Consider the following 212975-nt stretch of genomic DNA (forward strand, 5'->3'; position numbering starts at 1 on the left):
ATCTGGTGGGACAACCGCTACATAATATGGACGAAGAAGCGCGGGCAAAGTTACGCGCGAAGCACGTCGGTTTTGTTTTTCAGTCATTTATGTTAATCCCTACTCTTAATGCGCTGGAAAACGTCGAGCTTCCGGCGCTGCTGCGCGGTGAGAGTAGCGTGGAAAGTCGTAACGGAGCGAAAGCGTTGCTCGAACAGTTAGGGCTGGGTAAACGTCTTGATCATCTTCCGGCACAGCTTTCCGGCGGTGAACAGCAACGAGTGGCGCTGGCACGAGCCTTTAACGGTCGACCTGATGTGCTGTTTGCCGACGAACCCACCGGCAACCTTGACCGCCAGACGGGCGATAAAATTGCCGACCTGCTGTTTTCCCTCAACCGTGAACATGGCACCACGTTGATTATGGTGACCCACGACCTGCAACTGGCGGCACGCTGCGACCGCTGCTTACGGCTGGTGAACGGGCAGTTGCAGGAGGAAGCATGATTGCACGTTGGTTCTGGCGCGAATGGCGCTCGCCGTCGCTATTAATTGTCTGGCTGGCGCTAAGCCTGGCGGTGGCCTGCGTGCTGGCGCTGGGCAATATCAGCGATCGTATGGAGAAGGGCTTAAGCCAGCAAAGCCGGGAGTTTATGGCGGGCGATCGGGCGTTGCGCAGTTCACGCGAAGTGCCGCAAGCGTGGCTGGAGGAAGCGCAAAAGCGCGGCCTGAAAGTCGGCAAGCAGCTGACTTTCGCCACCATGACATTTGCAGGCGATACACCGCAGCTGGCGAACGTCAAAGCGGTGGATGATATCTACCCGATGTATGGCGATCTGCAAACTAATCCCCCTGGCCTGAAACCGCAAGCGGGCAGCGTATTGCTGGCCCCACGCCTGATGGCACTGCTTAACCTGAAAACGGGCGACACCATCGACGTGGGCGATGCTACCTTGCGGATTGCCGGAGAAGTGATTCAGGAACCGGATTCCGGCTTTAACCCCTTCCAGATGGCTCCGCGTCTGATGATGAATCTGGCGGATGTCGATAAAACCGGAGCTGTGCAGCCGGGGAGTCGGGTCACCTGGCGCTATAAATTCGGCGGCAACGAGAACCAGCTCGACAGCTATGAGAAATGGCTGTTACCCCAGCTTAAACCTGAACAACGCTGGTACGGGCTGGAACAGGACGAAGGCGCTCTGGGGCGTTCGATGGAACGCTCGCAACAGTTCCTGCTGCTTTCGGCGCTGCTGACCTTGCTGCTGGCGGTGGCGGCGGTCGCGGTGGCGATGAATCATTACTGTCGCAGTCGCTACGACCTGGTGGCGATCCTCAAAACGCTGGGGGCAGGGCGAGCGCAACTGCGTAAGCTGATTGTCGGCCAGTGGTTAATGGTGCTGGTGCTTTCAGCCGTTACCGGTGGTGCGATAGGCCTGTTGTTCGAAAACGTGTTGATGGTGCTGCTCAAGCCCGTTCTGCCTGCTGCACTACCGCCAGCCAGCCTCTGGCCGTGGCTGTGGGCGCTTGGCACCATGGCGGTCATCTCGCTGCTGGTGGGGCTACGACCGTACCGCCTGTTGCTGGCAACGCAGCCTTTACGCGTATTACGTAATGATGTGGTAGCGAACGTCTGGCCGCTGAAGTTTTATCTGCCGATTGTCAGTGTGGTGGTTGTGCTGCTGCTCGCCGGATTAATGGGTGGCAGTATGCTGCTCTGGGCGGTGCTGGCGGGCGCGGTAGTGCTGGCTTTGCTGTGCGGTGTGCTGGGCTGGATGCTGCTGAATGTACTTCGCCGCATGACGCTGAAATCGCTACCTCTGCGCCTGGCGGTTAGCCGCCTGTTACGTCAGCCGTGGTCAACGTTAAGCCAGCTTTCGGCATTTTCGCTCTCCTTTATGCTGCTGGCACTACTGCTGGTGCTGCGTGGCGATCTGCTCGACCGCTGGCAACAGCAGTTACCGCCAGAAAGCCCGAACTACTTTTTAATCAACATCGCAACAGAACAGGTTACACCGCTAAAAGCGTTCCTTGCGGAACATCAGATAGTCCCGGAATCGTTTTATCCGGTAGTGCGGGCGCGGTTGACGGCGATTAACGATAAGCCGACAGAAGGCAATGAAGATGAGGCGCTTAACCGCGAACTCAATCTTACCTGGCAAAATACGCGGCCCGAGCATAATCCGATTGTCGCCGGTAACTGGCCGCCAAAAGCTGATGAAGTGTCGATGGAAGAGGGGCTGGCGAAACGCTTAAACGTTGCCCTCGGCGATACCGTGACTTTTATGGGCGATACCCAGGAGTTTCGCGCCAAAGTAACCAGCCTGCGCAAAGTGGACTGGGAAAGCCTGCGGCCTAATTTCTATTTTATTTTCTCGGAAGGGGCGCTGGACGGGCAGCCGCAAAGCTGGCTCACCAGTTTCCGCTGGGAGAACGGCAACGGCATGTTGACGCAACTCAACCGCCAGTTCCCGACCATTAGCCTGTTAGACATTGGCGCGATTTTAAAACAGGTCGGCCAGGTGCTGGAGCAGGTAAGTCGGGCGCTGGAAGTGATGGTAGTGCTGGTCACCGCCTGCGGTATGTTGCTGTTGCTGGCACAGGTGCAGGTGGGAATGCGTCAGCGCCATCAGGAGCTGGTGGTGTGGCGCACACTCGGTGCGGGCAAAAAACTGCTGCGCACGACATTGTGGTGTGAGTTCGCCATGCTCGGGTTTGTTTCTGGCCTGGTAGCCGCGATTGGCGCGGAAACGGCGCTGGCGGTACTGCAATCGAAAGTGTTTGATTTCCCGTGGGAGCCAGACTGGCGATTGTGGATTGTGCTGCCGTGCAGCGGTGCGCTGCTGCTGTCACTTTTCGGCGGCTGGCTGGGTGCGCGACTGGTTAAGGGTAAGGCGCTGTTCAGGCAGTTTGCGGGGTGATGACAGGCGTAGCGCATCCGGCATGAATAGTGCGCCCTTTGGCAACAATCTGAAACCGACTGTCATGCCGGTTTTGTTAAAGGCCGAAGGTGGTAAACCTTCGGCCTTAGCTACGTTTCCTCAGTTATTCAATAAACTGGCGGATCAGTTCCAGCAGCGCGATCAGCGCCTTAAGAACGATGAGAACTTTATCGAGAAAAGTTTTCATCCGTTGCTCCCTTAAGGGAGAAAGACAATCACAGCTTACCCTTACGTTGCCTGTAACTATGATTTTCCTTCATGTGCTAGATGAGGACTGCCTCTCTCCAAATCAGAGCACCAGAATCAGCACCACCTGTATCCTGACCAGGACTTAAAAGTACTTTTCCGCACTGCGGTAATCCCTTGAGGCAGTATCATTACTAGCGCCGGCATAGCTGTTTGAATATGTAGGTATCCTGACTTATAATTCACTTGCTAGATGAGGACTGTTTCATCTCTGCCCAGAACCACCAACTCTCGGGCGGAAAAATAAAAAACCGACTGTCATGTCGGTTTTTTTATATCTGTATTCTGTTGCAATCATTCTGTTCTCACGACAATCGCCGTTTCAGAATACCGCTCATCACTGCGCCTTAACCCACTCCATCACTTTCGCCCACTCACCGCGAAAGACAACTTTTTCTGCTTTTTTCTCAAGCTGATAGCGATACATCGGGTCGTAATACTCTTCAAGTAACGGCACCAGCCAGGCCAGATGACCGTCGGTGCTGCCGGTTGCGAGTTGCGTTGCCAGCGCCGCATCCAGTCGGGCAGCCAGTTCGTTATATCGTTGTAGCCCCAGCCGACGCTTAATCCCCGAAAGTCCGTGATGCAGGTACTCGCAATACTCTTGCCAGCCCTGTTCGTCGCCGTACGCGTGGGTAAAATCATGATGCATACGCAAGAAATATTCTTCGTTCAGGCGTTCAAGACGGATCTCAAACGGGTCTTCCACCACGGCAATCGCCGCCTGGGTCATTCGCTCGCGCAGACATTCCGGCAGGTGATTAGAACCAATCATCCGGCTTTCATCTTCCAGTACCCACAGGCGTAGATCCTGACGGGCGTCGGTTTTTAGCATTTCGGCAGCCAGTAGGTTTTCAAAACTCGCCTGGCTAAGTTGCGGCTGTAATGTGCGACCAAAAGCAGAGCCGCGATGACGCGCCAGCCCTTCCAGATCAACACCGTTCGGCTGTTGCTGCACTAACAGCGTTTTACCACTGCCGGTACAACCGCCAATCAGCACTATCGGTTTTTGTGACAGTTCAATGGTCGCCTGAATCGCGGTCTGGCGCAGTGCCTTATAACCGCCTTCCACCAGCGGATAATCAATTCCCGCTTCATGTAGCCAGCGTTGCACAATATGCGAACGTTGACCGCCACGGGCGCAGCAGAGAATACCTTGCGGATTTTGCAGGCACGCTGCCCGCCAGGCGTCCATGCGCTGCTGACGAATTTCACCCGCCACCAGTTTATGCCCCAGCGCCAGCGCCGCGTCTGACCCTTGCTGTTTATAGCAGGTGCCAACGGCGGCGCGTTCATCGTTATTCATTAACGGCAGGTTGATAGCGGCGGGCATTGCGCCTTGCTCAAACTCGATGGGGGCGCGAACATCAATAATGGGCGTATCAGCAATCAGCAGGGCACGATAGTCCTGTTCCGTGTATCTCTCTTGCATAGTTAAAAGTGAACCTCAAATCAGCTTGCGCGCTATTTTACGCGCCAACGCGCGAGGAAACTTGATTTTTAACTGTGTGAGTTGCCGAAAATTTCTAAAAATCCGCTGATTTCTGGTCTGCGCTGGGTAAACAAGGTCACAATATCTTCTACCGCTTTGCCGCTACCAAATTTGCGCCATGCCAGACTCAATGGCGAAGGAGGGCGCATCGTTGGGATGACCCGGCTGACCAGTTGTTGATTATCGATCATTGACTGGCAAAGTGATTTTGGCAAAAAACCAATGCCAACGCCCGCCAGATGGGCGGCGATTTTCGTCTCCATGTCCGGAACGAGAATCTCTTTTTGCCCCGGCAATCGCCAGGCGACTCGCTTGGTTAAGGTGCGGGCGCTGTCTTCAATATTGACCGCCGGAAAGCGCCGTAACTGCGCTTCTGTTAGCGGCTCTTCAACGTTCGCCAGCGGATGATCCGCCGCCATGACAAAGCGCCATTGCACCGAACCTAAAGGATCAAGGCTAAAAGTATTTGCCAGCGCCTCGGTTCCTGTGACGCCGATAGCCAGTGAAAAACCTTCGTACAATAGTGAGTCCCAGACGCCCATATAGATTTGCCGGGAGATGTGAAACTGGGTAAAGGGGTAACGTTCGTTCAGCCACGCCAGCAATTGGGCGACGGCCTGGGAGTTGTAGAGCAGGTTGTTGATGACGATGTTTACCTGGCGTTCTACGCCATCATTCACCTGTTGCAGCTCGCTGGGCATACTTTCCAGCCAGCTCAGCCAGTCTCTGGCCTGACAAAGCAGATGCTCGCCAGCCGCTGTCAATGTCACGCTGCGAGTGGTGCGGAAAAACAGTGCCACCCCGGTATTTTCTTCCAGAAGTTTTATGCGATAACTGATGGTCGCCGTGGTTTTACATAATCGTTCTGCCGCTTTTGAAAAACTTCCTGTTTCAGCAACCGCAATGAAAGTACGCAAGGTTTCTGGATCGAACATCTTCAGGTATCCCCTTTTTAAATCAGCGAGTTGCGTGATTTTCTGTCCTTTGATTTACCTGTATTTTTACATGATAACCCTGCGTGATTTGTGGGCTAAATCTAGTTTTGGAAAAATATTCCAACTTTTGTGTTGATGTTGTTCTCTTAAGGTTTTAGATTGCCTGTTATTGAAACCAAGCTGACCGGTCGGCGCTGGTTGAACGGAATTATGTTACAAGGACAAAAAGATGAAACTTCAGGTATTACCGTTAAGTCAGGAAGCCTTCAGTGCTTATGGCGACGTAATCGAAACGCAGCAACGGGATTTTTTCCATATTAACAATGGCCTGGTGGAGCGTTATCACGATTTGGCGCTGGTTGAGATTCTTGAGCAAGACCGTACGCTTATCAGCATTAACCGCGCGCAACCGGCGAATCTGCCGCTGACCATTCATGAACTTGAGCGTCATCCGCTGGGCTCTCAGGCGTTTATCCCGATGAAAGGCGAAGCGTTTGTGGTGGTCGTGGCGTTAGGCGATGAAACTCCAGATCTGTCAACGCTACGGGCGTTTATCACCAACGGTGAGCAGGGCGTGAATTACCATCGTAATGTCTGGCATCACCCGCTTTTTGCCTGGCAGCGAGTCACTGATTTTCTGACCATCGATCGTGGCGGCAGCGACAACTGTGATGTTGAAAGTATTCCTGAACAGGAACTCTGTTTTGCGTGACGCCTGAAACCGACTTGCATAAGATAAACGAATTGTTCATTGTTTATGCTCACTTGTAGGTCGGAGTTAACGTAGGTATGACGGAAGTTAGACGGCGCGGCAGGCCAGGACAGGCGGAGCCTGTGGCACAGAAGGGCGCACAGGCGTTAGAGCGGGGAATTGCGATTCTGCAATATCTGGAAAAAAGTGGGGGAAGTTCGTCGGTTAGCGATATTTCTCTCAATCTGGATTTGCCGCTCTCCACGACCTTTCGCCTGCTGAAGGTTTTACAGGCTGCAGATTTTGTCTACCAGGACAGTCAGTTAGGCTGGTGGCATATAGGATTAGGTGTCTTTAACGTCGGAGCGGCGTACATCCATAACCGCGATGTCCTCTCCGTCGCCGGGCCGTTTATGCGCCGCCTGATGTTGCTTTCCGGCGAGACGGTCAATGTCGCGATTCGTAACGGCAATGAAGCGGTATTAATTGGTCAGTTGGAGTGTAAATCGATGGTCAGGATGTGTGCACCGCTGGGCAGTCGTCTGCCGTTACATGCTTCCGGCGCAGGTAAGGCGCTGCTTTATCCGCTGGCGGAAGAGGAGCTGATGAGCATCATCCTGCAAACCGGTTTGCAGCAGTTTACGCCAACCACGCTTGTGGATATGCCCACCTTGCTGAAGGATCTGGAACAAGCGCGTGAACTGGGCTATACCGTAGATAAAGAAGAGCATGTTGTTGGCCTGAATTGCATAGCTTCAGCAATTTACGATGATGTGGGTAGTGTTGTTGCCGCTATCTCCATCTCCGGGCCTTCATCAAGACTGACAGAAGATCGTTTTGTCAGTCAGGGTGAGCTGGTCAGAGACACCGCCCGTGATATCAGCACGGCGTTGGGACTGAAAGCACATCCATAGTGTCTGTCGCATCCCGCTCTGCGGAGCGGGTTTTTTTGACAAAATTTGAATGTTGGAAAATTTTTCCAATTAATAGAGGTAGGAATAAAATGGCAAAAATGAGAGCCGTTGACGCGGCAATGTATGTGCTGGAGAAAGAAGGTATCACCACCGCCTTCGGCGTTCCGGGAGCAGCAATTAATCCTTTCTACTCAGCGATGCGTAAGCACGGCGGTATTCGTCACATTCTGGCGCGTCACGTGGAAGGTGCGTCGCACATGGCGGAAGGCTACACCCGCGCAACGGCAGGGAATATCGGCGTATGTCTGGGAACGTCGGGACCAGCAGGCACTGACATGATCACTGCGCTCTATTCCGCTTCTGCTGATTCCATTCCTATTTTGTGCATTACCGGTCAGGCTCCGCGCGCCCGTCTGCATAAAGAAGATTTCCAGGCCGTTGATATTGAAGCAATTGCTAAACCGGTCAGTAAAATGGCGGTTACAGTACGTGAAGCGGCGCTGGTGCCTCGTGTGCTGCAACAGGCATTTCACCTGATGCGTTCTGGTCGTCCGGGGCCGGTACTGGTGGATTTACCGTTCGACGTACAGGTTGCGGAAATCGAGTTTGATCCTGACATGTACGAACCGCTGCCGGTCTACAAACCTGCTGCCAGCCGTATGCAGATCGAAAAAGCTGTAGAAATGTTAATCCAGGCCGAGCGTCCAGTGATCGTTGCCGGGGGCGGGGTTATCAACGCCGATGCTGCCGCGCTGTTACAACAGTTTGCCGAACTGACCAGCGTTCCGGTGATCCCAACGCTGATGGGCTGGGGCTGTATCCCGGACGATCATGAACTGATGGCCGGGATGGTGGGTCTGCAAACCGCACATCGTTACGGTAACGCAACGCTACTGGCGTCCGACATGGTGTTTGGTATCGGTAACCGTTTTGCGAACCGTCATACCGGTTCGGTAGAGAAATACACCGAAGGGCGCAAAATCGTTCATATCGATATTGAGCCGACGCAAATTGGCCGCGTACTGTGCCCGGATCTGGGTATTGTCTCCGACGCCAAAGCGGCACTGACGCTGCTGGTTGAAGTGGCGCAGGAGATGCAAAAAGCCGGTCGTCTGCCGTGTCGTAAAGAGTGGGTCGCCGACTGCCAGCAACGCAAACGTACTTTGCTGCGTAAAACTCACTTCGACAACGTGCCGGTGAAACCGCAGCGCGTGTATGAAGAGATGAACAAAGCCTTTGGTCGCGATGTTTGCTATGTCACCACCATCGGCCTGTCACAAATTGCTGCGGCGCAAATGCTGCACGTCTTTAAAGACCGTCACTGGATCAACTGTGGGCAGGCAGGCCCGCTGGGCTGGACCATTCCGGCGGCGCTGGGTGTGTGTGCTGCTGATCCAGAGCGTAATGTGGTGGCGATTTCCGGTGACTTCGACTTCCAGTTCCTGATTGAAGAATTAGCCGTTGGCGCCCAGTTCAACATTCCGTACATCCATGTGCTGGTCAATAACGCCTATCTCGGCCTGATTCGTCAGTCGCAGCGCGCATTTGATATGGATTACTGCGTACAGCTCGCGTTTGAAAATATTAACTCCAGTGATGTGAACGGTTACGGCGTTGACCACGTGAAAGTGGCGGAAGGTTTAGGCTGTAAAGCGATTCGCGTTTTCAAACCGGAAGATATTGCTCCGGCCTTTGAACAAGCGAAAGTCTTAATGAATCAGTACCGTGTCCCGGTGGTGGTAGAAATTATGCTGGAGCGAGTAACCAATATTTCTATGGGTAGCGAACTGGATAACGTCATGGAATTTGAAGATATCGCCGATAACGCAGCGGACGCGCCGACTGAAACCTGCTTCATGCACTATGAATAAGGGAGATAAATAATGTTACGTTTCTCTGCTAATTTATCGATGTTATTTGGCGAATATGATTTTCTCGCCCGTTTTGAGAAAGCCGCGCAGTGTGGTTTTCGCGGCGTTGAATTTATGTTTCCTTATGACTACGACATTGAAGAATTAAAACAGGTGCTGGCGAGTAATAAACTCGATCATACGCTGCATAATTTACCTGCGGGTGACTGGGCGGTGGGCGAGCGGGGTATTGCCTGTATTCCTGGCCGTGAGGAAGAGTTTCGTGATGGCGTAGCAGCGGCGATTCGTTATGCTCGTGCGCTGGGGAATAAAAAAATCAACTGTCTGGTCGGTAAAACTCCGGCGGGTTTCAGCAGTGAACAGATTCACTCAACGCTTGTGGAAAACCTGCGTTATGCCGCGAATATATTGATGAAAGAAGATATTTTATTACTGATTGAACCTATCAACCATTTTGATATTCCTGGTTTCCATCTCACCGGAACTCAGCAGGCGTTGAAACTGATTGACGACGTAGGCTGCTGCAATTTGAAAATTCAGTATGACATTTATCACATGCAGCGGATGGAAGGTGAATTAACCAACACCATGATCCAATGGGCCGATAAAATTGGACATCTGCAAATCGCCGATAATCCACATCGTGGCGAACCGGGAACCGGAGAAATTAATTACGATTATCTCTTTAAGGTAATTGAAAATTCTGACTACAACGGTTGGGTTGGCTGTGAATATAAACCCCAAACCACCACGGAAGCCGGTTTAGGCTGGATGAAACCGTACCGTTAAAACGTAACGCTGTTCAGACAATGCTTTTTTAGGCCGCTACGTCGGCAGGGGATCGTGTTGTCTGCATTCAGGAATACCGATATTTAAAAGAGGTTAATTATGAAACTGGGATTTATTGGCTTAGGCATTATGGGTACTCCGATGGCCATTAATCTGGCGCGTGCCGGTCATCAACTGCATGTCACAACCATCGGTCCGGTGGCTGACGAATTACTGTCTCTCGGTGCCGTCGGTGTTGAAACTTCGCGCAAGGTAACAGAAGCGTCAGACATCATTTTTATTATGGTGCCGGATACGCCGCACGTTGAAGAAGTGCTGTTTGGTGAAAATGGTTGTACTAAAGCCTCGCTGAAGGGCAAAACCATTGTTGATATGAGTTCCATTTCACCGATTGAAACTAAACGTTTCGCCCGTCAGGTGAATGAACTGGGCGGCGATTATCTCGACGCGCCAGTCTCCGGCGGCGAAATCGGCGCCCGTGAAGGGACATTGTCAATTATGGTTGGCGGTGACGAAGCGGTATTTGAACGTGTTAAACCGCTGTTTGAACTGCTCGGTAAAAATATCACCCTCGTGGGCGGTAACGGCGACGGTCAGACCTGTAAAGTAGCAAACCAGATTATCGTGGCGCTCAATATTGAAGCGGTTTCTGAAGCCCTGCTGTTTGCTTCAAAAGCCGGTGCCGATCCGGTGCGTGTGCGGCAGGCGCTGATGGGCGGCTTTGCTTCCTCGCGCATTCTGGAAGTTCACGGTGAGCGCATGATTAAACGTACCTTTAATCCGGGCTTCAAAATCGCTCTGCACCAGAAAGATCTCAACCTGGCGCTGCAAAGTGCGAAAGCACTGGCGCTGAATCTGCCAAACACCGCAACCTGCCAGGAGTTATTTAATACCTGTGCGGCAAACGGCGGCAGCCAGTTGGATCACTCTGCGTTAGTGCAGGCGCTGGAGTTAATGGCGAATCATAAACTCGCCTGATAAAAAGGCATCGTTGCCGATGAAGCCTCGATGCCTGCAATAAAAATGGCCGATATCAAATAATTGATTCGGCCAGCAGTAAAAAAAGAAAGCAGCCAACGACGTTGCTTCAGTATTAAAAAAACTATTTTTTATTTTATTAGTTCCTCATAGCTAGATTAAAACAGCGTTATTCGATACGTGAAATTAAGAGGGATTTATGGAACATCAGAGAAAACTATTCCAGCAACGCGGATATAGCGAAGATTTATTACCGAAAACGCAAAATCAACGTACCTGGAAAACATTTAACTACTTTACCTTATGGATGGGTTCGGTTCATAACGTTCCCAATTATGTAATGGTCGGCGGCTTTTTTATTCTCGGCTTGTCTACCTTTAGTATTATGCTGGCAATTATCCTTAGCGCCTTTTTTATAGCTGCTGTAATGGTATTAAACGGTGCTGCGGGCAGTAAATACGGCGTACCTTTTGCTATGATCCTGCGAGCTTCTTATGGCGTGCGTGGCGCACTGTTTCCCGGCCTATTAAGAGGCGGGATTGCCGCCATTATGTGGTTTGGTTTGCAGTGTTATGCCGGATCGCTGGCGTTTTTGATTCTGATTGGCAAAATCTGGCCGGGATTTTTAACTCTCGGTGGTGATTTCACTCTGTTAGGGCTTTCGCTGCCCGGCTTGATTACCTTCTTGCTCTTCTGGCTGGTGAACGTCGGTATCGGCTTCGGTGGCGGCAAAGTATTAAATAAATTCACCGCTATTCTTAACCCGTGCATCTATATCGTTTTCGGCGGCATGGCGATTTGGGCGATTTCGCTGGTAGGGATTGGTCCAATCCTCGACTACATCCCGAGCGGTATTCAGAAAGCAGAAAATAGTGGCTTCCTGTTCCTGGTGGTGATTAACGCGGTGGTTGCGGTATGGGCGGCACCAGCAGTTAGCGCATCCGACTTTACGCAAAACGCCCACTCGTTTCGTGAGCAGGCGCTGGGGCAAACGCTGGGTTTAGTGGTTGCTTATATCCTGTTTGCGGTCGCTGGGGTGAGTATTATTGCCGGAGCCAGTATTCATTACGGCGCGGATACCTGGAACGTGCTGGATATTGTTCAGCGTTGGGACAGCCTGTTTGCCTCGTTCTTTGCGGTACTGGTTATTCTGATGACGACCATTTCCACGAACGCCACCGGTAATATTATTCCGGCCGGTTATCAGATTGCCGCTATTGCACCGACGAAACTGACCTATAAAAACGGCGTACTGATTGCCAGTATTATCAGCCTGTTGATCTGCCCGTGGAAATTAATGGAGAATCAGGACAGTATTTATCTGTTCCTCGATATTATCGGTGGGATGCTGGGTCCAGTAATTGGCGTGATGATGGCGCATTATTTTGTGGTCATGCGCGGGCAAATCAATCTCGATGAGCTGTACACCGCAGCAGGTGATTTTAAATATTACGATAACGGTTTTAACCTCACTGCATTCTCAGTAACTCTGGTGGCGGTTATTTTATCTCTCGGCGGTAAATTTATTCCGGTCATGGAACCGTTATCGCGTGTTTCATGGTTTGTTGGCGTTATCGTCGCCTTTGCGGCCTACGCCTTATTAAAGAAACGCACAGCAGTAGAAAAAACAGGAGAGCAAAAAGTCACAGGTTAATTAATCCCGATATTGAACATTGAGTTAAAAAATAATCTGTATTTTACAAGGAGTTTATTATGTCTTTTGATTTAATTATTAAAAACGGCACCGTCATTTTAGAAAACGAAGCTCGTGTTGTAGATATTGCCGTTAAAGGCGGAAAAATTGCCGCTATCGGTCAGGATCTGGGCGATGCAAAAGAAGTTATGGATGCGTCTGGTCTGGTCGTTTCTCCGGGTATGGTCGATGCGCACAGCCATATTTCTGAACCGGGTCGTAGCCACTGGGAAGGTTATGAAACCGGCACTCGCGCAGCGGCAAAAGGCGGTATCACCACCATGATCGAAATGCCGCTCAACCAGCTGCCTGCAACGGTTGACCGCGCTTCAATTGAACTGAAGTTTGATGCCGCTAAAGGCAAGCTGACTATCGATGCGGCGCAACTCGGTGGCCTGGTGTCTTACAACATCGACCGTCTGCATGAGCTGGATGAAGTGGGAGTTGTCGGCTTCAAATGCTTCGTTGCGACCTGTGGCGATCGCGGTATCGACAACGACTTCCGTGACGTCAATGACTGGCAGTTCTTCAAAGGTGCGCAGAAGCTGGGCGAACTGGGACAGCCGGTGCTGGTGCACTGCGAAAACGCGCTGATCTGTGACGAACTTGGCGAAGAAGCGAAACGTGAAGGTCGCGTAACCGCACATGACTATGTGGCTTCGCGTCCGGTATTTACCGAAGTGGAAGCGATTCGCCGCGTGCTGTACCTGGCGAAAGTTGCCGGTTGCCGTCTGCACGTTTGCCATATCAGCAGCCCGGAAGGTGTTGAAGAAGTGACTCGTGCACGTCAGGAAGGTCAGGATGTCACCTGTGAATCCTGCCCGCATTACTTTGTGCTGGATACCGATCAGTTCGAAGAAATTGGCACCCTGGCGAAGTGTTCACCGCCGATCCGCGATCTGGAAAACCAGAAAGGCATGTGGGAAAAACTGTTTAACGGTGAAATCGACTGCCTGGTTTCCGACCACTCTCCATGCCCGCCGGAAATGAAAGCCGGTAACATCATGAAAGCATGGGGCGGTATCGCCGGTCTGCAAAGCTGCATGGACGTGATGTTCGATGAAGCGGTACAGAAACGCGGTATGTCTCTGGCAATGTTCGGCAAATTAATGGCGACTAACGCAGCAGATATTTTCGGTCTGCAGCAAAAAGGCCGTATCGCCCCAGGAAAAGATGCCGACTTCGTCTTCATTCAGCCGAATAGCAGCTATGTTCTTACCAATGACGATCTGGAATATCGCCACAAAGTCAGCCCGTATGTTGGCCGTACCATTGGCGCGCGTATCACGAAAACCATCTTACGTGGTGATGTGATTTACGACATCGAACAGGGCTTCCCTGTTGCGCCGAAAGGTCAATTTATCCTTAAACATCAGCAGTAATCTGGCCCCTGCAATGCCCGTCCTTGCGGCGGGCATTCTCCGGTTAAGGTGTGTTTATGTTCAATTTTGCAGTCAGCCGCGAAAGCCTGTTATCAGGATTTCAGTGGTTTTTCTTTATTTTTTGCAACACGGTTGTGGTTCCTCCTACGCTGCTTTCGGCTTTTCAGTTGCCGCAAAGTAGTCTGCTTACGCTCACCCAATATGCTTTTCTTGCTACTGCGCTGGCCTGCTTCGCCCAGGCGTTCTGCGGTCATCGTCGCGCTATTATGGAAGGGCCGGGCGGCCTGTGGTGGGGAACCATCCTCACTATCACTCTTGGCGAAGCATCGCGCGGAACGCCTGTCAGCGATATCGCCACCAGTCTGGCGGTGGGCATTGCGATTTCCGGCGTACTGACGATATTGATTGGACTTAGTGGATTAGGTCATCGCCTGGCGCGGTTATTTACTCCGACGGTGATGGTGCTGTTTATGCTGATGCTGGGCGCACAGCTGACCAGTATCTTTTTTAAGGGGATGCTTGGGCTGCCATTTGGCATTGCCGACCCGAATTTTAAAATTCAGCTTGCGCCATTCGCGCTCGCGGTGGCGGTGATGTGCCTGGTGCTGGCGATGATTATCTTCCTGCCGCAACGTTTTGCCCGTTATGGCCTGCTGGTCGGTACAATAACCGGCTGGTTGTTATGGTACTTTTGCTTTCCATCCTCGCACTCGCTTTCCGGGGAATTGCACTGGCAGTGGTTTCCGCTCGGCAGTGGCGGTGCTTTGTCGCCGGGGATTATTCTGACGGCGGTGATTACCGGGCTTGTGAATATCAGCAATACCTACGGTGCGATTCGCGGTACGGATGTTTTTTATCCGCAACAGGGCGCTGGAAATACGCGTTATCGGCGCAGCTTTGTGGCGACCGGATTTATGACGCTGATAACCGTACCGCTGGCGGTAATTCCATTTTCACCGTTTGTTTCATCCATTGGTTTATTAACCCAGACCGGCGATTACACGCGGCGTTCGTTTATTTATGGCAGCGTTATTTGCCTGCTGGTGGCGCTGGTTCCGGCACTCACGCGACTGTTTTGTAGTATCCCTTTACCGGTGAGTAGCGCGGTCATGCTGGTTTCTTATCTACCTTTACTCTTTTCCGCGCTGGTGTTTAGCCAGCAAATAACCTTTACCGCTCGCAATATTTATCGACTCGCATTGCCGTTATTTGTTGGCATATTTTTAATGGCATTACCGCCTGTGTATCTGCAAGACCTTCCATTAACGCTTCGTCCTCTGCTCAGTAACGGCTTACTGGTCGGAATTTTACTGGCTGTTCTTATGGATAATCTTATTCCGTGGGAACGCATCAAATAATTTGTTGAAAAAAGGATTGATAATGAAAATTGTCATTGCGCCAGACTCGTTTAAAGAGAGCTTAAGTGCAGAAAAATGTTGTCAGGCAATTAAAGCCGGGTTTTCGACCCTCTTTCCCGATGCGCAATATATCTGTTTGCCGATAGCGGATGGCGGCGAAGGTACGGTGGATGCGATGGTCGCCGCGACGGGCGGCAACATCGTGACGCTTGAAGTCTGTGGGCCGATGGGCGAAAAAGTGAATGCTTTTTATGGTCTTACCGGTGACGGGAAAACGGCGGTGATTGAGATGGCGGCGGCAAGTGGCCTGATGCTGGTCGCGCCCGAACAGCGTAATCCGTTGCTGGCGTCAAGTTATGGCACCGGCGAGCTGATTCGCCATGCGCTTGATAACGGCATTCGCCATATTATTCTCGGCATTGGTGGCAGCGCGACGGTGGACGGCGGTATGGGCATGGCGCAGGCGCTCGGTGTGCGTTTCATTGATGCCGACGGTCAGGCGCTGGCGGCAAACGGTGGCAATTTAGCGCGAGTGGCAAGCATTGAGATGGAGGAATGCGATCCGCGTCTGGCGAGCTGCCATATTGAAGTGGCGTGCGATGTCGATAACCCGCTGGTAGGGGCACGCGGCGCGGCGGCGGTGTTTGGTCCGCAAAAAGGGGCAACGCCGGAAATGGTCGAAGAGCTGGAGCAGGGGCTGCAAAATTTCGCCCGTGTTTTGCAGCAGCAAACGGAAATCAATGTCTGTCAGATGGCGGGCGGCGGCGCAGCGGGCGGTATGGGTATTGCGGCGGCGGTGTTCCTCAATGCGGATATTAAACCGGGTATTGAGATTGTACTGCGGGCGGTCAACCTGGAGCAGGCGGTGCAGGGAGCGACACTGGTGATCACCGGGGAAGGGCGCATTGATTCACAAACGGCAGGCGGTAAAGCGCCGCTGGGCGTGGCGTCGGTGGCGAAGCAGTTTAATGTACCGGTGATTGGGATTGCTGGCGTATTGGGTGATGGCGTGGAAGTGGTGCACCAGTACGGTATCGACGCGGTATTCAGCATTCTGCCGCGTCTGGCACCTTTAGCCGAAGTGCTCGCCAGTGGTGAAGCCAATCTCTTCAACTGCGCGCGTAATATTGCCTGCGCCATTAAAATAGGTCAGGGAATTAAACTCTGATTCTTACCTTTAAAGCGGATGCGATTTATTTCGCATCTTTTTTTACCTGAATTTATCGCAAAAAAAGCCACGGTATAAACCGTGGCAAAATCCAACATAGCTAAAAATAATCAGGCGAGTGGTATGACTTAAATCTCTACGTCGCGGTTGCAATCTTTCGAGTAAATATAGCTGAACGCTTCACCACGCCCTACGCCATAACCAGCCTGTAAAGAATAAGCGCCCATAAAGATGTAATCGCCTTTTTTCACCGGGATCCAGTTATTGTCGAGGTTATAAACCCCCTGACCGGAAAGAATATAGGCACCGTGTTCCTGAACATGTGTTTCGATATAACCATGGCTGGCACCTGGCGCAAAAGAGAGGATATGCATGTTCATATCAAAACCTAACTCTTTGGGCAGAAAATCCAGCAGAATAACATCGTCCATGCCTTCATAATGAATGCGTTCCAGTTCGCTGGCATTGCCAGAAACCAGCCATGGCGCATGACCTTCTACCGGAACATAGCGACGCTTATATAAAAAGATTTGGCTGTCTTCGGCCTGGGCGTTAACAAAAGTCATTAAGGAGCCTGGCGGGCAATAAAGATAGCCACCTTCACTTAAGGTAAATGTTTTCCCTTCGGCTTTGGCAGTGATATTTCCAGAGATCACATACAGGAACGTTTCAATTCCTTCACCGCCGAATCCCTGCTGATTACCGCCATTTTGATGCAGCGTCACCAGATAATCGACAAACGTAGCGCCCAGCTTTGGCGTGGACAGGATTGTCGCGTCACAATTCTCAAATCCCGGAATAATATTTTTTACCAGGCCGTCTGGCGTTAACAGCGCGAAATTACCGTGTTTCACAATCGCGCGGTTAGCCAGTAAATCATCGCGGTAACCGGTGACGTTATTTAAATATCCTATTTATAACTCCTTATTTCTGCCAGGCAAGTTGATAAAGCATGAGTGCCAACGTTTTGACCCCTTCGGCAAGGTCGTTAATATTGGTGCGTTCCGCCGGGTTATGGCTGATCCCATTGATGCTGGGAATGAAAATCATGCAGGTTGGTACGCGAGGCGCGAAAATTTGCGCGTCGTGCCCGGCACCACTGTGCATCACCCGATAGTTCAGTTTTTCTGTTTCACACAGTTCTGTCAGGGTGGCGACCAGCTCTTTGTTCATCGGCACCGGTTCTTCGTCCATCCATAAATCGATATCAATACCAATGTCCATTTCATCGCAAATCGCCCGCATGTCGTTTTCTAACTGTTGGGTGAAATCGCGCAGCACGGCAGCGTCAGTATGGCGACAATCAATGGTGAACGTGGTTTTACCCGGCACTACGTTAACCGTATTTGGGCGCGGCTCCACTTTGCCAAAGGTCAGCACCAGCGGATCGCCCATCTTTTTCGCTTTTTCAACCGACTGACTGCAAATGCGGCTAAACGCGTAAACCGTATCACGACGATAGCCCATCGGCGTGGTGCCTGCATGGTTTGATTCGCCGTTCAGCGTCACCGTATAGCGGCGCTGCCCGACAATAGCATTAACCACGCCAATTGACTGCCCATTACTTTCCAGTACACAGCCCTGTTCGATATGCAGTTCGACAAAGGCTTTAATATCCTGGCGCGGAGTTAGTGGGGCGTTTGGCAGAGTAAATCCGCAGGCGAGCATGGCATCAAGGAAGCCGTTGCCTTTGGCATCACAGATATTCCGCACGTCGTCGGGATTCGCCAGACCAAAAATATTTTTACTGCCCCAGAAGACATACGGGAAGCGGCTGCCTTCTTCTTCCGCCATCGCCACCACCTCGACAGTACGTAGCGGCGCGCCGTATTGCGTTTTCAGCCAGTCAATTGCCAGCCACGCCGCCAGCGCGCCAAATTGCCCGTCGAGGTTACCGCCGTTGACCACGGTATCGATATGCGAACCGCTCAGAACCACTTCCTGTGGATATTCGCTGCCGCTCAGGCGACCGTATAAATTCCCCACGTCATCGAAACGTGTTTCCAGCCCACTTGCTGCCATTCTTTTTTTAAATTGCTGCTGGGTTTCCAGCCATTCCGGCGAATAAAGTAAACGGGTCATACCGCCGGTTGGGTCAGCGCCAAAAGAGGAAAGCCAGGGCAGCGTTTCTTCTATAGCTTGACGAAAATGTGTAATCATAGGAAAGTCCTGTCTCAATAATTATTGCGCAAAGGGATTTTTCGTTTCGTATGACGTGTTATAAAGCGCGTCGGAAATTAAATACTGGTAAATATCATCAACAATTTCGATGCCTTCGACGGCGGCTTTGCGTTGTTTAATATCCTGATCCTGTCCGGGATAATAAACCTGATTAAAACCGGGCGCGGGGGTAATGGCATTTAATTCACGCATGGTCTGGCTAAGATGTTGACGGAATAATTCGCTGGAGGAGAAAAAGTTCGGATTAATAACTATATGTAATTGCCCCAAATTACGCCCGGCGTGTAAATCGTCATACATCGAACTAACCTGTCGCCCGAACGGTAAGCCGAGTAAGACGCCTGAGAGGACGTCAATCATCATCATCAGGCCATACCCTTTCGGCCCAGCGGCGGGGAGCAGAGCATGTACCGCGAACGGATCGGTTGTTGGTGCACCGTTTTTATCGACCGCCCAGGTATCCGGGATAGACATATTACGCGAGCGGGCGTCGAGCACTTTTCCCCATGCCTGTACAGTAGTCGCCATATCAAAGGTAAGGATCTCGTTGCCTTCTCCCGGCGCGGCAAAGGCCAGTGGGTTAGTACCGTAGTAAATTTCCGCGCCGCCAAACGGCATCACCATTGGATCGGACTGGCACATCGAAATGCCAATTAATCCGGCGCGGGCTGCCTGCTGCACAAAATAAGAGATTGCGCCGCTGTGACCCATCCGGCTGATACCGACCACCGCAACGCCATTTTGCTGGGCGGTTTTGATGGCATGTTCCATACCCATTTTCGCCGCGACCTGTCCGGCGGCATTGTCGGCATGTAAAATTGCCGAGCACGGCCCGGTTTCTTCGAGACGGAACTCCGGTTTGCGGTTGGTGCCGCCTTTTGAAATGCGTTCTGCGTAGTATTCCACGCGTACCGCGCCATGAGAGTGGATCCCTCTGGCATCGGCATAAACCAATACTTCAGCCACGGTTGCAGCGTGCTCACGTTTTAATCCAGCCTGGCAGAGTTTATTCTCGATTAGCTGGTGGAGTGTTTCCCGACTGATTTTCATCTGTCTTCCTTTTTAACGACGGTGTGAAGCATGACTGCAATTAACATACAGGGAAAATATCTGGATTATGTGATCCAGACAGGCAAAAAAATATAGTTAGAATTTATTTGATAATCTTCCTTCTTTTAACCTGATTTTTAAAACAACCACGCTTATTAAAAAATAATGAGTAATAGTCTGGTGGTTATTTGAATTCTTTTTCTAATAATCTCCGTGTGATATTCATCACCTTATTTGTCACCGTCCATCGATACCGTAATCGCCACATTAACACTGCTCGTGCAATTGCCATGGGTGCAATTTTTAAGGAGTTGTTATGATCCACGCCTTTATTAAAAAAGGGTGTTTTCAGGATTCGGTCAGTTTAATGATTATTTCACGAAAACTCAGCGAATCAGAAAATGTTGATGATGTTTCCGTAATGATGGGTACGCCCGCCAATAAAGCGTTATTAGATACCACAGGTTTCTGGCATGACGATTTTAATAACGCCACGCCGAACGATATTTGCGTGGCAATTCGTAGCGAAGCGGCGGATGCGGGGATCGCGCAGGCGATTATGCAGCAGCTTGAAGAGGCGCTAAAACAGCTGGCACAGGGAACAGGCAGCAGCCAGGCGTTGACGCAGGTGCGTCGCTGGGACAGTGCCTGTCAGAAATTACCCGATGCCAATCTGGCGCTGATTTCAGTGGCTGGCGAGTACGCGGCAGAGCTGGCGAATCAGGCTCTGGATCGCAACCTCAACGTGATGATGTTCTCCGATAACGTCACGCTGGAAGATGAAATCCAACTCAAAACCCGCGCGCGGGAAAAAGGCTTGCTGGTGATGGGGCCGGACTGCGGTACGTCGATGATTGCTGACACGCCGCTGGCTTTCGCTAACGTGATGCCGGAAGGCAACATTGGTGTCATTGGCGCTTCCGGTACCGGGATTCAGGAGCTGTGCTCACAGATTGCGCTGGCAGGTGAGGGTATTACTCACGCGATTGGTCTTGGCGGGCGCGATCTCAGCCGTGAAGTGGGCGGCATCAGTGCACTGACGGCGCTGGAAATGCTCAGTGCAGACGAGAAAAGCGAGGTGCTGGCATTTGTTTCAAAACCGCCTGCCGAAGCCGTGCGCCTGCGTATTGTTAACGCGATGAAAGCAACCGGCAAACCGACGGTGGCGCTGTTTTTAGGTTATACCCCGGCGGTTACCCGCGACGAAAATATCTGGTTTGCCTCCTCGCTGGATGAGGCCGCGCGTCTGGCTTGCCTGCTTTCACGCGTTACGGCGCGACGTAATGCGATAGCGCCTGCCAGCAGCGGATTTATTTGCGGTTTGTATACCGGCGGTACGCTGGCAGCCGAAGCGGCGGGATTACTTGCCGGGCACCTTGGCGTGGCAGCCGACGATACCCATCATCACGGCATGATGCTGGACGCTGATGGTCACCAGATCATTGACCTGGGCGATGATTTCTACACCGTCGGGCGTCCCCATCCGATGATCGACCCGACCTTACGCAACCAGTTAATTGCCGAGCTTGGCGCTAAACCACACGTGCGCGTGTTGCTGCTTGATGTAGTGATTGGCTTCGGCGCGACCGCCGATCCTGCTGCCTCGCTGGTAAGCGCCTGGCAGAAAGCCTGTGCTGCGCGTTCAGACAACCAACCGCTGTACGCCATTGCCACGGTGACAGGCACTGAACGTGACCCGCAATGCCGCTCGCAACAAATCGCCACGCTGGAAGATGCGGGGATTGCGGTAGTGAGTTCGCTGCCGGAAGCCACCTTGCTGGCGGCGGCACTGATTCATCCGCTTTCGCCTGCCACACAGCAACACACACCGTCATTACTGGAAAACGTCGCGGTGATTAACGCCGGATTACGCAGTTTTGCGCTGGAACTACAAGGCGCCAGCAAACCAGTCGTGCATTACCAATGGGCGCCAGTCGCTGGCGGCAATAAAAAACTGGCTCGTTTATTAGAACGTTTGCAATAAGGGGTTCCCATGTTTACATCAGTGGCGCAAGCCAATGCTGCGGTTATCGAACAAATTCGTCGCGCTCGTCCACACTGGCTGGATGTGCAACCGGCTTCTTTACTTATCAGCGAACTAAACCAGGGCAAAACACTGCTTCACGCCGGGCCGCCAATGCGCTGGCAGGAGATGACTGGCCCCATGAAAGGGGCGTGTGTAGGGGCATGTCTGTTTGAAGGCTGGGCGAAAGATGAAGCGCAGGCGCTGGCAATGCTTGAACAAGGGGAAGTGAACTTCATTCCTTGTCACCATGTGAATGCCGTCGGGCCAATGGGCGGCATTACTTCTGCCAGTATGCCGATGCTGGTGGTCGAGAACGTGACCGACGGCAACCGGGCGTACTGCAACCTGAATGAAGGCATCGGGAAAGTGATGCGTTTTGGCGCTTACGGCGAAGATGTCCTGACCCGTCACCGCTGGATGCGCGATGTGTTGATGCCGGTATTAAGCGCCGCGCTGGGGCGCATGGAGCGCGGTATCGATCTCACCGCGATGATGGCGCAGGGCATTACGATGGGCGATGAGTTCCATCAGCGCAATATTGCTACTTCAGCACTGCTGATGCGCGCGCTGGCGCCGCAAATTGCCCGCCTCGATCACGATAAACAGCACATCGCCGAAGTGATGGATTTCCTTAGCGTGACCGATCAGTTCTTCCTCAACCTTGCGATGGCCTACTGCAAGGCGGCGATGGATGCAGGCGCGATGATCCGCGCGGGCAGCATCGTCACGGCTATGACCCGCAACGGCAACATGTTCGGGATTCGGGTGAGTGGGCTGGGTGACCGCTGGTTTACTGCGCCGGTAAATACCCCGCAGGGACTGTTTTTCACCGGCTTCTCGCAGGAGCAGGCGAACCCGGATATGGGCGATAGCGCGATTACCGAAACCTTTGGTATTGGCGGAGCGGCAATGATCGCCGCACCTGGCGTAACGCGCTTTGTCGGTGCGGGTGGTATAGAGGCTGCCAGGACAGTTTCTGAAGAGATGGCGGAAATCTTCCTTGAACGCAATATGCAGTTGCAGATCCCCGGCTGGGATTTCCAGGGCGCGTGTCTGGGGCTGGATATTCGGCGCGTGGTAGAAACGGGTATTACGCCGCTTATCAATACCGGTATCGCCCATAAAGAAGCGGGGATCGGGCAGATTGGTGCAGGCACCGTGCGGGCGCCGCTGGCGTGCTTTGAACAGGCGCTGGAAGCACTGGCTGAAAGCATAGGGATTGGTTGAGGAACGCGCAATGACGATCATCCATCCACTGCTTGCCAGCCGTAGCGCACCGGACTATCGCCAGTGCTGGCGGTTAGCGGGCGTCTGGCGGCGGGCGATTAACCTGATGACGGAAAGCGGCGAACTGTTAACGCTGCATCGTCAGGGTAGTGGTTTCGGCCCCGGAGGATGGGTGCTTCGCCGCGCGCAATTCGATGCGTTATGCGGTGGATTATGCGGCAATGAACGACCACAGGTTGTGGCTCAAGGGATTCGCCTCGGGCGTTTCACGGTTAAACAGCCACAGCGTTATTGTTTGCTGCGTATTACGCCGCCTGCACATCCTCAACCGCTTGCCGCTGCATGGATGCAACGCGCGGAGGAAACCGGGCTTTTTGGACCACTGGCGATGGCGGTAAGCGATCCGCTGCCCGCTGAATTACGCCAGTTTCGCCACTGTTTTCAGACCGCGCTCAATGGCGTTAAGACCGACTGGCGGCACTGGCTGGGTAAAGGCCCCGGATTAACGCCCAGTCATGATGACACGTTGACGGGAATGCTGCTGGCGGCCTGGTATTATGGCGCTTTAGATGCGTGCTCCGGTCGCCCGTTTTTTGCCTGTTCCAACAATCTTCAACTCGTTACCACAGCGGTGAGCGTCAGTTATTTACGTTATGCCGCGCAAGGATATTTCGCCTCGCCACTCCTGCACTTTGTTCATGCTCTGGAACGCCCTCAACGTACCGCTGCAGCGATTGATTCGCTGTTGGCACTCGGGCATACGTCAGGGGCAGATACGTTGCTGGGGTTCTGGCTTGGCCAACAATTATTACAAGGAAAACCATGAAAACACTGGTTGTAGCTCTTGGGGGCAATGCCTTGCTTCAGCGCGGTGAGGCGCTGACGGCAGAAAATCAATATCGCAATATCGCCAGTGCTGTACCTGCGCTGGCGCGCCTGGCGCGTTCTTATCGGCTGGCGATTGTTCACGGCAACGGGCCGCAGGTGGGGCTGCTGGCGTTACAGAATCTGGCATGGAAAGAGGTGGCGCCGTATCCGCTGGATGTGCTGGTGGCGGAAAGTCAGGGGATGATTGGCTATATGCTGGCGCAAAGTTTGCGCGCGCAGCCGCAAATGCCGCCTGTGACGACGGTGTTGACGCGCATTGAGGTTTCGCCGGATGATCCGGCGTTTTTGCAGCCAGAGAAGTTTATCGGTCCGGTTTATCAGCCAGAAGAACAAGAGTCGCTGGAAGCGGCTTACGGCTGGCAGATGAAACGTGATGGTAAATATTTACGCCGGGTGGTGGCGTCTCCGCAACCGCGTAAAATTCTCGACAGCGAAGCCATCGAGTTGTTGCTCAAAGAGGGGCATGTGGTGATTTGCAGTGGCGGCGGTGGTGTGCCTGTGACGGAAGACGGGGCAGGGAGTGAAGCGGTAATTGATAAAGATCTCGCCGCTGCGTTGCTCGCCGAGCAGATTAATGCCGATGGACTGGTGATCCTGACCGATGCTGATGCGGTATATGAAAACTGGGGAACGCCGCAGCAACGTGCCATTCGCCATGCCACACCGGATGAGTTAGCTCCATTTGCCAAAGCCGATGGTTCGATGGGGCCGAAGGTGACAGCGGTGAGTGATTATGTCAGAAGCCGTGGCAAACCCGCGTGGATTGGGGCGTTATCGCGAATTGAAGAGACGCTGGCGGGCGAGGCGGGGACCTGTATTTCGCTGTAGTCGTAGGCAGTAGACATTTGTGCCTGATGCGACACTTGACGCGTCTTATCAGGCCTACGATGGGTAACGGATCGGTAGGCCAGATAAGGCGTTCACGCCGCATCCGGCAAGAAAATGAGTACCTGATTAACTGAACTTGCTCTGCGCCCAAATCACGCCGCTGGCATACTCCGGCGGCAGCAGCGGGATTAAGGCTTCCAGCGTCGCGGTCAGACGCGATGTGTCGCTGTCGGTCAAATTCAGATGCCCCACTTTACGCCCCGGACGGACTTCTTTGTCGTACCAGTGCAGGTGCACCAGCGGCAGTTTCAGCCAGTCATAATTCACATCGCTACCAATCAGGTTGATCATCACCGACGGGCTATTCACCACTGGTTGCGGTAACGGCAGATCGGTAATTGCCCGCAGATGCAGCTCAAACTGGCTGATGCTGGCACCGTTTTGCGTCCAGTGACCGCTGTTATGCACACGCGGTGCCAGTTCGTTGATCAACAGACCTTGTGGGGTGACAAAACACTCCATCGCCATCACGCCTACATAGCCCAGCTCCTGCATAATCGCTGACAGCATCTCTTCGGCCTGCGCCTGTTGCTGTGCGTTGGCCTGCGGGAAAGCGACGCTGGTGCGCAAAATACCGTCCTGATGCAGGTTATGCGTCAGCGGATAAAACACCGTGCTGCCGTCAAAGCCACGCGCGCCAACCAGCGACACTTCACCAGAGAAGTTAATGCCTTGCTCGACAATACATTCGCCGTAGCATTCAGCCGGTAACTGATCGGTTTCATCGGCGCGTAAACGCCATTGACCGCGACCGTCATAGCCACCAGTGCGACGCTTAACAATCGCCAGTTCACCTAAACGATCAAACACCGCAGGCCACTCGCTGCGATCGGCAAGTAACTGCCACGGCGCGGTCGGCAGGTGGAGCTTGTCGAAAAGCTGCTTCTGAGTCAGACGGTCGGCAATAATCGGGAACACATCGCGGTTCACAAAGGCCGGATGGCGCGCCAGCTCGCGGGTTAATGCAGTTTCCGGCCAGCGTTCGATCTCAGCGGTAATCACGCTTTGTTGAAAAGGCACCGCCGCAGGTTCAGCGTCCAGCCCGACCGGCCAGACAGCAATGCCTAACGGTTCGCCTGCCTGACGCAGCATACGGCCTAACTGCCCGTTACCGAGGACGCAAACCTGTTTCATGCCGCACCTCGCGGGTCCGGGTTTTCCAGCACTTCGTCGGTCTGGGCTTTACGCCAGTCATTCAGACGCTGGTGCAGTTCTTTATCATGAGTCGCAAGAATTTGTGCTGCCAGTAACGCCGCGTTTGCCGCGCCAGCTTTACCAATCGCCAGCGTACCCACTGGAATGCCGCGCGGCATTTGTACGATGGAGTAGAGACTATCGACACCGCTCAGTGCGGCGCTCTGTACTGGCACGCCCAGCACTGGCACCAGCGTTTTCGCGGCAATCATGCCTGGCAGATGCGCTGCGCCGCCTGCGCCCGCAATAATCACCTGATAACCGTTCTCTTCGGCGCTTTCGGCGAAGCTGAACAATTTATCGGGGGTGCGGTGAGCAGAAACCACTTCAACGTGGTGCGGGACATTCAGGATTTCGAAGATTTCGGCGGCGAACTGCATGGTAGCCCAGTCGCTTTTGGACCCCATCACGATGGCGACACGCGCCGGATTATTGCGGGAAGACATGCGTCTAAAAACTCCTGTGGTGCACAACTCTCGGCTTTAGAGGGCACAGAGAATAGCACGGAAAGAGAGCAAGGAAAACGGTTGCGTGGCTGTGGAATCAGCAAACTTGTGCGTTATTAAAACGGGAAATGGATTAGCTCAACGTCATCCGCCGTGACTTTCACCATCGAACCTTCGGTATGCCAGGCACCCAGCACGACGCGGAAAGCAGGTTGCTGATTGGCGATGAATTCATGCACCGCCGGGCGATGGGTATGCCCGTGGATCAGCCATTGCACCTGATGCTTTTCCATTGCACTGACCACCGCGTTTTGGTTAACGTCCATGATCGCCAGCGATTTACTGCTGTTGGCTTCTTTGCTGTTCGCTCGCATTCGCGCGGCAATGCGTTTGCGCACAAACAACGGCAGGGCGAGGAACAGTGTTTGCAGCCAGGGTTTGTGGACTTTGGCGCGAAAAGCCTGATAACCCGCATCATCGGTGCACAGCGTGTCGCCATGCATAATCAGCACCCGACGACCATAAAGTTCGAGCACCTTTTCTTCCGGCAATAACGTCATGCCGCTTTCACGGGCAAAGCGTTTGCCGAGCAGAAAATCACGGTTGCCATGAATGAAATAACAGGGAACGCCGGAATCGGATACCGCTTTGATTGCTGCCGCAATCTGGCGATGGAGTGGGTTGGGATCGTCGTCGCCAATCCATGCTTCAAACAGATCGCCAAGAATATATAGCGCGTCGGCCTTGCGGGCTTCTCCCGCTAAAAAACGCAGAAAACCGGCGGTGATCGCCGGTTCTTCCACGCAGAGATGAAGGTCTGCAATAAAGAGTGTCGCCACGATTACTCGCTAACGGTCACGCTTTCAATGATGACGTCTTCTTTTGGCACGTCCTGGTGCATACCGCTACGACCGGTTGCAACACCTTTGATTTTGTCTACCACGTCCATGCCTTCAACCACTTCAGCAAACACGCAGTAGCCCCAACCTTGCAGGCTTTCGCCAGAGAAGTTCAGGAAGTCGTTATCAACCACGTTGATGAAGAACTGTGCAGTTGCAGAGTGCGGAGCCTGAGTACGGGCCATTGCCAGCGTACCACGGGTATTTTTCAGGCCGTTGTTGGCTTCGTTTTTGATCGGTTCTTTGGTGGCTTTTTGTTTCATGCCCGGTTCAAAACCGCCGCCCTGAATCATAAAACCGTTGATAACACGGTGGAAAATGGTGTTGTTGTAAAAACCTTCGCGGCAGTAGTCCAGGAAGTTTTTAACTGTTTCAGGTGCTTTATCGTCAAAAGTTTTGATGACAATATCGCCGTGATTGGTGTGGAAAGTAACCATTTTTGCATCCTGTTCCGTTTGATTGGTGCTTCAACCCGGTTCGGGTCATATATAGGGTGGTGTTATAGCATAACCGCACGATCGGATCATCACGCAATGTATGCTGATTCGCGCGGGAAATATGGGTATTATACGCAACTCAATTACCCACACATGTCTAAACGGAATCTTCGATGCTAAAAATCTTCAATACTCTGACACGCCAAAAAGAGGAATTTAAGCCTATTCACGCCGGGGAAGTCGGCATGTACGTGTGTGGAATCACCGTTTACGATCTCTGTCATATCGGTCACGGGCGTACCTTTGTTGCTTTTGACGTGGTTGCACGCTATCTGCGTTTCCTCGGCTATAAGCTGAAGTATGTGCGCAACATTACCGATATCGACGACAAAATCATCAAACGCGCCAATGAAAATGGCGAAAGCTTTGTGGCGCTGGTGGATCGCATGATCGCCGAAATGCACAAAGATTTTGATGCTTTGAACATTCTGCGCCCGGATATGGAGCCACGCGCGACGCACCATATCGCAGAAATTATTGAACTCACTGAGCAACTGATCGCCAAAGGTCACGCTTATGTGGCGGACAACGGCGACGTGATGTTCGACGTACCGACCGATCCAACTTATGGCGTGCTGTCGCGTCAGGATCTTGACCAGCTGCAGGCAGGCGCGCGCGTTGACGTGGTCGACGACAAACGCAACCCGATGGACTTCGTTCTGTGGAAGATGTCTAAAGAGGGCGAACCAAGCTGGCCGTCTCCGTGGGGCGCGGGTCGTCCAGGCTGGCACATTGAGTGTTCAGCAATGAACTGCAAACAGTTGGGTAACCACTTTGATATCCATGGCGGCGGTTCTGACCTGATGTTCCCGCACCACGAGAACGAAATTGCCCAGTCCACCTGTGCGCATGATGGTCAGTATGTAAACTACTGGATGCACTCCGGCATGGTGATGGTTGACCGCGAGAAGATGTCGAAATCGCTGGGTAACTTCTTCACTGTGCGCGATGTGCTGAAATACTACGACGCGGAAACCGTGCGTTACTTCTTAATGTCCGGTCACTATCGCAGCCAGTTGAACTACAGCGAAGAGAACCTGAAGCAGGCGCGTGCGGCGCTGGAGCGTCTCTACACTGCGCTGCGCGGCACAGACAAAACTGTTGCACCTGCCGGTGGCGAAGCGTTTGAAGCGCGCTTTATTGAGGCGATGGACGACGATTTCAACACCCCGGAAGCCTATTCCGTGCTGTTTGATATGGCGCGTGAAGTGAACCGCCTGAAAGCAGAAGATATGGCAGCGGCGAACGCAATGGCGTCTCATCTGCGTAAACTTTCTGCCGTGCTGGGTCTGCTGGAGCAAGAACCGGAAGCGTTCCTGCAAAGCGGCGCGCAGGCAGACGACAGCGAAGTGGCTGAGATTGAAGCGTTAATTCAACAGCGTCTGGATGCCCGTAAAGCGAAAGACTGGGCGGCAGCAGATGCGGCGCGTGACCGTCTTAACGAGATGGGGATCGTGCTGGAAGATGGTCCGCAAGGAACCACCTGGCGTCGTAAGTAATTACTCTATTGCCGGATGCGAGTTCTCGCATCCGGTTATCGCCTGCGCCACCACAGCATTCCCATCAGCACCATTCCCGGCAACCACACCCACATCAATTCAGAAATAATCACCTGATGCCCGTACGGCGTGGTGTAACGAGACAATGCAAACGGCGCGACTTTAATCACCTGCCAGGGAGCGAAAAAGCGTTCATCTGACCACGGCCACAGCCAACCAACCCCTTTACCGCCAGTGGTTACCGAATCCAGCAAGCTGTGCGATAGCAACGAGACGGTTAAAAATAGCCAGCAGCGCATCATCCCAGCCCTGAACCATCGACGCCCAATAAGTACGCATAGCAACGGGACAACAAACGCAAATACCAGCGAATGGGTAAATCCGCGATGACCAAAAACATTGCCGTAAGCAACGCCAAATTTAAACGACAATACGTCGGCATCAGGCAGCATCGCCAGGACGATTCCGGCAAATAATAGGCGCGGAGGGATGACTTTCGAACCCAACCCTAAACCAATGCAAAGGGGAACGGCGGCGTGCGTAATAACGGTTGGCATGATGGTCGCTTCGGCAAAATATCGACGCTATCAGCATGGATGAAAGCGTCGAAGAGGGCAAAGGTCTGAAAAGAGAATCGGCCTGCATACGGGCAGGCCGAAGTGGGATCAGGCAACAACCTGTACGCTGTGACCTGCAAAACTCACTGTCTGACCGGCGACGATTTTGCAACGTTTGCGCGTTTCAACCGCGCCGTCGACTTTCACCTGACCTTCGGCGATCACGATTTTCGCCTGCGCGCCGCTTTCGCTCCAGCCTTCCAGTTTCAGCAAGTCGCACAGCTCAACGTGCGGATGTTTACCTAAAGAAAATGTCGCCATGTTACTCACCCTGTGGATCATGATATTCAACGCACGCCTGTAGCGTGTTTTCAATCAGCGTGGCAACCGTCATCGGGCCAACGCCGCCGGGAACGGGCGTAATGTAAGAAGCGCGCTTAGCCGCTTCTTCAAACACTACGTCGCCCACAACTTTGCCATTTTCCAGACGGTTGATGCCGACATCAATCACAATTGCGCCTTCTTTGATCCAGTCACCTGGAATAAAGCCCGGCTTGCCGACGGCAACGATCAACAGATCGGCATTTTCTACGTGATGACGCAGATTTTTGGTGAAGCGGTGAGTCACGGTGGTGGTGCAACCTGCCAGCAGCAGTTCCATGCTCATCGGGCGACCGACGATATTTGATGCGCCAATCACCACAGCATTAAGACCAAAGGTATCAATGTTGTAACGCTCAAGCAGCGTGACGATACCGCGCGGAGTGCAAGGACGCAGACGCGGCGCGCGCTGGCACAGACGACCGACGTTATAAGGATGGAAACCGTCTACGTCTTTGTCCGGGTGAATACGTTCCAGCACTTTGATGTAGTCAATTCCCGCCGGAAGCGGCAACTGCACCAGAATGCCGTCAATGGTGTTGTCGGCGTTCAGTGCATCGATAAGCTCAAGCAGTTCTGCTTCAGTGGTGGTTTCCGGGAGGTCATAGGAGCGGGAGACGAACCCGACTTCTTCACAAGCCTTGCGTTTGCTTGCGACATAAATTTGCGATGCAGGGTTGCTACCCACCAGCACAACGGCCAGTCCTGGCGCTCGCAGTCCGGCCGCAACGCGCGCCTGAACTTTTTGAGCAACTTCAGAGCGCACCTGCTGCGCAATCGTTTTACCGTCAATAATCTTTGCTGCCATCAGAGAGAGGATTCCATCTGTTACGTAGGTCGAAGGGGATGCGTCTATTTTGTCAGAAGCGGGGCGCGCTGTCAGTTTTCGTTTTCTGAAAAGTAAAACCTTCTGTACCTGGCGATAATGATAACCGTCGTTGGTTTGCCGCTGTAGCGAGGTAAATCAGATGCGGTCGTACACTTGTTCAGCAACCGGTTCAAAAGCCATTGACTCAGCAAGGGTTGACCGTATAATTCACGCGACTACACACACATTGTGGTATCAATGCGCCCTTAGCTCAGTTGGATAGAGCAACGACCTTCTAAGTCGTGGGCCGCAGGTTCGAATCCTGCAGGGCGCGCCATTAAAATTCAATTAGTTACGCCTTCTTTATTTCCTCCATAATTTCACAGTGGGGCATCATCCCAAAGATGTCGTCTGTTTTCCTTGCGTGCTTCGTCAAATGATTAGGTGCAAGGTGAGTATATCTATGCACCATTTCTATGGATTCCCATCCGCCCATTTCCTGAAGCACTGATGAAGAACATCAATGAATGCACCAGAATGAATCCGGTGAGTTAAGTTCAAACTGTAGTACAATTCTCTTCGGTATTAACAGGAAAGAATATGCTATGAACCCTTATATTTATCTTGGTGGCGCAATACTTGCAGAGGTCATTGGTACAACCTTAATGAAGTTTTCAGAGGGTTTTACACGGTTATGGCCCTCTGTTGGTACAATTATTTGTTACTGTGCATCATTCTGGTTATTAGCTCAGACGCTGGCTTATATTCCTACAGGGATTGCTTATGCTATCTGGTCAGGAGTCGGTATCGTCCTGATTAGTTTACTGTCCTGGGGATTTTTCGGCCAACGGTTGGATCTGCCAGCCATTATAGGCATGATGTTGATTTGTGCCGGAGTGTTGGTAATTAACTTATTGTCACGAAGCGCACCACATTAAAAATAATTTCTTTTGAATCGAGTGAAATATGGCAGCCCGTATGTTTATACGGGCTGCTTTTTTATAGTGCGGGTAAATTTTTTTTGGCAAGTGGAGCAGGGGGATTACCACATTTGCGTTTTGAACAGTAGCAATAAAGTTTTCGGTGAGAAATGCCACCAGTATTTTGTGATGAAACGGATATTGGCGGTATAGGTGGGTATTTGATATCGAGAGTTGATAGTTTATAGAAAAATAAAAATGAAATATTAAGTTTGTTTATTTTTAACCTTCGTACACATCGCTGATAAAATGAGAACCACCCGCTGAACGGGTGGTTATGCGTAAGTTTAATTTTATAATTTCAGTGAATGTTTACGCTGTAATAATACAAATGATAGTGGACAAAAAGCACAATCAGTTGATCGATTCACCGTAGGATGCGACTGCCTGAGCGGTGTCTCCCCCGCTCAATACCTGTCTGACTCCATCATTTTTCAGCCAATAATAAGTATTATTTTCTTTATTAAAAGCGTAAATTCTACAAATACCGCCAATCTCATTATTTGTATTCCATCCACTATTAGCTACATTGCCCCACTCCTGGTAAAGACCTGCGTTAACTTCTCGCGAAATAATATGACCTGAATTATGATCATTATAATCGTAACTATCGATATCCTGTGCTTCAGGAAATTCTCCGTTCATGCTCTCAATCCATGGTAAAATCTTTTGAATTGAATCATAAGTTTCAATACTGTATTTAAAAAAACGCTTAACAGTAAAAATATAAATACCGGCAACTTTGTTCGTTGATTTATCAGTGGCGAAAATAGCAAAAATCTTCCCAATACACTTTTCGTCAACGCCAGGAAAAGTCACTGTGCCATCTTGACTGACCGCCAGAACATTATTGTCTGCATCAGTGCTACAGCTCCATTTTACTTTGCCATTATTAACTGGGTCATTATCAATAACCATCTTAAAGGTGGCACCTGGAAACAAGCAGTTAGGAAAATGGTAACCATTCTTCATATCATTGTTAATATCATAGATATGGTTGTCAACTAAAACGCCTGTAATTTTACTCATCATTAACTCTCTTTGTTTGTTAAATAAAAGGGTTTATTCCTGTGTAAAGGAATATACTGATGTTAATACAATCAATGAATAATTGTTCTTATTTACAGGTTATATAGTGGCATGAATATGATTATATAATGCCTCTGAGTAGTGGCTGCACCGGTTATTTGTGTCACTGCTATCTTCTTATTGGCTATGCAGGTCGTAGTGGGGCAAAACCGAGACGCATAAAATGCGTTGAAAAAAGAGAATCTGCTAAACAATTAATACAAACAGGATTCTGATTAGGAAAGTGAAAAGGAAGGGAGCAAGCAAAGTTGCTCCCTTAAACAATTAATATTCGAGGATGCCACGCGCGACGGGCAAATAGCGCAGGGAGAAATAGAGCAAGTCCTTGCCGCAGGAGGAGCGTTTTGCTAATAGTGAGGCGATCTCCGCATCTGGTTTTGGTTTAGCTTCAAACGTTTTACCTTTGCCCGCGACAAACAATTCATAAACAATGCCGCTGGCGGGCGAGGCAATCTGGCAATCTGCACTGGCTTGCAGATAACGTTCGCGCTGCCCGGCGGTGAGTTTATCCACGCCGCTGCCATCCTGTACCCAGACATTAACGCTGGTTGCTTTAACTTGTTCCAGCAGTTGGCGATAGCCATCGGGCGACATGTTTCCGGCGAAAAAACTACTGACATAAATCGGTTTTGCCAAAACATCACTAAGCAGTCGCTGAGTATTATTTAACCATTTCAGCAATGGCTGGCGGGCGGCTTCGCTGCGCCAGTTCAAATCGTCAATTTCCGCACTGATGTACCAGCCATCCGGCGTTACGCCCGGTGCGGCGCTCCATAATCTGGCTTGCTGGAGATCGGCCGCCAGCAGGCGATTAAGATAGCTTTCCAGCGCCACAGATGACTGCTTCTGATGCATAAAAAATTCCGGATCGGCATTCAGGCCAACAATCAGCTTCAGGCCAGCGTGCTGCGCTGCCGCTGCACGTCTGAACAATAATGCACGCTCTTCTGGCTGGGTGAATGCATCGCCGTAACGGGTCCATTGCAAAACCAGAGTATCGAAGCCCTGCAAACGTAACTGGCTCATCAGCCCCTGCCACTGGGCGTCGGTGACCTGACTGTCACGATTTTGCGGTTGCCAGATGATACCTTTCATCGCAAAGGAAAAAGGGCTGACCAGCAGCAGTGTCAGCATTACGAAAATTAACTTACGCATTTACCAGTGCACTCCAATGGTGAGAAACGCGTTGTTGCGCTCCCCGCTACGTTGATTAATCGCCTTAAAGGTATGCTGATATTCGACGCCGAGACTGACTTTGTGCGGCCAGGCATCATAGTGCGTCTCGCCGGTCCAGATATTCCAGCGCACGCCAACACCGCCAAGCTGCGCGCCCTGAGTGCCTTTATCACGATAGCCGTTGTCCTGAACGTGAGCGTAAGGCTCAATGGTTTGTCCGTTCGCCACCTTCTGATGCCAGCTCACGCGATAATCTGCCGTCCACGCCTGAATATCCTGGCGGACATATTGCGCCGCATCGAGATACAGGTTTTGGGCAAACCAGCCTGAACCGTTCGGGTGCCACTCGTCGCTGTATTTGCCGCCGTTAAAGAACGAGGCACTGGCGCGCAGCATGGTATCGGAGGCGCCATTTTGCCCGTTCAGCGGCAACTGCTGTTCAACGGCGAGGAAAAAGATTTGGTCGCGCAGGGGCTTCCAGCGCAGGCCGGTGCCGGACATCGGATTTTTCACCGGCATTGCTACACCGTTTTCTCCGGTATCGGCAAATACACGGCTGTAAACCGAAAGCAGGTCGCCTTCCAGCAGCATATTGCGCCCGATGCGGTACTCGGCTTCCAGTTGCGCGTAGCTACGATAACTTTTCCCTGGCGCAGCGCCGCCAACATTGTTGTTAGCGGTACTCATCGCCCCGGAACGCAAGCCGATGGAAGAATCGAAACTGAACGTCCAGCGGCGACCGACATCTTCATGCAGACGGCGGAAATTGAAACGTTGCTGATTTTGCTCTGGCGTCAGTGGGGTTATTAGCGCCTGGTTATCAATATCATCAATTACCAGCCGGGCGTACTGTTGTGTTGCAGGCATATCATCCAGACGCTGGTTCACGTAGGCCAGTTGTCGGATCAGTGCCGGATCGTCCGGCAATCCTTTATGCGCCTGTTCCAGCATTTCCCGCGATTGCGCGATATCACCGCTATCCCACAAGGCGTAACCGAGCGCCGCCTGGGTATTGCTGTTATTGGGTTCCAGTTCCAGAGCGGCGCGCAAATCGCTCACCGCCGCTGAGACATTATGACGTTGGCGATAAATCGTCGCCCGCGCAACGTAAGCGTTAGCAGAAGGTGCAATGTTAATTGAGCGTGTGAGATCGTTCAGTGCGAGTTCCGGCTGACCAGGAATATAACGTTGTGCATGTAGCCACCAGTACAGCGCATTGTTTCCCAGCCCGCGTTGTTCTGCTTGTTGCAGCCAGCGATCGCGAGCCGCGCCATTTCCTGCCGCCTGAGCGGTATTGGCGGCAGCAAGTAGATCTTCATTGCTCATGTCGTGAAGGCTGATTTTCTGCCAGGCCGCCAGTGCGGTGTTGTAGTCTTCCACCTGGTATGCCTGATAAGCCACCGCGCGATGTTGCCAGGCATTCGGTTGCCGTTGTTCTGCCTGAAGCCATGCATACAACGCCACGCCGGGTAGCGTGTCCCGATAACACTTCGCCAGACGGTTCCAGGCCGCAGCATCGTAGGAAGGCGACATATCGCCCAGCAAGCGGACTATCGCCGGGCAATTATCTGCAATCCCCGGTAACTGGCTTTGCCACTGACGCTGCTCCGCCAGCGGTAAGGGTTTCGATAAAATCGCCACTTTTGCCGGGGTCGCCAGGTAAGGATGCTTTTCCAACAGCGAAGCCAGTCGCGCCATTAAAGTATGGCTGACGGTTGCATCCCCCTGGAAAGGGTAGCGTTGCAGCAACAAATCGGCGGCTTCGCGTGACTGTCCGTTCTGTATCAGTTGCCAGGTCAGTTGATCCAGACGGGTAAGATTTGCCGGTTCTTGCTGATACAGTAACCGCGCCAGACGCAGAGCTTCAGCCTTGTTACGAGTCGCCACGCTGACGGCATAACGCTCCTCAAGCATTTCATTGGCGGGAAGGGTAGCGAGCAGTTTTTGCGCTGCGTCGTACTGACCTTCTTTTAATAGCACCGGTAGCGTCGCGCCAACAACATACTGGCGGTTATCGGCAAACTGTACCGTGTGATTCGCCAACGCTTGCACCGGGTTGTCACTGTATTTTGATAACAGATAGAGCCAGCTTTTCTCTTGTGTGTCCGTGGTAAACAGCGGCTTATTTTCAGCGAGATAACGCTGGAGACGTGCTTTTTCGCCACGATAAGCCAGAGCGGTCGCGTAAGTAATATACGACTGTGGATCGGTGAAGATCCCCACTGATTGCAGCGCCAGGATCCGATCATCCAATTGCCCGGCAAGAAGCACATCAAACCACTGGCGGCGCTCTGCCGCGCTTAATCTATTCTGCTGGCGTGCTTCATTGTATAGCGTATCTGCCTGGGACCATTGTTTCAGGTAGATTGCCCGTTGCAGCAGATCGGTACGCAACGTTTTTCCTTCCGGCGATGCGGCAAACGTTGCATCGTTCAGTTGCGCTCTGGCGACAGGCAACTGTGCCAGTCGCAGGGCATTCTGCCCGACTTCACTGCGACAACGCAGGGTCGGCACAGCATCGCACGCCTTTTGCTGAGCCTGCAGTTCTTCAACGGTATTAACGGTTTTGACTTCTACTGGAATTGCCGCGAGATTGCGTTCAAGGCGGGCATCGCCAGGATGACGTTTCAGTTGATCCTCAAGCAACAGCCGCGCGCGATCATCATGACCAAAATGGCGATAGGCTTCTGCCAGATATAACGTCAACGGAATATTATCCGGCACCTGCTGATGAATATATTCAAATTCGCGGATGGCGGTTTTTTCGTCGTTATTTTTCTGTGCCTTCAGCGCCTTATCGAGACGGGGATAAATAACAAAATGGCGATAGTCGCTCAGCCCCAGCTCTTCTGCGCTGGTGCCGATATTGTCTGCGAGTGCGCTGGTACTCAATAAAGACGTCAGCAGTAAACCAGACCATCCGATGACGCGATTAAGGTTATTTTCCTTCATTTTCGGACTCCAGCTCCGCAACCTGTTCTGTGGTTAAACCTGCTTTGAGTAATAATGATTGCATCGAAACTTGTAATTCGCGTTGAATTGTCAGGACGCGATTCAGCGTTTCCTGGCTAATAACGCCTTCGGTGACCAAAAATTTACCGAGCGGCAGTGAGCTGCGTTCATGGCGCAATAACAACACGTTAATTGCAGAACGATTAATATGGCCGAGCGTGGTCAGTATTTCGGCGAACAGGAACTGATGCGGTACATATTGCTGCCAGATGTCGCTGGCCTGCTGTTCAGTGAGCCATTGCTGCTGAACCGCATTGTGCAACATTGCTCGTGGGTCATAACCGCGACGACGCGCATACCAGTGACGTAAACCGGTGACGATTTGCCCGCGCAGAACAATGACGTAACGCACCTTGCGTCCGACCTTACGTGTCAGAGCCGCCAGTGAAACAGGATCGATACCATCTTCGCTGCCGACAATTAACTCATCATTTTCCAGACGCAGCGGCAGCACCGCATAATGTAGCGCCACGGACGCAGGCATTTCGGCAATCAGCGAGGAAGGGATCTGCCAGGCATCGATCGATTCCCACGCCACGCCGTTTTGCTCCGCCAGTGCCTGCGCCAGTTGCTCGGCGCTAATCAATCCCTGCATCAGCATCGAACCGCCGAGGCGTAGACCTTCAACACGATTACGCAGTGCTGTATCGAGTTGCTCTTCAGTGATGACCTGATTTTCCAGCAGGATTTGACCTAACGGGCGCAACGAACGGGTGTCGCCAGTCACGCTGGGGAAATCATGCGTCGTTTTATCCCACGCGACGCGACGTGGATCACCGTGTTGAAGTACCTGTTTCAACGCGCGCCAGTTGGCCATAAAGTTAATCAGGTTGCCCCAGAATAGCCGCAGGACGGAGAGTAAGCCTTGCGTCAGGCCGTAGTAGCCGGTGACAAAAATCACCCGTTGCACAATGCGGTTGATCATCAAGCCAAAGTTTAGCCACAGCAGGGTCATCAACCATGCGCTGCCGCTGAAAATAGAAAGAAAATGCCAGGCGTCGGAGCACAAACTTTCATACGCCATCAACAGCAGAAGCTGGAGCATCACCAGCATCGCGAGGAAGCTGACAAAGTTACTGATTGCCCCTTTGCGGTCGCGCCAGAGAAAGTAGTTCAGCGTCAGACTGGAGGTCCATTTGTGGGTTTTAAAGCCCTGGAAAACAATGCCGATGATCCAGCGAGACTTTTGTCGAACCGCAGTTGAAAATGTGTCGGGGAAATATTCGCGCACGCAGATCATGTTTGACGTCCGCGCGTGCTGTAAAAATTTACGCTGTTCGCGCTCTTTGGCTTCGTCCACCACCGGAAAACGGACAAAAATTTCCGTCATACCTTTCTCTTTCAGGCGGAAACCAATGTCGTAATCTTCAGTAAGACTCTGCACGTCGAAAGCAATGCCGTCACCGTCAGCTAACAGTGCGGTCACGGCGCGGCGGCTGAAACAGGTGCCGACGCCTGCGCTGGGCACTTGTCCGGCGAGGGCTTCACGCACCGGAACATCTTTGCCATGCAGTTCTGAAAACTCATCAATATAGGTCATGCTGGTGAAGTGCGTCCATTCGCGTTCGAATGGGTATACCGGGATCTGAATCAGATCTTTTCGCTCGACCAGATAGTTGAACAGACGCAATTCCATCGGTGAAATCACGTCTTCGGCATCATGCAGAATAAAACCAGCAAAAGCGAAATTGGCGCTACGCTCAAACTGGGTGATGGCGTCCAGCACGTTGTTCAGACAGTCAGCTTTACTGGTAGGGCCAGGACGCGCGCAAACCACCTTGTGCACATTCGGAAAGCGAGCGCACACTTCGTCAACATCACGCTGAGTATCGGGGTCGTTGGGGTAAGTGCCGACAAAGATATGATAGTTTTCGTAGTCGAGCGTGGTTGCCGCCAGCTCGGCCATATTGCCGATGACGCCAGTTTCATTCCACGCCGGAACCATAATCGCTAAGGGTTTTTCATCCGGCTTATACAGTTCGCGGTAACTCATTCGCGGGTAGCGGCGATAAACACTCAACTTGCGTTTAATGCGGCGTACCCAGTAGACGACATCAATAAAAAAATCGTCCAGCCCGCTGATGAACATTATGACCGCTAACGTTATCGCGATTACTTTTAAGCCGTAGAGCCAGGTAGCAAAAACATCAAGAAGCCAGTCCACACAAAAACCTTACATTAACGCTGGTTATGTTTAGGGTGGCGTATATTAAGGTTTTTTATGAATTGTGACAGCTTTTTACCATTAATAGGTATGACTATTGCGGCACGTTATTTTTACACTGGTTATAAAAGTTGCCGTTTGCTGAATAATTAAGCGGGTAATGTGATAATAAATCTTGTCCCCCGCGCATCTGACGTTACTGCAACCGTGCCTTTATGCGCGACAACAATTGATTTCACTATCGCCAGACCAATGCCGCTACCTTCGCCTTTTCTCTGGCGGGAAGGGTCAACGCGGTAGAAACGGTCAAACAATCGCGGTAAGTGTTCGGGCGCAATGGGCATACCGGGGTTTTCGACGGTAACTTGCACCTGGTGATCGACCGTCTGGCAGCGCACAACAATTGCCTCTCCGGACGGCGTATAACGCAGGGCGTTCGAAAGCAGGTTGCTTAACGCCCGACGCAACATCAGCGGATCGCCCGCAACCTGACACTCGTCACCAACAAACCGCAACCCCACGCCGCGATCTTCTGCTAACGCCTCGAAAAAATCGAACACTTTGCCGACTTCATCCGCCAGGTTGAGCATTTTCTTTTCGGGGATTAGCTGGTTGTTATCGGCCTGAGCGAGAAACAGCATATCGCTGACCATTTTCGCCATTCGCGTCAGCTCTTCGAGATTAGAGTAGAGCACATCTTCCAGCTCCTTCTGGCTGCGCGACTGGCTGAGGGCGATTTCTGTTTGCGTAATGAGATTTGTAATTGGTGTGCGAATTTCGTGGGCGATATCCGCTGAGAAATTGGACTGGCGGGTAAAGACATCCTCAATACGCTCGATCATATGGTTGAACGACAGTACCAGCTGTTCCAGCTCAATGGGCACGGTCTGCGGGTTGAGGCGAACGTCGAGATCTTTCGAGGTGATATTCTGGATTTGACGGCTGACGCTGCGGATCGGCGCGTGACCTTTATGTACCGCCAACAGCACGATGAAGACGATCAGGATGCTGATGATCGATGCGGTCATAATAAGTTTATTCATCAAATCATTAATGTAATGAAGATGAAAATCGATCGAAAGTGCGATGTAGAGCGTATAAATCGGTTTGCCGTCCACCAACGGGCCAACCGGCAAGCTAATCATCCGCCAGTTGCTGTGTTCCATATGCCCGTGACCGTGGCCTGGCATCATAATCGTCGGGCCGGAAAGGAGATACACCTCGCCGCCCCGCGCGTCTTTATCGGGTATGGCGTCACGCGTAAACTCGCGGATATCGGGCGCGCCGGGGGAGTGATACACCGTTTTACCGTGGCTATCTGCCAGAGAAATCAATACGTTGGAATAACCACTGACAATATCTTCCAGCGTCATTAAGCGTCGGGCTTGCGTCTCTTCAGGATGATTAAGAACGCGCTTGAGCGTGGCGCTAATCTCTTTTAAATCATTAATATCCTGCTCGGCAAAATGCACCTTTACCGAGTGGATCATGATCCACGCGAAGGCGAAAAATGCCGCGATGGTGGCAAGGCTGATAAAAAAGGTCAGGCGGGTTGCCAGCGAAAACGGGCGCTGAAACGGCTTATTGGCCATCCGGCACCTCAAGCATATAGCCCACGCCGCGCACGGTCTGAATTAGCTTCGGCTCAAAGTCGTTGTCGATTTTGCCTCTCAGCCGCTTCACTGCCACATCAATGGCGTTGGTGTCGCTGTCAAAATTCATGTCCCACACCTGTGAGGCGATAAGCGAGCGGGGCAGCACTTCGCCCTGATGGCGGAGAAAAAATTCCAGCAGAGTAAACTCTTTACTGGTCAAAGTGATGCGCGTGCCGCTGCGGGTGACTTTGCGGCTGACGAGATCGACCATCAGGTCGGCAACCTGAAACTGACTTTCGACAATTACCGCCGCCCCGCGCCGCAGTAAAGTGCGCACCCGCGCCAGCAGTTCAGCAAAAGCGAACGGCTTCACCAGGTAGTCATCCGCTCCCAGCTCCAGCCCCTTGACACGATGTTCAATCGTACCCAGCGCGCTGAGCAGCAGAATCGGCATCCCTTTGTTGGCAGAACGCAACATGCGCACGATATCCCAGCCGTTCACGTCCGGCAGCATAATATCGAGGATTATCAGATCATAATCACCGGTCATCGCCAGATGGTAGCCATTCAACCCGTTGTCGGCCAAATCGACTACAAAACCGGCTTCGGTTAACCCTTTGGTCAAGTATTCTCCGGTTTTCTTTTCATCTTCGACAATCAACAGTTTCATATTTCCTCCGCATGTTGCCCGGGCAATTCTAGAGGAGCGGGATCAGATGGCAATCGCTTATTGGCAAAATGACAATTTTGTCATTTTCCTGTCACCGGAAAATCAGAGCCTGGAGGGTAAAGTTGGCGGCATAAAATCACCAGAAATTATGCGCCTATGTCTTCTTGTAAACTCCTGACACTTTGTGTAGCCCTTGCACTAACCGGTTGTTCACTGGCGCCGGATTATCAGCGTCCGGCAATGCCTGTGCCGCAACAGTTCTCACTCAGCCAGAACGGCCTGGTTAACGCGGCAGATAACTACCAGAACGCGGGCTGGCGCACCTTTTTTGTTGATAATCAACTGAAGACGTTGATTAGCGAGGCGCTGGTGAATAACCGGGATTTGCGCATGGCGACCCTGAAAGTGCAGGAGGCGCGGGCGCAATATCGTCTGACCGATGCCGACCGTTACCCGCAACTCAATGGCGATGGCAGCGGCAGCTGGAGCGGCAATCTTAAAGGCGATTCAGCCACGACTAGGGAGTTTTCGACTGGCCTTAACGCCAGCTTTGACCTCGATTTTTTCGGTCGCTTAAAGAACATGAGCGAAGCCGAGCGACAAAATTATTTAGCCACTGAGGAAGCTCAGCGCGCGGTGCATATTCTGCTGGTTTCTAATGTCGCGCAAAGCTATTTCAATCAGCAACTGGCTTATGCGCAATTGCAAATAGCCGAAGAAACGCTGCGTAATTATCAGCAGTCATATGCGTTTGTCGAAAAACAACTGTTAACCGGCAGCAGCAATGTTCTGGCGCTGGAACAGGCTCGCGGGGTGATTGAAAGTACCCGCAGCGATATCGCTAAACGTCAGGGGGAACTGGCGCAGGCGAATAATGCATTGCAACTGTTACTGGGAAGCTACGGCAAGCTGCCGCAAGCGCAGACAGCGGGTAGCGACAGCCTGCAAAGCGTTAAATTACCGGCGGGCTTGTCGTCGCAAATCTTGTTGCAGCGCCCGGATATTATGGAAGCTGAACACGCGTTAATGGCGGCTAATGCCAATATTGGCGCTGCACGCGCGACATTTTTCCCGTCTATCAGTCTGACCAGCGGAATCTCAACCGCCAGCAGCGATCTCTCATCATTATTTAACGCCAGCAGCGGAATGTGGAATTTTATTCCCAAAATTGAGATCCCCATTTTTAATGCCGGGCGTAACCAGGCCAATCTGGATATCGCTGAAATTCGCCAGCAGCAGTCGGTGGTGAATTATGAACAAAAAATCCAGAATGCCTTTAAAGAAGTGGTAGATGCGCTGGCGTTACGTCAAAGCCTGAATGATCAAATTAGCGCCCAACAGCGTTATCTGGCGTCGCTGCAAATTACCCTGCAACGGGCACGGGCATTATATCAGCACGGCGCAGTCAGTTATCTGGAAGTGCTGGATGCCGAACGTTCTTTATTTGCTACCCGACAAACCTTACTCGACCTGAATTATGCCCGTCAGGTTAATGAAATTTCTTTATATACCGCACTGGGTGGCGGTTGGCAGCAATAATTTTTAACTCCAGGAGAGAATAAATGAAAAAAGCACTGCAAGTCGCAATGTTCAGTCTGTTTACTGTTATTGGTTTTAATGCCCAGGCTAACGAACATCATCATGAAACCATGAGCGAAGCACAACCGCAGGTGATTAGCGCCACCGGTGTGGTAAAAGGTGTTGATCTGGAAAGCAAAAAAATCACCATCCACCACGATCCGATTGCCGCAGTGAACTGGCCGGAGATGACTATGCGCTTTACCATCACTCCGCAGACGAAAATGAGTGAAATTAAAACCGGCGACAAAGTGGCGTTTAATTTTGTCCAGCAGGGCAACCTTTCTTTATTACAGGATATTAAAGTCAGCCAGTAACCCAGGTTTAATTCAATGAAAAAAATCGCGCTTATTATCGGCAGCATGATCGCGGGCGGTATTATTTCTGCGGCAGGTTTTACCTGGTTTGCAAAGGCGGAACCGCCAGTGGAAAAAACGCCAACCGCAGAACGTAAAATCTTATTCTGGTACGACCCGATGTATCCCAATACGCGGTTCGATAAACCAGGTAAATCGCCGTTTATGGATATGGATCTGGTGCCGAAATATGCCGATGAAGAGAGTTCTGCGTCTGGTGTACGCATTGACCCGACCCAGACGCAGAATCTGGGGGTGAAAACGGCTACCGTCACGCGCGGGCCGCTGACTTTTGCCCAGAGTTTCCCGGCGAATGTCAGTTACAACGAGTATCAGTTTGCCATTGTGCAGGCTCGAGCCGCCGGATTTATTGACAAAGTTTATCCGCTCACGGTGGGCGATAAAGTGAAAAAGGGCGCGCCGCTTCTCGACCTGACCATTCCCGACTGGGTGGAAGCGCAGAGTGAGTATTTACTGCTGCGCGAAACCGGCGGTACGGCGACCCAGACCGAAGGTATTCTTGAACGCCTGCGGCTGGCGGGAATGCCGGAGGCCGATATTCGCCGCCTGATCGCCACGCAAAAAATCCAGACTCGCTTTACGCTCAAAGCGCCCATTGATGGCGTGATCACCGCGTTTGATCTGCGCGCGGGAATGAATATCGCCAAAGATAACGTGGTCGCGAAAATTCAGGGTATGGACCCGGTGTGGGTCACTGCCGCGATCCCGGAGTCCATCGCCTGGCTGGTGAAAGATGCCTCGCAGTTTACGCTCACCGTTCCGGCGCGACCCGATAAAACGCTCACCATCCGCAAATGGACGATGCTACCCGGCGTAGATGCCGCGACCCGCACTTTGCAACTGCGTCTGGAAGTCGACAACGCCGACGAGGCGCTAAAACCGGGAATGAACGCCTGGTTGCAACTCAACACCGCCAGCGAACCGATGCTGCTCATTCCGTCACAGGCGCTGATTGATACCGGCAGCGAACAGCGGGTGATTACCGTTGATGCCGACGGGCGCTTTGTACCGAAACGCGTTTCCGTTTTCCAGGCCTCGCAAGGCGTCACCGCGTTACGCTCAGGTCTGGCGGAAGGGGAAAAGGTGGTTTCCAGCGGCCTGTTCCTGATTGATTCTGAAGCCAATATTTCTGGCGCGCTGGAGCGGATGCGCTCTGAAAGTGCTACCCACGCGCATTGAGGGAATAACCAATGATTGAATGGATTATTCGTCGCTCGGTGGCGAACCGTTTTCTGGTGCTGATGGGCGCGTTGTTTTTGAGCATCTGGGGCACCTGGACCATCATTAACACGCCAGTGGATGCACTGCCGGATCTCTCTGATGTGCAGGTGATTATTAAAACCAGCTATCCCGGTCAGGCTCCGCAACTCGTTGAAAATCAGGTGACTTATCCACTGACTACCACCATGTTGTCGGTGCCTGGCGCGAAGACCGTGCGCGGTTTCTCGCAGTTTGGCGACTCTTATGTGTATGTCATTTTCGAAGATGGCACCGATCCATACTGGGCGCGCTCGCGGGTGCTGGAGTACCTCAACCAGGTGCAGGGTAAGCTGCCTGCAGGAGTCAGCGCCGAGCTGGGGCCAGACGCCACGGGTGTTGGCTGGATTTATGAATACGCGCTGGTGGATCGCAGCGGTAAGCACGATCTGGCCGATTTACGCTCATTGCAGGACTGGTTTCTCAAATATGAGCTAAAAACCATCCCTGACGTTGCGGAAGTGGCGTCGGTGGGCGGTGTGGTGAAAGAGTATCAGGTGGTTATCGATCCCCAGCGCCTGGCGCAATATGGCATCACACTCGCCGAAGTGAAAAGCGCGCTGGATGCCTCAAACCAGGAAGCGGGTGGTTCGTCGATTGAACTGGCGGAAGCGGAATATATGGTGCGCGCCAGCGGCTATCTGCAAACGCTCGACGACTTTAATCACATCGTTTTAAAAGCCAGTGAAAATGGCGTGCCCGTTTATTTGCGTGATGTTGCGAAAGTCCAGGTAGGGCCGGAAATGCGCCGGGGCATTGCGGAACTGAACGGCGAAGGCGAAGTCGCTGGCGGGGTGGTGATCCTGCGTTCCGGCAAAAATGCCCGTGAAGTGATCGCCGCCGTGAAGGACAAACTGGAAACGCTGAAAAGCAGTCTGCCGGAAGGCGTGGAGATAGTTACAACATACGATCGCAGCCAGCTCATTGACCGCGCCATCGACAACCTCAGCGGCAAGCTGCTGGAAGAGTTTATTGTGGTGGCGGTAGTCTGCGCGCTGTTTCTCTGGCATGTGCGCTCGGCGCTGGTGGCGATTATTTCGTTGCCGCTGGGGTTGTGTATTGCTTTTATTGTCATGCACTTCCAGGGGCTGAATGCCAATATTATGTCGCTGGGCGGTATTGCGATTGCCGTCGGGGCGATGGTCGATGCCGCTATCGTCATGATCGAGAATGCGCATAAACGGCTGGAAGAGTGGCAGCACCAGCATCCTGACGCCACGCTGGATAATAAAACGCGCTGGCAGGTGATTACCGATGCATCTGTTGAAGTGGGGCCGGCGCTTTTTATCAGTCTGCTGATTATCACGCTGTCGTTTATCCCAATCTTCACTCTGGAAGGGCAGGAAGGGCGTCTGTTTGATCCGCTGGCGTTCACCAAAACTTATGCCATGGCAGGCGCGGCGCTGCTGGCGATCGTGGTGATCCCCATTCTGATGGGCTACTGGATCCGTGGCAAAATTCCGCCAGAAAGCAGTAACCCGCTCAATCGTTTTTTGATTCGTATTTACCATCCGCTGTTGCTGAAAGTACTGCACTGGCCGAAAACCACGCTGCTGGTGGCGGCGCTTTCGGTGCTGACAGTTATCTGGCCGCTCAATAAAGTTGGCGGGGAATTTTTACCGCAGATCAATGAAGGCGACTTGTTGTATATGCCTTCGACGCTGCCGGGGATTTCCGCGTCGGAAGCAGCGAGTATGCTGCAAAAAACCGACAAGCTGATTATGAGCGTACCGGAAGTGGCGCGGGTGTTTGGCAAAACCGGGAAAGCGGAAACTGCCACCGACTCCGCTCCGCTGGAGATGGTAGAAACGACCATTCAGCTTAAGCCGCAGGATCAGTGGCGGCCTGGCATGACGATGGACAAAATCATCGAAGAGCTGGATAGCACCGTGCGACTACCGGGGCTGGCGAATCTGTGGGTGCCACCAATCCGTAACCGTATTGATATGCTTTCCACCGGCATTAAAAGCCCCATCGGCATTAAAGTGTCCGGCAATGTGCTGGCGGATATCGACGCGATGGCGGAGCAAATTGAAGACGTGGCGCGAACGGTGCCAGGCGTGGCTTCTGCTCTTGCCGAACGTCTGGAAGGTGGGCGCTATATCAATATTGAGATTAACCGTGAAAAAGCCGCGCGTTACGGTATGACGGTGGCGGATGTACAGTTGTTTGTGACATCTGCGGTGGGTGGGGCGATGGTTGGCGAAACGGTGGAAGGGATTGCCCGTTATCCAATTAATCTGCGTTATCCGCAAAGCTGGCGCGATAGCCCGCAGGCTCTGCGCCAGTTGCCGATTTTGACGCCGATGAAGCAGCAAATCACCCTGGCAGACGTGGCCGACGTTAACGTCTCCACCGGACCGTCGATGCTGAAAACCGAGAATGCGCGCCCGACGAGCTGGATTTATATCGACGCCCGCGATCGTGACATGGTGTCGGTGGTTCACGATCTGCAAAAAGCGATTGCCGAAAAAGTGCAGTTAAAACCGGGCACCAGCGTGGCATTCTCCGGGCAGTTCGAGCTACTGGAGCGCGCCAACCATAAGCTGAAACTCATGGTGCCGATGACGTTGATGATCATCTTCGTGCTGTTGTATTTGGCGTTCCGTCGGGTGGGCGAAGCGTTGCTGATTATCAGCAGCGTACCGTTTGCGCTGGTGGGCGGTATCTGGTTGCTGTGGTGGATGGGCTTTCATCTTTCCGTGGCGACGGGCACTGGCTTTATCGCCCTCGCCGGAGTCGCTGCCGAGTTTGGCGTGGTGATGCTGATGTATTTACGTCACGCCATAGAGGCAGAGCCGTCGCTGGATAATCCACAAACATTCAGCGAGCAGAAACTGGATGAGGCGTTGTATCACGGCGCGGTACTGCGCGTGCGCCCGAAAGCGATGACGGTGGCGGTGATTATCGCCGGTCTGCTGCCGATTCTGTGGGGAACGGGGGCGGGTTCCGAAGTGATGAGCCGTATCGCCGCGCCGATGATTGGCGGCATGATCACCGCACCTTTGCTGTCGCTGTTTATTATCCCGGCGGCGTATAAGCTGATGTGGTTGCATCGGCATCGGGTACGGAAATAAAAGCAGGATACCCGGTTTAACTGTGTGGATTGTGTCTTGCGACGACCAGCACTAAATGTTAAAAGGAGCCCCTCAATAAAAAAGACACACAGGGGAAAGGCGTGAAAAACGCGTCAACCGTATCGGAAGATACTGCGTCGAATCAAGAACCGACGCTTCATCGGGGATTACATAACCGTCATATTCAGCTAATTGCGCTGGGTGGCGCCATTGGTACTGGTCTGTTTCTTGGCATTGGTCCGGCGATTCAGATGGCGGGGCCGGCTGTATTGCTGGGCTACGGCGTTGCCGGGATCATCGCTTTCCTGATTATGCGCCAGCTCGGCGAGATGGTGGTCGAAGAGCCGGTATCCGGTTCGTTTGCCCACTTTGCCTATAAATACTGGGGACCGTTTGCGGGCTTCCTCTCCGGCTGGAACTACTGGGTGATGTTCGTGTTGGTAGGAATGGCAGAGCTGACGGCGGCGGGTATCTATATGCAGTACTGGTTCCCGGATGTTCCCACCTGGATCTGGGCTGCTGCCTTCTTTATTATCATCAACGCCGTTAACCTGGTGAACGTGCGCTTGTATGGTGAAACTGAGTTCTGGTTCGCGCTGATTAAAGTGCTGGCGATCATCGGCATGATCGGTTTTGGCCTGTGGCTGCTGTTCTCTGGTCACGGCGGCGAGAAAGCCAGTATCGACAACCTCTGGCGCTACGGTGGTTTCTTTGCCACCGGCTGGAATGGGCTGATTTTGTCGCTGGCGGTGATTATGTTCTCCTTCGGCGGTCTGGAGCTGATTGGGATTACTGCGGCTGAAGCGCGCGATCCAGAAAAAAGCATCCCTAAAGCAGTGAATCAGGTGGTTTATCGTATCCTGCTGTTTTATATCGGTTCACTGGTGGTTTTACTGGCGCTCTACCCGTGGGTGGAAGTGAAATCCAACAGTAGCCCGTTTGTGATGATTTTCCATAATCTCGACAGTAATGTGGTGGCTTCTGCGCTGAACTTTGTCATTCTGGTGGCGTCGCTGTCGGTGTATAACAGCGGGGTTTACTCCAACAGCCGGATGCTGTTTGGCCTCTCTGTACAGGGGAATGCGCCGAAATTTCTCACTCGCGTCAGTCGTCGTGGCGTACCCATTAATTCGCTAATGCTTTCCGGGGCAATCACTTCGCTGGTGGTGTTGATTAACTATCTGCTGCCGCAAAAAGCGTTTGGTTTGCTGATGGCGCTGGTGGTGGCAACGCTGCTGCTGAACTGGATTATGATCTGCCTGGCGCATCTGCGTTTTCGCGCGGCGATGCGACGTCAGGGGCGAGAAACACAGTTTAAGGCACTGCTCTATCCGTTCGGCAACTATCTTTGCATTGCCTTCCTCGGCATGATTTTGGTGCTGATGTGCACGATGGATGATATGCGCTTGTCGGCGATCCTGCTGCCGGTGTGGATTGTGTTCCTGTTTGTGGCGTTTAAAACGTTGCGTCGGAAATAAGGCATTCACGCTACATCCGACAAAACAATGTAAACAAACTGAAGCCGCTCTCATCCATTCGATGAGAGCGGTTTTTTAATTATTGCTTAAATGCACCTGCCAGTGAGCGAATATCATTGCCGGTTGGCGACTGATGAAGTCGCAGACCAAACTCTTCGACGATGGCAAATATATGATCGAAAATATCAGCCTGAATGCTTTCATATTCCAGCCACACTACGGTATTGGTAAACGCATATATCTCAAGCGGTAAACCATTATCGCCCGGTGCAAGCTGACGTACCATTAAGGTCATATCTTTACGAATACGTGGATGGTTACGCAGATATTCGTTCAGATAGGCACGAAATGTTCCAATATTCGTCATTCGGCGCAGGTTTAATACTGACTCCGTAGACCCTTGCTGGCGGTTCCACTCATTAATTTCCTGATGGCGGCTGGTTAAATAAGGTTTTAACAGATGCGCTTTATTCAGCCGCTGCATTTCGGTTTCATCAAGAAAGCGAATGCTGGTGACATCAATACTGATACTGCGTTTAATGCGTCGTCCACCAGAGGCTGACATTCCGCTCCAGTTTTTAAAGGAGTCAGAAACCAGAGACCAGGTGGGAATAGTGGTAATGGTATTGTCCCAGTTACGTACTTTGACGGTGGTTAAACCAATATCGATCACCGCGCCATCCGCGCCGTATTTCGGCATTTCCAGCCAGTCGCCCAGTTTCAGCATATCGTTCGCGGAAAGCTGAATACCTGCCACCAGACCAAGAATCGGATCTTTAAATACCAACATCAGCACGGCAGCCATTGCGCCAAGACCACTGATCAGAATGGTTGGTGACTGACCAATCAGCAGTGAGATCATCAATATGCCGACCAGAATTGCGCCGATCAGCTTTATCCCCTGAAATATCCCTTTTAGCGGTAACTGTTTTGCTGCCGGGAATTTCTGCGCCAGATTTAAAATAACATCCAGCAACGAGAAGACTGAAAGCAGCGCATACATCATGATCCACAACTGCGCGCAGGTGGTCAGAATATCAGCCGCTTCGGTGCCTTTTTGCAGCCAGAATACCGCCTGAATATTGACGATAATCCCTTGCAGGGTAAAAGCTAAACGATGAAATAGTTTATTCTGGGTAATGATTTGCAACCACAGCCGTGAACTGGCAATGGCGCGTTTTTCGAAGGTACGTAGTACCACCCAGTGCAAAATAATATGCACTACAACGGCGGTCAGAAAAATAATACCGAAAATCATCACCATTGAGGTGGTGTGATCAATTTCAATACCCGCTAAATCTTCAACCTGGGATATTAAATCCTGCATAACGTCTCCTGTATACAACAGCGGCCTATGATGACGGCTGAAACAGGGTTATGCAAATCAGGAAAATCTGATGTGAAATAGCCGGGATCAGTTCCCGGCTATAAAGGAGAATTACACTTCAGTTAAGGTGATACTTTGTGGCAGACGAGATTTCGGCAGGGTAGCGTTAAAATCTTCCACGCTGTGATGGCCTACCGGCACGACCACCAGACTGGTGTAACCTTTCTCTTTCAAACCAAATTCTTCATCGAGGATTGCCGCGTCAAAACCTTCGATTGGCACCGCGTCCAGACCCAGTGCCGCAACGCCCAGCAGGAAGTTACCGACGTTGAGATAAACCTGTTTTGCCATCCACTCTGCATCATCATGCAGATCTTTACGGTGCATATCGGCGAAGAACTTACGGCCTTTATCGTTCGCCGCTTTGGCTTCCGGCGTGGCAAAGCGACCATCGGCATCTTCCTGGTCAACAACCAGCTTCAGCCAGGCATCGTCCATTGCGGTTTTCGCGCAGAACACCACGACGTGCGAGGCATCAAGCATTTTACGTTCGTTGAACACGTAATTGTCGGCGGCGGATTTAGCGACACGCGCTTTACCTTCTTCCGTGCTGGCCACAATAAAATGCCATGGCTGGGAGTTGGTGCTGGATGGGCTGTACTGCAACAGGGTTTTGATCTGCTCGGCTTGTTCCGGGGTAAGTTTTTTGCTGGCATCAAATGCCTTAGTGGAATGACGCTTTAAGGCGACAGAAATGATATCCATAAAGACTCCTTGTGAAAGATGTTTGTGTGCCAGCAGATTACAAGGATCAAAGTAAAATGGTAAGCGAGAAAAATGCTCTATAGATTTCCGTTTTAGCCAGGGCGCAGCCTTTTTTGATCGCGTTTAGCTAAGCCATCAACCACTAAATTCCATGAGTCGTTGATCAGATCGCTGAGCAACGATTCAGAGATTTCCTCGCCGGGATACACAGAAATCCAGTGCTTTTTATTCATGTGATACCCAGGCTTAATGCTTGGATATATTTGCTGATTTAACAGGGAATTTTGTGGATCGGACTTCAGATTTATGAAGGGGACGCCGCGCAGCTCCGACGACAGCATAAAAATCTTGCCGCCAATTTTAAAGACATCGAACTCTGGGCCAAACGGCCAGCAAAGCTCGACGAAGGGTAACTCAAGGGCAAGGCGTTTCGCCGTTTCGTGCAGTGATTGCTTATCCATAAACGTTCCTTAAGGCGAAGGAGAATAAGCAAAGTATGCCGCGAAGTACGGTGATAATCGACGTTTAATCCGCCAGCGAGAACCAGCGTCGCCAGATAAATCTAAGAATAAAATATTCAATAGCGCCCAGCACTAAAAACCACAGACAAAATAACAATGTGTAAAGCTGACTCAGATCCATCAGATGGAACGTGGTCATCAGTTTCTGTGCCAGCGTCAGCCCCAGCGCAGGGGCGGGCAGCAGCAGGCAAGAGAGGAAAGCCATCAGCAAAATGCCTGCTGCGGTAGTCAAGGTTTCTAAGGGGTGTTTCATAACATTGTTAAATGTAAGTTAAAACACCATTGTCGGGGATATTTCTGCGTAACGCAATTCTCCGCTTAGTCTCCAGCCCAAATCTCACAATGCTTTTTCACCAGTCCAATCAGCGAGCCGCCATCGGCGACGAAATCTCTCATCAGCTGCGCTTCATTCAGACCGCTGATAACCTGGCGGTGCAGTGCTTCAATTGCACTCGATGCACCAATTTTATGTGCAGAAGGGGCGATTTTTTCCAGCAATCGCAAGGTGTCTTCCGTTAGTGGTCGACGATCGCCGGTGTGCGGATCGGTAACGACGCCTTCCAGACCATAACGGCAGGCCTGGAAACGGTTGAATTTATACAGCAGATAATCTTTCTCCTGATGTTTGAAAGGGCGTTCCGTCAGCAACCAGTGGGCGGAGGCCTGAATCAATCCCGCCATATTTACCGCATGGCTAAGGGTTAACGGGGTATCCATCACCCGAACTTCCACCGTGCCAAAATGGGGGCTGGGGCGAATATCCCAGTGCAGATCTTTAATGCTGTCGATCATCGTGGTGTAACTCAGGCAGCGAAACAGGGCTTCAAATTGTTGCCAGTTACTGACCCACGGCATCGGGCCATTATCGGGAAAGGCAGAAAAAATATTCGGTCTTGAGGAGGCAAAACGCGTATCCGTTCCTTGCATATACGGCGACGCGGCAGAAAGGGCGATAAAGTTCGGCACAAACCTCGATAAGCCGTGCAGCAAATAAATAGCGTCATCGCCACTGGCACAGCCAACATGGACATGCTGACCAAAAACGGTCGCCTGCTGAATGAGATAGCCGAAGTTTTCCAGCGTCCGTTGATAACGTTCGTTATCGCACACCTCCTGACGCTGCCATTTCTGAAACGGATGCGTACCACCACCGCAAATTTCCAGATGATGATCTGCCGCAGCTTGCAAAACGACTTTCTGCATCGCTGAATATTGCCCGGCAGCCTGGTTGATATCACGGCAAACATCTGTCGCCAGCTCCAGCATACTTTCGGTGATATCGTGCTTCACTTCCCCGGCAGTGATCTGATTTTTAACGGCGTCAATCAGCGTTGAAGAGTCCTGGCTAAGGTCATATCCCGGAGGATTAACCACCTGCATTTCCAGTTCAATACCGAGGGTAAAAGGTTCAGAAATATGAAACTCAGGTAATGGCATAGGTTTCTCTTATGTTGGCATTTTCATTCCAGTATAGAAGTGGCAGCGGCAGGGCGAGATGCGGAAGTTCTGGAATGTTTCTTTTTTTGGTGGTGGTGAACTGATTGCTACTGAAGCAATTTGGCTACTTTTGCAAGGTGACCAGTAGTGGCAGAGCTGGCTGGCGGCGAAGAATTTTGACGATTGGGGCGAGCAGAAAAAAACTGGCTCAGCTTCGGTTGATCAAATGAGTAGTGAGAAGTCCGAAACAGGATTAACTGTATAAATAAACAGCCATTTTGCTAAGGAAGGGTAAGATAGCTGCGGGTGCCTGAAGCTTTCCGGTTTCAGGTTAACTCTGAGGTCTGGAAAGATGAAGCCCCAGGAGATATTTCTATCAACCCTGGGGCTGCCACTCCAAACCCAACAATTTGGATGGTAGTCCCTTCTTCGCATGGAGGCAATATAAACATGCTGACGAAATACGCCCTTGTGGCGGTCATAGTGCTGTGTTTAACGGTGCTGGGATTTACGCTTCTGGTCGGAGACTCGCTGTGTGAGTTTACGGTGAAGGAACGTAATATTGAGTTCAGGGCTGTTCTCGCTTACGAACCGAAGAAGTAGCCGCTGTGCGGGGAGCAATCCCCGCATATCCGGTTGTCAGGTCAGGAATGGTAAGGCACCTGATTTACATTTTCGCCCGCAGTCAGTGATGGCTGCGGGCGATCTCGTTTTAAGGCAATGATGAGTTTTGCCGGCCGAAGTCCGGAACAGGATTGTACTGTATAAATAAACAGCTATTTTACTAAGAAAGGGTAAGATAACGGCGGGTGCCTGAAGCTTTCCGGTTTCAGGTTAACTCTGAGATCTGGAAAGATGAAGCCCCAGGACGATATTTCTATCAACCCTGGGGCTGCCACTCCAAACCAGACAATTTGGATGGTAGTCCCTTCTTCGCATGGAGGCAATATAAACATGCTGACGAAATACGCCCTTGTGGCGGTCATAGTGCTGTGTTTAACGGTGCTGGGATTTACGCTTCTGGTCGGAGACTCGCTGTGTGAGTTTACGGTGAAGGAACGTAATATTGAGTTCAGGGCTGTTCTCGCTTACGAACCGAAGAAGTAGCCGTTGTGCGGGGAGCAATCCCCGCATATCCGGTTGTCAGGTCTGGATGGTAAGGCACCTGCTTTACACTTTCGCCCGCAGTCAGCAATGGCTGCGGGCGAATCGCACCGGGTATTATCAATTAATCGTGTTGGCACAGCGTGATGACTCTCTTTTCTTTTATCTGCCAGTGCACAGCAAACTTCTCATCCTCTCGACGAATGATGATCTGCTGTTTATTCCTGTTAATTATTTGATAATCCAGAAAACCTTGAACTGTCTGTAACTTGCTTGCCTTAAACGCACTCTCTTTCGCTGAAAATGCCAGTGTAAGCGCCACAGAAAAGGGTAAATCGCTGACCTCAAGCAGCTCGTATTCTGCTGGTGTCATAATGCTGTCTTTCAGCTCTTCCGCTGCTTGTGCAGAGAGAATCTCTTCGATATCAATACCCGTTGGTTGACGAGATACCACAGCCAATGCCATAGCCCCGCAGTGGCTAATACTGCCGTATAACCCGGCAGGCCAAAGTGGCTGGCGACGTTCACCGACAGGGGGGGCGTTCTTAAAGCCAAATTCCCTTAAAGCATGAACAGCAGCAATCCGTCCGGCTAAATGTTCGGCTTTGCGTTTACGTCCGGCATGTTGCAGTTGTGCATAATGCGGCAGCCAGAGTAAATCCTGCTCACAAAAACTTGCCGGCTCAAACTCAACAAAATGCAGCGTATGTCCGGCAAAGGGGAGGGAGGTATGCGTAGTTTTCATGTCGACCATATTAGAGACTGATGACAAACGCAAAACTGTCTGATGCGCTACGCTTATCAGGCCTACACTATCCTGCAATATATTGAATTGACAAGATTTTGTAGGCCGGATAAGGCGTTCACGCCGCATCCGGCATGAACGACGCGCACTTTGTCAACAATCTGACGTTAGCATCAGAAGTGAGTATTAATGCTCATATACCACGTACGTCCCGGCTCGTTATAGGTATACGCACCAGCACCGGCAATATAGTTGGCTCCTGCCAGATCGCCTGTGGTCTGGGCATTACCCGCACGCCACAAACGCTTGTCGAACAGGTTGTCTACGCCGCCGGTCAGACTGACATTCTTCGTTACATCCCAGGTCGCGCTCAGACCCACAATGCTGTACGGACTTATTTCTTTGGTTTCCGGTCCAACCGCTGGCTGACCTTTATAGTTGTACTTCTTCGGCTGCTGCTTGCCGTACCAGGTGAAGGTTGTTTGCATCGACAAATCTTCCCGTGCCTGCCAGCTCAGCGTTGAGTTCAACGTATATTCCGGGATGATCGACAAACGGTCGCCCGTGGTTTTATTTTCACTCTTCAGCATATAAGTGATGTTATTGGTCCACATCACCGTTTCGCTAACCGGCACGTTTAACGATCCTTCCAGACCTTCCACCACCGCTTTCGGTACGTTATCCCACTGATAGAGATCGGTGCCGACTGCGTTTTGCCCTACAGCCACATAGCCCGCTTCAATCTTATTGCGATAATCGTTACGGAACCAGGTGACGCCCGCCAGCCAGCCGTCGCGTTTGAACTCCAGACCAATCTCTTTGTTGATGCTGGTTTCTGCTTTCAGGTCATCGTTCCCCTGCAGATAGCAGCCGCCCGCGCTGGCATAGCAACCCTGACCTTTACTGTAGAGAATGTAGTTTGGGTTAGTCTGGTACAGGCTCGGCGCTTTATAAGCACGGGCGATGCCCATTTTCAGCGTGAAGTCATCGCCTAAACCTTGCGATATATTCAGCGCCGGGCTCCAGTTATTACCCACAATGCTGTGATGATCGAAACGCAGCCCCGGCGTTACGATGGTGCTGTCAGTCAGCTCCATGTTGTTTTCGGCAAACAGCGAGAAAATTTCTGCTTTTGAATACGGGCTACGGTCGGTGGCACTCACACCATCAATAGCACCGCCGGTATTCGTCCCGGTCAGCGCCTGGGTGTTGGAACTCAAGTCCTTCATCCGCTGCTGATTCCACTCCGTACCCAGCGTCAGCGTCTGGTTAACGAGGAAATCAATCGGCAGGTTAACTTCGCTGTGCAGCATCACGTCATCAAGATCGATATCGACGAAGTCTTGTGTCGCTTTTTCGTTAAATTTCCCTTCGGTGCCGCCCGCCAGACCTTCCGGAATACGCGAGTTACGGGTGTGTTCGTACTGCACCCAGTTACTGGTGGTCACACCGTTATCCCAGCCACCGTTCCAGGTCAGTGAGTAGTTCTGGCGATACAGGCGGTTGGTTTCATCGCCGTATTTAGAGCGAGTGTAGGCGTCGGAGTTGGTGTTCTGAGTATCGCCCGCATACAGGTTGCCCTGGCGGCTGTAACCCGCTTCCAGTTCGAGTGATTGCAGAGGCGCGAAGTCCCAACGAACTACGCCGTTAATATCTTTGTTGATCACCCCTTCGCGCCCGGCCGGTAGGGTAGTTGCATAGGTTCCGGCACGCGCGGACTGATGACCCTGGTTAATATCCCACGCGTCGGCCTGGGTTTTGTCGAGGTTGCCATACAAGCGGAAACTGAATTCATCGCCCAGCGGACCGGTCAGGCTGAAGTTGGTGCGTTTGGTGGCGCCTTCCTCTTTATGTTCTGGGGCGTTGAAATAAGCATCCCAGGAACCGTGCCACTCGCCGCTGCCTTTTTTGGTGATGATGTTAACTACGCCACCCGCCGCGCCGTTGCCATAACGTGCAGCCGCCGGGCCACGCAGAACTTCAATACGTTCAATCATCTCCGGCGGCACCCAGGAGGTATCACCACGAGTATCGCGCTCGCCGCGCCAGCCCTGACGCACCGAGTTACGGCTGCTGACCGGCTTGCCGTCAATCAAAATCAGCGTGTTTTCTGGACCCATGCCGCGAATATCAATCTGGCGGTTATTACCACGCTGACCGCTGGTGGAGTTACCGGTCAGGTTAACGCCGGGCATGGTACGGATGATCTCCGATACATCGCGGGCAACCGGGTTTTTGCGGATTTCATCTGCGGTGATGGTCGAAACGCCAGGCGCCTGCAAGTTCTGCTCGGCAGCGGTAACGACAATGGTATCGTCATGTGAAACAGGGGTATCGGTTGGCTCTTGTGCCTGTGCTACCCCATAAATCCCCAGGTTGACCAACAAGGCCAGGGAATGAATCTTCTTGTTCATTGTTTTATTCCTGCATTTTTGCCACGAATTGCAACTGTCGGGCATGGTCGTCATCAGCATGACGCATCCCGCTACCGCGAAAACCTTTGATCCTGAAAGACACGCAGTGCAGTTGGTTAATTAATGTGCGCGCTTGACATGGCGCGCCAATACGCTATTGCAAATGCAAATAGTTATCAATAATATTATCAATATATTTCTGCAATCAATAAAAAATTGCACAGTAAACATGGGGTTATGGTGTGACGGCGTTAAACGTGGGAAGTGAGAGCTGGTGGCTGTCGAAACATGGCCCGGAATGGCAGCGTCTGAATGACGAAATATATCAGGTCACTTTCTGGTGGCGTGACCCTCAAGGTTCTGAAGACCGCTCGACGATAAAGCGCGTATGGGTTTATATCACTGGCGTTACCGATCACCATCAGAACAGCCAGCCCCAGTCGATGCGGCGCATTGCAGGCACTGACGTTTGGCAGTGGACGACACAACTCAGTGCTAACTGGCGCGGCAGCTACTGTTTTATTCCCACTGAACGCGATGACATTTTTTCTGCACCATCACCCGATCGCCTCGAATTACGTGAGGGCTGGCGAAAACTATTACCCCAGGCGATAGCCGATCCGCTGAATCCACAAAGCTGGAAAGGCGGGCGAGGGCACGCTGTTTCTGCACTCGAAATGCCGCAAGCGCCTCTGCAACCGGGATGGGATTGTCCGCAAGCGCCAGAAATACCTGCCAAAGAAATTATCTGGAAAAGTGAATGGTTGAAAAATTCACGTCGTGTATGGATTTTTTCCACTGGTGATGCGCCAGCCGAAGAGCGTCCGTTAGCCATTCTGCTCGATGGCGAATTTTGGGCGCAAAGTATGCCCGTCTGGCCTGCGCTGACTTCGCTGACCTATCGTCAGCAACTTCCTCCCGCCGTGTATGTGTTGATCGATGCTATTGACACCACGCACCGTGCCCGCGAACTTCCGTGTAATGCGGATTTCTGGCTGGCAGTACAGCAAGAGTTACTGCCGCTGGTGAAAACAATCGCTCCTTTTAGCGATCGCGCCGATCGCACTGTTGTCGCCGGGCAAAGTTTTGGTGGACTTTCCGCGCTGTATGCCGGACTGCACTGGCCTGAACGCTTTGGCTGTGTATTAAGCCAGTCAGGATCGTACTGGTGGCCGCATCGGGGCGGGCAGCAAGAGGGCGTGTTACTTGAACAGCTTAAAGCAGGTGAAGTTAGCGCCGAAGGTCTGCGCATTGTGCTGGAGGCTGGGATTCGCGAACCGATGATTATGCGAGCTAACCAGGCGCTGTATGCGCAACTATATCCTATAAAAGAATCCATTTTCTGGCGTCAGGTTGACGGCGGACATGATGCACTTTGTTGGCGCGGTGGCTTGATGCAGGGGTTAATTGACCTCTGGCAACCACTTTTCCATGACAGGAGTTGAATATGGCATTCAGTAATCCCTTCGATGATCCGCAGGGAGCGTTTTACATTTTGCGCAATGCGCAGGGGCAATTCAGTCTGTGGCCACAACAATGCGCCTTACCGGCAGGCTGGGACGTTGTGTGTCAGCCGTTGTCACAGGCGTCCTGCCAGCAGTGGCTTGAAGCCCACTGGCGTACTCTGACACCGGCGAATTTCACCCAGTTGCAGGAGGCGCAATGAGCCAGCATTTACCTTTGGTCGCCGCACAGCCCGGCATCTGGATGGCAGAAAAACTGTCGGATTTACCCTCCGCCTGGAGCGTGGCGCATTACGTTGAGTTAACCGGAGAGGTTGATGCGCCATTACTGGCCCGCGCGGTGGTTGCCGGATTAGCGCAAGCAGATACGTTGCGGATGCGTTTTACGGAAGATAACGGCGAAGTCTGGCAATGGGTCGATGATGCGCTGATATTCGAACTGCCAGAAATTATCGACCTGCGAACCAATATTGATCCGCACGGTACTGCGCAGGCCTTAATGCAGGCCGATTTGCAACAAAACCTGCGCGTCGATAGCGGTAAACCGCTGGTCTTTCATCAGTTAATTCAGGTGGCGGATAACCGCTGGTACTGGTATCAGCGTTACCACCATTTGCTGGTCGATGGCTTCAGTTTCCCGGCAATTACCCGCCAGATCGCCAATATTTACTGTGCATGGCTGCGTGGCGAACCAACGCCTGCTTCGCCGTTTACGCCTTTCGCTGAAGTGGTGGATGAGTACCAGCAGTACCGCGAAAGCGAGGCCTGGCAGCGTGATGCGGCATTCTGGGCGGAACAGCGTCACCAACTGCCGCCACCTGCGTCACTTTCGTCTGCACCTTTAGCGGGGCGCGGCGCCTCGGCAGATATTCTGCGCCTGAAACTGGAATTTACCGACGGAGAATTCCGCCAGTTGGCAGCCCAACTGCCGACCGTACAACGTACCGATTTAGCTCTTGCGCTGGCGGCCTTATGGCTGGGGCGATTGTGCAACAGCATGGACTACGCCGCCGGATTCATCTTTATGCGTCGAATGGGCTCGGCGGCGCTGACGGCTACCGGCCCCGTGCTCAACGTTTTACCGTTGGGTATTCACATTGAAGCGCAAGAAACGCTGTCACAACTGGCAACCCGACTGGCGGCACAACTAAAAAAAATGCGCCGCCATCAACGCTACGACGCCGAACAAATTGTCCGTGACAGTGGGCGCGCGGCGGGAGAGGAACCGCTGTTCGGTCCGGTACTCAATATCAAGGTATTTGATTACCAACTGGATATTCCGGGTGTTCAGGCGCAAACCCACACCCTGGCAACGGGGCCGGTTAATGACCTTGAACTGGCGCTGTTCCCGGATGAACAAGGTGGTTTGAGCATTGAGATCCTCGCCAATAAACAGCGTTACGATGAGCCAACGTTAATCCAGCACGCCGAACGTCTGAAAATGCTGATTGCGCAGTTCGCCGCGAATCCGGCGCTGTTGTGCGGCGATGTCGATATTATGTTGCCAGGTGAGTATGCACAGTTGGCGCAGATCAACGCCACACAGGTAGAAATCCCTGAAACCACGCTGAGCGCGCTGGTGGCAGAACAGGCAGCCAAAACGCCGGATGCTCCGGCACTGGCTGACGCTCATTATCAGTTCAGCTATCGGGAGATGCGTGAACAGGTGGTGGCGCTGGCGAATCTGCTGCGTGAGCGCGGCGTTAAACCGGGCGACAGCGTGGCGGTGGCGCTACCGCGCTCGGTCTTTTTGACCCTGGCACTACATGCGATAGTTGAAGCAGGCGCGGCCTGGCTACCGCTGGATACGGGTTATCCGGACGATCGCCTGAAGATGATGCTGGAAGATGCGCGCCCGTCGCTGTTAATCACCACCGACGATCAACTGCCGCGCTTTAGCGATGTTCCCAATTTAACCAGCCTTTGCTATAACGCCCCGCTTACTCCACAGGGCAGTGCGCCGCTGCAACTTTCACAACCGCACCACACGGCTTATATCATCTTTACCTCTGGTTCAACCGGCAGGCCGAAAGGGGTAATGGTCGGGCAGACGGCTATCGTCAACCGCCTGTTGTGGATGCAAAATCATTATCCGCTTACAGGCGAAGATGTCGTTGCCCAAAAAACGCCGTGCAGTTTTGATGTCTCGGTGTGGGAGTTTTTCTGGCCGTTTATTGCCGGGGCGAAACTGGTGATGGCTGAACCGGAAGCGCACCGCGACCCGCTCGCTATGCAGCAATTCTTTGTCGAATATGGCGTGACGACCACGCACTTTGTTCCCTCGATGCTGGCGGCGTTTGTTGCTTCACTGACACCGGAAACTGCCCGGAAAAGTTGTGCGACGTTGAAACAGGTTTTCTGTAGCGGTGAAGCGTTACCGGCTGATTTATGCCGCGAATGGCAACAGTTAACCGGCGCGCCGTTACATAATCTTTATGGCCCAACGGAAGCAGCGGTGGATGTTAGCTGGTATCCGGCTTTTGGCGAGGAACTGGCACAAGTACGCGGCAGCAGCGTGCCAATTGGTTATCCGGTCTGGAACACGGGGCTACGCATTCTTGATGCGATGATGCATCCGGTGCCGCCGGGTGTGGCGGGTGATCTCTATCTTACTGGCATTCAACTGGCGCAAGGGTATCTTGGACGACCCGATCTGACCGCCAGCCGCTTTATTGCCGACCCTTTCGCTCCTGGTGAACGCATGTACCGTACTGGAGACGTTGCTTGTTGGTTGGAAAATGGCGCGGTGGAATACCTCGGGCGCAGTGACGATCAGCTAAAAATTCGTGGTCAGCGTATTGAACTGGGCGAAATCGACCGCGTGATGCAGGCGCTGCCGGATGTCGAACAGGCCGTTACCCATGCCTGTGTGATTAACCAGGCGGCAGCAACCGGCGGCGACGCGCGCCAGTTGGTAGGGTATCTGGTGTCGCAATCAGGCCTGCCGCTGGATACCAGCTCATTACAGGCGCAGTTGCGCGAAACCTTGCCACCGCATATGGTGCCCGTCGTTCTGCTGCAACTTCCGCAGTTGCCGCTTAGCGCCAATGGCAAGCTGGATCGTAAAGCTTTACCGTTGCCGGAATTGAAAGCAAAAACGCCGGGACGAGCGCCGAAAGCGGGCAGCGAAATGATTATCGCCGGGGCGTTCTCGTCATTGCTGGGCTGTGATGTGCAGGATGCCGACGCTGATTTCTTCGCTCTTGGCGGTCATTCGCTGCTGGCGATGAAACTGGCGGCGCAGTTAAGTCGGCAGTTTGCCCGCCAGGTGACGCCGGGGCAGGTGATGGTCGCGTCAACCGTCGCCAAACTGGCAACGATTATTGATGGTGAAGAAGACAGCTCCCGGCACATGGGATTCGAAACCATTCTGCCGTTGCGTGAAGGTAATGGCCCGACGCTGTTCTGTTTCCATCCTGCGTCTGGTTTTGCCTGGCAGTTTAGCGTGCTCTCGCGTTATCTCGATCCTCAATGGTCGATTATCGGCATTCAGTCGCCGCGCCCTCATGGACCTATGCAGACGGCGGCAAACCTGGATGAAGTCTGCGAAGCGCATCTGGCAACGTTACTTGAACAACAACCTCACGGCCCTTATTACCTGCTGGGTTATTCGCTGGGCGGTACGCTGGCGCAGGGGATTGCGGCGCGGTTGCGTGCCCGTGGCGAACAGGTGGCATTTCTTGGCTTGCTGGATACCTGGCCGCCAGAAACGCAAAACTGGCAGGAAAAAGAAGCTAACGGTCTGGACCCGGAAGTGCTGGCGGAGATTAACCGCGAGCGCGAAGCCTTCCTGGCGGCACAGCAGGGAACTGCGTCGACGGAGCTGTTTACCACCATTGAAGGTAATTACGCTGATGCAGTGCGTCTGTTAAGCACGGCTCATAGCGTACCATTTGATGGTAAAGCGACGCTGTTTGTTGCTGAACGTACACTTCAGGAAGGTATGAGTCCTGAACGCGCCTGGTCGCCATGGGTAGCTGAGCTGGATATTTATCGTTTAGATTGTGCTCATGTGGATATTATCTCGCCAATGGCATTTGAAAAAATCGGGCCAATTATTTTGGCGACGCTAAATAAATAACTTTATCTTAAATAAAATCCATAATTACTGTAAATGATTGTGGATTTTATTATTTATTATTATGATGAATCCTCAGTTGCTTCTCTGAAAACACGCTTAATGTTGTGTTCGGTGAGGGGAATTTACAAAGTTCAGCTTCGGATAATTCTTGCTAACTGATAAAGTGAGCGCCGTGGAGATTTAATCTTATTGGACTCATTTCAGGTCATATCGCATGTCATCACTGAATATTAAGCAGGGAAGCGATTCTCATTTTCCCGATTATCATCTGGCGTCGCCCAGTAATAATGAAATTGATTTACTTAAACTTATCGAAGTTTTTTGGTACGCAAAAACGCGGGTAATAGCGGTGGCTTTAGCCTTTGCCTGTATCGGGTTACTGGTGTCTTTCATTTTGCCGCAAAAATGGACCAGCTCGGCAGTTATCACGCCCGCAGAGGCTGTCCAGTGGCAAGATCTGGAGAAGGTCTTCACCAAACTCCGCGTGCTGGATCTGGATGCCAATATCGATCGCAACGGTGTGTTTAACCTGTTTATCAAGAAATTTCAGTCTGTGAGTTTATTGGAAGACTATCTGCGTTCGTCCCCTTATGTCATGGATCAATTAAAAGAGGCGAAGATTGATGAACAGGAGCTGCATCGCGCTATTGTCACATTGAGCGAAAAAATGAAAGCGGTTGATGACAACGCCAGTAAGAAAAAAGATGAGCCCGCGTTGTATACCTCCTGGACATTAAGTTTCACTGCGCCAACCAGTGAAGAAGCGCAGACAGTATTGGCTGGTTATATCGATTATATCTCAACGTTGGTGGTGAAAGAGTCGCTAGAAAACATACGTAATAAACTGGAAATTAGAACCCAGTTTGAAAAAGAAAAACTGGCTCAGGATCGCATTAAAACGAAAAACCAGCTTGATGCAAATATTCAGCGGCTCAATTATTCACTGGATATTGCCAATGCGGCAGGAATTAAAAAGCCTGTTTATAGTAATGGTCAGGCTGTTAAAGATGACCCTGATTTTTCTATTTCTCTCGGCGCAGACGGTATTGAACGTAAACTTGAAATTGAAAAAGCGGTCACCGATGTTGCGGAACTGAACGTTGAATTACGTAATCGTCAATATCTTGTCGATCAATTAACAAAAGCAAATGTCAACGATGTTACTTTTCCGCCATTTAAATATCAGTTGCGTCCATCCTTGCCGGTGAAAAAAGACGGTCCAGGCAAAGCGATTATTGTGATCCTTTCCGCCTTGATCGGCGGTATGGTTGCTTGTGGCAGTGTGCTCTTACATCATGCAATGGCATCCAGAAAACAGGATGCCATGATGGAAGATCGGTTAGTTTAAATCACGGCGGTTGATGGTGCCGTTCGTCCGAGCGGCACCACTAATGGCGTTCCGGCTACCGGATCGTCAATAATCATGCAGCGCAGACCGTAAATACGCTCGATCAATTCAGCAGTGACAATCTCTTTCGGCGCCCCCTGAGCGACAATTTTTCCTTCCCGCAGCGCAATCAAATGGCTGGCGTAACGACAGGCCTGGTTAAGATCGTGCAGCACTGCCGCCAGGGTATAGCCTTTCTCACGGTTCAGTTCGCTCAACAGTTCCAGTAGATCAATCTGATGACTGATATCCAGCCAGGTCGTTGGTTCGTCGAGCAGCATAATTGCCGTTTCCTGGGCCAGCACCATCGCGATCCACGCTCGCTGGCGTTGTCCACCAGAAAGGGTATCCACGCTTTGATTTGCCAGATGAGTTATTCCCGTGGCCTGCATCGCTTTCGTTACCGCTTCTTCATCTTCTTTGCGCCAGCGGGTAAACAGCGGTTGATGCGGGTAACGTCCACGCGCCACCAGCTCCTGCACGGTGATATCGCCCGGCGTGGTAGCATTTTGCGCCAACAGACCAATCCGGCGTGCGACCTCTTTACTGGCGTAATGTTGAATCTGTTCGCCATCCAGCCAGACATGCCCGTGGGCAGGCGTCATCAGGCGGCTTAAGGTACGCAGTAACGTGGATTTACCGCAACCATTTGGTCCGATAATTGCAGTAAAGTGACCATCAGGAATTTCTACAGTCAGATTTTCCGCAACGGTATATTTGCCATATCCCAGGGTTAACTGTTCGCCGCGCAAACGGGCTACTGATTCGGTCATTTTTTGCGAGACTCCTGAATTAACAAGACGATAAGGTAAATACCGCCGAGGCTGACGGTAACGACGCCAACCGGAAGTTGATACGGCATAAACAGTTGTTGGGCGCAGAGATCGGCTGCCAGCAGTAACAGCGCACCACACAGCGCAGCCTGGGTTAGTCCCCAGCGGGCAGTGCCGCTGATGCGCCGGGCAATGTGCGGTGCGACTAAAGCAATAAAGGAAATCGGCCCCGCCAGGGCAGTGGCAGCAGCGGTAAGTACTACGGCGACCAGCATCATTAACAGACGCGAGCGTTCGACGCTGACGCCCAGCGCGCAGGCGGTATCATCGCCCATCTCCAGCAAGCGCATTCTCCGTACCAACAAGGCGGCGGCAATTAACATCAATATAATGATGGGCGCGGAAGGCCAGGTTTTTGTCCACGTCAGGCCGTTGAACGATCCGGCATTCCATAATCCTGCGGTTAGTGCCGTTTCTAAGGACGCTTTCAGCAACAGCCAGGTATTAAAGGCCACCAGCATGGCGCGAACGCCGATGCCGATAATAATCAACCGAAAGGTGTCGATACCGTTACGCCAGGCAAGTAGCCAGACCAGTAGAGAAGTGACAATGCCGCCTGCCATTGCTGCCAGCGCGATAGCTGTCAGATCCTGACCAAACAGCACCATCGCCACCAGTACGCCGCTCCACGCTCCGGTGTTAAAGCCCATTACGTCAGGGCTGCCGAGCGGGTTACGCATCAACGACTGAAAAATCGCGCCGCTGACGCCCAGCGCCGCGCCAATCAACAGCGCCATCAGCACGCGTGGTAAACGCCATTCGGTGACCACCATCGTCATACTGCGTGGTGCGTCACCCATCAGCGCGGCGAATACCTGCGAGGTTTCCAGTGGCACGGTGCCACTGCGTAATCCCCAAACACTTGCCACCGCACAGGCAGTTATCAACAGCAAACAGGTGATGATTAATCGGCGAGAGACGTAAATCATGCGCCACCTCGCGTTTTACGTCGCACGAGGAAGATCAACACCGGCGCACCAATAAACGCACTGACCACCGAAACGCGCAGCTCGCCGGGAACAATCACACGCCCGATGATATCGGCAAACAGCAGCAGGGCAGGGGTGGCGAGCAGCGTGACGGGCAGCGACCAGCGATGATCGGCACCTACCAGCCAGCGCGCCATGTGCGGCATCATCAGGCCGATAAAGGCAATCGGGCCAACTACCGCTGTCGCACTACCACAAAGCACGGTAATCGCCAGCAGACCAATTAACTGTGTGCGCGCCACGCGACTGCCCAGCGCCGTCGCGGTGTCGCTGCCGAGGCTTAAACTGTTCAGTGCGCGGCTCAGTAATAGCGCGGTTGCTCCGGCGATCAGCACCGGGATCAGCACCACTTTTAAGGTGTGTAGATTGCGAATATCCAGCGAACCGGCTTGCCAGAAACGCAGTTGATCGTAGACGTCAGGATTAAGCAGGGCGATGCCGCTGGTCAGCCCTTCCAGCACCGCTGCCAGCGCCACACCCGCCAGAGTTAAACGCACCGGACTTAACTGCCCGCCGCCCTGGCTACCGGTAAAGGCAACAATCAATGAGGCCACCAGCGCCCCGGCGAAGGCCATCGCCAGTTGTTCCTGCGCGGATGAGTAACCAAACAGCGCCGCGCCCAGCACAATGGCAAAGCTGGCTCCGGCGTTTACGCCAAGCAAACCAGGGTCGGCAAGCGGATTTCGGGTGAGGGTTTGCATTAACGCTCCGGCAAGACCAAGCGCACCGCCTGCCAGCAATCCGGCAAGGGTGCGTGGCAGTCGGGCGTCGAGCACGATGGTGCAGTCGGCGCTTTGGCAGGTGCCGGAGAGGGCCTCCAGCACGACGGAGGCGGGGAGTGATTTTGCCCCAATGAGCAGGCTTAATGCCGTCGCGATAATCAGTAATAACAGCAATCCGGGCACGGCAATGGCGCGTGTCACGGCAACATAACCAGACATACGAACTTCCATGATAATGAAATTAATTATCGTTATCGATCTTATTTGGATATGTTAGCATGTGCAGCCTAAGAATAGGTATTTAAAATATTTGATGGCAAGGCATTGTAATGAATAAACAATCCTGGCTGCTTAACCTCAGCCTGTTGAAAACGCACCCGGCGTTTCGCGCAGTATTCCTCGCTCGTTTTATCTCTATTGTTTCTCTGGGTTTGCTCGGCGTCGCGGTGCCGGTGCAGATCCAGATGATGACGCATTCTACCTGGCAGGTGGGGCTTTCGGTGACGCTCACCGGCGGCGCGATGTTTGTTGGCCTGATGGTCGGCGGTGTGCTGGCGGATCGCTATGAGCGCAAAAAAGTAATTTTGCTGGCGCGCGGCACCTGTGGCATTGGCTTCATTGGACTGTGCCTGAACGTGCTGCTGCCGGAGCCGTCATTGCTGGCAATCTATTTACTTGGTTTATGGGATGGTTTTTTCGCATCGCTTGGCGTTACGGCGCTACTGGCGGCGACACCAGCACTGGTAGGACGTGAAAACTTAATGCAGGCCGGGGCGATCACCATGTTGACCGTGCGTCTGGGGTCGGTGATTTCGCCCATGATTGGCGGTTTATTGCTGGCGACTGGCGGCGTAGCCTGGAACTACGGGCTGGCGGCGGCGGGCACGTTTATTACCTTGCTACCGTTGTTAAGCCTTCCGGCGTTGCCACCGCCACCGCAGCCGCGTGAGCATCCGTTAAAATCATTACTGGCAGGATTTCGTTTTCTGCTCGCCAGCCCGCTGGTAGGAGGGATTGCGCTGCTGGGTGGTTTATTGACGATGGCGAGCGCGGTGCGGGTACTGTATCCGGCGCTGGCTGACAACTGGCAGATGTCGGCGGCACAGATTGGTTTTCTCTATGCGGCGATCCCGCTCGGTGCGGCTATTGGCGCGTTAACCAGCGGGAAGCTGGCACATAGCGCGCGACCAGGGTTATTGATGCTGCTCTCCACGCTGGGATCGTTCCTCGCCATTGGTCTGTTTGGCCTGATGCCGATGTGGATTTTAGGCGTGGTTTGTCTGGCGCTGTTCGGCTGGCTGAGCGCGGTTAGTTCGTTGCTGCAATATACAATGCTGCAAACGCAAACCCCGGAAGCAATGTTAGGGCGGATTAACGGTTTGTGGACGGCGCAGAACGTGACGGGCGATGCCATAGGCGCGGCGCTGCTGGGCGGTCTGGGGGCGATGATGACACCGGTGGCCTCCGCAAGCGTGAGCGGTTTTGGTTTGTTGATTATCGGCGTGTTGTTGTTGCTGGTGCTGGTGGAGTTGCGACGTTTTCGCCAGACGCCGCCACAAGCGGCAGCGTCTGAGAATTAGTTAAAGGTGCATTTTCCCCTCACCCTAACCCTCTCCCCGGAGGGGAGAGGGGACTGTTAGTGCTCTAATTGTATGTTTTATCAATCTTTTTTAAACAGTGAATTAAGCCCATCCAGCACTTGCATGGCGCTGTAGTAATCCAGACGGAACGTCTCGGTTCCCAGCGCATAAACCTGCTTGTTTTGTACTGCAGGCAGGTGCGCGAGCAGCGGATTGGCATAAATAGCATCGGCGTCTTTCTGATCACCGGCGAACAGGAATAGTGACTCGCCATTTAACCCTGCCGCCAGATTTTCCCCACCAAGCTGAATGATGTCATGGCGTTTGCCCTGGCTTTGGCTGGCGTTTAACCCTGCGGGCAACTTCGCCAGCGTAAAGCCGAGTTGTTCCAGCATCTGCCCTTGTGCTGATTCCGGCGTCCAGAGATTAGCACTGTGCGCGGCAGCAGTATAAACAATGGCAGTGACTGGCTGCGGCGGTAATTTGATTTGCTCTTTCGCCGCCGTCAGTTGCTTATCAAACTGTGCAATCCGCTCTGCCGCTTGTTTCTCATGTCCGGTAATTTCGCCAAGCTGCGTTAACAGCGACTGCCAGCTTTTGTCGTCGTAATTGATGATTAACGTCGGGGCGATGGTGGAAAGCTGATCGTACAGCGCCAGCGCCGAATCGCCGCCGGTCGCGCTAATTAAAATCAGATCCGGCATTTGCGCGGCAACGGCTTCGGCACTCGGTTCGCCGATATAGAGGCGTTGCAGTTTGCGTTCTTTCGCCACCTTGCTCCACTGGCGTAAAAAGCCCTGGTCATCCGCGACGCGGTTATTCGGCGTGGTCGCGCCGCTGGCGATCACCGGGGCGTCTATTGCCAGCAGTGAGCCGGTCAGGGTGACGCTGGTGGAAACAATACGCTGCGGTTGGCTTTCCAGGGTATGAGTGCCACGACTGTCAGTAATCTGACGCGGCCAGTCGGCAGCCTGAACTGCGGCTATTCCTGAAAGCAAAAGTCCTGTTAATAGAAGGGCGTTGCGGTAGAGCGGGGCGAGTCTCACGAATCAGCTTCCTGTTATTAATGAAGTTAATGCTTCTCATTTTCATTGTAACGACAAGCAGATGCAACCCCGAGTTGCAGATTGCGTTACCTCAAGAGTTGACATAGTGCGCGTTTGCTTTTAGGTTAGCGACCGAAAATATAAATGATAATCATTATTAAAGCCTTTATCATTTTATGGAGGATGATATGGATACGTCACTGGCTGAGGAAGTACAGCAGACCATGGCAACACTTGCGCCCAATCGCTTTTTCTTTATGTCGCCGTACCGCAGTTTTACGACGTCAGGATGTTTCGCCCGCTTCGATGAACCGGCTGTGAACGGGGATTCACCCGACAGTCCCTTCCAGCAAAAACTCGCCGCGCTGTTTGCCGATGCCAAAGCGCAGGGCATCAAAAATCCAGTGATGGTCGGGGCGATTCCCTTCGATCCACGTCAGCCTTCGTCGCTGTATATTCCTGAATCCTGGCAGTCGTTCTCCCGTCAGGAAAAACAAGCTTCCGCACGCCGCTTCACTCGCAGCCAGTCGCTGAACGTGGTGGAACGCCAGGCAATTCCGCAACAAACCACGTTTGAACAGATGGTTGCCCGCGCCGCCGCACTTACCGCCACGCCGCAGGTCGACAAAGTTGTGTTATCACGGTTGATTGATATCACCACCGACGCCGCCATTGACAGCGGTGTACTGCTGGAGCGGTTGATCGCGCAAAACCCGGTTAGTTACAACTTCCATGTCCCGCTGTCCGATGGTGGCGTTCTGCTCGGTGCCAGCCCGGAACTGCTGCTGCGCAAAGACGGCGAGCGTTTTAGCTCCATTCCGTTAGCCGGTTCCGCGCGCCGTCAGCCGGATGAAGTGCTGGACAGAGAAGCGGGAAATCGACTGCTGGCGTCGGAAAAAGATCGCCATGAACATGAACTGGTGACCCAGGCGATGAAAGAGGTGCTACGCGAGCGCAGCAGTGAGTTACACGTTCCTTCCTCTCCACAACTGATCACCACGCCGACGCTGTGGCATCTCGCAACACCCTTTGAAGGTAAAGCGAATTCGCAAGAAAACGCACTGACTCTGGCCTGTCTGCTGCATCCGACCCCCGCGCTGAGCGGTTTCCCGCATCAGGCCGCGACCCAGGTTATTGCTGAACTGGAGCCGTTCGACCGCGAACTGTTTGGCGGCATTGTTGGCTGGTGCGACAGCGAAGGTAACGGCGAGTGGGTGGTGACCATCCGCTGCGCAAAATTGCGGAAAAATCAGGTGCGCCTGTTTGCCGGAGCGGGGATTGTGCCTGCGTCATCACCACTTAGCGAATGGCGCGAAACCGGTGTCAAACTTTCTACCATGTTGAACGTTTTTGGATTGCATTAAGGAGCGAGGATGAGCATCCCATTCACCCGCTGGCCGGAAGAGTTTGCCCGTCGCTATCGGGAAAAAGGCTACTGGCAGGATTTGCCGCTGACCGACATTTTGACCCGCCACGCCGCGAGTGACAGCATCGCGGTTATCGACGGCGAGCGGCAGTTGAGTTATCGGGAACTGAATCAGGCGGCGGATAATCTCGCCTGTAGCCTGCGCCGTCAGGGAATTAAATCGGGCGAAACCGCGCTGGTACAGTTGGGTAACGTCGCTGAACTGTACATTACCTTTTTTGCGCTGCTGAAACTGGGCGTTGCGCCGGTGCTGGCGCTGTTCAGCCATCAGCGTAGTGAACTGAACGCCTATGCCAGCCAGATTGAACCGGCGTTACTGATTGCCGATCGCCAACATGCGCTGTTTAGCGGGGATGATTTCCTCAATACTTTCGTCACAGACCATTCCTCCATTCGTGTGGTGCAACTGCATAACGACAGCGGCGAGCACAATTTGCAGGATGCGATTACCCATCCGGCAGACGATTTTACTGCCACGCCGTCACCTGCCGATGAAGTGGCCTATTTCCAGCTTTCCGGCGGCACCACCGGCACACCGAAACTGATCCCGCGTACCCACAATGACTATTACTACAGCGTGCGCCGTAGCGTCGAAATTTGTCAGTTCACGCAGCAGACACGCTACCTGTGCGCGATTCCGGCGGCGCACAACTACGCCATGAGCTCGCCGGGATCGCTGGGCGTATTTCTCGCTGGCGGCACTGTCGTTCTGGCAGCCGATCCCAGCGCCACGCTCTGCTTCCCATTGATTGCAAAACATCTGGTCAACGTCACCGCGCTGGTGCCGCCGGCGGTAAGCCTGTGGTTGCAGGCGCTGACCGAAGGTGAAAGCAGGGCGCAGCTTGCCTCGCTAAAACTGTTACAGGTCGGTGGCGCGCGTCTTTCTGCCACGCTTGCGGCGCGTATTCCTGCTGAGATTGGCTGCCAGTTGCAGCAGGTGTTCGGCATGGCGGAAGGGCTGGTGAACTACACCCGACTTGATGATAGCGCGGAGAAAATTATCCATACCCAGGGCTACCCAATGTGTCCGGATGATGAAGTGTGGGTCGCCGATGCTGAGGGAAATCCACTGCCGCAAGGGGAAGTTGGACGCCTGATGACGCGCGGACCGTACACCTTCCGTGGCTATTACAAAAGCCCGCAGCACAATGCCAGCGCCTTTGATGCCAACGGTTTTTACTGTTCCGGCGATCTGATCTCCATTGATCCAGACGGTTACATCACCGTGCAGGGGCGCGAGAAAGATCAGATCAACCGTGGCGGCGAGAAGATCGCTGCCGAAGAGATCGAAAACCTGCTGCTGCGCCATCCGGCGGTGATCTACGCCGCACTGGTGAGCATGGAAGATGAGCTGATGGGCGAAAAAAGCTGCGCTTATCTGGTGGTGAAAGAGCCGCTGCGTGCAGTGCAGGTGCGTCGTTTCCTGCGTGAGCAGGGTATTGCCGAATTTAAATTACCGGATCGCGTGGAGTGTGTGGATTCACTTCCGCTGACGGCGGTCGGGAAAGTCGATAAAAAACAATTACGTCAGTGGCTGGCGTCACGCGCATCAGCCTGAAGGAGAGAACACGATGGCTATTCCAAAATTACAGGCTTACGCACTGCCGGAGTCTCACGATATTCCGCAGAATAAAGTTGACTGGGCCTTTGAACCGCAACGCGCCGCGCTGTTAATCCATGATATGCAGGATTATTTCGTCAGCTTCTGGGGCGAGAACTGCCCGATGATGGAACAGGTGATCGCGAATATTGCGGCGCTGCGTGACTACTGCAAACAGCACAATATTCCGGTTTATTACACCGCGCAGCCGAAAGAGCAGAGTGATGAAGATCGGGCGCTGCTGAATGATATGTGGGGGCCGGGCCTGACCCGTTCGCCGGAACAGCAAAAGGTGGTGGATCGCCTGACGCCGGATGCCGACGATACGGTGCTGGTGAAGTGGCGCTACAGCGCGTTTCATCGTTCTCCGCTGGAGCAAATGTTGAAAGAGAGCGGACGTAACCAACTGATTATCACCGGGGTGTACGCGCATATTGGCTGCATGACCACCGCGACCGACGCGTTTATGCGTGATATCAAGCCGTTTATGGTGGCGGATGCGCTGGCCGATTTCAGCCGTGACGAGCATTTGATGTCGCTGAAATATGTTGCCGGGCGTTCTGGTCGGGTGGTGATGACCGAGGAACTGCTGCCGACGCCAATTCCCGCCAGCAAAGCGGCGCTGCGAGAGGTGATCCTGCCGCTGCTGGACGAATCCGATGAGCCGTTCGATGACGACAACCTGATCGACTACGGTCTGGATTCGGTGCGCATGATGGCGTTGGCGGCGCGCTGGCGCAAAGTGCATGGCGATATCGATTTTGTCATGCTGGCGAAAAACCCGACCATCGACGCCTGGTGGAAACTGCTCTCACGCGAGGTGAAATAATGGATTTCAGCGGCAAAAATGTCTGGGTTACCGGCGCGGGTAAAGGTATCGGTTACGCCACGGCGCTGGCGTTTGTTGACGCGGGTGCGAAAGTTACAGGTTTTGATCAAGCGTTCACTCAGGAGCAATATCCCTTTGCGACCGAAGTGATGGATGTAGCCGACGCCGGGCAGGTGGCGCAGGTATGTCAGCGATTGTTAGCTGAAACGGAGCGACTGGACGTGCTGGTCAATGCGGCGGGAATTTTACGCATGGGCGCGACCGATCAGCTCAGCAAAGAAGACTGGCAGCAGACCTTTGCGGTCAACGTTGGCGGCGCATTTAACCTGTTTCAGCAAACCATGAACCAGTTTCGCCGTCAGCGGGGCGGGGCGATTGTTACGGTAGCGTCCGACGCTGCACATACGCCGCGTATTGGTATGAGTGCTTACGGTGCGTCGAAAGCGGCGCTGAAAAGCCTGGCGTTGAGCGTCGGGCTGGAACTGGCGGGTAGCGGCGTGCGCTGTAACGTGGTTTCGCCCGGCTCCACCGACACCGATATGCAACGCACGCTGTGGGTGAGCGATGACGCCGAAGAGCTGCGTATTCGCGGCTTTGGCGAGCAGTTTAAGCTCGGCATTCCGCTGGGGAAAATTGCCCGTCCGCAGGAGATCGCCAACACGATTTTGTTCCTCGCCTCTGACCTCGCCAGCCATATCACGCTACAGGATATCGTGGTGGATGGCGGCTCAACGCTGGGAGCATAAGCATGATCTGGAAACGCCATTTAACGCTCGACGAACTCAACGCCACCAGCGACAACACAATGGTGGCGCATCTGGGAATTGTTTATACCCGCCTGGGCGATGATGTGCTGGAAGCCGAAATGCCGGTTGATACCCGTACTCATCAGCCGTTTGGCCTGCTGCATGGCGGTGCGTCGGCGGCGCTGGCGGAAACGCTGGGATCGATGTCCGGATTTATGATGACTCGCGACGGTCAGTGCGTGGTAGGCACGGAACTGAACGCCACGCATCATCGCCCGGTGTCTGAGGGAAAGGTGCGCGGTGTTTGCCAGCCGCTACATCTTGGACGGCAAAATCAGAGCTGGGAAATCGTCGTTTTTGATGAACAGGGGCGGCGTTGCTGCACTTGTCGGCTGGGCACGGCAGTTTTGGGATGAACCCGACAGAATTAAATGAGATTGCAGGAAAACTCGGTTAACGGAGTGATCGAGTTAACATTGTTAAGTTAATTATTGGTTTTAACTCTTATTTGTTTGGTTATCGCGTTGTTAAATTCCGCAAAGATGTTATAGAAACAAAATGTAACATCTCTATGGACACGCACACGGATAACAATTATGAACAAATCAGGGAAATACCTCGTCTGGACAGTGCTCTCTGTAATGGGAGCATTTGCTCTGGGATACATTGCTTTAAATCGTGGGGAACAGATCAACGCACTGTGGATTGTGGTGGCGTCGGTCTGTATCTATCTGATCGCTTATCGTTTTTATGGTCTGTATATCGCCAAAAATGTGCTGGCGGTTGACCCGACGCGTATGACGCCAGCGGTGCGCCATAACGACGGGCTGGACTATGTGCCGACGGACAAGAAAGTGCTGTTCGGTCACCATTTTGCGGCCATTGCCGGCGCAGGCCCGCTGGTGGGGCCGGTGCTGGCAGCGCAAATGGGCTACCTGCCGGGGATGATCTGGCTGCTTGCCGGGGTGGTTCTCGCCGGTGCGGTACAGGATTTCATGGTGCTGTTTGTTTCCACGCGCCGTGACGGTCGCTCGCTGGGTGAGCTGGTCAAAGAAGAGATGGGGCCAACCGCCGGGGTGATTGCGCTGGTAGCCTGCTTTATGATCATGGTCATTATCCTTGCAGTGCTGGCGATGATTGTGGTGAAAGCCCTGACTCATAGCCCGTGGGGAACGTATACCGTTGCGTTCACCATTCCGCTGGCGCTGTTCATGGGGATCTACCTGCGCTACCTGCGTCCTGGTCGCATTGGGGAAGTGTCGGTGATTGGCCTGGTGTTCCTGATTTTCGCCATTATCTCTGGCGGCTGGGTGGCAGAAAGCCCGACCTGGGCGCCGTACTTTGACTTTACCGGTGTGCAGTTGACCTGGATGCTGGTGGGTTACGGTTTTGTGGCGGCGGTGCTGCCCGTATGGCTGCTGCTGGCTCCGCGTGACTACCTTTCTACCTTCCTGAAAATCGGGACTATCGTCGGTCTGGCGGTAGGCATTTTGATCATGCGCCCGACGCTGACTATGCCTGCGCTGACCAAATTTGTCGATGGCACAGGCCCGGTATGGACCGGTAACCTGTTCCCGTTCCTGTTTATCACCATCGCCTGTGGTGCGGTGTCTGGCTTCCATGCGCTGATCTCTTCCGGCACTACGCCGAAGATGCTGGCAAACGAAGGGCAGGCGTGTTTTATCGGCTACGGTGGGATGTTAATGGAATCCTTCGTGGCGATTATGGCGCTGGTTTCTGCCTGTATCATCGATCCGGGCGTGTACTTCGCTATGAACAGTCCGATGGCGGTGCTGGCTCCGGCGGGTACGACGGATGTGGTTGCTTCTGCGGCGCAGGTGGTGAGTAGCTGGGGCTTTGCGATAACCCCGGATACGTTAAATCAGATTGCCAGCGAAGTCGGTGAACAGTCGATCATTTCCCGTGCGGGTGGTGCACCAACGCTGGCGGTGGGGATGGCCTACATTCTGCACGGCGCGCTGGGCGGCATGATGGATGTGGCGTTCTGGTATCACTTCGCCATTTTGTTTGAAGCACTGTTTATTTTGACGGCGGTAGATGCGGGTACGCGTGCTGCGCGCTTTATGTTGCAGGATTTGCTGGGTGTGGTTTCTCCGGGTCTGAAACGGACGGATTCTCTGCCTGCGAACCTGCTGGCAACGGCGCTGTGTGTGCTGGCTTGGGGTTACTTCCTGCATCAGGGCGTAGTCGATCCGCTGGGCGGTATTAACACTCTGTGGCCGCTGTTTGGTATTGCCAACCAGATGCTGGCAGGGATGGCGCTGATGCTCTGTGCCGTAGTACTGTTCAAAATGAAACGTCAACGTTACGCCTGGGTGGCGCTGGTGCCAACGGCCTGGCTGCTGATTTGTACCCTGACCGCAGGCTGGCAGAAAGCGTTTAGCCCGGATGCGAAAGTCGGCTTCCTGGCCATTGCCAATAAGTTCCAGGCAATGATCGACAGCGGCAACATTCCGTCGCAGTATACCGAGTCACAACTGGCGCAACTGGTTTTCAACAACCGTCTGGATGCCGGATTGACCATCTTCTTTATGGTAGTTGTGGTGGTTCTGGCGCTGTTCTCAATTAAGACGGCGCTGGCGGCATTGAAAGAGCCGAAGCCAACGGCGAAAGAAACGCCGTATGAGCCGATGCCAGAAAATGTCGAGGAGATCGTGGCGCAGGCAAAAGGCGCGCACTAAAGTCAGAGTGAGGGGGAATGTTGGTATAGTGCCGATGCTTCCCCTTCACCCTAACCCTCTCCCCGGTGGGGCGAGGGGACTGACCGAGCGCGTTGATAGCTATTAATGCACTCTCTCAGCAACCTGTTTACCGGAGGTATTGATGTTTGATTCACTGGCAAAAGCCGGAAAATATTTAGGTCAGGCGGCGAAGCTGATGATTGGGATGCCTGATTACGACAACTATGTCGAACATATGCGGGTTAATCATCCCGATCAGACGCCGATGACCTATGAAGAGTTTTTCCGCGAGCGGCAGGACGCGCGCTACGGTGGGAAAGGCGGCGCGCGCTGCTGCTAAATTTGTTCGTCAGGCTTTAAATGATTCCACTTTTTCCAACGCTGCCCGCAATGTATCTGATGTCAGCGTAACAGGCAGATAATGAATGGACTCTACCGGACGCAAAGTATGGGCAATCACTTTGTCGATCTCCGCCTGATTATTGATATCCACATCCAGCTCCGCCAGCGTGGTCGGCAGATGAAAACGCTGATACGCCTTGGTTAATTGCGCCAGCACATCATCTTGCCCCAGCAAGGCGCTTTGCACCAGAATGCCGTAAGCGACTTTGGTGCCGTGGAGAAACTTCTCGGTTTGCGGCAGCACAGTCAGACCGTTATGTACGGCATGAGCCGCCGCCACACGCGTAAAACGATCGCCCAGACCGCCGACCATTCCGCCACCAGCGATAATGGCATCCACCACATCGCAAAATGATTGCGTTAACTGCTGATTTTGCTGATCGGCAAGCGCCTGTTCGCTACTGTTTAACAAGACGTCGCGAATGGCTTGCGCGTTATTAATCCCCAGACGCACGGTTAGCGGCAAGGTTTCTGGCTGCGGAGCCAGTACCACCGCTTCATACCATTTCGCCAGCGTGTCGCCGATCCCCGCCAGCAGATATTCTTGCGGCGCATTGAGGATAATCTCCGGTTCCACCAAAACCATAAAATTGGCGTCGTCGAAAATCTCATAATGCAGCGCCTGTCCGGCATCGTTATACCAGACGGAGAGCGGTGTCCAGGCGGCGCAAGTAGCGGCGATCGTTGGAACGGCAACAAACGGCAGACCGAGACGGCGGGCGAGGGCTTTCGCGGCGTCGAGCAGTGCGCCGCCACCGACGCCAATTACTACGCTGCGATCGTCACCAGACTGTGTCGCCAGTTGTTGCACATCGCTTTCGCTGCAATGACCGCGAAACAAAATATGCTTTGCTCCTGGCAGTTCAAACGCTAGTGGAAGTTTGGTTTGCGCCGCAGCAATGGCACGTTCACCATAAATCCACACAGCGCGAGAAAGCTGTTCAGTCGTGAAAAAATCATGCAGGTGATTGAGACTGCCGGGATGAGAAAAGTAGTTAGCCGGGCCGACGACGACGCGGATAGGATTGTGAGGCATGTTGTGTTGTCCTTATTGTTTTATTTAGACATCTAAACGTCTTGATTGCCAAATACTAGCATCGTGTTATAGTGCCTTCAATACGCAACTTCGTCAGGCACAATAAAAATGATAAATACCCCTCTGATTCCACAAAGCAAACTTCCACAACTTGGCACTACCATTTTCACCCAGATGAGTGCGCTGGCGCAGCAACACCAGGCGATTAACCTGTCGCAAGGCTTTCCTGATTTTGATGGTCCGCGCTATTTACAGGAGCGACTGGCGTATCACGTTGCCCAGGGCGCAAATCAATACGCGCCAATGACCGGCGTACAGGCATTGCGCGAGGCGATAGCTGAGAAAACAGCACGGCTGTATGGCTATCACCCGGATGCCGACAGCGATATCACCGTAACAGCAGGGGCGACGGAGGCGTTATACGCGGCGATTACCGCGCTGGTACGTAGTGGCGATGAAGTTATCTGTTTCGACCCCAGTTATGACAGTTATGCGCCTGCCATTGCGCTATCAGGTGGGATCGTGAAACGCATTGCGCTACAGCCGCCGCATTTTCGCGTTGACTGGCAAGAATTTGCTGCGCTATTGGGCGAGCGCACCCGGCTGGTGATCCTCAACACGCCGCATAATCCCAGCGCCACCGTCTGGCAGCAGGCTGATTTTGCCGCTTTGTGGCAGGCAATTGCCGATCGTGAGATTTTTGTCATTAGTGATGAAGTTTACGAGCACATCAACTTTTCACAGCCGGGTCATGCCAGCGTGCTGACGCATCCGCAATTGCGTGAGCGGGCGGTGGCGGTGTCATCGTTTGGTAAGACCTATCACATGACCGGCTGGAAAGTGGGGTATTGCGTTGCGCCAGCGCCCATCAGCGCCGAGATACGTAAGGTGCATCAGTATCTGACCTTTTCGGTCAACACCCCCGCACAACTGGCGCTTGCCGATATGTTGCGGGAAAACCCTGAACATTATCTTGCATTACCGGACTTTTATCGCCAGAAGCGCGATATTCTGGTGAACGCGTTAAGCGAGAGCCGGCTGGAGATTTTACCGTGTGAAGGCACATACTTTTTGCTGGTGGATTACAGCGCCGTGTCTACGCTGGATGATGTTGAGTTTTGCCAGTGGCTGACGCGGGAGCATGGCGTGGCGGCGATCCCGCTGTCGGTGTTTTGCGCCGATCCCTTCCCGCATAAACTGATTCGTCTCTGTTTTGCCAAGAAGGAATCGACGCTGCTGGCGGCGGCTGAACGCCTGCGCCAGCTTTAGTTATTTGACAGTCCAGGCGCGGGAATATTGACGGTCGGCAAACAGTTCTTGCAGGCCGTTAATTTGCTTCAGGCGCAACACTTCGTCGCTGTCCATTCCCAACTCTTTGCCGATTTTATTGTCGTCCCAACCTAACTGGCTGAGTTCACGAACAATTTCTGACATTGCCGTGACCTGGTGGCGACCGCGCGCCCGGTTGTGGCGAATAGTTGCAGCGATACGTTCGTTACGTGTTCCTTCCAGGCAGGTGACCGGTAAATACCCTTTTAATCGCAATTTTAACGTGTTAGAGCCTTTACCAATTTCATGACGGTGAAAACCATCAACAATTTCAAGTGTGCTGGCTCGTGTGTTGGTCACCACAATTGGCTGGGTAAAACCATCGACCTCAATTGATTTTTGCAGTAATCGTTTCTCTGGCGGCGCGACGTTATTCGGATTGTAATCATTGGGAGTGAGTTGGGTGTTCTTAACCCACAAAACACAATCTACCGGTTCGTCGCGAAATGGACTTACTTGATGGATCGCCGTTCTGATCTCATTGATCGCCTTAATGCGATCTTCTTCCGCCAGACTGGCGAGAAATTGAGTTAAATCCTGCGTTAATCGCTGCTGCATAGTATTCCCCATTCCTGACGTTTTCCTTTAATCCGTTCGTTATAACGTTGATAATTTTTGGCTTTTGTGGGGCTGAATGATAATGCCCGACACCAATAATCATTGTTGAGCAATACTTTGCAGATACGTCGCCAGGAAGGGACATCTTTTGAGCCAATATCTCCATGCTGTGTCTGAGGGATCTCGATGCCTTTTTTTTGATACCAGTGCAAATAAACAGCAATCTTATTGCGATAATGTTCAGCCGTTTTTTCCGGCATACTATTAAGCAGTAATAAGGCATATTCTTGCCAGTCTAAATGGTCGGGCTTAAGGATCTTCCTATGACCATAAAATTGATTGTCATGACCAGCGTAAATTCCACCGCTTTTTACGCCACTGACTCTGGCGCACATTGCGGCCCATCGGTCAGGTTCAAGAACATGATATAGCCATAAACCTTGCCGTTGCTCTGGACCAAAAGGTTCGCAGATTCGCATATGACGCAGAGGGACGCCAGCCTGGTACATCAGATTATACAAAGGGTTAGATAGAGTCTGGTGTTTAGCATACCAGGTCCAGATATCGGCCACCTTCCAGTCGTAAATGGGATAAATATACCAACAATGACCACCTGGTGCGGCGGTGGTCCACGGTTTATCGTCAGCAAAACGTTGTTTATTTAAGCTGGCAATGGCGACGAAACGATTATAAGACTCGTCGGCACGGATACCGACTAACATTGCGGCTGGACGATGTTGTGAAAACCATTCGGCAAATTCACGCACAAAATGTTCAAAGGTCATGCCTGATTGATAAAACGAGAAAAATGCCGGATCGGTTATTGCATCTTCTGGCGGTTGACGAACCCATTCAATATCAGGCTGCCAGCACTGCCATTCGGGTTGATATTGGGATAATGAATTTTGCGTTGTTAGCGGTAGTGCTACCCAATAAAACTCTTCGATAACATCGGCATACTGCTCACGTAGCGATTGAACATAGTCAATCGTACAAGAAAACTGAGCTTCCCAGTCGATAAACAGGACGTGTATTTTTTTTCCCATTTTTCTGGCCAGATCTGCGGTCAAATGGAGCATTAAGCCAGAATCTTTACCACCAGAAAAAGAGACGCATACGCGAGGCAGAGTATTAAGTGTCCAGGTGATACGGTCTTGTGCTGCTTCCAGGATATTGAGAGGTAGCGGGATTTTATAAATGGACATCTGAAGACGCTCTCTTAACGTGACCGTGAGAAAAGTGCGATAGTTTCCTGATTATAATATTAATAAATTAAAATGAGGTATCTTATTTTATATTCACATGCTGAATTTTTAAGACGAATATTATCCATGCCGGCAGATGTTTAACATAAGTTGTCATTCAAACGATCAATAAAACGAGAGAAACTCAGGTTGTTTAATGATGATTTATTATAGGAAATATAAAGTGTATTAGACGGTAGATTCTGTTCTATCTTTATTTGTTTTAATTGAAGGTTTTTTTGATAGCTACGATATAATTCGAAGGGCACAATGCCCAGTAAATCGGTAACCGCAATAGTATTGACAATAGTAAACAGTGAAGAGCTACGGAATGCTATTTTTCGGTTTGTAAGAATCGCTTCTATTTCCATCTGAAAATCTTCAAGGCCAGGTGCTTTCGATGTCAGAGAAGTGAACTCTTCATCAAGAATTTCTTCGCGGCTACTGTGTTCCGTTATTCTCGGATGGGATGCGCTACAGATAAGCGTGTTTCGTATCGACTGAAAAGGCATACAGCTTACCGAGCGACTGATGACCGGCATTAATGTGATGACCAGATCTGCTTTGCGATAAGTCAATAAATCTTCGGCGCTTTCTGCTGACATCATGATGTCATGATGTTCAATTTCTACGGCTGTATCTTGTCGCAGACATCCGATCAAGAGGCTACTGTTGGTTGAAGAGATGAGTTGCGGGCCATAAATAATAAATTTTTTCTTCAGTTCTGCTTTATTGACAATGTTGATTGTTTGCTCAAGGTTCTTGAGATTTTTCTCAAGGTGATGATGCAAATTTAACCCTGTCGTTGTTGGTGCAATACCTTTCCCGGAGCGAATAAATAAGGGGTCATTAAATTGTGCACGTAGACGTTGTAAAGACTGACTCACCGCAGAAGGGGTTATATATAACGATTCTGCGGCCTTGCTAATGCTAAGATGTTGGTATATGCATTCAAAAATGACAAGCAAGTTCAAATCGAATTTTTTTAAGTCGTAAAGATTAGCCATGATGCGCTCCATTCATATGCTTGTTCTCATAATATTCATCAAGTCAATGATATGGCTTTATGTATTTATATATATTATGTTGTTTTACTTAATTTACGATTAAGTTTTTCTAAAATACCATAGTTGATATGAGCGGGGTGAACAATACTTGCGATTTTATGGATAACTGAAAAGGAGTGAACTATTTCAGCTATCCATACAATGAATGTTATTTATTTCCCATAATAATATTTAAGGTCTTTTGATCCGGTAATCCGACAGCCTGCTGCAATGTGTTCTCTGGACTCATGTAATAAATCGCAGGTGTGACATTTGCACCCAGTTCGTCCATCAACGCCTCATTGGCACTTAGAATCTTCATCTGTTCCGGGCCCACGCTCCCGGAGAGGTTCAGCTTTAACTTGCCGCCTGATGCTTCATACTCTTGCCACGTTTTTGCCGGATCCTTAGACGCAAGGATTGCCGCCGCAGTGGCTGGGCTTTCGGGTTTTATCACGCCAACCAGTAGGGTACGGATTTGTACTTTACCGGCATCAACCCATGGGCGCGCTTGTTGCCAGAATTGTTTGCAATACGGACAGAAAGGATCGGCAAAAACATAAACCACGACTGGTGCATCTTTTTTACCGTCAAGTAACCAGCTTGATTGTTCCATGCGTTGCCACATTTCGCGTCCGGCAGGTGCGTAAATCTCTTTTTCAATAAGGGCGTTACTGAGGTTCTCTCCCTTTTCGTTGTACATATAGCCAGATATGGCATGTTTGCCGTCAGGCGTAAGGTAGATAGTGACTCCCATGTCCTGATATTTCCCCAGATAACCTTTCATGCCGCCAGGTGCATCGAACGATTTGATAATCGTAATCCCCTGTTTTTCAATCGCTTTAACGGGCGCAGGAAGCTCTTCGGCGTAAGCAAATCCAGGGAGTAGGGTAAACAAAATTATCTTTTTTAACATTGCTTTGTCCTTTTCGTTCAGTGCAAATACACAATAAAAGGCTTAACCTATCACTGTCATAGTTAAGACCTTATGTCAGATGATTGCCCTTTGTTTATGAGGGTGTTGTAATCCCTCTCGTCGTTGCGATCATCATTGCAACACCGCAGCCTGTTGAACAGGCGCTGAAGATACCAAAGGGTAGTTCAGGTTATGCGGTCACCTGGAAAGGGGACCCTTTTTACTTTTTATCGCCGCTGGCGGTGCAAAGTTCACAAAGTTGTCTTACGAAGGTTGTAAGGTAAAACTTATCGATTTGATAATGGAAACGCATTAGCCGAATCGGCAAAAATTGGTTACCTTACATCACATCGAAAACACGGAGGAAGTATAGATGTCCTTGATTAACACCAAAATTAAACCTTTTAAAAACCAGGCATTCAAAAACGGCGAATTCGTTGAAATCACCGAAAAAGATACCGAAGGCCGCTGGAGCGTCTTCTTCTTCTACCCGGCTGACTTTACTTTCGTATGCCCGACCGAACTGGGCGACGTTGCTGACCACTACGAAGAACTGCAGAAACTGGGCGTAGACGTATACGCAGTATCTACCGATACTCACTTCACCCACAAAGCATGGCACAGCAGCTCTGAAACCATCGCTAAAATCAAATATGCGATGATCGGCGACCCGACTGGCGCCCTGACCCGTAACTTCGACAACATGCGTGAAGATGAAGGTCTGGCTGACCGTGCTACCTTCGTTGTTGACCCGCAGGGTATCATCCAGGCTATCGAAGTTACCGCTGAAGGCATTGGCCGTGACGCGTCTGACCTGCTGCGTAAAATCAAAGCAGCACAGTACGTGGCTTCTCACCCAGGTGAAGTTTGCCCGGCTAAATGGAAAGAAGGTGAAGCAACTCTGGCTCCGTCCCTGGACCTGGTTGGTAAAATCTAAGTTCCGCAATCGCGTAATTAATCGGGTGCTGCGGCACCCGATTTTCTTCCCCGCACCATGATGCAAGCTGCATCCAGGTAGCCGATGAGGCCGCTTGCATGATGATGTTTAAAGCCCAGGAGATAAACATGCTCGACACAAATATGAAAACTCAACTCAAGGCTTACCTTGAGAAATTGACAAAGCCTGTTGAGTTAATTGCCACGCTGGATGACAGCGCAAAATCGGCAGAAATCAAGGAACTGTTGGCTGAGATCGCAGAACTGTCAGACAAAGTCACCTTTAAAGAAGATAACAGCTTGCCGGTGCGTAAACCGTCATTCCTGATCACCAATCCAGGTTCCAACCAGGGGCCGCGTTTTGCAGGTTCCCCGCTGGGTCACGAGTTTACCTCGCTGGTACTGGCGCTACTGTGGACCGGTGGTCATCCGTCGAAAGAAGCGCAGTCTCTGCTGGAGCAGATTCGCCATATTGATGGTGATTTTGAATTCGAAACCTATTACTCGCTCTCTTGCCACAACTGCCCGGACGTGGTGCAGGCGCTGAACCTGATGAGCGTACTGAACCCGCGCATTAAGCACACGGCGATTGATGGCGGTACGTTCCAGAACGAAATCACCGATCGCAACGTGATGGGCGTTCCGGCGGTGTTCGTGAATGGTAAAGAGTTTGGTCAGGGCCGCATGACTATTTCCGAAATCGTCGCCAAAATCGATACTGGTGCGGAAAAACGTGCGGCAGAAGAGCTGAACAAGCGTGATGCTTATGACGTATTAATCGTCGGTTCCGGCCCGGCGGGTGCAGCGGCGGCCATTTATTCCGCACGTAAAGGCATTCGTACCGGTCTGATGGGCGAACGCTTTGGCGGTCAGATCCTCGATACTGTTGATATCGAAAACTACATTTCTGTACCGAAGACCGAAGGGCAGAAGCTGGCAGGTGCACTGAAAGTTCACGTTGATGAATACGACGTTGATGTAATCGACAGCCAGAGCGCGAGCAAACTAATCCCGGCAGCAGTTGAAGGCGGCCTGCATCAGATTGAAACAGCTTCCGGCGCGGTACTGAAGGCACGCAGCATTATCGTGGCGACCGGTGCAAAATGGCGCAACATGAACGTTCCGGGCGAAGATCAGTATCGCACCAAAGGCGTGACTTATTGTCCACACTGCGACGGCCCGCTGTTTAAAGGCAAACGCGTAGCGGTCATCGGCGGCGGTAACTCCGGTGTCGAAGCGGCAATCGATCTGGCAGGTATTGTTGAACATGTAACCCTGCTTGAGTTTGCTCCAGAAATGAAGGCAGACCAGGTATTGCAGGACAAACTGCGCAGCCTGAAAAACGTCGATATTATTCTGAACGCGCAAACTACTGAAGTAAAAGGTGACGGTAGCAAAGTTGTTGGTCTGGAATACCGTGACCGTGTGAGCGGCGATATTCACAACATCGAACTGGCCGGTATTTTCGTCCAGATCGGTCTGCTGCCGAACACTAACTGGCTGGAAGGCACAGTTGAACGTAACCGCATGGGTGAGGTAATCATCGATGCGAAATGCGAAACCAACATTAAAGGTGTGTTTGCTGCCGGTGACTGTACGACTGTTCCGTACAAGCAGATCATCATTGCCACTGGCGAAGGTGCTAAAGCCTCTCTGAGTGCCTTTGACTACCTGATTCGCACCAAAACTGCATAAGAAGAAGTAAGATTCACCTGCAATTGTTAGCCGCCGGGGTCAAACCTGGCGGCTTTTTTTCGTTATAAAAAAACCTGCCGGGATTGCTCCGGGCAGGGCATCATAAATACGTTAATCTGTTAACGAACGACTAATACAGGCAGATTAGCATGGCGGATCACGCTGGAAGCGTTAGAACCTAACAGATGGGTTGAAATTGATGGATTACGCGAACCGATAACCACTACATCTGCATTCAGTTCTTTGGCTAACTCGTTCACCTCATCCCGCACGCTACCAAAGCGGACATGTGGTTTGATACGGGAGGGATCAATATTGAAATGACCAACCATTGTCTGTAGGCGTTCTTCCGCCTCATGTTGCAAATGCTCTTCGAAACGACGCACATCGGCAGCAAAACGGTGCAGACTAAGGCTTGCGGCGCCAGGTAATACATGGAGTAAATGAATTACACCATCATCCTGGGCGAGAAATTCAGCATGACGAACGGCTTTGTCGCTTAATTCCATTTCAAATACGTCTACCGGCATAATGATTGTTTTGTACATAAGCATTCTCTCCTTGCTGTTGCATGAATACATAACATCACATTATTGATTGCAGTTCTGTGATTTGCGACGTTGATTTTATATCTATTAAATATTGATTGGTAAAATATATTAACATAAACACTACCAGTGTTGCTCAAGGTATAGCACCGCGACAACGAGTATTGCCGCGATGAAAATATAAAGCACTGTAATACCAAGAGCTTCACTCATAATGGAGTCCGCAGGTTGATAACCTGTTCAGATTAGAACGTAGCGGGGAAGAGCAAAATGATAAGTCTGGTTGATATTTGAACAGAAAGAGGATGCGGATGCATCCTCTGGGCAAAGCGAGTAAACGCTTGTGCAGATGGGATTAAAGCAGGTAGTCGCCAGCGGCTTCAGGCTGGTATTCGAGTTCCAGCACTTCAAGGTGGGTTGCGGTGCCGCCCGGAAGTTCCCAGTGAATGGTATCGCCAACGCGAAGTCCCAGCAGTGCGGCACCCACCGGAGCCATCACGGAAAGCTGAGTATTGCTGTCGGTCATTTTGGCCGGATACACCAGCGTGCGCACACGCACTTCGCCATCGCTAAGATTGCGGAATTTAACCCGGCTGTTCATCGTCACCACGTCGTGTGGCATCTCTTCTGGTGAACACATTTGGGCGCGATCCAACTCTGCGTTTAACGCGTCGGCGATTGGCAAACCGGCATAGGCGGGTTGCTCCAGCAGAATATCGATGCGTTCGGCATCCAGGTCGTTAATGATGATAGTTGGTCTGGACATTTTTACTCCATGTCGTCGGTACTGCGAGTGTCGCAGATAAACATACCCAAAAGAAAACCCTCACCGTCAGGCGGCGAGGGTTTAACTCATATGATAATACTGACTGTTGCTCACTCTTTGAAGTGATATACGTCACATTCAGGTAATTCCTCAATGCAGCGCATTATGTATATATATTAATCATCATGTTTTATGTAAAACGCGCTACGACGTTTTACAGATCTGATCATTAATAACCCGCTTTATCAATCACAAAGGCTTTGCCACAGTTGCCAGGGTGTGGTTGTGGTAAGAATGAGTTTGCTGAGAGCGGTGCGTTAATGGCGTCAGCTTTTATCGAAATCTGGATTTCAGTCAAATACGCCGGGTTACCCTGGCACGTTAACTTGACCGCTTTGACGTTCTCTTTCCCCCAACTTTTGGCAAAGGCGGCGTCAAAGTCACTGCGGCTCACGGTTTTTCCGTAGTTATCCGCGAGGAATTTTCCGGCTGCGCTCTCTTTAATTTCTTGATTCAGACGCACCATCGTGCCGAAATAAGCATCCGGGTCAAAACCAAAACAGGCACCATGTTTCGCGTATTCGTAACGTTCCAGACAAGAGCGTCCGCCAGCCCCCGGCATAACTTCACTCAGTTTAGCTGCGGTTTCCAGCGATAACCCGGTTTCCGGTGAGGAACACATCCGGCTGGCGCGAGCTTCCGGCAAGTTCGGGATTGGACGAGCGGCGCAGCCGAAGCGCATCCAGCGGCGTTCATCAACGCCACGCGCTGCAACTGATTTTGGCAACCCCGGCCACAGACCATGAACGGTCAGAAAATCAGCTTTGTTGGTCGTTTCGGTTTGCAGGCGACATTCATCTCGTTCGTTACGATTTCGATCGTGTTGACTCTGGCAAAATCCGGTTTGCCACGAGAGGGCCAGGACATAGCGATCAAAATCGCCATACTGTTTTGCCTGCAACGCTACGGCGTTGGCAGAAGAGAAGGGAAGCAGAGAAACCGCGAGCAACGCGGCGTTACGCCAGAATGCTTTCATAATGGGTGTGGAACTCATACATACACTGAATACTATCTATTAAATCATAAAAAAGCCCGCCAGGTGGGCTTACCTGGCGGGCGTGATGATTTATTCAGCGTTTGACGAACGTATTAGTTCCACATGGCGAGAATCGGCCAGCCTACCAGAAGCAGCATGGCAATATAAATCACCCCGAAGATAGCGCCAAGACGCCAGTAATCTTTCGATTTCACATAGCCGCAGCCGTAAATAATAACCCCTGGACCGGTTGCATATGGCGTCAGGCAGCCCATGATACCGATAGACAGAACCAGCAGGATACACAGTTGTTCCATCGGTACGCCCGGAATACCTTTACCGACGGCCAGAATGACCGGCAGCATGGTTGCGGTATGCGCAGAGAGGCTGGCAAACAGGTAGTGTGCAAAGTAGAAGACCAGAACCAGTACAATCACTGTGGCGTTTGGTGAGAAGCCTTCCAGGTGAGTACTCATGGTGCTGGCGAACCAGTCGATAAAGCCAGAACGGGTCAGGCCATTAGCCATAACAACCAGTGTTGCCAGGTTGACCAGCGTGTTCCATGCGCTGTTATAGCGGGTAATGTCTTTCCACGGCACAACGTGCAGCGCCAGCATCAGCGAAACCGCCAGCAGGCCAACTGCAGTGGCGTTAATGACTTCACTACCAAATACCCACAAACCTAAGCTGAGCAGAACAAGACCAATCAGCGTCCACTCTCTGCGTGTCAGCGCACCCATGGTTTTTAGTTCATCACCCGCCCAGGTTGCCACTTCTTCACTGTGTGTGATTTCCGGTTTGTACAGCACGTAGGAAAGCCACGGCGCAATGATAAGTAAGATAACCCCAACTGGCAGGAAGCAGAGGAACCACTGCAACCAGCTAATCTGGATACCGGCAATTTTGCTGACGAACTCCAGACCCAGCACGTTTGGTGCTGCACCGGTGACAAACATGGAGGAACTCAGACTGGTACTGATGACCATCATCCACATTAAATAACCGCCAATGCGACGTGCAGACGGATCGTTCGGGAATGATTTAAATAGCGGCGGCAGGTTTTTAATGACCGGGAAAACCGTCCCCCCGGTACGTGCGGTGTTAGACGGTGTAAACGGAGCCAGCAGAATGTCGATAATGACAATTGCATAACCCAACGTCAGCGTGCGTTTACCCATGAATTTTACCAGGAAAAGGGCAATACGGCGGCCTAATCCGGAAACTTCATACCCTAATGCAAAGATAAATGCGCCAAATACCAGCCAGACAGTGGTACTGGAAAAACCAGCCAGTCCCCATTTCAGCGCCTGTTTTTGGGCAGTAAAAGCGGGGTCAGCTAATTCTTTGGCGTCAAAGAGCAGGTAATTACTGCCAATAACGCAAATAGTCACTGCAATAAAACTGATCGCTGTTGCCGGAATTGGCTCGAGGATCATGCCGACAATCATTGCCACAAACACGGCGAAGTAATGCCATGCCTGCGGCGGCATACCGTCGGGTACAGGGATAAGAAACATGACGCCCATCACCACCAGTGGGGCCAATAATTTCCATATCTTATCTTTTGCTAAAGACATACGGGTTCTCCGAAAATTAATATTTCCAAATTTATCAAGTGCTTAAATTTTTAAATCTGTGCTAAAAACCAGGTAAGAATCAGCAGGTCGGCGCTGCCGCCTGGACTGAGATTTCGTTCGATACACTCCCTGTCGAACTGCCGGAGATAATCGAGATCGGCGGGGGTTCGGATGCCCCCTTTTTGCAATAGTGTTTGCGCCTGGCGCTGTAGCCAGCGCAGGCCCCCTTCGCCACCGCGCGATGCGACGTTGGTATCGCCGTTAATCGCCATCAGCAGGAGCAAGGTATCGAGCAATGCCAGTTCAGGATCCAGCCCCTGATCCAGCAGAGTGAGGTAATGCGGGAGGGCGCGGTTGATAACCAGCGGGTAGCCCGCTTCGGCTTCACCGCGCGCACCGGTAAGGCCAAGTTGCTGATATAACCGTTGGCCTGCCGTCAGTTGTGGATTATTGGTGCGCAGTTCGCGATCGGTCAGACCACGGCAAAAACTGGCTGCCGTCGCACAAACGGTTTTGGGCGTTACCGGCTGGTTGAGCTGAAGCAAACGACCAATTGCCGCACACATCAGCCCTAAAGAAAAAATACTGCCTTTATGGGTGTTTACACCTGCGGTAGCGCGGAACATATCGCCTTCGCAGGCCATACCAATTGGGCGTAATCCGCTGAGTACCGATTCTGGTGCCATTTCTGCACTACAGGCACCAAATTCAATGAAACGTGGTAACCAGCCCTGAATCGCCAGCGCGCTACGGTGGAAATCTTCCAGCGACATATCTTTGTGCGCACCGCAGTTAATGCGATCCACGAGACCGGGTTTCGGTGACAGATTGACTTCAGTCAGCATGGCGCGCCAGCCCAGAAGGGCATAGTCATTGATTAATGACGTCGCAAGCTTTGTGGTTTTAGTTGACGTTGCAGGCATCGACATCGTTCAGCAGCGCCTCCATACGGTTGAGTAAATCGGTCAGTTGATGCGTTTTTCCACGCGCACAAACGGCTGCACTTTGCTCGCACAACAGGCAGCGGCGAGGCGGCAGCGAATAATCGCGGCGGGAGAGAATTTCGCCTTCGGGCGTCAGGACATCGATATCCCACAAACGCCCGAGAGCATGACTATGCTCAAGCTCAATGGTTGCGAGCTTGAGGTCGCGAGCCGGTGCGGCAATGCTCAACATGCCCTCCGGCCCGCTGGCGGAAACCAGTGCAGCCTGCTCCTGAATTTGCCAGCCCTGTTTTGCGGCTAAAGCACGCAGGGCAGTCACGCCATGATTAAAAATCCGGCGTGTGACCTCGCTGTCTTTAACCGGCCCAGGCGCAACCACGGTAAAGGAGACCAGTGGAACAGGATGGCGCTTGAGCCAGGCGTGTTGCCGTGCTTGCCTTTCATCCCGGCTTATAAGCAACTCGGGAATCGAAACCGCATGGTGGCTGGCGAGTTCAGGGAGCAGGTGCATGGCTTATTCCTTCACCTGATGTACAACATCAATCACCGAGCCATCGCGGTAACGCACGACGGCAACGACGCGGTCGGTGAATTCAATCGGCTGTGGTTCACCGGTCAGCAGACGCGCGCGTTCGCGCAGCCACTCAATGGAGACCACTTTAATGCCCGCTTCCTGCAGACGCTCTGCCAGTTCCGGGCGTGCCGGGTTAACGGCGATACCGTGGTCGGTAACCAGGATATCGATGCTGGAACCCGGGGTGATGCAGGTCAGCACGTTATCCACCAGGGTCGGAATACGACCGCGCACCAGCGGTGCGACGATGATGGAAAGGGCGGATGCAATCGCGGTATCGCAGTGACCACCGGAAGCGCCACGCAGTACGCCGTCAGAGCCGGTCAGCACGTTGACGTTGAACTGGGTATCAATTTCCAGCGCGCTCAGTACCACCACGTCGAGACGATCAACCGATGCGCCTTTCGAACCCCAGTTGGCGTACTGGTTGGCGCTGATTTCGATGTGATTCGGGTTACGAGCCAGCGATTGCGCAGCGTGGCTGTCAAAGCTCTGCACATCCAGCAGTTTGCGGATCAGCCCTTTTTCATGCAGATCAACCATCGTTGCGGTAATACCGCCGAGGGCGAAGTCGGCGCGAATATCGCGGCTACGCATTTTGTCTTCCAGGAAACGGGTGACTGCCAGCGAAGCGCCGCCGGTGCCGGTCTGCATGGAAAAACCTTCTTTGAAGTAGCCGGAGTTGACAATCACATCTGCTGCGCTGCGGGCAATCAGCAGTTCGCGCGGGTTAGTGGTCATACGGGTCGCGCCTGCGCCGATTTTTGCGGCATCACCAACGCGATCGACTTTGACGATCAGATCGACCTGATCCTGTTCAATACTGGCCGGGTTATGCGGATAAGGCAGCAGTTCTTCGGTGAGCATCACGACTTGTTTTGCGTTGTCGGCATCGACCATCGCATAGCCGAGAGAACCGCAGCAGGCTTTACCGGTGTAGCCGTTGGCATTACCAAATTCGTCGCAGGACGGGACGCCGAGGAAAGCCACGTCGATATTCAGTTCACCGCTCTGTACCAGATGCACACGACCACCGTGAGAGTGGATTTGTACCGGTTCAGCCAGCAGACCACGGGAAATTTCTTCCGCCAGTGGGCCGCGCAGACCAGAGGTATAAATGCGGGTGACCACACCCTGACGAATATGTTCTACCAGCGGCGCATGGCAGTCGCTCAAAGAGCTGGACGCCAGTGTCAGGTTTTTAAAGCCCATCTTCGCGATGACGTCCATCACCATATTGACGGTCAGGTCACCGCCACGGAAAGCGTGGTGGAAGGAGACGGTCATGCCGTCCTTTAAACCAGAACGACGAATAGCGTCTTCCAGGTTGGCGCACAGTTTGCGATCGCGCGCTTTTTCAGCCTGGTAGGTTTGCTTTGGCGAGTTCTGGAAAGCGGCAAGATCGCATTCAGCGCGACGATTCCAGGTCGCTACCCGTTCTTGTCGTTGAGATTGTTCAATTTTCTGCGTCATTTTGATTGCCTTATTCTTCGCGGATGCCGGAAAGTTCTGCGCGGGAGAGCACCAGACGGGCACGATCGATAACCGGACCGTCAACCATCTTGCCGTTCAGGGAAACCACGCCGAGGCCTTCGCGAGCGGCAGCTTCAGCGGCTTCTACGACGCGGCGTGCGTGATCCACTTCTTTCTGGGTTGGTGCGTAGAGGTTGTGCAGCAGATCAATCTGACGCGGGTTGATCAGCGATTTGCCATCAAAGCCCAGCTGTTTGATATGTGCAGCTTCTTGCAGGAATCCGGCTTCATTGTTAGCGTCGGAATAGACCGTATCGAACGCCTGGATACCGGCAGAGCGCGCGGCCTGCAAAATGGAGCAGCGAGCGAACAGCAGTTCCGTACCTTCCGGTGAGCGTTCTGTACGCAGGTTGCGCACGTAGTCTTCCGCACCCAGCGCGATACCGATTAAACGTTCAGATGCGTGAGCGATTTCTACCGCACGGGTAATACCCAGCGGAGATTCAATCGCTGCCAGCAAACCGGTGCTGCCAGGTTCACGTCCACAGGCTTTTTCAATACGCAGGATCTCTTTTTCGATATCCAGCACATCCTGAGCGGTGTCAGTTTTCGGCAGACGCACAACGTCTGCGCCACCACGAACGACGGCTTCCAGGTCGTTAACGCCCCATTCGGAATCCAGTGCGTTTACACGCACAATGGTTTCAATGTCGCGATACAGAGGATGTTGCAGTGCGTGGTAAACCATGCGGCGAGCGGTGTCTTTTTCACGCAGCGCCACGGAGTCTTCGAGGTCAAACATCAGGGCATCTGCCGGGTAGATGAAAGAGTTGCTGACCATCGCGGCATTAGCGCCAGGCACAAACAACATGCTGCGGCGGGTGCGGGTTTTACGTTGTTGCAGCGAAGCGGAAATCATTGGCAATCCTCCCATGGCAGAGCCGGGATACCGCTGGCGCGCGCCAGCAGGGCTTCCAGTCGTGCACGTAAAATGCAGTCCAGTGCGCCTTTGTCATCGACATTCAGCTGTACGCCGCGCACGTTATAGCGGGCGAGAACGTCCAGAATGGTGGTGCGAATCGCATCGCCAAACTGTTTCTCAACGCTGCTGTTGATTTGCAGGTCGATATCCTGCGTATCGAGCGGGGCGATGCGTATCATCACATCCCCAGACTCAAGGGTGCCTGCAACGGCGGGCTGGTTTATTTTCATTTTTCACCTGTTTCTCATGCGGGGGTCTTTTGACGAGCTGCCGCGTCCTGGCGGGAGTGTTCAAGCAGATTCTGCAAGTAATGCAGCGTGGCTGCCGGAACCAGCGGCGCGATAGCCGTGAGATCGTTTTTCACCAGCAGTTGGCGTATCCGGGAAGCGGATATCGGCATCTCCTGGTAACGCAGCCGCTCAATTTCAACCAGTTCAATGGGCGGTGCGGAGATAGTCGGTGTTTCCAGCCAGTAGCGCATATCCTGGTTGTACTGGGCGGTCACGCGGCAATAAGGTTCAGTACCAACAAAGCGATGGGTAACGCCCAGTGCGGGAGCGAGGTACTGACGGAAAATCTTCAGATCAATTTCGGTGTAACAATGGTTAATGACGCTCTGTTCTTTAATGAAGTAGCAGGGGAACGTGGCGCGGGAGATGATGTATTCGGAGCCGCGATGCACGGTCAGGCGCGGAATATCGGCGGTGCCTTTCAACACCAGATCCAGCCGGTCTTCATAGGGAAAGCGCGAAGAATCTTCTTTGACTAAAAACAGATGCAGCCAGTCACACTGTGCCGCTGCCTGTTGAATCAGATAACGGTGACCGTTAGTAAAGGGATTGGCGTTCATCACAATGCAGCCAATTTTGTTCCCTTCATGACGAAATTTTTTTAGTGACTCGGCATAGCGTTTCAGACGTGTGGCACTGTTTTCCATCAACACCATCACGCCAGGTACGCTGGTCAGCGTGTAAAAACCGCACTGGCGGAACAGCGCCTCGTATTCGGTTTTGGTATAAATAAACAGATGCGTGCTGTGTCGTTCATAGGCGAGGTTTATCAGTTCGGTGGCTAATGTCAGCGCCAGTCCTTCACCGCGAACAGATTCGCTGATAGCGACGCACTTAATAATATTTCCGGCGATTCCACCGCAAGCGATAAGCTTTTCATTGCGAGTTACGGTAATAAATACTTCGACTGTTGTGTCAACGCTCAAATCATTGTCATGCAGAAATTGGGCAATTTCTGCCATTTTTTTATTTTCTGAACGTTTTACCCGGGTGAAAATATCATTGCCGAACATAATAAGTCATATCCTGAAGGTATGTGTTGTTATCAATTTGCAATGAATGTTATTCAGTGTTGCAAACTGATAACCTTTTATTTTCAGTTGGGAGAAAGGGCAGCGAGCGAGGTATATCTGTTTCTCCTTTTGCCATACATCCTAAGGAGTATTGCGGCGTGAAATTTTGATTTATTTCACATAGAGTTAGTGGTTTTTTATTTATTTAATGGTTTTAAGTTTTTTAATTAATGTAATTGCGGATTAGTGCGTGGTTTTAAGTTATTTAATTGATTTAATGAATGAATTTTGCCACGATTATATTTGATTTTTATATATCGAGATTCAACATTTTAATTACATTCACCAAAAGACAGGGTTTACCCCGCAAGGAAAACAATGTTGCAGTTTAATGAGAATAAACAGTTTGCTTTTTTCGAACGACTGGCATTTCCGTTGCGTATCTTCCTGCTGATTCTGGTGTTCTCAATATTTGTCATCGCAGCACTGGCACAATATTTCACGGCCAGTTTTGAGGACTATTTAACGCTTCATGTGCGCGATATGGCAATGAATCAGGCGAAAATTATTGCCTCCAATGACAGCATCATCACGGCAGTTAAAACGCGTAATTACAAACGGCTGGCGACCATCGCCAATAAATTGCAAAGAGATACTGATTTCGACTACGTGGTGATAGGTGACCGCAACTCGATCCGTCTTTACCATCCTAATCCCGAGAAAATTGGTTATCCCATGCAGTTCACCAAACCCGGCGCGCTGGAGAAAGGGGAGAGCTACTTCATCACCGGGAAAGGGTCAATTGGTATGGCGATGCGTGCCAAAACACCAATCTTTGATGATGATGGCAAAGTCATCGGCGTGGTGTCGGTGGGTTACCTTGTCAGTAAAATCGATAGCTGGCGCGCCGAATTTTTATTACCAATGGCCGGCGTATTTGTCGTGCTGCTGGGTATTCTGATGCTGTTGTCGTGGTTCTTAGCCGCACATATCCGCCGCCAGATGATGGGGATGGAACCGAAGCAAATTGCGCGCGTTGTTCGTCAGCAGGAGGCGCTGTTTAGTTCGGTTTATGAAGGGCTGATTGCAGTAGACCCGCACGGTGACATAACCGCCATCAACCGTAACGCAAGAAAAATGCTGGGACTGAGTTCCCCGGGGCGGCAGTGGCTGGGCAGACCCATTGCAGAAGTGGTCAGACCCGCCGATTTCTTCACCGAGCAGATTGATGAAAAACGCCAGGATGTGGTGACAAATTTTAACGGCCTGAGCGTCATTGCTAATCGGGAGGCTATTCGTTCTGGTGATGATTTGCTGGGGGCAATTATCAGCTTTCGTAGTAAAGACGAAATTTCCACCCTTAACGCACAACTGACGCAAATTAAACAATACGTTGAAAGCCTGCGCACATTGCGTCATGAACATCTCAATTGGATGTCTACGCTCAATGGTCTGTTGCAGATGAAAGAGTATGATCGCGTGCTGGCGATGGTTCAGGGGGAGTCCCAGGCTCAGCAACAGCTTATTGACAGCCTGCGCGAAGCCTTTGCCGATCGCCAGGTGGCGGGGCTGTTGTTTGGCAAAGTACAGCGCGCCCGCGAACTGGGGCTAAAAATGACAATCGTCCCCGGTAGCCAGCTTTCTCAACTGCCGCCAGGGCTGGACAGCACTGAGTTTGCGGCGATTGTGGGCAACTTACTCGATAACGCCTTCGAAGCCAGTTTGCGCAGCGATGAAGGGAATAAGATCGTCGAATTATATTTGAGTGATGAAGGCGCTGATGTGGTGATTGAAGTCGCCGATCAGGGTTGCGGCGTCCCAGAGGCTCTGCGCGACAAAATATTTGAGCAGGGCGTCAGTACGCGTGCTGATGAACCCGGTGAGCATGGCATTGGGTTGTATCTTATTGCCAGCTATGTAACGCGCTGCGGTGGAGTTATCACTCTTGAAGAGAATGACCCCTGCGGTACTTTATTTTCAATCTATATTCCGAAAGTGAAACCTAATGACAGCTCCATTAACTCTATTGATCGTTGAGGACGAAACGCCGCTGGCAGAGATGCATGCGGAATATATTCGTCACATTCCCGGATTCAGTCAGATATTGCTGGCGGGAAACCTGGCGCAGGCCCGAATGATGATCGAGCGTTTTAAGCCGGGGCTTATCTTGCTGGATAACTATCTCCCTGACGGTAGGGGAATTAATTTACTGCATGAACTGGTGCAGGCGCATTATCCTGGTGACGTGGTGTTTACTACTGCTGCCAGCGATATGGAAACGGTGTCTGAAGCAGTACGCTGTGGTGTGTTTGATTATCTGATAAAACCAATTGCTTATGAGCGTCTGGGACAGACGTTGACCCGTTTTCGCCAGCGTAAACATATGCTGGAAAGTATTGATAGTGCCAGTCAGAAGCAAATTGATGAGATGTTTAACGCTTATGCGCGTGGCGAACCGAAGGACGATCTTCCGACTGGTATTGATGCGTTGACACTTAACGCAGTGCGGAAACTTTTCAAAGAGCCAGGTGTGCAACATACGGCGGAGACGGTAGCGCAGGCATTGACCATCAGTCGCACTACAGCCAGACGTTATCTTGAATATTGCGCCAGCCGCCATCTTGTTATTGCTGAAATTGTTCACGGTAAAGTTGGCAGGCCACAGCGCATTTACCACAGTGGCTGAAGAGAGTGCCGGAGGAAGCATACCTCCGGCAAGGAGAATTATTTACCTGTAACTGCGGCGGCTGTACCGGGTACAATCAACTCTGTAGCCACGATGACAATCACCAGCCCAACAAGCACCGGCACCGAGGTGCGTTTAACCACTTCAAAAGGCGAAATTTTTGCCATCCCGGCAACCGCAACCACCACGCCAGAGACAGGCGAAATCGTGCGACCCAGGTTTGACGCCTGGAGCATTGGAATAGTCAGGTATGCCGGGTTAATACCAGAAGAGTGCGCCAGTTTCGGGATCATCTCAACGAATGCATAGAATGGCGCATTGCCGGAACCCGTAGTCACCGCCGCCAGCATCGTCAGGATAACCAGCACCAGCATGAGGATAATGCTCGCTGAACCAAACGAGGTAGCGATTGAGATCAGGCTTTGGATAAAGCCAATGGTGCTAAGACCCTGAGCAAAAACCCCTGCCGCAACTAATAGCATTACCACGTTAGCGAAGGCATCAGCCATGCCGCGATAAGCCACTTCGAGGCCAGAAAAGACTTTTTGAGTATTAAAGCTGCGAATAAATTCCAGAACGGAGGCAATCAGCATACATATCACCAGAATGGTGATGATATGTAATTGCGGACCCCATTTGCCGTCAAAAAATAGCACGCCAATGATCGGTGTGAACGGCAGAATGGCGTAAAACGCGGGAGCGGTGGTAGTGATTTCGCTGACATCTAACATTTCATGAGAGATGTGCTCTTTTTTATCCAGATAACGCTGCCAGAAAAAATGGGCAATCGCCATGCCGATAATTGCGGCAATTGAGATAGGCAGCGTCGTTTTGAAGGCGAAGTCAATTAACGGCATTTCGGAAGCCTGCGCCGCCAGCACCACATCACCGGAAGTTGGTGCGAGAATAATCGCCGCCGGTGAGGCGCAAATGGCAGCTGCCGCGCCGCGACTAATACCCACGTTCACCATGACCGGGAACAACGTTGCCATCAGTAAAACGCCCAGGCCCGTTGCGGAGGAAACTGCCAGTGACATCAGGCAGGCAACAAAATAGGCGGCAATCATCAGCAGGTAAGGGGAATTTATGTACTGCAGCGGTTTTGACGCCAGCTTGACGACCATATCATTTGCGCCGATATGGGTCATATAAGCGGCAAAACCGCACAGCATCATAATCATCATGCCAAGGTCGCCACCGCGACTCATCAGCAATATTTTAATGTATTCAACGATATCCGTGGCACTGTAGCCCGTTGAAGTCTGGCTGGCAGGTAAAACTTTGTGCCCCATAATGGCACTGATAATCAGCAATAACAGACCACCTGCAAATAATACCCCGGTGGCGGAATACCCTTTAATGATGTAGCGAGCTACACCCACAATAACCATAACTCCAATAAGGAGCTCAATGAATGTCAGCATAATTTTTCCTGTTCCAGACTCCAAGATAAATAATAACAAATTCCTAAGACTAAAGAGAAAATATGCCGAATAAATGGGGGGCGAATGCTGATTAAAATCAAGAAAAGCTACCATTAAGACATTGGTGTTTTTGTTTTTTATACCTGAATAACAAAATGCATTTTTATGACCGGTATTTATTAATATGATTATGTGTGCTAATTGATAAGTAATTGATGCAGTTTTGTTAATTGTTTTGGTGGAGGATTGTTTTTTACGTAGAAAATGATTTTCTTTATACGCGTGCTGGTAGTGTAATGGATATTGGCTTGCTGGGTTATTATTGCATGTGATTAAAAAATAAGATTTTTTGTTGTCAGTTTCGAAACGTGTCGGGACGAAATTTTTTGATTAAGCGGCTATATGAAAGAAAAATACCGATTAAGTCTCCGGAATAACTTGATGATATTTTCTTTTATAACGCTATTAAATATTAAGTTTGTTCTTTAGGTTGGAGTAATTAAGGTTTGTTTATTTTAGTTTAGCAATGCTGATAGTGGATTTCTGATAAGTATTTCATGGTCACTAATGGGCGTAAGTAAATTTATTGCCGTAATTCCTCTTGTTTTTATTGCGCTAATCCGTGTTGACTAAGTTTCTGCTGGCACGGAGCTATGGATTATCACATTTAGATAGAGTCTCGGTAAAACCTGGCAGCAGCCAGAACATTATGAATTGTATATTCCCGCCATCACCTGGCATTCACTTTTCGCTTATGACAAAGAAAAAACGATCGCTATAGCGAAAAATCGTGGGGCAGCGGTTTGGCTCAGTTGCGTTGAGATGAGAAAGGTAACGGGTACGGTTTGTACGTAACGGCGCGTGCTAATGGGAACGACATACCTGTCCCGGTGTTACTGCCATTGGTTTCTGTAGGCTATGGGCTGGCTACTTTTCAGATGACCTGTATTCCTGGCACCTGCGACAATGGCAATGTTTACTTTGCCTGGATGCGGTTTCAGTTTTAGACAAGTTATGTTTTTGCAAAACCCTTAAAAATCATAGTGTAAGGCAAGTATCACCAAAAATAACGCGACTTTTATCACTTTTTAGCAAAGTTGCACTGGACAAAGCGTACCACAATTGGTGTACTGGTAACCGACACAGCATTTGTGTCTATTTTTCATGTAAAGGTAATTTTGATGTCTAAGATTAAAGGTAACGTTAAGTGGTTTAATGAGTCCAAAGGATTCGGTTTCATTACTCCGGAAGACGGCAGCAAAGATGTGTTCGTACACTTCTCTGCAATCCAGACTAATGGTTTTAAAACTCTTGCTGAAGGTCAGCGTGTAGAGTTCGAAATCACTAACGGTGCCAAAGGCCCTTCTGCTGCAAACGTAATCGCTCTGTAAGATACGTCAGCAAGAATTCAAAACCCGCTTAATCAGCGGGTTTTTTTTGGTCTTTAGTGTGCAGTTGATGCTGAAAACAACCAGAAAGCCAGTGCTGTCATGGCAAAAGAACCTAACAGGTTTACGAAGACGTTCAGTAATGCCCAGCCAAAACGCCCTTCCTGCAATAAAAACACCACTTCTGCTGAAAATGTTGAGAAGGTTGTCAACCCGCCACAAAACCCGGTGGTGATTAACACTTTCCACACTGGATCAATGTTCGTCATCCGACTGAACCAGGCAAATCCCATACCTATGATGAATGCGCCGATCAGGTTTGCTGCCAGTGTTCCCAAAGGAATCGCCTGATGCAGCGGGTTAAATCGCATACTTAACAGCCATCTCGCCACGCTTCCCGTACCACCGCCAATAAAAACTGCTAAAAGGAGTTGTAACACTGCAAAATCCTGCTATTTGATTTGTATGAGTGATAAGTGTAACGCCGAATAATCGTCGTTGGCGAATTTTACGACTCTGACAGGAGGTGGTAATGCTGGTTGCCGCAGGACAGTTTGCTGTTACATCCGTGTGGGAAAAGAACGCTGAAATTTGCGCCTCGTTGATGGCGCAGGCGGCGGAAAACGACGTCTCGTTGTTTGTCCTGCCGGAAGCCTTGCTGGCGCGAGACGATCATGATCCGGATCTATCTGTTAAATCAGCGCAGCTGCTGGAAGGCCAATTTATCGGGCGTTTATTGCGGGAAAGTAAACGTAACATGATGACGACGATTCTGACGATTCATGTTCCCTCTGCGCCGGGGCGCGCATGGAATATGCTGGTGGCTCTTCAGGCGGGAAAAATTGTCGCTCGTTATGCCAAACTGCATCTTTATGATGCGTTCTCCATTCAGGAGTCGCGTCATGTTGATGCGGGTAATGAAATAGCCCCGTTACTGGAGGTCGAAGGCATGAAAGTTGGGCTGATGACCTGCTATGACTTACGCTTTCCGGAGCTGGCGTTGGCACAGGCCATACAGGGAGCAGAAATCCTGGTCCTTCCGGCAGCCTGGGTTCGCGGACCGCTCAAAGAGCATCACTGGTCAACGTTGCTTGCCGCTCGTGCTCTGGATACCACCTGTTATATGGTGGCGGCAGGGGAGTGCGGGAACAAAAATATCGGGCAAAGCCGGATTATAGATCCCTTTGGCGTCACCATTGCGGCGGCGGCAGAAATGCCGGCCTTAATCATGGCGGAAGTGACACCTGAACGCGTGCGTCAGGTACGTGCACAACTCCCCGTCTTAAACAACCGACGGTTTGCGCCACCGCAATTATTATGATGTTTTTTTATTCGGCGCTTGATTCACCTTGTTACAGATTGCTATTGTGTGCGCGCGTCGAATGACCGTTAATATTCTCTGGTTTTTAAGGCGCGTTCTGTTGCCGGTTTTATGTCAAGAAGGTATCTATGGGTGAGATTAGTATTACCAAACTGCTGGTAGTTGCGGCACTGGTCGTTCTGCTGTTTGGGACTAAGAAGTTACGTACGCTGGGCGGAGACCTTGGAGCGGCTATCAAAGGATTCAAGAAAGCGATGAATGATGACGATGCTGCGGCGAAGAAAGGCGCAGACGTTGATCTTCAGGCTGAAAAGCTCTCTCATAAAGAGTGACGTGGCGAGCAGGACGCTCCCTCAATATCTTGTTCGATAAAAAAACCCGCTTCAGATAGCGGGTTTTTATCAGACAGATGTAAGTAATTATTACAGGATTACTTAACTTCCATCCCTTTCGCCTGCAAATCGGCGTGGTAGGAAGAACGGACAAACGGGCCACATGCAGCATGGGTAAAGCCCATCGCCAGTGCCTCAGCTTTCATTTCGTCGAACTCATCCGGGCTAACGTAACGTTGAACCGGCAGGTGATGACGGCTTGGCTGCAAATATTGCCCCAGCGTTAACATGGTCACACCATGACGACGCAGATCGCGCATCACTTCAATAATTTCTTCATTGGTTTCGCCCAGACCCACCATTAAACCAGATTTGGTCGGGATTTCCGGATGAGCTTCTTTAAAGCGTTCTAATAGTTTCAGCGACCAGTTGTAATCCGCGCCCGGACGTACCTGACGGTAAATACGTGGTACGTTTTCCAGGTTGTGGTTGAACACGTCTGGCGGCGTGGCGGTCAGAATATCCAGCGCGCGATCCATACGACCACGGAAATCCGGCACCAGAGTTTCAATTTTGATTTCCGGGCTTTTTTCCCGAATGGCTGTAATACAATCCGCAAAGTGCTGGGCACCGCCATCGCGCAGGTCATCACGGTCAACGGAGGTGATAACCACATAACGCAGCGCCATATCAGCAATGGTCTGTGCCAGTTTCACCGGCTCATTGGCATCCGGAGCTACCGGGCGACCGTGGGCAACGTCACAGAACGGACAACGGCGGGTACAAATAGCGCCGAGGATCATAAACGTTGCTGTACCGTGGTTGAAGCATTCTGCCAGGTTAGGGCAGGAGGCTTCCTCGCAGACAGAATGCAGGCCATTTTTGCGCATTGCGGCTTTGATGCCCTGGATACGTGTAGAGTCTGCAGGAAGCTTGATTTTCATCCATTCCGGCTTGCGCAGCAGGGCTTCGCGCTCTGTTGCCACGTTTTTAACCGGGATAAGGGCCATCTTATCGGCATCGCGGTATTTAACACCGCGTTCCATCACAATGGGTTTACTCATAGCGTGCGTGTTCCAGTTGCGAATTACGAAGGAAAGCGTTCAACTCAATAGATTGTTGTAATTATCAACTATTTTTGAATTAACGACTGGCAGTATATCATTGAAACGGTCCAGAAAGCAGCCAAAGCGGTCGCGAAAATGTAAAATTGTTGTTGGTTTGTGCCATTTTGTCGTTTATCTCTGTGATCTGGCTGTAACAATAATTTTTTCAAATGGCGTTATCGGTAACACCAATCATTCATGAAGTCTGGGGCACGCCGGATGAATTTGTTGTAATAGGCAGCAAAATCCATTTGCTTCTCATTTAATGCTGAAAAGGGCTATCTCTCCAGAGGCCAGCAACGGTTAAAGAGGACATAAATGTGGGCATGAGTAATGACCCAGTGCAAGTTGGGTCATTTATGAGCGTCGTTAAGCAGGTATATATTCTACGGCAGGATTATTTAGCAGTGCTAAAATATTTCTCAGCAACCGTGGTGCAACATTATCGGTTGTCGCATCAGGTCTCCATTGCGATATTTTATCCATTTCCATTCCCGCATAACCACAAGGGTTAATGCGTAAAAATGGCGAAAGATCCATATTGACGTTTAATGCCAGGCCGTGGAATGAACAACCACGACGAATACGTAAGCCGAGCGAGCAAATTTTCTTTTCCCCGACATAGACACCCGGAGCATCGGCACGAGGATGTGCATCAATATCCAGTTCAGCCAGGGTATTCACTACCGTTTGTTCGAGTAAGGTCACCAGCTCACGCACACCCAGTTTGCGGCGTTTAAGATTAAACAGAACGTACATTACCTGCTGACCTGGGCCGTGATAAGTCACCTGACCGCCACGGTCGCTCTGGATCACCGGAATATCGCCCGGCATTAAGATATGCTCCGCTTTTCCTGCTTGTCCCTGAGTGAATACCGGATAGTGCTCGACCAGCCAGATCTCATCAAGGGTATTTTCATCGCGGGTATCGGTGAATTCATGCATAGCCTGGGAAATTGGCTCGTAAGGCTGAAGACCGAGCTGGCGGACAAGAATTTTATCCTGATACAAAACGGCATCTCCGTGGAGAATGAGTAAAAGTGGAGAAAAAGTATATCACAGAGGAGGGAGGGGAGTTACCCGACCAGGAGGCCGGGTAATGGTAAAGCGAGTTACAGAACCATGCGGACAATATCGATTTTGCCCAGTTCTTCATACAGTGTTTCAACCTGCTCGATATGAGTGGCGTTGATAGTGATAGATACCGAGTGGTAGTTGCCTTTGCTGCTTGGTTTTACCGTTGGGGTGTAGTCACCTGGCGCATGGCGCTGTACCACTTCAACCACCTGATCAACCAGCTCAGGTAACGCCTGCCCCATTACTTTGTAGGTAAAAGGAGTAGGGAATTCAAGCAGTTCGTTAAGTTTGGTTTTCATGTCAGCTCCGGCGTAACGTAATTAAATAGCAACTCCCGCCAGAAGGCGGGAGTTTTTACTGATGCTTAGTATATGGGGGCGGAAATTACACTTTCAAGTGTTCAATTTTCAACCAAACCAGTGATGGAACATTAATTTAATGTAATCAATGATTTTACCGAAGAAGTTACCTTCCGGGATTTCCTGCAACACCACCAGCGGACGTTGCTCAATGGTTTTGCCGTCAAGCTGGAAGTTAATAGTACCAACGACCTGATTCTTTTGCAGCGGCGCATGAAGCTCACTGCTGTTCAGCACGTAGCTGGCTTTCAGGTCTTTCATGCGGCCACGTGGAATGGTCAGGTAAACGTCTTTATCAACACCTAACGAAGCACGGTCAGAATCACCAAACCATACTGGTTCAGAGGCGAACTCTTTGCCTACTTTCAGCGGGTTAACGGTTTCGAAGAAACGGAAGCCCCAGGTCAGCAGTTTTTTACTTTCAGCTTCACGGCCTTTGAAAGTACGTCCGCCCATGACTGCCGAGATCAGACGCATCTGACCCTCTGTCGCGGAAGCAACAAGGTTGTAACCTGCCTTGTCAGTATGGCCGGTTTTGATACCGTCGACATTCAGGCTGTTATCCCACAGCAGGCCGTTACGGTTGAGCTGACGAATACCGTTAAAGGTGAACTCTTTCTCTTTATAGATAGAGTATTCATTTGGCACATCACGAATCAGTGCCTGGCCGATCAGCGCCATATCACGTGCAGAGCTGTACTGACCGTCAGCGTCAAGACCGTGCACGGTCTGGAAGTGGGTATTTTTCAGACCCAGCGCGTTAACGTAGCTGTTCATCAGGCCAACAAAAGCATCCTGACTACCGGCGGCAAAGTCTGCCATAGCAACACAAGCATCGTTACCGGATTGCAGGTTAATACCACGGATAAGCTGTGAAACCGGTACTTGCATACCAGGTTTGAGGAACATCAGCGAAGAACCTTTAAACACCGGGTTACCGGTAGCCCAGGCGTCATTACCGATGGTCACTAAATCAGTTTCTTTAAATTTACCCGCTTTCATTGCCTGGCCGATAACGTAGCTGGTCATCATTTTGGTCAGACTGGCAGGATCGCGGCGGACATCTGCATTTTGCTCGGCGAGAACTTTGCCGGAGTTATAGTCGATCAGGATGTAGGACTCCGCGTCGATCTGCGGTACACCCGGGATCATAGTTTTGATATTCAGGTCATCGGCATGTGCAGCAGAGATAAAGGCTGTGCAAAGAGCCGTGGTGAGCGCCAGGCGCTTCATGATACGAGCGGAAGAAATGGTATTCATGGTCTGAACTACGACATCCGTGATGGAATTAAAAAAAGTGCCCTACTATAGCAAATGCACTACCGGCAGGCATCTGACTTTCCGCGTGACTTTGTTAACGTCATTTACAGAAATTGACACTTCAGTTGCCTGCTTTACGCTACTGCGCGGTGGTAATAAATGACTGTAATTGGGCTTCGGTTTGTAAACGTTGCTGCAAGCTACTGGCTTCGGCTTTGCTGGCAAATGGGCCAAGCTGGATCCGCCAGACTGCGCCGTTTTGGGTCACACGACCGGGGACGCCGAACTTCTGTCCTAACTGCTGTTGATACTGTTGAGCGCGCGCCTGATCGCTGACAGCACCGACTTGCACCATAAAGTTACCGCTGACATTTTGCGAAGCTGCTTGCGGTGTCACCATTGCTGGTGTTGTTGCAGGCGTTGAAGCCGGAGCTGTGACCACTGGCTGCGGTGCCGGCGTCGGTTCGCTGCCCTCCAGTACACCAGGTGCTAAGGTGGTTGGTGCGCCGAGAAAACCGCTGCTGGTTACCGGCGCGCCGGTCGGATCTTCGCTTTTTAGCGTCGCATTACTGACCGGAAGAATGTCACCCTGCGGGCCAGACCCTGAGCTTGTTCCCGCGCCGCCGCTTAAGTCGGGTGGTGCGGGCAGGGCATAAGTCTGTTTGGCGACAGTAGTACAAGCCATACCTGGGCCAGAAAGTGAACCATCCTGGGCGACGATAATCGGGTCGATGCGAACTTTGGTGTTGTTCGAGGTGTTAAGACGGTCGGCTGCCGCGCGCGAAAGTGAAATTACGCGGTCGTTGCCGTAGGGACCACGATCGTTAATGCGCACCACAATCATCCGACCGTTAGCCAGGTTAGTGATTCGCGCGTAGCTGGGGATCGGCAGCGTCGGGTGTGCCGCTGTTAGCTGCATCGGATCGAATGCTTCACCTGAGGCCGTCAGATTGCTGCCCGGTTCGGCATCATAAATAGCAGCCAGGCCAGCCTGACTAAAGCGTGATGGATCCTGCACGATTTTGTAGCTTTTGCCATCGCGCTGGTAATCCTGATTCGCTGTCGCGTTCAGTGGTTCGAAACGCGGTTCTGCCCCGCCAATCTCAACTATTGGGCCGTTACATACCGCAGGCTGCGGTACACTTACCGTCTGTTGCTGACCATCATCGCTTGTACATGCCGCGAGCATTCCTGCCGCGATGCAGATCCCGAGCCACTGCTTACGCATTGCGCACCTCTTACACGCTTTTCGACAACATTTTCCTGTGGGTGTGGATTGACATCACAATCCCGAACCCAGCCATCAGCACTATAAGCGCCGATCCTCCATAACTGACCAGTGGGAGCGGAACCCCTACAACCGGCAGAATACCGCTTACCATACCAATATTTACGAAGACATAAACGAATAATATCAGCATTAAACCGCCAGCCATGACGCGACCAAAGGTGGTTTGTGCTCTGGCGGCTATCCACAGTCCGCGCATGATCAGCAGAATATAGAGAGCGAGCAGAATCAAAATACCCACTAATCCCAGCTCTTCTGCCAGTACCGCGAAGATAAAGTCGGTATGGCGTTCGGGCAGAAATTCAAGCTGTGACTGAGTACCATGCAGCCAGCCTTTGCCGCGTAATCCGCCGGAGCCAATAGCTATTTTAGACTGAATAATGTGATAACCCGCGCCAAGAGGGTCTGATTCTGGGTCGAGGAGCATCATTACGCGCTGGCGTTGGTAATCATGCATCAGGAAGAACCACAGAATCGGAATGAACGCGGCTACCAGCACCACTGCAACGCCGATTAGGCGCCAGCTAAGGCCAGAGAGGAACAGTACGAACAGACCGGAAAGCGCAACGAGAATTGATGTCCCCAGGTCAGGCTGCGCTGCGACCAGCAGCGTGGGCATAAATATCAGCACCAGCGCGATGGCGGTATTTTTTAACGACGGCGGACAAACATCGCGGTTGATAAAGCGCGCCACCATCAGCGGTACGGCTATTTTGGCAATTTCCGACGGCTGAAAACGGACGATACCGAGATCCAGCCAGCGTTGAGCACCTTTAGAGATGGCACCAAAGGCATCTACCGCCACCAGCAAAATAATACAGATGATATAGAGATAGGGCGCCCAGCCTTCATAAACGCGCGGAGGGATTTGCGCCATTACGACCATAATGACCAGACCCATTGCGATCTGACCGATTTTACGCTCCATCATGCCGATATCCTGGCCGCTGGCACTCCAGATTACCAGAGCACTGTAGACCAGCAATGCCAGTAAAATCAGCAGCATCGTGGGATCAAGATGGACTTTATCCCAGAATGTTTTTTTATTCGGATTATCCGTCATGATTAATGGTCCTCCGCTGCGGTAACCGCTGGGTTTTCCGCAGGCAGATCGGTGTTGTTATCGCCCAGCATAATGTGGTCGAGGATCTGGCGCATCAGCGTACCGACCGCCGGGCCCGCGCCGCCGTTCTCCAGAATCATGGCGACAGCCACTTGCGGATTGTTATACGGCGCAAAGGCGGTCATCAATTTGTGGTCACGCAGACGCTCAGCAATTTTGTGCGCATTATAGGTTTCGTTCGCTTTCAGACCGAAGACCTGAGCTGTACCCGATTTCGCCGCAATTTTGTACGGTGCGCTGGCAAAGTATTTATGTGCCGTACCGTTAGGGCGGTTAGCAACCCCGTACATACCGTCTTTCGCCAGCTCCCAGTAACCGGAGTGAATATCGCCGACTGGCGGTTCATGCGGTTGTACCCATGGCACCTGTTTGCCGTCTTCGGCGGTACTCATCAGCAAATGCGGAACCTTCACGACACCGTCATTAATCAGGATCATCAGTGCCTTACTCATCTGGATTGGGGTTGCTGTCCAGTAACCCTGACCGATACCGACCGGAATGGTGTCACCCTGATACCACGGTTTTTTAAAGCGTTTTTGTTTCCATTCGCGGGTAGGCATGTTGCCGGAACGTTCTTCTGCAAGATCGATACCGGTGTAATGGCCATAACCGAATTTACCCATCCATTCGGAAAGGCGATCGATCCCCATATCGTAGGCCACCTGGTAGAAGAAGGTATCCGCAGATTCTTCCAGCGATCTTGTGACATTCAGGCGACCATGGCCCCATTTTTTCCAGTCACGGTAACGTTTTTCCGACCCTGGCAGCTGCCACCAGCCAGGGTCAAACAGCGTAGTATTGCGAGTGATCACCCCCGCACTTAATGCTGAAACTGCCACATAAGGTTTAACCGTAGACGCCGGTGGATAAACCCCTTGCGTGGCTCGGTTCACCAGCGGTGTGTTCGGGTCGTTCAGCAATGCGGAATAATCTTTGCTGGAGATACCGTCAACAAACAAATTTGGGTCATAGCTTGGCGTGGAAACCAGCGCCAGCACACCGCCCGTGCGCGGATCGGTGACTACTACAGCCGCGCGGCTGCCTGCCAGCAGTGTTTCAATATACTGCTGGAGTTTGAGATCTATCGTCAGGTAAATATCGTGTCCGGCTTGCGGCGGTACTTCTTTTAACTGGCGGATGACGCGACCACGGTTGTTAACTTCAACCTCTTCATAACCGGTTTGACCGTGCAGCACATCTTCATAGTAACGCTCAATTCCCAGCTTACCGATATCATGCGTTGCCGCATAGTTGGCTAGTTTGCCGTCATTATTCAGGCGTTCGACGTCTTTATCGTTGATTTTCGACACATAGCCGATGACGTGAGTCAACGCTGAACCGTAGGGATAGTAACGGCGTTTATAGCCTTTAACTTCCACCCCGGGAAAACGGTACTGATTGACGGCAAAGCGCGCCACCTGTACTTCGGTCAGGTTAGTTTTCACTGGAATCGAGGTGAAACGGTGTGAACGTGCGCGCTCTTTTCTGAATGCAGCGATATCATCATCGGTCAGATCGACGACGCTGCGCAGGGCATCCAGCGTTTGCTGCACGTTATCGACTTTCTCCGGCATCATCTCTATCTGATAGATAGTGCGGTTGAGTGCCAGAGGGATGCCGTTACGGTCGTAGATAATGCCGCGACTGGGGGCGATAGGCACCAGTTTGATGCGGTTTTCATTAGAACGGGTCTGATAATCGGTAAAACGAACAATTTGCAGATTATACAGGTTGGCGATAAGCACGCCGGTCAGCAGCAAAATTCCCAAAAAGGCGACCAGCGCCCGGCGCACAAACAGTGCGGACTCTGCCGTATAGTCGCGAAAAGAGTTCTGTAGTTTCATCCGCTGCGTTTTCTACTCAAAGCTTTCTTATCACTCACGATGATAAGGATGGTTGGTGGTAATGCTCCACGCCCGGTACAGACTCTCTGCGACCAGTACGCGAACCAGCGGATGGGGGAGGGTCAGCGCGGAAAGCGACCAGCTTTGTTCTGCCGCTGCTTTACAGGCAGGTGATAACCCTTCAGGCCCGCCAATAAGCAGGCTGACGTCGCGGCCATCAAGCTTCCATCGTTCCAGTTCAGCGGCTAACTGCGGTGTGTCCCAGGGCTTGCCTGGAATGTCGAGGGTGACAATGCGGTTTTTGCCTGCGGCTGCCAGCATCTGCTCACCCTCTTTGTCGAGTATGCGCTTGATGTCCGCGTTCTTGCCGCGTTTTCCAGCCGGAATTTCAATCAGCTCAAAAGGCATATCTTTCGGAAAACGACGCAGGTACTCAGTAAAACCGGTTTGTACCCAGTCCGGCATTTTCGTTCCCACGGCCACAAGTTGCAGCTTCACACATTAACTCCAGAGTTTTTCCAGTTCATACAGGCGACGGCTCTCTTCCTGCATGACATGGACAATAACTTCGCCCAAATCAACGACAATCCAGTCGGCGCTGTTTTCACCTTCTACGCCGAGCGGCAATAGACCAGCAGCACGAGACTCCTGAACAACGTGGTCAGCAATGGACATAACATGACGGCTGGACGTACCCGTACAGATGATCATGCAGTCGGTGATGCTGGATTTGCCCTGAACGTCTAAGGCGATGATGTCCTGACCTTTGAGGTCATCAATTTTGTCGATAACAAAATCCTGGAGTGCTTTACCCTGCAAGTTTTCCCCCCTGGGTGAATTAAAAAGATAAAAACGGTTTGTCAGTATACCTGAACCAGAGGCGATTTCGGGACAATTGTCGCCGAATCGGCTTTCGAAAGTGGGCTATCATCCCACCCCGCGCCGCAGATTGCATCGCCATTTTTGTAAAACAATTTCTACAAAGTCGTGTTTAGCGGAAAAAGTCTGGCTGCGGAGAATATCAGCCTGTCCGGGGCTGTCAATGGGCGCTGCACCTTACATGCAAAAAAACAGAAAAGTCATGCATCCCTGTGCCATATAGCGCGGCTATTGAGGACACGTAGAGTTGCGAATGCGTCATTGATTTCAATGGCGCTCCAGCAGCCCTGCTCTACACGAAAATGCCACATCGCCCCGGCTGGCATACCAAGTAAGCGGGCAATTAACAGACTCAACACGCCCTGATGGCTGACGACTAATATATTTTTGTCGTGCTGATATTCAACAAATCTGGCAATAAACCTTTCTACCCGCTGCGAAAACGCCTGAAAACCTTCACCGTTAGTTGGGACGGTATGCTGCCAGTCATTGCACCATGCGTTATAGTTTTCGGCATCTTCTTGCATCAAATCGCGATGATGCCGCATCTCCCAGTCACCAAAAAACATTTCATTAAGCTCAGGGACGGTTTGTACAGGGAGCTGGCGGTCACTGAGAACCAGCCGCGCGGTATGCTGCGCGCGTTCCAGTTCACTACATAAAACCCTATCGAAGGGAACATCACGCAACAGGGTATGCAGGCTTTGAGCTTGCTCGATACCGCGTGCAGTCAGTGGCGTCGGCGCATGACCGCTGTACAATCCATCGACATTTGCCTGCGTTTCGCCGTGACGAATTAACCACAGTCGCATCATTCCCTCCGTGATGACAGCTATCAGCGATACAAGCCTTGTTGGTTAATATAAGTCAATACCGATTCCGGCAACAAATCTTCACATGATTCGCCGTTTTGCAAGCGTTCGCGGATGATGGTCGCCGAGATGTTAAACCACGGCGTTTCAGCGAGGTAAATTTTACCGGCAGATTGGAGGTGCAGATCTTCCGGATTATGCGTCAAATGATCTTCCAGCCACTGCTGGTATTGTGGTTGCGCCATTTCAAGCGGGTAGCCAGGACGCCGACAGACAATTAAATGCGCATTGTCGAGGATCGTTTCGTATTCGTACCAGGTGGGAAAAGTCAGCAGTGAATCCTGACCAATAATAAACGCCAGTGGCACATCGGCGCCTTGTTCCTGTCGCCACTCTTTGAGTGTTTGCGCAGTGTAAGAGGGGGCATTGCGTTTTAACTCACGTTCATCAAGGGTAAACAGTGGTTTATCGGCAATAGCCAGTTCAAGCATATGTTTTCGCTGCGCGCTGTTTGCTTCCGGCTGTGGACGATGCGGAGGAACATTGTTAGGGATAATAGTCACTCGCGTCAGACCAATCAGATTCGCCAGCGTTTCCACGGGTTTAAGATGACCATAGTGCACCGGATCGAAGGTGCCGCCAAACAGAGCCTGTAAAGATTTCATATCAACCATTGATAAATACGTCTGCCAGTGGTTTATGGCACAACAGAAGGGATAATCCCTCCAGATCTGCCCACACCGACTGGCCGTAATCTTGTTTGAGGGTGAGTTCCGTTCGTGTCAGAAGTTGCACGGCCTGACGTAACTGCGGCTGGCTTAAGCGATTTAATGCCTCGCCCATCATGCCCCGCCGGTTCTGCCAAACGCGATGCTTATCAAATAACGCGCGTAGCGGCATATGGGCAGATTGACGTTTCAAATTAACCAGTAACAACAGTTCACGTTGTAATGTGCGCAACAAAATAACCGGCTCGCTGCCTTCCAGACGCAGTTGCTGAAGAATGTGCAACGCGCGCTTGCTTTTGCCCATCAACAAAGCATCAACCCAATGAAAAGGGGTGAAATGCGCGGCATCATTCACTGCCTGCTCAACGCGCGGTAATGTCAGTTTGCCGTCCGGCCAGAGAAGCGATAAACGCTCCAGTGCCTGTGCCAGCGCCAGCAGGTTACCTTCATAACAATAGCAGAGCATCTGATTTGCAGCGTCATCCAGCTCCAGGTTGAGCTGTTTTGCACGCGCAGCAACCCAGCGAGGAAGCTGAGCCTGCTCCGGTGTCTGACAGGTTACCTGCACGCTTCGATTAGCAAGAGCAGTAAACCAGGCAGCATTTTCCTGCGCTTTGCTTAATTTATTGCCGCGCACGATCAATAGCAAATCGTCATGCAGCAGTCCGGTCAGTGTCAGAAGTTGTTCATTGATCGCCGCATTTGGTCCGTTTTCTGGTAACAGCAGCAATAGCGTTTGTCGACTGGCGAACAGACTCATGGCCTGGCATAGCGAAAATATCGCATTCCAGTCGGTGTTGGGATCAATGGAAAAAGTGTGGTGTTCTGCAAATCCTTGTGCTGCAGCTACCTGACGAACAGCGTCCTGGCTTTCCTGCAACAACAGAGGATCGTTACCAAGCAAAAGATACGCCGCGCGCAGCCCTTCATTGAGCTGCGCGCGGAGTTGTTCCGGGTACAACCGAATCATCAGTTACCCAGCGTAGTAGAGACGCGTGCAGGCGTTGCTGCAGTATCCGTTGTTTTCGACGTATCTTCGTCGGAACGGATATCCGCAGCGCGGATGCTTGGCAGCTTACGTATCAGCTGTTCGGCAGCACGGTCGTACATCTCTTGAATGATCATGCCTTGCTCATTATCTTTCGCTAACGCCATTTGCGGGTTATCGAAGAACGAACGGAAGACTTTGGCGCTAATCGGGTAGATGTCACGGCCAGGGATCAATACCGACGCGCTGACGGTCATCACCATTTGATATTCAGCAGTTTGACCATTACGGAAAACTGAAGCGGTATCCTGGGAGATTGATACAGCGCCCAAACGCAGGGATGGAACGTCCTTACGCGTGGTTTCTTTATCAAGCAACTCGACACCGTTCAGACGTAACTGATTACGCACCGCACGGCTTAACGGCCCGTTCGGGTCGCCTGAGTCCAGGATCATGACCTTCATAGTGGAAGGAACCTGCGTGGTATCACGCAGATGCCAGCCACACCCGGCGGTGATTAACACCGCCAGAGATAACAACAATGTTGCCAGATATCGCACGCTTCCTCCCGCGCTTAGCCAACGACCAGATTGAGGAGTTTACCCGGTACGTAAATCACTTTACGCACGGTAACGCCATCAAGATATTTTGCTACCAGATGTTCCTGGCCAGCACGTTCGCGAACCTGTTCTTCCGTTGCATCTACCGGAACGGTGATTTTGGCACGGACTTTACCGTTAACCTGCACCACCACCAGCGTGGAGTCTTCCACCATCGCTTTCTCGTCTGCAACCGGCCACGGCGCGTTGTCGATATCGCCTTCGCCTTTCAGTTCCTGCCACAGCGTGAAGCAGATGTGCGGCGTGAACGGGTTAAGCATACGGACAACGGCCAGCAGGGCTTCCTGCATCAGCGCGCGATCCTGCTCGCCATCGGTCGGCGCTTTCGCCAGTTTATTCATCAGCTCCATAATCGCCGCAATTGCGGTGTTGAAGGTCTGACGACGACCGATATCATCAGTCACTTTAGCGATAGTTTTATGAACATCACGACGCAGAGCTTTTTGATCTTCAGTCAGTGCATCAACGTTCAGCGGCGCAACATCACCTTTCGCAGTGTGCTCGTAAACCAGTTTCCAGACACGTTTCAGGAAGCGGTTAGCCCCTTCAACGCCGGACTCTTGCCATTCGAGAGTCATATCCGCCGGAGAAGCGAACATCATAAACAGACGAACGGTGTCCGCGCCGTAACGTTCAACCATCACCTGTGGGTCGATACCGTTGTTCTTCGACTTGGACATTTTGCTCATGCCGGTATACACCAGTTCATGGCCTGCCGCGTCTTTCGCTTTCACGATACGGCCTTTCTCGTCGCGCTCAACGATAGCATCAACCGGGGAAACCCAGTTACGTTCGCCGTTTTCGCCTACATAGTAGAAGGCGTCTGCCAGCACCATACCCTGACACAGCAGCTGTTTCGCTGGTTCGTCAGAGTTCACCATGCCTGCATCACGCATCAGTTTGTGGAAGAAGCGGAAGTAGAGCAGGTGCATGATGGCGTGTTCGATACCACCAATATAGATATCCACCGGCAGCCAGTAGTTAGCCGCTTTGGAATCCAGCATACCCTCTTTGTACTCTGGGCAAGTGTAGCGCGCATAGTACCAGGAGGACTCCATAAAGGTGTCGAAAGTATCGGTTTCACGCAGCGCCGGCATACCGTTAACGGTGGTTTTCGCCCACTCAGGATCTGCTTTGATCGGGCTGGTAATACCGTCCATTACCACATCTTCCGGCAGGATCACCGGCAGTTGGTCGTCCGGGGTAGGCATCACCGTGCCGTCTTCCAGCGTCACCATCGGAATCGGCGCACCCCAGTAACGTTGACGGGAAACACCCCAGTCGCGCAGGCGATAGTTTACTTTACGCTCGCCAACACCCATTGCCGTCAGTTTGTCGGCAATGGCGTTAAAGGCTGCTTCATGGTCAAGACCGTTGAACTCGCCAGAGTTGAACAGCACGCCTTTTTCCGTCAGCGCCTGCTGGGAGAGATCCGGTTCAGAACCGTCAGCCGCCAGGATAACCGGCTTGATGTTCAGGCCGTATTTAGAGGCAAACTCGTAGTCGCGCTGGTCGTGACCCGGAACCGCCATTACTGCGCCAGTGCCGTACTCCATCAATACGAAGTTTGCTGCCCAAACCGGAATTTCTTCGCCCGTTAATGGGTGAACCGCTTTAAAGCCAGTATCGACACCTTTTTTCTCCATCGTTGCCATTTCAGCTTCAGCAACTTTGGTGTTACGACATTCGTCAACGAAAGCCGCCAGTTCAGGATTATTTCCTGCCGCTTTCTGCGCCAGCGGGTGACCCGCCGCTACCGCCAGATAAGTACAACCCATAAAGGTGTCCGGGCGGGTAGTGTAAACGGTCAGCGTGTTGTCATAGTCGTTAACGTTGAAGGTGATTTCCACGCCTTCGGAACGACCGATCCAGTTACGCTGCATGGTTTTAACGGTGTCTGGCCAGTGATCCAGTTTATCCAGATCGTTGAGCAGTTCGTCAGCGTAAGCGGTGATTTTGATAAACCACTGCGGGATCTCTTTACGTTCAACTTTGGTATCGCAGCGCCAGCAGCAGCCGTCAATAACCTGTTCGTTAGCCAGTACGGTCTGGTCGTTCGGACACCAGTTGACCGCAGAAGTCTTCTTATATACCAGACCTTTTTTATACAGCTCGGTGAAGAATTTCTGTTCCCAACGGTAGTATTCCGGCGTACAGGTCGCCAGCTCGCGGCTCCAGTCATAACCAAAGCCCAGCATTTTGAGCTGGTTTTTCATATACGCGATGTTGTCGTACGTCCACGGTGCCGGTGCGGTGTTGTTTTTCACCGCCGCGCCCTCCGCAGGCAGACCAAACGCGTCCCAGCCGATCGGCTGCAGGACGTTTTTGCCCAGCATACGCTGGTAGCGGGCGATCACGTCACCGATGGTGTAGTTACGTACGTGGCCCATGTGTAGTCGACCAGAAGGATAGGGAAGCATAGACAGGCAGTAATACTTCTCTTTGCTCTCGTCTTCGGTTACTTCAAATGTGCGCTTCTCATCCCAGTGAAGCTGTACTTTGGATTCTATCTCTTCCGGGCGGTATTGCTCTTGCATGGCAGCCAGTGGTCCTGTTTTCAATACGGCTACAAATGTAGCGTTGAGGTGGTTTTTCAGATCCGCATAGCATAGCCCAAACGTCCGCGTCAAAACAGCCTTTCGCGCACTCGACGTTGAAATGATGCCCGGATTATTCATACATTAATTTACAGAGTTTGTGGGTGTATTAGCAAAGCAAGGAACAAAGAACGTCTATTATTATAGTCAGTTAACGACCCGGGAGATGAAACGATGAACAAGGTTGCTCAATATTACCGTGAACTGGTCGCGTCACTGAGCGAACGCCTGCGCAATGGCGAACGTGATATCGACGCACTGGTGGAACAGGCGCGCGAGCGCGTAATAAAAACAGGGGAGTTAACACGAACCGAGGTCGATGAGTTGACGCGAGCTGTCAGGCGTGACCTGGAAGAGTTCGCCATGAGCTATGAAGAGAGCCTGAAAGAAGAATCTGACAGCGTCTTTATGCGGGTGATTAAAGAAAGCTTATGGCAGGAGCTGGCAGACATCACCGATAAAACGCAGCTTGAATGGCGCGAAGTTTTCCAGGACCTCAATCATCACGGGGTTTATCACAGCGGAGAAGTGGTAGGGCTGGGAAATCTGGTCTGCGAGAAATGTCACTTCCATCTCCCGATCTACACGCCGGAAGTCCTAACGCTATGCCCGAAATGTGGTCATGACCAGTTCCAGAGACGCCCGTTCGAGCCGTAATAGTCTGATTTCGCACAGCAATAAAGATAATTGGGGTCGAATGAAAATCGTCCGGCCCTTATTTGTTTTTATCTCTACAGTAAATCTTCAACCTCACGGATTTCTTGATCGACATCTCTTGTACCGGATGACTGAACCTTACGGTATAAGTCGAGAGCCTGTCGGAGATCGGCGGATCTTCCTTCGCCATAGTGGTACATAATGGCCAGGCTATACCAGGCGGTGGCATCATTGAATTCAGCGGCTTTCGTAAACCATTCAAAGGCAGCTTTCAGATACCAGTACATCGCTTGCTTATAGTTCTGCTCTACCCCTTCGCCTGGTGCTGGCGAACCAACTACGGAAGAATCATTAATGCCGATTGTGAGTCGTCTTGATGTGGAAGATCGTTGTCCGCTGGAAGCATTAATTATTCGGCGATTATTAATTCAGTCGGCGAATTTTGCCGGGCAGAAAATCGTCGAACCAGCGCCACACCCCCAGCCAATGCCCGCTGATGATGGTGGTCCTGGTTGCCTCGGGGTTATTAAAATTATCTTCTACATTTTTATCTTTGCCGGTTTGATAGGGAAAATACTCCATCTACTGGGTTGAAACTCAACCTTAATGTGCGGGAAGTTCAGCCAGTAATCTTTCTGCATTTTTATAATGTTGATCCGCTGCCAGTTTTAGCCATTTGCGTGCTTCATAATTGTTGATGTTAATTCCAGTGCCGTTTCTGTAAATCAAACCCAAAGTGTATTGAGCATGGGCATATCCTTTTTCCGCAGCTTGTTTATACCACTGGATTGCCATTCGACTATCGGGCTTTACACCCAATCCTTTCAGGTAGATCCAACCTAGTTTGCTCTGCGCGCGCGGATTTTCCTGTTCTGCCGATTGCTCATACCAGTATCTCGCCATCGTGTAATCCAGAGGCTTACCATTGCTGCCATGAAGATAAAATCCGCCAAGGCTATATTGTGACGTCGAGTGACCATGAATGGCGGAAAGCTCCGTTGCTGCCGTGGTAAATGGAAGACTGCCCGGTGCGCTTAAATAATCAAAGACATAATTCGCCATAGCTTTATCGCGCAAGGTCGTTTTCTTAGGTTGGCTAATACAAGTGATTGCCGCAACTATAAATATTGCGAATATAAAATATATTTTTTTGTTCATTTATCAATGCTTCGATTTTCTTTTTATTTTGAAAGCGTCAAGTTTATACTCATCATTAATAAAAAAGTAGTCAGTTAATGTACTTAAAGGATTGTTAATAAATGGATAAGGAAGAACAACACCTTCTATTTGCGCTTTCTACGCCAATGGAAATTCTTAATCAGGGATGCAAGCCCGCACATGACTCGCCAAAAATGTATACCGGAATAAAAGAATTTGATCTCTCATCATCCTGGGGAATAAATAATCGTGATGATTTAATTCAGACTATTTACCAAATGACTGATGATGGTCACGCAAATAATTTAGCTGGTTTATATCTGGCATGGCATCGTTCTTCCCCTGATGAGTGGAAAACATTAATTGCTGGCGGCTCCGAACGCGGGTTGATTTATACCCAATTTGTTGCCGAAACTGCCCTGTGTTGTGGGGAGGCAGGAATCAAAGCCTGGGATTATGTTCGCATGGGCTTTTTATCGCGCGTCGGTGTGCTCAACAAGTGGCTGACGGAAGACGAGAGTTTATGGCTGCAATCGCGCATTTATGTACGAGCTCACCATTACTATCACAGCTGGATGCACTATTTTTCTGCCTATTCGTTAGGACGTCTCTACTGGCAATCCTCTCAGTGTGAAGATAACGCTTCGCTACGCGAGGCGCTAACCCTGTACAAATACGATAGCGCCGGGAGCCGGATGTTTGAAGAGCTGGTGGCAGGAAGCGATCGTTTCTATGCCACGCTTCCCTGGCAGCCGTTAACTGTCCAACCAGAATGTCCGGCAACGCTTAAGGATGTGAGCGACCTATGAAAACATGTTGGCAAATTCTCGAAATTGAAAGCACGACGCAAACAGAGATTATCCGTCAGGCTTATCTTGCTCGCTTACCGTTGTGTCACCCCGACGCAGGGGTTTAAAGCATTACGCCAGGCCTATGAAGAGGCGCTGCGACTGGCGGTAAATCCTGTCGAGGAAGCAGATAATGAAGATAAAGATGCCGCCGCTGAACATGAAATACTACGTGCATTCAGGACATTACTGGATTCAGAAAGTGATCGTTTTCAGCCCTCCGCCTGGCAGAAATTTATTCAGCAATTAAATACCTGGAACATGGAGGATGTCGATCAATTACGCTGGCCGCTGTGTGCAATCGCCATAGAAGCGCGATACCTTTCATTAAATTGCGCTTCTTTGCTGGCAGAGCGTTTGAACTGGCATTCGTTTAATGATAGCGAAGGAATGGTCGAGGAAGAACGGGAGGCTTTTCTTGAGGCTATTCAGGCTGGGGATTGTTTCGATTTTCTCAGCCTTCTGGAATATCCCGTCGCGTTACAGAACCAGACTGTTGAGTATTACTTCGCGCTGGAACGCTGCTGTCGTTACCATCCTGACTATGTGACTGCGTTTTTAGCGATGAAAGGTCCGTGGTTCATTCCTGATGATGCAAAGTTACATCGCAAACTGTTGCGCTGGTACAGCTCGGTGCAAACAGGTATGGCGGAACTCATTCCTGTTGCCCAACAATGGCAAACGGAAGAACCAGAAAGCGAAGATGCCCGGTATTACCAGTGTGCACAACGTTTGTACTGCGGCGAGGGGGAAAGCCTGCTTGCTGATCTCTGCGCGAACTGGGAAAGTTACCCATCTACACAAGCTGATAATTTGTTGTTGCAGTGGAGCAAGCGTCATTGCCCGGATTATTTCGCGTTATTAGTGATGGTTATCGAAGCGCGGAGCATGGTAGATGCGCAAGGTAATCCGCTGAAATATGTGCCTGGCGAGAACGCCCGGACGCGGCTGTTATGGGCGCAAATTTTACATAGCGGTAAATTATCGCCGTTGGGTCAATCATTTATCGAGTCGCTGTTTTATAAGCGCAAAGCATGGGCGTGGTGGAAATCGAGAGTAGGTAGTGAGACAGATCAAGATTCACCATTACTGGATCTGTATCGGGTAGCGGAACAGGTAGTGCTGGAAGCGTTTCCGAAACAAGAGATGCTGGCCCGTCTGAACGCGCGGCTGGAACGCGGAGATGCTCATCCATTAGAGGCCATTATCACCCGAATGTTGTTGACGAAAGTGAAACTCGAGCCGGTGGATGAAGATGTCGATGAGCCAATACCTGAAAAACATGAAGAAAAAAATGATGAGGATGAAAAACCACAGAGCATTACCAGCATTATCAAAATCAGCTTAACGGTGCTGGTGATAGGTTATGCTCTCGGCAAAATCGCGATGTTGTTTAGTTGACGATGTGTTTTTTGCGCCGATGCCGGATGCAGCATTTACGCCGCATCCGGCAGCCATGATTATGGGATCTCAATGGCTAAATAATCGCTCGCCCGCCGCCTGACCTCATCGACGCGCGCCATATCGTTTGACTGCAACGCCGCATCAAAATCGGTGATCACCCGACCAATATCTTCTCGCTCGTCACCCAGCGCCCGCGCCCACAACTCTTCCAGTTTGGCTTTAAAGGTGCGATTGATGAGCATATCGCGCGGATAAATTTTCAATGCGGATAACCGCGTCCGACTCTCTTCAATCTGCTGCGCGCTCAATGTTACCGGGCTGTGGTTAATGACTCTGGACTTAACGCTACCGTCTTCCAGAAGTACGTCAACTTCAAGCAAGCCGTTGATATCATAGCTAAATCTAATATCTATAGACTGGTAATCCCCGTTTTTTTTCAACGGCACATCGAAGGATTCCACCAGAATGTTATTTTTAACTTTGTGGTTTTCTCCCTGATAGACGTTAACCGTAATTGAATCCTGTTCCGGGTGCATGGTCGAGTAAGTTTCTACACGCGACACAGGCACAGTGGTGTTTCGTTCAATAATCGGCGAGAAAATGCCGGAAACGCCCTGGCGGTTAACTTCAACGCCCAACGAGTAAGGGCAAATATCAGTGAGGATCACCTCTTCAATATCTTCGCTACGTAAGCGGCAGGCGGCCTGGATTGCTGCGCCTAGCGCGACAATGGTGCTCGGGTCGTAACTTTGATACGGTAATTTGCCAAACAGACGCACGGCGATTCGCTGTACCAGCGGCATTTGCGACGCGCCGCCAACAAGTACCAGGCTGTCGATTTGGCTCGGTTTCAGACGCGCATCGCGCAATGCTTGTTCGATTGGCACACGCAAGCGGTTGAGCAGCGGCAACCACAAATCTTCCAGTTCGTTCTCGTAAAATTCGCACTCACGCGTTTCTTCCTGATACTGCCAGCTAATTTGCAGCGGTAATTGATTGCCACATTTTGCCGCTTCCACGCTGGTGTACAGGGCTGCCAGTTCACGTTCGTTGAGCATGTTTTTAGCCACTGTAGCGCGTTTTAAAACTTCATCCACCAGCATATGAGTAAAATCTTCGCCACCAAGAGAGTTGTCGCCAGCGGAGGCGTGAACTTCAATCACCGGCGTGGCGTATTCGAGCACCGTGACGTCAAACGTGCCGCCACCGAGATCAAACACCAGCGAGCGGGTGTTTTGCTGCGTATGCAGGCCATACGCCATCGCGGCTGCCGTGGGTTCATTAATTAAGCGTACCGCATTTAACCCTGCCAACTCTGCTGCTAAACGGGTATGTTTGCGTTGTTCATCACTGAAATAAGCCGGAACGGAGATCACCACATCTTTAATTGGGCGTTGCAGAAATTCTTCGGCATCTTCTTTTAATGAACGTAATACCAAAGAAGACAATTCCGGCGCGTTAAATGTGCCATTGCCTAAGTGCCAGTTGGTATTACTGCCCATGGCACGTTTAAATAACGCAGCGGTTTTATCAGGATGTGAAGTACGCCGTGATACAGCCGGTTTTCCGACCAGAATATGATTATTTTCATCCATGCTAATTATAGATGGTGTTAAATATTCACCGAATTTATTTGGAATTAATTGCGCGGCACCGTCTTTCCAGATGGCAATTAAACTATTGGTAGTACCGAGATCGATACCAATGGCGAGTTCTGCATTATCCATTGCATTTATATCTTGAAGGAAAAAGAGAGCGCCAGAGTAAGACCACCACATTTTTACATGGTGATCTTAATCAATGACGTGTATTAAGCGTAAAATTTCAGACGATCTGCCAGTAAATCAACAAAGCCCTGACGATCAACATCGACCATGACGGTGGCATTCGGTTTATTGCCGGTCAGATAGTAATAATCAACAACTGTCATGCCCTGGGTATATTTCCCTTGCGTTTCGACGCCAACCCAGCGTTCAACGGTGGTGAACAGTTCAGGTTTCAGCAGCCAGGCGATGGTGCATGGGTCATGCAGCGGTGCGCCAACAAATCCCCATTTTTCATCTTTATGATATTCGAGGAAGAAATCCAGCAGTTCGGCGACGATGGTTGAAATCGGGTTGCCAATCGCGCGGAAACGCTCGGTGTCCTCAACGTGAATTTGCGCTTTGTGAGTGACATCCAGACCTGCCATTACCACAGGAATTCCAGACTGGAAGACAATTTCTGCCGCTTCCGGGTCAACGTAAATATTAAATTCAGCCGCAGGCGTCCAGTTACCAAGCCCCATTGCGCCGCCCATAATCACGATACGGGCAATTTTGCTATGCAGTTCCGGATGGCTATTGAGCAGCAAGGCAACGTTAGTTTGCGGTCCGGTAGAAACAATGGTGACAGGTTCCACACTTTCGCGCAGCGTTTTTGCCATCAGCTCCACCGCCGTACAGTTTTGCGGTGCGAACGTCGGTTCCGGTAATGCCGGGCCGTCGAGACCGCTTTCGCCGTGCACGTTGTCTGCGATAATCAACTCACGCATTAACGGTTTCACCGCGCCGCCTGCCACCGGAATATCGGTGCGATTAAGCAGGGTCAGCATACGCAGAACATTACGTAATGTTTTTTCTGGTGTCTGGTTTCCGGCGGAAGACGTAATTGCTTTGACATCAAGCTCTGGTGAGGCGAGGGCGAGAACTATTGCGATAGCGTCATCATGACCTGGGTCGCAATCTAACAGAATTGGCAGTGCCATTGTTGCTCCTTGTTGTGTGCTTCTTTGCGACAAGGGTAACGCCAGGATGTAACAGATACGAGAGGCGAAATGATAAAGCGTGAGATGGCGCGCACTTGGCTATGCGCGCCAGAGTGATTAATGCAGTATTTTCGCGAGGAAGTCTTTTGCACGGTCCGATTTCGGATCATCAAAGAAAGCGTCTTTCGGCGAGTCTTCGACAATTTTACCCTCGTCCATAAAGATCACCCGATTCGCCACTTTACGGGCAAAGCCCATTTCGTGGGTCACCACCATCATGGTCATTCCTTCGTTCGCCAGTTCGACCATTACGTCCAGCACTTCGTTGATCATCTCCGGATCCAGCGCCGATGTCGGTTCGTCGAACAGCATGGCAATAGGATCCATACACAATGCGCGAGCGATCGCCACACGCTGTTGCTGACCGCCGGAAAGCTGCGCCGGAAATTTATTGGCATGTGCGGAAAGTCCCACGCGCTCCAGCAATTTCAATGCTTTTTCACGAGCCGGCGCTTTATCGCGTTTAAGCACTTTCACCTGCGCCAGGGTCAGGTTTTCGATAATCGACAGATGAGGGAACAGCTCGAAATGCTGGAATACCATCCCGACGCGGGAACGCAGCTTTGCCAGATCGGTTTTCTTGTCGTTAACCACGATACCATCGACGGTGATTTCACCTTGCTGCACCGGTTCGAGGCCGTTGACGGTTTTAATCAGCGTTGATTTGCCGGAACCAGACGGGCCGCAAACCACCACAACTTCGCCTTTTTTCACTTCGGTTGAGCAGTCGGTCAGCACCTGAAAGTGACCATACCATTTTGAAACATTTTTCAGGGAAATCATTATGCTGTCCTTCTTTTCAAGTAGCTGACCAACAACGATGCGCTAAGGCTAATAACAAAATAAACAAATCCGGCAAACAGGATCATCTCAACCTGCGTACCATCACGCTCACCAATGGTTGAGGCGGTACGGAAGAAATCGGCCAGAGATAATACATACACCAGTGAGGTATCCTGGAACAGTACGATGCCCTGAGTGAGCAGCAGCGGCACCATCGCGCGGAACGCCTGCGGCAGAATAATCAGTTTCATCGACTGCCAGTGAGTCATTCCCAACGCCAGCGCGGCGCTCGACTGACCACGAGAAATACTTTGAATACCAGCACGGATAATCTCTGAATAGTAGGCCGCTTCAAACATCGAAAACGCCACCATCGCCGAAATCAAACGGATATCATTTTTTGGGGATAATCCCAGCACGTTTTGCAGAAAACCCGGCACGATCAGGTAAAACCACAGCAAAACCATAACTAAAGGAATTGAGCGGAATACGTTAACGTAGGCTTTGGCAAACCACGCCACGGGCGCAAAGCTGGATAAACGCATCACCGCCAGCATCGTGCCCCACAAAATACCAATCACTACCGCCGTGACGGTGATTTTCAGGGTGATCACCAGCCCGTCGAGCAGATATGGCAGGGAAGGGACAATGGAACTCCAGTCAAACTCGTACATTATTTGCCCCCCATGTTGCCAGGCAGGCGAACTTTACGTTCAACCAGCGTCATCACCAGCATGATAAAAGCGTTAATCAACACATACGCCAGCGTAATGGCGGTAAACGACTCCCAGGCATGGGCTGAGTAATCGAGCAATTTACCCGCCTGCGCCGCCATATCCACCAGACCGATGGTCGAGGCGATGGCGGAGTTTTTCACCAGGTTCATCATCTCGGAAGTCATCGGCGGGACGATAACGCGATAAGCATTAGGCAGCAGTACGTAGCGATAAGCCTGCGGTAGCGTCAGGCCCATCGCCAGCGCGGCATTTTTTTGCCCGCGCGGCAGTGACTGGATCGCGGCGCGTACCTGTTCGCAAACACGAGCGGCGGTAAACAGCCCCAGGCAGAGCATGGATGAAAGGAAAAACTGAATATTGGGATCCAGCTCGGCCTTAAACCACATGCCGATTTTCTCCGGCAGCAGCTCCGGGATCACCAGATACCAGGTAAAGAATTGCACAATCAACGGCACGTTGCGGAACAGTTCGACATACAACGTACCCAGACCGGAGAGAAAACGGTTTGGAACGGTACGTAAAATGCCGAAAAATGAACCGACGAGGAAAGCGATAATCCAGGCGCAGATCGACAAAGCGATCGTCACCTGAAAACCACTCCAGATCCAACCAAGATAGGTGGTGTTGCCGAAAGGGGCTTGTTGTAAAAAAATACCCCAGTTCCAGTCTATAGACATAAATCTACTCCAGAAAAAAGAGGGTAGCAGCGTTAACTGCTACCCTCGAAGATTGTTACCCAGCGTATTGCGGTTTTTCAGGCCCGATGGGGAACGACCATCAGGCGTATAGTCTGTCCGTGCTACGTAACAATCGAGAGGGCTGGAATTTCCGCCCCTGGTTCTTGTAATTAGTTCAGTGCCTTGTCATTCGGTTCTTTGAACAGTGCTTTCATTTCGTCTGACAGTTCAAAATTCATGTTCAGGTTTTTCGGCGGAATTGGATTTTTGAACCACTTATCAAACCATTTTTCCGCTTCACCGGAGGTCTGCACCTGAGCGATGGTGTCATCCATCAGCTTTTTGAACTGCGGATCATCTTTACGCAACATACAACCGTAGGCTTCCTGAGATTGCGGCTTGCCGACGATATCCCAGTTGTCTGGTTTCTTCGCTTTCGCACGTTCACCGGCCAGCAGGGCATCATCCATCATAAAGGCAACGGCACGACCGCTTTCCAGGGTGCGGAAAGAGTCACCGTGATCTTTGGCGCTGATAATGCGCATATTCATTTTTTGCTCTTCATTCAGTTTGTTGAGCAAAACTTCAGAGGTAGTGCCGGAAGTGACGACTACGGCTTTGTCCTTCAGGTCGGCAAAATCTTTGATATCGCCGCCCTTTTTGGTCAACAGGCGCGTACCGACCACGAAAATAGTGTCAGAGAAAGCCGCCTGTTTTTGGCGTTCGACGTTGTTGGTGGTAGAACCACATTCAAAATCGAAAGTGCCGTTTTGCAGCAGCGGAATACGATTTTGTGAGGTGATCGGAATCAGTTTCACCTGTAAGTCCGGTTTGTTGAGTTTCTTTTTCACTGCTTCAACGATGGCGTTGGAGTAATCCTGTGAGTAACCCACCACTTTTTGCTGATTGTCGTAATAAGAGAAAGGTACTGAAGATTCACGGTGACCGACGACAATCACGCCGTTTTTGGCGATTTTGTCCAGCGTACTGCCCGCTGCCGGGGCAGCGTCTTCTGCCTGTGCCAGTCCAGCAGAAAGCGCCAGGGCCAGGATTGCTGTGGCAGGTTTACGTAATTGCATATCCAACTCCTTTATCTCCTGCGTTAAGAACGCATGGATACCCGTTGTGAGTGTTTGTGTTGTTATCATCTGCAACTTTATTGTGCAGTGTTGTGCTTGTTAGGTAACATTTAGTTTGGCTAAATGTAAAGATATTGCTGTTTTATTGTTTGTTTTTGCGAGATGTACCGCACCATTCCGAAGCAAAATTCTTAAAATGCACTCTTTTGGTGCTGCCCGTGGATTGCTGTGGTGCAACCGGGTTGTACTGACGCCGGTTCAAGGTTTGCCTTGTATAACAAAGCAATAGATGTGCCAAAGTTGGAGGGACGTATTTTGTCATCCGGATAACGCATTGACGCTGCATCCGGTGAATGTGCCGAAATACGGGATGTATTCCGGCACGATAAGAAGGGATTATTTACGTCGCTGACGCAGACTCATCAGCACAGCGGCAAAACCAAACAGTGCTGTCAGTACCCACAGCGGCCAGTTGCCGGTACGTGCGTACGGTGTGAGTCCGGTGGTTGGCGTCACGTGAGTGGTCAACACCTCGCGGGTGAATTGCGGGATCATCGCCTGAATCTCACCTTGCGGACCAATTACCGCCGTAATGCCGTTGTTGGTGCTACGCAGCAGCGGGCGCGCCAGCTCCAGCGCACGCATTCGCGCCATCTGGAAGTGCTGCCACGGACCAATAGACTTACCAAACCACGCATCGTTTGAGATGGTCAGCAGATAGTCGGTATCCGGACGGAAGTTATCGCGCACCTGCTCGCCGAGAATGATCTCGTAGCAAATGGCCGCAGTCAGCTCAATACCATTCACCGACAGCGGTGGCTGGATATATGGTCCACGGCTGAATGAGGACATCGGCAGATCAAAGAACGGCGCTAACGGACGCAGAATCGATTCCAGCGGGACAAACTCGCCAAACGGCACCAGATGGTTTTTGTTATAGCGATCGGCTGATTCGTAGCTGTACGGCGCACCTTTACCCAGCGTAATGATGGTGTTGTAGGTATCGTAGCGGTTCTGCTTATTGAGGCGCGCGTCGACAATCCCGGTTACCAGCGAGCTCCCTTTATCGCGCAACTCACTGTCCAGTGCTTTGAGGAACGGTTGCTGATTAATTTCCAGATCGGTTATCGCCGACTCCGGCCAGATAATCAGCGACGATTTGCCCATCAGCGGCGCCGTCGCGTTGTAATAAATTTTCAGCGTATTAAGAAGCTGGCCTTCGTCCCATTTCAGTGATTGCGGAATATCGCCCTGAACCATCGAAACCTGAATGGTTTTCTCCGGTTGCGGGGTAAACCACTGGATGTAACGCAGCGGGAAGGGAAGGGCAAACAGCACGACGGCCACTACCAGCGGACGCCAGTTGCGTTTGAACAACGCCAGTGCCAGCAGACCGCTAACCATCATCAGCAGGAAGTTAATGGCTTCCACGCCCATTATCGGTGCCAGTCCTTTTACCGGGCCGTCAATCTGGCTATAGCCGAACTGTAACCACGGGAAGCCGGTCAGCACCCAACCGCGCAGAAACTCGGTCACTTGCCAGAGAGCAGGGGCGGCAATCGCCACGCGCAGCCAGGTTGTTTTTGGCCACAGACGCGACAGCACGCCAGCAAATAGTCCGGTATACAGCGACAAATACGCCGCCAGCAGCACCACCAGGAAGATGTTAACCGGGCCAGGCATTCCACCAAAGGTCGCGATGCTGACATAGACCCAGTTAATACCGCTACCAAAGAGACCAAATCCCCAGCAAAAGCCAATAGCGGCAGACTGGAGTGGACGGCGGTTAAAAGTCAGCGCCTGAAGCCCCATCAGCGAAATAATCGCCGCAGGCCAGACATCGTAAGGAGAGAAGGCCAGCGTTCCGCAGGCACCGAATAATAACGCCAGCAGCAGGCGAATGCGCTGGCGTTCAATTAATGAGGCAAAAGCCATGTAGTTATCTATCCAGTTTCGGTTTTATTCATCCAGCTTCGGCTGGGGTGAGTCATCCGGGATTTTGACATGAACCTGAATAATACGCCGACTATCGGCCATCGCCACTTTGAACTGGTAACCGTCGATGTCGATGGTTTCGCCACGCGCCGGGAGATGTCCAAACGCCTGCATCACCAGACCACCGATAGTGTCGACCTCTTCATCGCTGAAGTGGGTGCCGAACGCTTCGTTGAAATCTTCAATAGAAGCCAGCGCGCGCACGGTCCAGGTATGACGACTCAGCTGACGGAAGTCGATATCATCTTCTTCGTCATACTCGTCTTCAATCTCACCAACAATCAGTTCCAGGATGTCTTCAATGGTCACCAGACCGGAAACACCACCGAATTCGTCAATGACGATCGCCATGTGGTAACGCTGAGAGCGAAACTCTTTCAGCATCCGGTCTACGCGCTTACTTTCAGGAACGACAACCGCCTGACGTAACACTTTGTCCATGCTGAAGGCTTCAGCATCGCTACGCATAAACGGCAGCAAGTCTTTCGCCATCAGAATCCCTTCAATGTGATCTTTGTCTTCGCTAATCACCGGGAAACGTGAGTGGGCGGACTCGATGATGACATCAAGGCATTCGTCCAGCGTCTGGTTGCGTTTCAGGGTAATCATCTGGGAGCGGGGGATCATGATGTCGCGAACGCGTTGGTCTGCGATGTCCATCACCCCTTCGAGCATATCGCGCGTATCTTCGTCGATAAGGTCGTTCTGCCCGGAATCACGGATCAGCGCCAGCAGTTCGTCACGGTTTTTCGGTTCACCGTGGAAAAGTTGGCTGAGTAACAGGGAGAAAAATCCCTTCTTGTTGCTTATCGTGTCACTACTGTGTGAATTGTCGTCGCTCATGGCGTCGTATGGGTTCTCATGTTAGTTAATCAAAACGCCGTCGTTAATCACCAACGGCGGGGACGTTTGCCAGTCAAATGCCTGGCAAATTACTCTTTCTCGGCAATGTACGGATCCTCATAGCCCAGAGCAAGCATAATCTCTGTTTCGAGGGCTTCCATCTCTTCTGCTTCGTCATCTTCGATGTGATCGTAACCTAACAAATGCAGACTGCCGTGCACCACCATATGCGCCCAGTGCGCCTCCAGTGGTTTGCCTTGCTCCTGTGCTTCCTTCTCAACCACCTGACGGCAGATAACCAGATCGCCCAGTAGCGACATCTCCATGCCAGGCGGCACTTCAAACGGGAAGGAGAGCACGTTGGTCGGCTTATCCTTACCGCGATAGGTCAGATTCAGACTGTGGCTTTCGGCGGTATCGACCAGGCGAATAGTCACTTCCGATTCTTCCTGAAACTGCGGGATCACCGCATTCAGCCATGTTTGAAACTGGCTCTCTTCCGGCAACCCGGAATTATCTTCACATGCCAGTTGTAAATCGAGGATCACCTGACTCATTTTTGTTCCTGTTCTTCGCGCTTGCGCTCTGCTGCCAGCGCCGCTTTTCGTTTTTGTTCGGCTTCTTCCCAGGCTTCATAGGCGTTAACGATGCGCGCCACCACCGGGTGACGAACCACGTCTTCGCTGTGGAAGAAGTTAAAGCTGATTTCTTCGACTTCGGCGAGCACCTCAATGGCGTGACGCAAGCCTGACTTGGTATTACGTGGCAGGTCGATCTGCGTGACATCGCCGGTGATAACCGCTTTTGAGTTAAAACCGATACGGGTCAGGAACATCTTCATCTGTTCGATGGTGGTGTTCTGGCTCTCATCAAGAATGATAAACGCGTCGTTCAGCGTACGACCACGCATATAGGCCAGCGGCGCGACTTCAATAACGTTGCGCTCAATCAGTTTCTCGACTTTCTCAAAGCCCAGCATTTCAAACAGCGCGTCGTACAGCGGACGCAGATACGGGTCCACTTTCTGACTTAAATCGCCAGGCAGGAAGCCCAGCTTCTCACCGGCTTCTACTGCCGGACGAGTCAGCAGAATACGGCGAATTTCCTGACGCTCCAGGGCATCAACTGCCGCAGCCACTGCCAGGTAGGTTTTACCCGTACCCGCCGGGCCAACGCCGAAGGTAATGTCATGGTCGAGAATATTGGCGATGTACTGCGCCTGGTTTGGCGTGCGCGGCTTAATTACGCCGCGTTTGGTTTTGATATTGACCGCTTTGCCGTACTCCGGCACGCTCTCCGCGCTTTGCTCCAGTACCCGCGCTTCTTTAATCGCAAGGTGGATCTGTTCCGGTTCGATATCCTGAATCTGACCGCGCATCGGGGCAGTATCGACATACAGGCTACGCAGAATGTCTGCCGCAGCGGTGACGCAAATCGGACGGCCGGTCAGTTTAAAGTGGTTATCGCGGCGATTGATCTCGATGCCGAGACGGCGTTCGAGTTGCTTGATGTTGTCATCAAACGGGCCGCACAGGCTCAACAGACGCGCATTGTCTGCTGGCTCCAGGGTGATTTCGCGAGTGTCTATGTTCAAACCGTTCCTCTTATCTGTATGCCGCCGGAAGCTGAACATTCACCGGCCTATAAGGAAATTATTCACGCCACAGGAAAAAGGCGCAAGCATTGCGATAAAGATGGGGATAAAGAGAGAAAAAACAAGGCCCACCGGAACGGCGGGCCTGAGAATTACGGCTGATAATAACCCACGCCAAGGTCGTTTTCTTTGCGAGTACGGGCAATCACCGATTCCGGCGTTTCTGCCACACGCAGACCCATTTCCTCTTCGGTACGAACCACTTTACCGCGCAGGGAGTTCGGGTAGACGTCGGTAATTTCTACATCGACGAATTTACCGATCATATCCGGTGTGCCCTCGAAGTTGACCACGCGGTTATTTTCGGTACGCCCGGAAAGCTCCATGATGCTCTTACGTGAAGTCCCTTCTACCAGAATACGCTGGGTGGTGCCGAGCATCCGGCGGCTCCATGCCATCGCTTGCTGATTAATGCGCTCTTGCAGAATATACAGACGCTGTTTTTTCTCTTCTTCCGGAACATCATCAACCATATCGGCGGCGGGCGTCCCCGGACGTGCAGAGAAGATAAAGCTGTAACTCATGTCGAAATTGACGTCGGCAATCAGCTTCATCGTTTTCTCGAAGTCTTCGGTGGTTTCGCCAGGGAAGCCAACGATGAAATCAGAACTGATCTGAATATCCGGACGCGCCGCACGCAGTTTACGGATGATCGCTTTGTACTCCAGCGCCGTATGGGTACGGCCCATCAGGTTCAGAATGCGATCGGAACCGCTCTGTACCGGCAGGTGCAGGAAACTCACCAACTCCGGCGTGTCGCGATACACTTCGATAATATCGTCGGTGAATTCGATCGGATGGCTGGTGGTAAAGCGAATACGATCGATCCCGTCGATGGCAGCAACCAGACGCAGCAGATCGGCAAACGATCCGGTGGTGCCGTCGTAGTTTTCACCACGCCAGGCGTTCACGTTCTGACCGAGCAGGTTGACTTCACGCACGCCCTGCGCGGCAAGCTGGGCAATCTCAAACAGAATATCGTCGGACGGACGGCTTACCTCTTCACCACGGGTGTAAGGCACCACGCAGTAGGTGCAATATTTATTGCAGCCTTCCATGATGGAGACAAACGCGGTCGGCCCTTCGGCGCGCGGTTCCGGCAGACGGTCAAACTTCTCGATTTCCGGGAAGCTGATATCTACAACGGGGCTACGGTCGCCGCGAACTGAGTTGATCATCTCCGGCAGACGGTGCAGCGTTTGCGGCCCAAAAATAATATCGACATAGTGGGCGCGCTGACGAATATGCTCGCCTTCCTGCGAAGCCACGCAGCCGCCGACGCCGATAATCAGGTCTGGATTCTTCTCTTTTAACAGTTTCCAGCGACCCAACTGATGGAAGACTTTTTCCTGAGCCTTCTCGCGGATTGAGCAGGTGTTCAGCAGCAGCACATCCGCTTCTTCCGCCACGTCGGTCAGCTGATAGCCGTGGGTGGCATCCAGCAGATCGGCCATCTTCGATGAATCGTACTCGTTCATCTGACAGCCCCAGGTTTTAATATGGAGTTTTTTGGTCATCGACTTGCTCTTGCGAAATAGTAGCCAGGAATGCAGGGCGCATAGTGTAATGCTTTGCTGCCGTTGTGACCAGTATGAGCGTTATGAGCCCTTGGGGGTAAAAATCCTGTAAACTTAAAGCATATTGCTAACAGGATGATTGACCATGACAAATCAACCAACGGAAATTGCCATTGTCGGCGGAGGAATGGTCGGTGGCGCACTGGCGCTGGGACTGGCACAGCACGGATTTACGGTAACGGTGATCGAGCACGCAGAACCTGCACCGTTTGTCGCTGACAGCCAACCGGACGTTCGGATCTCAGCGATCAGCGCGGCTTCGGTATCATTGCTTAAAGGTTTAGGCGTCTGGGATGCGGTACAGGCCATGCGTTGCCATCCTTACCGCAGACTGGAAACGTGGGAGTGGGAAACGGCGCATGTGGTGTTTGACGCCGCTGAACTTAAGCTACCGTTGCTTGGCTATATGGTGGAAAACACGGTCCTGCAACAGGCGCTGTGGCAGGCGCTGGAAGCGCATCCGAAAGTAACGCTACGTGTGCCAGCCTCGCTGATTGCGCTGCATCGCCATAATGATCTTCAGGAGCTGGAACTGAAGGGCGGCGAAGTGATCCGCGCGAAGCTGGTCATTGGTGCTGATGGCGCAAATTCGCAGGTGCGGCAGATGGCGGGAATCGGTGTTCATGCCTGGCAGTATGCGCAGTCGTGTATGTTGATTAGCGTACAGTGCGAGAACGATCCCGGCGACAGCACCTGGCAGCAGTTTACCCCGGACGGCCCACGCGCGTTTCTGCCGCTGTTTGATAACTGGGCGTCGCTGGTGTGGTATGACGCTCCGGCGCGCATTCGCCAGTTGCAGAATATGAATATGGTGCAGTTGCAGGCGGAGATAGCGAAACATTTCCCGTCGCGTCTGGGTTATGTGACGCCGCTTGCCGCTGGTGCGTTTCCGCTGACGCGTCGCCATGCGTTGCAGTATGTGCAGCCAGGGCTTGCGCTGGTGGGCGATGCCGCGCATACCATCCATCCGCTGGCGGGGCAGGGGGTGAATCTTGGTTATCGTGATGTCGATGCCCTGATTGACGTTCTGGTAAACGCGCGCAGTCATGGTGAAGCATGGGCCAGTTATCCCATTCTCAAGCGTTACCAGATGCGGCGCATGGCGGATAACTTTATTATGCAGAGCGGTATGGATCTGTTTTATGCCGGATTCAGCAATAATCTGCCGCCGCTGCGTTTTATGCGTAATCTCGGATTAATGGCGGCGGAGCGTGCTGGTGTTTTGAAACGTCAGGCGCTGAAGTATGCGTTAGGGTTGTAGCGTAACGGTTGATACCAAAGCTACAAAAGCGTGCGGACGATCCCCTCGCCCCTCGTGGAGAGGGTTAGGGTGAGGGGGAAAGCCGCGCCTGCGTGTGCTTCCAGGCTGGTTTGCCCTGAACCGTGAGCCAAATTCAAATTAGCTGTATCAACATCGCATTCGACATTGAATATATGCAGAAAAGCAAAAAGCTCGCCGAAGCGAGCTTTTCTAATGTGGCTGGGGTACGAGGATTCGAACCTCGGAATGCCGGAATCAGAATCCGGTGCCTTACCGCTTGGCGATACCCCAACTGGGTGCACTTACGATGTAAGCGTCTTGAATAAATTGGCTGGGGTACGAGGATTCGAACCTCGGAATGCCGGAATCAGAATCCGGTGCCTTACCGCTTGGCGATACCCCAACTGGGTGCACTTACGATGTAAGCGTCTTGAATAAATTGGCTGGGGTACGAGGATTCGAACCTCGGAATGCCGGAATCAGAATCCGGTGCCTTACCGCTTGGCGATACCCCAACAAATTTTTTCGAATTTGCCGAACATATTCGACACATTCAGAATTTGGTGGCTACGACGGGATTCGAACCTGTGACCCCATCATTATGAGTGATGTGCTCTAACCAACTGAGCTACGTAGCCAGATTATTTCTTCGATGGCTGGGGTACCTGGATTCGAACCAGGGAATGCCGGTATCAAAAACCGGTGCCTTACCGCTTGGCGATACCCCAATAACCGGGCGGTGAACCGCTTACTCGAAGAAGATGGCTGGGGTACCTGGATTCGAACCAGGGAATGCCGGTATCAAAAACCGGTGCCTTACCGCTTGGCGATACCCCAACAAATTTCTTACAGAATGGAGAACTTCAAACTATATCATTGCCAGCCGAGGTGGCTAACTTACAGCCTAGATATACCCCATCCGTACAACGCTTTCTGGTGAATGGTGCGGGAGGCGAGACTTGAACTCGCACACCTTGCGGCGCCAGAACCTAAATCTGGTGCGTCTACCAATTTCGCCACTCCCGCAAAAAAAAGATGGTGGCTACGACGGGATTCGAACCTGTGACCCCATCATTATGAGTGATGTGCTCTAACCAACTGAGCTACGTAGCCATCTTTTTTTTCGCGTTACCTTATCGGCGTTGCGGGGCGCATTATGCGTATAGAGCCTTGCAGCGTCAACCTCTTTTTCAAGGAAAATTGCTCGAAAGTGACTGTTTGGTTAGGTTGCGAACAGCGTGGCGCTATATTCGTCAATTATTGTTTATTTCGTGTTTTTCTCTGTTGTTTTGCGATGCAGGATGAAATTCGGAATTCAACAATAGCGCCCGAGAATTATCCCATGAAATACTGCACCGTTACGATTGGACAGAGCAGGGATTGCGGTGCCTGCATCTCTGCTACCACTTCAGGCTATTTATTGAGGGAATAATATGCTGCGTTTTATCACGGTGCTGGTCAGTGCTTTATTACTTATGCAATCCGCATTTGCCGATACAGCTCGACCGGAAATCGGTAAGTATGTCTTTGGTTATCGTGGTCAGGAAGGGGCAGTGGTCTGGATGATGCGAATCGGGCCGAAAGCGGAAAATGAAGCACTCGTTCAGGTATCTCATGTTGATAATGACATCGATGGTCAGATTTTTCGCTGTAGAGTGAAAAAATTACAGGACGGTGAGAAATCCTATACTGCTGTAATCAAGGGTGAATCTTTTGAGTTATTACGCCTGAAAGAGGGAAATGGCAGCCTGCATATCCCGGATGAGCAGGCAACCTGGTCGGTGGCTTACAGTGATGAATTGTCAAACAGTGATGTGGCAAACCCGGAACATTTCCTTACTGCATATCAGAATCAACAAGCTCCCCAGTAACTGAAATTGCCCCGGATTTCTCCGGGGCAATACCGAATTTCTTACTTATACGCTGACTGGTGAACGCCAACCGCGCGACCAGAAGGATCATCCATTTTTTTGAACGCTTCATCCCACTCGATCGCTTTGGCGGAAGAACAGGCGACGGAAGGGCCGCCCGGTACGCACTCAGCGGCGCTTGGAAGTGGGAACAATTCTTCAAAGATTTCGCGATACAGATACGCTTCTTTTGAGGTCGGAGTGTTGTACGGGAAGCGGAAGCGGGCAGTTTCGAGTTGCTGATCAGTAACCTGCTGCGCTGCCACTTCTTTCAGAGTGTCGATCCAGCTATAACCGACGCCATCAGAGAACTGCTCTTTCTGCCGCCAGGCCACGCTTGCGGGCAGATACGACTCAAAACATTCACGCAGGATGTGTTTTTCCATTTTCCCGTTACCGCACATTTTATCCTGTGGGTTAATGCGCATCGCCACATCGAGGAATTTTTTGTCGAGGAACGGAACGCGTGCTTCCACGCCCCAGGCTGACATCGCTTTGTTGGCGCGTGCGCAGTCATACATATGCAGGGCCAGCAGTTTACGTACCGTCTCTTCATGCAGCTCTTTGGCATTTGGCGCTTTGTGGAAGTAGAGATAACCACCAAATACTTCGTCAGAACCTTCGCCTGACAACACCATTTTAATACCCATCGCCTTGATCTTACGCGACATTAAATACATCGGCGTCGAAGCGCGAATAGTCGTCACATCATAGGTTTCGATGTGGTAAATCACGTCGCGGATGGCATCCAGACCTTCCTGTACGGTGAAGTGAATTTCGTGATGCACAGTACCCAGATGGTTTGCCACTTCCTGTGCCGCTTTCAGATCCGGTGAACCCGGCAGACCCACGGCAAAAGAGTGCAACTGCGGCCACCAGGCTTCGGAACGTTCCTGATCTTCCACGCGACGGGCGGCGTATTTCTTGGTGATCGCGGAAATAATTGAGGAATCCAGACCACCCGAGAGCAGCACGCCGTACGGCACATCGGACATCAGATGGCTTTTAACGGAGTCTTCCAGCGCCTGACGCAGCTCGTTTTTGTCGGTCACGTTATCTTTCACCGCATCGTAGTCGAACCAGTCACGGTGATAATAAGAACGGATTTCGCCGTCCTGACTCCATAAATAGCTTCCTGCCGGGAACTCTTTAATGGTGCGGCAAACCGGCACCAGGGCTTTCATTTCTGAGGCCACATACAGCTGACCATGTTCGTCATAGCCCATATACAGTGGGATGATCCCCAGATGGTCGCGACCAATCAGATATGCATCTTTTTCGCTGTCGTACAGGGCAAAGGCGAACATGCCTTGCAAGTCGTCGAGAAATTCCGCCCCTTTTTCCTGATACAGCGCGAGGATCACTTCGCAGTCAGATCCAGTCTGGAACTGGTAACGATCGCCATACTCGGCGCGCAATGCCTGGTGGTTGTAGATTTCACCGTTTACCGCCAGTACGTGGGTTTTTTGTTGGTTGTAGAGAGGTTGCGCCCCCGCGTTAACGTCAACAATTGACAGACGTTCGTGGGCGAGAATGGCGTTATCGCTGGCATAAATACCGGACCAGTCCGGGCCACGATGACGCATCAGGCGTGACAGCTCGAGTGCTTTCTTGCGCAGCTCAACTGCGTCTGTTTTGATATCGAATACGCCAAAAATTGAACACATAACCTTCTCCGTTAACCTGGTGTTTGTTGCTTGTTGTGTTTGCTTGTTTAAAAAAATGCCGCAAAGCAGCACTGTGCGCAAGCGATTTGGCGGTGTAAAAATAAAAAACGTAATGGTGATTGCTGATTGATGAAAAAGGGTAGGGTGTAGTGGCGTGTTTATTGATGAATCGATAATTTTTGACGTGTTTTATTGAATGGGTGAGTTTTGGTGAGCGGTGAAAATAAAAAACCACGTCCTGAGACGTGGTTGATATTCAGATAACGTCGATTTCAGCGACCGACGGGTAAATCCAGCTTGGGCGGAACGGCATACTGTCGATATCGTCGAGCGATGAAACGCCAGAGAGCACCAGAATCGTCTCCAGACCCGCCTGGAAGCCCGCCAGAATATCGGTACGCAGGTTATCGCCGACAATCACCGTTTCTTCCGAATGCGCCTGCATTTTGTTTAATGCCGCGCGGATGATCCACGGACTTGGCTTACCGACATAAAAAGGTTTACGCCCGGAGATTTTCTCAATACCTGCGCACAGCGCGCCACAGGCGGGATAAAAACCGCGCCCGTGGGTATCCGGGTTAGTGGCGATAAATCGCGCACCATTAGCGACGAAATACGCCGCTTTATGCATCATGTCCCAGTTGTATGAACGCGTTTCGCCAACAATCACAAAATCAGGATTCACGTCCGTAATAGTGAAACCGGCTTTGTACAGCTCATGGATCAGCGCGCCTTCGCCCACCACATACGCTTTTTTACCTTCCTGACGGCGCAGGAAATCGGCGGTTGCCATCGCGGAGGTATAAAACACGCTGTCCGGCACATCGACACCCGCAGTGGCAAAGCGGTTCGCCAGATCTTGCCCGGTCTGCGAAGGATAGTTGGTCAGCAACACCAGCGGCAGGCCTTTATCCATAATCCCGTGCAAAAATTCCGCTGCACCCGGTACGGCGACGTTATCGTGCATCAGCACGCCGTCGATATCGCAAATTACATTTTTAATGGTCATGGACTACCCAGAATATTGACAACAATAAGCGCCACTATAAAAGCACATTAATTTTCCAGCAAATGCTGGAGCAAAATACCGTTGAGCATGGCGCGTTTTACCAGCGCAAAAGCGCCGATTGCTGAGCGGTGATCCAGCTCAGAACGTACCACGGGCAGATTGGTGCGAAATGCCTTCAATGCCTGGGTATTAATGCAGCTTTCAATAGCAGGGAGCAGCACTTTATCGGCTTCGGTGATCTCACCTGCGATAACAATTTTTTGCGGATTAAATAAGTTGATAGCAATGGCGATGGTTTTACCCAGATGACGACCGACATACTCAATCACTTCCGACGCCAGACCGTCGCCTTTGTTCGCGGCTTTGCAGATAGTTTTGATAGTGCAGTCATCCAGCGGCACACGGCTCTGGTAGCCCTGCTTTAACAGATTCAACACCCGCTGTTCAATGGCGGCGTTGGCAGCGATAGTTTCCAGACAACCGAAGTTGCCGCAGTGGCAGCGTTCACCCAGCGGTTCGACCTGAATATGACCAATTTCACCGACGTTGCCGTTGCGACCGATAAAAATGCGCCCGTTAGAGATAATACCGGCCCCGGTTCCGCGATGTACTCGCACCAGAATAGAGTCTTCGCAATCCTGACTTGCACCGAAGTAGTGCTCTGCCAGCGCCAGACTGCGGATATCGTGACCGACAAAACAGGTCACTTTAAAACGCTCTTCCAGTGCCTCTACCAGCCCCCAGTTTTCCACCTGAATATGCGGCATGTAATGAATTTTACCGCTGTCAGGGTCAACAAGCCCTGGCAGGATCACCGAAATCGCGATCAGCTCGCGCAGTTTGCGCTGGTAGCTATCAATAAACTGAGCAATGGCATTCAGCAGGGCATGTTCCAGCGTCTGCTGGGTACGTTCTGGTAGCGGATAATGTTCTTCTGCCAGCACTTTGCTGCTGAGATCAAACAGAGTGATGGTGGCATCGTGACGACCGAGTCGTACGCCGATAGCGTGGAAATTACGAGTTTCAGTAACGATGGAGATAGCGCGGCGGCCCCCGGTGGAGGCCTGCTGATCGACTTCTTTGATCAGCCCGCGTTCGATAAGCTGACGTGTAATTTTGGTTACGCTGGCGGGGGCAAGCTGGCTTTGCTCAGCAATCTGAATCCGCGAGATTGGCCCGAACTGGTCAATCAGGCGATAAACCGCCGCGCTGTTAAGCTGTTTTACGAGATCAACATTACCTATCTGAGCTTGTCCGCCTGGTGTCATACTTTCTCTTATTGAGTTACGACCTCGTTACCATTAACGATGGTCCTGGTGATTTTAAAATCAGGTGTGAATGCGGTCAGGTTGGCCACTTTACCTGCGGCGAGCGTGCCGAGACGTTTTTCAACGCCAATTGCACGTGCCGGGTAGAGCGTCGCCATACGCAGCACTTCATCCAGTGCGATACCGCAATGTTCGACCAGATTACGCACGCCTTCAATCATGGTTAATGATGAACCACTTAACGTACCATTTTCATCCACACAAAGTCCGTTGCGGTAGTATATTGTTTTACCCGCAAAAATGAACTGTTCAATATTGGCGCCTGCTGGTGCAGTAGCGTCGGTGACCAGACACAGTTTGTCGCCTTTCAGACGTTTGGCGTTGCGGATGTTAGCGTAATCAACGTGCAGGCCATCGGCAATAATACCGCAATAAATGTCTGCTTCGTCGAGAATTGCACCTGCCAGTCCCGGTTCGCGACCAGTAATATACGGCATCGCGTTATACAGATGGGTGGCAAAAGTAATACCTGCGCGGAAACCGGCTTTCGCTTCTTTCAACGTCGCGTTGGAGTGACCAGCAGAAACCACAATCCCGGCATTTGCCAGTTTGCTGATGATTTCCGCAGGAACCATTTCCGGTGCCAGGGTAACTTTAGTAATCACATCAGCGTTTTCGCACAGGAAATCAACCAGCGCAGCATCGGGTTTACGCACGAAATTCGGGTTATGAGTGCCTTTTTTCACCAGGTTCAGCCACGGACCTTCCAGATGCAGACCTAATGCCTGATTCGGATGTTTTGCCAGGTACTCGCGCATTACGCGCACACCCTGTTTCATCAGGTCATCGCTGGTAGTGATAAGCGTCGGCAGATAGTTAGTACAGCCTGATTTCTCATTGGCTTTCTGCATGATTTCCAGCGTTTCAACGCTTACCGCTTCCGCAGTGTCGTTAAACTGCACGCCGCCGCAGCCGTTTAACTGCACATCAATAAAACCGGGGGAGAGAATGGCTCCGTTCAGTGAACGTTGTTCAATCTCTGACGGCAGTTCCGCAACCGGACAGACGCTTTTAATCAGGCCATCAGCGATAACAACCGCGTGGTCATCAAGAAATTCGTGACCGGTAAAGATCCGGCCCTGGGTTAATGCATACATTCCGACCCCCGATTTTAAAGATAATATTGCCCTGAACAAGGTGTCAGGGCAGGGATAATAATTACAGACTTTTGATATTTTCTGCTTCTAATTCATTGAAATATCTTAAAGTCTTAACTTTCAGCTCCATGGTGGAAGGTTCATCGCACACCATGATCGCTTTCGGATGCAGTTGCAGGCAGCTGATGGTCCACATATGGTTAACGCAACCTTCAACTGCGGCTTGCAGCGCCAGTGCTTTCTGGCTACCCAGAACCAGAATCATCACTTCTTCGGCATCCAGCAATGTACCAACACCGACAGTCAGGGCATATTTTGGCACCTGATTAACATCGTTATCAAAGAAACGAGAGTTCGCGACGCGAGTGTCGTGGGTCAGGGTTTTGATACGGGTGCGAGAAGCCAGAGAAGAGGCCGGTTCGTTAAATGCGATGTGACCGTCGTTACCTACGCCGCCCATAAACAGATGAATTTTACCGTAAGAGCGGATTTTTTCTTCATACTGGCGGCACTCGGCGTCGATATCCGGGGCGTTACCGTTGAGAAGGTTGATATTTTCTGCTGGAATATCAACGTGATCGAAGAAATTACGGTGCATAAAGCTGTAGTAACTTTCCGGATGCTCTTTCGGCAGACCGACATATTCATCCATGTTGAAGGTGACAACGTGCTTAAAGCTGACCTGGCCTGCTTTATGCATTTCGACTAACGCTTTATAGGTGGTCATCGGTGTGCCGCCAGTCGGCAGACCGAGCACGAACGGACGATCGGCAGTCGGTTTGAACGCGTTGATACGATTAACGATATGGCGAGCAGCCCATTTGCCGACCTGTTCAGCGGTAGTCAGGGGGATCAGTCTCATTATTCACCTCAATAAGTAAAATGTAAGCCGTTGGCGGATTAGGCATCTTTAAGCGTAACCTGGATTTGCGCAGAGAGGCGTCAATCCGACCTGATTTTTTGAATGATAAAATAAGTTTTCTGGTTTAGCCAGTAAAAGGGAGTAATGATAACGATATTTGGTGACAAAACTCACAAAAGACACGCGTTTAATTTGCGGTACGAATTAATTTTTTACACACTCTGTAGCAGATGATCTAACAATATGATTACAGAACATCGGCAGTACAGTTTGCAGCAAAATAAAAAACGGCTTTAAACGAGCCAAATAGGGTTCTCGTAGGGGGAATAAGATGAATATTTTAGGGTTTTTTCAGCGACTCGGTAGGGCGTTACAGCTCCCTATCGCAGTACTGCCGGTGGCGGCACTGTTGCTGCGATTCGGTCAGCCAGATTTACTTAACGTTGCGTTTATTGCCCAGGCGGGCGGCGCGATTTTTGATAACCTCGCATTAATCTTCGCCATCGGCGTGGCATCCAGCTGGTCCAAAGACAGCGCAGGTGCGGCGGCGCTGGCAGGTGCGGTAGGTTACTTTGTGTTAACCAAAGCGATGGTGACCATCAACCCGGAAATCAACATGGGTGTACTGGCGGGTATCATTACTGGTCTGGTTGGTGGTGCTGCCTATAACCGCTGGTCCGATATTAAACTGCCGGACTTCCTGAGCTTCTTCGGTGGTAAACGTTTTGTGCCGATTGCCACTGGCTTCTTCTGCCTGGTATTGGCGGCTATTTTTGGTTATGTCTGGCCACCGGTGCAGCACGCTATTCATGCTGGTGGTGAATGGATCGTTTCTGCGGGCGCGCTGGGTTCCGGTATCTTTGGTTTCATTAACCGTCTGCTGATCCCAACCGGTCTGCATCAGGTGCTGAACACCATCGCCTGGTTCCAGATTGGTGAATTCACCAACGCGGCGGGGACGGTTTTCCACGGCGACATCAACCGCTTCTATGCCGGTGATGGCACTGCGGGGATGTTCATGTCCGGCTTCTTCCCGATCATGATGTTTGGTCTGCCGGGTGCGGCACTGGCGATGTACTTCGCAGCACCGAAAGAGCGTCGTCCGATGGTTGGCGGGATGCTGCTTTCCGTTGCTATCACCGCGTTCCTGACTGGTGTTACCGAGCCGCTGGAATTCCTGTTCATGTTCCTTGCTCCGTTGCTGTACCTCCTGCACGCACTGCTGACCGGTATCAGCCTGTTTGTGGCAACGCTGCTGGGTATACACGCGGGCTTCTCCTTCTCTGCGGGTGCCATCGACTATGCGTTGATGTATAACCTGCCGGCAGCCAGCCAGAACGTCTGGATGCTGCTGGTGATGGGCGTTATCTTCTTCGTTATCTACTTTGTGGTGTTCAGTGCAGTTATCCGCATGTTCAACCTGAAAACGCCAGGTCGTGAAGATAAAGAAGACGAAATTGTTACTGAAGAAGCCAACAGCAACACTGAAGAAGGTCTGACTCAACTGGCGACCAACTATATTGCTGCGGTTGGCGGTAGCGACAACCTGAAAGCGATTGACGCCTGTATTACCCGTCTGCGTCTGACGGTGGGTGACTCATCCCGCGTCAACGATGCGATGTGTAAACGTCTGGGTGCTTCTGGGGTGGTGAAACTAAACAAACAGACCATCCAGGTGATTGTTGGTGCAAAAGCGGAATCTATCGGTGATGCGATGAAGAAAGTCGTTGCCCGTGGTCCGGTAGCTGCTGCTTCTGCTGAAGCTGCTCCAGCAACTGCCGCTCCGGTTGCGAAACCACAGGCTGTACCAAATGCAGTGTCTATCGCTGAGCTGGTATCGCCGATCACTGGTGATGTTGTCGCACTGGATCAGGTGCCAGACGAAGCGTTCGCCAGCAAAGCGGTGGGCGACGGTGTGGCGGTGAAACCGACGGATAAAATCGTTGTATCACCAGCCGCAGGGACTATCGTGAAAATCTTTAACACCAACCACGCGTTCTGCCTGGAAACCGAAAAAGGCGCGGAGATCGTCGTCCACATGGGTATCGACACCGTGGCGCTGGAAGGTAAAGGCTTTAAGCGTCTGGTGGAAGAGGGCGCGCAGGTAAGCGCAGGGCAACCGGTTCTGGATATGGATCTGGATTACCTGAACGCTAACGCCCGTTCGATGATTAGCCCGGTGGTTTGCAGTAATATCGACGATTTCAGCGGCCTTATCATTAAAGCTCAGGGCCATGTTGTGGCGGGTCAAACGCCGCTGTATGAAATCAAAAAGTAATCTGCTTCATGCCTGATGCGACGCTTGACGCGTCTTATCAGGCCTACAAAAGCTCAGTGTAGGTTGGATAAGACGCACCAGCGTCGCATCCAACAATGACACAGGAGTGGCAAAAGCGGCGGATATCATCTTCGCCGCTTTTTTTTTCATCAATCATCCCCATAATCTCAGTGAGATTTTCTATTTTCTCTAACTAACAGTTGTCAGCCTGTCCCGCTTATAAGATCATACGCCGTTATACGTTGTTTACGCTTTGAGGAATCCACGATGAGTGAGGCAGAAGCCCGCCCGACTAACTTTATTCGTCAGATCATTGATGAAGATCTGGCCAGTGGCAAGCACACCACAGTACACACCCGTTTCCCGCCAGAACCAAATGGCTATCTGCATATTGGTCATGCGAAATCTATCTGCCTGAACTTCGGGATCGCCCAGGACTATAAAGGCCAGTGCAACCTGCGTTTCGACGACACTAACCCGGTAAAAGAAGATATCGAGTACGTAGAGTCGATCAAAAACGACGTTGAATGGTTAGGTTTTCACTGGTCTGGTAACGTTCGTTACTCCTCCGACTATTTTGATCAGCTCCATGCCTATGCGATCGAATTGATCAATAAAGGCCTGGCGTATGTCGATGAACTGACGCCGGAACAGATCCGCGAATACCGTGGCACCCTGACGCAGCCAGGTAAAAACAGCCCGTACCGCGACCGCAGCGTTGAAGAGAACCTGGCGCTGTTCGAAAAAATGCGTACCGGCGGTTTTGAAGAAGGTAAAGCCTGCCTGCGAGCGAAAATCGACATGGCTTCGCCGTTTATCGTGATGCGCGATCCTGTGCTGTATCGTATTAAATTTGCGGAACACCACCAGACCGGCAACAAGTGGTGCATCTACCCGATGTACGACTTCACCCACTGCATCAGCGATGCGCTGGAAGGCATTACGCACTCTCTGTGTACGCTGGAGTTCCAGGACAACCGTCGTCTGTATGACTGGGTTCTGGACAACATCACCATTCCTGTTCATCCGCGCCAGTACGAATTCTCGCGCCTGAATCTGGAATACACCGTGATGTCCAAGCGTAAGCTGAACCAGTTGGTGACCGACAAGCACGTAGAAGGCTGGGACGATCCGCGTATGCCGACCATTTCTGGTCTGCGTCGTCGTGGTTACACGGCAGCTGCTATTCGTGAGTTCTGCAAACGCATCGGCGTGACCAAACAGGACAACACCATTGAGATGGCATCTCTGGAATCCTGCATTCGTGAAGACCTCAACGAAAACGCGCCGCGCGCAATGGCGGTTATCGATCCAGTGAAACTGGTTATCGAAAACTATCAGGGCGAAGGCGAAATGGTCACCATGCCTAACCATCCGAACAAACCGGAAATGGGTAGCCGTCAGGTGCCGTTTAGCGGTGAGATTTGGATCGATCGCGCTGATTTCCGCGAAGAAGCTAACAAGCAGTACAAGCGTCTGGTGCTGGGTAAAGAAGTGCGTCTGCGTAATGCTTACGTGATTAAAGCAGAACGAGTGGAGAAAGATGCCGAAGGCAATATCACCACCATCTTCTGTACTTACGATGCCGACACCTTAAGCAAAGATCCGGCTGATGGTCGCAAAGTGAAAGGCGTTATCCACTGGGTAAGCGCGGCACATGCGCTGCCGGTTGAAATCCGCCTGTACGATCGCCTGTTCAGCGTGCCGAATCCAGGCGCTGCGGATGATTTCCTGTCGGTGATTAACCCGGAATCGCTGGTCATCAAACAGGGCTTTGCTGAACCGTCTCTGAAAGACGCAGTAGCGGGTAAAGCGTTCCAGTTTGAGCGTGAAGGTTACTTCTGCCTCGACAGCCGCCATTCCACGGCGGAAAAACCGGTATTTAACCGCACCGTTGGGCTGCGTGATACCTGGGCGAAGGTTGGCGAGTAATTTTAAGTTTCACCATGCAGGATGCGGCGTAAATGCCGCATCCTGCAAGAAACACACAAACAGTTTCAAACACTAAATTGCCTGATGCGCTACGCTTATCAGACCTACGAGATCTCTGCAATATATTGAATTTGCGTGCTTTTGTAGGTCGGATAAGGCGTTTACGCCGCATCCGGCATGAAACATACAAACAATCCCAAACGCCGCGCTCTGCGGCGTTTTTTCTGCTTATCATCGCGAATTAATTCCGCTTCGCAATTTATCCGTAAAATAAATTTAAAACCACAAATCATAATTCAATAAAATGTAACCGTTTTCATCCTACTGGAAAGCCACATATTTTTTCTTCTACAAGCTCTTCTGCTGCAAACTTAAATCCTGTAACAAAAATCATCAAAATATGTGCGGTTGCTCATGTTCTTACATTCTCGTTACAGAAAGAGATTGATAATTCGCGTCGCGAAAAATAGTCTGTTCCTGTAGTCAGCGAGACTTTTCTCAACGCTACTTTTTTAATTTTTATTTTTTTCGCTGTTCACCTGTGGTGCAGCAATTTATACGTCAAAGAGGATTAACCCATGCGTGCGTTTAGTGGCAAACGTAGTACGCTGGCGCTGGCTATCGCCGGTGTTACAGCAATGTCGGGCTTTATGGCAATACCGGAGGCTCGCGCCGAAGGATTCATCGACGATTCAACCTTAACCGGCGGTATCTATTACTGGCAGCGTGAACGTGACCGTAAAGATGTTACCGACGGCGACAAATACAAAACCAACCTTTCTCACTCCACCTGGAACGCCAACCTCGATTTTCAGTCTGGTTATGCTGCTGATATGTTCGGCCTCGATATTGCCGCGTTTACGGCGATTGAAATGGCGGAAAACGGCGACAGCTCCCACCCGAACGAAATCGCGTTTTCAAAAAGTAATAAAGCCTATGACGAAGACTGGTCCGGCGATAAAAGCGGTATAAGCCTGTATAAAGCAGCTGCAAAATTTAAATACGGTCCGGTGTGGGCGAGGGCAGGTTATATTCAGCCAACGGGTCAAACACTGTTAGCGCCGCACTGGAGTTTTATGCCGGGTACTTATCAGGGCGCGGAAGCCGGGGCTAATTTTGATTACGGCGATGCCGGCGCATTGAGTTTCTCCTATATGTGGACGAACGAATATAAAGCGCCGTGGCATCTGGAAATGGATGAGTTTTATCAGAACGATAAAACTACCAAAGTTGATTATCTGCACTCCCTCGGGGCGAAGTACGACTTCAAAAATAACTTCGTACTGGAAGCGGCGTTTGGGCAGGCTGAAGGTTATATCGATCAATATTTTGCTAAAGCCAGCTATAAATTTGATATCGCTGGTAGCCCATTAACTACCAGCTATCAGTTCTATGGTACGCGCGACAAAGTTGACGATCGCAGCGTCAACGATCTTTACGACGGCACCGCCTGGCTGCAGGCGTTGACCTTTGGCTACCGGGCGGCTGACGTAGTGGATTTGCGCCTCGAAGGCACCTGGGTTAAAGCTGACGGTCAGCAGGGATACTTCCTGCAGCGTATGACCCCAACCTATGCTTCCTCGAACGGTCGCCTGGATATCTGGTGGGATAACCGTTCTGACTTCAACGCCAACGGCGAAAAAGCGGTCTTCTTCGGCGCGATGTATGACCTGAAAAACTGGAATCTTCCAGGCTTCGCTATCGGTGCTTCTTACGTGTACGCCTGGGATGCCAAACCTGCAACCTGGCAGAGCAGCCCGGATGCGTACTACGACAAGAACCGGACTATCGAAGAATCTGCATACAGCCTGGATGCGGTCTACACCATTCAGGATGGTCGCGCCAAAGGCACGATGTTCAAACTGCACTTCACCGAATACGACAACCACTCCGACATTCCAAGCTGGGGCGGCGGTTACGGCAACATCTTCCAGGATGAGCGTGACGTGAAATTCATGGTTATCGCACCGTTCACTATCTTCTGATGCCCGACGCGGCAGGCATTTCACCTGCCGCACGTTTGAGGAATTTGCTATGAAAAAACTGATTCTCATCGCCATGATGGCATCGGGGCTGGTGGCTTGTGCGCAATCGACCGCGCCACAGGAAGATAGCCGTCTGAAAGAGGCATACAGCACCTGTATCAAGACCGCACAAGGCTCGCCGGAAAAAATTGAGGCCTGCCAGAGCGTGTTAAACGTGCTGAAGAAAGAGAAACAACATCAGCAGTTTGCCGACCAGGAAAGTGTGCGGGTACTGGATTATCAGCAGTGTCTGCGAGCAACGCAAACGGGTAACGACCAGGCAGTGAAAGCCGATTGCGATAAAGTCTGGCAGGAAATTCGCAGTAATAACGCTACGCAGTAAAAACAAAAAAAGCGAGGGCTGTAACTCTCGCTTGTTCTTATTTCCCTTGTATAAAAAAGCCAACCTGCAGGTTGGCTTGAGATTTATAGCAAGTGCATAAATTGCCTGATGCGCTGCGCTTATCAGGTCTACCTTTTTATGCAATATATTGAATTTGAGATGATTTGTAGGCCGGATAAGGCGTTCACGCCGCATCCAGCACGAACAAATCTCACTATGCCAATAATATAAAGCCAACCTGCAGGTTGGCTTTTCTCGTTCAGGCGGGCTTATTTGCCTTCGTGCGCGTGCTCATCTTCGCGGCAATCGCCTTCGGCACAGTGACCGTAAAGATAGAGACTATGGTTAGTCAGGCGAATGCCATGTTTCGCGGCGATTTCACGCTGACGCGCTTCGATAGATTCATCACTAAATTCAATAACCTTGCCGCAGTCGAGGCAGATCAGGTGATCGTGGTGATGTTGTTGGGTCAGTTCAAATACGGATTTACCGCCTTCAAAATTGTGGCGGGTGACGATACCGGCATCGTCAAACTGGTTCAGTACGCGATATACCGTAGCCAGACCAATTTCTTCACCCATATCGATCAGACGTTTATATAAATCTTCCGCACTGACGTGATGGTTGTCCGGCTCCTGAAGAACTTCCAGGATTTTTAAACGAGGAAGCGTTACTTTCAGGCCAGCTTTCTTTAGGGCGGTATTGTTATCAGTCATGCGGAATCTGTCCTGTTACTAAGCGGTTCACTTCATTAGAAGAAGTGACAGAATTTGCTCTTGAGATAATGCGTATCATTATAGAATTGCCACGCCTAAATGAAAACCACAAGTCCCTGGCAAATATTGTTAATAAAAACGTGGCTTAGCTTACATTTACATCGGCAAGGCCACTTCAATACTGGAACATTGTACAGGTACTACGGCAAAAGTTACAAATTTGTAGCAATTATTTTGATTGGCGTTATCTATTAATACGGCGTAGACATTAGCCTACACCGCATCACATCAGGCATTGAGAATTTCGTCGAGATGCAACTCTTCAGAAATCTGTTTAACCCATTTTTCTACACGTTCAGCGGTCAGTTCCGGCTGACGGTCTTCGTCAATAGCCAGGCCGACAAAGTGGTCGTCATCTGCCAGACCTTTTGACGCTTCGAAATGGTAGCCCGCAGTTGGCCAGTGACCCACGATAGTCGCGCCGCGCGGTTCGATGATGTCACGGATAGTGCCTAATGCATCACAGAAATATTCGGCGTAATCTTCCTGGTCGCCACAGCCAAACAGGGCAACCAGTTTACCATTGAAATCAATCTCTTCGAGAGTCGGGAAGAAGTCGTCCCAGTCACACTGCGCTTCGCCGTAATACCAGGTTGGGATACCCAGCAGCAGAATGTCATAAGCTTCCAGATCTTCTTTGCTGCTTTTTGCAATGTCATGGACATCGGCAACGTCTTTACCAAGCTGTTTTTGAATCATTTTTGCGATATTTTCGGTATTACCGGTGTCGCTGCCGAAAAAGATGCCAGTGATAGCCATGAGTGAAATAACCTCTTGAAACTTATTGAAATGGGGGTGGCAAATTGCCCACGGATAAAGGCAATCATAGCAGAACAGGCAGTCTTGCGGAATCAGCAAACGGGCAGGACTGCACACTGTGCTACATGAAAGTGGAAATTTAAACGATGCCCTGACTGCGCAGTGCCGCCAACTGCTGCATCAAAATCTCTTCGATCAGTTCGCTACGGCTCATATTGCGCGACTCTGCCAGCTCATTCAGCGCCTCGACAGCTTCCGCGTTCAGCTTCAGTTCGACACGCTTAAGACCACGTACTTTGTCGCGTTTTAGCTGGTTGCGTTTATTAATACGCAGCTGTTCATCGCGCGAAAGCGGATTGGTTTTCGGTCGTCCCGGTCGACGCTCGTGCGCGAACAGATCTAATGTCGTACGGTCCGTTTGTTCTTTGGCCATGATCTTGGTGACTTCGGGGGAAACAATCAGCCGGGCGTCTGCCCGGATGGATAGCGCGCCATAATACATCAGCGCGATGAGTCACGCCAACGCCCACGCGCGGAAAGCGACGCAGACGCTGGGTTTTTAATCAGTTGCGTTAATCATTGAGATAGCGACGGATGGCGCGCAGTACCGCATCAGGTTTTTCTGCGTGTACCCAGTGACCCGCACCCGCAATCACATGCGCCCGAGCCTGCGGGAATTGCGCCAGTAAATCATCACGATATTGTTCAGTGACATACGGTGAATTACCGCCGGGGATAAACAGGGCAGGGTGATCCCATGCCGGAATTTTCGTCCAGCCAACAATATGCGGATACTGATCCCACAACACTGGCACGTTAAAACGCCATTCACCATCAACGTAAGATTTCAGCAGAAACTGAATCACCCCTTCTTCATTCAGATGCTGGCGCATCACCGCTGCTGCCTGCTGTCGCGTTTGCGTGTTGGATTCACTGACGGCGTTGATGGCTGCGAAAATCTCATCATGACGACGTACGTGATAATCGACGGGGGCAATATCAATAGCCACGAGTTTATCAATGCGATCGGGTGCCAGTGCGGTTAGCGCCATAACGGCTTTACCGCCCATCGAGTGACCGATAAACGTCGCTTTTTCGATCTGCTGTGCATCCAGCGTATCCAACAGGTCTTGCGCCATTGCTGGATAATTCATCACAGGATCGCGCGGTGAAAGTCCGTGGTTACGCATATCTACCTGGATGATATCGTGGTCGCTCACCAGGTCGCGCGCCAGCACGCCGAGGTTGTCGAGACTACCAAACAAACCGTGGACGAGGACGATGGGAGAATTATTATGCTGGTTTTGTGCAGATTGCGCGCGGATATTCAATTTCATGGCAAAGTTCTTTTTTTCGCGAAGTCGGGTTAGGGTATTATGTTGACCATTGTGCCACAGGGCTGCAACAAATAAGGTTTAATCCGAGTTTTTCTGCAAGCCAGGCTTGACGCTATCCGCTGCCGGGATTTATTCATATACTCCTGGCGACTTGTATTCAGCTAAGACACCGCACTGGATTAAGATGAAAACGATTGAAGTTGATGATGAACTCTACAGCTATATTGCCAGCCACACTAAGCATATCGGCGAGAGCGCATCCGACATTTTACGGCGCATGTTGAAATTTTCCGCCGCATCACAGCCTGCTGCTCCGGTGACGAAAGAGGTTCGCATTGCGTCGCCTGCTATCGTCGAAGCGAAGCCGATCAAAACGATTAAAGACAAAGTACGCGCGATGCGTGAACTTCTGCTTTCCGATGAATACGCAGAGCAGAAGCGCGCGGTCAACCGCTTTATGCTGCTGTTGTCTACACTATATTCTCTTGACGCCCAGGCGTTTGCCGAGGCAACGGAATCGTTGCACGGTCGCACGCGCGTTTACTTTGCGGCAGATGAACAAACGCTGCTGAAAAATGGTAATCAGACCAAGCCGAAACATGTGCCAGGCACGCCGTATTGGGTGATCACCAACACTAACACTGGCCGTAAATGCAGCATGATTGAACACATCATGCAGTCGATGCAATTCCCGGCGGAATTGATTGAGAAGGTTTGCGGGACAATTTAAAACAACGTTGCAGATAAAGGACAAAGCAATGGCAATCCACAATCGTGCAGGTCAACCTGCACAACAGAGTGATTTGATTAACGTCGCCCAACTGACGGCGCAATATTATGTACTGAAACCAGAAGCAGGGAATGCGGAGCACGCGGTGAAATTCGGTACTTCCGGTCACCGTGGCAGTGCAGCGCGCCACAGCTTTAACGAGCCGCACATTCTGGCGATCGCTCAGGCAATTGCTGAAGAACGTGCGAAAAACGGCATCACTGGCCCTTGCTATGTGGGTAAAGATACTCACGCCCTGTCCGAACCTGCGTTCATTTCCGTACTGGAAGTGCTGGCTGCGAACGGTGTAGACGTTATTGTGCAGGAAAACAATGGTTTCACCCCGACGCCTGCCGTTTCCAATGCCATTCTGGTTCACAACAAAAAAGGTGGCCCGCTGGCAGACGGTATCGTGATTACGCCGTCCCATAACCCGCCGGAAGATGGTGGTATCAAATACAACCCGCCAAATGGTGGCCCGGCTGATACCAACGTCACCAAAGTGGTGGAAGACCGCGCTAACGCACTGCTGGCCGATGGCCTGAAAGGCGTGAAGCGTATCTCCCTCGACGAAGCGATGGCATCCGGTCATGTGAAAGAGCAGGATCTGGTGCAGCCGTTTGTGGAAGGTCTGGCTGATATCGTTGATATGGCGGCGATTCAGAAAGCTGGCCTGACGCTGGGTGTTGATCCGCTGGGCGGTTCTGGTATCGAATACTGGAAGCGCATTGGCGAATATTACAACCTCAACCTGACCATCGTTAACGATCAGGTCGATCAAACCTTCCGCTTTATGCACCTCGATAAAGACGGCGCGATCCGTATGGACTGCTCCTCTGAGTGTGCGATGGCGGGCCTGCTGGCACTGCGTGATAAGTTCGACCTGGCGTTTGCTAACGACCCGGATTATGACCGTCACGGCATCGTAACTCCGGCTGGTTTGATGAATCCGAACCATTACCTGGCAGTGGCGATCAACTACCTGTTCCAGCATCGTCCGCAGTGGGGCAAAGATGTTGCCGTGGGTAAAACGCTGGTTTCTTCTGCGATGATCGACCGCGTGGTCAACGATTTGGGTCGCAAGCTGGTGGAAGTACCGGTAGGCTTCAAATGGTTTGTTGATGGTCTGTTCGACGGCAGCTTCGGCTTTGGCGGCGAAGAGAGCGCAGGGGCTTCCTTCCTGCGTTTCGACGGCACGCCGTGGTCAACCGATAAAGACGGTATCATCATGTGTCTGCTGGCTGCGGAAATTACCGCAGTCACCGGTAAGAACCCGCAGGAACACTACAACGAACTGGCGAAACGCTTTGGTGCGCCGAGCTACAACCGTTTGCAGGCAGCTGCGACTTCCGCGCAAAAAGCGGCGCTGTCTAAGCTGTCTCCGGAAATGGTGAGCGCCAGCACCCTGGCAGGTGACCCGATCACCGCGCGTCTGACCGCAGCGCCTGGCAACGGTGCTTCTATTGGCGGTCTGAAAGTGATGACTGACAACGGATGGTTCGCCGCGCGCCCGTCAGGCACGGAAGACGCATACAAGATCTACTGCGAAAGCTTCCTTGGTGAAGAACATCGCAAGCAGATCGAGAAAGAAGCAGTTGAGATTGTTAGCGAAGTTCTGAAAAACGCGTAAACACATTAAATAAGAAAAAGGGCGGTCGGAAGATCGCCCTTTTTACTTATGACTGCCTGATGCGCTACGCTTATCAGGCCTGCAAGGATAGTGCAATATATTGAATTTGCGCGATTTTGTGGGCTGGGTAAGGCGCTTGCGCCACCTGCGGCATGAACAACGAGCACTTTGTTAATAATCCCAAAGGGCGATCATTCGATCGCCCTTTTTTACTTCGCTTTATTAACCGTGTTTATTTTTCAGTTCAAAGCGGGGTGATACCAGACCATACAGTGTCCAGCCGAGGAAGGTCACGATGGAGCCATACAGCATGGCCTCTTCCCCAGACGAGTACAGTGCATAGAAGCTGTACATTGCACCAATAAAGGCAACAAAGTTAGCCACTTTCGCTTTAGCAGCCGGAACATTAGCTGCTTTCTGAATGATCACCAGTGCCGCCATCGACAGAATATACGGGATGATATTGGTCACCACGGCCAGGTTAACCAACACGTTGAACTGGCTGTTCAGCGACGGGCTAATGGTCATCAGCGATAACCCACTCTGGATAATCACAATGGTCAACATTCCCTGAACCGGTGCATCCACTTTGGTTACACGAGAGAAAATTTTCGGGAAGTACCCTTCATCGGCAGAAGATTTAAACACCTGGGCAATGGTGAACTGCCAACCGAGCAGTGAACCGCAGCAGGACATCACCATCAACGCCATAATCACTTTACCGACTTCCGGTGTGAACATCTGCGCGAAGGCCAGACCAAACGGTGCCGTTGAATTTGCCAGCTCCATATTTGGCACAATCCCGGCAATCACGTTAGTAGAGACGATATAAATTACTGCCGCACCCAACGTACCGCCAAGAACAGCAATTGGCACGTTACGTTCCGGGTTTTCTACCACTTCAGCGTTCGCACAGGCCGATTCCAGACCGAGAAAAGCCCACAATGTCATGGCGATGGAAGAACCAACCGCGCTAAAGAAGGGCGCATGATGCGGGTTCCAGGAGTCAGCGTAAAGCGTCGGGCTGAACCAGAACCAGCCGATAATGCACAGGCCAATTACCGGAATAATGACACCCCACACGGTAATGCTACTGATCTGCCCGGTAATGCGTGCACCACCAAAGTTAGCCACGGTACATACCCACAGCACAGCAATAGTGGCAAGACCAATCTGAACAGGCGAAAGGGTTGTGTCAAACAACTCAGTACCGTAGCCAACGGCGGAAATAGCGATGGCGACATTGGCAATCAGCAGTGACACACCGTAGGTATAGTTCGCCATGAAGTTACCGGATTTACCGAAGGCATATTCGGCATAACCCCCCATACCACCTGATTTACGGCTATACATACCGCATTTTGCAAAGGCCCAGGCCAGCGCCATTGATCCTACAGCCGTCACTAGCCAGGAGATAATCGAGATCGTCCCGACTTCGGCTAGTTTGGTCGGCAGCATAATGATGCCGGAACCCATCATGTTGACCATCGTCAGTATGGTTAACTGCACGACGCCCATTTTATTCGCTTTAGCCTGACTCATAATTTTTCTCCCTTCAGCAGGGCGCTTTGTGCTTTGCTTGATTTGATGACATAGCACCAGACCTGTTTGCGACCGTCATGTTCTTCGATATAGACACCCTGTAATTCCGGCGCAAAACCTGGCAGCAGGTTAATGCCTTCTTCCAGGGCAATGAAGTAACGCAGAACTGCACCGCCCCAGACTTCACCCGGAACAACACACAGCACGCCCGGAGGATAAGGCAGGGCACCTTCGGCTGCGATACGCCCTTCTGCATCCGGCAGACGAACCAGCTCCACCTCACCGCGTAAGTAGGCGTAGTTAGCTTCTTGTGGGTTCATGCTGACGCGAGGGAAGTGTTCCTTACGGAACATCTCTTTTTGCAGTTGTTTCACGTTATGACGGGCATACAGGTCGTGCATTTCCTGGCACAACTGACGCAGGGTATAACCGGCGTAACGGGCTTCATGCTGTTTGTAAATGGAAGGCAGTACGTCCGCCAGAGGCGCATCATCTTCCAGCAGTTTTTCGAAACGTACCAGCAGGGCGACAAGCTGCTGTAGTTTGGCCATATCTTCTGCCGGAGTCAGCAGGAATAAAATGGAGTTAAGGTCGCATTTTTCTGGAACGACACCATTTTCACGCAGGAAGTTAGCGAGAATGGTTGCAGGAACACCGAATGCCTCATATTCGCCGTTACGTGCATCAATGCCTGGGGTAGTCAGTAGCAGCTTGCACGGATCGACAAAATATTGGTTTTCTGCGTAGCCTTCAAAAGAGTGCCAGTGTTCTCCTGGTACAAACTGGAAGAAACGCAGGTCATTGGCAATTTCAGCGGTGGGATATGACTGCCATGGCTTGCCATCCACCAGTTCAGGAACGAACGGACGAATATGATGACAGTTTTCAAGGATCAGTTTGCGGGCATCAATGCCATTCGCCACGCAGTCCATCCACATATTGCGACCGCTTACGCCTTCATGCATTTTAGCGTTGACGTCCAGTGCCGCGAACAGCGGATAGAACGGACTTGTGGAGGCATGCATCATAAAGGCATTGTTCATGCGTTTATGCGGTACATAACGCGGTTGTCCTTTGATATGGCGGTCTTTTTTATGAATTTGTGAAGTCTGGGAAAAACCCGCCTGCTGTTTATGGACTGACTGCGTAACCAGAATGCCCGGATCGTTTTCATTAAGCTCCAGCAGCAGCGGCGAACAGTCAGCCATCATCGGGATAAACTGCTCGTAGCCGACCCATGCGGAGTCAAACAGAATGTAGTCACACAGATGACCAATTTTATCCACTACCTGACGGGCGTTATAAATTGTACCGTCGTAGGTGCCTAACTGAATAACCGCGAGGCGGAACGGACGCGCCTCTTTTGCCCGCTGCGGTGCGACTTCTGCAATCAGTTCGCGCAGGTAATTTTCTTCGAAGCAGTGCGCATCAATGCCACCGATAAAGCCATACGGGTTGCGTGCTGTTTCCAGATAAACCGGTGTTGCACCAGCTTGTAGCAACGCCCCGTGGTGATTAGATTTATGGTTATTGCGGTCAAACAGCACCAGATCGCCCGGTGTCAGCAGTGCGTTTAATACCACTTTGTTTGAAGAGGAGGTGCCGTTTAAAACGAAGTAGGTTTTATCGGCATTAAACACTTTTGCTGCGTGTTGTTGTGCGATACACGGTGCGCCTTCATGAATCAGCAGGTCACCCATTGCCACGTCGGCGTTGCACAAGTCAGAACGGAAAAGAGTTTCACCAAAATACTCTACAAACTGGTTACCTGCCGGATGGCGACGGAAAAATTCGCCGCCCTGATGACCGGGGCAATCAAATGCGCTGTTACCCTGATTGACATAATCGACCAGTGCGCGGAAGAAAGGTGGGCGTAACTGGGTTTCATAATGGCTGGCAGCGGTTTCTAACTGGCGACCGTAAAACGTTTTCCGCGCTTCGCAATGTTCGAAGACACCCGAAATACGTGACAGGTATTTTGCTGGCACATGATCTTCATTTTCCGTGGCAATAAATACAGGAATGCCATAGCCAGTAGCGTCTATTTCATCGAGTTTTCCACGTTCAACATCATCGACCGATAAAACAATGGCAGCAACGTCAATATAATTACTTTCGTCAATGTTCACGCATACACGATGAGTGGAAAAGTAATTCTGGCAAGAACGACTAACGGCAATTTTTAATTCTGACATTTTTCATCTCTTTATTTCAGGTAATAGCAGGTACTCAATTTCTCAAAAGAGAAATTGATAACGCCGGAAAAAAGCAAAACATCACCCCTGATAAATAAATCAGTAGTTTGCTTTTTGTAGATGCAATAACCCGACCAGCCCGGTAACTGGCAATACTCTACCTGTCCAGATTGCGACGTAGCGATCTGAATTAATAAGGGTATAAAAGGGTTAGCAATGTATGAGCACCAGGGATACAGGTATTAACCTGTGATGCTTAAAGACAGGGAGACCTGTATTTTGAGGTGCCCTTTAGTCAGAAGACTAGCGGGCATTAAAGAAATGAAAGTCAAAGCTATTGCGATGGGAAAACTTCATAATATGAGTTGTTCGCCTTATATGGGGCATTGCACGGTTATTATTTTCCATTTTCCTTTACCTTTTTCTGTATCAGTTGAAGGTAAAATTATTCTATCCATGAAATGTCTCTAATCTATGAAGAAGATCAAAAAAATGGTCAAACTAAAAGTTGTTAATCATAAAGTATGGATGGTGCAAAACAGAATGTTGCTTTGTTTTTTTGATTTTGTAATTTAATTGTTTGTGTTTTGTTGGCGTGTTAATCCTGCTGAATAATAATGTTTCAGCAGGGCTAATTTTAAAATAATAATTCTTTTGAAAGTGCAAAAAATGAATAAATATTCAAAGCATAAACCGATACCCAATACCGGTTTCAGTAATAAAATGGCGAGGCCGAGCTGGGTCTTGTTCCAGTTTTTGTCGCAGATGCCCCATATAAATACGCAAATAGTGGCTGTGTTCAACCGCGTTTGGTCCCCACACCTGGTTGAGGAGCTGGCGCTGGGTGAGCACTTTTCCCGCATTATTGAGCAACACTGCCAGCAGGCGAAACTCAATCGGGGTGAGATGCACCTCTTTCTCACCGCGATGGATCACACGAGCCGCTAAATCGACGGTCACATCGGAAAACTTCACTACCGGATCGGGTGCGGCGGTAGCTGAGTGGCGGCGTAAAGCGACGCGCAGACGCGCCTGCAATTCGCCAATGCCAAACGGTTTACTCAGGTAATCATCAGCTCCGGCATCCAGCGCGGTGATTTTGTCGCTCTCTTCACTACGTGCGGAAAGCACAATCACCGGCACTACGCTCCACTGGCGCAGGTCGCGGATAAACTCAATTCCATCGCCATCGGGCAGACCGAGATCGAGAATAATCAAATCCGGCTTGCGGGTTGCCGCTTCCAGCAAGCCGCGTTGCAGCGTTTCGGCCTCAAAGACACGCATACCGTCGCCCTCCAGCGCCGTGCGCAGAAAGCGACGAATAGCTTGTTCATCTTCAACAATCAGAACGTTTGTCACATATCCTCATGAAATTCTTCAAGTTCAGGGGCAGTTTGCTGGGGAAGTGTAACACGAAAACAGGCACCACCTTCCGGTCGGTTGAACGCGGTAATAGTGCCCCCGTGTACATCCACTATCGCCCGACAAATTGCCAGTCCAAGCCCTACCCCCGGTACTGCCGACTCTTTATTCCCGCGAGCAAACTTATCAAATATCGTCTGCTCCTGGCCTGGCGGAAGACCGGGGCCGTTATCCCAGACATCCAGTTGTAGATTTTCGCCCTCAACGTGGGCATCGATACCAATTTCGGCCTGCGCACCCGCATATTTCACCGCGTTCTCCAGCAGATTAATCAGCACCCGTTCAAAGAGTGGCCCGTCAACGTGGATTAAGGTCAGCGGTTCTGGCAGAGAAAGATTGATGGGCGACGATAAACCCGGTTCCAGCATTTGCAGCGCGCTGCCGACTACTTCTTCCAGCGTTAACCACTCTTTCTTCAAATTAAAGCCGCCGGACTGAATTCGCGCCATATCCAGTAGATTATTCACCAGGCGGGTGGTGTTCAGCACATGCTGACGAATCTCGCTGGCCTGGCGGGCGTGGGGCGATCCTTCGCTTGCCAGATCGAGCGTTAAGATTTCTGCCTGACCGAACAGCACCGTAAGCGGAGTGCGTAAATCATGCGAAAGCGCCGCCAGAAGGGCGTTGCGGATCTGTTCACGTTCGCTTGCCATCCGCGCCTGTTCTTCGCTGGCGGTCAGCGTCAGCCGCTCAAGGGCATTGGCGACTAACAACGTAAATGTCTCCAGCAGGCGCTGCTGTTCCGGGATCATTAACTGGCGCAGATTCCCCGGCTCCACCACCACCAGTCCGTAGGTTTTCTCACCGCTTTTTAACGACAAAATCTGGTACGGCACGCCGGGTAACGTGTCGGTGCCCGCGCCCGCAGGCAGGCCTTTATCAAAACTCCACTGCGCGATGGCATCGTCCCACGGCGTCATTCCTTGCGGATGTGTTAACGGCTGCAATTTACCGTTGTCATCGGGCAACAACACCTGACTGCGGGCATGAAACGTGGAGGCAATAAATTGTTCGCTGGTGGCAGCGATATCCTGCGGACTGCGGCCCACCGCCAGAGCTTTCGACATTTCATATAAGTGCCGTGTGCGTTGCTCGCGGTAACGGGCTACCCGCGCCTGATAACGCACGCCAGCAGTAAGGTTCCCGATCACCAGCCCGACGGTTAACATCACCGCGAAGGTCAGCAGATATTGCACATCAGAGACGGCGAGCGTGCCGCGTGGGGCGATAAAAAAGAGATCGAAACTCACCACATTAATGACGGTGGCGACCACTGAAGGCCAGCGGCCATAAAACAGCGCCACCACCACCACGCCAAGCAGATACAGCATCACCAGGTTGGCGGCATCAAACGCCATCAGCCACTGCATGGCCATTAAGGTGATAACGGCGCATAACGCGGCGGCAACCACGCATCCCTGAATCTGTACCCGCCACTTATCTTTAAAAGAGCGGCTATCCGGCGCGTTATTAAGTGTGCGGGCAGGCGGTTCATCAAGCGCGACCAGCACCTGATCGAGATCGGGGGCGATGCGCGCCAGTCGGTCAGCAAACGTTTCCCGACGCCACCAGCGGCGCGAGGCTGGGCGACCGAGAATAATCTTGCCGAGATTATGTTCACGGGCATAACGCACTACCGCTTTCTCTTCCGCTGGATCAGAAAGTGTTGCCGTCTCTGCGCCCAGTTCCTGCGCCAGACGTAAGGCGCTGAGAATTGCCCGACGTTTTTTCTCCGGTAAACGGTGCAAGGCAGGGGTTTCAACATACACCGCGTGCCAGACGCTCCCCAGCCGTGACGCCAGCCGCGCAGCTGCGCGGACCAGTTTTTCGCTGCCCGTGTTATGCCCGATGCATAAAAGGATCGCGTCGCGCGTGTGCCACACTTTCTCTTCGCCAGGATGCCCCCGCCAGGCGCGCATTTGCTCATCAACGCGATCGGCAGTACGGCGCAGTGCCAGTTCGCGCAGGGCGATCAGATTGCCTTTGCGGAAAAAATGTTCAATGGCGCGCTCCGCCTGCCCGGCAATATAGACTTTGCCTTCTTTCAGCCGCTGGCGCAGATCGTCCGGGGGCAAGTCCACCAGCACCACGTCGTCGGCGGCATCGAAAAAAGGATCGGGCACGGTTTCCCGTACCTGAATTCCGGTGACGCCGCTGACCACATCATTCAGACTTTCCAGATGCTGAACGTTGACGGTTGTGAAAACATCAATGCCAGCTTCCAGCAGTTCTTCGATATCCTGCCAGCGTTTAGGATGACGAGAACCTGGCGCATTACTGTGCGCCAGTTCGTCCATTAAGATCAGCGCCGGACGGCGGGCGAGGGCGGCATCGAGATCAAACTCGCTGATATGCCGCCCACGGTACGCCTGGCGTTTCAGTGGCAAAACAGCCAGACCTTCCAGCATTGCGGCGGTATCTTTCCGCCCGTGGGTTTCTACCACGCCAACCACAATATCCAGCCCTTGCGCCCGCAGTCGCTGGGCTTCTGCCAGCATCGCCCAGGTCTTCCCGACGCCTGCACAGGCACCGAAGAAAACTTTCAGCTTCCCCCGATGCGGCGCGGCAGTTTGTTCCAGCAGACGATCGGGGTCGGGACGTAAGGGTTCGTTATTCATCAAGTTTATCCAGCGCCAGATTGAGTTCAACAATGTTGACGACCGGCTGGCCGATATATTTCACCAGCGGTTGTTGGCTGTATTTTGCGATCAGTTGCGTGAGCTGTTCAACGCTGAGATTACGCGCTTTCGCCACGCGTGGGATTTGCCAGGCCGCCGCTTGCGGGGTGATATTATTGTCCAGCCCGCTTGCCGATGCCGTCACCAGTTCAACCGGAACGCTCGCGCTGGCATCCGGGTTAGCGGCCCGTAATGCAGCAACGCGTGCGGCTATTAGTTTATCCAGTTCAGGGTTACTGGCCGCCAGATTGCTCCCGCCAGAAGCCTGTGGATTATAGGGCATTTCTGCCGTTGCCGACGGGCGACCATGAAAATAGCGGTTGCCGGTAAAATTCTGCCCGATTAATGCCGAACCGCGCACCGTATCACCTTCACGGATCAACGAACCGTTGGCCTGCCAGGGAAACCACCATTGCCCCAGCACGGTGGTCAGCAGCGGGTAAACGCCGCCAGTAATCAATAACAGAAAGATAAATGTCGATAATGCCGGACGTAATCCACTCATGGTAAACCTCACACCAGACCGCAAACGGTCAGCAGTAAATCAATGACTTTGATACCAATAAACGGCACCAGCAGCCCACCCAGACCGTAAATCCATAAGTTACGGCGCAACATGGCAGAAGCGGTAAGCGGTTTATAACTCACGCCTTTTAACGCCAGGGGAATCAAAAAGACGATAATCAAGGCGTTGAAAATCACCGCACTGAGAATGGCGGAGTCGGGCGAATGCAGGCGCATGATGTTCAGTGCATTTAACTGCGGATACGTTGCCGCGAACGCCGCCGGAATAATGGCGAAGTATTTCGCTACATCGTTGGCAATGCTGAAGGTGGTGAGCGAGCCACGGGTCATCAGCATCTGTTTGCCAATGTGCACCACCTCGATCAACTTGGTCGGGTTGGAGTCGAGATCCACCATATTGCCCGCTTCTTTCGCCGCCTGAGTGCCGGAGTTCATCGCCACCGCGACATCTGCCTGAGCGAGCGCCGGAGCATCATTGGTGCCGTCGCCGGTCATCGCCACCAAACGGCCTTCCGCCTGATACTGACGGATCAATGCCAGCTTGGCCTCCGGTGTCGCTTCGGCGAGGAAATCATCGACACCCGCTTCCGCAGCAATGGCGGCGGCAGTCAGACGGTTATCGCCGGTAATCATCACCGTTTTAATGCCCATTTTGCGCAGCTGGGCGAAGCGATCTTTAATACCGCCTTTGACGATATCTTTCAGCGCAATAACGCCCAGCACACGGGAACCTTCCACCACCACCAGCGGCGTGGCCCCCTGACGCGCAACGTTATCGACTTTTTGATCGACATCGGCAGGGAAGTGACCACCGTTAGCTTCAACATGGCGGCGAATGGCATCGACAGAACCTTTACGGATCATGCGGTTGTCGATGTTGATCCCGCTCATCCGGCTTTGCGCAGTAAACGGTACAAAGGTGGCATGGAGCGACTGCACATCGCGCTCGCGCAGGTTAAAACGCTGCTTGGCGAGGATCACAATACTGCGGCCTTCCGGCGTTTCATCGGCCAGCGAAGCCAGTTGTGCGGCATCGGCCAGCGTTTTTTCCTCTACGCCCTGCGCGGGGATAAACTCCGACGCCTGACGGTTACCTAGCGTGATGGTGCCGGTTTTATCCAGCAGCAGAACGTCAACGTCGCCCGCCGCTTCAACGGCACGTCCGCTGGTGGCGATCACATTGGCGCCCAGCATTCGGCTCATCCCGGCGACGCCGATCGCTGAAAGCAGGCCGCCGATGGTGGTTGGGATCAGACAGACCAGCAGCGCCACCAGTACCGTTACGCTGACCGCGTTACCGCCCCAGGCAGAAAATGGCCATAGCGTTGCGGTTGCCAGTAAAAAGACGATGGTCAGGGCAATCAGCAGGATGGTCAGGGCAATCTCGTTCGGCGTTTTGCGTCGCTGTGCGCCTTCCACCATCGCGATCATCCGATCCAGAAATGTCTCGCCGGGGTTAACGCTGCATTCAATCACCAGCCAGTCAGAAAGAATACGCGTTCCGCCGGTGACGGAGGCAAAATCACCGCCGGATTCACGGATCACCGGAGCCGATTCCCCGGTGATGGCGCTTTCATCGACCGATGCGCCGCCTTCAATGACTTCACCATCGCAGGGGATAATATCGCCAGCTTCTACCAGTACGATATCGCCTTTACGTAGTTGATCGGCAGGAACTTTGTCCGCCGCAGCGCCATATTTCGGCTCACGCAGCTTGCGGGCAAAGGCAGTTTTTTTGACCCCTTTCAGACTGTTGGCCTGCGCTTTACTGCGGCCTTCTGCCAGCGCCTCGGCGAAATTAGCGAACAGTACGGTGACCCACAGCCAGCCGCTAATTGCCGCGCTAAACAGCGCATTGCCAGGCATCGCACCGCTTGCCATCGCGATGCTAATAGCGGTGGTCAGCAGACTGCCGATCCAGACGATAAACATCACCGGATTGCGCCATTGCGCCTGCGGGCTTAATTTTTTAACCGCTTCTTTCAGCGCCTGAACGACAAGTGTTGGTTCGAATAGCGCCAGTTGTTTACGACTCATATTCAGTGCTCACTCAATATCATCAGGAGAGATATTCCGCCACCGGACCAAGCGCCAGGGCAGGGATAAAGGTCAGTGCGCCAACCAGCAACACGGTGCCGATTAACAGGCCAACAAACAGCGGGCCGTGCGTTGGCAATGTGCCGGAGCTGGCGGGTTGGCTCTTTTTACTCACCAGCGAACCGGCAATCGCCATCACCGGGATAATCACCCCGAAGCGACCGACAAACATGCAGAACGCCAGTAAACAGTTCCAGAACGGTGAGTTGGCGCTTAATCCGGCAAAGGCGCTGCCGTTGTTATTAGCGGCGGACGACACGGCGTACAGCACTTCGCTAAAACCATGCGGGCCAGGGTTGAGCATGGCGCTACGTCCGGCGTCGGTCATCATCGCCAACGCCGCGCCCATCAGCACCAGCGTCGGGGTGACCAGAATCGCCAGTGCGGTCAGTTTCATCTCGCGTACGTCGATTTTTTTACCCAGATATTCCGGTGTACGACCAATCATCAGCCCGGCAATAAACACCGCCAGCAGGACAAACAGCATCATGCCGTAAAGACCAGAACCGACACCGCCGAACACCACTTCACCAATTTGCATTAGCCACATCGGCACCATGCCGCCGAGAGCGGTAAACGAATCATGCATCGCAATCACCGCGCCACAGGAAGCCGCCGTAGTCACGACCGCAAACAGGCTACTGACCAGCACGCCGAAACGGCTCTCTTTACCTTCCATATTGATGTTACTGTCTGCGCCGAGCGCCAGTAGATGCGGATTACCCTGAACTTCTGCCCACATCACAACGCCTGTGCAGATGACAAAAATCACCGACATCGCCCACAGCAACATGCGTCCCTGGCGGCGATCGCCCGCCACTTCGCCAAAGGCAAAGCACAGCGCCGTTGGGATCAAAAAGATCGCCAGCATTTGCACGAAGTTGGTCAGTGCGGTCAGGTTTTCAAACGGATGCGACGAGTTGGCATTAAAGAAGCCACCGCCATTAGTGCCGAGCATCTTAATCGCTTCCTGAGAAGCCACCGGCCCCATCGGTAACAGTTGTTGTGCTCCTTCAATGGTCGTCACCGCCTGATAGGGCAGAAAGTTTTGCAGCGCACCTTGTTGAATAAAAAACAGCGCAATCAGCAACGCCACAGGGGCTAACACCCATAACGTGATGCGTAGCAGATCGACCCAGGCATTACCGAGCGTGCTCATGCTCTGGCGGGTAAACGCGCGGATAAGGGCAAAAATCACCGCAATCCCGCTGGCGGCAGAAAGAAAGTTTTGTACCGTTAAGCCCGCCATTTGGCTGAAATAGCTTAACGTGGTTTCACCGCTGTAAGATTGCCAGTTGGTATTAGTCACAAAGCTGACGGCAGTATTCAGCGCCAGATCCCACGACAGCCCCGGCAGCTGCTGCGGATTAAGCGGCAGATAATGCTGACCGAGCAACATAAAATACAGTAGCGCCAGCCCCAGCATATTCAGACAGAGAATGGCAGAGAGATATTGCTTCCAGTTCATCTCGCGACCAGAGACGCCAAGTGCGCGAAAGAGTACGCGCTCAACGCCCGCCGTACCGGGAAGAGGAATATCATTAATCAGCCGCGCCAGCCCGCTGCCTAAAGGGCGCGCCAGCACCATCAGTACCAGTAAAAACGTGGCGATCAGTAACAACCCTTGCGCAGCCATCAAAACGCCTCCGCATTGATCAGGGCATAAACCAGATACCCCAGTAATAAAAACACCAGCAACACGCCGGTTATCACGCCTGCACTCACAGTGCACCTCCAGTGGCCTAAAAGTGATACCGGAAGGGTAGAATTCTGGCTGCAAAGATTTCGCAAAAATCTGCGGGCGGGGTGTAAAAAAAGTATAAAAATGGCAAAGACCGCAATTTAACTAATGGTTAGTATTGATTTAACTTTTATGTAACTTAATTACAGGGTGAATGTAAATAAACCATCAATAAGCAAAAATAAGTGGTCGGATGAGTAGTAAAATTACACAAAAGGCGGTACTATTTTCATCAGATAAACAAATTCATTTTCCGGTGCTATTCACCGGGTAGATACAAAAGGGGGGAGAAAAGTATGGAACTCTACAGAGAATATCCTGCATGGCTTATCTTTTTACGCCGTACTTATGCGGTTGCAGCGGGCGTTCTGGCGCTGCCTTTCATGCTTTTCTGGAAAGACCGAGCCCGCTTTTACAGCTACCTACATCGCGTCTGGTCGAAAACCAGCGAGAAACCGGTGTGGATGGATCAGGCCGAAAAGGCGACCGGTGATTTTTATTGATTGCCTGCGCGTTTAAGCCAGCCTTGTACAGGGGGCTGGCTTAGGTGTTTTGCATCAACGGATTCCATGTTAATTACCATGGAAGGAGCTTTCCATAGCGTTGTTCATTTCATCACTGTTTTAGCATCAAGTTTCGATAGTAGCCTTTCAAAGGACAACTCAGGATGCGGTCACCTTTCTTCTCGCTCTAAGCGACTACATCGTCAGAAATATTCAGTTAGGTTGCATACTCCATTACACACTTTCTTGAAACTTCAGGGTAAAATGAGAAAGCTGCCATCACTTTTGCTCATTCCAGCATCTAAATAAATTCCGAATTTTGCTATTAATATCGCTACCGCAATAAAAACAGATAGTAAAGAGAGTAATATATACTTTATTGATATATTAAGAATAATTTATTGTTAACATATCTAATGCGATAAGGTGTATTGCTGTTAACAAAAAGCTTCAAGATTTATAGTTGATAATTAAAATACACCAGATATTTCAGCTTTTTATATGTAAGATGCAATTTTATAAGGGAGCCATTTTTTATGGAGGCGGTAGTGTGTTTGTTACTAGTGGTTTTATTTGTGTGGTGAATATATTGAGGTTGTTAAAGACATAACGATATGTCAGTTCAGGTCTTTGTAATTATCTGGAAGAATAAAATGAGCGGCAAAGCGGCGATAGATATCACCTTTATGTCTAAAAAATAAATCACAACCATCCTTCAATAATTTATTTATTAACAGGGACTCTTTCCATTATGACGGAATATTATGTAAATGAAGCCGTTCTGTCTTTCGACGGCAATATATCTCAGGACAGTACCATTAATATGCTGCGCCTCAGTGATCCCGATGCCGCATTAATTATCAGCCGGGGGCCGATGCAGGAGGGAGACGAATTAGCCTCTCAGGTTGAACAGCAGATGAAAAAACTGGAAAAGCAGGTTAAGGAGCTGCACTACACGCCCGTGCAGGTGACCCGGGTGGGGATTAATGACGGCGAAGAAGGGCTGGAGATACAGAGTCAGTTTCTCCGGGGTAACGAGCAGGTGTACCAGTGTCAGGTGGCATTTGTATTGCCGGGTGAGCGGGTCATGATGGCCTTCACCTACGCCAGAACCACACCGCTGACCCCGGCAGACATGACGCGCTGGGCTGAAATTAAAAAGAATCTGCGCTTCAGGATGCGGCAGGAAACCAGGACGAATTAATCATACAGGGAACGGGACATGGAAGAGGCATTCTGGGCGGCAAGGCAGGGGGATGCCCTGCTGCATACGTCGTTTATGGCAGATGTGCTGGGGGCTGTGCTGGAAGTGGCGGCAAATGTCGTTATTGATGCCCTGATTGTCGGCGCTGCCACGGTGCTGGCGGCGTCAGCGGGGGTGACGCTGGGGTGCACGGCCGTCGTGCTGATCGGTTTTGTTGCGGGGGTGGCGATGGTGTACACCGGCGTGACAGAAACGGTCAGCGAAGCCTGTTCTGCCCTCGCTGATATGCTGTTCCCGCCTCAGACTGAAGGTTACATCCTCACCGGCTCTGGCGACACATTGATCAACAGCAAACCTGCGGCGCGGGCAGCAGCCACTGCGGCATCGCGGCAGGACATTGAGGCGCAGGAAGCGCAGGCGAAGGCGGAACAGGAAGAAGCGCAGCGTCAGGAGGATGCCAGAACGTTCCGGGATGTGGCCGGGGAATATCTGGAAATGGCGGGGGCCATAGCCCTGGCGGTTAACCCGGTGACAGGACCTGTGCTGATGTCCCGGGCGCTGTCCGGCCAGCTCAGTACGGAGGAAGGGCGTGCTGAGCTGGTGGATGGCGTGACACATTTTGTGTCAGAACTGTGGCAGCCCACCGTGGCCAGTGCGGCCCCGGGCTCCACCCCGACCCCTGACGATAAAATCGACTGCCATAAACATCCCTCCTCACTGACTCAGTTACTCGCACAAAAAAAAGCCGCCTTTCTGGATGACCCTGCGGGAACGGTCCTTAACCTGTTCAGTCCGGACGGTATGCTGGAAACCGCCTTTCAGGGCGTGAATGCGGTTATTGGCAGTATCAGCAATCTGTTCAGAGATGATGACGAACCGCCAGCGGCGGAGTATATCGCGGAAGGCGCGCGGGATGTGCGTATCAACAGCCAGCCGGCGGCACGCAGCGGGGCACGCTGTACCTGTGAGGCCCGGGTGGTGAATGAGCCGGGGGACGGGGCGTTTGTGTCACCGGATGTCCGCATTGGGGGGCCGTTACTGGTGGTCAGGGATATCAGAAGCGGCAGGTCGCAGATAACCCTGGTGGCAACCGTGGCGCTGATGTTTCTTCGCCCGGGAAAAATGCTTTCTAAAATCGCCTGTTTTGCTGCCGGTGTCGGGATGAGCATGATAACACAGAAGGCCATCAGCGCCCTTCCACATCCGGTCAACGCCGCCACCGGAGCCAAATATCTGGCGGATGACGACGATTTCGACTTCCGCCTGCCGGGCCATTTTCCGCTGGACTGGCAGCGGGTCTACAGCAGCCGTGACGGGCGCACGGAAGGGATGTTCGGGCAGGGCTGGAGTGTGATGTATGAAGTCAGCCTGGAGCGCACGCCGGGTACCGCTGACGAAAACTGCATGACCTTTGTGTCAGGCATGGGACGACGCCTGGAGATGGAGGCGGTACTGCCGGGACACGGTTTTTACAGCCCCGGCGAAGGGCTGGCGGTAAGGCGGGGTGAGCAGGGGCACTGGCTTATCAGCAGCGATAATGGACAGTTTTTTTTGTTTGAAACGGACCCGCATCACCCGCAGCGCCAGCGCCTGAAAATGCTGGGCGACCGCAACAGTAACTGTCTGAATCTGTACCACGACGAGCTGGGGCGCATCACGCAAATCAGCGGTGAACAGCAGCGTCCGTGCATCCGTCTGCATTACGACCTGGCGGCGCATCCCCGGCGGGTGACACAGATTTATCAGCATTTCCCTGATACTGCACCTTTACTGCTGCGCCGCTACAGTTATGACGCCGCCGGGCAGCTGACCGGCGTGTACGACAGCACCGGCCACCTGCTGCGCGAGTTTGCCTACAACGCTAACCACTGTATGACCATGCACCGCCAGCCGGGCGGCGAGGGATATTATTATCAGTGGGGCTGGTATGAAGGGCCTGATGACGCAGCGTGGCGGGTGACGGGGCACCACACGGACAGCGGTGAACAGTACCGGCTGGCGTGGAGCCTGGCGGCGCGCAGGCTGTGCGTGACGGACGGTCTGGGGCGCACGCGTTATCATCAGTGGGATGCGCAGAACCAGGTGACGGCGTACCGGGACGAGGCCGGGCAGGTGATGACGTTCCGCTGGAGCGACGAAGAACGGCTGCTGCTGGGGATGAGCGATGCTCAGGGCGGCAGATGGCGCTATGTGTATGACCGTCAGGGGCATATCACGGAGACGCACGACCCGCTGGGGCGGGTGTCGCAGACGCAGTGGCACCCGGTGTGGCACGAACCGGAGACGGAGGTGGATGCGGGGGGCAACAGCTGGCGCTGTGAGTACGATGAACGCGGCAATCTTCTTGCCGTGACCGACCCGCTGCAACAGAGCACCCGGTATCAGTATGACCGCCACGGTCAGGTGGTGCAGATAACCGACGCACGCGGGGGAAATAAATACCTTCAGTGGAACGAAGACGGGCAGCTCATGCGGCACACGGACTGCTCCGGCTCGCAGACGGCCTGGTTCTATGATGAACGCACGCGGCTGATACGGATGACAGACGCGCAGGGCCACAGCACGCGCTACGGGTATGACGACAGCGGTCACCTGGTGGAGGTGATACAGGCGGACGGTCGCACGGCGCGTTACCAGCCGGATGCGGCGGGCAGGCTGGTGAAATACACCAGCCCGGCAGGGCAGATAACGCGCTGGCAGCGCGACGGGCAGGGGTGGGTGCGCATCCGCACGGACGCGGCGGGGCGCAGGACGGGGTTCGGGTACGATGCCTACGGGCGTCTGGTCACGTTGACAAACGAGAACGGAGAAAGCTACCGGTTCCGCCACGATGTGCTGGACCGTCTGGCGGAGCAGATAAATCCGGACGGCTGCCGTCAGGCGTACCGTTACAACGCGCAGAACGCGGTCACGGAGGTGGTGTTCACGGGCGACCAGGGCGGAGAAATCCGCCACCGGCTGATGCGTGATGCGGCGGGCCGGCTCACCGCAAAGGAGACGGCAGAAACCCGCACGGAATACGTTTATGACGCGGCAGACCAGCTGCTGGAAATCCGCTGCCGGCGGCACGACGCAGACGAAACCGGCGCGCCGGAGATAATCCGCTTCAGTTACGACAGAGCGGGCCGGATGCTGAGCGAGGAGACGGCGCAGGGCGTCCTGACCCACCGGTATGACGAACTGGGCAACCGGACTGCCACCACCTTTCCGGACGGCAGAACGCAGCGGCATCTGTACTACGGCAGCGGCCATCTCCAGCAGATAAACCTGGATCGGGAGGTCATCAGTGAGTTCACGCGTGACTCCCTGCACCGGGAGGTGCTCAGAAGCCAAGGGAGGCTGAGCACGCGGCAGTTTTACGACCCTGCCGGGCGGCTGAAGCGTAAGGAGACCTGCAGCGGAATGCGCGGGGTGGTGCCGGAGACGTTCACGGACCGGCAGTACAGCTACAACGGTCAGGATGAACTGCTGAAGACACGGCACAGCCGGCGGGGCGAAACGGATTACTTTTACGACAGCACGGGGCGCATCACGGCGTGCCGCCTGGAGGATGAGGGGTATCTGGCGAGCTGGCAGTACGACGCGGCGGGAAACCTGCTGGACCGGCGTGCGGGGGAAAGGGCCACGGCAGAAAACAGCGTGGTGCCGTTCAGCCGGCTGATGTCTTACCGTGGTGTGCACTACCGTTATGACGAATATGGCCGGATGGTGGAAAAGCAGGGCCGGAGCGGAACGCAGAGTTACCGCTATGATGCGGAGCACCGGATGGTGGAGGCGAGGACAGCGCGGGGGACATACCGGTATGTGTACGATGCGCTGGGGAGGCGGACGGAAAAACAGCATATCAGCCATGACGGTAAAGCGTACAACCGGACAAAATTTTTATGGGACGGGATGCGGCTGGCGCAGGAGAGCAGGCCGGAAGGGAGCAGCAGCCTGTATATTTACAGTGCCCCGGGGAGTTATGAACCGCTGGCGCGGGTGGATAAGGCGGGCAAAGGGGAACCGGCCCGGATACTGTATTTTCACACGGATGTGAACGGCGCGCCGGAAGAGCTGACGGACAGCGACGGGAAAATCGTGTGGGAGACGGGATACCAGGTCTGGGGAAACACAATACAGGAGAAGGATCATGGCGGGGTGGAGCAGAGCCTGCGCTACCAGGGACAGTACCTCGACAGGGAAACGGGGCTGCACTACAATCTGCACAGGTACTATGATCCGGATGTCGGGCGGTTTACGCAGCCGGACCCGATAGGGCTGGCGGGTGGGATAAACCTCTATGCTTATGCGCCTAATCCGCTCTCTTGGATCGATCCGCTGGGACTGACTGCATGTTCCAAAAACGCGAAATCTTTGCGAGAGGGGCCTCAAGGAACCGTTGTCACAGTTAAATCAAAACAGGAAGCCCATGATTTATTGATGGAGGCCTTTCCTGATGCTCAAAAAGTAAGAGGGATCGGTTCGCAGGATGCAGCCGGTATTAGAAGAAAACATAAGATGGAACAATTTAAGAAAAGAGATGGTACTGTCCGTTATAGGAAAGATTACCCTATTGATTCTAATACTGGTCGTGTATATGGTCATGATGATCCTAAAGGCACAGGGCATGGTTCTTTGCCTCATATAAATATTAAACGTTCTGATGGGACAATGGTGAGGATAGATATAGATGGTTGATTTATCTATTGAAAAAGTAATTGTTGCTATAGAGAATGGTAAGGTTAGAGGTTTTGATGAGATAAAGGAAATAAATGGTGAAAATTATTTTTTCCAATATGCCATTAAAAAACAGGATGAAAAATACAATACTTATTTTTTCAAAATACCGGAAAATAAAATGGAAGTGCTCGAAGATTATGCAACTGAAGAAATTAGTGCGTTTTCCAATATAGAAGATGCTTTTAATTACTTTAAATTACAAGGTGTTGATATTATAAAATTTTCTCCTATTAGAGGATTATTACCTTTTTAGATGATAAAGAAAGCCGGGAAGGTTATAAAATCTTCCCGGCTTTTTATTTAATTATCTTTCAATACGCCCCGCATCCCGCTTTTTATTCCCTTAACCGACTGTTTAACCTGATAAAGTTCCTTCCTCAGTTCCTGCACCTCGTTGCACTCCGCAATCAGGATCAGGCACCCCTCCGAAATCTTCACCGTCACACCTCGCCCGGTATCAAATCCCGCCTCAGCCAGCCAGTCGCCCTTAAGGTGCAGACTGGGGTGCCGTGAATAGTACGTGGTCATACCTGTTTTACTGCTCTGATGGCGGGCGCTGACATAGCCCACCTGATACTGGCGCTGTGTTTTGGAAATGGTGACTTCTGGCGTAATATCGTGTTCAGCCATGATTAACTACCTCCATTAGTTGCTTGTGGTGAGCGGTAATTAAGGGTGGCAGTCCCAGGGAAAGATCACATAACTCTGCTTTTTTGCACTAAATAATTCGCACTATATATTCAATAATTGTGCAATTCCTTATTACTCAAAACTGTTTTTCACAGCTTATATATAATCAAATACTCCTTACATAAATAAGGAGAACAAAATGGCACTTAAAAAATTGATGGAACATATTTCTATTATCCCCGGATTACAGACAAGCCTGGAAAGTGGAACATAAATTGTCAGATATCCTGGCGCTGACAATCTGTGCCGTCATTTTCGGGGCTGAAGGATAGGAAGATATAGAGGATTTTGGGGAAACACATCTCGATTTTTTGAAGCAATATGGTCATTTTAAAAATGGCATCCCTGTTCACGATTCCATTGCCAGCGTTGTATCCTGTATCAGTCCTGCAAAATTTCACGAGTGCTTTATTAACTGGATGCGTGACTGCCATTCCTCAAATGATAAAGACCTCATTGCAATTGATGGAAAAACGCTCCGGCACTCTTATGATAAGAGTCGCTGCAAGGGAGCGATTCATGTCATTAGAGCGTTCTCAACTATGCACAGTCTGAGTCCCTTGGGCAGATTAAGACGGATGAGAAATCCAATGAGATTACAGCTATCCCTGAACATCTTAACATGTTGGAGATTAAAGGAAAAATTATCACAACTGATGTGATGGGGTGCCAGAAAGATATTGCAGAGAAGAAATCCGTCTTCATATTGTTTGCGATGTCCCTGATGAACTTATTTATGTTACGTTTGAATGGAAAGGACTGAAAAAATTATGCGTGGCAGTCTCCTTTCGGTCAATAATAGCAGAACAAAAGAAGGAGCCCGAAATGACGATCAGATATAATATCAGTTCTGCTGATTTAACCGCAGAAAAGTTTACGACAGCAATTCGAAATCACTGGCACGTGGAGAATAAGTTGCACTGGCGCCTGGATGTGGTAATGAATGAAGACGACTGCAAAATAAGAAGAGGAAATACAGCAGAATTATTTTCAGGGATCAGACATATCGCCATTAATATTTTGACGAAATATAAGGTATTTAAGGCAGGGTTAAGACGTAAGACGCGAAAAGCAGCCATGGACAGAGACTATATCGCATCAGTCCTTGCGGGGAGCGGGCTTTAGTAATCTTGCTCTGATTTTCAATTAAATACCATAAATATGAAAGCGTGAAGGATCAAAAATACCACGAAATTCTGATTTATTATGGTGTTAAAGGTTCGGGGATAAATAGAGTAGATGGATGATTTTTCTCATGTACAAAGGCTGGCAGAGCTTGTGGTTTAATTTGCATGGCTGACGTTGGTGAAAGTCGCTATTTTAAAGTTGCAAAAATATCTATGAATAAGAATAATTTGATTATAAAGACGAGTAATGTAGAAATAGTATCTAAGATAACAAGGTGAATATTTATTTTAACAGCCTTTATGTTTTTTAAAGAGAAAAATGGTGTGTGATTATTGGTTTACAATACAATTAATAGTGAGGTAATCAAGCATTGAGAACTGTTACTTCCTAAAAATAAAAAATTAGTGCAGCTCGGAAAATAGTGGAATGATTCACGCTCAGATGAAGTTGATAATATTTTTACCAACAAAATGCTTCCCCACAAATCTCATTCCCCATCGTCTACACTTACTCCTGTAAACCGTTCAGGAGCAGTAATGAATCAACAACTTTTTGATGAAAGCACCCTAATCCGTATCTCCGCGCTTCACGAGTTATACCGTCTTAAAGAGCGAGGCTTAACGCGCGGTATGCTCAACGATTATCACAGCCGCTATAAACTCGTATTTCTGGCTCATTCTCAGCCCGAATACCGCAAGCTCGGCCCGTTCGTGGCAGATATTCATCAGTGGCAAAATCTGGACGATTTTTACAATGAATACCGCCAGCGCGTAATCGTTTTGCTATCTCACCCCGCCAACCCGCGCGATCACACCAACGTTTTGATGCACGTTCAGGGGTATTTTCGTCCGCATATTGATTCCACAGAACGTCAGCAACTGGCGGCGCTTATTGACAATTATCGATGTGGCGAGCAACCGCTTCTTGCGCCGCTGATGCGTATCAAACACTATATGGCGCTTTATCCTAATGCCTGGCTTTCAGGGCAACGTTATTTCGAACTTTGGCCGCGTGTTATTAACTTGCGCCATGCAGGAGTTTTATGACCACCCATCTGGTCTGGTTTCGCCAGGATTTACGTCTGCACGATAATCTCGCACTGGCTGCCGCCTGCCGCAAGTCGTCTGCACGCGTGGTGGCGCTATTTATTGCCACGCCGCAGCAGTGGTCAGCGCATAATATATCGCCGCGTCAGGCTGAGCTAATCAATGCTCAACTGAACGGGCTACAGATCGCGCTGGCAGAAAAAGGCATTCCTTTGTTATTTCATGAAGTGGATGACTTTGCCGACAGCGTTGAAATGGTTAAACAGGTGTGCGTGGAAAACCGCGTTACCCATTTGTTTTATAACTATCAGTATGAAGTGAATGAGCGAGCGCGGGATGCTCTGGTTGAGAGAACGCTGTGTAACGTGGTGTGTGAAGGATTTGATGACAGCGTGATCCTGCCACCTGGCGCGGTGATGGCCGGCAATCACGAGATGTACAAAGTATTTACGCCATTTAAAAATGCCTGGCTGAAACGGCTGCGGGAAGGGATGCCGGAGTGCGTCGCTGCACCAACAGTCCGTAGTAGCGGAGCGATAGATCCCGCGCCATCCATTACGCTGAATTATCCCCGTCAGTCTTTCGACACTGCGCATTTCCCGGTGGAAGAAAAAGCGGCGATTGCGCAATTACGCCATTTTTGCCAGAACGGTGCCGGAGAGTATGAGCAACAGCGTGATTTCCCGGCGGTAGAAGGCACCAGCCGTTTGTCCGCAAGCCTCGCAACGGGAGGATTATCGCCTCGCCAGTGTTTGTATCGCCTGCTGGCGGAACAACCGCAGGCGATGGACGGTGGAGCGGGTAGCGTCTGGCTTAATGAGTTGATATGGCGCGAGTTTTACCGGCACCTGATAACGTATTACCCCTCGCTGTGTAAACATCGTCCGTTTATTGCCTGGTCCGACCGCGTGCAGTGGCAGCGCAATCCCGCACATTTAAAGGCCTGGCAGGAAGGCAAAACCGGATACCCGATTGTCGATGCCGCCATGCGTCAGCTTAACAACACTGGCTGGATGCATAACCGTCTGCGGATGATTACAGCTAGCTTTCTGGTGAAAGATTTGTTGATCGACTGGCGCGAAGGCGAGCGATATTTTATGTCGCAACTGATTGATGGTGATTTGGCAGCCAATAACGGTGGCTGGCAGTGGGCGGCTTCTACGGGTACTGATGCCGCGCCGTATTTTCGTATATTCAACCCGACAACCTAGGGCGAGAAATTTGACCGCGAGGGCGAGTTTATCCGCCAGTGGTTACCGGAGCTGCGCGATGTGCCGGGAAAATCGGTGCATGAGCCGTGGAAATGGGCGCAGAAAGCGGGTGTAAAGCTGGATTATCCAGAGCCGATTGTCGATCACAAAGAAGCCAGATTACGAACGCTGGCAGCGTATGAGGCGGCGAGGAAAGGGAAATAACAGACGCGTCAGGCAATTGTGCCCAGATGCCGGATGCGACGTGAACGCCGTATCCGGCCTACCTGATAGTGCAAATTTAATGAGCCATACAGACCTGATAAGACGCGTCAGCGTCGCATCAGGCGCTTATTAAGACTCCAGCGCCAGCGCGCGATTTCTGAACTTCAGCGTCTGGTACAGCCAAATCATCAGCACCAACCCCACACAAGCCAGTGCGCCCCAGGTGATTTGATCAAACACTTCAATATACGCGTTGATGGAGTAGTTGATCGCTCCGGAAGCATCAAACGAAGCTTGCGATGTCTGATCGGCAATGACGCCCGCCAGATAGTTAGCAATCGCGCCGGAAAGCAGCATATAAATGCCGGTTAATACGCCGGTCACGCCGGGGATTTCAATACGCGTAATTTGTGACATGGCTACCGGATCGATAAACAGTTCGGCAAAGCCCATCACCGCCAGCCCCAGAACCATCAGCGGTAGGGAAGAGTGACCATACATCGCAGACCAGCGGGCGCTTAAGGTCAGAATGCAGAATCCGGCGCTCATCAGACCGAGGCCAAGAGCAAATTTTCCCCAAATGCGCACGGTACGATTACCCGCCACGCTCTCTTTCACGACCCAGGCAAGGAACACCCCGCACAGCATGACCGCGAAGGCATTAATCGACTGAAACATAGCGGTCGGAACGGTATAACCGAAAATATCGCGGTTAACGAAACGGTCGATATAAAGGCTAATCGAACTGCCGCCCTGTTGTGCGAAGGCCCAGAACAACATACTGAAGAAGGTAAGGGTAACAATCAGCCCCAGTTCTTTACGCTGTTTCTGGTTTTCTGCTTTGCGATAAATTTTTGCCAGCACCGCCAGTCCAATCACCGTGGCAACAACTAAGGCGTATACCGACCATTCTTTCCAGAACAATACAGTAATCAGCGCAGGTGTTGCGACCAGCAGAACCAGCAGCCATCCCCAGTTCGGCAGGAGAAAGTTTTTCGCACACAGCACCTCCTTATTAACGCCCCGGGTATGAGTGAAGTGACGATTGCCGCATAAGAAAATGACCAGCCCGGCGATCATCCCGACCGCAGCCAGGCCAAAGCCCATTGCCCAGCTATACTCTTCCTGGGCGTAACCACAGGCGATTGGGGCGATAATAGAACCCACGTTACCTGCCGCATACATCAGCGAGAAACCGCCATCACGACGCGGATCGGTTGGCTCATAGAGTTCGCCAAGCAGGCAACTGACGTTGGATTTAAACAGGCCATAGCCGCAGACGATAATCGCCAGCGATAAATAGAGGAATGTCGGATGGATCTCGCTGGCGCCCAACACCAGATGTCCGACCGCCATCAACAACGCTCCCAACATTACCGCCATACGGTTGCCGAGCACTTTATCGGCCAGGAAGCCGCCAAGAATTGGCGTGACATATACCAGTGAACAGTAGGCACTGAATAACGCGTAAGCGTGGGTATCGTTGTACTTCAGCTGATTGGTGAGATAGAGAATCAGCAGGGCGCGCATTCCGTAGAAGCTAAAATATTCCCAGATTTGTAGCGCGACGACGTAGTAGATAGCGCGCGGCTGTGATGCGTGTTTATTCATGATAATTCCACAGTTGGATGCGACGCCACGTAATAAAAGCGCGGTGTGCGTGTGTTTCCTTAAAGTTAAAACCTTGATACAGATCTGATTATTTATGCAATATGCTGTCTGTTTGCATAAATATACATGAACTGTAGTGTGATGAGATAAACAATTTGCGCCTTTTGGCCGCCTGTTTGTTTCTTAATATGTCAAAAGATTGGCTATCGACGAACAGGCGAGGTAACGCTATGTTAACGGTGTAGCTATCAGAATACGGAAGGCGCGAAGATGAAAAACACCGAACTGGAACAACTGATTAACGAGAAACTGAACAGCGCGGCGATAAGTGATTACGCGCCGAATGGTTTACAGGTGGAAGGCAAAGAGACGGTGCAAAAAATTGTTACCGGTGTCACTGCCAGCCAGGCTTTGCTCGATGAGGCAGTGCGTCTGGGCGCGGATGCGGTCATTGTGCATCATGGCTACTTCTGGAAAGGCGAATCTCCGGTAATTCGCGGCATGAAGCGTAACCGTTTAAAAACCTTGCTGGCGAATGATATCAACCTGTATGGCTGGCATCTGCCGCTGGACGCGCATCCGGAGCTTGGCAATAACGCACAACTGGCGGCGTTACTGGGGATCACGGTCATGGGCGAAATTGAGCCGTTGGTGCCGTGGGGCGAACTGACCATGCCTGTGCCGGGGCTGGAACTGGCTTCCTGGATTGAAGCGCGTCTGGGACGCAAGCCGTTATGGTGTGGCGATACCGGACCTGAGGTGGTGAAACGCGTCGCCTGGTGCACGGGCGGCGGACAAAGTTTTATCGATAGCGCCGCGCGTTTTGGCGTGGATGCATTTATTACTGGCGAAGTTTCTGAACAGACCATTCATTCGGCGCGCGAGCAGGGATTGCATTTTTATGCTGCAGGTCACCATGCCACCGAACGCGGCGGTATTCGCGCGTTGAGCGAGTGGCTGAATGAAAATACCGATCTTGAAGTGACCTTTATTGATATTCCTAATCCGGCATAACGAATAATCAGAGGGATCGAAAGTGCAACGAGCGCGTTGTTATCTGATAGGTGAAACGGCGGTAGTGTTAGAACTGGAACCGCCGGTGACGCTGGCTAGCCAGAAACGGATTTGGCGTCTGGCGCAGCGTCTGGTTGATATGCCGAATGTGGTGGAAGCCATTCCTGGCATGAACAATATTACGGTGATTTTGCGTAATCCTGAGTCGCTGGCGCTGGATGCTATAGAGCGTTTGCAACGCTGGTGGGAGGAGAGTGAGGCGCTGGAACCGGAGTCACGCCATATCGAAATCCCGGTGGTTTACGGTGGTGCTGGCGGGCCGGATTTATCGGTGGTCGCGGCACATTGTGGGTTGAGTGAAAAACAGGTCGTTGAATTGCACTCCTCCGTGGAATACGTGGTCTGGTTTTTAGGTTTTCAACCGGGCTTCCCGTATCTCGGTAGTTTGCCGGAACAACTACACACGCCGCGACGCGCGGAACCGCGTTTGCTCGTTCCGGCAGGTTCTGTCGGGATCGGTGGGGCGCAGACTGGTGTTTATCCGCTGGCAACGCCGGGGGGGTGGCAATTAATAGGCCATACCTCGCTCAGTTTATTTGACCCGACGCGGGACGAACCCATCTTATTATGTCTGGGAGACAGCGTGCGCTTTGTGCCGCAGAGGGAGGGAGTATGTTGAAAATTATTCGTGCGGGGATGTATACCACCGTGCAGGATGGTGGTCGTCACGGTTTTCGCCAGTCGGGTATCAGCCACTGCGGCGCACTGGATATGCCTGCGCTGCGTATTGCTAATCTGCTGGTGGGTAACGATGCCAACGCTCCCGCACTGGAAATCACGCTCGGTCAGTTAACGGTTGAGTTCGAAACTGATGGGTGGTTTGCTCTGACGGGTGCCGGTTGCGAAGCGCGGCTGGATGATAATGCCGTCTGGACCGGCTGGCGATTGCCGATGAAAGCAGGCCAGCGTTTAACCCTTAAACGCCCGCAGCACGGGATGCGCAGTTATCTGGCGGTGGCGGGTGGTATTGATGTTCCGCCGGTAATGGGGTCATGCAGCACCGATCTCAAAGTGGGGATTGGCGGGCTGGAAGGCCGTTTACTGAAGGATGGTGACCGCCTCCCGATTGGTAAAGCGAAGCGTGATTTTATGGAAGCGCAGGGCGTTAAACAGCTGCTGTGGGGCAACCGCATTCGCGCCTTGCCGGGGCCGGAATATCATGAGTTCGATCGCGCCTCGCAGGATGCATTCTGGCGTTCGCCATGGCAGCTTAGCCCGCAAAGTAACCGCATGGGCTATCGCTTACAGGGGCAAATTTTAAAACGCACCATCGATCGCGAACTGTTATCTCACGGTTTGTTACCGGGTGTGGTGCAGGTGCCGCATAACGGGCAGCCCATTGTGTTGATGAACGACGCACAGACCACCGGTGGTTATCCACGTATTGCCTGTATTATTGAAGCCGACATGTACCATCTGGCGCAAATCCCACTCGGACAGCCCATTCATTTTGTCCAGTGTTCGCTGGAAGAGGCACTGAAAGCGCGCCAGGATCAGCAACATTATTTCGAACAATTAGCGTGGCGGCTGCACAATGAAAATTGACCTGAACGCCGATCTGGGCGAAGGCTGCGCCAGCGACGCTGAACTGTTAACGCTGGTTTCCTCAGCCAATATTGCCTGTGGATTTCATGCAGGCGACGCGCAAACCATGCAGGCAAGCGTTCGTGAAGCAATAAAAAATGGTGTCGCAATTGGCGCTCACCCGAGCTTTCCCGACAGGGAAAACTTTGGACGTAGCGCCATGCAGCTGCCGCCGGAAACGGTTTACGCCCAGACGTTGTATCAAATTGGCGCGCTGGCAGTGATTGTCCGTGCAGAAGGTGGCGTGATGCGCCACGTCAAACCGCACGGCATGTTGTATAACCAGGCGGCGAAAGACGCACAACTGGCAGACGCTATCGCCAGAGCGGTTTACGCTTGCGATCCGGCATTGATTCTCGTTGGACTGGCGGGAAGCGAGCTGATCCGTGCAGGCAAGCGTAATGGCCTGACAACGCGCGAGGAAGTGTTTGCCGATCGCGGCTATCAGGCTGACGGCTCGCTGGTGCCGCGAAGCCAGTCAGGCGCGTTGATTGAAAACGAAGAACAGGCGCTGGCGCAAACGTTGGAGATGGTGCAACACGGCAGAGTCAAAAGTATCACCGGCGAATGGGCAACGGTCACGGCGCAAACGGTCTGTCTGCATGGCGACGGCGAGCACGCACTGGCGTTCGCCCGCCGACTACGCGCTACATTTACCCAAAAGGGGATTGTTGTCGCAGTATAATCCCGCTGAACAAAGAACGAAAAAAGGATATCACCATGCCTGAAGGCCCGGAGATCCGCCGCGCAGCGGATAACCTGGAGGCGGCGATCAAAGGCAAACCTCTAACTGATGTCTGGTTTGCCTTCCCGCAGTTAAAACCTTATCAATCACGACTTATCGGTCAACACGTTACCCATGTGGAAACGCGTGGTAAGGCGTTGTTAACTCATTTTTCCAACGACTTAACGCTCTATAGTCATAATCAGCTTTACGGCGTCTGGCGCGTGGTCGATACCGGCGAAGAGCCGCAGACCACGCGAGTATTGCGGGTAAAACTGCAAACGGCTGACAAAACCATTCTGCTTTATAGCGCCTCGGATATTGAGATGTTGACGCCGGAACAACTGACCACACATCCGTTTTTACAACGCGTTGGCCCCGATGTGCTCGACCCAAATCTGACGCCGGATGTGGTAAAAGAACGGTTATTGTCGCCGCGCTTTCGTAACCGGCAGTTTGCCGGATTACTGCTCGATCAGGCGTTTCTGGCAGGGCTTGGCAATTATCTGCGGGTGGAGATCCTCTGGCAGGTCGGATTGACCGGAAGTCATAAAGCGAAAGAGCTCAACGAGGCGCAACTGGATGCACTCGCGCACGCGCTACTGGATATTCCGCGTCTTTCTTACGCTACGCGGGGGCAGGTGGATGAGAATAAACATCATGGCGCGCTGTTTCGCTTTAAGGTTTTTCATCGTGATGGCGAACCGTGCGAACGCTGTGGCGGCATCATTGAGAAAACCACTCTGTCATCGCGCCCGTTTTACTGGTGCCCTGGCTGCCAGCATTAGGCAGAACGTTTCGGCGCATAGGTTGAAATAAACCGTGCAATGGCTGGCCCCGTCAGCAAAATACTGAACAAGCGCAGGGTTTGCATCGCCATAATGAGCGCCATATCGGCATTGCTCCCTGCGGCGATGACCGCCACCGTATCAAGTCCGCCGGGGCTGGTGGCGAGGTAGGCAGTCATAAAATCAATATGCATAAACCGGGTCAGCCCCCACGCCATACCCGCACAAATAGCCAGTAGAGCAAAAATCGACAGCAGGATTTGCGGTAGCGGGCGTAGTGCTCGCAGTAAGATTTGCTTATCGAAGCCCAGACCAATTCGCCAACCAATCGCCATATAAGCTATCGCCAGCAGCCATTCTGGTAACTCAATTGTGATGAACTCGCCAGACTGGAGTACCGCGCCCGCCAGCATCGGGATGAGCATCGTGCCGGAAGGAAGACGTAGCAGGCATCCCGCCGTACCGGCAACGACCGCGAGCAAAATCGTAAGCAGGATATTAATGCTGACTGGCGGGAACCAGACGATCTGTTGATTAACCGCTTCAGCGTTATCGCCCAGCATCATCCGCGTAACCAGAACTGCCGCACCTGCGACAAACAGTACTCGCAAATATTGCATAAACGCCACCAGACGGATATCTGCGCCGTAATCCTGCGCCATAGCGACCATTGCCGCTGCGCCGCCAGGAGAAGAACCCCAGGCGCCGGTATTACCCGGTAGCGAGCTATAGCGCACCAATAACCAGCCCACGATGGCGCTGGAAAGCAGCGTCACCAGTAAAATGGCTAACACAATTGGCCAGTTAACGGCCAGAGTAGTGAGGATCGAGCCAGTGAGGTTTTGCGCAATCATGCAGCCAAGAATGGCCTGCGCAGCAAGAAAAGCGGAGCGAGGGAGTTGCAGAGTCATTCCGCGCATACTGAAGATGATCCCGGCGATCATCGGCCCAAGTAATAGTGCCGCCGGGAGATGTACCGCGAGGAAACCAATAGAAAGGAGAAGTGATAACACACATAACATTCCCCACTGCAAGACTGGCATCCTTCGCTCCCTCATTATTTTCTCTTTGGTGTATCGATACAGCATAAAGAAAGCCGGGCCTGGAAAAAATAACGGTAATCAAGGAAAAGGGGAAAATAAGCAATTATCTGAAAGAGATGCCCTTTCTGGCTGCTAAGGGCATCATGGTAACTCAGTTATAGTTAATCTTAAAAAGCACTACTGTATCGAAGGGACCAGCCTCGATGGGGGTGCCTGGTATGGATGACAATTCGGCGGTAAAGTTTTTTTCATAAACTAACATGTCGCTGGTGAAATCGGCATATTCGCTGTATTTGTTGAAAGTATAGGGCGAGGCGTTTTCATCCAGTAAACGTAGTTTAAGGCCATTACCAATCAACAATGCTTTATCTTCTTCAACCAACGTTTCTTCGGTATAAAACGAGGAACTGACTTTAAACCCGTCGGTGCACTGGTCATTTTGTGATTTCGTCGTCTTAATACTAAAACTTTTCGACATCGTGTGACGGCGAATATCCAGTACGTTAAATTTACCAAAATCAATCACCTGTGTTTCAGGCGAAATAGAAAAGTTAACGCTGCAATCCAGTACACGGATGTTTTCCAGACCGGTAATGTGATATTTCAGGTTTTGGGCGGAAGGATCTTCATTAACACTGCCAGCGCCATCAAATTGCACCACAATATAGTCGCTCAGCGTACTTTGATAATCATGCGGCGGCATTTCACGAACTTTAACATAGAGCCGCATACGCGCGAGAAATGTACGCGACATATGAATATTGCTGGGATCGCCGGAACAAATCTTATTTTGCCACCCCATGGCAATGATTTGCTCTGGTGTGTAGATATCAATTTTCTTGCTGTCGATACACTGGTTGGTGTCGATTCGGCTTTTCCCGAGACTGGCATCGTAATCAACGCCGTTATATGTTACGCCAAGTTGATAATAGCGATCCTGCATTCCGGGGTAGGGGTTTACCCAGGCATAAACATGCTCGCTTTCAAAGTTGCCGTTAGTATTGTTGTCACAATAGACGGGAATTTTAATATCGTCAGATTCCCAGATTTTATCGCCAGGTTTGGCATTGCCTGGCACAGCAAAGGGTTGAATAGCTTCTGATTTTTCTACAGATCCTCCAGATGCGCCAAAATAGCAGTTCAGCGCCAGCGCAGACTTCAACGGCAGAAATAACAGACAGATGATGAGCAACAATCCCTTGTCAGTACTCATTTCTTCGCCTCCACCGCCTGTAAACGACATTGTCCGTTACAGTTCAGAGTATTCATCCGTAATGCGCCGTAATCATCCATGTAACCCAAGTAAAAATGATTACCGTTATAGCTTCCAGTATTCGTTGTGACGGTGCTAAAAGGGGCAATCATCAGCGATTTAAAACCGGGGAGCACACCTTTATCATTTTGCCCAAGATAGGCAATCGTCAGGTAATAGGCGGTAGGGTTTTTCAGGGTAAGTTGGTTGCCCTGCTGGCTAACCTGTAACTGTAGCTCTACGTGTTCACCTGTTTTCTTGCGCAATGCCGCAGGTCGCCAGAACAACTTGATACGGCTTTGGATCGCGACCTGAAGTATCGCATGGTCGCTGCTTTTATCCGGTGCTGGCGGAATTTCGCGCATGTTATAGTAGAACAGCGTTTCACGATCGCCGGGTAACTGTGTGGTTGACGCTTGCTTTACAATCCGCACCTGCGATGTTGCTTTTGGTTCCAGGCGCTGTATTGGTGGCAGAGCGACCAGAAGATCGTCGCTTTTCTCCCCTTTATCATTTTCTATCCAGGAATAAGCAAGGTAAGGCAGTTTGTCACTCTGGTTTTCTATGCGCAGGCTGGTGGCTTTGTCGTTGGCGTTAAACACAACTCGTGTGCGATCGGGTTGCACGGCAGCGTGGCTACCCAGGCTGACGGCTAACAGAATCAGGGGCAATCCTTTAATAAATGTCATTCTCTTTTCCTTAATTAATGACAAGGTAAAATCAGGCGTTTGGTCGTATCTTCCAGACGTTCTGGCAGATGAATAATGCAACTTTGTTTGTCACCCCAGAGCACTGTAAATTGCTGGTTTTCAGCTACTCCACCAAGCCAGGCATGGCCTTCCTCGCTAACCATACCTACACTGATTCCGCTGCCATTCTGCTGAATATCGGCACCGAGAGGGGGATAGTGACCGCTGACGTCGCGAATAATAATGTTAACGTCTTTACCAGAACGGGAAGCCAGCGATTTGTAACCAATAGCGCCTTCAATCCACGTTTCTTTGATGACGTTTTCAGCAACAGTCACGCCGTCAGGTAAATCATTCATGTTGACTGCCACGGTGGAAGGTTGGTAACTGGAAATTAGCGGCACTACCGCAATACCAAAATGGTTGGTGTAGTCGAGATTACCCTGAACCGGAATATTTGCCACGCCGTCGGTGCTGACCATCAGCCGTGGCTCGTTGGTTGAACTGCGGCGATGGAAGGCTGCGCCATATTGAGTGGCGGTAAAGGAACCACTCCAGCTACTGCTGACGGAGCTGTAATCATTGGCGGCATAAGTGCCAGACAAATCCCATTCACCGGCTGAACTCAGGTGTTGATAGTTGCCGCTCACCTGTGCGCCATTATCAGGGCGATCGGATTGTGCTCCGGCAGACATGCCCCAGCTATTACGTTCATCCAGCGTATCGTTCCACGACATGCGGTGTGTAGTGCTGTTACTACTGTTTTGCATGTCATAGCCGACTCGACCACCGTTACCGACAGGTAATGAAATCGACAGGTAAATCTGGTTGTCGCGATCTTTGTCTTCGTAGTGGGTTGTGTTGAATGACGTCGAAATTGATATATCTTTCCACTCACCGATATCAATATTAAAACCTGCCGTTATGTTGGCAGTCGTGGAGGTATTTGCGTTCCACCAGGTCTGATGTAACAGGTTGGCGTACAGGTTGAGGTTCAGAGGGGTTATCGGTTGGCCTACTGATAAGCTGATCGTCTGTTTTTCGTCTTGTGCATCGTTGTCGTTGTATTTGTGATCCAGATAGTTGGCGTAGCTGTGAAAATGACGATCGGAGAAGCGATAAGCAGCGAGTGAAATCGTACTATTTGTGGCGTCCACTTGTTTGCTGTAATTGAAACGGTAGCTTAAGCCTCGCTCGTCCTGCTGGGTATCAAATTGGCTACTGGCCCAGGTGACATCAAATGACAATGCTCCCAGCCAGAGCATATTTTGCCCGATGCCTATTGCGCCAGAATGATAGTCATTTCCTGAGAGTAGCAAACCGCCATATAACGAGGTATTCGAGAGCATCCCCCAGGACATTTCATTGCTAAAAAAGGTTTCATTTTCAGTTTGATGAGACATTGAGGTTCGCGGCTGACCAACAGCAAGTTTATAGCGAACCTGACCCTGGCGCGTCAGGAAGGGCGTCGAGGCGGCCGAAACCTGAAAGTTGTTCACACGTCCATCGTCTTCCGTCACTTTGACATCCAGCGTACCCTGGACAGACTGATTGATGTCATCAATGATAAACGGGCCAGGCGGGACTTTTTTCTGGTAAATAACTCGCCCCGAATGACTTACGGTGACGGTGGCGTTGGTTTGCGCGATACCGCTGATTTGTGGGGCGTAACCGCGCAGTTCCCAGGGCAACATCCGGTCATCGCTGGTCAGTGCCGCACCGGTATAAGAAAAACCGTCGAAAATATTGGAACTGAAATCAGTTTCGCCCAAGGTTAATTTCGAACCTAATTGTGGTAGTGGGCGAAAAAGATAAGTACGTGATATTCCGCCGCTCTGGTCATGGGCATTGTCGCTTTCGGAACGGCTCAACTGGTAATCGCTGCGTAAGCGCCATGCACCCATGTTAATACCGGCAGTACCATAAGCGTTCAGGTTAGTGTTGCTGCTACTGCCTTGGGGACGGTAGTTGCTGGCAAACAGGTTGTAATCCATCAGAAAGCCGGCTACACCTTCTTTCCATGTTGATGGCGGCATCCAGTTTTCTGAGTGCCATGCCAGCCACGCTTGCGGAATGGTGATATTGAGTTGCTGATTGGTTTGATCGAAATTGAAGAGTATTTCTGGATGCGAGCTAAAATCAACACACTGATTTCTCTGTATTAATGATTGACGGAAGTCTGGTTTTAAACCGAATTTATCCACCAGTGATTCATCAATGCACGGAATGGTTTTATCACCGCTTTTTTGCCAGCTAATTTTTTGCCCGTTACTGATTTGGTTATTATTAACGGCAATGCTAACAAAATATTCACCGGGGGCAATCACCCCTTTGTCTTTTAATAATGAAATATCAATGCTATCACGCATCGATTTGTCGAGGACGCTCAGGTTAAATTCGACCGCCAGCGCGGACGGCATTACCATCGTCAGGCAGGAAATAAAAGAGAGTCGATAAATATTCACGGTGTCCATACCTGATAAATATTTGCAGAAAGGCGGCTACGTCGCCGCCATAATTATGCTTATTTATAATCCAGAACGTAGGTCGCGTTAGCGGTTACGGCACCAGCCGTGACATTGACTGCATTATCAATTTGTTCCATCCAGGCAAAGAAGTTCAGCGTTTGTTCTGTTGAGCTTGAATCCAGGTCGAGGTCTGGCGCAGCTGTACCCAATACGATGTTTGTGTCATTTTTGTCCATCAGTCTTACGCCGACACCTGTTGCTTCGCCAGCACTGGTATTACTCAACAGAGGTGTTGCCCCGGTCGTTTTAGCCGAACCGTCGAAGGTTACGGCAACTTTGGATATCGGCGAACCGCTACCATTATCAGAACTTGGCAGGTCATAGTTTATTAAGCGAATGTCGACGGCCACTTTATTGCTGTGATGATCCCGGTTTATATGGGTTGTCGTGACTTGTCCAAGGTCAATATTTTTATCAACATCATCTGGATGAATGTCACAAGGAGCTTCAATAATTTCACCTTTAAAGTGAATCTCACCAGAACCTTCGTCTGCAGCATAAACAGGAGCAGTGAACAACAGAGATACGGCCAATGCGGCCAATGTTTTTTGTCCTTTAAACATAACAGAATCCTTTAAGGAAATAGAAAAATAGTATAGCTCTGCCAGATTATCTGATTTTGCGTGTGGAGTGTTTTTAGTTTTACTTAAAAATAGATTTAGTATTACTAAATACGAAAGTAATTAATTTGTGATGTGAATTGATTTGGCTATTAAAAATAGAAGTGAGAAATGGATATGCATAATATTCAGAAGGTTATAAACAGGACGGAGAGGACAATTATTCCTAAAAAGATATTATATTGATTGCTATGTAAGCTGCTTGTTTTTTGTTCCTTGCCCGCTTTTTAATTTTATTTTTACAATTTTTCGTGTTTTATCCAACAAAAAATAACCCGCCATATAAAAAGGGCGGGTTAAATGAATTTACTGCTTAGTCATCACCGATTAACGTTTGATATCGCTTTTAAAATCGCGTTTTTCATAGCCAGTATACAGCTGACGTGGACGGGCAATTTTCATTCCATCACTGTGCATTTCGCTCCAGTGAGCGATCCAGCCAACCGTACGTGCCATTGCGAAAATGACGGTGAACATGGAAGACGGAATACCCATCGCTTTCAGGATGATACCGGAGTAGAAGTCGACATTCGGGTACAGTTTCTTCTCGATAAAGTACGGGTCGTTCAGCGCGATGTTTTCCAGCTCCATTGCCACTTCCAGCAGGTCATCTTTGGTGCCCAGCTCTTTCAGGACTTCATGGCAGGTTTCACGCATTACGGTGGCGCGCGGGTCGTAATTTTTGTACACGCGGTGACCGAAGCCCATCAGGCGGAAAGAATCATTTTTGTCTTTCGCACGACGAACAAATTCCGGAATGTGCTTAACGGAGCTGATTTCTTCCAGCATTTTCAGCGCAGCTTCGTTAGCACCACCGTGAGCTGGCCCCCACAGCGAAGCAATACCTGCTGCGATACAAGCAAACGGGTTTGCACCCGAAGAGCCAGCGGTACGCACGGTAGAGGTAGAAGCATTCTGCTCGTGGTCAGCGTGCAGGATCAGAATACGATCCATTGCACGTTCCAGAATTGGATTGACTTCATACGGTTCGCACGGCGTGGAGAACATCATGTGCAGGAAGTTGCCAGCGTAAGAAAGGTCATTGCGCGGGTAAACAAATGGCTGACCGATGGAGTATTTGTAACACATCGCAGCCATGGTCGGCATTTTCGACAGCAGACGGAACGCGGCGATTTCACGATGACGTGGGTTATTGACGTCAAGTGAGTCGTGATAAAACGCTGCCAGCGCGCCGGTAATACCGCACATGACCGCCATCGGATGAGAGTCGCGACGGAAGGCGTGGAACAGGCGGGTGATCTGTTCGTGGATCATCGTATGACGGGTAACTGTAGTTTTAAACTCGTCATACTGTTCCTGGGTCGGTTTTTCACCATTCAGCAGAATGTAACAGACTTCCAGGTAGTTAGAATCGGTCGCCAGCTGATCGATAGGGAAACCTCGATGCAGCAAAATACCTTCATCACCATCAATAAAAGTAATTTTAGATTCGCAGGATGCGGTTGAAGTGAAGCCTGGGTCAAAGGTGAACACACCTTTTGAACCGAGAGTACGGATATCAATAACATCTTGACCCAGCGTGCCTTTCAGCACATCCAGTTCAACAGCTGTATCCCCGTTGAGGGTGAGTTTTGCTTTTGTATCAGCCATTTAAGGTCTCCTTAGCGCCTTATTGCGTAAGACTGCCGGAACTTAAATTTGCCTTCGCACATCAACCTGGCTTTACCCGTTTGTTATTTGGCTCGCCGCTCTGTGAAAGAGGGGAAAACCTGGGTACAGAGCTCTGGGCGCTTGCAGGTAAAGGATTCATTGATGACGAATAAACGGCGAATCAAGCACTTAGCAATCCGAATTATTAAACCTGTCTATCACTAATAACTGTCCTGGATGGATTGGTCAATACTTCCACACTGTTACATAAGTTAATCTTAGGTGAAATAGTGACCCCATAACTTTTACGCATTATATGCTTTTCCTGATGATGTTTGTAACAACTTTGTTGAATGATTGTCAAATGAGATGGTTAAAAATTAAATAAATGTTGTTATCGTGACCCAGATCACTGTTCTGGATAAAACCCGACAAAGCATATGTAGGTTAATTGTAATGATTTTGTGAACAGCCTATACTGCCGCCAGGTCTCCGGAACACCCTGCAATCCCGAGCCACCCAGCGTTGTAACGTGTCGTTTTCGCATCTGGAAGCAGTGTGTTGCATGACGCGCAGTTATAGAAAGGACGCTGTCTGACCCGCAAGCAGACCGGAGGAAGGAAATCCCGACGTCTCCAGGTAACAGAAAGTTATCCTCTGTACCCGTAGTCCCCAGGGAATAATAAGAACAGCATGTGGGCGTTATTCATGATAAGAAATGTGAAAAAACAAAGACCTGTTAATCTGGACCTACAGACCATCCGGTTCCCCGTCACGGCGATAGCGTCCATTCTCCATCGCGTTTCCGGTGTGATCACCTTTGTTGCAGTGGGCATCCTGCTGTGGCTTCTGGGTACCAGCCTCTCTTCCCCTGAAGGTTTCGAGCAAGCTTCCGCCATTATGGGCAGCTTCTTCGTCAAATTTATCATGTGGGGCATTCTTACCGCTCTGGCGTATCACGTCATCGTAGGTATTCGCCACATGATGATGGATTTTGGCTATCTGGAAGAAACATTCGAAGCGGGTAAACGCTCCGCCAAAATCTCCTTTGTCATTACTGTCGTGCTTTCAATTCTTGCAGGAGTCCTCGTATGGTAAGCAACGCCTCCGCATTAGGACGCAATGGCGTACATGATTTCATCCTCGTTCGCGCTACTGCTATCGTCCTGACGCTCTACATCATTTATATGGTCGGTTTTTTCGCTACCAGTGGCGAACTGACATATGAAGTCTGGATCGGTTTCTTTGCCTCTGCGTTCACTAAAGTGTTCACCCTGCTGGCGCTGTTTTCCATCTTGATCCATGCCTGGATCGGCATGTGGCAGGTGTTGACCGACTACGTTAAACCTCTGGCTTTGCGCCTGATGCTGCAACTGGTGATTGTCGTTGCACTGGTGGTTTACGTGATTTATGGATTCGTTGTGGTGTGGGGTGTGTAATGAAATTGCCAGTCAGAGAATTTGATGCAGTTGTGATTGGTGCTGGTGGCGCAGGTATGCGCGCGGCGCTGCAAATTTCCCAGAGCGGCCAGACCTGTGCGCTGCTCTCTAAAGTCTTCCCGACCCGTTCCCATACCGTTTCTGCGCAAGGCGGCATTACCGTTGCGCTGGGTAATACCCATGAAGATAACTGGGAATGGCATATGTATGACACTGTTAAAGGGTCGGACTATATCGGTGACCAGGACGCGATTGAATATATGTGTAAAACCGGGCCGGAAGCGATTCTGGAACTGGAACACATGGGGCTGCCGTTCTCGCGTCTTGATGATGGTCGTATCTATCAACGTCCGTTTGGCGGCCAGTCGAAAAACTTCGGCGGCGAGCAGGCGGCACGTACTGCGGCGGCTGCCGACCGTACCGGTCACGCACTGTTGCACACCCTTTATCAGCAGAACCTGAAAAACCACACCACTATTTTCTCCGAATGGTATGCGCTGGATCTGGTGAAAAACCAGGATGGCGCGGTGGTGGGTTGTACCGCACTGTGCATCGAAACCGGTGAAGTGGTTTACTTCAAAGCCCGCGCGACCGTGCTGGCGACCGGCGGGGCAGGGCGTATTTATCAGTCCACCACCAATGCCCACATTAACACCGGCGACGGCGTCGGCATGGCTATCCGTGCAGGCGTACCTGTGCAGGATATGGAAATGTGGCAGTTCCACCCGACGGGGATTGCCGGTGCGGGCGTACTGGTAACCGAGGGCTGCCGTGGTGAAGGCGGCTATCTGCTGAACAAACATGGCGAACGCTTTATGGAGCGTTATGCGCCGAACGCTAAAGACCTGGCGGGTCGTGATGTGGTGGCGCGCTCCATCATGATCGAAATCCGTGAAGGTCGCGGCTGTGATGGTCCGTGGGGGCCACACGCAAAACTGAAACTCGACCACCTGGGTAAAGAAGTTCTTGAATCCCGCTTGCCGGGTATCCTGGAACTTTCCCGTACCTTCGCTCACGTTGATCCGGTTAAAGAACCGATTCCGGTTATCCCAACCTGTCACTACATGATGGGCGGTATTCCGACCAAAGTGACCGGTCAGGCGCTGACGGTGAATGAGAAGGGCGAAGATGTGGTGATCCCTGGCCTGTTCGCGGTGGGGGAAATTGCTTGCGTATCGGTACACGGTGCTAACCGCCTTGGCGGCAACTCGCTGCTGGATCTGGTGGTATTTGGTCGCGCGGCAGGTCTGCATCTGCAAGAGTCTATCGCCGAGCAGGGCGCACTGCGCGATGCCAGCGAGTCTGATGTAGAAGCGTCTCTGGAGCGTCTGAACCGCTGGAACAATAACCGTAACGGTGAAGATCCGGTGGCGATCCGTAAAGCACTGCAAGAATGTATGCAGCATAACTTCTCGGTATTCCGTGAAGGTGATGCGATGGCGAAAGGGCTTGAGCAGTTGAAAGTGATCCGCGAGCGTCTGAAAAATGCCCGTCTGGATGACACTTCCAGCGAGTTCAACACCCAGCGCGTTGAATGCCTGGAACTGGATAACCTGATGGAAACGGCGTATGCAACGGCTGTTTCTGCCAACTTCCGTACTGAAAGCCGTGGCGCGCATAGCCGCTTCGACTTCCCGGATCGTGATGATGAAAACTGGCTGTGCCACTCCCTGTATCTGCCAGAGTCGGAATCCATGACGCGACGTAGCGTCAACATGGAACCGAAACTGCGCCCGGCATTCCCGCCGAAGATTCGTACTTACTAATGCGGAGACAGGAAAATGAGACTCGAGTTTTCAATTTATCGCTATAACCCGGATGTTGATGATGCTCCGCGTATGCAGGATTACACCCTGGAAGCGGAAGAAGGTCGCGACATGATGCTGCTGGATGCGCTTATTCAGCTGAAAGAGAAAGATCCCAGCCTGTCGTTCCGCCGCTCCTGCCGTGAAGGTGTGTGTGGTTCCGACGGTCTGAACATGAATGGCAAGAATGGTCTGGCCTGTATTACCCCGATTTCGGCACTCAACCAGCCGGGCAAGAAGATTGTAATTCGTCCGTTGCCAGGTTTACCGGTTGTCCGCGATTTGGTGGTAGACATGGGACAATTCTATGCGCAATATGAGAAAATTAAGCCTTACTTGTTGAATAATGGACAAAATCTACCAGCTCGTGAGCATTTACAAATGCCAGAGCAACGTGAAAAACTCGACGGGCTGTATGAATGTATTCTCTGCGCATGTTGTTCAACCTCTTGTCCGTCTTTCTGGTGGAATCCCGATAAGTTTATCGGTCCTGCAGGCTTGTTAGCGGCGTATCGTTTCCTGATTGATAGCCGTGATACCGAGACTGACAGTCGCCTTGACGGTTTGAGTGATGCATTCAGTGTATTCCGCTGTCACAGCATCATGAACTGCGTCAGTGTATGTCCGAAAGGGCTGAATCCGACGCGTGCCATCGGCCATATCAAGTCGATGTTGTTGCAACGTAATGCATAAATACCAGGCCTGATAAGACGCGCAAGCGTCGCATCAGGCAACCAGTGCCGGATGTGGCGTAAACGCCTTATCCGGCCTGGAAAAGAAATGCAGGAAATCTTTAAAAACTGCCCCTGACACTAAGACAGTTTTTAAAGGTTCCTTAGCGGACGCAGAAAACACGACAAGTCCGCAACAAGTGAACCCCGGCACGCACATCACTGTGCGTGGTAGTATCCACGGCGAAGTAAGCATAAAAAAGATGCTTAAGGGATCACGATGCAGAACAGCGCTTTGAAAGCCTGGTTGGACTCTTCTTACCTCTCTGGCGCAAACCAGAGCTGGATAGAACAGCTCTATGAAGACTTCTTAACCGATCCTGACTCGGTTGACGCTAACTGGCGTTCGACGTTCCAGCAGTTACCTGGTACGGGAGTCAAACCGGATCAATTCCATTCTCAAACGCGTGAATATTTCCGCCGCCTGGCGAAAGACGCTTCACGTTACTCTTCAACGATCTCCGACCCTGACACCAATGTGAAGCAGGTTAAAGTCCTGCAGCTCATTAACGCATACCGCTTCCGTGGTCACCAACATGCGAATCTCGATCCGCTGGGACTGTGGCAGCAAGATAAAGTGGCCGATCTGGATCCGTCTTTCCACGATCTGACCGAAGCAGACTTCCAGGAGACCTTCAACGTCGGTTCATTTGCCAGCGGCAAAGAGACCATGAAACTCGGCGAGCTGCTGGAAGCTCTCAAGCAAACCTACTGCGGCCCGATTGGCGCCGAGTATATGCACATAACCAGCACCGAAGAAAAACGCTGGATCCAACAGCGTATCGAGTCTGGTCGCGCGACGTTCAATAGCGAAGAGAAAAAACGCTTCTTAAGCGAACTGACCGCCGCTGAAGGCCTTGAACGTTACCTTGGCGCAAAATTCCCTGGCGCAAAACGCTTCTCGCTGGAAGGCGGTGACGCGTTAATCCCGATGCTTAAAGAGATGATCCGCCACGCGGGCAACAGCGGCACCCGTGAAGTGGTTCTCGGGATGGCGCACCGTGGTCGTCTGAACGTGCTGGTGAACGTGCTGGGTAAAAAACCGCAAGACTTGTTCGACGAGTTTGCCGGTAAACATAAAGAACACCTCGGCACGGGCGACGTGAAATACCACATGGGCTTCTCGTCTGACTTCCAGACCGATGGCGGCCTGGTGCACCTGGCGCTGGCGTTTAACCCGTCTCATCTTGAGATTGTAAGCCCGGTAGTTATCGGTTCTGTTCGTGCCCGTCTGGACAGACTTGATGAGCCGAGCAGCAACAAAGTGCTGCCAATCACCATCCACGGTGACGCCGCAGTGACCGGGCAGGGCGTGGTTCAGGAAACCCTGAACATGTCGAAAGCGCGTGGTTATGAAGTTGGCGGTACGGTACGTATCGTTATCAACAACCAGGTTGGTTTCACCACCTCTAACCCGCTGGATGCTCGTTCGACGCCGTACTGTACTGATATCGGCAAGATGGTTCAGGCACCGATTTTCCACGTTAACGCGGACGATCCGGAAGCCGTTGCCTTTGTGACCCGTCTGGCGCTCGATTTCCGTAACACCTTTAAACGTGATGTCTTCATCGACCTGGTATGCTACCGCCGTCATGGCCATAACGAAGCCGACGAGCCGAGTGCAACTCAGCCGCTGATGTATCAGAAAATCAAAAAACATCCAACGCCGCGCAAAATCTACGCTGACAAGCTGGAGCAGGAAAAAGTGGCGACGCTGGAAGATGCCACCGAGATGGTTAACCTGTACCGCGATGCGCTGGATGCTGGCGATTGCGTGGTGGCAGAGTGGCGTCCGATGAACATGCACTCCTTCACCTGGTCGCCGTACCTCAACCACGAATGGGACGAAGAGTACCCGAACAAAGTTGAGATGAAGCGCCTGCAGGAGCTGGCTAAACGCATCAGCACGGTGCCAGAAGCCATTGAAATGCAGTCTCGCGTTGCCAAGATTTATGGCGATCGCCAGGCGATGGCTGCTGGTGAGAAACTGTTCGACTGGGGCGGTGCGGAAAACCTCGCTTACGCCACGCTGGTTGATGAAGGCATTCCGGTTCGCCTGTCGGGTGAAGACTCCGGTCGCGGTACGTTCTTCCACCGTCACGCGGTGATCCATAACCAGTCTAACGGTTCCACTTACACGCCGCTGCAACATATCCATAACGGCCAGGGCGCGTTCCGCGTCTGGGACTCCGTACTATCTGAAGAAGCTGTGCTGGCGTTTGAATACGGTTATGCCACCGCAGAACCACGCACCCTGACCATCTGGGAAGCACAGTTCGGTGACTTCGCCAACGGTGCACAGGTGGTTATCGACCAGTTCATCTCCTCTGGCGAACAGAAATGGGGCCGGATGTGTGGCCTGGTGATGCTGCTGCCGCATGGTTATGAAGGGCAGGGGCCGGAGCACTCCTCCGCGCGTCTGGAACGTTATCTGCAACTTTGCGCTGAGCAAAACATGCAGGTTTGCGTACCGTCTACCCCGGCACAGGTTTACCACATGCTGCGTCGTCAGGCGCTGCGCGGGATGCGTCGTCCGCTGGTCGTGATGTCGCCGAAATCGCTGCTGCGTCATCCGCTGGCGGTCTCCAGCCTCGAAGAACTGGCGAACGGCACCTTCCTGCCTGCCATCGGTGAAATCGACGAGCTTGATCCGAAGGGCGTGAAGCGCGTAGTGATGTGTTCTGGTAAGGTTTATTACGATCTGCTGGAACAACGCCGTAAGAATAATCAAAAAGATGTCGCCATCGTGCGTATCGAGCAACTCTACCCGTTCCCGCATAAAGCGATGCAGGAAGTGTTGCAGCAGTTTGCTCACGTCAAGGATTTTGTCTGGTGCCAGGAAGAACCGCTCAACCAGGGCGCATGGTACTGCAGCCAGCATCATTTCCGTGAAGTGATTCCGTTTGGGGCTTCTCTGCGTTATGCAGGCCGCCCGGCCTCCGCCTCTCCGGCGGTAGGGTATATGTCCGTTCACCAGAAACAGCAACAAGATCTGGTTAATGACGCGCTGAACGTCGAATAAATAAAGGATACACAATGAGTAGCGTAGATATTCTGGTCCCTGACCTGCCTGAATCCGTAGCCGATGCCACCGTCGCAACCTGGCATAAAAAACCCGGCGACGCAGTCGTACGTGATGAAGTGCTGGTAGAAATCGAAACTGACAAAGTGGTACTGGAAGTACCGGCATCAGCAGACGGCATTCTGGATGCGGTTCTGGAAGATGAAGGTACAACGGTAACGTCTCGTCAGATCCTCGGTCGCCTGCGTGAAGGCAACAGCGCCGGTAAAGAAACCAGCGCCAAATCTGAAGAGAAAGCGTCCACTCCGGCGCAACGCCAGCAGGCGTCTCTGGAAGAGCAAAACAATGACGCGTTAAGCCCGGCGATCCGTCGCCTGCTGGCTGAACATAACCTCGAATCTAGCGCGATTAAAGGCACTGGTGTCGGTGGTCGTCTGACCCGTGAAGATGTGGAAAAACATCTGGCGAAAGCCCCGGCGAAAGAATCTGCACCAGCAGCTGCTCCGGCGGCACAACCGGCACTGGCTGCACGTAGCGAAAAACGTGTCCCGATGACTCGCCTGCGTAAGCGTGTGGCAGAGCGTCTGCTGGAAGCGAAAAACTCCACCGCCATGCTGACCACGTTCAACGAAGTCAACATGAAGCCGATTATGGATCTGCGTAAGCAGTACGGTGAAGCATTTGAAAAACGTCACGGCATCCGTCTGGGCTTTATGTCCTTCTACGTGAAAGCTGTGGTTGAAGCCCTGAAACGTTACCCGGAAGTGAATGCTTCTATCGATGGCGATGATGTGGTTTACCACAACTATTTCGACGTCAGCATGGCGGTTTCTACGCCGCGCGGTCTGGTGACGCCGGTTCTGCGTGATGTCGATACTCTCGGCATGGCAGATATCGAGAAGAAAATCAAAGAGCTGGCTGTTAAAGGCCGTGACGGTAAGCTGACGGTTGAAGATCTGACCGGTGGTAACTTCACCATCACCAACGGTGGTGTGTTCGGTTCCCTGATGTCTACACCTATCATCAACCCGCCGCAGAGCGCAATTCTGGGTATGCACGCTATCAAAGATCGTCCGATGGCGGTGAATGGTCAGGTTGAGATCCTGCCGATGATGTACCTGGCGCTGTCCTACGATCACCGTCTGATCGATGGTCGCGAATCCGTGGGCTTCCTGGTAACGATCAAAGAGTTGCTGGAAGATCCGACGCGTCTGCTGCTGGACGTGTAGTAGTTTAAGCCTCACCTGCACTGTAGACCGGATAAGGCTTTATCGCCTTCTCCGGCAATTGAAGCCTGATGCGACGCTGGCGCGTCTTATCAGGCCTACGGGTGACCGACAATGCCCGGAAACGATACGTCATATTCGGTCTACGGTTTAAAAGATAACGATTACTAAAGGATGGACAGAACACATGAACTTACATGAATATCAGGCAAAACAACTTTTTGCCCGCTATGGCTTACCGGCGCCAGTGGGTTATGCCTGTACTACTCCGCGCGAAGCAGAAGAAGCCGCTTCAAAAATCGGTGCGGGTCCGTGGGTAGTGAAATGTCAGGTTCACGCTGGTGGCCGTGGTAAAGCGGGCGGTGTGAAAGTTGTAAACAGCAAAGAAGACATCCGTGCTTTTGCAGAGAACTGGCTGGGCAAGCGTCTGGTAACGTATCAAACAGATGCCAATGGCCAACCGGTTAACCAGATTCTGGTTGAAGCGGCGACCGATATCGCTAAAGAGCTGTATCTCGGCGCCGTTGTTGACCGTAGTTCCCGCCGTGTGGTCTTTATGGCCTCCACCGAAGGCGGCGTGGAAATCGAAAAAGTGGCGGAAGAAACCCCGCACCTGATCCACAAAGTTGCGCTTGATCCGCTGACTGGCCCGATGCCGTATCAGGGACGTGAGCTGGCGTTCAAACTGGGTCTGGAAGGTAAACTGGTTCAGCAGTTCACCAAAATCTTCATGGGCCTGGCGACCATTTTCCTGGAGCGCGATCTGGCGCTGATCGAAATCAACCCGCTGGTTATTACCAAGCAGGGCGATCTTGTCTGCCTCGACGGCAAACTGGGCGCTGATGGCAACGCACTGTTCCGCCAGCCTGATCTGCGCGAAATGCGCGACCAGTCGCAGGAAGATCCGCGTGAAGCACAAGCTGCACAGTGGGAACTGAACTACGTTGCGCTGGACGGTAACATCGGTTGTATGGTTAACGGTGCAGGTCTGGCGATGGGGACGATGGACATCGTTAAACTGCACGGCGGCGAACCGGCTAACTTCCTTGACGTTGGCGGTGGCGCTACCAAAGAGCGCGTGACCGAAGCGTTCAAAATCATCCTCTCTGACGACAAAGTGAAAGCCGTTCTGGTTAACATCTTCGGCGGTATCGTTCGTTGCGACCTGATCGCTGACGGTATCATCGGCGCGGTAGCGGAAGTGGGTGTTAACGTACCGGTCGTGGTACGTCTGGAAGGTAACAACGCCGAACTCGGCGCGAAGAAACTGGCTGACAGTGGCCTGAATATTATTGCAGCAAAAGGTCTGACGGATGCAGCTCAGCAGGTTGTTGCCGCAGTGGAGGGGAAATAATGTCCATTTTAATTGATAAAAACACCAAGGTTATCTGCCAGGGCTTTACCGGTAGCCAGGGGACTTTCCACTCTGAACAGGCCATTGCATACGGCACGAAAATGGTTGGCGGCGTAACTCCAGGTAAAGGCGGCACCACCCACCTCGGCCTGCCGGTGTTCAACACCGTGCGTGAAGCTGTTGCTGCTACTGGTGCTACTGCTTCTGTTATCTATGTACCAGCGCCGTTCTGCAAAGACTCCATTCTGGAAGCCATCGATGCAGGCATTAAACTGATTATCACCATCACTGAAGGTATCCCGACGCTGGATATGCTGACAGTGAAAGTGAAGCTGGATGAAGCAGGCGTTCGTATGATCGGCCCGAACTGCCCGGGCGTTATCACCCCGGGTGAATGCAAAATCGGTATCCAGCCGGGTCACATTCACAAACCAGGTAAAGTGGGTATCGTCTCCCGTTCCGGTACACTGACCTATGAAGCGGTTAAACAGACCACGGATTACGGTTTCGGTCAGTCGACCTGTGTGGGTATCGGCGGCGACCCGATCCCAGGTTCTAACTTTATCGACATTCTCGAAATGTTCGAAAAAGACCCGCAGACCGAAGCGATCGTGATGATCGGTGAGATCGGCGGTAGCGCCGAAGAAGAAGCTGCTGCGTACATCAAAGAGCACGTCACCAAGCCAGTTGTGGGTTACATTGCCGGTGTGACTGCGCCGAAAGGCAAACGTATGGGTCATGCTGGCGCCATCATTGCCGGTGGTAAAGGGACTGCGGATGAGAAGTTCGCTGCCCTGGAAGCCGCAGGCGTGAAAACCGTTCGCAGCCTGGCTGATATCGGTGAAGCACTGAAAACTGTTCTGAAATAAATATCTGTAATAAGAAATAGCCCTCGCCGCTTCCCTCTACAGGAATGGCGAAGGGCTGTCGGTTTCGACATGGTTGGCCATCTTATGATGGCCTTTTTTGTTTTTATTCGGGCGCTAATCTGAAAAGCTTTTCCGCTGCTTTTTTTCCCATCCCTTGCGCAATAATGCCCGGCGAAATATCTCTTCTCCATGCAGTAAAAGGATTTATACATGAAGAAAATTGTTCTGCCGAGCTCCCTGGTGCGTAGTTATAGTGTCCCTGCTGGAGAACGAGGGAACATCTGGACCGTGTTTAAACTCAATCCAGACGGCGAGTTTGAAGATATCAACTCTGTTACCAGCGCCAATTTTAATGACACCACATTAGGCGTCAGGGATTTAGCCACTGTGATAATGCCTGCGACGGGCTCTTCAACTCCGGCTTCGCCCGCGATGCAAAACAGTGGAGATACTCAACTGGTAAGAAAATATAATCATGAAGGTGAAGCTGTTTACAAAACTGGTCAACTTGAGCAAGCCATTCAACTCTTCCAACAGGCAACAGAATTAGATGGCAATTACGGACAGGCATTTAGTAACCTGGGTCTGGCTTATCAGAAAAATGACAACATAGCGGAAGCGATTTGGGCAAATCGTAAAGCGATCTCGTTAGCCAGTGGAGCCAATGCGGCGACAACGCGCGCTAACTCCTATTATAACATTGCCAAAATTTATGAAACTGCAGGACAGAACGCTGATGCATTGCAGCATTATCAACTCGCTTATGCGGAAAAAATAAGCCCTCTTATGAAGAGGCTATCGCACGTGTAAAAGCAAAAATGTAAATCAGCTGTATTTTGAGGGCAACTGATGATACCCGCTGTTTACGAACATTTTATTTGCCGGTTACACAGTTTCCTGATTTGACCTGCGTGAGAGGCGCAGGTCATTAATCATTTCAAACGTGAACTACGGTCGAAAATATTATTTCAGTATGAATTAATATATATATTTTTTTGGGGGCTTTATAAGTAGCTGGTGCTTCTTTACAATGCGATTGTATAAAAAACTTTTTTAATATAATTAGTTATATCACTTGATGTGCTACTGAATTATCAACTATTACTTTAAGGTTCAGTAGTCGTAAAGCCGTATCTCCAGATAATTAAATTTCTGATATCTTACAATATCATCATATTCAAATGGTTAAATTAAGAATATTACACAGCCAAAACAGGCAGATTGAAGCAATCTGTTAGATGTTGCAGAACAACCTTGATTCCAACGGCGAAATCATGTTTACCCACCAGGTTGCTGTTCATATGGAGCTGAATACCACTCAGTTCATGCTTGATGAGTCGATATCGCTAATATCCATAGATAGAGGAGAGTACAATCGCATCAACGCCAATCACATGTGTTGCTTTCTTCATGGGGAATCCTTTGTAAGGCAGAGAGTTAATATTTTTTAGACAAGGTAGCGTGTACCCGAGAATACCCAGTGTTTTCTAACGCCTGGCTATAATTCCGTTTTGTTGTTTCGTATCCCTGTTATAACAATTTCTCTTGATTTTCAATCGTTGAGGGAATCATTGAATACAGATCGGGAAATATCAATGCCATATATAAATTCTTTTGAAAATTCTTGTTCTATCTGACTATACCGAAGGTATCTATTTCTTTTTGTGATTATTACCAGAGAAACAATAAGTAACGGATTTACAGTTCGGCGCTCATAAAGACAACAATCAATTAACTATGATAAAAATTTGTTATGTGAAATAGCAACAAATTGGCTACTCTAATCAATTAGGATTATAAAAAATTGATAAGGTGGCTTTGTTAAATAAAATACTGGTTTTTTATCTATGTCTTTTTGTTGTGATAATTATGTTGCATTGTTAATTTACAATAAATTAACAACAAGGCTGTTAGTGATTCATGGTTCACACATAATTAACACATCTGATTGATTTTGATATAAATCAATTTTAATTCTTGAAAAAAATCTGCAAAACACGATAAATTGTCGTAGATCAAATTGGTGAGATGGTGACAATTTCGCTATAAATTGATCACTGTCGAAAAATGCAATTTTGCTCAATAAAAACCTGTTTATTGTAAGGATTTTGCGGCGTAATATAATTACGGGATCAATTTGGTTTATTCATTAACATATTTGTAACTTTTTTATCATTGTCTTTCCTCTTTTGATGAAATGGCAACGATAGGGGCGAGCAAATAATTTTGTATTGGGGCATGCGTGTGACCCTTTCTAACGGGGTTCACTCTCGGAGTCTTCATGCGATGAGCAAGGAGTCATGATGTTAGATATAGTCGAACTGTCGCGCTTACAGTTTGCCTTGACCGCGATGTACCACTTCCTTTTTGTGCCGCTGACGCTCGGTATGGCGTTCCTGCTGGCCATTATGGAAACGGTCTACGTCCTTTCCGGCAAACAGATTTATAAAGATATGACCAAGTTCTGGGGCAAGTTGTTTGGTATCAACTTTGCTCTGGGTGTGGCAACCGGTCTGACCATGGAGTTCCAGTTCGGGACTAACTGGTCTTACTATTCCCACTATGTGGGGGATATCTTCGGTGCGCCGCTGGCAATCGAAGGTCTGATGGCCTTCTTCCTCGAATCCACCTTTGTAGGTCTGTTCTTCTTCGGTTGGGATCGTCTGGGTAAAGTTCAGCATATGTGTGTCACCTGGCTGGTGGCGCTCGGTTCAAACCTGTCCGCTCTGTGGATTCTGGTTGCGAACGGCTGGATGCAAAACCCAATCGCGTCCGATTTCAATTTCGAAACTATGCGTATGGAGATGGTGAGCTTCTCCGAGCTGGTGCTTAACCCGGTTGCTCAGGTGAAATTCGTTCACACTGTAGCGTCTGGTTATGTGACTGGCGCGATGTTCATCCTCGGTATCAGCGCATGGTATATGCTGAAAGGTCGTGACTTCGCCTTCGCAAAACGCTCCTTTGCTATCGCTGCCAGCTTCGGTATGGCTGCCGTCCTGTCTGTTATTGTTCTGGGTGATGAATCTGGGTACGAAATGGGCGATGTGCAGAAAACCAAACTGGCTGCTATTGAAGCTGAGTGGGAAACTCAACCTGCGCCTGCCGCCTTTACTCTGTTTGGTATTCCTGATCAGGAAGAGCAGACGAACAAATTTGCGATCCAGATCCCTTACGCGCTGGGTATTATCGCAACGCGTTCCGTGGATACACCGGTTATCGGCCTGAAAGAATTGATGGTGCAGCACGAAGAACGTATTCGTAACGGGATGAAAGCGTACTCTCTGCTCGAACAACTGCGTTCTGGTTCCACCGATCAGGCTGTACGTGACCAGTTCAATAGCATGAAGAAAGACCTCGGTTACGGTCTGCTGCTGAAACGCTATACGCCAAACGTGGCAGATGCGACTGAAGCGCAGATTCAACAGGCAACCAAAGACTCCATTCCACGTGTAGCGCCGCTGTACTTCGCGTTCCGTATCATGGTGGCGTGTGGCTTCCTGCTGCTGGCAATTATCGCGCTCTCCTTCTGGAGTGTAATCCGCAACCGCATTGGTGAGAAAAAATGGCTGCTGCGCGCCGCGCTGTACGGTATTCCGCTGCCGTGGATTGCTGTAGAAGCGGGCTGGTTCGTTGCTGAATACGGTCGTCAACCGTGGGCTATCGGTGAAGTGTTGCCTACCGCAGTAGCGAACTCGTCACTGACTGCAGGCGATCTCATCTTCTCGATGGTGCTGATTTGCGGCCTGTATACCCTGTTCCTGGTGGCAGAATTGTTCTTAATGTTCAAATTTGCACGCCTTGGCCCAAGCAGCCTGAAAACCGGTCGCTATCACTTTGAGCAGTCTTCCACGACTACTCAGCCGGCACGCTAAGACAGGAGTCGTCAAATGATCGATTATGAAGTATTGCGTTTTATCTGGTGGCTGCTGGTTGGCGTTCTGCTGATTGGTTTTGCAGTCACTGACGGTTTCGACATGGGGGTGGGGATGCTCACCCGTTTCCTCGGTCGTAACGACACCGAGCGTCGAATTATGATTAACTCTATCGCGCCACACTGGGACGGTAACCAGGTATGGCTGATCACCGCAGGTGGCGCGCTGTTCGCTGCCTGGCCGATGGTTTATGCCGCTGCGTTCTCCGGCTTCTATGTCGCGATGATCCTCGTACTGGCGTCTTTGTTTTTCCGTCCGGTCGGTTTTGATTACCGTTCCAAGATTGAAGACACCCGTTGGCGCAACATGTGGGACTGGGGCATCTTCATTGGTAGCTTCGTTCCGCCGCTGGTGATTGGTGTGGCGTTCGGTAACCTGTTGCAGGGCGTACCGTTCAACGTTGATGAATATCTGCGTCTGTACTACACCGGTAACTTCTTCCAGTTGCTTAACCCGTTCGGCCTGCTGGCCGGTGTGGTGAGCGTAGGGATGATCATTACTCAGGGCGCGACCTATCTGCAGATGCGTACCGTGGGCGAACTGCACCTGCGTACCCGTGCAACTGCACAGGTGGCGGCGCTGGTGACACTGGTCTGCTTCGCACTGGCTGGCGTGTGGGTGATGTACGGTATCGACGGTTATGTCGTTAAATCGACAATGGACCATTACGCAGCATCTAACCCGCTGAATAAAGAAGTTGTTCGTGAAGCTGGCGCATGGTTGGTGAACTTCAACAATATGCCGATTCTGTGGGCCATTCCGGCGCTGGGTGTTGTTCTGCCGCTGCTGACCATCCTGACTGCACGTATGGATAAAGCCGCGTGGGCGTTTGTGTTCTCCTCCTTGACGTTGGCCTGCATCATCCTGACTGCCGGTATTGCAATGTTCCCGTTTGTGATGCCGTCCAGCACCATGATGAATGCAAGTCTGACGATGTGGGATGCAACTTCCAGCCAGCTGACGCTTAACGTCATGACCTGGGTTGCGGTGGTTCTGGTTCCGATCATTCTTCTCTACACCACCTGGTGTTACTGGAAAATGTTCGGACGTATCACCAAAGAAGACATTGAACGTAACACCCACTCTCTGTACTAAGTAAGGAGCTAATAATGTGGTATTTCGCATGGATTCTGGGAACGCTTCTTGCCTGTTCATTTGGGGTAATCACCGCGCTGGCGCTTGAGCACGTCGAATCAGGCAAAGCCGGTCAAGAAGACAGCTAATGAGTAAAATTATCGCAACTTTGTATGCGGTAATGGATAAGCGCCCCCTGCGGGCGCTTTCCTTCGTGATGGCGCTTCTGTTAGCAGGATGTATGTTTTGGGACCCATCACGTTTCGCCGCGAAGACCAGTGAACTGGAAATCTGGCATGGTTTATTGCTGATGTGGGCCGTCTGTGCTGGCGTGATTCACGGCGTGGGTTTTCGTCCGCAGAAGGTTCTTTGGCAAGGGATTTTTTGCCCACTGCTTGCCGATATTGTTCTCATTGTCGGGCTGATTTTCTTCTTCTTTTAAATCAGAATTCTCTTTAAAAATTTATGGACCTTCAACAGTCCATAAATTTTTACGCTCCCTTAACTTGCCCTCATTCCCAAACCTCAATCGCACGCGTATAGTAGCAGCGTTTAAAAGTTCTAACTTTTGTTGCATTACCGGGATGTAAAGTGAATACAACGCTGTTTCGATGGCCGGTTCGCGTCTACTATGAAGATACCGATGCCGGTGGTGTGGTGTACCACGCCAGTTACGTCGCTTTTTATGAAAGAGCACGCACAGAGATGCTGCGTCACCATCACTTCAGTCAACAGGCGCTGATGGCTGAACGCGTTGCCTTTGTGGTACGTAAAATGACGGTGGAATATTACGCACCTGCGCGGCTCGACGATATGCTCGAAATACAGACTGAAATAACATCAATGCGTGGCACCTCTTTGGTTTTCACGCAACGTATTGTCAACGCCGAGAATACTTTGCTGAATGAAGCTGAGGTTCTGGTTGTTTGCGTTGACCCACTCAAAATGAAGCCTCGTGCGCTTCCCAAGTCTATTGTCGCGGAGTTTAAGCAGTGACTGACATGAATATCCTTGATTTGTTCCTGAAGGCTAGCCTTCTGGTTAAACTTATCATGTTGATTTTGATTGGTTTTTCAATCGCATCCTGGGCCATTATTATCCAGCGGACCCGTATTCTTAACGCTGCAGCACGCGAAGCTGAAGCGTTTGAAGATAAATTCTGGTCTGGAATCGAACTTTCCCGCCTCTATCAAGAGAGCCAGGGAAAACGGGATAATCTCACCGGTTCGGAACAAATCTTTTACAGCGGGTTCAAAGAATTTGTGCGCCTGCATCGTGCCAATAGCCATGCGCCGGAAGCCGTAGTGGAAGGGGCGTCGCGTGCTATGCGTATCTCGATGAACCGTGAACTGGAAAATCTGGAAACGCACATTCCATTCCTCGGTACGGTAGGTTCCATCAGCCCATATATTGGTCTGTTTGGTACGGTCTGGGGGATCATGCACGCCTTTATCGCCCTCGGGGCGGTAAAACAAGCAACACTGCAAATGGTTGCGCCCGGTATCGCAGAAGCGTTGATTGCGACGGCAATTGGTCTGTTCGCCGCAATTCCGGCGGTAATGGCTTATAACCGCCTCAACCAGCGCGTAAACAAACTGGAACTGAATTACGACAACTTTATGGAAGAGTTTACCGCGATTCTGCACCGCCAGGCGTTTACCGTTAGCGAGAGTAACAAGGGGTAAGCCATGGCCAGAGTACGTGGACGAGGTCGTCGCGATCTCAAGTCCGAAATCAACATCGTACCGTTGCTGGACGTGCTTTTGGTGCTGTTGCTGATCTTTATGGCAACAGCGCCAATCATCACCCAGAGCGTAGAAGTCGATCTGCCGGACGCCACTGAATCGCAGGCGGTGAGTAGCAACGATAATCCGCCAGTGATTGTTGAAGTATCTGGTATTGGTCAGTACACCGTGGTGGTTGAGAAGGATCGCCTGGAGCGTTTACCACCAGAGCAGGTGGTGGCGGAAGTATCCAGCCGTTTCAAGGCTAATCCGAAAACGGTCTTTCTGATCGGTGGCGCAAAAGATGTGCCTTACGATGAAATAATTAAAGCACTGAACTTGTTACACAGTGCGGGTGTGAAATCGGTTGGTTTAATGACGCAGCCTATCTAAGCATCTGCGTTTTCCTTGCTTGAAAGAGAGCGGGTAACAGGCGAACAGTTTTTGGGAACCGAGAGTGTCAAAGGCAACCGAACAAAACGACAAGCTCAAGCGGGCGATAATTATTTCAGCAGTGCTGCATGTCATCTTATTTGCGGCGCTGATCTGGAGTTCGTTCGATGAGAATATAGAAGCTTCAGCCGGTGGCGGCGGTGGTTCGTCCATCGATGCCGTAATGGTTGATTCAGGTGCGGTAGTTGAGCAGTACAAGCGCATGCAAAGCCAGGAATCAAGCGCGAAGCGTTCCGAAGAGCAGCGCAAGATGAAGGAACAGCAGGCAGCTGAAGAACTGCGTGAGAAACAAGCGGCTGAACAGGAACGCCTGAAGCAACTTGAGAAAGAGCGGTTAGCTGCTCAGGAACAGAAGAAGCAGGCTGAAGAAGCCGCTAAACAGGCCGAGTTAAAGCAGAAGCAAGCGGAAGAGGCGGCAGCGAAAGCGGCGGCAGATGCTAAAGCGAAGGCTGAAGCGGATGCCAAAGCAGCCGCAGAAGCAGCGAAGAAAGCGGCTGCAGACGCGAAGAAAAAAGCGGAAGCAGAAGCTGCCAAAGCCGCTGCTGAAGCACAGAAAAAAGCCGAGGCAGCAGCTGCGGCGCTGAAGAAGAAAGCGGAAGCGGCAGAAGCAGCCGCAGCAGAAGCGAGAAAAAAAGCGGCAGCCGAAGCTGCTGAAAAAGCGAAGGCCGAAGCTGAGAAGAAAGCAGCGGCAGAAAAAGCGGCTGCTGATAAGAAAGCGGCAGCAGAGAAAGCCGCAGCCGAGAAAAAAGCAGCAGCAGAAAAAGCGGCTGCTGAAAAGGCTGCAGCTGAGAAGAAAGCAGCGGCAGAAAAAGCCGCCGCAGACAAAAAAGCCGCAGCGGCAAAAGCAGCAGCTGAAAAAGCCGCTGCAGCAAAAGCTGCCGCAGAGGCAGATGATATTTTCGGTGAGCTAAGCTCTGGTAAGAATGCACCGAAAACCGGCGGTGGGGCGAAAGGGAACAATGCTTCGCCTGCCGGGAGTGGTAATACTAAAAACAATGGCGCATCAGGCGCAGATATCAATAACTATGCCGGGCAGATTAAATCTGCTATCGAAAGTAAGTTCTATGACGCATCGTCCTATGCAGGCAAAACCTGTACGCTGCGCATAAAACTGGCGCCAGATGGTATGTTACTGGATATCAAACCTGAAGGTGGCGATCCCGCACTTTGTCAGGCTGCGTTGGCAGCAGCTAAACTTGCGAAGATCCCGAAACCACCAAGCCAGGCAGTATATGAAGTGTTCAAAAACGCACCATTGGACTTCAAGCCGTAATCGCGATGTTGACCGTCACGGCGGTTAACATCAAACATCGGTTGTCGCTGGGTTCTGGTAGTTTTGTGTATTTGAGTTTGTTAACATTCTGCTAAATTATCGTGGGCTATCTGTCCAGATAAGGGAGATATGATGAAGCAGGCATTACGAGTAGCATTTGGTTTTCTCATACTGTGGGCATCAGTTCTGCACGCTGAAGTCCGCATTGTGATCGACAGCGGTGTAGATTCCGGTCGTCCTATTGGTGTAGTTCCTTTCCAGTGGGCAGGGCCTGGCGCGGCACCCGAAGATATTGGTGGCATCGTTGCTGCTGACTTGCGTAACAGCGGCAAATTTAATCCGTTAGATCGCGCTCGTCTGCCACAGCAGCCGGGTAGTGCGCAGGAAGTTCAACCTGCTGCATGGTCTGCGCTGGGCATTGATGCTGTCGTTGTAGGTCAGGTCACTCCAAATCCTGACGGCTCTTACAATGTTGCTTATCAGCTGGTTGATACCGGCGGTGCGCCGGGTACTGTACTTGCTCAGAACTCATATAAAGTTAACAAGCAATGGCTGCGTTACGCTGGTCATACCGCCAGTGATGAAGTGTTTGAAAAACTGACTGGCATTAAAGGTGCGTTCCGTACCCGTATTGCCTACGTTGTTCAGACCAACGGCGGTCAGTTCCCGTATGAACTGCGCGTATCTGACTATGACGGTTACAACCAGTTTGTGGTTCATCGCTCACCGCAGCCGCTGATGTCTCCGGCGTGGTCACCAGATGGTTCTAAACTGGCATATGTCACCTTCGAAAGCGGTCGTTCCGCGCTGGTTATTCAGACGCTGGCAAATGGCGCTGTACGTCAGGTGGCTTCATTCCCGCGTCATAACGGTGCGCCTGCATTCTCGCCAGACGGCAGCAAGCTGGCATTCGCTCTGTCGAAAACTGGTAGCCTGAACCTGTACGTAATGGATTTGGCTTCTGGTCAGATTCGTCAGGTGACTGATGGTCGCAGCAACAACACCGAACCGACCTGGTTCCCGGACAGCCAGAACCTGGCATTTACTTCTGACCAGGCCGGTCGTCCGCAGGTTTATAAAGTGAATATCAACGGCGGTGCGCCACAACGTATTACCTGGGAAGGTTCGCAGAACCAGGATGCGGATGTCAGCAGCGACGGTAAGTTTATGGTAATGGTCAGCTCCAATGGTGGGCAGCAGCACATTGCCAAACAAGATCTGGTAACGGGAGGCGTACAAGTTCTGTCGTCAACGTTCCTGGATGAAACGCCAAGTCTGGCACCTAACGGCACTATGGTAATCTACAGCTCTTCTCAGGGGATGGGATCCGTGCTGAATTTGGTTTCTACAGATGGGCGTTTCAAAGCGCGTCTTCCGGCAACTGATGGACAGGTCAAATTCCCTGCCTGGTCGCCGTATCTGTGATAATAATTAATTGAATAGTAAAGGAATCATTGAAATGCAACTGAACAAAGTGCTGAAAGGGCTGATGATTGCTCTGCCTGTTATGGCAATTGCGGCATGTTCTTCCAACAAGAACGCCAGCAATGACGGCAGCGAAGGCATGCTGGGTGCCGGCACTGGTATGGATGCGAACGGCAGCAACGGCAATATGTCTTCCGAAGAGCAGGCTCGTCTGCAAATGCAACAGCTGCAGCAGAACAACATCGTTTACTTCGATCTGGACAAGTACGATATCCGTTCTGACTTTGCTCAAATGCTGGATGCACACGCAAACTTCCTGCGTAGCAACCCGTCTTACAAAGTCACCGTAGAAGGTCACGCGGACGAACGTGGTACTCCGGAATACAACATCTCCCTGGGTGAACGTCGTGCGAACGCCGTTAAGATGTACCTGCAGGGTAAAGGCGTTTCTGCAGACCAGATCTCCATCGTTTCTTACGGTAAAGAAAAACCTGCAGTACTGGGTCATGACGAAGCGGCATACTCCAAAAACCGTCGTGCGGTACTGGTTTACTAAGAGAATTGCATGAGCAGTAACTTCAGACATCAACTATTGAGTCTGTCGTTACTGGTTGGTATAGCGGCCCCCTGGGCCGCTTTTGCTCAGGCACCAATCAGTAGTGTCGGCTCAGGCTCGGTCGAAGACCGCGTCACTCAACTTGAGCGTATTTCTAATGCTCACAGCCAGCTTTTAACCCAACTCCAGCAACAACTCTCTGATAATCAGTCCGATATTGACTCCCTGCGTGGTCAGATTCAGGAAAATCAGTATCAATTGAATCAGGTCGTGGAGCGGCAAAAGCAGATCCTGTTGCAGATCGATAGCCTCAGCAGCGGTGGTGCAGCGGCGCAATCAACCAGCGGCGATCAAAGCGGTGCTGCGGCATCAACGACGCCAACAGCTGATGCAGGTACTGCGAATGCTGGCGCGCCGGTGAAAAGCGGCGATGCAAACACTGATTACAATGCAGCTATTGCGCTGGTACAGGATAAATCCCGCCAGGATGACGCGATGGTGGCATTTCAGAATTTCATCAAAAATTACCCTGATTCAACTTACCTGCCAAACGCCAATTATTGGCTGGGTCAGTTAAACTACAACAAGGGTAAGAAAGATGATGCGGCGTACTATTTTGCTTCGGTGGTGAAAAACTATCCGAAGTCACCGAAGGCTGCGGATGCGATGTTTAAAGTCGGCGTCATCATGCAGGATAAAGGTGACACCGCGAAAGCGAAAGCCGTGTACCAGCAGGTTATCAGTAAATACCCTGGTACTGATGGCGCTAAACAGGCGCAAAAACGTCTGAACGCGATGTAATGCATAACACACGACCAGAAGTCGCATTATTTCTGGTCGTGTCGTGCGAATCATAAGCAGTTGAGTGATCTACATCGAAATTTTTGTTGCGCTCAAATCTGAAATCAGTAATATATGCCGCCGTTGCCACGGGATATCAAACAAACCGAAAGCAACGCAAAAGTGGGTCGTTAGCTCAGTTGGTAGAGCAGTTGACTTTTAATCAATTGGTCGCAGGTTCGAATCCTGCACGACCCACCACTTTAAGTAGTATCCAGCGTAGTATCGGGTGATTAGCTCAGCTGGGAGAGCACCTCCCTTACAAGGAGGGGGTCGGC

Annotated in this window: 185 protein-coding genes, 10 tRNA genes and 10 pseudogenes (1 of these 205 cut by a window edge); 91 read left to right on the forward strand and 114 right to left on the reverse strand. The window is 51.4% G+C overall.

The window, feature by feature from the left end; all coding sequences use genetic code 11:
• A protein-coding gene (ybbA, locus tag BEG40_RS00500) for a putative ABC transporter ATP-binding protein YbbA (protein ID WP_001110563.1) crosses the window boundary here: on the forward strand, window positions 1–485 show its 3' portion. Its footprint begins 202 nt before the window's first position; only the last 485 of its 687 coding nucleotides appear in the window; the start codon falls outside the window, past its left edge; it ends in the stop codon at window positions 483–485.
• Entirely contained in the window at window positions 482–2896 is a 2415-nt protein-coding gene (ybbP, locus tag BEG40_RS00505; RefSeq protein ID WP_105284687.1) for a putative ABC transporter permease subunit YbbP, read from the forward strand. The genes ybbA and ybbP overlap by 4 nt, the downstream gene beginning before the upstream one ends.
• A 124-nt stretch (window positions 2897–3020) precedes the next feature.
• On the opposite strand, the gene dinQ is transcribed toward ybbP, so the two are convergent.
• From dinQ to allS, 3 genes are all read right to left on the reverse strand, one after another.
• Window positions 3021–3104, reverse strand: coding sequence for a damage-inducible type I toxin DinQ (gene dinQ / locus BEG40_RS22240; protein WP_349808740.1), 84 nt, complete (start codon window positions 3102–3104; stop codon window positions 3021–3023).
• Window positions 3105–3500: 396 nt separating this feature from the next.
• Window positions 3501–4595 (reverse strand): tRNA 2-selenouridine(34) synthase MnmH, encoded by a 1095-nt coding sequence (mnmH, locus tag BEG40_RS00515; protein WP_105284688.1) that lies wholly within the window; start codon window positions 4593–4595, stop codon window positions 3501–3503.
• A 68-nt stretch (window positions 4596–4663) separates the two neighbouring features.
• Window positions 4664–5590 (reverse strand): HTH-type transcriptional activator AllS, encoded by a 927-nt coding sequence (allS, locus tag BEG40_RS00520; RefSeq protein ID WP_016159158.1) that lies wholly within the window; start codon window positions 5588–5590, stop codon window positions 4664–4666.
• A gap of 229 nt (window positions 5591–5819) precedes the next feature.
• On the opposite strand from allS, the gene allA reads away from it, so the two are divergent.
• From allA to glxK, 9 genes are all read left to right on the forward strand, one after another.
• A complete protein-coding gene (gene allA, locus BEG40_RS00525; RefSeq protein ID WP_000776380.1) occupies window positions 5820–6302 on the forward strand; it encodes an ureidoglycolate lyase in 483 nt (160 codons plus the stop codon).
• A 77-nt stretch (window positions 6303–6379) separates the two neighbouring features.
• Window positions 6380–7195, forward strand: a complete 816-nt coding sequence (allR, locus tag BEG40_RS00530; RefSeq protein WP_000141275.1) for an HTH-type transcriptional repressor AllR — start codon at window positions 6380–6382, stop codon at window positions 7193–7195.
• A gap of 89 nt (window positions 7196–7284) precedes the next feature.
• A complete protein-coding gene (gene gcl / locus BEG40_RS00535) occupies window positions 7285–9066 on the forward strand; it encodes a glyoxylate carboligase (protein ID WP_001096879.1) in 1782 nt (593 codons plus the stop codon).
• Between the two features lie 12 nt (window positions 9067–9078).
• Window positions 9079–9855, forward strand: coding sequence for a hydroxypyruvate isomerase (gene hyi, locus BEG40_RS00540; protein WP_105284689.1), 777 nt, complete (start codon window positions 9079–9081; stop codon window positions 9853–9855).
• A gap of 99 nt (window positions 9856–9954) precedes the next feature.
• On the forward strand, window positions 9955–10833 hold the full coding sequence (gene glxR, locus BEG40_RS00545) for a 2-hydroxy-3-oxopropionate reductase (RefSeq protein WP_105284690.1): 879 nt from the start codon (window positions 9955–9957) through the stop codon (window positions 10831–10833).
• Window positions 10834–11032: 199 nt separating this feature from the next.
• On the forward strand, window positions 11033–12487 hold the full coding sequence (locus BEG40_RS00550; protein ID WP_021550374.1) for an allantoin transporter: 1455 nt from the start codon (window positions 11033–11035) through the stop codon (window positions 12485–12487).
• Window positions 12488–12546: 59 nt separating this feature from the next.
• Window positions 12547–13908 (forward strand): allantoinase AllB, encoded by a 1362-nt coding sequence (gene allB, locus BEG40_RS00555; RefSeq protein WP_105284691.1) that lies wholly within the window; start codon window positions 12547–12549, stop codon window positions 13906–13908.
• A gap of 56 nt (window positions 13909–13964) precedes the next feature.
• Window positions 13965–15266: a uracil/xanthine transporter gene (locus BEG40_RS00560; protein WP_105284692.1), complete on the forward strand. Its 1302-nt coding sequence runs from the start codon at window positions 13965–13967 to the stop codon at window positions 15264–15266.
• A gap of 22 nt (window positions 15267–15288) precedes the next feature.
• A complete protein-coding gene (gene glxK / locus BEG40_RS00565; protein ID WP_105284693.1) occupies window positions 15289–16434 on the forward strand; it encodes a glycerate 3-kinase in 1146 nt (381 codons plus the stop codon).
• Between the two features lie 128 nt (window positions 16435–16562).
• Here glxK and allE read toward each other — a convergent pair whose 3' ends face one another.
• Genes allE through allD form a run of 3 tightly spaced genes read right to left on the reverse strand, consistent with a single transcriptional unit; the run spans window position 16563 to window position 19665 of the window.
• On the reverse strand, window positions 16563–17348 hold the full coding sequence (gene allE, locus BEG40_RS00570) for a (S)-ureidoglycine aminohydrolase (protein WP_105284694.1): 786 nt from the start codon (window positions 17346–17348) through the stop codon (window positions 16563–16565).
• 10 nt (window positions 17349–17358) lie between these two features.
• Entirely contained in the window at window positions 17359–18594 is a 1236-nt protein-coding gene (gene allC, locus BEG40_RS00575) for an allantoate deiminase (protein ID WP_105284695.1), read from the reverse strand.
• 21 nt (window positions 18595–18615) lie between these two features.
• Entirely contained in the window at window positions 18616–19665 is a 1050-nt protein-coding gene (gene allD / locus BEG40_RS00580; RefSeq protein WP_105284696.1) for an ureidoglycolate dehydrogenase, read from the reverse strand.
• Window positions 19666–19981: 316 nt separating this feature from the next.
• On the opposite strand from allD, the gene BEG40_RS00585 reads away from it, so the two are divergent.
• From BEG40_RS00585 to BEG40_RS00600, 4 genes are read left to right on the forward strand one after another with little or no spacing between them, the layout of a single operon-like run.
• Window positions 19982–21649, forward strand: a complete 1668-nt coding sequence (locus BEG40_RS00585) for an acyl-CoA synthetase FdrA (protein ID WP_105284697.1) — start codon at window positions 19982–19984, stop codon at window positions 21647–21649.
• Window positions 21650–21658: 9 nt separating this feature from the next.
• On the forward strand, window positions 21659–22918 hold the full coding sequence (locus BEG40_RS00590) for a YlbE family protein (protein ID WP_105284698.1): 1260 nt from the start codon (window positions 21659–21661) through the stop codon (window positions 22916–22918).
• Between the two features lie 10 nt (window positions 22919–22928).
• Window positions 22929–23744 carry an oxamate carbamoyltransferase subunit AllH family protein gene (locus tag BEG40_RS00595; RefSeq protein ID WP_105284699.1) on the forward strand — a complete coding sequence of 272 codons (816 nt, stop codon included), beginning with the start codon at window positions 22929–22931 and terminating at the stop codon, window positions 23742–23744.
• On the forward strand, window positions 23741–24634 hold the full coding sequence (locus BEG40_RS00600) for a carbamate kinase (protein ID WP_105284700.1): 894 nt from the start codon (window positions 23741–23743) through the stop codon (window positions 24632–24634). The genes BEG40_RS00595 and BEG40_RS00600 overlap by 4 nt, the downstream gene beginning before the upstream one ends.
• 126 nt (window positions 24635–24760) lie before the next feature.
• Here the strand turns inward: BEG40_RS00600 and purK are convergent, their stop codons facing one another.
• The 4 genes from purK to ppiB all read right to left on the reverse strand — a co-directional run bounded on the left by purK (window position 24761) and on the right by ppiB (window position 27670).
• Window positions 24761–25828 carry a 5-(carboxyamino)imidazole ribonucleotide synthase gene (purK, locus tag BEG40_RS00605; RefSeq protein WP_105284701.1) on the reverse strand — a complete coding sequence of 356 codons (1068 nt, stop codon included), beginning with the start codon at window positions 25826–25828 and terminating at the stop codon, window positions 24761–24763.
• Window positions 25825–26334, reverse strand: a complete 510-nt coding sequence (gene purE, locus BEG40_RS00610; protein WP_001295318.1) for a 5-(carboxyamino)imidazole ribonucleotide mutase — start codon at window positions 26332–26334, stop codon at window positions 25825–25827. Before purE ends, purK begins: the two co-directional genes overlap by 4 nt.
• Before the next feature lie 116 nt (window positions 26335–26450).
• Entirely contained in the window at window positions 26451–27173 is a 723-nt protein-coding gene (gene lpxH, locus BEG40_RS00620; RefSeq protein ID WP_105284702.1) for a UDP-2,3-diacylglucosamine diphosphatase, read from the reverse strand.
• A gap of 2 nt (window positions 27174–27175) precedes the next feature.
• Window positions 27176–27670 (reverse strand): peptidylprolyl isomerase B, encoded by a 495-nt coding sequence (gene ppiB / locus BEG40_RS00625; RefSeq protein ID WP_000256002.1) that lies wholly within the window; start codon window positions 27668–27670, stop codon window positions 27176–27178.
• Between the two features lie 173 nt (window positions 27671–27843).
• Here ppiB and cysS point away from each other — a divergent pair, with 173 nt between their 5' ends.
• Window positions 27844–29229, forward strand: coding sequence for a cysteine--tRNA ligase (cysS, locus tag BEG40_RS00630; protein ID WP_000912345.1), 1386 nt, complete (start codon window positions 27844–27846; stop codon window positions 29227–29229).
• 35 nt (window positions 29230–29264) lie between these two features.
• Here cysS and BEG40_RS00635 read toward each other — a convergent pair whose 3' ends face one another.
• The 3 genes from BEG40_RS00635 to folD all read right to left on the reverse strand — a co-directional run bounded on the left by BEG40_RS00635 (window position 29265) and on the right by folD (window position 30975).
• Window positions 29265–29786: a metal-dependent hydrolase gene (locus BEG40_RS00635; RefSeq protein WP_105284703.1), complete on the reverse strand. Its 522-nt coding sequence runs from the start codon at window positions 29784–29786 to the stop codon at window positions 29265–29267.
• Between the two features lie 108 nt (window positions 29787–29894).
• On the reverse strand, window positions 29895–30107 hold the full coding sequence (gene ybcJ, locus BEG40_RS00640; protein ID WP_000190295.1) for a ribosome-associated protein YbcJ: 213 nt from the start codon (window positions 30105–30107) through the stop codon (window positions 29895–29897).
• Between the two features lies 1 nt (window position 30108).
• A complete protein-coding gene (folD, locus tag BEG40_RS00645; protein WP_000729175.1) occupies window positions 30109–30975 on the reverse strand; it encodes a bifunctional methylenetetrahydrofolate dehydrogenase/methenyltetrahydrofolate cyclohydrolase FolD in 867 nt (288 codons plus the stop codon).
• Window positions 30976–31235: 260 nt separating this feature from the next.
• On the opposite strand from folD, the gene BEG40_RS00650 reads away from it, so the two are divergent.
• Window positions 31236–31312, forward strand: a tRNA-Arg gene (locus BEG40_RS00650).
• A gap of 15 nt (window positions 31313–31327) precedes the next feature.
• On the opposite strand, the pseudogene BEG40_RS00655 reads toward BEG40_RS00650, so the two are convergent.
• Window positions 31328–31486: pseudogene (locus tag BEG40_RS00655) on the reverse strand (integrase); the annotation flags it as partial.
• A gap of 94 nt (window positions 31487–31580) precedes the next feature.
• Here BEG40_RS00655 and emrE point away from each other — a divergent pair.
• Complete coding sequence (gene emrE, locus BEG40_RS00660; protein ID WP_001070440.1) at window positions 31581–31913, forward strand: multidrug efflux SMR transporter EmrE; 333 nt, start codon at window positions 31581–31583, stop codon at window positions 31911–31913.
• 396 nt (window positions 31914–32309) lie between these two features.
• Here the strand turns inward: emrE and BEG40_RS00665 are convergent, their stop codons facing one another.
• From BEG40_RS00665 to cusR, 6 genes are all read right to left on the reverse strand, one after another.
• Window positions 32310–32987, reverse strand: a complete 678-nt coding sequence (locus BEG40_RS00665; protein WP_000987172.1) for a hypothetical protein — start codon at window positions 32985–32987, stop codon at window positions 32310–32312.
• Window positions 32988–33308: 321 nt separating this feature from the next.
• Window positions 33309–34199 (reverse strand): DUF4434 family protein, encoded by an 891-nt coding sequence (locus tag BEG40_RS00670; RefSeq protein WP_105284704.1) that lies wholly within the window; start codon window positions 34197–34199, stop codon window positions 33309–33311.
• Window positions 34200–37172 (reverse strand): bacteriophage adsorption protein NfrA, encoded by a 2973-nt coding sequence (nfrA, locus tag BEG40_RS00675; RefSeq protein WP_105284705.1) that lies wholly within the window; start codon window positions 37170–37172, stop codon window positions 34200–34202.
• Complete coding sequence (nfrB, locus tag BEG40_RS00680; RefSeq protein WP_105284706.1) at window positions 37159–39396, reverse strand: cyclic di-3',5'-guanylate-activated glycosyltransferase NfrB; 2238 nt, start codon at window positions 39394–39396, stop codon at window positions 37159–37161. Before nfrB ends, nfrA begins: the two co-directional genes overlap by 14 nt.
• Window positions 39397–39545: 149 nt before the next feature.
• Complete coding sequence (gene cusS, locus BEG40_RS00685) at window positions 39546–40988, reverse strand: Cu(+)/Ag(+) sensor histidine kinase CusS (protein ID WP_105284707.1); 1443 nt, start codon at window positions 40986–40988, stop codon at window positions 39546–39548.
• Entirely contained in the window at window positions 40978–41661 is a 684-nt protein-coding gene (cusR, locus tag BEG40_RS00690; RefSeq protein WP_000770939.1) for a copper response regulator transcription factor CusR, read from the reverse strand. The genes cusS and cusR overlap by 11 nt, the downstream gene beginning before the upstream one ends.
• A 156-nt stretch (window positions 41662–41817) precedes the next feature.
• Here cusR and cusC point away from each other — a divergent pair, with 156 nt between their 5' ends.
• From cusC to pheP, 5 genes are all read left to right on the forward strand, one after another.
• On the forward strand, window positions 41818–43200 hold the full coding sequence (cusC, locus tag BEG40_RS00695) for a Cu(+)/Ag(+) efflux RND transporter outer membrane channel CusC (RefSeq protein ID WP_105284708.1): 1383 nt from the start codon (window positions 41818–41820) through the stop codon (window positions 43198–43200).
• A gap of 23 nt (window positions 43201–43223) precedes the next feature.
• Window positions 43224–43556, forward strand: coding sequence for a Cu(+)/Ag(+) efflux RND transporter periplasmic metallochaperone CusF (gene cusF / locus BEG40_RS00700; protein WP_000709873.1), 333 nt, complete (start codon window positions 43224–43226; stop codon window positions 43554–43556).
• Window positions 43557–43571: 15 nt separating this feature from the next.
• Window positions 43572–44795 carry a Cu(+)/Ag(+) efflux RND transporter periplasmic adaptor subunit CusB gene (gene cusB, locus BEG40_RS00705; RefSeq protein WP_000717129.1) on the forward strand — a complete coding sequence of 408 codons (1224 nt, stop codon included), beginning with the start codon at window positions 43572–43574 and terminating at the stop codon, window positions 44793–44795.
• An 11-nt stretch (window positions 44796–44806) separates the two neighbouring features.
• A complete protein-coding gene (cusA, locus tag BEG40_RS00710; RefSeq protein WP_105284709.1) occupies window positions 44807–47950 on the forward strand; it encodes a Cu(+)/Ag(+) efflux RND transporter permease subunit CusA in 3144 nt (1047 codons plus the stop codon).
• 101 nt (window positions 47951–48051) lie between these two features.
• Window positions 48052–49428, forward strand: coding sequence for a phenylalanine transporter (gene pheP, locus BEG40_RS00715; protein WP_000786322.1), 1377 nt, complete (start codon window positions 48052–48054; stop codon window positions 49426–49428).
• Between the two features lie 79 nt (window positions 49429–49507).
• Here the strand turns inward: pheP and ybdG are convergent, their stop codons facing one another.
• From ybdG to BEG40_RS22245, 6 genes and pseudogenes are all read right to left on the reverse strand, one after another.
• A complete protein-coding gene (gene ybdG / locus BEG40_RS00720; protein WP_001153137.1) occupies window positions 49508–50755 on the reverse strand; it encodes a mechanosensitive ion channel YbdG in 1248 nt (415 codons plus the stop codon).
• 111 nt (window positions 50756–50866) lie between these two features.
• Entirely contained in the window at window positions 50867–51520 is a 654-nt protein-coding gene (gene nfsB, locus BEG40_RS00725; protein WP_021550396.1) for an oxygen-insensitive NAD(P)H nitroreductase, read from the reverse strand.
• Between the two features lie 92 nt (window positions 51521–51612).
• Window positions 51613–51981: an MmcQ/YjbR family DNA-binding protein gene (locus tag BEG40_RS00730; RefSeq protein WP_000360961.1), complete on the reverse strand. Its 369-nt coding sequence runs from the start codon at window positions 51979–51981 to the stop codon at window positions 51613–51615.
• Window positions 51982–52045: 64 nt separating this feature from the next.
• A complete protein-coding gene (locus BEG40_RS00735) occupies window positions 52046–52294 on the reverse strand; it encodes a DUF1158 domain-containing protein (RefSeq protein ID WP_000682511.1) in 249 nt (82 codons plus the stop codon).
• Between the two features lie 65 nt (window positions 52295–52359).
• On the reverse strand, window positions 52360–53478 hold the full coding sequence (locus BEG40_RS00740; protein ID WP_105284710.1) for a YbdK family carboxylate-amine ligase: 1119 nt from the start codon (window positions 53476–53478) through the stop codon (window positions 52360–52362).
• A gap of 253 nt (window positions 53479–53731) precedes the next feature.
• Window positions 53732–53960: pseudogene (locus BEG40_RS22245) on the reverse strand (hypothetical protein).
• Between BEG40_RS22245 and hokE (BEG40_RS00750) the strand changes: the two are divergent.
• Window positions 53929–54081 (forward strand): type I toxin-antitoxin system toxin HokE, encoded by a 153-nt coding sequence (gene hokE, locus BEG40_RS00750; RefSeq protein WP_000956467.1) that lies wholly within the window; start codon window positions 53929–53931, stop codon window positions 54079–54081. The pseudogene BEG40_RS22245 and the gene hokE (BEG40_RS00750) sit on opposite strands and share 32 nt — an antisense overlap.
• Window positions 54082–54432: 351 nt before the next feature.
• A complete protein-coding gene (gene hokE / locus BEG40_RS21890) occupies window positions 54433–54585 on the forward strand; it encodes a type I toxin-antitoxin system toxin HokE (protein ID WP_000956467.1) in 153 nt (50 codons plus the stop codon).
• Window positions 54586–54706: 121 nt separating this feature from the next.
• On the opposite strand, the gene entD is transcribed toward hokE (BEG40_RS21890), so the two are convergent.
• Together entD and fepA are read right to left on the reverse strand one after the other, a co-directional pair.
• Window positions 54707–55327, reverse strand: a complete 621-nt coding sequence (entD, locus tag BEG40_RS00760) for an enterobactin synthase subunit EntD (protein WP_105284768.1) — start codon at window positions 55325–55327, stop codon at window positions 54707–54709.
• 173 nt (window positions 55328–55500) lie between these two features.
• A complete protein-coding gene (gene fepA, locus BEG40_RS00765; RefSeq protein WP_001034901.1) occupies window positions 55501–57741 on the reverse strand; it encodes a siderophore enterobactin receptor FepA in 2241 nt (746 codons plus the stop codon).
• A gap of 242 nt (window positions 57742–57983) precedes the next feature.
• Between fepA and fes the strand changes: the two genes are divergently transcribed.
• The 4 genes from fes to wzz(fepE) all read left to right on the forward strand — a co-directional run bounded on the left by fes (window position 57984) and on the right by wzz(fepE) (window position 64633).
• Window positions 57984–59186: an enterochelin esterase gene (gene fes, locus BEG40_RS00770; protein ID WP_105284711.1), complete on the forward strand. Its 1203-nt coding sequence runs from the start codon at window positions 57984–57986 to the stop codon at window positions 59184–59186.
• A 2-nt stretch (window positions 59187–59188) separates the two neighbouring features.
• Window positions 59189–59407 carry an enterobactin biosynthesis protein YbdZ gene (ybdZ, locus tag BEG40_RS00775; protein WP_105284712.1) on the forward strand — a complete coding sequence of 73 codons (219 nt, stop codon included), beginning with the start codon at window positions 59189–59191 and terminating at the stop codon, window positions 59405–59407.
• The gene (gene entF / locus BEG40_RS00780) at window positions 59404–63285 is read left to right on the forward strand and encodes an enterobactin non-ribosomal peptide synthetase EntF (protein WP_105284713.1); all 3882 of its coding nucleotides are present in this window, start codon (window positions 59404–59406) and stop codon (window positions 63283–63285) included. Before ybdZ ends, entF begins: the two co-directional genes overlap by 4 nt.
• Before the next feature lie 214 nt (window positions 63286–63499).
• The gene (gene wzz(fepE) / locus BEG40_RS00785) at window positions 63500–64633 is read left to right on the forward strand and encodes an LPS O-antigen length regulator Wzz(fepE) (protein WP_105284714.1); all 1134 of its coding nucleotides are present in this window, start codon (window positions 63500–63502) and stop codon (window positions 64631–64633) included.
• On the opposite strand, the gene fepC is transcribed toward wzz(fepE), so the two are convergent.
• The 3 genes from fepC to fepD are packed head-to-tail and all read right to left on the reverse strand — an operon-like array spanning window position 64630 to window position 67435.
• A complete protein-coding gene (fepC, locus tag BEG40_RS00790) occupies window positions 64630–65445 on the reverse strand; it encodes an iron-enterobactin ABC transporter ATP-binding protein (RefSeq protein WP_000140655.1) in 816 nt (271 codons plus the stop codon). The genes wzz(fepE) and fepC overlap by 4 nt on opposite strands.
• Window positions 65442–66434, reverse strand: a complete 993-nt coding sequence (gene fepG, locus BEG40_RS00795; protein WP_105284715.1) for an iron-enterobactin ABC transporter permease — start codon at window positions 66432–66434, stop codon at window positions 65442–65444. Before fepG ends, fepC begins: the two co-directional genes overlap by 4 nt.
• A complete protein-coding gene (gene fepD / locus BEG40_RS00800; RefSeq protein ID WP_105284716.1) occupies window positions 66431–67435 on the reverse strand; it encodes a Fe(3+)-siderophore ABC transporter permease in 1005 nt (334 codons plus the stop codon). The genes fepG and fepD overlap by 4 nt, the downstream gene beginning before the upstream one ends.
• A gap of 110 nt (window positions 67436–67545) precedes the next feature.
• Here fepD and entS point away from each other — a divergent pair, with 110 nt between their 5' ends.
• On the forward strand, window positions 67546–68796 hold the full coding sequence (gene entS, locus BEG40_RS00805; RefSeq protein ID WP_105284717.1) for an enterobactin transporter EntS: 1251 nt from the start codon (window positions 67546–67548) through the stop codon (window positions 68794–68796).
• Window positions 68797–68876: 80 nt separating this feature from the next.
• On the opposite strand, the gene fepB is transcribed toward entS, so the two are convergent.
• Window positions 68877–69842 (reverse strand): Fe2+-enterobactin ABC transporter substrate-binding protein, encoded by a 966-nt coding sequence (gene fepB, locus BEG40_RS00810; protein ID WP_001234321.1) that lies wholly within the window; start codon window positions 69840–69842, stop codon window positions 68877–68879.
• Between the two features lie 188 nt (window positions 69843–70030).
• On the opposite strand from fepB, the gene entC reads away from it, so the two are divergent.
• From entC to BEG40_RS00845, 7 genes are all read left to right on the forward strand, one after another.
• Window positions 70031–71206, forward strand: a complete 1176-nt coding sequence (gene entC / locus BEG40_RS00815) for an isochorismate synthase EntC (protein ID WP_105284718.1) — start codon at window positions 70031–70033, stop codon at window positions 71204–71206.
• Between the two features lie 9 nt (window positions 71207–71215).
• Window positions 71216–72826 carry a (2,3-dihydroxybenzoyl)adenylate synthase EntE gene (gene entE, locus BEG40_RS00820; RefSeq protein WP_105284719.1) on the forward strand — a complete coding sequence of 537 codons (1611 nt, stop codon included), beginning with the start codon at window positions 71216–71218 and terminating at the stop codon, window positions 72824–72826.
• Window positions 72827–72839: 13 nt separating this feature from the next.
• The gene (gene entB, locus BEG40_RS00825; RefSeq protein ID WP_001007144.1) at window positions 72840–73697 is read left to right on the forward strand and encodes an enterobactin biosynthesis bifunctional isochorismatase/aryl carrier protein EntB; all 858 of its coding nucleotides are present in this window, start codon (window positions 72840–72842) and stop codon (window positions 73695–73697) included.
• Window positions 73697–74443 carry a 2,3-dihydro-2,3-dihydroxybenzoate dehydrogenase EntA gene (gene entA / locus BEG40_RS00830; RefSeq protein WP_105284720.1) on the forward strand — a complete coding sequence of 249 codons (747 nt, stop codon included), beginning with the start codon at window positions 73697–73699 and terminating at the stop codon, window positions 74441–74443. The genes entB and entA overlap by 1 nt, the downstream gene beginning before the upstream one ends.
• A 2-nt stretch (window positions 74444–74445) precedes the next feature.
• Complete coding sequence (entH, locus tag BEG40_RS00835) at window positions 74446–74859, forward strand: proofreading thioesterase EntH (protein ID WP_105284721.1); 414 nt, start codon at window positions 74446–74448, stop codon at window positions 74857–74859.
• Window positions 74860–75039: 180 nt separating this feature from the next.
• A complete protein-coding gene (gene cstA / locus BEG40_RS00840; RefSeq protein ID WP_001043161.1) occupies window positions 75040–77145 on the forward strand; it encodes a pyruvate/proton symporter CstA in 2106 nt (701 codons plus the stop codon).
• A 142-nt stretch (window positions 77146–77287) separates the two neighbouring features.
• The gene (locus BEG40_RS00845) at window positions 77288–77485 is read left to right on the forward strand and encodes a YbdD/YjiX family protein (protein ID WP_000460431.1); all 198 of its coding nucleotides are present in this window, start codon (window positions 77288–77290) and stop codon (window positions 77483–77485) included.
• Between the two features lie 9 nt (window positions 77486–77494).
• On the opposite strand, the gene hcxA is transcribed toward BEG40_RS00845, so the two are convergent.
• Window positions 77495–78583: a hydroxycarboxylate dehydrogenase HcxA gene (gene hcxA, locus BEG40_RS00850; protein WP_105284722.1), complete on the reverse strand. Its 1089-nt coding sequence runs from the start codon at window positions 78581–78583 to the stop codon at window positions 77495–77497.
• A 108-nt stretch (window positions 78584–78691) separates the two neighbouring features.
• Between hcxA and ybdL the strand changes: the two genes are divergently transcribed.
• On the forward strand, window positions 78692–79852 hold the full coding sequence (gene ybdL / locus BEG40_RS00855; RefSeq protein WP_105284723.1) for a methionine-oxo-acid transaminase: 1161 nt from the start codon (window positions 78692–78694) through the stop codon (window positions 79850–79852).
• Here ybdL and BEG40_RS00860 read toward each other — a convergent pair whose 3' ends face one another.
• From BEG40_RS00860 to dsbG, 4 genes are all read right to left on the reverse strand, one after another.
• Window positions 79853–80482 (reverse strand): IbrB-like domain-containing protein, encoded by a 630-nt coding sequence (locus BEG40_RS00860; protein ID WP_000528560.1) that lies wholly within the window; start codon window positions 80480–80482, stop codon window positions 79853–79855.
• Complete coding sequence (locus BEG40_RS00865; protein WP_000029786.1) at window positions 80455–81675, reverse strand: phosphoadenosine phosphosulfate reductase; 1221 nt, start codon at window positions 81673–81675, stop codon at window positions 80455–80457. Before BEG40_RS00865 ends, BEG40_RS00860 begins: the two co-directional genes overlap by 28 nt.
• A gap of 140 nt (window positions 81676–81815) precedes the next feature.
• Entirely contained in the window at window positions 81816–82721 is a 906-nt protein-coding gene (gene citR / locus BEG40_RS00870; protein ID WP_000002458.1) for a DNA-binding transcriptional repressor CitR, read from the reverse strand.
• 208 nt (window positions 82722–82929) lie between these two features.
• Complete coding sequence (gene dsbG / locus BEG40_RS00875; RefSeq protein ID WP_000913741.1) at window positions 82930–83676, reverse strand: thiol:disulfide interchange protein DsbG; 747 nt, start codon at window positions 83674–83676, stop codon at window positions 82930–82932.
• A 373-nt stretch (window positions 83677–84049) separates the two neighbouring features.
• Here dsbG and ahpC point away from each other — a divergent pair, with 373 nt between their 5' ends.
• Window positions 84050–84613: an alkyl hydroperoxide reductase subunit C gene (gene ahpC / locus BEG40_RS00880; RefSeq protein WP_000052804.1), complete on the forward strand. Its 564-nt coding sequence runs from the start codon at window positions 84050–84052 to the stop codon at window positions 84611–84613.
• A 128-nt stretch (window positions 84614–84741) separates the two neighbouring features.
• Window positions 84742–86307, forward strand: coding sequence for an alkyl hydroperoxide reductase subunit F (gene ahpF, locus BEG40_RS00890; RefSeq protein WP_010352341.1), 1566 nt, complete (start codon window positions 84742–84744; stop codon window positions 86305–86307).
• Window positions 86308–86426: 119 nt separating this feature from the next.
• Here ahpF and uspG read toward each other — a convergent pair whose 3' ends face one another.
• The 11 genes from uspG to citC form a co-directional block, all read right to left on the reverse strand.
• Complete coding sequence (gene uspG, locus BEG40_RS00895; RefSeq protein WP_010352343.1) at window positions 86427–86855, reverse strand: universal stress protein UspG; 429 nt, start codon at window positions 86853–86855, stop codon at window positions 86427–86429.
• A 123-nt stretch (window positions 86856–86978) separates the two neighbouring features.
• The gene (yldA, locus tag BEG40_RS22255) at window positions 86979–87068 is read right to left on the reverse strand and encodes a small membrane protein YldA (protein WP_016231624.1); all 90 of its coding nucleotides are present in this window, start codon (window positions 87066–87068) and stop codon (window positions 86979–86981) included.
• Between the two features lie 142 nt (window positions 87069–87210).
• Entirely contained in the window at window positions 87211–87621 is a 411-nt protein-coding gene (gene rnk / locus BEG40_RS00900; protein WP_016159108.1) for a nucleoside diphosphate kinase regulator, read from the reverse strand.
• A gap of 229 nt (window positions 87622–87850) precedes the next feature.
• A complete protein-coding gene (gene rna, locus BEG40_RS00905; protein ID WP_105284724.1) occupies window positions 87851–88657 on the reverse strand; it encodes a ribonuclease I in 807 nt (268 codons plus the stop codon).
• Between the two features lie 113 nt (window positions 88658–88770).
• Window positions 88771–90234 carry a citrate/succinate antiporter CitT gene (citT, locus tag BEG40_RS00910; protein WP_105284725.1) on the reverse strand — a complete coding sequence of 488 codons (1464 nt, stop codon included), beginning with the start codon at window positions 90232–90234 and terminating at the stop codon, window positions 88771–88773.
• Between the two features lie 50 nt (window positions 90235–90284).
• Window positions 90285–91163 carry a triphosphoribosyl-dephospho-CoA synthase CitG gene (gene citG, locus BEG40_RS00915; protein WP_105284726.1) on the reverse strand — a complete coding sequence of 293 codons (879 nt, stop codon included), beginning with the start codon at window positions 91161–91163 and terminating at the stop codon, window positions 90285–90287.
• Entirely contained in the window at window positions 91138–91689 is a 552-nt protein-coding gene (gene citX / locus BEG40_RS00920) for a citrate lyase holo-[acyl-carrier protein] synthase (RefSeq protein ID WP_000550395.1), read from the reverse strand. The genes citG and citX overlap by 26 nt, the downstream gene beginning before the upstream one ends.
• Before the next feature lie 3 nt (window positions 91690–91692).
• Complete coding sequence (gene citF, locus BEG40_RS00925) at window positions 91693–93225, reverse strand: citrate lyase subunit alpha (protein WP_105284727.1); 1533 nt, start codon at window positions 93223–93225, stop codon at window positions 91693–91695.
• A 10-nt stretch (window positions 93226–93235) separates the two neighbouring features.
• A complete protein-coding gene (gene citE, locus BEG40_RS00930) occupies window positions 93236–94144 on the reverse strand; it encodes a citrate (pro-3S)-lyase subunit beta (RefSeq protein ID WP_000622357.1) in 909 nt (302 codons plus the stop codon).
• Window positions 94141–94437, reverse strand: a complete 297-nt coding sequence (gene citD, locus BEG40_RS00935) for a citrate lyase acyl carrier protein (RefSeq protein WP_000700703.1) — start codon at window positions 94435–94437, stop codon at window positions 94141–94143. The genes citE and citD overlap by 4 nt, the downstream gene beginning before the upstream one ends.
• A 14-nt stretch (window positions 94438–94451) precedes the next feature.
• Window positions 94452–95510: a [citrate (pro-3S)-lyase] ligase gene (gene citC, locus BEG40_RS00940; RefSeq protein ID WP_105284728.1), complete on the reverse strand. Its 1059-nt coding sequence runs from the start codon at window positions 95508–95510 to the stop codon at window positions 94452–94454.
• A 378-nt stretch (window positions 95511–95888) separates the two neighbouring features.
• Between citC and dpiB the strand changes: the two genes are divergently transcribed.
• Together dpiB and dpiA are read left to right on the forward strand one after the other, a co-directional pair.
• Complete coding sequence (gene dpiB / locus BEG40_RS00945; protein ID WP_016235164.1) at window positions 95889–97547, forward strand: sensor histidine kinase DpiB; 1659 nt, start codon at window positions 95889–95891, stop codon at window positions 97545–97547.
• Window positions 97516–98196 carry a two-component response regulator DpiA gene (gene dpiA, locus BEG40_RS00950; RefSeq protein WP_000126493.1) on the forward strand — a complete coding sequence of 227 codons (681 nt, stop codon included), beginning with the start codon at window positions 97516–97518 and terminating at the stop codon, window positions 98194–98196. The genes dpiB and dpiA overlap by 32 nt, the downstream gene beginning before the upstream one ends.
• Window positions 98197–98234: 38 nt before the next feature.
• Here the strand turns inward: dpiA and dcuC are convergent, their stop codons facing one another.
• Complete coding sequence (gene dcuC / locus BEG40_RS00955; protein ID WP_000955045.1) at window positions 98235–99620, reverse strand: anaerobic C4-dicarboxylate transporter DcuC; 1386 nt, start codon at window positions 99618–99620, stop codon at window positions 98235–98237.
• Window positions 99621–100187: 567 nt separating this feature from the next.
• Between dcuC and pagP the strand changes: the two are divergent.
• Window positions 100188–100627 (forward strand): annotated as a pseudogene (gene pagP, locus BEG40_RS00960) (lipid IV(A) palmitoyltransferase PagP).
• 174 nt (window positions 100628–100801) lie between these two features.
• Complete coding sequence (cspE, locus tag BEG40_RS00965) at window positions 100802–101011, forward strand: transcription antiterminator/RNA stability regulator CspE (RefSeq protein ID WP_000034825.1); 210 nt, start codon at window positions 100802–100804, stop codon at window positions 101009–101011.
• Window positions 101012–101064: 53 nt separating this feature from the next.
• On the opposite strand, the gene crcB is transcribed toward cspE, so the two are convergent.
• On the reverse strand, window positions 101065–101448 hold the full coding sequence (crcB, locus tag BEG40_RS00970; RefSeq protein WP_000939738.1) for a fluoride efflux transporter CrcB: 384 nt from the start codon (window positions 101446–101448) through the stop codon (window positions 101065–101067).
• A gap of 92 nt (window positions 101449–101540) precedes the next feature.
• Between crcB and BEG40_RS00975 the strand changes: the two genes are divergently transcribed.
• Window positions 101541–102329 carry a deaminated glutathione amidase gene (locus tag BEG40_RS00975; protein WP_010351627.1) on the forward strand — a complete coding sequence of 263 codons (789 nt, stop codon included), beginning with the start codon at window positions 101541–101543 and terminating at the stop codon, window positions 102327–102329.
• Window positions 102330–102457: 128 nt separating this feature from the next.
• Entirely contained in the window at window positions 102458–102661 is a 204-nt protein-coding gene (gene tatE, locus BEG40_RS00980; protein ID WP_000503931.1) for a twin-arginine translocase subunit TatE, read from the forward strand.
• Window positions 102662–102759: 98 nt separating this feature from the next.
• On the opposite strand, the gene lipA is transcribed toward tatE, so the two are convergent.
• The 14 genes from lipA to leuS form a co-directional block, all read right to left on the reverse strand.
• A complete protein-coding gene (gene lipA, locus BEG40_RS00985; protein ID WP_000042625.1) occupies window positions 102760–103725 on the reverse strand; it encodes a lipoyl synthase in 966 nt (321 codons plus the stop codon).
• 411 nt (window positions 103726–104136) lie between these two features.
• On the reverse strand, window positions 104137–104778 hold the full coding sequence (lipB, locus tag BEG40_RS00995) for a lipoyl(octanoyl) transferase LipB (RefSeq protein WP_105284729.1): 642 nt from the start codon (window positions 104776–104778) through the stop codon (window positions 104137–104139).
• A gap of 101 nt (window positions 104779–104879) precedes the next feature.
• A complete protein-coding gene (gene ybeD / locus BEG40_RS01000) occupies window positions 104880–105143 on the reverse strand; it encodes a DUF493 family protein YbeD (RefSeq protein WP_000850550.1) in 264 nt (87 codons plus the stop codon).
• 108 nt (window positions 105144–105251) lie between these two features.
• On the reverse strand, window positions 105252–106463 hold the full coding sequence (dacA, locus tag BEG40_RS01005) for a D-alanyl-D-alanine carboxypeptidase DacA (protein ID WP_001092444.1): 1212 nt from the start codon (window positions 106461–106463) through the stop codon (window positions 105252–105254).
• Between the two features lie 139 nt (window positions 106464–106602).
• A complete protein-coding gene (gene rlpA, locus BEG40_RS01010; protein WP_016159101.1) occupies window positions 106603–107691 on the reverse strand; it encodes an endolytic peptidoglycan transglycosylase RlpA in 1089 nt (362 codons plus the stop codon).
• Between the two features lie 10 nt (window positions 107692–107701).
• A complete protein-coding gene (gene mrdB / locus BEG40_RS01015) occupies window positions 107702–108814 on the reverse strand; it encodes a peptidoglycan glycosyltransferase MrdB (RefSeq protein WP_000131717.1) in 1113 nt (370 codons plus the stop codon).
• Between the two features lie 2 nt (window positions 108815–108816).
• Window positions 108817–110718, reverse strand: a complete 1902-nt coding sequence (gene mrdA / locus BEG40_RS01020; protein ID WP_000776182.1) for a peptidoglycan DD-transpeptidase MrdA — start codon at window positions 110716–110718, stop codon at window positions 108817–108819.
• 30 nt (window positions 110719–110748) lie between these two features.
• Window positions 110749–111216, reverse strand: a complete 468-nt coding sequence (gene rlmH, locus BEG40_RS01025) for a 23S rRNA (pseudouridine(1915)-N(3))-methyltransferase RlmH (protein ID WP_000776104.1) — start codon at window positions 111214–111216, stop codon at window positions 110749–110751.
• 3 nt (window positions 111217–111219) lie between these two features.
• Window positions 111220–111537, reverse strand: coding sequence for a ribosome silencing factor (gene rsfS / locus BEG40_RS01030; protein WP_001161665.1), 318 nt, complete (start codon window positions 111535–111537; stop codon window positions 111220–111222).
• Between the two features lie 260 nt (window positions 111538–111797).
• Window positions 111798–112409: an adenosylcobalamin/alpha-ribazole phosphatase gene (locus tag BEG40_RS01040; protein WP_105284730.1), complete on the reverse strand. Its 612-nt coding sequence runs from the start codon at window positions 112407–112409 to the stop codon at window positions 111798–111800.
• A 23-nt stretch (window positions 112410–112432) separates the two neighbouring features.
• Window positions 112433–113074: a nicotinate-nucleotide adenylyltransferase gene (gene nadD, locus BEG40_RS01045; protein WP_024191079.1), complete on the reverse strand. Its 642-nt coding sequence runs from the start codon at window positions 113072–113074 to the stop codon at window positions 112433–112435.
• 1 nt (window position 113075) lies between these two features.
• Complete coding sequence (gene holA / locus BEG40_RS01050; RefSeq protein WP_105284731.1) at window positions 113076–114107, reverse strand: DNA polymerase III subunit delta; 1032 nt, start codon at window positions 114105–114107, stop codon at window positions 113076–113078.
• The gene (lptE, locus tag BEG40_RS01055) at window positions 114107–114685 is read right to left on the reverse strand and encodes an LPS assembly lipoprotein LptE (RefSeq protein ID WP_001269666.1); all 579 of its coding nucleotides are present in this window, start codon (window positions 114683–114685) and stop codon (window positions 114107–114109) included. The genes holA and lptE overlap by 1 nt, the downstream gene beginning before the upstream one ends.
• 14 nt (window positions 114686–114699) lie before the next feature.
• A complete protein-coding gene (gene leuS, locus BEG40_RS01060; RefSeq protein WP_105284732.1) occupies window positions 114700–117282 on the reverse strand; it encodes a leucine--tRNA ligase in 2583 nt (860 codons plus the stop codon).
• Between the two features lie 234 nt (window positions 117283–117516).
• Here leuS and BEG40_RS01065 point away from each other — a divergent pair, with 234 nt between their 5' ends.
• Window positions 117517–117999 (forward strand): zinc ribbon-containing protein, encoded by a 483-nt coding sequence (locus BEG40_RS01065; protein ID WP_001044880.1) that lies wholly within the window; start codon window positions 117517–117519, stop codon window positions 117997–117999.
• Between the two features lie 74 nt (window positions 118000–118073).
• Here BEG40_RS01065 and BEG40_RS01070 read toward each other — a convergent pair.
• Window positions 118074–118319: pseudogene (locus BEG40_RS01070) on the reverse strand (hypothetical protein); the annotation flags it as partial.
• Between the two features lie 4 nt (window positions 118320–118323).
• Here BEG40_RS01070 and BEG40_RS01075 point away from each other — a divergent pair.
• Window positions 118324–118593 (forward strand): annotated as a pseudogene (locus tag BEG40_RS01075) (J domain-containing protein); the annotation flags it as partial.
• Between the two features lie 9 nt (window positions 118594–118602).
• Here the strand turns inward: BEG40_RS01075 and BEG40_RS01080 are convergent.
• Window positions 118603–119157: a tetratricopeptide repeat protein gene (locus tag BEG40_RS01080; RefSeq protein ID WP_016159093.1), complete on the reverse strand. Its 555-nt coding sequence runs from the start codon at window positions 119155–119157 to the stop codon at window positions 118603–118605.
• Between the two features lie 101 nt (window positions 119158–119258).
• Between BEG40_RS01080 and BEG40_RS01085 the strand changes: the two genes are divergently transcribed.
• Window positions 119259–119966 (forward strand): DUF1266 domain-containing protein, encoded by a 708-nt coding sequence (locus tag BEG40_RS01085; RefSeq protein WP_105284734.1) that lies wholly within the window; start codon window positions 119259–119261, stop codon window positions 119964–119966.
• Window positions 119963–121406 (forward strand): annotated as a pseudogene (gene djlC, locus BEG40_RS01095) (co-chaperone DjlC). The gene BEG40_RS01085 and the pseudogene djlC overlap by 4 nt, the downstream one beginning before the upstream one ends.
• A gap of 59 nt (window positions 121407–121465) precedes the next feature.
• Here the strand turns inward: djlC and hscC are convergent.
• From hscC to miaB, 11 genes are all read right to left on the reverse strand, one after another.
• The gene (gene hscC / locus BEG40_RS01100; protein ID WP_105284735.1) at window positions 121466–123136 is read right to left on the reverse strand and encodes a molecular chaperone HscC; all 1671 of its coding nucleotides are present in this window, start codon (window positions 123134–123136) and stop codon (window positions 121466–121468) included.
• An 83-nt stretch (window positions 123137–123219) separates the two neighbouring features.
• Window positions 123220–124155 carry a pyrimidine-specific ribonucleoside hydrolase RihA gene (gene rihA / locus BEG40_RS01105; protein ID WP_021550427.1) on the reverse strand — a complete coding sequence of 312 codons (936 nt, stop codon included), beginning with the start codon at window positions 124153–124155 and terminating at the stop codon, window positions 123220–123222.
• Window positions 124156–124272: 117 nt separating this feature from the next.
• Window positions 124273–124998 carry a glutamate/aspartate ABC transporter ATP-binding protein GltL gene (gltL, locus tag BEG40_RS01110; RefSeq protein ID WP_000624497.1) on the reverse strand — a complete coding sequence of 242 codons (726 nt, stop codon included), beginning with the start codon at window positions 124996–124998 and terminating at the stop codon, window positions 124273–124275.
• A complete protein-coding gene (gene gltK / locus BEG40_RS01115; RefSeq protein ID WP_000272824.1) occupies window positions 124998–125672 on the reverse strand; it encodes a glutamate/aspartate ABC transporter permease GltK in 675 nt (224 codons plus the stop codon). Before gltK ends, gltL begins: the two co-directional genes overlap by 1 nt.
• Window positions 125672–126412 (reverse strand): glutamate/aspartate ABC transporter permease GltJ, encoded by a 741-nt coding sequence (gene gltJ, locus BEG40_RS01120; RefSeq protein WP_000020941.1) that lies wholly within the window; start codon window positions 126410–126412, stop codon window positions 125672–125674. Before gltJ ends, gltK begins: the two co-directional genes overlap by 1 nt.
• 170 nt (window positions 126413–126582) lie before the next feature.
• Window positions 126583–127491 (reverse strand): glutamate/aspartate ABC transporter substrate-binding protein GltI, encoded by a 909-nt coding sequence (gene gltI / locus BEG40_RS01125; RefSeq protein WP_105284736.1) that lies wholly within the window; start codon window positions 127489–127491, stop codon window positions 126583–126585.
• A gap of 396 nt (window positions 127492–127887) precedes the next feature.
• The gene (gene lnt / locus BEG40_RS01130) at window positions 127888–129426 is read right to left on the reverse strand and encodes an apolipoprotein N-acyltransferase (protein WP_105284737.1); all 1539 of its coding nucleotides are present in this window, start codon (window positions 129424–129426) and stop codon (window positions 127888–127890) included.
• 24 nt (window positions 129427–129450) lie between these two features.
• Window positions 129451–130329, reverse strand: coding sequence for a CNNM family magnesium/cobalt transport protein CorC (corC, locus tag BEG40_RS01135; RefSeq protein ID WP_001278605.1), 879 nt, complete (start codon window positions 130327–130329; stop codon window positions 129451–129453).
• 89 nt (window positions 130330–130418) lie between these two features.
• On the reverse strand, window positions 130419–130886 hold the full coding sequence (ybeY, locus tag BEG40_RS01140) for an rRNA maturation RNase YbeY (protein ID WP_000084457.1): 468 nt from the start codon (window positions 130884–130886) through the stop codon (window positions 130419–130421).
• Complete coding sequence (locus BEG40_RS01145; protein WP_002430212.1) at window positions 130883–131923, reverse strand: PhoH family protein; 1041 nt, start codon at window positions 131921–131923, stop codon at window positions 130883–130885. The genes ybeY and BEG40_RS01145 overlap by 4 nt, the downstream gene beginning before the upstream one ends.
• A 152-nt stretch (window positions 131924–132075) precedes the next feature.
• Window positions 132076–133500, reverse strand: a complete 1425-nt coding sequence (gene miaB / locus BEG40_RS01150) for a tRNA (N6-isopentenyl adenosine(37)-C2)-methylthiotransferase MiaB (protein ID WP_000162741.1) — start codon at window positions 133498–133500, stop codon at window positions 132076–132078.
• A gap of 145 nt (window positions 133501–133645) precedes the next feature.
• Here miaB and ubiF point away from each other — a divergent pair, with 145 nt between their 5' ends.
• Window positions 133646–134821: a 3-demethoxyubiquinol 3-hydroxylase gene (gene ubiF / locus BEG40_RS01155; RefSeq protein WP_105284738.1), complete on the forward strand. Its 1176-nt coding sequence runs from the start codon at window positions 133646–133648 to the stop codon at window positions 134819–134821.
• Between the two features lie 216 nt (window positions 134822–135037).
• Here the strand turns inward: ubiF and BEG40_RS01160 are convergent.
• From BEG40_RS01160 to BEG40_RS01195, 8 genes are all read right to left on the reverse strand, one after another.
• Window positions 135038–135112, reverse strand: a tRNA-Gln gene (locus BEG40_RS01160).
• Window positions 135113–135149: 37 nt separating this feature from the next.
• A tRNA-Gln gene (locus BEG40_RS01165) sits at window positions 135150–135224 on the reverse strand.
• Window positions 135225–135261: 37 nt separating this feature from the next.
• Window positions 135262–135336: transfer RNA gene (locus BEG40_RS01170), tRNA-Gln, on the reverse strand.
• A 46-nt stretch (window positions 135337–135382) separates the two neighbouring features.
• Window positions 135383–135459: transfer RNA gene (locus BEG40_RS01175), tRNA-Met, on the reverse strand.
• A gap of 15 nt (window positions 135460–135474) precedes the next feature.
• Window positions 135475–135549, reverse strand: a tRNA-Gln gene (locus BEG40_RS01180).
• Between the two features lie 34 nt (window positions 135550–135583).
• A tRNA-Gln gene (locus tag BEG40_RS01185) sits at window positions 135584–135658 on the reverse strand.
• 104 nt (window positions 135659–135762) lie between these two features.
• Window positions 135763–135847: transfer RNA gene (locus BEG40_RS01190), tRNA-Leu, on the reverse strand.
• Window positions 135848–135857: 10 nt separating this feature from the next.
• Window positions 135858–135934 (reverse strand) — tRNA-Met (locus tag BEG40_RS01195).
• A 320-nt stretch (window positions 135935–136254) separates the two neighbouring features.
• Here BEG40_RS01195 and BEG40_RS01200 point away from each other — a divergent pair.
• Window positions 136255–136692 (forward strand): hypothetical protein, encoded by a 438-nt coding sequence (locus BEG40_RS01200; RefSeq protein ID WP_105284739.1) that lies wholly within the window; start codon window positions 136255–136257, stop codon window positions 136690–136692.
• 41 nt (window positions 136693–136733) lie between these two features.
• On the opposite strand, the gene asnB is transcribed toward BEG40_RS01200, so the two are convergent.
• The 5 genes from asnB to nagB all read right to left on the reverse strand — a co-directional run bounded on the left by asnB (window position 136734) and on the right by nagB (window position 142694).
• Window positions 136734–138398 carry an asparagine synthase B gene (gene asnB, locus BEG40_RS01205; RefSeq protein WP_105284740.1) on the reverse strand — a complete coding sequence of 555 codons (1665 nt, stop codon included), beginning with the start codon at window positions 138396–138398 and terminating at the stop codon, window positions 136734–136736.
• Window positions 138399–138654: 256 nt separating this feature from the next.
• Window positions 138655–139407, reverse strand: a complete 753-nt coding sequence (gene nagD / locus BEG40_RS01215) for a ribonucleotide monophosphatase NagD (RefSeq protein WP_000153129.1) — start codon at window positions 139405–139407, stop codon at window positions 138655–138657.
• A gap of 47 nt (window positions 139408–139454) precedes the next feature.
• Window positions 139455–140675, reverse strand: a complete 1221-nt coding sequence (nagC, locus tag BEG40_RS01220) for a DNA-binding transcriptional regulator NagC (RefSeq protein ID WP_000187570.1) — start codon at window positions 140673–140675, stop codon at window positions 139455–139457.
• An 8-nt stretch (window positions 140676–140683) separates the two neighbouring features.
• On the reverse strand, window positions 140684–141832 hold the full coding sequence (nagA, locus tag BEG40_RS01225; protein WP_105284741.1) for an N-acetylglucosamine-6-phosphate deacetylase: 1149 nt from the start codon (window positions 141830–141832) through the stop codon (window positions 140684–140686).
• 61 nt (window positions 141833–141893) lie between these two features.
• Window positions 141894–142694: a glucosamine-6-phosphate deaminase gene (gene nagB / locus BEG40_RS01230; protein ID WP_105284742.1), complete on the reverse strand. Its 801-nt coding sequence runs from the start codon at window positions 142692–142694 to the stop codon at window positions 141894–141896.
• A gap of 331 nt (window positions 142695–143025) precedes the next feature.
• Here nagB and nagE point away from each other — a divergent pair, with 331 nt between their 5' ends.
• The 4 genes from nagE to BEG40_RS01250 all read left to right on the forward strand — a co-directional run bounded on the left by nagE (window position 143026) and on the right by BEG40_RS01250 (window position 149271).
• Window positions 143026–144972 (forward strand): PTS N-acetyl glucosamine transporter subunit IIABC, encoded by a 1947-nt coding sequence (nagE, locus tag BEG40_RS01235; protein WP_105284743.1) that lies wholly within the window; start codon window positions 143026–143028, stop codon window positions 144970–144972.
• Window positions 144973–145239: 267 nt separating this feature from the next.
• Window positions 145240–146904 carry a glutamine--tRNA ligase gene (gene glnS, locus BEG40_RS01240; RefSeq protein ID WP_105284744.1) on the forward strand — a complete coding sequence of 555 codons (1665 nt, stop codon included), beginning with the start codon at window positions 145240–145242 and terminating at the stop codon, window positions 146902–146904.
• A gap of 578 nt (window positions 146905–147482) precedes the next feature.
• Window positions 147483–148889, forward strand: a complete 1407-nt coding sequence (chiP, locus tag BEG40_RS01245) for a chitoporin ChiP (protein ID WP_001201181.1) — start codon at window positions 147483–147485, stop codon at window positions 148887–148889.
• 49 nt (window positions 148890–148938) lie between these two features.
• Window positions 148939–149271 (forward strand): ChiQ/YbfN family lipoprotein, encoded by a 333-nt coding sequence (locus tag BEG40_RS01250; RefSeq protein ID WP_105284745.1) that lies wholly within the window; start codon window positions 148939–148941, stop codon window positions 149269–149271.
• A gap of 269 nt (window positions 149272–149540) precedes the next feature.
• Here BEG40_RS01250 and fur read toward each other — a convergent pair whose 3' ends face one another.
• The 5 genes from fur to ybfF all read right to left on the reverse strand — a co-directional run bounded on the left by fur (window position 149541) and on the right by ybfF (window position 152143).
• On the reverse strand, window positions 149541–149987 hold the full coding sequence (gene fur, locus BEG40_RS01255) for a ferric iron uptake transcriptional regulator (protein WP_000131706.1): 447 nt from the start codon (window positions 149985–149987) through the stop codon (window positions 149541–149543).
• A complete protein-coding gene (gene uof / locus BEG40_RS01260) occupies window positions 149980–150066 on the reverse strand; it encodes a fur leader peptide (RefSeq protein WP_001406816.1) in 87 nt (28 codons plus the stop codon). Before uof ends, fur begins: the two co-directional genes overlap by 8 nt.
• Window positions 150067–150275: 209 nt before the next feature.
• Window positions 150276–150806 (reverse strand): flavodoxin FldA, encoded by a 531-nt coding sequence (fldA, locus tag BEG40_RS01265; protein ID WP_001018618.1) that lies wholly within the window; start codon window positions 150804–150806, stop codon window positions 150276–150278.
• Between the two features lie 139 nt (window positions 150807–150945).
• Window positions 150946–151239, reverse strand: a complete 294-nt coding sequence (ybfE, locus tag BEG40_RS01270; RefSeq protein ID WP_024165168.1) for a LexA regulated protein — start codon at window positions 151237–151239, stop codon at window positions 150946–150948.
• 139 nt (window positions 151240–151378) lie between these two features.
• Window positions 151379–152143: an esterase gene (gene ybfF / locus BEG40_RS01275; protein WP_105284746.1), complete on the reverse strand. Its 765-nt coding sequence runs from the start codon at window positions 152141–152143 to the stop codon at window positions 151379–151381.
• A gap of 184 nt (window positions 152144–152327) precedes the next feature.
• Between ybfF and seqA the strand changes: the two genes are divergently transcribed.
• Both seqA and pgm read left to right on the forward strand, forming a co-directional pair.
• Window positions 152328–152873, forward strand: a complete 546-nt coding sequence (gene seqA / locus BEG40_RS01280; RefSeq protein WP_001515978.1) for a replication initiation negative regulator SeqA — start codon at window positions 152328–152330, stop codon at window positions 152871–152873.
• A 28-nt stretch (window positions 152874–152901) separates the two neighbouring features.
• The gene (pgm, locus tag BEG40_RS01285; RefSeq protein WP_001297249.1) at window positions 152902–154542 is read left to right on the forward strand and encodes a phosphoglucomutase (alpha-D-glucose-1,6-bisphosphate-dependent); all 1641 of its coding nucleotides are present in this window, start codon (window positions 152902–152904) and stop codon (window positions 154540–154542) included.
• Window positions 154543–154764: 222 nt separating this feature from the next.
• Here pgm and potE read toward each other — a convergent pair whose 3' ends face one another.
• From potE to kdpF, 10 genes and pseudogenes are all read right to left on the reverse strand, one after another.
• Window positions 154765–156084: a putrescine-ornithine antiporter gene (gene potE, locus BEG40_RS01290; RefSeq protein WP_000075810.1), complete on the reverse strand. Its 1320-nt coding sequence runs from the start codon at window positions 156082–156084 to the stop codon at window positions 154765–154767.
• Window positions 156081–158279, reverse strand: a complete 2199-nt coding sequence (gene speF / locus BEG40_RS01295) for an ornithine decarboxylase SpeF (protein WP_105284770.1) — start codon at window positions 158277–158279, stop codon at window positions 156081–156083. Before speF ends, potE begins: the two co-directional genes overlap by 4 nt.
• A 303-nt stretch (window positions 158280–158582) precedes the next feature.
• A complete protein-coding gene (gene speFL / locus BEG40_RS21660) occupies window positions 158583–158687 on the reverse strand; it encodes a leader peptide SpeFL (protein WP_107164369.1) in 105 nt (34 codons plus the stop codon).
• A pseudogene (locus BEG40_RS22260) lies at window positions 158654–158773 on the reverse strand (TonB-dependent receptor). The gene speFL and the pseudogene BEG40_RS22260 overlap by 34 nt, the downstream one beginning before the upstream one ends.
• 187 nt (window positions 158774–158960) lie before the next feature.
• Window positions 158961–159638, reverse strand: coding sequence for a two-component system response regulator KdpE (kdpE, locus tag BEG40_RS01305; RefSeq protein WP_105284747.1), 678 nt, complete (start codon window positions 159636–159638; stop codon window positions 158961–158963).
• Complete coding sequence (gene kdpD / locus BEG40_RS01310) at window positions 159635–162319, reverse strand: two-component system sensor histidine kinase KdpD (RefSeq protein ID WP_105284748.1); 2685 nt, start codon at window positions 162317–162319, stop codon at window positions 159635–159637. The genes kdpE and kdpD overlap by 4 nt, the downstream gene beginning before the upstream one ends.
• Window positions 162312–162884 (reverse strand): K(+)-transporting ATPase subunit C, encoded by a 573-nt coding sequence (gene kdpC / locus BEG40_RS01315; protein ID WP_105284749.1) that lies wholly within the window; start codon window positions 162882–162884, stop codon window positions 162312–162314. Before kdpC ends, kdpD begins: the two co-directional genes overlap by 8 nt.
• Before the next feature lie 8 nt (window positions 162885–162892).
• Window positions 162893–164941: a potassium-transporting ATPase subunit KdpB gene (gene kdpB, locus BEG40_RS01320; protein ID WP_105284750.1), complete on the reverse strand. Its 2049-nt coding sequence runs from the start codon at window positions 164939–164941 to the stop codon at window positions 162893–162895.
• A 22-nt stretch (window positions 164942–164963) separates the two neighbouring features.
• Window positions 164964–166637 (reverse strand): potassium-transporting ATPase subunit KdpA, encoded by a 1674-nt coding sequence (kdpA, locus tag BEG40_RS01325; protein ID WP_105284751.1) that lies wholly within the window; start codon window positions 166635–166637, stop codon window positions 164964–164966.
• Window positions 166637–166726: a K(+)-transporting ATPase subunit F gene (gene kdpF, locus BEG40_RS01330; protein WP_001272653.1), complete on the reverse strand. Its 90-nt coding sequence runs from the start codon at window positions 166724–166726 to the stop codon at window positions 166637–166639. Before kdpF ends, kdpA begins: the two co-directional genes overlap by 1 nt.
• A gap of 312 nt (window positions 166727–167038) precedes the next feature.
• Between kdpF and BEG40_RS01335 the strand changes: the two genes are divergently transcribed.
• The 4 genes from BEG40_RS01335 to BEG40_RS01350 all read left to right on the forward strand — a co-directional run bounded on the left by BEG40_RS01335 (window position 167039) and on the right by BEG40_RS01350 (window position 173424).
• The gene (locus BEG40_RS01335) at window positions 167039–167245 is read left to right on the forward strand and encodes a YbfA family protein (RefSeq protein ID WP_000424926.1); all 207 of its coding nucleotides are present in this window, start codon (window positions 167039–167041) and stop codon (window positions 167243–167245) included.
• A gap of 751 nt (window positions 167246–167996) precedes the next feature.
• Window positions 167997–168449, forward strand: coding sequence for a DcrB-related protein (locus BEG40_RS01340; protein ID WP_105284752.1), 453 nt, complete (start codon window positions 167997–167999; stop codon window positions 168447–168449).
• Between the two features lie 18 nt (window positions 168450–168467).
• Window positions 168468–173129, forward strand: coding sequence for an RHS repeat-associated core domain-containing protein (locus tag BEG40_RS01345; RefSeq protein ID WP_105284753.1), 4662 nt, complete (start codon window positions 168468–168470; stop codon window positions 173127–173129).
• On the forward strand, window positions 173122–173424 hold the full coding sequence (locus tag BEG40_RS01350) for a hypothetical protein (protein ID WP_105284754.1): 303 nt from the start codon (window positions 173122–173124) through the stop codon (window positions 173422–173424). The genes BEG40_RS01345 and BEG40_RS01350 overlap by 8 nt, the downstream gene beginning before the upstream one ends.
• A 47-nt stretch (window positions 173425–173471) precedes the next feature.
• Here BEG40_RS01350 and BEG40_RS01355 read toward each other — a convergent pair whose 3' ends face one another.
• Window positions 173472–173801, reverse strand: coding sequence for a SymE family type I addiction module toxin (locus BEG40_RS01355; RefSeq protein ID WP_105284755.1), 330 nt, complete (start codon window positions 173799–173801; stop codon window positions 173472–173474).
• A gap of 199 nt (window positions 173802–174000) precedes the next feature.
• Between BEG40_RS01355 and BEG40_RS01360 the strand changes: the two are divergent.
• The 3 genes and pseudogenes from BEG40_RS01360 (at window position 174001) to phrB (ending at window position 177450) form a co-directional block, all read left to right on the forward strand.
• Window positions 174001–174986 (forward strand): annotated as a pseudogene (locus BEG40_RS01360) (ISAs1 family transposase).
• Between the two features lie 539 nt (window positions 174987–175525).
• Window positions 175526–176035, forward strand: coding sequence for a YbgA family protein (locus BEG40_RS01365; protein WP_105284756.1), 510 nt, complete (start codon window positions 175526–175528; stop codon window positions 176033–176035).
• Window positions 176032–177450 (forward strand): annotated as a pseudogene (gene phrB, locus BEG40_RS01370) (deoxyribodipyrimidine photo-lyase). The gene BEG40_RS01365 and the pseudogene phrB overlap by 4 nt, the downstream one beginning before the upstream one ends.
• A gap of 129 nt (window positions 177451–177579) precedes the next feature.
• Here the strand turns inward: phrB and dtpD are convergent.
• A complete protein-coding gene (gene dtpD, locus BEG40_RS01375) occupies window positions 177580–179061 on the reverse strand; it encodes a dipeptide permease DtpD (protein ID WP_105284757.1) in 1482 nt (493 codons plus the stop codon).
• A gap of 270 nt (window positions 179062–179331) precedes the next feature.
• On the opposite strand from dtpD, the gene ybgI reads away from it, so the two are divergent.
• Genes ybgI through nei form a run of 5 tightly spaced genes read left to right on the forward strand, consistent with a single transcriptional unit; the run spans window position 179332 to window position 183231 of the window.
• Window positions 179332–180075 (forward strand): radiation resistance protein YbgI, encoded by a 744-nt coding sequence (gene ybgI, locus BEG40_RS01380; protein WP_000798868.1) that lies wholly within the window; start codon window positions 179332–179334, stop codon window positions 180073–180075.
• A gap of 22 nt (window positions 180076–180097) precedes the next feature.
• Window positions 180098–180754 (forward strand): 5-oxoprolinase subunit PxpB, encoded by a 657-nt coding sequence (gene pxpB, locus BEG40_RS01385; RefSeq protein ID WP_105284758.1) that lies wholly within the window; start codon window positions 180098–180100, stop codon window positions 180752–180754.
• The gene (pxpC, locus tag BEG40_RS01390; RefSeq protein WP_105284759.1) at window positions 180748–181680 is read left to right on the forward strand and encodes a 5-oxoprolinase subunit PxpC; all 933 of its coding nucleotides are present in this window, start codon (window positions 180748–180750) and stop codon (window positions 181678–181680) included. The genes pxpB and pxpC overlap by 7 nt, the downstream gene beginning before the upstream one ends.
• Entirely contained in the window at window positions 181670–182404 is a 735-nt protein-coding gene (gene pxpA, locus BEG40_RS01395) for a 5-oxoprolinase subunit PxpA (protein WP_105284760.1), read from the forward strand. Before pxpC ends, pxpA begins: the two co-directional genes overlap by 11 nt.
• A 35-nt stretch (window positions 182405–182439) precedes the next feature.
• Window positions 182440–183231: an endonuclease VIII gene (gene nei / locus BEG40_RS01400; protein ID WP_105284761.1), complete on the forward strand. Its 792-nt coding sequence runs from the start codon at window positions 182440–182442 to the stop codon at window positions 183229–183231.
• Here nei and BEG40_RS01405 read toward each other — a convergent pair.
• The 7 genes from BEG40_RS01405 to BEG40_RS21665 all read right to left on the reverse strand — a co-directional run bounded on the left by BEG40_RS01405 (window position 183228) and on the right by BEG40_RS21665 (window position 191287).
• The gene (locus BEG40_RS01405; RefSeq protein WP_105284762.1) at window positions 183228–184274 is read right to left on the reverse strand and encodes an AbrB family transcriptional regulator; all 1047 of its coding nucleotides are present in this window, start codon (window positions 184272–184274) and stop codon (window positions 183228–183230) included. The genes nei and BEG40_RS01405 overlap by 4 nt on opposite strands.
• A 151-nt stretch (window positions 184275–184425) precedes the next feature.
• On the reverse strand, window positions 184426–185487 hold the full coding sequence (locus BEG40_RS01410; RefSeq protein WP_000102196.1) for a fimbrial protein: 1062 nt from the start codon (window positions 185485–185487) through the stop codon (window positions 184426–184428).
• On the reverse strand, window positions 185484–186215 hold the full coding sequence (locus BEG40_RS01415; RefSeq protein WP_000142795.1) for a fimbrial biogenesis chaperone: 732 nt from the start codon (window positions 186213–186215) through the stop codon (window positions 185484–185486). The genes BEG40_RS01410 and BEG40_RS01415 overlap by 4 nt, the downstream gene beginning before the upstream one ends.
• A gap of 14 nt (window positions 186216–186229) precedes the next feature.
• A complete protein-coding gene (locus BEG40_RS01420) occupies window positions 186230–188689 on the reverse strand; it encodes a fimbria/pilus outer membrane usher protein (protein WP_198600200.1) in 2460 nt (819 codons plus the stop codon).
• A 50-nt stretch (window positions 188690–188739) separates the two neighbouring features.
• Window positions 188740–189306, reverse strand: coding sequence for a fimbrial protein (locus tag BEG40_RS01425; protein WP_105284763.1), 567 nt, complete (start codon window positions 189304–189306; stop codon window positions 188740–188742).
• A gap of 384 nt (window positions 189307–189690) precedes the next feature.
• The gene (gene gltA / locus BEG40_RS01430) at window positions 189691–190974 is read right to left on the reverse strand and encodes a citrate synthase (protein WP_000785828.1); all 1284 of its coding nucleotides are present in this window, start codon (window positions 190972–190974) and stop codon (window positions 189691–189693) included.
• 205 nt (window positions 190975–191179) lie between these two features.
• Entirely contained in the window at window positions 191180–191287 is a 108-nt protein-coding gene (locus BEG40_RS21665; protein WP_122983127.1) for a hypothetical protein, read from the reverse strand.
• Between the two features lie 380 nt (window positions 191288–191667).
• Between BEG40_RS21665 and sdhC the strand changes: the two genes are divergently transcribed.
• From sdhC to BEG40_RS01550, 21 genes and pseudogenes are all read left to right on the forward strand, one after another.
• Window positions 191668–192072 carry a succinate dehydrogenase cytochrome b556 subunit gene (gene sdhC, locus BEG40_RS01445; protein WP_000263351.1) on the forward strand — a complete coding sequence of 135 codons (405 nt, stop codon included), beginning with the start codon at window positions 191668–191670 and terminating at the stop codon, window positions 192070–192072.
• Complete coding sequence (gene sdhD, locus BEG40_RS01450) at window positions 192066–192413, forward strand: succinate dehydrogenase membrane anchor subunit (RefSeq protein ID WP_000254365.1); 348 nt, start codon at window positions 192066–192068, stop codon at window positions 192411–192413. The genes sdhC and sdhD overlap by 7 nt, the downstream gene beginning before the upstream one ends.
• Window positions 192413–194179 (forward strand): succinate dehydrogenase flavoprotein subunit, encoded by a 1767-nt coding sequence (gene sdhA, locus BEG40_RS01455; protein WP_021550461.1) that lies wholly within the window; start codon window positions 192413–192415, stop codon window positions 194177–194179. The genes sdhD and sdhA overlap by 1 nt, the downstream gene beginning before the upstream one ends.
• A gap of 15 nt (window positions 194180–194194) precedes the next feature.
• Window positions 194195–194911 (forward strand): succinate dehydrogenase iron-sulfur subunit SdhB, encoded by a 717-nt coding sequence (sdhB, locus tag BEG40_RS01460; protein ID WP_001235265.1) that lies wholly within the window; start codon window positions 194195–194197, stop codon window positions 194909–194911.
• 258 nt (window positions 194912–195169) lie between these two features.
• Window positions 195170–197971 (forward strand): 2-oxoglutarate dehydrogenase E1 component, encoded by a 2802-nt coding sequence (sucA, locus tag BEG40_RS01465; protein ID WP_001181469.1) that lies wholly within the window; start codon window positions 195170–195172, stop codon window positions 197969–197971.
• 14 nt (window positions 197972–197985) lie between these two features.
• Window positions 197986–199200 carry a 2-oxoglutarate dehydrogenase complex dihydrolipoyllysine-residue succinyltransferase gene (gene odhB, locus BEG40_RS01470; protein WP_000099844.1) on the forward strand — a complete coding sequence of 405 codons (1215 nt, stop codon included), beginning with the start codon at window positions 197986–197988 and terminating at the stop codon, window positions 199198–199200.
• A gap of 184 nt (window positions 199201–199384) precedes the next feature.
• Window positions 199385–200551, forward strand: a complete 1167-nt coding sequence (gene sucC / locus BEG40_RS01475) for an ADP-forming succinate--CoA ligase subunit beta (RefSeq protein ID WP_001048608.1) — start codon at window positions 199385–199387, stop codon at window positions 200549–200551.
• Window positions 200551–201420: a succinate--CoA ligase subunit alpha gene (gene sucD, locus BEG40_RS01480; RefSeq protein ID WP_000025458.1), complete on the forward strand. Its 870-nt coding sequence runs from the start codon at window positions 200551–200553 to the stop codon at window positions 201418–201420. Before sucC ends, sucD begins: the two co-directional genes overlap by 1 nt.
• Before the next feature lie 219 nt (window positions 201421–201639).
• Window positions 201640–202244 (forward strand): annotated as a pseudogene (locus BEG40_RS01485) (tetratricopeptide repeat protein); the annotation flags it as partial.
• A 1479-nt stretch (window positions 202245–203723) separates the two neighbouring features.
• On the forward strand, window positions 203724–205292 hold the full coding sequence (gene cydA, locus BEG40_RS01495; RefSeq protein ID WP_010345240.1) for a cytochrome ubiquinol oxidase subunit I: 1569 nt from the start codon (window positions 203724–203726) through the stop codon (window positions 205290–205292).
• Between the two features lie 15 nt (window positions 205293–205307).
• Window positions 205308–206447, forward strand: a complete 1140-nt coding sequence (gene cydB, locus BEG40_RS01500) for a cytochrome d ubiquinol oxidase subunit II (protein WP_000568269.1) — start codon at window positions 205308–205310, stop codon at window positions 206445–206447.
• 14 nt (window positions 206448–206461) lie between these two features.
• A complete protein-coding gene (gene cydX, locus BEG40_RS01505; RefSeq protein ID WP_000270283.1) occupies window positions 206462–206575 on the forward strand; it encodes a cytochrome bd-I oxidase subunit CydX in 114 nt (37 codons plus the stop codon).
• The gene (gene ybgE, locus BEG40_RS01510; protein WP_000034602.1) at window positions 206575–206868 is read left to right on the forward strand and encodes a cyd operon protein YbgE; all 294 of its coding nucleotides are present in this window, start codon (window positions 206575–206577) and stop codon (window positions 206866–206868) included. The genes cydX and ybgE overlap by 1 nt, the downstream gene beginning before the upstream one ends.
• A 149-nt stretch (window positions 206869–207017) precedes the next feature.
• Window positions 207018–207422 carry a tol-pal system-associated acyl-CoA thioesterase gene (gene ybgC, locus BEG40_RS01515; protein WP_001098384.1) on the forward strand — a complete coding sequence of 135 codons (405 nt, stop codon included), beginning with the start codon at window positions 207018–207020 and terminating at the stop codon, window positions 207420–207422.
• Entirely contained in the window at window positions 207419–208111 is a 693-nt protein-coding gene (gene tolQ / locus BEG40_RS01520) for a Tol-Pal system protein TolQ (RefSeq protein WP_000131314.1), read from the forward strand. Before ybgC ends, tolQ begins: the two co-directional genes overlap by 4 nt.
• Before the next feature lie 3 nt (window positions 208112–208114).
• Window positions 208115–208543 carry a colicin uptake protein TolR gene (gene tolR, locus BEG40_RS01525; protein WP_000124988.1) on the forward strand — a complete coding sequence of 143 codons (429 nt, stop codon included), beginning with the start codon at window positions 208115–208117 and terminating at the stop codon, window positions 208541–208543.
• 64 nt (window positions 208544–208607) lie between these two features.
• Window positions 208608–209876 carry a cell envelope integrity protein TolA gene (gene tolA, locus BEG40_RS01530; RefSeq protein WP_105284766.1) on the forward strand — a complete coding sequence of 423 codons (1269 nt, stop codon included), beginning with the start codon at window positions 208608–208610 and terminating at the stop codon, window positions 209874–209876.
• 132 nt (window positions 209877–210008) lie between these two features.
• Complete coding sequence (gene tolB / locus BEG40_RS01535) at window positions 210009–211301, forward strand: Tol-Pal system beta propeller repeat protein TolB (RefSeq protein ID WP_010352214.1); 1293 nt, start codon at window positions 210009–210011, stop codon at window positions 211299–211301.
• Between the two features lie 34 nt (window positions 211302–211335).
• Window positions 211336–211857 (forward strand): peptidoglycan-associated lipoprotein Pal, encoded by a 522-nt coding sequence (gene pal, locus BEG40_RS01540; RefSeq protein ID WP_010352216.1) that lies wholly within the window; start codon window positions 211336–211338, stop codon window positions 211855–211857.
• A 9-nt stretch (window positions 211858–211866) separates the two neighbouring features.
• Window positions 211867–212658 (forward strand): cell division protein CpoB, encoded by a 792-nt coding sequence (cpoB, locus tag BEG40_RS01545; RefSeq protein ID WP_000097569.1) that lies wholly within the window; start codon window positions 211867–211869, stop codon window positions 212656–212658.
• A gap of 164 nt (window positions 212659–212822) precedes the next feature.
• Window positions 212823–212898, forward strand: a tRNA-Lys gene (locus BEG40_RS01550).
• Window positions 212899–212975 lie beyond the last annotated feature (77 nt).

The organism is Escherichia sp. MOD1-EC5495, assembly GCF_002965965.1.
In the GTDB taxonomy this organism is placed as follows: Bacteria; Pseudomonadota; Gammaproteobacteria; order Enterobacterales; family Enterobacteriaceae; genus Escherichia; species Escherichia ruysiae.

What these genes read in the sequence shown, in the direction of transcription:
- ybbP (WP_105284687.1), top strand. Translation starts at nt 482, where the DNA reads ATGATTGCACGTTGGTTCTGGCGCGAATGGCGCTCGCCGTCGCTATTA.
- dinQ (WP_349808740.1), bottom strand. Translation starts at nt 3,104, where the DNA reads ATGAAAACTTTTCTCGATAAAGTTCTCATCGTTCTTAAGGCGCTGATC.
- mnmH (WP_105284688.1), bottom strand. Translation starts at nt 4,595, where the DNA reads ATGCAAGAGAGATACACGGAACAGGACTATCGTGCCCTGCTGATTGCT.
- allS (WP_016159158.1), bottom strand. Translation starts at nt 5,590, where the DNA reads ATGTTCGATCCAGAAACCTTGCGTACTTTCATTGCGGTTGCTGAAACA.
- allA (WP_000776380.1), top strand. Translation starts at nt 5,820, where the DNA reads ATGAAACTTCAGGTATTACCGTTAAGTCAGGAAGCCTTCAGTGCTTAT.
- allR (WP_000141275.1), top strand. Translation starts at nt 6,380, where the DNA reads ATGACGGAAGTTAGACGGCGCGGCAGGCCAGGACAGGCGGAGCCTGTG.
- gcl (WP_001096879.1), top strand. Translation starts at nt 7,285, where the DNA reads ATGGCAAAAATGAGAGCCGTTGACGCGGCAATGTATGTGCTGGAGAAA.
- hyi (WP_105284689.1), top strand. Translation starts at nt 9,079, where the DNA reads ATGTTACGTTTCTCTGCTAATTTATCGATGTTATTTGGCGAATATGAT.
- glxR (WP_105284690.1), top strand. Translation starts at nt 9,955, where the DNA reads ATGAAACTGGGATTTATTGGCTTAGGCATTATGGGTACTCCGATGGCC.
- BEG40_RS00550 (WP_021550374.1), top strand. Translation starts at nt 11,033, where the DNA reads ATGGAACATCAGAGAAAACTATTCCAGCAACGCGGATATAGCGAAGAT.
- allB (WP_105284691.1), top strand. Translation starts at nt 12,547, where the DNA reads ATGTCTTTTGATTTAATTATTAAAAACGGCACCGTCATTTTAGAAAAC.
- BEG40_RS00560 (WP_105284692.1), top strand. Translation starts at nt 13,965, where the DNA reads ATGTTCAATTTTGCAGTCAGCCGCGAAAGCCTGTTATCAGGATTTCAG.
- glxK (WP_105284693.1), top strand. Translation starts at nt 15,289, where the DNA reads ATGAAAATTGTCATTGCGCCAGACTCGTTTAAAGAGAGCTTAAGTGCA.
- allC (WP_105284695.1), bottom strand. Translation starts at nt 18,594, where the DNA reads ATGATTACACATTTTCGTCAAGCTATAGAAGAAACGCTGCCCTGGCTT.
- allD (WP_105284696.1), bottom strand. Translation starts at nt 19,665, where the DNA reads ATGAAAATCAGTCGGGAAACACTCCACCAGCTAATCGAGAATAAACTC.
- BEG40_RS00585 (WP_105284697.1), top strand. Translation starts at nt 19,982, where the DNA reads ATGATCCACGCCTTTATTAAAAAAGGGTGTTTTCAGGATTCGGTCAGT.
- BEG40_RS00590 (WP_105284698.1), top strand. Translation starts at nt 21,659, where the DNA reads ATGTTTACATCAGTGGCGCAAGCCAATGCTGCGGTTATCGAACAAATT.
- BEG40_RS00595 (WP_105284699.1), top strand. Translation starts at nt 22,929, where the DNA reads ATGACGATCATCCATCCACTGCTTGCCAGCCGTAGCGCACCGGACTAT.
- BEG40_RS00600 (WP_105284700.1), top strand. Translation starts at nt 23,741, where the DNA reads ATGAAAACACTGGTTGTAGCTCTTGGGGGCAATGCCTTGCTTCAGCGC.
- purK (WP_105284701.1), bottom strand. Translation starts at nt 25,828, where the DNA reads ATGAAACAGGTTTGCGTCCTCGGTAACGGGCAGTTAGGCCGTATGCTG.
- purE (WP_001295318.1), bottom strand. Translation starts at nt 26,334, where the DNA reads ATGTCTTCCCGCAATAATCCGGCGCGTGTCGCCATCGTGATGGGGTCC.
- ppiB (WP_000256002.1), bottom strand. Translation starts at nt 27,670, where the DNA reads ATGGTTACTTTCCACACCAATCACGGCGATATTGTCATCAAAACTTTT.
- cysS (WP_000912345.1), top strand. Translation starts at nt 27,844, where the DNA reads ATGCTAAAAATCTTCAATACTCTGACACGCCAAAAAGAGGAATTTAAG.
- BEG40_RS00635 (WP_105284703.1), bottom strand. Translation starts at nt 29,786, where the DNA reads ATGCCAACCGTTATTACGCACGCCGCCGTTCCCCTTTGCATTGGTTTA.
- ybcJ (WP_000190295.1), bottom strand. Translation starts at nt 30,107, where the DNA reads ATGGCGACATTTTCTTTAGGTAAACATCCGCACGTTGAGCTGTGCGAC.
- folD (WP_000729175.1), bottom strand. Translation starts at nt 30,975, where the DNA reads ATGGCAGCAAAGATTATTGACGGTAAAACGATTGCGCAGCAGGTGCGC.
- emrE (WP_001070440.1), top strand. Translation starts at nt 31,581, where the DNA reads ATGAACCCTTATATTTATCTTGGTGGCGCAATACTTGCAGAGGTCATT.
- BEG40_RS00665 (WP_000987172.1), bottom strand. Translation starts at nt 32,987, where the DNA reads ATGATGAGTAAAATTACAGGCGTTTTAGTTGACAACCATATCTATGAT.
- BEG40_RS00670 (WP_105284704.1), bottom strand. Translation starts at nt 34,199, where the DNA reads ATGCGTAAGTTAATTTTCGTAATGCTGACACTGCTGCTGGTCAGCCCT.
- nfrA (WP_105284705.1), bottom strand. Translation starts at nt 37,172, where the DNA reads ATGAAGGAAAATAACCTTAATCGCGTCATCGGATGGTCTGGTTTACTG.
- cusS (WP_105284707.1), bottom strand. Translation starts at nt 40,988, where the DNA reads ATGGCCAATAAGCCGTTTCAGCGCCCGTTTTCGCTGGCAACCCGCCTG.
- cusR (WP_000770939.1), bottom strand. Translation starts at nt 41,661, where the DNA reads ATGAAACTGTTGATTGTCGAAGATGAAAAGAAAACCGGAGAATACTTG.
- cusC (WP_105284708.1), top strand. Translation starts at nt 41,818, where the DNA reads ATGTCTTCTTGTAAACTCCTGACACTTTGTGTAGCCCTTGCACTAACC.
- cusF (WP_000709873.1), top strand. Translation starts at nt 43,224, where the DNA reads ATGAAAAAAGCACTGCAAGTCGCAATGTTCAGTCTGTTTACTGTTATT.
- cusB (WP_000717129.1), top strand. Translation starts at nt 43,572, where the DNA reads ATGAAAAAAATCGCGCTTATTATCGGCAGCATGATCGCGGGCGGTATT.
- cusA (WP_105284709.1), top strand. Translation starts at nt 44,807, where the DNA reads ATGATTGAATGGATTATTCGTCGCTCGGTGGCGAACCGTTTTCTGGTG.
- ybdG (WP_001153137.1), bottom strand. Translation starts at nt 50,755, where the DNA reads ATGCAGGATTTAATATCCCAGGTTGAAGATTTAGCGGGTATTGAAATT.
- nfsB (WP_021550396.1), bottom strand. Translation starts at nt 51,520, where the DNA reads ATGGATATCATTTCTGTCGCCTTAAAGCGTCATTCCACTAAGGCATTT.
- BEG40_RS00730 (WP_000360961.1), bottom strand. Translation starts at nt 51,981, where the DNA reads ATGGATAAGCAATCACTGCACGAAACGGCGAAACGCCTTGCCCTTGAG.
- BEG40_RS00735 (WP_000682511.1), bottom strand. Translation starts at nt 52,294, where the DNA reads ATGAAACACCCCTTAGAAACCTTGACTACCGCAGCAGGCATTTTGCTG.
- BEG40_RS00740 (WP_105284710.1), bottom strand. Translation starts at nt 53,478, where the DNA reads ATGCCATTACCTGAGTTTCATATTTCTGAACCTTTTACCCTCGGTATT.
- hokE (WP_000956467.1), top strand. Translation starts at nt 53,929, where the DNA reads ATGCTGACGAAATACGCCCTTGTGGCGGTCATAGTGCTGTGTTTAACG.
- hokE (WP_000956467.1), top strand. Translation starts at nt 54,433, where the DNA reads ATGCTGACGAAATACGCCCTTGTGGCGGTCATAGTGCTGTGTTTAACG.
- entD (WP_105284768.1), bottom strand. Translation starts at nt 55,327, where the DNA reads ATGAAAACTACGCATACCTCCCTCCCCTTTGCCGGACATACGCTGCAT.
- fepA (WP_001034901.1), bottom strand. Translation starts at nt 57,741, where the DNA reads ATGAACAAGAAGATTCATTCCCTGGCCTTGTTGGTCAACCTGGGGATT.
- ybdZ (WP_105284712.1), top strand. Translation starts at nt 59,189, where the DNA reads ATGGCATTCAGTAATCCCTTCGATGATCCGCAGGGAGCGTTTTACATT.
- entF (WP_105284713.1), top strand. Translation starts at nt 59,404, where the DNA reads ATGAGCCAGCATTTACCTTTGGTCGCCGCACAGCCCGGCATCTGGATG.
- fepC (WP_000140655.1), bottom strand. Translation starts at nt 65,445, where the DNA reads ATGACCGAATCAGTAGCCCGTTTGCGCGGCGAACAGTTAACCCTGGGA.
- fepG (WP_105284715.1), bottom strand. Translation starts at nt 66,434, where the DNA reads ATGATTTACGTCTCTCGCCGATTAATCATCACCTGTTTGCTGTTGATA.
- fepD (WP_105284716.1), bottom strand. Translation starts at nt 67,435, where the DNA reads ATGTCTGGTTATGTTGCCGTGACACGCGCCATTGCCGTGCCCGGATTG.
- entS (WP_105284717.1), top strand. Translation starts at nt 67,546, where the DNA reads ATGAATAAACAATCCTGGCTGCTTAACCTCAGCCTGTTGAAAACGCAC.
- entC (WP_105284718.1), top strand. Translation starts at nt 70,031, where the DNA reads ATGGATACGTCACTGGCTGAGGAAGTACAGCAGACCATGGCAACACTT.
- entE (WP_105284719.1), top strand. Translation starts at nt 71,216, where the DNA reads ATGAGCATCCCATTCACCCGCTGGCCGGAAGAGTTTGCCCGTCGCTAT.
- entB (WP_001007144.1), top strand. Translation starts at nt 72,840, where the DNA reads ATGGCTATTCCAAAATTACAGGCTTACGCACTGCCGGAGTCTCACGAT.
- entA (WP_105284720.1), top strand. Translation starts at nt 73,697, where the DNA reads ATGGATTTCAGCGGCAAAAATGTCTGGGTTACCGGCGCGGGTAAAGGT.
- entH (WP_105284721.1), top strand. Translation starts at nt 74,446, where the DNA reads ATGATCTGGAAACGCCATTTAACGCTCGACGAACTCAACGCCACCAGC.
- cstA (WP_001043161.1), top strand. Translation starts at nt 75,040, where the DNA reads ATGAACAAATCAGGGAAATACCTCGTCTGGACAGTGCTCTCTGTAATG.
- BEG40_RS00845 (WP_000460431.1), top strand. Translation starts at nt 77,288, where the DNA reads ATGTTTGATTCACTGGCAAAAGCCGGAAAATATTTAGGTCAGGCGGCG.
- hcxA (WP_105284722.1), bottom strand. Translation starts at nt 78,583, where the DNA reads ATGCCTCACAATCCTATCCGCGTCGTCGTCGGCCCGGCTAACTACTTT.
- ybdL (WP_105284723.1), top strand. Translation starts at nt 78,692, where the DNA reads ATGATAAATACCCCTCTGATTCCACAAAGCAAACTTCCACAACTTGGC.
- BEG40_RS00860 (WP_000528560.1), bottom strand. Translation starts at nt 80,482, where the DNA reads ATGGGGAATACTATGCAGCAGCGATTAACGCAGGATTTAACTCAATTT.
- BEG40_RS00865 (WP_000029786.1), bottom strand. Translation starts at nt 81,675, where the DNA reads ATGTCCATTTATAAAATCCCGCTACCTCTCAATATCCTGGAAGCAGCA.
- citR (WP_000002458.1), bottom strand. Translation starts at nt 82,721, where the DNA reads ATGGCTAATCTTTACGACTTAAAAAAATTCGATTTGAACTTGCTTGTC.
- dsbG (WP_000913741.1), bottom strand. Translation starts at nt 83,676, where the DNA reads ATGTTAAAAAAGATAATTTTGTTTACCCTACTCCCTGGATTTGCTTAC.
- ahpC (WP_000052804.1), top strand. Translation starts at nt 84,050, where the DNA reads ATGTCCTTGATTAACACCAAAATTAAACCTTTTAAAAACCAGGCATTC.
- ahpF (WP_010352341.1), top strand. Translation starts at nt 84,742, where the DNA reads ATGCTCGACACAAATATGAAAACTCAACTCAAGGCTTACCTTGAGAAA.
- uspG (WP_010352343.1), bottom strand. Translation starts at nt 86,855, where the DNA reads ATGTACAAAACAATCATTATGCCGGTAGACGTATTTGAAATGGAATTA.
- yldA (WP_016231624.1), bottom strand. Translation starts at nt 87,068, where the DNA reads ATGAGTGAAGCTCTTGGTATTACAGTGCTTTATATTTTCATCGCGGCA.
- rnk (WP_016159108.1), bottom strand. Translation starts at nt 87,621, where the DNA reads ATGTCCAGACCAACTATCATCATTAACGACCTGGATGCCGAACGCATC.
- rna (WP_105284724.1), bottom strand. Translation starts at nt 88,657, where the DNA reads ATGAAAGCATTCTGGCGTAACGCCGCGTTGCTCGCGGTTTCTCTGCTT.
- citT (WP_105284725.1), bottom strand. Translation starts at nt 90,234, where the DNA reads ATGTCTTTAGCAAAAGATAAGATATGGAAATTATTGGCCCCACTGGTG.
- citG (WP_105284726.1), bottom strand. Translation starts at nt 91,163, where the DNA reads ATGTCGATGCCTGCAACGTCAACTAAAACCACAAAGCTTGCGACGTCA.
- citX (WP_000550395.1), bottom strand. Translation starts at nt 91,689, where the DNA reads ATGCACCTGCTCCCTGAACTCGCCAGCCACCATGCGGTTTCGATTCCC.
- citF (WP_105284727.1), bottom strand. Translation starts at nt 93,225, where the DNA reads ATGACGCAGAAAATTGAACAATCTCAACGACAAGAACGGGTAGCGACC.
- citE (WP_000622357.1), bottom strand. Translation starts at nt 94,144, where the DNA reads ATGATTTCCGCTTCGCTGCAACAACGTAAAACCCGCACCCGCCGCAGC.
- citD (WP_000700703.1), bottom strand. Translation starts at nt 94,437, where the DNA reads ATGAAAATAAACCAGCCCGCCGTTGCAGGCACCCTTGAGTCTGGGGAT.
- citC (WP_105284728.1), bottom strand. Translation starts at nt 95,510, where the DNA reads ATGTTCGGCAATGATATTTTCACCCGGGTAAAACGTTCAGAAAATAAA.
- dpiB (WP_016235164.1), top strand. Translation starts at nt 95,889, where the DNA reads ATGTTGCAGTTTAATGAGAATAAACAGTTTGCTTTTTTCGAACGACTG.
- dpiA (WP_000126493.1), top strand. Translation starts at nt 97,516, where the DNA reads ATGACAGCTCCATTAACTCTATTGATCGTTGAGGACGAAACGCCGCTG.
- dcuC (WP_000955045.1), bottom strand. Translation starts at nt 99,620, where the DNA reads ATGCTGACATTCATTGAGCTCCTTATTGGAGTTATGGTTATTGTGGGT.
- cspE (WP_000034825.1), top strand. Translation starts at nt 100,802, where the DNA reads ATGTCTAAGATTAAAGGTAACGTTAAGTGGTTTAATGAGTCCAAAGGA.
- BEG40_RS00975 (WP_010351627.1), top strand. Translation starts at nt 101,541, where the DNA reads ATGCTGGTTGCCGCAGGACAGTTTGCTGTTACATCCGTGTGGGAAAAG.
- tatE (WP_000503931.1), top strand. Translation starts at nt 102,458, where the DNA reads ATGGGTGAGATTAGTATTACCAAACTGCTGGTAGTTGCGGCACTGGTC.
- lipA (WP_000042625.1), bottom strand. Translation starts at nt 103,725, where the DNA reads ATGAGTAAACCCATTGTGATGGAACGCGGTGTTAAATACCGCGATGCC.
- ybeD (WP_000850550.1), bottom strand. Translation starts at nt 105,143, where the DNA reads ATGAAAACCAAACTTAACGAACTGCTTGAATTCCCTACTCCTTTTACC.
- dacA (WP_001092444.1), bottom strand. Translation starts at nt 106,463, where the DNA reads ATGAATACCATTTCTTCCGCTCGTATCATGAAGCGCCTGGCGCTCACC.
- rlpA (WP_016159101.1), bottom strand. Translation starts at nt 107,691, where the DNA reads ATGCGTAAGCAGTGGCTCGGGATCTGCATCGCGGCAGGAATGCTCGCG.
- mrdB (WP_000131717.1), bottom strand. Translation starts at nt 108,814, where the DNA reads ATGACGGATAATCCGAATAAAAAAACATTCTGGGATAAAGTCCATCTT.
- mrdA (WP_000776182.1), bottom strand. Translation starts at nt 110,718, where the DNA reads ATGAAACTACAGAACTCTTTTCGCGACTATACGGCAGAGTCCGCACTG.
- BEG40_RS01040 (WP_105284730.1), bottom strand. Translation starts at nt 112,409, where the DNA reads ATGCGACTGTGGTTAATTCGTCACGGCGAAACGCAGGCAAATGTCGAT.
- nadD (WP_024191079.1), bottom strand. Translation starts at nt 113,074, where the DNA reads ATGAAATCTTTACAGGCTCTGTTTGGCGGCACCTTCGATCCGGTGCAC.
- holA (WP_105284731.1), bottom strand. Translation starts at nt 114,107, where the DNA reads ATGATTCGGTTGTACCCGGAACAACTCCGCGCGCAGCTCAATGAAGGG.
- leuS (WP_105284732.1), bottom strand. Translation starts at nt 117,282, where the DNA reads ATGCAAGAGCAATACCGCCCGGAAGAGATAGAATCCAAAGTACAGCTT.
- BEG40_RS01065 (WP_001044880.1), top strand. Translation starts at nt 117,517, where the DNA reads ATGAACAAGGTTGCTCAATATTACCGTGAACTGGTCGCGTCACTGAGC.
- BEG40_RS01080 (WP_016159093.1), bottom strand. Translation starts at nt 119,157, where the DNA reads ATGAACAAAAAAATATATTTTATATTCGCAATATTTATAGTTGCGGCA.
- BEG40_RS01085 (WP_105284734.1), top strand. Translation starts at nt 119,259, where the DNA reads ATGGATAAGGAAGAACAACACCTTCTATTTGCGCTTTCTACGCCAATG.
- hscC (WP_105284735.1), bottom strand. Translation starts at nt 123,136, where the DNA reads ATGGATAATGCAGAACTCGCCATTGGTATCGATCTCGGTACTACCAAT.
- rihA (WP_021550427.1), bottom strand. Translation starts at nt 124,155, where the DNA reads ATGGCACTGCCAATTCTGTTAGATTGCGACCCAGGTCATGATGACGCT.
- gltL (WP_000624497.1), bottom strand. Translation starts at nt 124,998, where the DNA reads ATGATTTCCCTGAAAAATGTTTCAAAATGGTATGGTCACTTTCAGGTG.
- gltK (WP_000272824.1), bottom strand. Translation starts at nt 125,672, where the DNA reads ATGTACGAGTTTGACTGGAGTTCCATTGTCCCTTCCCTGCCATATCTG.
- gltJ (WP_000020941.1), bottom strand. Translation starts at nt 126,412, where the DNA reads ATGTCTATAGACTGGAACTGGGGTATTTTTTTACAACAAGCCCCTTTC.
- gltI (WP_105284736.1), bottom strand. Translation starts at nt 127,491, where the DNA reads ATGCAATTACGTAAACCTGCCACAGCAATCCTGGCCCTGGCGCTTTCT.
- lnt (WP_105284737.1), bottom strand. Translation starts at nt 129,426, where the DNA reads ATGGCTTTTGCCTCATTAATTGAACGCCAGCGCATTCGCCTGCTGCTG.
- corC (WP_001278605.1), bottom strand. Translation starts at nt 130,329, where the DNA reads ATGAGCGACGACAATTCACACAGTAGTGACACGATAAGCAACAAGAAG.
- ybeY (WP_000084457.1), bottom strand. Translation starts at nt 130,886, where the DNA reads ATGAGTCAGGTGATCCTCGATTTACAACTGGCATGTGAAGATAATTCC.
- miaB (WP_000162741.1), bottom strand. Translation starts at nt 133,500, where the DNA reads ATGACCAAAAAACTCCATATTAAAACCTGGGGCTGTCAGATGAACGAG.
- ubiF (WP_105284738.1), top strand. Translation starts at nt 133,646, where the DNA reads ATGACAAATCAACCAACGGAAATTGCCATTGTCGGCGGAGGAATGGTC.
- BEG40_RS01200 (WP_105284739.1), top strand. Translation starts at nt 136,255, where the DNA reads ATGCTGCGTTTTATCACGGTGCTGGTCAGTGCTTTATTACTTATGCAA.
- asnB (WP_105284740.1), bottom strand. Translation starts at nt 138,398, where the DNA reads ATGTGTTCAATTTTTGGCGTATTCGATATCAAAACAGACGCAGTTGAG.
- nagD (WP_000153129.1), bottom strand. Translation starts at nt 139,407, where the DNA reads ATGACCATTAAAAATGTAATTTGCGATATCGACGGCGTGCTGATGCAC.
- nagC (WP_000187570.1), bottom strand. Translation starts at nt 140,675, where the DNA reads ATGACACCAGGCGGACAAGCTCAGATAGGTAATGTTGATCTCGTAAAA.
- nagA (WP_105284741.1), bottom strand. Translation starts at nt 141,832, where the DNA reads ATGTATGCATTAACCCAGGGCCGGATCTTTACCGGTCACGAATTTCTT.
- nagB (WP_105284742.1), bottom strand. Translation starts at nt 142,694, where the DNA reads ATGAGACTGATCCCCCTGACTACCGCTGAACAGGTCGGCAAATGGGCT.
- nagE (WP_105284743.1), top strand. Translation starts at nt 143,026, where the DNA reads ATGAATATTTTAGGGTTTTTTCAGCGACTCGGTAGGGCGTTACAGCTC.
- glnS (WP_105284744.1), top strand. Translation starts at nt 145,240, where the DNA reads ATGAGTGAGGCAGAAGCCCGCCCGACTAACTTTATTCGTCAGATCATT.
- chiP (WP_001201181.1), top strand. Translation starts at nt 147,483, where the DNA reads ATGCGTGCGTTTAGTGGCAAACGTAGTACGCTGGCGCTGGCTATCGCC.
- BEG40_RS01250 (WP_105284745.1), top strand. Translation starts at nt 148,939, where the DNA reads ATGAAAAAACTGATTCTCATCGCCATGATGGCATCGGGGCTGGTGGCT.
- fur (WP_000131706.1), bottom strand. Translation starts at nt 149,987, where the DNA reads ATGACTGATAACAATACCGCCCTAAAGAAAGCTGGCCTGAAAGTAACG.
- uof (WP_001406816.1), bottom strand. Translation starts at nt 150,066, where the DNA reads ATGATACGCATTATCTCAAGAGCAAATTCTGTCACTTCTTCTAATGAA.
- fldA (WP_001018618.1), bottom strand. Translation starts at nt 150,806, where the DNA reads ATGGCTATCACTGGCATCTTTTTCGGCAGCGACACCGGTAATACCGAA.
- ybfE (WP_024165168.1), bottom strand. Translation starts at nt 151,239, where the DNA reads ATGGCCAAAGAACAAACGGACCGTACGACATTAGATCTGTTCGCGCAC.
- ybfF (WP_105284746.1), bottom strand. Translation starts at nt 152,143, where the DNA reads ATGAAATTGAATATCCGCGCGCAATCTGCACAAAACCAGCATAATAAT.
- seqA (WP_001515978.1), top strand. Translation starts at nt 152,328, where the DNA reads ATGAAAACGATTGAAGTTGATGATGAACTCTACAGCTATATTGCCAGC.
- pgm (WP_001297249.1), top strand. Translation starts at nt 152,902, where the DNA reads ATGGCAATCCACAATCGTGCAGGTCAACCTGCACAACAGAGTGATTTG.
- potE (WP_000075810.1), bottom strand. Translation starts at nt 156,084, where the DNA reads ATGAGTCAGGCTAAAGCGAATAAAATGGGCGTCGTGCAGTTAACCATA.
- speF (WP_105284770.1), bottom strand. Translation starts at nt 158,279, where the DNA reads ATGTCAGAATTAAAAATTGCCGTTAGTCGTTCTTGCCAGAATTACTTT.
- speFL (WP_107164369.1), bottom strand. Translation starts at nt 158,687, where the DNA reads ATGGAAAATAATAACCGTGCAATGCCCCATATAAGGCGAACAACTCAT.
- kdpD (WP_105284748.1), bottom strand. Translation starts at nt 162,319, where the DNA reads ATGAATAACGAACCCTTACGTCCCGACCCCGATCGTCTGCTGGAACAA.
- kdpC (WP_105284749.1), bottom strand. Translation starts at nt 162,884, where the DNA reads ATGAGTGGATTACGTCCGGCATTATCGACATTTATCTTTCTGTTATTG.
- kdpB (WP_105284750.1), bottom strand. Translation starts at nt 164,941, where the DNA reads ATGAGTCGTAAACAACTGGCGCTATTCGAACCAACACTTGTCGTTCAG.
- kdpA (WP_105284751.1), bottom strand. Translation starts at nt 166,637, where the DNA reads ATGGCTGCGCAAGGGTTGTTACTGATCGCCACGTTTTTACTGGTACTG.
- BEG40_RS01335 (WP_000424926.1), top strand. Translation starts at nt 167,039, where the DNA reads ATGGAACTCTACAGAGAATATCCTGCATGGCTTATCTTTTTACGCCGT.
- BEG40_RS01340 (WP_105284752.1), top strand. Translation starts at nt 167,997, where the DNA reads ATGACGGAATATTATGTAAATGAAGCCGTTCTGTCTTTCGACGGCAAT.
- BEG40_RS01345 (WP_105284753.1), top strand. Translation starts at nt 168,468, where the DNA reads ATGGAAGAGGCATTCTGGGCGGCAAGGCAGGGGGATGCCCTGCTGCAT.
- BEG40_RS01350 (WP_105284754.1), top strand. Translation starts at nt 173,122, where the DNA reads ATGGTTGATTTATCTATTGAAAAAGTAATTGTTGCTATAGAGAATGGT.
- BEG40_RS01355 (WP_105284755.1), bottom strand. Translation starts at nt 173,801, where the DNA reads ATGGCTGAACACGATATTACGCCAGAAGTCACCATTTCCAAAACACAG.
- BEG40_RS01365 (WP_105284756.1), top strand. Translation starts at nt 175,526, where the DNA reads ATGAATCAACAACTTTTTGATGAAAGCACCCTAATCCGTATCTCCGCG.
- dtpD (WP_105284757.1), bottom strand. Translation starts at nt 179,061, where the DNA reads ATGAATAAACACGCATCACAGCCGCGCGCTATCTACTACGTCGTCGCG.
- ybgI (WP_000798868.1), top strand. Translation starts at nt 179,332, where the DNA reads ATGAAAAACACCGAACTGGAACAACTGATTAACGAGAAACTGAACAGC.
- pxpC (WP_105284759.1), top strand. Translation starts at nt 180,748, where the DNA reads ATGTTGAAAATTATTCGTGCGGGGATGTATACCACCGTGCAGGATGGT.
- pxpA (WP_105284760.1), top strand. Translation starts at nt 181,670, where the DNA reads ATGAAAATTGACCTGAACGCCGATCTGGGCGAAGGCTGCGCCAGCGAC.
- nei (WP_105284761.1), top strand. Translation starts at nt 182,440, where the DNA reads ATGCCTGAAGGCCCGGAGATCCGCCGCGCAGCGGATAACCTGGAGGCG.
- BEG40_RS01405 (WP_105284762.1), bottom strand. Translation starts at nt 184,274, where the DNA reads ATGCCAGTCTTGCAGTGGGGAATGTTATGTGTGTTATCACTTCTCCTT.
- BEG40_RS01410 (WP_000102196.1), bottom strand. Translation starts at nt 185,487, where the DNA reads ATGAGTACTGACAAGGGATTGTTGCTCATCATCTGTCTGTTATTTCTG.
- BEG40_RS01415 (WP_000142795.1), bottom strand. Translation starts at nt 186,215, where the DNA reads ATGACATTTATTAAAGGATTGCCCCTGATTCTGTTAGCCGTCAGCCTG.
- BEG40_RS01420 (WP_198600200.1), bottom strand. Translation starts at nt 188,689, where the DNA reads ATGGACACCGTGAATATTTATCGACTCTCTTTTATTTCCTGCCTGACG.
- BEG40_RS01425 (WP_105284763.1), bottom strand. Translation starts at nt 189,306, where the DNA reads ATGTTTAAAGGACAAAAAACATTGGCCGCATTGGCCGTATCTCTGTTG.
- gltA (WP_000785828.1), bottom strand. Translation starts at nt 190,974, where the DNA reads ATGGCTGATACAAAAGCAAAACTCACCCTCAACGGGGATACAGCTGTT.
- BEG40_RS21665 (WP_122983127.1), bottom strand. Translation starts at nt 191,287, where the DNA reads ATGCGTAAAAGTTATGGGGTCACTATTTCACCTAAGATTAACTTATGT.
- sdhC (WP_000263351.1), top strand. Translation starts at nt 191,668, where the DNA reads ATGTGGGCGTTATTCATGATAAGAAATGTGAAAAAACAAAGACCTGTT.
- sdhD (WP_000254365.1), top strand. Translation starts at nt 192,066, where the DNA reads ATGGTAAGCAACGCCTCCGCATTAGGACGCAATGGCGTACATGATTTC.
- sdhA (WP_021550461.1), top strand. Translation starts at nt 192,413, where the DNA reads ATGAAATTGCCAGTCAGAGAATTTGATGCAGTTGTGATTGGTGCTGGT.
- sdhB (WP_001235265.1), top strand. Translation starts at nt 194,195, where the DNA reads ATGAGACTCGAGTTTTCAATTTATCGCTATAACCCGGATGTTGATGAT.
- sucA (WP_001181469.1), top strand. Translation starts at nt 195,170, where the DNA reads ATGCAGAACAGCGCTTTGAAAGCCTGGTTGGACTCTTCTTACCTCTCT.
- odhB (WP_000099844.1), top strand. Translation starts at nt 197,986, where the DNA reads ATGAGTAGCGTAGATATTCTGGTCCCTGACCTGCCTGAATCCGTAGCC.
- sucC (WP_001048608.1), top strand. Translation starts at nt 199,385, where the DNA reads ATGAACTTACATGAATATCAGGCAAAACAACTTTTTGCCCGCTATGGC.
- sucD (WP_000025458.1), top strand. Translation starts at nt 200,551, where the DNA reads ATGTCCATTTTAATTGATAAAAACACCAAGGTTATCTGCCAGGGCTTT.
- cydA (WP_010345240.1), top strand. Translation starts at nt 203,724, where the DNA reads ATGTTAGATATAGTCGAACTGTCGCGCTTACAGTTTGCCTTGACCGCG.
- cydB (WP_000568269.1), top strand. Translation starts at nt 205,308, where the DNA reads ATGATCGATTATGAAGTATTGCGTTTTATCTGGTGGCTGCTGGTTGGC.
- cydX (WP_000270283.1), top strand. Translation starts at nt 206,462, where the DNA reads ATGTGGTATTTCGCATGGATTCTGGGAACGCTTCTTGCCTGTTCATTT.
- ybgE (WP_000034602.1), top strand. Translation starts at nt 206,575, where the DNA reads ATGAGTAAAATTATCGCAACTTTGTATGCGGTAATGGATAAGCGCCCC.
- tolR (WP_000124988.1), top strand. Translation starts at nt 208,115, where the DNA reads ATGGCCAGAGTACGTGGACGAGGTCGTCGCGATCTCAAGTCCGAAATC.
- tolB (WP_010352214.1), top strand. Translation starts at nt 210,009, where the DNA reads ATGAAGCAGGCATTACGAGTAGCATTTGGTTTTCTCATACTGTGGGCA.
- pal (WP_010352216.1), top strand. Translation starts at nt 211,336, where the DNA reads ATGCAACTGAACAAAGTGCTGAAAGGGCTGATGATTGCTCTGCCTGTT.
- cpoB (WP_000097569.1), top strand. Translation starts at nt 211,867, where the DNA reads ATGAGCAGTAACTTCAGACATCAACTATTGAGTCTGTCGTTACTGGTT.